The organism is Skermanella sp. TT6 (assembly GCF_016653635.2).
In the GTDB taxonomy this organism is placed as follows: Bacteria; Pseudomonadota; Alphaproteobacteria; order Azospirillales; family Azospirillaceae; genus Skermanella; species Skermanella cutis.
In genome coordinates this window covers 4327064-4551644 of record NZ_CP067420.1, presented here as the reverse complement: position 1 = coordinate 4551644, position 224581 = coordinate 4327064, and the positions used below count along the sequence as shown (strand labels likewise).

The 224581-nt window shown below is 68.7% G+C and carries 203 protein-coding genes and 3 tRNA genes (1 of these 206 only partly in view); 104 read left to right on the top strand and 102 right to left on the bottom strand.

Annotation, left to right across the window (positions count from 1 at the left end):
• The 4 genes from IGS68_RS21215 to IGS68_RS21200 all read left to right on the top strand — a co-directional run.
• Positions 1 to 1041: the 3' portion of a bifunctional folylpolyglutamate synthase/dihydrofolate synthase gene (locus IGS68_RS21215; RefSeq protein WP_371821840.1), read on the top strand. Its footprint begins 315 nt before the window's first position; the window shows 1041 of its 1356 coding nt (coding positions 316-1356); the start codon falls outside the window, past its left edge; its stop codon occupies positions 1039 to 1041.
• 260 nt (positions 1042 to 1301) lie between these two features.
• A complete protein-coding gene (locus IGS68_RS35675) occupies positions 1302 to 2000 on the top strand; it encodes an OmpA family protein (protein ID WP_305800071.1) in 699 nt (232 codons plus the stop codon).
• 130 nt (positions 2001 to 2130) lie between these two features.
• A complete protein-coding gene (locus IGS68_RS21205; protein ID WP_247881008.1) occupies positions 2131 to 2625 on the top strand; it encodes a DUF4399 domain-containing protein in 495 nt (164 codons plus the stop codon).
• Positions 2626 to 2643: 18 nt separating this feature from the next.
• Positions 2644 to 3075: a DUF4399 domain-containing protein gene (locus tag IGS68_RS21200; RefSeq protein WP_201073552.1), complete on the top strand. Its 432-nt coding sequence runs from the start codon at positions 2644 to 2646 to the stop codon at positions 3073 to 3075.
• On the opposite strand, the gene IGS68_RS21195 is transcribed toward IGS68_RS21200, so the two are convergent.
• The 3 genes from IGS68_RS21195 to IGS68_RS21185 form a co-directional block, all read right to left on the bottom strand.
• Positions 3062 to 4864 carry an adenylate/guanylate cyclase domain-containing protein gene (locus IGS68_RS21195; protein ID WP_201073550.1) on the bottom strand — a complete coding sequence of 601 codons (1803 nt, stop codon included), beginning with the start codon at positions 4862 to 4864 and terminating at the stop codon, positions 3062 to 3064. The genes IGS68_RS21200 and IGS68_RS21195 overlap by 14 nt on opposite strands.
• Before the next feature lie 72 nt (positions 4865 to 4936).
• A complete protein-coding gene (locus IGS68_RS21190) occupies positions 4937 to 6103 on the bottom strand; it encodes a DUF4384 domain-containing protein (protein WP_201073548.1) in 1167 nt (388 codons plus the stop codon).
• An 80-nt stretch (positions 6104 to 6183) separates the two neighbouring features.
• Complete coding sequence (locus IGS68_RS21185; protein WP_201073546.1) at positions 6184 to 8727, bottom strand: SUMF1/EgtB/PvdO family nonheme iron enzyme; 2544 nt, start codon at positions 8725 to 8727, stop codon at positions 6184 to 6186.
• Between the two features lie 362 nt (positions 8728 to 9089).
• Between IGS68_RS21185 and IGS68_RS21180 the strand changes: the two genes are divergently transcribed.
• The 4 genes from IGS68_RS21180 to IGS68_RS21165 all read left to right on the top strand — a co-directional run bounded on the left by IGS68_RS21180 (position 9090) and on the right by IGS68_RS21165 (position 12569).
• A complete protein-coding gene (locus IGS68_RS21180) occupies positions 9090 to 9419 on the top strand; it encodes a hypothetical protein (RefSeq protein WP_201073538.1) in 330 nt (109 codons plus the stop codon).
• Positions 9413 to 9769: a hypothetical protein gene (locus IGS68_RS21175; RefSeq protein ID WP_201073536.1), complete on the top strand. Its 357-nt coding sequence runs from the start codon at positions 9413 to 9415 to the stop codon at positions 9767 to 9769. Before IGS68_RS21180 ends, IGS68_RS21175 begins: the two co-directional genes overlap by 7 nt.
• A 41-nt stretch (positions 9770 to 9810) precedes the next feature.
• Positions 9811 to 10605: a GIN domain-containing protein gene (locus IGS68_RS21170; protein ID WP_201073534.1), complete on the top strand. Its 795-nt coding sequence runs from the start codon at positions 9811 to 9813 to the stop codon at positions 10603 to 10605.
• 110 nt (positions 10606 to 10715) lie between these two features.
• Entirely contained in the window at positions 10716 to 12569 is a 1854-nt protein-coding gene (locus IGS68_RS21165; protein WP_201073532.1) for an ABC transporter ATP-binding protein, read from the top strand.
• Here IGS68_RS21165 and IGS68_RS21160 read toward each other — a convergent pair.
• Positions 12542 to 12886, bottom strand: coding sequence for a hypothetical protein (locus tag IGS68_RS21160; RefSeq protein WP_201073530.1), 345 nt, complete (start codon positions 12884 to 12886; stop codon positions 12542 to 12544). The genes IGS68_RS21165 and IGS68_RS21160 overlap by 28 nt on opposite strands.
• A gap of 153 nt (positions 12887 to 13039) precedes the next feature.
• Here IGS68_RS21160 and IGS68_RS21155 point away from each other — a divergent pair, with 153 nt between their 5' ends.
• Positions 13040 to 14338, top strand: a complete 1299-nt coding sequence (locus IGS68_RS21155) for a class I SAM-dependent methyltransferase (protein WP_201073529.1) — start codon at positions 13040 to 13042, stop codon at positions 14336 to 14338.
• 30 nt (positions 14339 to 14368) lie between these two features.
• Here the strand turns inward: IGS68_RS21155 and IGS68_RS21150 are convergent, their stop codons facing one another.
• The 5 genes from IGS68_RS21150 to IGS68_RS21130 form a co-directional block, all read right to left on the bottom strand.
• Positions 14369 to 14995: a hypothetical protein gene (locus IGS68_RS21150; protein ID WP_201073527.1), complete on the bottom strand. Its 627-nt coding sequence runs from the start codon at positions 14993 to 14995 to the stop codon at positions 14369 to 14371.
• Positions 14992 to 15159: a hypothetical protein gene (locus tag IGS68_RS21145; RefSeq protein WP_201073525.1), complete on the bottom strand. Its 168-nt coding sequence runs from the start codon at positions 15157 to 15159 to the stop codon at positions 14992 to 14994. The genes IGS68_RS21150 and IGS68_RS21145 overlap by 4 nt, the downstream gene beginning before the upstream one ends.
• A 73-nt stretch (positions 15160 to 15232) precedes the next feature.
• The gene (locus IGS68_RS21140) at positions 15233 to 15697 is read right to left on the bottom strand and encodes a PRC-barrel domain-containing protein (protein WP_201073523.1); all 465 of its coding nucleotides are present in this window, start codon (positions 15695 to 15697) and stop codon (positions 15233 to 15235) included.
• Between the two features lie 26 nt (positions 15698 to 15723).
• Positions 15724 to 16569, bottom strand: coding sequence for an anti-sigma factor family protein (locus tag IGS68_RS21135; RefSeq protein WP_201073521.1), 846 nt, complete (start codon positions 16567 to 16569; stop codon positions 15724 to 15726).
• Complete coding sequence (locus tag IGS68_RS21130; RefSeq protein WP_201073519.1) at positions 16569 to 17090, bottom strand: sigma-70 family RNA polymerase sigma factor; 522 nt, start codon at positions 17088 to 17090, stop codon at positions 16569 to 16571. The genes IGS68_RS21135 and IGS68_RS21130 overlap by 1 nt, the downstream gene beginning before the upstream one ends.
• Positions 17091 to 17393: 303 nt before the next feature.
• Between IGS68_RS21130 and IGS68_RS21125 the strand changes: the two genes are divergently transcribed.
• From IGS68_RS21125 to IGS68_RS21120, 3 genes are all read left to right on the top strand, one after another.
• The gene (locus IGS68_RS21125) at positions 17394 to 17582 is read left to right on the top strand and encodes a CsbD family protein (protein ID WP_201073516.1); all 189 of its coding nucleotides are present in this window, start codon (positions 17394 to 17396) and stop codon (positions 17580 to 17582) included.
• 76 nt (positions 17583 to 17658) lie between these two features.
• Positions 17659 to 17745 carry a small membrane protein YohP gene (locus IGS68_RS36465; RefSeq protein ID WP_152527856.1) on the top strand — a complete coding sequence of 29 codons (87 nt, stop codon included), beginning with the start codon at positions 17659 to 17661 and terminating at the stop codon, positions 17743 to 17745.
• 538 nt (positions 17746 to 18283) lie between these two features.
• A complete protein-coding gene (locus IGS68_RS21120) occupies positions 18284 to 19075 on the top strand; it encodes a PRC-barrel domain-containing protein (protein ID WP_201073514.1) in 792 nt (263 codons plus the stop codon).
• A gap of 164 nt (positions 19076 to 19239) precedes the next feature.
• On the opposite strand, the gene IGS68_RS21115 is transcribed toward IGS68_RS21120, so the two are convergent.
• A tRNA-Val gene (locus tag IGS68_RS21115) sits at positions 19240 to 19314 on the bottom strand.
• 108 nt (positions 19315 to 19422) lie between these two features.
• Between IGS68_RS21115 and IGS68_RS21110 the strand changes: the two genes are divergently transcribed.
• Positions 19423 to 20256: a DUF3108 domain-containing protein gene (locus tag IGS68_RS21110; protein WP_201073512.1), complete on the top strand. Its 834-nt coding sequence runs from the start codon at positions 19423 to 19425 to the stop codon at positions 20254 to 20256.
• A 12-nt stretch (positions 20257 to 20268) separates the two neighbouring features.
• Here the strand turns inward: IGS68_RS21110 and cydB are convergent, their stop codons facing one another.
• The 3 genes from cydB to gph form a co-directional block, all read right to left on the bottom strand.
• A complete protein-coding gene (gene cydB, locus IGS68_RS21105) occupies positions 20269 to 21279 on the bottom strand; it encodes a cytochrome d ubiquinol oxidase subunit II (RefSeq protein WP_201073510.1) in 1011 nt (336 codons plus the stop codon).
• Between the two features lie 5 nt (positions 21280 to 21284).
• The gene (locus IGS68_RS21100; RefSeq protein WP_247881409.1) at positions 21285 to 22673 is read right to left on the bottom strand and encodes a cytochrome ubiquinol oxidase subunit I; all 1389 of its coding nucleotides are present in this window, start codon (positions 22671 to 22673) and stop codon (positions 21285 to 21287) included.
• Positions 22674 to 22867: 194 nt separating this feature from the next.
• Positions 22868 to 23542, bottom strand: a complete 675-nt coding sequence (gph, locus tag IGS68_RS21095) for a phosphoglycolate phosphatase (protein WP_201073506.1) — start codon at positions 23540 to 23542, stop codon at positions 22868 to 22870.
• 134 nt (positions 23543 to 23676) lie between these two features.
• Here gph and glmU point away from each other — a divergent pair, with 134 nt between their 5' ends.
• The 7 genes from glmU (at position 23677) to IGS68_RS21060 (ending at position 30037) form a co-directional block, all read left to right on the top strand.
• Complete coding sequence (gene glmU / locus IGS68_RS21090) at positions 23677 to 25056, top strand: bifunctional UDP-N-acetylglucosamine diphosphorylase/glucosamine-1-phosphate N-acetyltransferase GlmU (protein WP_201073498.1); 1380 nt, start codon at positions 23677 to 23679, stop codon at positions 25054 to 25056.
• A 56-nt stretch (positions 25057 to 25112) separates the two neighbouring features.
• Complete coding sequence (locus IGS68_RS21085) at positions 25113 to 25457, top strand: hypothetical protein (protein ID WP_201073496.1); 345 nt, start codon at positions 25113 to 25115, stop codon at positions 25455 to 25457.
• 43 nt (positions 25458 to 25500) lie between these two features.
• Positions 25501 to 25854, top strand: a complete 354-nt coding sequence (locus IGS68_RS21080; RefSeq protein ID WP_247881408.1) for a HepT-like ribonuclease domain-containing protein — start codon at positions 25501 to 25503, stop codon at positions 25852 to 25854.
• A gap of 92 nt (positions 25855 to 25946) precedes the next feature.
• Positions 25947 to 27437, top strand: a complete 1491-nt coding sequence (gene gabD, locus IGS68_RS21075) for an NADP-dependent succinate-semialdehyde dehydrogenase (protein WP_412766128.1) — start codon at positions 25947 to 25949, stop codon at positions 27435 to 27437.
• A 158-nt stretch (positions 27438 to 27595) separates the two neighbouring features.
• Complete coding sequence (locus IGS68_RS21070) at positions 27596 to 28024, top strand: DUF4167 domain-containing protein (RefSeq protein ID WP_247881007.1); 429 nt, start codon at positions 27596 to 27598, stop codon at positions 28022 to 28024.
• An 85-nt stretch (positions 28025 to 28109) separates the two neighbouring features.
• Positions 28110 to 29351: a PQQ-dependent sugar dehydrogenase gene (locus IGS68_RS21065; RefSeq protein ID WP_201073490.1), complete on the top strand. Its 1242-nt coding sequence runs from the start codon at positions 28110 to 28112 to the stop codon at positions 29349 to 29351.
• A complete protein-coding gene (locus tag IGS68_RS21060) occupies positions 29348 to 30037 on the top strand; it encodes a DUF1028 domain-containing protein (protein ID WP_201073489.1) in 690 nt (229 codons plus the stop codon). Before IGS68_RS21065 ends, IGS68_RS21060 begins: the two co-directional genes overlap by 4 nt.
• Positions 30038 to 30039: 2 nt before the next feature.
• Here IGS68_RS21060 and IGS68_RS36205 read toward each other — a convergent pair whose 3' ends face one another.
• The 16 genes from IGS68_RS36205 to IGS68_RS20980 all read right to left on the bottom strand — a co-directional run bounded on the left by IGS68_RS36205 (position 30040) and on the right by IGS68_RS20980 (position 53525).
• Positions 30040 to 31155, bottom strand: a complete 1116-nt coding sequence (locus IGS68_RS36205; protein WP_201073487.1) for an OmpA family protein — start codon at positions 31153 to 31155, stop codon at positions 30040 to 30042.
• A gap of 216 nt (positions 31156 to 31371) precedes the next feature.
• Positions 31372 to 32634, bottom strand: coding sequence for an FAD-dependent 5-carboxymethylaminomethyl-2-thiouridine(34) oxidoreductase MnmC1 (mnmC1, locus tag IGS68_RS21050; protein WP_201073485.1), 1263 nt, complete (start codon positions 32632 to 32634; stop codon positions 31372 to 31374).
• A complete protein-coding gene (locus tag IGS68_RS21045) occupies positions 32631 to 33845 on the bottom strand; it encodes a DUF2478 domain-containing protein (RefSeq protein WP_247881006.1) in 1215 nt (404 codons plus the stop codon). The genes mnmC1 and IGS68_RS21045 overlap by 4 nt, the downstream gene beginning before the upstream one ends.
• 114 nt (positions 33846 to 33959) lie before the next feature.
• Positions 33960 to 34814, bottom strand: a complete 855-nt coding sequence (locus IGS68_RS21040) for a manganese catalase family protein (RefSeq protein WP_201073481.1) — start codon at positions 34812 to 34814, stop codon at positions 33960 to 33962.
• A 145-nt stretch (positions 34815 to 34959) separates the two neighbouring features.
• The gene (locus tag IGS68_RS21035) at positions 34960 to 35235 is read right to left on the bottom strand and encodes a hypothetical protein (RefSeq protein ID WP_201073479.1); all 276 of its coding nucleotides are present in this window, start codon (positions 35233 to 35235) and stop codon (positions 34960 to 34962) included.
• Between the two features lie 189 nt (positions 35236 to 35424).
• A complete protein-coding gene (locus tag IGS68_RS21030; protein ID WP_201073478.1) occupies positions 35425 to 38574 on the bottom strand; it encodes an efflux RND transporter permease subunit in 3150 nt (1049 codons plus the stop codon).
• A gap of 3 nt (positions 38575 to 38577) precedes the next feature.
• Entirely contained in the window at positions 38578 to 39795 is a 1218-nt protein-coding gene (locus IGS68_RS21025; RefSeq protein ID WP_201073476.1) for an efflux RND transporter periplasmic adaptor subunit, read from the bottom strand.
• A gap of 109 nt (positions 39796 to 39904) precedes the next feature.
• Positions 39905 to 40639, bottom strand: coding sequence for a hypothetical protein (locus tag IGS68_RS21020; protein ID WP_201073474.1), 735 nt, complete (start codon positions 40637 to 40639; stop codon positions 39905 to 39907).
• Positions 40640 to 40694: 55 nt separating this feature from the next.
• Positions 40695 to 41363 (bottom strand): glutathione S-transferase family protein, encoded by a 669-nt coding sequence (locus IGS68_RS21015; RefSeq protein ID WP_201073472.1) that lies wholly within the window; start codon positions 41361 to 41363, stop codon positions 40695 to 40697.
• 72 nt (positions 41364 to 41435) lie between these two features.
• Positions 41436 to 44354: a PAS domain S-box protein gene (locus IGS68_RS21010; protein WP_201073470.1), complete on the bottom strand. Its 2919-nt coding sequence runs from the start codon at positions 44352 to 44354 to the stop codon at positions 41436 to 41438.
• 115 nt (positions 44355 to 44469) lie between these two features.
• The gene (locus IGS68_RS21005; protein WP_201073468.1) at positions 44470 to 44892 is read right to left on the bottom strand and encodes a GNAT family N-acetyltransferase; all 423 of its coding nucleotides are present in this window, start codon (positions 44890 to 44892) and stop codon (positions 44470 to 44472) included.
• A gap of 190 nt (positions 44893 to 45082) precedes the next feature.
• On the bottom strand, positions 45083 to 49621 hold the full coding sequence (gltB, locus tag IGS68_RS21000) for a glutamate synthase large subunit (protein WP_201073466.1): 4539 nt from the start codon (positions 49619 to 49621) through the stop codon (positions 45083 to 45085).
• 48 nt (positions 49622 to 49669) lie between these two features.
• Positions 49670 to 50005 carry a hypothetical protein gene (locus IGS68_RS20995; RefSeq protein ID WP_201073464.1) on the bottom strand — a complete coding sequence of 112 codons (336 nt, stop codon included), beginning with the start codon at positions 50003 to 50005 and terminating at the stop codon, positions 49670 to 49672.
• On the bottom strand, positions 49986 to 50648 hold the full coding sequence (locus IGS68_RS20990; protein WP_201073462.1) for a nucleotidyl transferase AbiEii/AbiGii toxin family protein: 663 nt from the start codon (positions 50646 to 50648) through the stop codon (positions 49986 to 49988). Before IGS68_RS20990 ends, IGS68_RS20995 begins: the two co-directional genes overlap by 20 nt.
• A 35-nt stretch (positions 50649 to 50683) precedes the next feature.
• The gene (locus IGS68_RS20985) at positions 50684 to 52138 is read right to left on the bottom strand and encodes an NAD(P)-dependent oxidoreductase (protein WP_201073460.1); all 1455 of its coding nucleotides are present in this window, start codon (positions 52136 to 52138) and stop codon (positions 50684 to 50686) included.
• Between the two features lie 421 nt (positions 52139 to 52559).
• Positions 52560 to 53525 carry a complex I NDUFA9 subunit family protein gene (locus tag IGS68_RS20980; RefSeq protein ID WP_201073458.1) on the bottom strand — a complete coding sequence of 322 codons (966 nt, stop codon included), beginning with the start codon at positions 53523 to 53525 and terminating at the stop codon, positions 52560 to 52562.
• A gap of 222 nt (positions 53526 to 53747) precedes the next feature.
• Here IGS68_RS20980 and IGS68_RS20975 point away from each other — a divergent pair.
• From IGS68_RS20975 to ptsN, 9 genes are all read left to right on the top strand, one after another.
• Positions 53748 to 53834 (top strand) — tRNA-Leu (locus IGS68_RS20975).
• A 94-nt stretch (positions 53835 to 53928) separates the two neighbouring features.
• Positions 53929 to 54540, top strand: coding sequence for a ribonuclease D (locus IGS68_RS20970; protein WP_201073456.1), 612 nt, complete (start codon positions 53929 to 53931; stop codon positions 54538 to 54540).
• 297 nt (positions 54541 to 54837) lie between these two features.
• Positions 54838 to 55797 carry a KpsF/GutQ family sugar-phosphate isomerase gene (locus IGS68_RS20965; RefSeq protein ID WP_201081559.1) on the top strand — a complete coding sequence of 320 codons (960 nt, stop codon included), beginning with the start codon at positions 54838 to 54840 and terminating at the stop codon, positions 55795 to 55797.
• Between the two features lie 106 nt (positions 55798 to 55903).
• Positions 55904 to 56677, top strand: a complete 774-nt coding sequence (lptC, locus tag IGS68_RS20960; RefSeq protein WP_201073454.1) for an LPS export ABC transporter periplasmic protein LptC — start codon at positions 55904 to 55906, stop codon at positions 56675 to 56677.
• A complete protein-coding gene (locus IGS68_RS20955; protein ID WP_201073451.1) occupies positions 56674 to 57579 on the top strand; it encodes an LptA/OstA family protein in 906 nt (301 codons plus the stop codon). Before lptC ends, IGS68_RS20955 begins: the two co-directional genes overlap by 4 nt.
• 92 nt (positions 57580 to 57671) lie before the next feature.
• A complete protein-coding gene (gene lptB, locus IGS68_RS20950; protein WP_247881406.1) occupies positions 57672 to 58406 on the top strand; it encodes an LPS export ABC transporter ATP-binding protein in 735 nt (244 codons plus the stop codon).
• Positions 58407 to 58422: 16 nt separating this feature from the next.
• Positions 58423 to 60012 carry an RNA polymerase factor sigma-54 gene (rpoN, locus tag IGS68_RS20945; RefSeq protein ID WP_201073450.1) on the top strand — a complete coding sequence of 530 codons (1590 nt, stop codon included), beginning with the start codon at positions 58423 to 58425 and terminating at the stop codon, positions 60010 to 60012.
• Positions 60013 to 60184: 172 nt separating this feature from the next.
• Positions 60185 to 60847 carry a ribosome hibernation-promoting factor, HPF/YfiA family gene (gene hpf, locus IGS68_RS20940; protein WP_201073448.1) on the top strand — a complete coding sequence of 221 codons (663 nt, stop codon included), beginning with the start codon at positions 60185 to 60187 and terminating at the stop codon, positions 60845 to 60847.
• Positions 60848 to 60869: 22 nt separating this feature from the next.
• Complete coding sequence (gene ptsN / locus IGS68_RS20935) at positions 60870 to 61328, top strand: PTS IIA-like nitrogen regulatory protein PtsN (protein WP_201073446.1); 459 nt, start codon at positions 60870 to 60872, stop codon at positions 61326 to 61328.
• A gap of 83 nt (positions 61329 to 61411) precedes the next feature.
• Here the strand turns inward: ptsN and IGS68_RS20930 are convergent, their stop codons facing one another.
• A complete protein-coding gene (locus tag IGS68_RS20930) occupies positions 61412 to 62368 on the bottom strand; it encodes a UDP-glucuronic acid decarboxylase family protein (RefSeq protein WP_201073444.1) in 957 nt (318 codons plus the stop codon).
• A 153-nt stretch (positions 62369 to 62521) separates the two neighbouring features.
• Between IGS68_RS20930 and hisG the strand changes: the two genes are divergently transcribed.
• The 6 genes from hisG to IGS68_RS20900 all read left to right on the top strand — a co-directional run bounded on the left by hisG (position 62522) and on the right by IGS68_RS20900 (position 66382).
• Positions 62522 to 63199 carry an ATP phosphoribosyltransferase gene (gene hisG, locus IGS68_RS20925; protein WP_371821830.1) on the top strand — a complete coding sequence of 226 codons (678 nt, stop codon included), beginning with the start codon at positions 62522 to 62524 and terminating at the stop codon, positions 63197 to 63199.
• On the top strand, positions 63189 to 64490 hold the full coding sequence (gene hisD / locus IGS68_RS20920; protein WP_201073435.1) for a histidinol dehydrogenase: 1302 nt from the start codon (positions 63189 to 63191) through the stop codon (positions 64488 to 64490). The genes hisG and hisD overlap by 11 nt, the downstream gene beginning before the upstream one ends.
• A complete protein-coding gene (locus IGS68_RS20915; protein WP_201073433.1) occupies positions 64487 to 64966 on the top strand; it encodes a UPF0262 family protein in 480 nt (159 codons plus the stop codon). Before hisD ends, IGS68_RS20915 begins: the two co-directional genes overlap by 4 nt.
• A gap of 20 nt (positions 64967 to 64986) precedes the next feature.
• A complete protein-coding gene (locus tag IGS68_RS20910; protein ID WP_201073431.1) occupies positions 64987 to 65454 on the top strand; it encodes an arsenate-mycothiol transferase ArsC in 468 nt (155 codons plus the stop codon).
• A gap of 18 nt (positions 65455 to 65472) precedes the next feature.
• The gene (locus tag IGS68_RS20905) at positions 65473 to 65931 is read left to right on the top strand and encodes a CopD family protein (RefSeq protein WP_201073429.1); all 459 of its coding nucleotides are present in this window, start codon (positions 65473 to 65475) and stop codon (positions 65929 to 65931) included.
• A 109-nt stretch (positions 65932 to 66040) separates the two neighbouring features.
• Positions 66041 to 66382, top strand: a complete 342-nt coding sequence (locus IGS68_RS20900) for a hypothetical protein (protein ID WP_201073427.1) — start codon at positions 66041 to 66043, stop codon at positions 66380 to 66382.
• A gap of 81 nt (positions 66383 to 66463) precedes the next feature.
• On the opposite strand, the gene IGS68_RS20895 is transcribed toward IGS68_RS20900, so the two are convergent.
• Positions 66464 to 66607: a hypothetical protein gene (locus IGS68_RS20895; RefSeq protein WP_201073425.1), complete on the bottom strand. Its 144-nt coding sequence runs from the start codon at positions 66605 to 66607 to the stop codon at positions 66464 to 66466.
• Between IGS68_RS20895 and IGS68_RS20890 the strand changes: the two genes are divergently transcribed.
• Both IGS68_RS20890 and IGS68_RS20885 read left to right on the top strand, forming a co-directional pair.
• A complete protein-coding gene (locus IGS68_RS20890) occupies positions 66557 to 67015 on the top strand; it encodes a Fic/DOC family protein (protein WP_201081557.1) in 459 nt (152 codons plus the stop codon). The two genes, IGS68_RS20895 and IGS68_RS20890, sit on opposite strands and share 51 nt — an antisense overlap.
• Before the next feature lie 109 nt (positions 67016 to 67124).
• Entirely contained in the window at positions 67125 to 68201 is a 1077-nt protein-coding gene (locus IGS68_RS20885) for an ABC transporter ATP-binding protein (protein WP_201073423.1), read from the top strand.
• Between the two features lie 100 nt (positions 68202 to 68301).
• Here IGS68_RS20885 and IGS68_RS20880 read toward each other — a convergent pair whose 3' ends face one another.
• The gene (locus tag IGS68_RS20880) at positions 68302 to 69159 is read right to left on the bottom strand and encodes an SDR family oxidoreductase (protein WP_201073421.1); all 858 of its coding nucleotides are present in this window, start codon (positions 69157 to 69159) and stop codon (positions 68302 to 68304) included.
• A 274-nt stretch (positions 69160 to 69433) separates the two neighbouring features.
• Between IGS68_RS20880 and IGS68_RS20875 the strand changes: the two genes are divergently transcribed.
• Together IGS68_RS20875 and IGS68_RS20870 are read left to right on the top strand one after the other, a co-directional pair.
• Positions 69434 to 69676, top strand: coding sequence for a hypothetical protein (locus IGS68_RS20875; protein ID WP_201073419.1), 243 nt, complete (start codon positions 69434 to 69436; stop codon positions 69674 to 69676).
• Between the two features lie 126 nt (positions 69677 to 69802).
• Positions 69803 to 70861 carry an ABC transporter ATP-binding protein gene (locus tag IGS68_RS20870; protein WP_201073417.1) on the top strand — a complete coding sequence of 353 codons (1059 nt, stop codon included), beginning with the start codon at positions 69803 to 69805 and terminating at the stop codon, positions 70859 to 70861.
• 7 nt (positions 70862 to 70868) lie between these two features.
• Here IGS68_RS20870 and IGS68_RS20865 read toward each other — a convergent pair whose 3' ends face one another.
• The 10 genes from IGS68_RS20865 to IGS68_RS20820 all read right to left on the bottom strand — a co-directional run bounded on the left by IGS68_RS20865 (position 70869) and on the right by IGS68_RS20820 (position 80955).
• On the bottom strand, positions 70869 to 72590 hold the full coding sequence (locus IGS68_RS20865; RefSeq protein WP_201073415.1) for an ABC transporter permease: 1722 nt from the start codon (positions 72588 to 72590) through the stop codon (positions 70869 to 70871).
• Positions 72590 to 73582 (bottom strand): ABC transporter substrate-binding protein, encoded by a 993-nt coding sequence (locus tag IGS68_RS20860; protein ID WP_201073412.1) that lies wholly within the window; start codon positions 73580 to 73582, stop codon positions 72590 to 72592. Before IGS68_RS20860 ends, IGS68_RS20865 begins: the two co-directional genes overlap by 1 nt.
• A 129-nt stretch (positions 73583 to 73711) precedes the next feature.
• Positions 73712 to 74035 (bottom strand): hypothetical protein, encoded by a 324-nt coding sequence (locus tag IGS68_RS20855; RefSeq protein ID WP_201073411.1) that lies wholly within the window; start codon positions 74033 to 74035, stop codon positions 73712 to 73714.
• Between the two features lie 176 nt (positions 74036 to 74211).
• Entirely contained in the window at positions 74212 to 74589 is a 378-nt protein-coding gene (locus IGS68_RS20850) for a c-type cytochrome (RefSeq protein WP_201073409.1), read from the bottom strand.
• Positions 74590 to 74682: 93 nt separating this feature from the next.
• Positions 74683 to 75477, bottom strand: a complete 795-nt coding sequence (locus IGS68_RS20845) for an FAD binding domain-containing protein (protein WP_201073406.1) — start codon at positions 75475 to 75477, stop codon at positions 74683 to 74685.
• 22 nt (positions 75478 to 75499) lie between these two features.
• Entirely contained in the window at positions 75500 to 77908 is a 2409-nt protein-coding gene (locus IGS68_RS20840; RefSeq protein ID WP_201073404.1) for a xanthine dehydrogenase family protein molybdopterin-binding subunit, read from the bottom strand.
• A 16-nt stretch (positions 77909 to 77924) separates the two neighbouring features.
• Positions 77925 to 78419, bottom strand: a complete 495-nt coding sequence (locus tag IGS68_RS20835; protein ID WP_201073402.1) for a (2Fe-2S)-binding protein — start codon at positions 78417 to 78419, stop codon at positions 77925 to 77927.
• A 75-nt stretch (positions 78420 to 78494) separates the two neighbouring features.
• On the bottom strand, positions 78495 to 79190 hold the full coding sequence (locus IGS68_RS20830; RefSeq protein WP_371821828.1) for an SRPBCC family protein: 696 nt from the start codon (positions 79188 to 79190) through the stop codon (positions 78495 to 78497).
• 120 nt (positions 79191 to 79310) lie between these two features.
• Entirely contained in the window at positions 79311 to 80657 is a 1347-nt protein-coding gene (locus tag IGS68_RS20825; RefSeq protein WP_201073398.1) for a cytochrome P450, read from the bottom strand.
• Between the two features lie 85 nt (positions 80658 to 80742).
• Positions 80743 to 80955: a DUF1127 domain-containing protein gene (locus tag IGS68_RS20820; RefSeq protein ID WP_201073391.1), complete on the bottom strand. Its 213-nt coding sequence runs from the start codon at positions 80953 to 80955 to the stop codon at positions 80743 to 80745.
• 301 nt (positions 80956 to 81256) lie between these two features.
• Here IGS68_RS20820 and nosP point away from each other — a divergent pair, with 301 nt between their 5' ends.
• Positions 81257 to 82609: a nitric oxide-sensing protein NosP gene (gene nosP, locus IGS68_RS20815; protein WP_247881005.1), complete on the top strand. Its 1353-nt coding sequence runs from the start codon at positions 81257 to 81259 to the stop codon at positions 82607 to 82609.
• Positions 82597 to 85260 carry a NahK/ErcS family hybrid sensor histidine kinase/response regulator gene (locus IGS68_RS35665; protein WP_247881004.1) on the top strand — a complete coding sequence of 888 codons (2664 nt, stop codon included), beginning with the start codon at positions 82597 to 82599 and terminating at the stop codon, positions 85258 to 85260. The genes nosP and IGS68_RS35665 overlap by 13 nt, the downstream gene beginning before the upstream one ends.
• A 243-nt stretch (positions 85261 to 85503) precedes the next feature.
• Here IGS68_RS35665 and IGS68_RS20795 read toward each other — a convergent pair whose 3' ends face one another.
• The 7 genes from IGS68_RS20795 to IGS68_RS20765 all read right to left on the bottom strand — a co-directional run bounded on the left by IGS68_RS20795 (position 85504) and on the right by IGS68_RS20765 (position 97720).
• Complete coding sequence (locus IGS68_RS20795) at positions 85504 to 87318, bottom strand: tetratricopeptide repeat protein (protein WP_201073389.1); 1815 nt, start codon at positions 87316 to 87318, stop codon at positions 85504 to 85506.
• Positions 87319 to 87751: 433 nt separating this feature from the next.
• Positions 87752 to 88228: a hypothetical protein gene (locus tag IGS68_RS20790; RefSeq protein WP_201073387.1), complete on the bottom strand. Its 477-nt coding sequence runs from the start codon at positions 88226 to 88228 to the stop codon at positions 87752 to 87754.
• Positions 88170 to 88817: a PIN domain-containing protein gene (locus IGS68_RS20785; RefSeq protein ID WP_201073385.1), complete on the bottom strand. Its 648-nt coding sequence runs from the start codon at positions 88815 to 88817 to the stop codon at positions 88170 to 88172. The genes IGS68_RS20790 and IGS68_RS20785 overlap by 59 nt, the downstream gene beginning before the upstream one ends.
• 235 nt (positions 88818 to 89052) lie before the next feature.
• Complete coding sequence (locus IGS68_RS20780) at positions 89053 to 91005, bottom strand: methyl-accepting chemotaxis protein (protein ID WP_247881003.1); 1953 nt, start codon at positions 91003 to 91005, stop codon at positions 89053 to 89055.
• 1206 nt (positions 91006 to 92211) lie between these two features.
• On the bottom strand, positions 92212 to 95709 hold the full coding sequence (metH, locus tag IGS68_RS20775; protein WP_201073382.1) for a methionine synthase: 3498 nt from the start codon (positions 95707 to 95709) through the stop codon (positions 92212 to 92214).
• 40 nt (positions 95710 to 95749) lie between these two features.
• The gene (gene metF / locus IGS68_RS20770; protein WP_247881403.1) at positions 95750 to 96586 is read right to left on the bottom strand and encodes a methylenetetrahydrofolate reductase [NAD(P)H]; all 837 of its coding nucleotides are present in this window, start codon (positions 96584 to 96586) and stop codon (positions 95750 to 95752) included.
• 144 nt (positions 96587 to 96730) lie between these two features.
• Entirely contained in the window at positions 96731 to 97720 is a 990-nt protein-coding gene (locus IGS68_RS20765) for an ArsR/SmtB family transcription factor (protein WP_201073371.1), read from the bottom strand.
• Between the two features lie 267 nt (positions 97721 to 97987).
• Between IGS68_RS20765 and IGS68_RS20760 the strand changes: the two genes are divergently transcribed.
• The 4 genes from IGS68_RS20760 (at position 97988) to IGS68_RS20745 (ending at position 100531) form a co-directional block, all read left to right on the top strand.
• Positions 97988 to 98830: an MlaA family lipoprotein gene (locus IGS68_RS20760; RefSeq protein ID WP_201073370.1), complete on the top strand. Its 843-nt coding sequence runs from the start codon at positions 97988 to 97990 to the stop codon at positions 98828 to 98830.
• Positions 98827 to 99468 carry an MlaC/ttg2D family ABC transporter substrate-binding protein gene (locus IGS68_RS20755; RefSeq protein WP_201073368.1) on the top strand — a complete coding sequence of 214 codons (642 nt, stop codon included), beginning with the start codon at positions 98827 to 98829 and terminating at the stop codon, positions 99466 to 99468. Before IGS68_RS20760 ends, IGS68_RS20755 begins: the two co-directional genes overlap by 4 nt.
• Positions 99469 to 99606: 138 nt before the next feature.
• On the top strand, positions 99607 to 100182 hold the full coding sequence (locus tag IGS68_RS20750; protein WP_201073366.1) for a ribosome modulation factor: 576 nt from the start codon (positions 99607 to 99609) through the stop codon (positions 100180 to 100182).
• A 58-nt stretch (positions 100183 to 100240) separates the two neighbouring features.
• The gene (locus tag IGS68_RS20745) at positions 100241 to 100531 is read left to right on the top strand and encodes a hypothetical protein (RefSeq protein WP_206379342.1); all 291 of its coding nucleotides are present in this window, start codon (positions 100241 to 100243) and stop codon (positions 100529 to 100531) included.
• 105 nt (positions 100532 to 100636) lie between these two features.
• Here IGS68_RS20745 and IGS68_RS20740 read toward each other — a convergent pair whose 3' ends face one another.
• The 3 genes from IGS68_RS20740 to IGS68_RS20730 all read right to left on the bottom strand — a co-directional run bounded on the left by IGS68_RS20740 (position 100637) and on the right by IGS68_RS20730 (position 102699).
• Positions 100637 to 101416, bottom strand: coding sequence for a cold-shock protein (locus IGS68_RS20740; protein WP_201073362.1), 780 nt, complete (start codon positions 101414 to 101416; stop codon positions 100637 to 100639).
• Positions 101417 to 101441: 25 nt separating this feature from the next.
• A complete protein-coding gene (locus IGS68_RS20735) occupies positions 101442 to 102137 on the bottom strand; it encodes a hypothetical protein (RefSeq protein ID WP_201073360.1) in 696 nt (231 codons plus the stop codon).
• Positions 102138 to 102342: 205 nt separating this feature from the next.
• A complete protein-coding gene (locus IGS68_RS20730; RefSeq protein ID WP_201073358.1) occupies positions 102343 to 102699 on the bottom strand; it encodes a DNA cytosine methyltransferase in 357 nt (118 codons plus the stop codon).
• A gap of 187 nt (positions 102700 to 102886) precedes the next feature.
• On the opposite strand from IGS68_RS20730, the gene IGS68_RS20725 reads away from it, so the two are divergent.
• Complete coding sequence (locus IGS68_RS20725) at positions 102887 to 103837, top strand: protein phosphatase CheZ (RefSeq protein ID WP_201073356.1); 951 nt, start codon at positions 102887 to 102889, stop codon at positions 103835 to 103837.
• 3 nt (positions 103838 to 103840) lie between these two features.
• Positions 103841 to 105085, top strand: a complete 1245-nt coding sequence (locus tag IGS68_RS20720) for a pentapeptide repeat-containing protein (RefSeq protein WP_247881002.1) — start codon at positions 103841 to 103843, stop codon at positions 105083 to 105085.
• A gap of 4 nt (positions 105086 to 105089) precedes the next feature.
• On the opposite strand, the gene IGS68_RS20715 is transcribed toward IGS68_RS20720, so the two are convergent.
• From IGS68_RS20715 to parE, 3 genes are all read right to left on the bottom strand, one after another.
• The gene (locus IGS68_RS20715) at positions 105090 to 105284 is read right to left on the bottom strand and encodes a hypothetical protein (protein ID WP_201073354.1); all 195 of its coding nucleotides are present in this window, start codon (positions 105282 to 105284) and stop codon (positions 105090 to 105092) included.
• 34 nt (positions 105285 to 105318) lie between these two features.
• Positions 105319 to 105753 (bottom strand): CBS domain-containing protein, encoded by a 435-nt coding sequence (locus tag IGS68_RS20710; protein WP_201073352.1) that lies wholly within the window; start codon positions 105751 to 105753, stop codon positions 105319 to 105321.
• Between the two features lie 100 nt (positions 105754 to 105853).
• The gene (gene parE, locus IGS68_RS20705) at positions 105854 to 107839 is read right to left on the bottom strand and encodes a DNA topoisomerase IV subunit B (protein WP_201073350.1); all 1986 of its coding nucleotides are present in this window, start codon (positions 107837 to 107839) and stop codon (positions 105854 to 105856) included.
• 114 nt (positions 107840 to 107953) lie between these two features.
• Here parE and IGS68_RS20700 point away from each other — a divergent pair, with 114 nt between their 5' ends.
• Positions 107954 to 108367 (top strand): acyl-CoA thioesterase, encoded by a 414-nt coding sequence (locus tag IGS68_RS20700; protein ID WP_201073348.1) that lies wholly within the window; start codon positions 107954 to 107956, stop codon positions 108365 to 108367.
• A gap of 19 nt (positions 108368 to 108386) precedes the next feature.
• Here the strand turns inward: IGS68_RS20700 and IGS68_RS20695 are convergent, their stop codons facing one another.
• A complete protein-coding gene (locus IGS68_RS20695) occupies positions 108387 to 108560 on the bottom strand; it encodes a hypothetical protein (RefSeq protein WP_201073346.1) in 174 nt (57 codons plus the stop codon).
• A gap of 192 nt (positions 108561 to 108752) precedes the next feature.
• Here IGS68_RS20695 and IGS68_RS20690 point away from each other — a divergent pair, with 192 nt between their 5' ends.
• Positions 108753 to 109274, top strand: a complete 522-nt coding sequence (locus tag IGS68_RS20690) for a DUF6306 domain-containing protein (protein ID WP_201073344.1) — start codon at positions 108753 to 108755, stop codon at positions 109272 to 109274.
• Positions 109275 to 109316: 42 nt separating this feature from the next.
• On the opposite strand, the gene IGS68_RS20685 is transcribed toward IGS68_RS20690, so the two are convergent.
• The 4 genes from IGS68_RS20685 to IGS68_RS20670 form a co-directional block, all read right to left on the bottom strand.
• Entirely contained in the window at positions 109317 to 109784 is a 468-nt protein-coding gene (locus IGS68_RS20685; protein ID WP_201073342.1) for a YbaN family protein, read from the bottom strand.
• 91 nt (positions 109785 to 109875) lie between these two features.
• Positions 109876 to 111510 (bottom strand): 3-(methylthio)propionyl-CoA ligase, encoded by a 1635-nt coding sequence (locus IGS68_RS20680; protein ID WP_201073340.1) that lies wholly within the window; start codon positions 111508 to 111510, stop codon positions 109876 to 109878.
• Between the two features lie 67 nt (positions 111511 to 111577).
• Entirely contained in the window at positions 111578 to 113134 is a 1557-nt protein-coding gene (gene hutH, locus IGS68_RS20675; RefSeq protein ID WP_201073338.1) for a histidine ammonia-lyase, read from the bottom strand.
• A gap of 64 nt (positions 113135 to 113198) precedes the next feature.
• On the bottom strand, positions 113199 to 113603 hold the full coding sequence (locus IGS68_RS20670; RefSeq protein ID WP_201073336.1) for a response regulator: 405 nt from the start codon (positions 113601 to 113603) through the stop codon (positions 113199 to 113201).
• A gap of 497 nt (positions 113604 to 114100) precedes the next feature.
• Here IGS68_RS20670 and IGS68_RS20665 point away from each other — a divergent pair, with 497 nt between their 5' ends.
• Positions 114101 to 115318: a D-alanyl-D-alanine carboxypeptidase family protein gene (locus IGS68_RS20665; RefSeq protein ID WP_201073334.1), complete on the top strand. Its 1218-nt coding sequence runs from the start codon at positions 114101 to 114103 to the stop codon at positions 115316 to 115318.
• 130 nt (positions 115319 to 115448) lie between these two features.
• Here the strand turns inward: IGS68_RS20665 and IGS68_RS20660 are convergent, their stop codons facing one another.
• From IGS68_RS20660 to IGS68_RS20645, 4 genes are all read right to left on the bottom strand, one after another.
• Complete coding sequence (locus IGS68_RS20660; protein WP_201073332.1) at positions 115449 to 115898, bottom strand: TerB family tellurite resistance protein; 450 nt, start codon at positions 115896 to 115898, stop codon at positions 115449 to 115451.
• Complete coding sequence (locus IGS68_RS20655; RefSeq protein ID WP_201073329.1) at positions 115886 to 116362, bottom strand: PIN domain-containing protein; 477 nt, start codon at positions 116360 to 116362, stop codon at positions 115886 to 115888. The genes IGS68_RS20660 and IGS68_RS20655 overlap by 13 nt, the downstream gene beginning before the upstream one ends.
• Positions 116359 to 116661 (bottom strand): hypothetical protein, encoded by a 303-nt coding sequence (locus IGS68_RS20650; protein WP_201073327.1) that lies wholly within the window; start codon positions 116659 to 116661, stop codon positions 116359 to 116361. The genes IGS68_RS20655 and IGS68_RS20650 overlap by 4 nt, the downstream gene beginning before the upstream one ends.
• Before the next feature lie 331 nt (positions 116662 to 116992).
• Entirely contained in the window at positions 116993 to 117925 is a 933-nt protein-coding gene (locus tag IGS68_RS20645) for a lysozyme family protein (RefSeq protein ID WP_201073325.1), read from the bottom strand.
• A gap of 424 nt (positions 117926 to 118349) precedes the next feature.
• Here IGS68_RS20645 and IGS68_RS20640 point away from each other — a divergent pair, with 424 nt between their 5' ends.
• From IGS68_RS20640 to IGS68_RS20630, 3 genes are all read left to right on the top strand, one after another.
• Entirely contained in the window at positions 118350 to 120314 is a 1965-nt protein-coding gene (locus IGS68_RS20640; protein ID WP_201073323.1) for a methyl-accepting chemotaxis protein, read from the top strand.
• A 64-nt stretch (positions 120315 to 120378) separates the two neighbouring features.
• Positions 120379 to 121011 (top strand): glutathione S-transferase family protein, encoded by a 633-nt coding sequence (locus tag IGS68_RS20635; RefSeq protein ID WP_201073322.1) that lies wholly within the window; start codon positions 120379 to 120381, stop codon positions 121009 to 121011.
• Between the two features lie 21 nt (positions 121012 to 121032).
• Positions 121033 to 122205 (top strand): 3-phenylpropionate MFS transporter, encoded by a 1173-nt coding sequence (locus tag IGS68_RS20630; protein WP_201073320.1) that lies wholly within the window; start codon positions 121033 to 121035, stop codon positions 122203 to 122205.
• Here the strand turns inward: IGS68_RS20630 and IGS68_RS20625 are convergent.
• Complete coding sequence (locus IGS68_RS20625) at positions 122202 to 122783, bottom strand: hypothetical protein (protein ID WP_201073313.1); 582 nt, start codon at positions 122781 to 122783, stop codon at positions 122202 to 122204. The genes IGS68_RS20630 and IGS68_RS20625 overlap by 4 nt on opposite strands.
• A 370-nt stretch (positions 122784 to 123153) precedes the next feature.
• Between IGS68_RS20625 and IGS68_RS20620 the strand changes: the two genes are divergently transcribed.
• Both IGS68_RS20620 and IGS68_RS20615 read left to right on the top strand, forming a co-directional pair.
• Positions 123154 to 123477 (top strand): hypothetical protein, encoded by a 324-nt coding sequence (locus tag IGS68_RS20620; protein ID WP_201073311.1) that lies wholly within the window; start codon positions 123154 to 123156, stop codon positions 123475 to 123477.
• A 463-nt stretch (positions 123478 to 123940) separates the two neighbouring features.
• Entirely contained in the window at positions 123941 to 125011 is a 1071-nt protein-coding gene (locus IGS68_RS20615; protein WP_201073310.1) for an acyltransferase family protein, read from the top strand.
• Here the strand turns inward: IGS68_RS20615 and IGS68_RS20610 are convergent.
• The 3 genes from IGS68_RS20610 to IGS68_RS20600 form a co-directional block, all read right to left on the bottom strand.
• Positions 124995 to 126911 (bottom strand): ATP-binding protein, encoded by a 1917-nt coding sequence (locus tag IGS68_RS20610; protein ID WP_201073308.1) that lies wholly within the window; start codon positions 126909 to 126911, stop codon positions 124995 to 124997. The two genes, IGS68_RS20615 and IGS68_RS20610, sit on opposite strands and share 17 nt — an antisense overlap.
• A 48-nt stretch (positions 126912 to 126959) precedes the next feature.
• Entirely contained in the window at positions 126960 to 128198 is a 1239-nt protein-coding gene (locus tag IGS68_RS20605; RefSeq protein WP_201073299.1) for an AMP-binding protein, read from the bottom strand.
• A gap of 99 nt (positions 128199 to 128297) precedes the next feature.
• Positions 128298 to 128438 (bottom strand): hypothetical protein, encoded by a 141-nt coding sequence (locus IGS68_RS20600; RefSeq protein WP_201073291.1) that lies wholly within the window; start codon positions 128436 to 128438, stop codon positions 128298 to 128300.
• Positions 128439 to 128673: 235 nt separating this feature from the next.
• Here IGS68_RS20600 and IGS68_RS20595 point away from each other — a divergent pair, with 235 nt between their 5' ends.
• Positions 128674 to 129855, top strand: coding sequence for a porin (locus tag IGS68_RS20595; RefSeq protein WP_201073289.1), 1182 nt, complete (start codon positions 128674 to 128676; stop codon positions 129853 to 129855).
• A gap of 116 nt (positions 129856 to 129971) precedes the next feature.
• Here the strand turns inward: IGS68_RS20595 and IGS68_RS20590 are convergent, their stop codons facing one another.
• From IGS68_RS20590 to IGS68_RS20580, 3 genes are all read right to left on the bottom strand, one after another.
• A complete protein-coding gene (locus IGS68_RS20590; RefSeq protein ID WP_201073286.1) occupies positions 129972 to 130142 on the bottom strand; it encodes a hypothetical protein in 171 nt (56 codons plus the stop codon).
• 83 nt (positions 130143 to 130225) lie between these two features.
• Positions 130226 to 130396, bottom strand: a complete 171-nt coding sequence (locus IGS68_RS20585; RefSeq protein WP_201073284.1) for a hypothetical protein — start codon at positions 130394 to 130396, stop codon at positions 130226 to 130228.
• 55 nt (positions 130397 to 130451) lie between these two features.
• Positions 130452 to 131462: an aldo/keto reductase gene (locus tag IGS68_RS20580; protein WP_201073282.1), complete on the bottom strand. Its 1011-nt coding sequence runs from the start codon at positions 131460 to 131462 to the stop codon at positions 130452 to 130454.
• 117 nt (positions 131463 to 131579) lie between these two features.
• On the opposite strand from IGS68_RS20580, the gene IGS68_RS20575 reads away from it, so the two are divergent.
• Positions 131580 to 132008, top strand: coding sequence for an RbsD/FucU family protein (locus tag IGS68_RS20575; RefSeq protein WP_201073281.1), 429 nt, complete (start codon positions 131580 to 131582; stop codon positions 132006 to 132008).
• Here the strand turns inward: IGS68_RS20575 and IGS68_RS20570 are convergent.
• Positions 131980 to 133272, bottom strand: a complete 1293-nt coding sequence (locus tag IGS68_RS20570; protein ID WP_201073280.1) for a flavin monoamine oxidase family protein — start codon at positions 133270 to 133272, stop codon at positions 131980 to 131982. The genes IGS68_RS20575 and IGS68_RS20570 overlap by 29 nt on opposite strands.
• Before the next feature lie 175 nt (positions 133273 to 133447).
• Here IGS68_RS20570 and ispH point away from each other — a divergent pair, with 175 nt between their 5' ends.
• The 3 genes from ispH to IGS68_RS20555 all read left to right on the top strand — a co-directional run bounded on the left by ispH (position 133448) and on the right by IGS68_RS20555 (position 136616).
• Positions 133448 to 134419 carry a 4-hydroxy-3-methylbut-2-enyl diphosphate reductase gene (gene ispH / locus IGS68_RS20565; protein ID WP_201073279.1) on the top strand — a complete coding sequence of 324 codons (972 nt, stop codon included), beginning with the start codon at positions 133448 to 133450 and terminating at the stop codon, positions 134417 to 134419.
• Between the two features lie 6 nt (positions 134420 to 134425).
• Positions 134426 to 135541, top strand: a complete 1116-nt coding sequence (hpnH, locus tag IGS68_RS20560; protein ID WP_201073278.1) for an adenosyl-hopene transferase HpnH — start codon at positions 134426 to 134428, stop codon at positions 135539 to 135541.
• Between the two features lie 427 nt (positions 135542 to 135968).
• Entirely contained in the window at positions 135969 to 136616 is a 648-nt protein-coding gene (locus IGS68_RS20555) for a terminase small subunit (protein ID WP_201073272.1), read from the top strand.
• Between the two features lie 75 nt (positions 136617 to 136691).
• Here IGS68_RS20555 and shc read toward each other — a convergent pair whose 3' ends face one another.
• Positions 136692 to 138677, bottom strand: coding sequence for a squalene--hopene cyclase (gene shc / locus IGS68_RS20550; protein ID WP_201073265.1), 1986 nt, complete (start codon positions 138675 to 138677; stop codon positions 136692 to 136694).
• A 322-nt stretch (positions 138678 to 138999) separates the two neighbouring features.
• On the opposite strand from shc, the gene IGS68_RS20545 reads away from it, so the two are divergent.
• From IGS68_RS20545 to IGS68_RS20520, 6 genes are all read left to right on the top strand, one after another.
• Positions 139000 to 141249, top strand: a complete 2250-nt coding sequence (locus tag IGS68_RS20545; protein WP_247881001.1) for an AAA family ATPase — start codon at positions 139000 to 139002, stop codon at positions 141247 to 141249.
• A 133-nt stretch (positions 141250 to 141382) separates the two neighbouring features.
• A complete protein-coding gene (locus IGS68_RS20540; protein ID WP_201073257.1) occupies positions 141383 to 143323 on the top strand; it encodes a histidine kinase dimerization/phosphoacceptor domain -containing protein in 1941 nt (646 codons plus the stop codon).
• A 12-nt stretch (positions 143324 to 143335) separates the two neighbouring features.
• A complete protein-coding gene (locus IGS68_RS20535; protein ID WP_201073252.1) occupies positions 143336 to 143788 on the top strand; it encodes a YqaA family protein in 453 nt (150 codons plus the stop codon).
• A gap of 43 nt (positions 143789 to 143831) precedes the next feature.
• Entirely contained in the window at positions 143832 to 145337 is a 1506-nt protein-coding gene (locus IGS68_RS20530; protein ID WP_201073250.1) for a sensor histidine kinase, read from the top strand.
• Positions 145338 to 145460: 123 nt separating this feature from the next.
• On the top strand, positions 145461 to 145895 hold the full coding sequence (locus tag IGS68_RS20525; protein ID WP_201073246.1) for a universal stress protein: 435 nt from the start codon (positions 145461 to 145463) through the stop codon (positions 145893 to 145895).
• Positions 145892 to 147481 carry an alanine/glycine:cation symporter family protein gene (locus IGS68_RS20520; RefSeq protein WP_247881000.1) on the top strand — a complete coding sequence of 530 codons (1590 nt, stop codon included), beginning with the start codon at positions 145892 to 145894 and terminating at the stop codon, positions 147479 to 147481. Before IGS68_RS20525 ends, IGS68_RS20520 begins: the two co-directional genes overlap by 4 nt.
• 16 nt (positions 147482 to 147497) lie before the next feature.
• On the opposite strand, the gene IGS68_RS20515 is transcribed toward IGS68_RS20520, so the two are convergent.
• Positions 147498 to 148289, bottom strand: a complete 792-nt coding sequence (locus IGS68_RS20515) for a UDP-2,3-diacylglucosamine diphosphatase (RefSeq protein WP_201073244.1) — start codon at positions 148287 to 148289, stop codon at positions 147498 to 147500.
• A 207-nt stretch (positions 148290 to 148496) separates the two neighbouring features.
• Here IGS68_RS20515 and IGS68_RS20510 point away from each other — a divergent pair, with 207 nt between their 5' ends.
• Positions 148497 to 149603 carry an alpha/beta fold hydrolase gene (locus IGS68_RS20510; RefSeq protein WP_201073236.1) on the top strand — a complete coding sequence of 369 codons (1107 nt, stop codon included), beginning with the start codon at positions 148497 to 148499 and terminating at the stop codon, positions 149601 to 149603.
• On the opposite strand, the gene IGS68_RS20505 is transcribed toward IGS68_RS20510, so the two are convergent.
• On the bottom strand, positions 149600 to 149980 hold the full coding sequence (locus tag IGS68_RS20505) for a hypothetical protein (RefSeq protein ID WP_201073234.1): 381 nt from the start codon (positions 149978 to 149980) through the stop codon (positions 149600 to 149602). The genes IGS68_RS20510 and IGS68_RS20505 overlap by 4 nt on opposite strands.
• Before the next feature lie 229 nt (positions 149981 to 150209).
• Here IGS68_RS20505 and IGS68_RS20500 point away from each other — a divergent pair, with 229 nt between their 5' ends.
• Positions 150210 to 151829: an alpha-amylase family glycosyl hydrolase gene (locus IGS68_RS20500; protein WP_247880999.1), complete on the top strand. Its 1620-nt coding sequence runs from the start codon at positions 150210 to 150212 to the stop codon at positions 151827 to 151829.
• On the opposite strand, the gene IGS68_RS20495 is transcribed toward IGS68_RS20500, so the two are convergent.
• The gene (locus IGS68_RS20495) at positions 151830 to 155348 is read right to left on the bottom strand and encodes an indolepyruvate ferredoxin oxidoreductase family protein (RefSeq protein WP_201073223.1); all 3519 of its coding nucleotides are present in this window, start codon (positions 155346 to 155348) and stop codon (positions 151830 to 151832) included.
• Positions 155349 to 156030: 682 nt separating this feature from the next.
• Here IGS68_RS20495 and IGS68_RS20490 point away from each other — a divergent pair.
• Entirely contained in the window at positions 156031 to 156894 is an 864-nt protein-coding gene (locus IGS68_RS20490) for a DMT family transporter (protein WP_201073221.1), read from the top strand.
• A 46-nt stretch (positions 156895 to 156940) separates the two neighbouring features.
• The gene (locus tag IGS68_RS20485; RefSeq protein ID WP_201073219.1) at positions 156941 to 157636 is read left to right on the top strand and encodes a YkgJ family cysteine cluster protein; all 696 of its coding nucleotides are present in this window, start codon (positions 156941 to 156943) and stop codon (positions 157634 to 157636) included.
• Positions 157637 to 157653: 17 nt separating this feature from the next.
• Here IGS68_RS20485 and IGS68_RS20480 read toward each other — a convergent pair whose 3' ends face one another.
• Both IGS68_RS20480 and IGS68_RS20475 read right to left on the bottom strand, forming a co-directional pair.
• On the bottom strand, positions 157654 to 158823 hold the full coding sequence (locus IGS68_RS20480; protein WP_201073217.1) for a sensor histidine kinase: 1170 nt from the start codon (positions 158821 to 158823) through the stop codon (positions 157654 to 157656).
• A 78-nt stretch (positions 158824 to 158901) separates the two neighbouring features.
• Positions 158902 to 160746 (bottom strand): AMP-dependent synthetase/ligase, encoded by a 1845-nt coding sequence (locus tag IGS68_RS20475; protein WP_201073208.1) that lies wholly within the window; start codon positions 160744 to 160746, stop codon positions 158902 to 158904.
• A 171-nt stretch (positions 160747 to 160917) separates the two neighbouring features.
• Here IGS68_RS20475 and IGS68_RS20470 point away from each other — a divergent pair, with 171 nt between their 5' ends.
• Positions 160918 to 162738, top strand: a complete 1821-nt coding sequence (locus tag IGS68_RS20470; RefSeq protein ID WP_201073206.1) for a M3 family oligoendopeptidase — start codon at positions 160918 to 160920, stop codon at positions 162736 to 162738.
• On the opposite strand, the gene IGS68_RS20465 is transcribed toward IGS68_RS20470, so the two are convergent.
• On the bottom strand, positions 162707 to 163069 hold the full coding sequence (locus IGS68_RS20465) for a hypothetical protein (protein WP_201073204.1): 363 nt from the start codon (positions 163067 to 163069) through the stop codon (positions 162707 to 162709). The genes IGS68_RS20470 and IGS68_RS20465 overlap by 32 nt on opposite strands.
• 678 nt (positions 163070 to 163747) lie before the next feature.
• Here IGS68_RS20465 and IGS68_RS20460 point away from each other — a divergent pair.
• Positions 163748 to 165712 (top strand): methyl-accepting chemotaxis protein, encoded by a 1965-nt coding sequence (locus IGS68_RS20460; protein ID WP_201073202.1) that lies wholly within the window; start codon positions 163748 to 163750, stop codon positions 165710 to 165712.
• Between the two features lie 10 nt (positions 165713 to 165722).
• On the opposite strand, the gene IGS68_RS20455 is transcribed toward IGS68_RS20460, so the two are convergent.
• On the bottom strand, positions 165723 to 166022 hold the full coding sequence (locus IGS68_RS20455) for a hypothetical protein (RefSeq protein ID WP_201073196.1): 300 nt from the start codon (positions 166020 to 166022) through the stop codon (positions 165723 to 165725).
• 285 nt (positions 166023 to 166307) lie between these two features.
• Between IGS68_RS20455 and IGS68_RS20450 the strand changes: the two genes are divergently transcribed.
• The 6 genes from IGS68_RS20450 (at position 166308) to IGS68_RS20425 (ending at position 174258) form a co-directional block, all read left to right on the top strand.
• On the top strand, positions 166308 to 167657 hold the full coding sequence (locus tag IGS68_RS20450) for an ABC1 kinase family protein (protein ID WP_201073193.1): 1350 nt from the start codon (positions 166308 to 166310) through the stop codon (positions 167655 to 167657).
• Positions 167658 to 167781: 124 nt separating this feature from the next.
• Positions 167782 to 168564: a hypothetical protein gene (locus tag IGS68_RS20445; RefSeq protein ID WP_201073191.1), complete on the top strand. Its 783-nt coding sequence runs from the start codon at positions 167782 to 167784 to the stop codon at positions 168562 to 168564.
• 271 nt (positions 168565 to 168835) lie between these two features.
• The gene (locus IGS68_RS20440) at positions 168836 to 169999 is read left to right on the top strand and encodes a Re/Si-specific NAD(P)(+) transhydrogenase subunit alpha (protein ID WP_201073189.1); all 1164 of its coding nucleotides are present in this window, start codon (positions 168836 to 168838) and stop codon (positions 169997 to 169999) included.
• A 14-nt stretch (positions 170000 to 170013) separates the two neighbouring features.
• Entirely contained in the window at positions 170014 to 170442 is a 429-nt protein-coding gene (locus tag IGS68_RS20435; protein WP_201073182.1) for an NAD(P) transhydrogenase subunit alpha part 2, read from the top strand.
• A gap of 18 nt (positions 170443 to 170460) precedes the next feature.
• On the top strand, positions 170461 to 171861 hold the full coding sequence (locus IGS68_RS20430; protein WP_201073180.1) for an NAD(P)(+) transhydrogenase (Re/Si-specific) subunit beta: 1401 nt from the start codon (positions 170461 to 170463) through the stop codon (positions 171859 to 171861).
• A 147-nt stretch (positions 171862 to 172008) separates the two neighbouring features.
• Complete coding sequence (locus IGS68_RS20425; protein ID WP_201073178.1) at positions 172009 to 174258, top strand: putative bifunctional diguanylate cyclase/phosphodiesterase; 2250 nt, start codon at positions 172009 to 172011, stop codon at positions 174256 to 174258.
• A 243-nt stretch (positions 174259 to 174501) separates the two neighbouring features.
• Here IGS68_RS20425 and rpsU read toward each other — a convergent pair whose 3' ends face one another.
• Positions 174502 to 174705 (bottom strand): 30S ribosomal protein S21, encoded by a 204-nt coding sequence (rpsU, locus tag IGS68_RS20420; protein ID WP_012974546.1) that lies wholly within the window; start codon positions 174703 to 174705, stop codon positions 174502 to 174504.
• A 191-nt stretch (positions 174706 to 174896) separates the two neighbouring features.
• Between rpsU and def the strand changes: the two genes are divergently transcribed.
• The gene (def, locus tag IGS68_RS20415; protein ID WP_201073172.1) at positions 174897 to 175505 is read left to right on the top strand and encodes a peptide deformylase; all 609 of its coding nucleotides are present in this window, start codon (positions 174897 to 174899) and stop codon (positions 175503 to 175505) included.
• Positions 175502 to 176188 carry a COQ9 family protein gene (locus tag IGS68_RS20410; RefSeq protein WP_247880998.1) on the top strand — a complete coding sequence of 229 codons (687 nt, stop codon included), beginning with the start codon at positions 175502 to 175504 and terminating at the stop codon, positions 176186 to 176188. Before def ends, IGS68_RS20410 begins: the two co-directional genes overlap by 4 nt.
• Before the next feature lie 3 nt (positions 176189 to 176191).
• Here the strand turns inward: IGS68_RS20410 and IGS68_RS20405 are convergent, their stop codons facing one another.
• A complete protein-coding gene (locus tag IGS68_RS20405; RefSeq protein WP_201073162.1) occupies positions 176192 to 177136 on the bottom strand; it encodes an NAD-dependent epimerase/dehydratase family protein in 945 nt (314 codons plus the stop codon).
• Between the two features lie 190 nt (positions 177137 to 177326).
• On the opposite strand from IGS68_RS20405, the gene IGS68_RS20400 reads away from it, so the two are divergent.
• On the top strand, positions 177327 to 177605 hold the full coding sequence (locus IGS68_RS20400) for a hypothetical protein (RefSeq protein WP_201073155.1): 279 nt from the start codon (positions 177327 to 177329) through the stop codon (positions 177603 to 177605).
• Here the strand turns inward: IGS68_RS20400 and IGS68_RS20395 are convergent.
• The 7 genes from IGS68_RS20395 to IGS68_RS20365 form a co-directional block, all read right to left on the bottom strand.
• Entirely contained in the window at positions 177595 to 178548 is a 954-nt protein-coding gene (locus tag IGS68_RS20395) for a 3-hydroxyacyl-CoA dehydrogenase (RefSeq protein WP_247880997.1), read from the bottom strand. The two genes, IGS68_RS20400 and IGS68_RS20395, sit on opposite strands and share 11 nt — an antisense overlap.
• A gap of 248 nt (positions 178549 to 178796) precedes the next feature.
• Positions 178797 to 179738, bottom strand: a complete 942-nt coding sequence (locus tag IGS68_RS20390; RefSeq protein ID WP_201073153.1) for a hydroxyacid dehydrogenase — start codon at positions 179736 to 179738, stop codon at positions 178797 to 178799.
• A 251-nt stretch (positions 179739 to 179989) separates the two neighbouring features.
• Entirely contained in the window at positions 179990 to 180490 is a 501-nt protein-coding gene (locus tag IGS68_RS20385) for a hypothetical protein (protein ID WP_201073151.1), read from the bottom strand.
• 31 nt (positions 180491 to 180521) lie between these two features.
• On the bottom strand, positions 180522 to 181316 hold the full coding sequence (locus IGS68_RS20380) for an anti-sigma factor family protein (protein WP_201073149.1): 795 nt from the start codon (positions 181314 to 181316) through the stop codon (positions 180522 to 180524).
• Positions 181313 to 181840: a sigma-70 family RNA polymerase sigma factor gene (locus IGS68_RS20375; RefSeq protein WP_201073147.1), complete on the bottom strand. Its 528-nt coding sequence runs from the start codon at positions 181838 to 181840 to the stop codon at positions 181313 to 181315. Before IGS68_RS20375 ends, IGS68_RS20380 begins: the two co-directional genes overlap by 4 nt.
• Positions 181841 to 181856: 16 nt before the next feature.
• Complete coding sequence (locus tag IGS68_RS20370) at positions 181857 to 182663, bottom strand: RNA polymerase factor sigma-32 (protein ID WP_247880996.1); 807 nt, start codon at positions 182661 to 182663, stop codon at positions 181857 to 181859.
• Between the two features lie 167 nt (positions 182664 to 182830).
• Positions 182831 to 183346 (bottom strand): hypothetical protein, encoded by a 516-nt coding sequence (locus IGS68_RS20365; protein ID WP_201073137.1) that lies wholly within the window; start codon positions 183344 to 183346, stop codon positions 182831 to 182833.
• A 420-nt stretch (positions 183347 to 183766) separates the two neighbouring features.
• On the opposite strand from IGS68_RS20365, the gene ileS reads away from it, so the two are divergent.
• The 8 genes from ileS (at position 183767) to mutL (ending at position 195836) form a co-directional block, all read left to right on the top strand.
• Positions 183767 to 186613, top strand: coding sequence for an isoleucine--tRNA ligase (gene ileS / locus IGS68_RS20360; RefSeq protein ID WP_201073135.1), 2847 nt, complete (start codon positions 183767 to 183769; stop codon positions 186611 to 186613).
• Positions 186610 to 187167, top strand: a complete 558-nt coding sequence (gene lspA, locus IGS68_RS20355) for a signal peptidase II (RefSeq protein ID WP_247880995.1) — start codon at positions 186610 to 186612, stop codon at positions 187165 to 187167. Before ileS ends, lspA begins: the two co-directional genes overlap by 4 nt.
• A gap of 33 nt (positions 187168 to 187200) precedes the next feature.
• Complete coding sequence (locus IGS68_RS20350) at positions 187201 to 187830, top strand: DUF3035 domain-containing protein (RefSeq protein WP_201073133.1); 630 nt, start codon at positions 187201 to 187203, stop codon at positions 187828 to 187830.
• A 96-nt stretch (positions 187831 to 187926) separates the two neighbouring features.
• Positions 187927 to 189441 carry a M16 family metallopeptidase gene (locus IGS68_RS20345; protein ID WP_247880994.1) on the top strand — a complete coding sequence of 505 codons (1515 nt, stop codon included), beginning with the start codon at positions 187927 to 187929 and terminating at the stop codon, positions 189439 to 189441.
• Complete coding sequence (locus IGS68_RS20340; RefSeq protein ID WP_247880993.1) at positions 189438 to 190793, top strand: M16 family metallopeptidase; 1356 nt, start codon at positions 189438 to 189440, stop codon at positions 190791 to 190793. Before IGS68_RS20345 ends, IGS68_RS20340 begins: the two co-directional genes overlap by 4 nt.
• Before the next feature lie 155 nt (positions 190794 to 190948).
• Complete coding sequence (gene pgi, locus IGS68_RS20335) at positions 190949 to 192595, top strand: glucose-6-phosphate isomerase (RefSeq protein WP_201073131.1); 1647 nt, start codon at positions 190949 to 190951, stop codon at positions 192593 to 192595.
• Positions 192596 to 192667: 72 nt separating this feature from the next.
• Entirely contained in the window at positions 192668 to 193960 is a 1293-nt protein-coding gene (locus IGS68_RS20330) for a pentapeptide repeat-containing protein (RefSeq protein ID WP_201073129.1), read from the top strand.
• A gap of 52 nt (positions 193961 to 194012) precedes the next feature.
• Positions 194013 to 195836, top strand: a complete 1824-nt coding sequence (gene mutL, locus IGS68_RS20325; protein WP_201073128.1) for a DNA mismatch repair endonuclease MutL — start codon at positions 194013 to 194015, stop codon at positions 195834 to 195836.
• A gap of 23 nt (positions 195837 to 195859) precedes the next feature.
• Here the strand turns inward: mutL and IGS68_RS20320 are convergent, their stop codons facing one another.
• Together IGS68_RS20320 and IGS68_RS20315 are read right to left on the bottom strand one after the other, a co-directional pair.
• On the bottom strand, positions 195860 to 197344 hold the full coding sequence (locus tag IGS68_RS20320; protein ID WP_201073126.1) for a methyl-accepting chemotaxis protein: 1485 nt from the start codon (positions 197342 to 197344) through the stop codon (positions 195860 to 195862).
• Positions 197345 to 197694: 350 nt separating this feature from the next.
• On the bottom strand, positions 197695 to 198615 hold the full coding sequence (locus IGS68_RS20315) for a DUF389 domain-containing protein (RefSeq protein ID WP_201073123.1): 921 nt from the start codon (positions 198613 to 198615) through the stop codon (positions 197695 to 197697).
• 263 nt (positions 198616 to 198878) lie between these two features.
• Between IGS68_RS20315 and IGS68_RS20310 the strand changes: the two genes are divergently transcribed.
• Positions 198879 to 199136, top strand: a complete 258-nt coding sequence (locus IGS68_RS20310) for a tetratricopeptide repeat protein (protein WP_201073122.1) — start codon at positions 198879 to 198881, stop codon at positions 199134 to 199136.
• Between the two features lie 628 nt (positions 199137 to 199764).
• Here the strand turns inward: IGS68_RS20310 and IGS68_RS20305 are convergent.
• Positions 199765 to 200949, bottom strand: a complete 1185-nt coding sequence (locus IGS68_RS20305) for a fumarylacetoacetate hydrolase family protein (protein ID WP_247880992.1) — start codon at positions 200947 to 200949, stop codon at positions 199765 to 199767.
• Between the two features lie 215 nt (positions 200950 to 201164).
• Between IGS68_RS20305 and IGS68_RS20300 the strand changes: the two genes are divergently transcribed.
• Together IGS68_RS20300 and lon are read left to right on the top strand one after the other, a co-directional pair.
• Entirely contained in the window at positions 201165 to 201584 is a 420-nt protein-coding gene (locus IGS68_RS20300; RefSeq protein WP_201073120.1) for an Hsp20/alpha crystallin family protein, read from the top strand.
• A gap of 9 nt (positions 201585 to 201593) precedes the next feature.
• Positions 201594 to 203987 (top strand): endopeptidase La, encoded by a 2394-nt coding sequence (gene lon, locus IGS68_RS20295; RefSeq protein ID WP_201073118.1) that lies wholly within the window; start codon positions 201594 to 201596, stop codon positions 203985 to 203987.
• Positions 203988 to 203997: 10 nt separating this feature from the next.
• On the opposite strand, the gene IGS68_RS20290 is transcribed toward lon, so the two are convergent.
• Complete coding sequence (locus tag IGS68_RS20290) at positions 203998 to 204723, bottom strand: ThuA domain-containing protein (RefSeq protein ID WP_201073117.1); 726 nt, start codon at positions 204721 to 204723, stop codon at positions 203998 to 204000.
• Positions 204724 to 204859: 136 nt separating this feature from the next.
• Between IGS68_RS20290 and IGS68_RS20285 the strand changes: the two genes are divergently transcribed.
• A complete protein-coding gene (locus tag IGS68_RS20285; protein WP_201073115.1) occupies positions 204860 to 205117 on the top strand; it encodes a hypothetical protein in 258 nt (85 codons plus the stop codon).
• 20 nt (positions 205118 to 205137) lie between these two features.
• Here the strand turns inward: IGS68_RS20285 and IGS68_RS20280 are convergent, their stop codons facing one another.
• Positions 205138 to 205311, bottom strand: a complete 174-nt coding sequence (locus tag IGS68_RS20280) for a hypothetical protein (RefSeq protein WP_201073113.1) — start codon at positions 205309 to 205311, stop codon at positions 205138 to 205140.
• Between the two features lie 12 nt (positions 205312 to 205323).
• Complete coding sequence (locus tag IGS68_RS20275; protein WP_201073111.1) at positions 205324 to 205518, bottom strand: hypothetical protein; 195 nt, start codon at positions 205516 to 205518, stop codon at positions 205324 to 205326.
• Here IGS68_RS20275 and IGS68_RS20270 point away from each other — a divergent pair.
• The 3 genes from IGS68_RS20270 to IGS68_RS20260 all read left to right on the top strand — a co-directional run bounded on the left by IGS68_RS20270 (position 205511) and on the right by IGS68_RS20260 (position 209682).
• A complete protein-coding gene (locus tag IGS68_RS20270) occupies positions 205511 to 206635 on the top strand; it encodes a polysaccharide pyruvyl transferase family protein (RefSeq protein WP_201073109.1) in 1125 nt (374 codons plus the stop codon). The genes IGS68_RS20275 and IGS68_RS20270 overlap by 8 nt on opposite strands.
• Positions 206636 to 206663: 28 nt before the next feature.
• On the top strand, positions 206664 to 208097 hold the full coding sequence (locus IGS68_RS20265; RefSeq protein ID WP_201073100.1) for an FAD-dependent oxidoreductase: 1434 nt from the start codon (positions 206664 to 206666) through the stop codon (positions 208095 to 208097).
• A 196-nt stretch (positions 208098 to 208293) separates the two neighbouring features.
• Complete coding sequence (locus IGS68_RS20260; RefSeq protein ID WP_201073098.1) at positions 208294 to 209682, top strand: peroxidase family protein; 1389 nt, start codon at positions 208294 to 208296, stop codon at positions 209680 to 209682.
• Positions 209683 to 209765: 83 nt separating this feature from the next.
• Here IGS68_RS20260 and IGS68_RS20255 read toward each other — a convergent pair whose 3' ends face one another.
• Both IGS68_RS20255 and IGS68_RS20250 read right to left on the bottom strand, forming a co-directional pair.
• A complete protein-coding gene (locus IGS68_RS20255; RefSeq protein ID WP_201073096.1) occupies positions 209766 to 210491 on the bottom strand; it encodes a cold-shock protein in 726 nt (241 codons plus the stop codon).
• A gap of 153 nt (positions 210492 to 210644) precedes the next feature.
• Complete coding sequence (locus tag IGS68_RS20250; protein WP_201073095.1) at positions 210645 to 211082, bottom strand: nucleoside deaminase; 438 nt, start codon at positions 211080 to 211082, stop codon at positions 210645 to 210647.
• 176 nt (positions 211083 to 211258) lie between these two features.
• On the opposite strand from IGS68_RS20250, the gene IGS68_RS20245 reads away from it, so the two are divergent.
• The 3 genes from IGS68_RS20245 to rsmD all read left to right on the top strand — a co-directional run bounded on the left by IGS68_RS20245 (position 211259) and on the right by rsmD (position 213026).
• Positions 211259 to 211468, top strand: a complete 210-nt coding sequence (locus IGS68_RS20245; RefSeq protein ID WP_201073093.1) for a dodecin — start codon at positions 211259 to 211261, stop codon at positions 211466 to 211468.
• A 96-nt stretch (positions 211469 to 211564) separates the two neighbouring features.
• Positions 211565 to 212479: a pseudouridine synthase gene (locus IGS68_RS20240; RefSeq protein WP_201073091.1), complete on the top strand. Its 915-nt coding sequence runs from the start codon at positions 211565 to 211567 to the stop codon at positions 212477 to 212479.
• Positions 212460 to 213026 carry a 16S rRNA (guanine(966)-N(2))-methyltransferase RsmD gene (gene rsmD / locus IGS68_RS20235; RefSeq protein ID WP_201073089.1) on the top strand — a complete coding sequence of 189 codons (567 nt, stop codon included), beginning with the start codon at positions 212460 to 212462 and terminating at the stop codon, positions 213024 to 213026. Before IGS68_RS20240 ends, rsmD begins: the two co-directional genes overlap by 20 nt.
• On the opposite strand, the gene glmS is transcribed toward rsmD, so the two are convergent.
• Positions 213013 to 214842, bottom strand: a complete 1830-nt coding sequence (gene glmS / locus IGS68_RS20230; protein WP_201073081.1) for a glutamine--fructose-6-phosphate transaminase (isomerizing) — start codon at positions 214840 to 214842, stop codon at positions 213013 to 213015. The genes rsmD and glmS overlap by 14 nt on opposite strands.
• A gap of 205 nt (positions 214843 to 215047) precedes the next feature.
• Here glmS and IGS68_RS20225 point away from each other — a divergent pair, with 205 nt between their 5' ends.
• Positions 215048 to 215392, top strand: coding sequence for a hypothetical protein (locus IGS68_RS20225; RefSeq protein WP_201073079.1), 345 nt, complete (start codon positions 215048 to 215050; stop codon positions 215390 to 215392).
• An 11-nt stretch (positions 215393 to 215403) separates the two neighbouring features.
• On the opposite strand, the gene IGS68_RS20220 is transcribed toward IGS68_RS20225, so the two are convergent.
• Complete coding sequence (locus IGS68_RS20220; RefSeq protein WP_201073072.1) at positions 215404 to 216753, bottom strand: amidase; 1350 nt, start codon at positions 216751 to 216753, stop codon at positions 215404 to 215406.
• A gap of 246 nt (positions 216754 to 216999) precedes the next feature.
• Between IGS68_RS20220 and IGS68_RS20215 the strand changes: the two genes are divergently transcribed.
• Together IGS68_RS20215 and IGS68_RS20210 are read left to right on the top strand one after the other, a co-directional pair.
• Complete coding sequence (locus IGS68_RS20215) at positions 217000 to 218148, top strand: ATP phosphoribosyltransferase regulatory subunit (RefSeq protein ID WP_201073071.1); 1149 nt, start codon at positions 217000 to 217002, stop codon at positions 218146 to 218148.
• 89 nt (positions 218149 to 218237) lie between these two features.
• Positions 218238 to 219530, top strand: coding sequence for an adenylosuccinate synthase (locus IGS68_RS20210; protein WP_201073068.1), 1293 nt, complete (start codon positions 218238 to 218240; stop codon positions 219528 to 219530).
• 59 nt (positions 219531 to 219589) lie between these two features.
• On the opposite strand, the gene lipB is transcribed toward IGS68_RS20210, so the two are convergent.
• Positions 219590 to 220309 (bottom strand): lipoyl(octanoyl) transferase LipB, encoded by a 720-nt coding sequence (gene lipB, locus IGS68_RS20205; protein ID WP_201081532.1) that lies wholly within the window; start codon positions 220307 to 220309, stop codon positions 219590 to 219592.
• A gap of 129 nt (positions 220310 to 220438) precedes the next feature.
• Here lipB and IGS68_RS20200 point away from each other — a divergent pair.
• Positions 220439 to 220525 (top strand) — tRNA-Leu (locus IGS68_RS20200).
• Between the two features lie 313 nt (positions 220526 to 220838).
• Here IGS68_RS20200 and IGS68_RS20195 read toward each other — a convergent pair.
• Positions 220839 to 221852 (bottom strand): zinc-dependent alcohol dehydrogenase family protein, encoded by a 1014-nt coding sequence (locus IGS68_RS20195; RefSeq protein ID WP_201073067.1) that lies wholly within the window; start codon positions 221850 to 221852, stop codon positions 220839 to 220841.
• Positions 221853 to 221997: 145 nt separating this feature from the next.
• Here IGS68_RS20195 and IGS68_RS20190 point away from each other — a divergent pair, with 145 nt between their 5' ends.
• The gene (locus IGS68_RS20190) at positions 221998 to 222924 is read left to right on the top strand and encodes a LysR family transcriptional regulator (RefSeq protein WP_201073066.1); all 927 of its coding nucleotides are present in this window, start codon (positions 221998 to 222000) and stop codon (positions 222922 to 222924) included.
• A 150-nt stretch (positions 222925 to 223074) separates the two neighbouring features.
• Here IGS68_RS20190 and IGS68_RS20185 read toward each other — a convergent pair whose 3' ends face one another.
• Positions 223075 to 224409 (bottom strand): lipopolysaccharide biosynthesis protein, encoded by a 1335-nt coding sequence (locus IGS68_RS20185; protein ID WP_201073064.1) that lies wholly within the window; start codon positions 224407 to 224409, stop codon positions 223075 to 223077.
• Between the last annotated feature and the right edge of the window lie 172 nt (positions 224410 to 224581).

Below are 224581 nucleotides of genomic sequence, written 5' to 3'. Positions count from 1 at the left end.
CTGGCCGGGGACCTGATCGCCGACGACCACCTCGCCGCCATCCTGGAGGAGTGCGAGGCGGCGAACCGGGGCGAGCCGATCACCTATTTCGAGATCACGACCGCCGCCGCCATGCTGGCCTTCTCCCGCGTGCCGGCCGACGTGCTGCTGCTGGAGACCGGGCTGGGCGGCCGGCTCGACAGCACCAACGTGGTCGACCGCCCGGCGGTGACGGCGCTGACCCGCATCTCCTACGACCACATGCAATTCCTGGGGCCGACCCTGTCCGCCATCGCGGGCGAGAAGGCCGGCATCATGAAGCCGGGCGTCCCCGCCGTCGTGGCGCCCCAGCCGGCGGAAGAGGCCATGGCGGTCTTCCGCGCCCGCGCCGCCGCGATCGGCGCCCCGCTCCACGCCGCGGGGGAGGATTGGACGGTCGCGGCCGCCGGCGACGGCTTCCGGTTCGAGGGACCCGGCCGACGCGCCGACCTGCCGCTGCCGGCGCTGCCGGGCGCCCACCAGATCGTCAATGCCGGGGTGGCGCTGGCCTGCCTCGACCATCTGCCCGGCCCCCGGGTGCCCGACGCGGCGGTGGTGCGCGGACTGGCGGAGGTCTCCTGGCCCGGCCGGCTCCAGCGGCTGACCCGCGGCCCCCTGGTGGACCGGCTGCCCCCGGGATGGGAACTGTGGCTGGACGGCGGGCACAACGATTCCGCCGGCGAGGTGCTGGGCGCCCAGGCCGCCCGCTGGGCCGCGGCCGACGGAATGCCGCTGAACCTGGTCTTCGGCATGCTGGCGACCAAGGAACCGGCCGACTTCCTGCGGCCCCTCGCCCCCCACGCGCCGCTGCTCCGCGCGGTCGCCGTCCCGGGCGAGGAAGCCTCCCTCCCGCCCCGGGCCGCGGTGGAGGCCGCGCGCGCCGCCGGCATCGCCGATGCCGAGCCGGCCGCCGGCGTGGAGGAGGCCCTGGCCGACATCATGACGCGCGCCGCCGGGCCGACCCGGGTGATGATCTGCGGCTCCCTCTACCTCGCCGGCGCGGTGCTCGCCCGCCACGGTTGAGCTAGCAGCTCGGGAAACCGGGGTCAGACCACCATTTCGCCGGAAGATCGACAGTCGGAAAGCTTGGTGCGAAATGGTGGTCTGACCCCGGTTTCCCCCCCACCGCGCCGGCTTATGTCAGGTGTTGCTTCGCTCCTCCCGGCCTACGGCCGCCCACCACGGATAGTTAACCACTGGTGAACCCGTTCACTGCGCGGCGCCGCCGCCGCGGTTAGCTTCCCCTCCATGCACAGGCCAACGCCCCGCCATGGAGACCGGACATGAACAGCCCCTTCGCCCGCCGCCTCGCCGCCACCGCCGCAATCCTGCTCGCCCCGGCCCTGGCTTCGCCGGGCCACGGCGCCGAGGTCAGGATGTTCGACCGCCCGCCCACCGTGTCCGAGGTCCAGGAACTGCTCAGCGCGCCGGCGCCCCGCTACCGCAGCATCGAGATCGTCGGCGCCGCCGGCAAGGCGGTCCAGAACGCGGCCCCGGCGCCGGCCCCCGCCTCCTATTCGGCGCCCGCGACCGCGCCGGAAACGGCCGCGGCATCCGCCCAGCAGGTCGTCCCGGCCGTCGCCGAAGCCCCGGTCCCCCGGGCCGAGGTCGCGGCGGTTCCGCCGGCTCCGCCCGCCCCCGACGTGGACGAGAAGGCCTTCGGCTTCCGCATCAACTTCGCCTTCGACTCCGCCGTCATCCCGGCCGAATCCTTCGAGTACATCGACACGATCGGCCAGGTCATGCAGGAGTCGCCGGACCTCCGCATCAAGGTCGAAGGGCACACCGACGCCTCCGGCAGCGACGCCTACAACCAGACCCTATCGGAAAAGCGTGCCCGCGCCGTAGCCGAGTACCTGGTGGTCAAGCACCGGATCGCCGGATCCCGCATCCAGGCCGCCGGCATGGGCGAGGGCCATCCCCTCACCGCGAACGCCTTCGACAAGGCGAACCGCCGGGTCCAGTTCGCCCGCGCGAACTGAGATACCCGACCGGGCAGGATCGGCTATCCAGAAGACTCCCGACCCCAAGGGTATTTTAACTTCGTTCGATCCTGTCCGACAATCGACCAGCGTCCGCAAGGATCGACAAGAAGCCGCCGCAGGAGTTGAAATGATCAATCGAGCTGCCGCACTCCTTCTCGCCTGCGCCGCCGCCTTTCCCAGCGTCGCCGCCGCCCAGGACGCCGGCCACGGCGCCGGCCATCACGATGCCGCCCCGGCCGCGCAGCCGGCGGCCGTCCCGGCGAAGCGGATGCCGGCTCCCAAGGACGCCCGGGCCTACATCATCTGGCCGCCCAACGGCGCCGTGATCGAGGGCGGCAAGCTGTGGGTCCGCATGGGGCTCCAGAACTACGGCGTGGCCCCCGCCGGGGTGCGGCGGGACAATACCGGGCACCACCACCTGATCATCGACCGCGACCTGCCGCCGCTCGACGAGCCCATTCCCAACGACCGCAACCACCTGCATTTCGGCGGCGGCCAGACCGAGGCCCGCCTGGAGCTTCCGCCCGGCCAGCATACGCTCCAGACGCTGCTGGGCGATGCCGACCACGTGCCGCACGACCCGCCGGTGACGTCCAACAGGATCACGATCACGGTACGCTGAAAACCGGAAAGGCTCGCCATGAGATCGAACGCCCTGGTCGCCGGCCTCGCCGCAGGACTGGTTTCCCTTATCGCCGTCACGGCCACCGCCGCCGAGCGCCGGCCGGCGCCCAAGGACGCCTACGCCTATATCGGGTGGCCCAACGACGGCGAGGTCGTGACCGGCCGCTTCAAGGTCTGGCTCGGCCTGCGCAACTTCGGCGTGGCGCCCTCGGGCGTCGACCGGCCCAACACCGGGCACCACCACCTGATCATCGACCGGGACCTGCCGCCGCTGGACGAGCCGATCCCGAACGACCGGAACCATATCCATCTCGGCGGCGGGCAGACCGAGACATTCCTGGAGCTGCCGCCCGGGCGCCACACCATCCAGCTGCTCATGGGCGACTTCGACCACGTGCCGCACGACCCGCCCGTGACCTCCAAGCGGATCACCATCACGGTCCGCTGAAGGCCCCATCCCGCAGCAGCCAGACGCGGACGGGGTTGCTCTTGCCGCGGAGCGCGATCTCGCCGACCGGCAGGCCCGCGATGCCGGGGCCGGCCGCGTTCCAGGTGGCCTCGCCGACGATCACCTGGCACCAGGGCGAGGTCGTCTCCGCCACCTCCTTGGCATGGGCCTCCAGCCGGGCGGCGGTGTTGGCCGTGTCGCCGAGCAGCGAATATTCCCGGTGCCGCTCCCCGCCCAGGCTGCCGACCACCAGCGGGCCGGTATGGATGCCGATCCGGACGATCACGGGGGGCAGCCCTTCCTCCAGCCACAGCCGGTTCAGGCCCTCCAGCTCGCGGCCCATGGCCAGGGCGCAGCCCATGGCGCGCGCCGCGTCGGCGTCGATCTCGGCCTGGGTGGTCCGGGCGACCGGCGCCCCGAACACGGCCAGGACGGCGTCGCCGATGAAGCGCAGCACCACCCCGTCATGCTCCCCGACCAGCCGGGTCATGGCCTCCAGATAGGTGTCGAGCCAGCGGATCAGCGCCTCGGGCGGCAGCGCCTCGCAGATCGTGGTGAAGCCCTTGATGTCCGAGAACAGGACCGTGGCGGTGAGCTGCTGGGGCTTCGGCCGACCTCCCGCCATGAAGGTCGCCCGCTCCCGCCACATCTCCTCCGCGACGGGCTGGGAGACATGGGTGGCGAACAGCCGCATCAGGGTGCGCCGGTCCGCCCGTTCGCGCAGCGACCGGTGCGCCGCCATGCCGCCGATCCCGCCGGCCAGCGCCAGCGAGGGGGCGAGCAGGGGGACCAGGGGTCCGCCCGCGGCGAACAGGGTGGCGGCTCCCGCCCACAGGGCCGCCGTCAGCGCGGCGCCCGACGCGGCGAGCAGCCAGACCGGCGGCCCGGCCATGGCCAGCGCCACCCCGGCGGCGGCCAGCGCCAGGGTCAGGGCGCCCTCCCAGCCCGGAGCCAGCCGCCCGCCGGCGCGCCCCTCCAGCATCTGGGCCAGGACGTGGGCCTGGATCTCCACCCCCGGCATGCTGGCGCCGGTCCTGGACAGGGGCGTCCGGTGGCGGTCCGTTCCCGACAGCACGGTGCCGACCAGGACCACCTTGCCGGCCAGCCAGCCCGGCGGCAGCAGGTGGACCAATTCCGCCGGGTAGATCGGGAAGGGCGGCGTCGCGTCGTCCGGCCCGGCGCGCCAGGCGATCCGGAAAGGCTCGGCGGACGGCTCCGCGCCCAGGGCGAGCGCCAGCCGCGCCGGGAAGCTGGGCGTCCCGTCCTCGGCCGCCGGCACGTGCCAGCGGACGGACCCGTCCAGCCTGTCCTTCGCCAGGTTGGCGTAGCCGTGGGGGATGCCGGACAGGAAGGTGCCGAGGAAGGCCTGCTGCCGCTCCGTCAGGGCGGTCTGCTCCAGCGCCGAGATCGCCACCACCGGGACGCCGGGCTCGGAGAGCCGGCGGCGCAGCGACTCGTCAAGCTCCGGCAGCGTGGGTTGGTCGAACAGGATGTCGATGCCGATGGCCCGGACGCCCGCCGCCTTGAGCCGGCCGACCAAGTCCGCCAGGAACCCGCGGTCGACCGGCGAGCGGCAGGCCAGCGCCGCGAAACTGTCCTCTCCCAGGGCCACCATGGCGATGCCGGCGTGCTGGGGCTCGGCGGGGGCGAAATGCCCGATCAGCAGGTCGCCGAAGCTCTCGTCCGCCAGCCTCAGCGGCGGCACGGTCCGGACCAGCAGGAAGGAGGCGGCCGCGATGGCCAGGATGATCGCCCCCGTGATCCAGGACGGCGACAGTCCGGCGGGCATGGCGCGGAACCGGCCGGCGGGCCTCCCGGCGCCAAGTCCCCGATCGGGCGTTCCGACCTCCTGCAAGCGACCTCACTCGACCCGCAGCACGATCTGGGCGACCACCAGCCGGGTCCGCTTGAGCCCGTCGAGCGTGGCTTCCAGCCGCTCGACCGCGTCGCCGTCCATCGGGCGGAACGCCTGGGCTTCGGCGGACAGCGAGGACGGCAGCTCCTGCTCCGCGGAGAAGCACCGGACCTCGCCGTCGCCGCCCAGTTCCGACGCGGAGAGGGGGAGCGGCATCCTGTCGCCGGGGAAGGTCAGGGGCGTGTGGCCTTTCACCAGGGAACCGTCGGATTGGTACGACGGGAAGATCGGGATCAGGCCGTTCCGCAGCCGCAGGTAGCAGTACAGGTGCGCGTCCCGGTTCGTCTGGAGCACCAGGCGGATCTGGTCGCCGCGCCGGTATGTGGGATAAAGCCCGCGGTCGGACGACAGGTACAGGTCCAGCGGGGCCAGCGCCTCGCCCATGGCGGTCAGCACGTGCTCCGCCTGCCGGTTGCAGCCGGCCCGGACGAGGGCCACCGCCAGCGCGCCGACATCGCCGGCCGCCGCCTCCCGGTCCTCGATCAGCCGGAGCACCAGCGCGTTGCTCCGGGTCCGGTCGCCGCTCATCGCCAGCATCCGAGCCCCGTCGGCCAGCGGCGCCCGCGCCGGCCAGGGCTGCACCTCCGCGCCGTCCGGCCAGGAGATCACGGTTTCCGCCCCGTCGGCGGCGTGCAGGATCGCCCGCTCGAAGGCCGGATCCGCCGGCTTGCGGAGTTCCGGCGGTTGGCCGGCGGCGGCGCACCAGGTTCCCGGCAGCGACAGGTCGATCGGGGCCAGCCCGCCGGCCTGGCCGACCGGGGCGGGATCGACGGAACGGGCGGCGCCCAGGTCGTTCTGGGCGAACCGGTCGCCGCCGAACAGGCCGGACAGCCGGCCCTGGACCGGCGCGCCGCCGGACAGCCGGTCCAGCGGCCCGTCATAGGGTCCCTTGACGGTGATCGTCCGGCCGCTGGCGAACAGGAACAGGGCGTTGGTCCCTTCCGGCAAAAGCACCGGCGCGCCGTCCTCGACCACCTGGCCCACGGTGAAGCCGGGAACGGTGGCGGAGACGACGATCGCCTGGTCGGCCGCGGCGGTTCCGGCGGCGCAGAGCGAGAATGCCAGGGCCAGCCAGCCCGGCGGTCGCCTGGTTCGGGGGTGTCGGATCAGCATGGTAACCTCCGTGAATGTCGCCCCATGCTGGACGCTCCCCCGCATGCCCGCAGTAAACCAGGCGACACCCTCGCCCGGATTCAGTTCAGGTCGCGGGCGACCCGGAACCCGTTGGCGAGGTACCGGACGTCCTGGTCGTAGCTGAAGCGCCCGGTCACCGACAGAGAGTCCGCGTCGTTCCGCCAGGATCCGCCGCGCAGGACCCGCTTGCGGCAGTCGCCCTGGGTCCAGGCGCCGCCGTCGGCGGGGGCTCCCCGGTAATCCTTGTTCCAGCAGTCGGCCACCCACTCGGCGACGCCGCCGTTCATGTCGTACAGGCCCAGCGGGTTGGGCTTGAAGCTGCCCACCGGCAGGGGCGTCATCCGCTCGTACATGCCGCCGCAGTTCTCGCAGTTGGCGTTCGCCACGCCCACCGCGTCGCCCCACCAGTAGCGCCCGGCGGTGCCGGCGCGGGCGGCGTATTCCCACTCGGCCTCGCTGGGCAGGCGGTATCGCTGGCCGGTCTTCTTGGACAGCCAGATCGTATAGGCGAGGGCGTCGCGCCAGTGGACATTGTGGACCGGCGTCTCGTCGGTGGCTCCGGCCATGCGCGGCATGTCGCTGCAGCCGCCGCCCTGGACGCAGGCGCGCCATTCCCCCACCGTCACCTCGAACATCCCCAGGGCGAACGGCTTGCCCAGGCTCACCTTGTGGCTCGGCTGCTCGCTGGGGTCGCCGCGCGCGGTCCCCATCGTGAAGCTGCCGGCGGGCAGTCGGACCATGATCGGGCATTCCGGGCAGTCCTGGAAGCTGTTGGACTGGCCCTTGTTGCGGGTCGCCGGGGAGGCCGGCGGCTCGGCCGCGGCCACTTGCCCGGATGGCTTCGCCGGTTCCGGCTTCGGGGGTTCCGGCTTGGGCGGCTCAGCCGCCTTGACCGGCTCCACCGCCTTGGCCGGCTCCGGCTTGGCGGGCGCCGACTTGGGCGGCTCGACCGCTGCCGCGTCCGCCTTCGCCGGAGCGGCCGGCGCCGCCGCCGGGGGAGCGGGCTTGGCGGGAGCCAGGGCCGCCATCCGATCGCGGGCCAGCGGCGAGTTCCTGCCGTCCGGGAAAAGCTGCAGGTACGCGGCGAAGTCGGCCGCCTGGCCGCGCGTCCGGACCTGCTGCCACAGGGCGTCCGCAAGCTCCGGCCCGGCCGGGGGCGTGCCGGCGGTCTCCAGCTCGATGCGGACCGAAGCCGTCGCCTTGCCGCCGCGCCCGTCGTCCGCCAGGATCGCGAAGCTGCCGGCCTCGCCGGGTGCCGCCTGCCCGGGATCGTAGGTCAGGCCGGCGATGTCGGCGGCGGTCAGCTTCTCGCCCACGCGAACCGGCTGCGTTCCCTTGCGGACCGAGCCGCGGGACGGCACGGCCGCGACCGTCAAGGTCAGCGCGTCGCCGTCCGGGTCGCTCGGCGCCTCCAGCCCCAGCTGCGGCAGCGCCATCCGGAATGTGCTCTCGCCGGCAACCACCGGCGGGCGGTTCGACTGGTTGACCGTTATGGCGATCCTGCCGGGGGTGGTCCCGCCCTTGTTGTCCATGACGGTGAAGTCGAAGTTGCCGGCGGGGCCGACCGCGCCGACGTCAGGCTTGTAGGTGACCTGGGACAGCTGGGCGATGCTGAGATAGTCGCCGATCAGCACCAGCCTTTCGCCGATCCGGACCTGCCCGGACGCCGGAAGGCCCGAGACCTGGGCGAACACCTCGTCGCCGTCCGGATCCGCGATGCGGCCGATGCCGAGCTTGACGGCGTCCGACGTGTCGCCGACGACGATGGGCTTCAGGGCCGGCAGCTCCGGGTTCCGGTTCGGCGGGGTCGGGTTGAAATAGAACGCGGTGGCGCCCAGCGACCCGAAGATGAACGGCTCCTGACGGCCCTGGGTGGCCTCCATGACGTTGTCGCGGACCCGGCGGAAGAACAGGCCCAACTCCAGGCCCGGCACCTTCAGGTTCTGCAGGAGCGCCATGGTGTAGGGGCTGTGCTGGCCGGTGCCGTCCTCCGCCAGGGCGTCGGCCCGCGTCGCCAGCGCCACCATCGTGTCGCTCGGGGTGTCGTCGACCCGGGACAGGCCGGCGGAGACGTCGCGCTCCCGCAGCGCCCCGGCATTGCTCCGCGACAGCCGGTCGGCGAACGGGTTGTTGCGGCAGGCGTCCAGGATCAGCACCCCCAGCTTCCGCGCCTGGGCCAGTTCCCCCAGGATCAGGTTGAGCGGCATCGCCTCGTAGACCAGGTCGCGCTCGCGCTCCAGCCGGGCGTCCGAAGGCAGCAGGTAGTTCTGGCCGCGCACCTGGAGGCCGTGGCCGGCATAGAAGATGACCGCCACGTCCGCCTCGGCGGCCCGGATGCCGAAATCGCGGAGGCGCCCGGAAAAACCCCGGTTGTCCAGGTCATAGGCTTCCTCGACCTCGAACTTCAGGTTCTTCAGGGCGGCGGCGATCGCGCGGGCGTCGTTGGGCGGATTGGGCAGGGCCGGGGCGAACTGGTAGGCGCCGATGCCGATCACCAGCGCGATGCGCTTGTCCGCATCGGCAGCGCTCGCCGGACCCGCGCCCAAGGGCAAGGCGCAGGACAGGGTGAAGACCAGCAGGCCCAGGAACCGCAGAACTCTCATCGGAGAAACGTCTCCACTGTCGCATTCTCGCCGCCCGGCCGGGGCTTCGGGCCTGGCCGGCTGCGGCAGCCGACGGTAACATCCTCAATTTATTATAACCCCCTCATGCCGCTCCAGGACAAGCAGGAAAAATAAGTATTTCGGAGGTCCGTCCAAACCGATCGGGTAGTGATCTTTAGTGAGGACTCATTCTAGTCTTCATTGCATGGATCGGTCCTCATGGGCGTTCATGACGTCTTCTTGACTGTCACAGTGGCGGAGGTGAAGGCGTTCACAGACGACGGGAGCGGCAGCGGCCTAGTGTGGGGAACGGACATGGCGGATCCCCCGCCGGTCACCGTCCTTCGGGGAGGCGCATCCCAATGCGGGCACCGACAGCAATCCTGATCGCCGGGACTTTCCTGGCCTTCGCAGCGCCCGGCGGCGCCGGAGCGAAGGAATTGAACCAGCGGACCCACCTGGAGCCTCGCTTCAACGGCAAGATCCAGATGGAGATCGCCAAGAGCTGGCGCCGGCGCGGAGAATTGCAGGACCAGGACTTCACCCAGGGCGCCGCCCAGGGCGGCAAGCTGTCCTGCGGCAGCCAGGCCGTGGGCAACGTCTATGTTCCCCGGGGCGCCACGGCCCCGCGGGAGGTCGTCACCATCATCACGGGCGACGTGATCAACAATGTGGGACGCGGCGGATGCTGACCCGCTTTCGCGTCGCTCGCCCCCTGTTCCGGCCGATCGCCCTGAGCCTCGGCCTGTCGGCGCTCGCGGTCGGCGTCGCGGCCGCCACCGTGGTCAAGGAGGGAGGGCCGCAGCTGGGGGCGAAGCCGGGCGGCTCGGCCTCGGTGGCCCCGGACGGTGCAGTCCGCCTGCAATGCTGGCAGCAGGGCAGCCGCATCATCGACGAGGGCGACCTGCGGGACGCCGCGGTGGGCTACTTCGAAGGGGCCGGCAGCCTGCGTTTCCGCCGCGGCTCCGCGCCCGGCCGCATGGTGATGCTGCTGAGCCCGGCCCCGGAGACCACCTGCCTGCTGATCGAGGACGGCGAGTAGGCGACGGCGCACTCCCATTCCATTCCCGGAGGAATATGATGATGAACCGGTACCTTCTGGCCACCGTCATGATGGCCTGCGCCCTGGCGGCGGGACCCGCCTCGGCACGGGATCGAACGACGATCGACGAAAGCTTCGGCGCCGGCGCGCTCGACCTCCGCGGACTGGCGGCCCGGGTGAATGTCCGTCTCCATGACTCCGGCACCATCCGGCTGAGAGCGACCGGCCCCGCCTCCTGGATCGGGGACCTGTCGCGGCATGCCGAGGACGGCGCCCTTGTGGTGAGCGCCGGGCCGGTCCAGGGCTTTCGGGCCGGGTCCGCGGTGACGATCGCGACCGGTTTCGGCGCCCGGGCGGTCACCCGGATCGGCGGCCTGACCATGGCGACGGAGGGCACCGGCGACGGCGACCTGCCGGAGGTGGAGCTGTGGGTCCCGGCGGGAACCCCGCTCACCGCGACCTCCACCGTCGGCGAATGGGACATCGCCGACCTGAGGGCGCCGCTCACGATCGAGGTCGCGGCCGGGCAGGTGGCCGCGGGCGCCGTCACCGACGCCACGGTCAGGATCCTCGGCAGCGGCGCCGTGACGGTCGCCCGGGTGGACGGCGACCTGGGCGCTGATCTTTCCGGTGCCGGCGACATCACGGTCGCCGGCGGCCGGGTGGACATGCTGACGGCTTCCATCGCCGGAACCGGCACCATCCGGGTCCAGGCCCCGGCGGAGCGCGCCGATCTCGCCATCTCCGGCATCGGAACCATCGACGCCGACCGGATCGTGCGCAAGCCGTCGGTACGGGTCAGCGGCGTCGGGACTGTCCGGACCGGATTCAGGTGAACGGCATGGTCAGCCGGGAATCACGGTAAAGCCTGCATTAACCATGACGACCCTAGTGTCTCCGGACCGGCCGGAACAGCTTCCGGCACGCGTCCAGAGCACGAGACGTCATGACGATATCCCCGGTTCCCTCGACCCCCCAGCATCCCCGTGCCGCGACCGTCCATCGCGGCATCCGCGGGCTCTACGCGGCCTTCTGGCGTCATGCGGAAGGCGGCAGGCCGCTGGTCGTCACTTTCCTGGGCCTGCTGTTCCTGGCCCAGGCGGTGCGGCTGGCGATCCCCTATTTCTTCGGCGCGGCGGTCAATTCGCTCCAGACGGCGGGCACCGCCGGAACCCAGGACGTGGCGCTCGCCGGGTGGAACATGGCCCTGATGTTCGGCGCCTGCGTGCTCGGCTGGGCGATGCACGGGCCGGGTCGGGTGCTCGAACGCTTCATGGCGGTGCGCATCCGCGAGCGGTTCGCCGATTCGCTCTATGCCAAGGCCGTATCCCTGCCGCTCCGCTGGCACGAACGCCACCATTCCGGCGACACCATCCAGCGCATGGCGAAGGCGACCCAGGCGCTGTTCGGCTTCTCGCAGAACCAGTTCATCTATCTCCAGAATTCGGTCAGCCTGATCGGCCCGCTGGCGGCGCTGTGCCTCGTGTCGGCCTGGACTGGGGCGGCGGCCGTGCTGGGCTATGCCCTGATCTTCGCGATCCTGGTCCGGTTCGACCGGATCATGGTCTTCCTGCTGAACGAGGAGAACCGGTTCGAGCGGCGCTACACCGCCGAACTGATCGACTGCCTGGGCAACATCTCCACGGTCCTGACGCTGCGCCTCCAGGCGGCCACCCGCTCTGCGGTGGCCGCCCGGCTGACTTCCGTGTTCGCGCCGCTCCGCCGGGGCATCGTGTTCAACGAGGCGAAGTGGTGCGCGATCGACCTGCTCAACAATGCGATCCGCTGCGGCCTCGTGGCGCTCTATGCCTGGCTCGCCTGGCGGAGCGACGGCCTGATCCTGCTCGGCACCGCCGTCATGGTCCACCAGTATTCCCAGCAGATCGGGAACGTCGTCGGCTCCATGGCGACCAACTGGCAGGACCTGGTGCGCTACCAGGCCGACATCGGCAGCGCGGACGAGATCCTGTCGGCCGAGAGCCGCCGGTCGGCCTCGGCCCTGCCGGTCCCGGCCGACTGGCGGGAGATCAGCGTCGAGGGACTGACCTTCAGCCACGCCACGCGCCACGAGGACCGGCCGACGCTGCGCGACGTCTCCCTCGTGCTGAAGCGCGGCGGCCGGATCGCGCTCATCGGCGAGAGCGGATCGGGCAAGAGCACCCTGCTGCGGGTCCTGGCCGGCCTCTACGAGGCGGACCGCGTGTCCATCGCCTTCGACGGCGAGGCCCGGCCCGACCTGGGCGATCTCGGCCCGGTCGCGACGCTGGTGCCGCAGGATCCGGAGATCTTCGAGGGATCGGTCGCCCAGAACATCACCATGGGCATCGCCTATCCGGCGGCGGCGGTCGAGCGGGCCTGCGCCCTGGCCTGCCTCGGCCCGGTGATCGACCGGCTTCCCGGGGGCCTCGCGACGGAGATCACCGAGCGCGGCCTGAACCTGTCGGGCGGGCAGAAGCAGCGGCTGGCGCTGGCGCGCGGCATCCTGGCGTCGCGCGACAGCTCGCTGATCATGCTGGACGAGCCGACCAGCAGCATGGACCCGGCCACCGAGGCGCGGATCTACGACAACCTGCTGGCCGAGTTCCCCGACGCCTGCATCGCGTCCTCGATCCACCGGCTGCACCTGCTGACGCGTTTCGACACCATCGTCTGGATGGCAGACGGCGCGGTGGTCGACCTGGGCCCGCTCGACGCGCTGCTGGAGCGCCAACCGGCTTTCCGCGCGCTATGGGAAAGCTACGCGGGAACCCGGACCGGAAGCGGCCCCGCCGGTCACTCGGGGCTGGTGCTGGCCGCCTGAGACTGCTTGGCGGCATTCCGGGAGCGGCGCCATTCGGTCCAGCGCCGCTCGCCGCGGATCATCAGGGTTGAGGTCGGGCGGCGCAGGAACGGCACGTCCAGGGCGAGCAGGAGCACGCCCAGGGGGACCATCCAGAAGCCCAGGATCGGCAGGAACCCTACCAGGCCGCCAAGGATGAAGAGGACGCCGGTCGGTATCCGGATCCAGCGGGCGTCGGGCTTGCGGAGGCCGCCGACCGGCCGGGCGATCCAGCCGGGCAGGCGGCGCTGAAGGCGCTCGAAACTGCGGTCGAGCCGCCGTTGGTCTGAGTTGATCATGATGCGCCCTGAACTGGGGATCCCGGGGCCGTTTTTGAAGATCCGGCACCAACAGGTCACAGGAGATCACAGGTGCCGCGGGTCCTGACATTCCGGTTTGCCCCCGCCCGCCGGCGCGGGTAGATAGCCGGCAGGGCGGGGCAGGGAGTCGTCATGCAGCCGGACATCATCGAAGCCGCTCGCGGCCTGATCGCGGCCAAGCGGTACCGGGCGGCACGCCGCCTGCTCGCGTCCCGGCCCGACCTGCCGCCCGGCGGCCTGGCCCTGCTCGGGACGGCCTGTCTCGGCCTGAAGGACTTCCAACCCGCGCTTCTCCACCTGCGCCGCGCCGCCGACCTGGATCCCGACGACATCGGGATCCGCGTGCAGCTCGCGCGGGCCTGCACCGCCGCGGGCCTGCCCCATGTCTCGATCGCCCTGATGGAGCCGCTGGCGATGGCGCCGCCGGTCCGTGCCGACGCGTGGGAGGCGCTGGCCGCCGCCTACCGCCTGGACGCCCGCTACGCGGACGCCGTCCGCCTGTCGGCGCGGGCCGCTTCGGCCGGCGGGCAGACCGGGCAGTTGCTGTACGAGGAAGCCATGTGCCGCCATGCCCTGGGCGACGCCGCCGCGGCGCTGGCCGCCTGGGACAGGCTTCTCGACCGCCAGCCCGGCCTCGCGGCCGGCTGGTTCCAGAGCCATGCCGCGGCGCTCCAGGTCCGGTCGCTCGAGGACGCGATCGATCGCCTGGACCGGGCGACCGCCTGCCACGGCGCCAACGGCAAGTACTGGGCCTTCCTGGCCGCCTATGCGCTGCTCGACGGCAGGGACGGCGACGCGGCCGCAATCCTGGACGGGCCGCTCCGCGACCGGCCGCACCACCATGCGCCGGTGGACGGCGTCCGCGCGCTGCTGCCGCGCCGCGCCGCCGATTTCCGCCTGTTCGGCTGCGGCGCCGACCTGCTCCGGCACGGCGTCGGCCTGGCGGCCCGACAGGGATTGGTGCTGGAGTTCGGCGTCAGGCGCGGAACCTCGATCGGCCATATCGCCGAGGTCGCCGGCCAGGAAGTCCATGGCTTCGACTCGTTCGAGGGGCTGCCGGAGGACTGGGGCACCCAGCGCCGGGGGAGCTTCACCACCGGCCTGGAACTGCCGGCCGTGGGAAGCAACGTAACCCTCCACGCCGGCTGGTTCGACGACACCCTGCCGCCGTTCCTGGCCGGCCACAGCGCGCCCGTGCGCTTCGCCAACATCGATTGCGACATCTACTCATCGACCCGCACCGTGCTGACGGCCCTGGCCGGCCGGCTGGCGCCGGGGGCGATCCTGGTATTCGACGAGTTCATCGGGAACCGCACCTGGCGCGAGCACGAGTACAGGGCGTTCATGGAATGCGCCGCGGAGACGGACATGGGATACGAGTACGCCTCGGCCTGCCCCTTTACGGGCCAAGTCGCGGTGCGCATCCTTTGAGCGGAGGGACGCCCGGGCGGGTGGAGCGGTTCACCGGAACAGCCTTTTCAGAAGGGCGTGCATCGGCAGATGAACGGCGATCGGCAACAGCAGCATATAGAGCCCGAGATAGAGCAGCGGGTCCATGAACCGTTGCGGGTCCTCGCCGGGGCCGAAGACCCAATTGATATTGTTGTCCGGGGAGGTCAGCAGCCAGGTCGCCGGCAGCACGATCCAGGCCAGCACGGTCTGCGCCGGCAGGGCGCGCGGCTCATAGCCCTGGCGGACGAGCATCCAGACCAGGATGGGCGGCAGGAACAGGTGGAACAGCGACAAGCCGCGCAGGTAGAGCGGATACTCGTCGTCGAACATGTAGCCGGCCAGGTCGACCAGCGTGCCGCCCGTGAGAAAGTCGATCGTCCAGACGATCTCCAGGGGCAGCACCCCGACCGCCATCATGGAGAAGAGAAGCCTGTTGCCGGTCCACAGGCAGATCACGACGCAGAACAGCGCGATGTCCGAGAACCACAGGAAGTTGCCCGGTCCGTACTCGCGCCAGTAGATCGGCACCAGCACGATCACGAACAGCGTACAGGGCAGCCGCAGCCAGAGAGGGTAGACCGTCCTGCCCGATGCCGTAGCGGCCGCCGGCGCTCCGGCCGGCGGCGCCGCGCTCACGCGTCCGTCCGGTTGGTCGCCCGGGATCGGCGGTCCTCCTCGAGATCATAGGCGGTGGAGACGACCTTCCTGGCGCCCCGGGGGAAAATGGCGCCCAGGACGCCGACGGTCGTCAGGCCGACCAGAAAAATGAACCCCAGACCTTTCCCGAATGCGCTGAGCATCTTCGCTTCCTTTCCGTTCCTTCGTGGTTCCGTCGTCTCGTTCGCGGGCGGATGCCGGCCCCGCCCCGAAGCGTCATCGGCCGCCGGCATCCCGACCCGCATCGACGCTCCCGGTCCGCCCGTATTCCGGAGCCTTGTCGAAGTCGCCCCGGGTCAGGGTGACCCGGACATCGCCCGTGCCGAAATCGGCCTCGGCCTCCGACCAGGGGATGGCCACCTCCCGACCGCCCAAACCCAGGAAGCCGCCGCTGGCGACGATCAGGTGCTCGATCCCGCCGGAAAGGCTGAGCAGGAAATTGCTGATCCTGCCCAGCACCTCGCCGTCCGCGCCGATGACGCTTCGGCCGATCAGGTCGTTCGCATGAACGACGTCGGACTCCGCCTCGATGCCGGCGGCGCTGCCGGAGCGCCCGGCCTGGATCCGTTCGCGCTGCGCCCCTGCATCCATGCCGCCTTGCGCAGGAACGACCGGAAGGGGCGCCAGCGCGAGGACGAGCGCGGCGGTCAGCGGCGTCATCCGCAACGCGGATGGCCGCATGCTTTCCTTCCCCGCGGCGCTTCCCGTCATCCCCGTGTCCAGAGGAACGATCGGAGCCGCTTGGCGATGCCGAATTCCGGATCCGGTTCCGGAGGCGGCATCTTGCGTATGGACCTGTGGAGGCTTTCGGCGACCGACAAGGCCTCGTCCCTGGGCAGATCGCTCGCCATCACGTACATCAGCGGACCGTCGAGCCAATAGGCGACCCGAACATCATTGCGCGTTTCGGTCTCGATGTCGGGATCCGGGTCGGGAAGGCGGGGCTGGACCTGAAGCGTCAGCCGGCGGCCCTGGTCGTCCTCGTAGGACAGTTGGGCGGCCTGGGAACGGTTGGTCGTCGCGGTGACCTGGCTGCCGACCAGGCTGAACCGGTAGCGGCTCAAATCCGGGATCTGCAGGTCGACCATGCTCGCCTGTTCGATCCACTGGATCGGGCGCAGCACCGGTTCCGACGGTGCCAGATGCCCCGCCACGGCCGCGTTCCTCACGTCCGCATGCGCCAGCGAGGCGCTTTCTCGAAGGACCTGGGTCGAGACCTCATGGCTGGGGATCAGCGTCGCCGCCGACCATCCCAGTGCGCATCCTAGGAGAAGAGTTGCCGCAAGCGGCGGCATATGGCCGACCAGGCCGGGAAACCGGGACGGCCGCTTCGGCTTGAACGCCGATGACAGCCGGCTGGGCAGGGCTTCCCCGGCCACGGGATCGAAGATCGCCCGCATGGCATCGTTCTGCAGCCTGCAACGCCTGACCCACTCGGCCTTGTCGGGGTGCAGCGCCAGGTATGCTTCGACTGCGCGCCGTCGCGGCAGATCGAGCAGATCGTCGATATAGGCGTGCAGATCGAGATCGCGGATATCGTCGTAGTCATCCATCACTTCACCCTCCTCAGGGTGACGGGCCTCACGGCGGCGGGACGTGTCTCTTCGAGGTTCAAGGATTGGAGCGCTTCACGGGCGCGCGACATGCGCGAACGCACCGTGCCGATAGGGACATCCAGGACGCAGGCGGCTTCCTCGTAGCTCAGCCCCTCGAGCACGACCAGCAGAAGCGTCTCGCGCTGGGAGGCGGGAAGATCATCGAGGGCCCGCGCCATCTCCTGGAGCTGCATATGCCCGAACTGGCGGGCCGGCTGGGTGACGCTGACGTCCTCCAGCGGGGTGGTCTCGGGCGTTCTGCGGTGGTGCCGGATCAGGTTGACGTGGACATTGTACAGGATCTTGAGGAGCCACCCCCGCATGCTTCCGATCCGCCGCCAGAGATGCTGCTTGCGCAGGGCTCGCTCCAGGCACTCCTGCACCAGGTCGTCGGCACGGTCACGGTCCCTGACCAGGGCCCGCGCGTATCGGCGCAAACCCGGAACTTCACGGGCGATCAGCCATTCGGTGTCGTCCATGATCCTGCCTCGCGTCCTTGCTGAAATCGACCCCGTGTCTTGCAGGAGGAGACGCCCGGTCCGGCGTTGGAGTTCCAAAATAAATCCGCCTTGCCGCCATCACCGACGATCCTTCACGCGCTGCATTTACCTAAAACGGACTTGAATCGATCACCCATGTCTGGCCCCCGCGCCGACTCCACGCATCGATCGTCCGGTCATTTTCGAAGGAACCGTTCTTCCGTAATGGGTGTCCTTATCCTCGACGCCATCCCAAGGCGACGGAACCGGATGCCGCGGGTCCGGTGCAGCAAGGAGAAGTTCATGAGTGATGATAGGACCGAAGGGTCGATGAAGAAGATGGAAGGCGAGGTCAAGGAAGGAGCCGGCAACCTGACCGGAGACAGCAAGCTCCAGTCCGAGGGCAAGGCGGACAAGGCGGAAGGCAAGATCCGGAAAGCCGTCGGCGGCATCAAGGATGCCTTGACCGGCAAGAACGACGCCGGCCGCTAAGCCAAGCCAGGATATCATGCCGGAGCGCGATCCCCCGGATCGGGCTTGGGTCAATGGAAATACAGGAGCCCTTTAAATGCTTAAGTTCATCGGCGGCACGGTAGGTGTCATTTTCCTTATCGGCCTGCTGGTCGTGATCGGCCTTCTGGCCCTGATATTCTAGTGCTGCTGCACAATGGTTCTGACAAGTCCTGTGGAGCGAACGCCGACACCCTGCGTCAACGCTCCGGCCACACCGTCGGCGTCGGCCTCCGGCCGAGGCCGATCTGCGGTGAATTGATCGAAGCCACCGTGCCGGGCCACTAGAGCGGTACCCGATCAGGTTGAACCGCTCCGGTTCGACGCAGGGCGGAGGTGACGCGGGTTGAAGATCGTAGGTTGCGCCCACGGCGCAACGCATCTGATCGGCTGACCCGGGCGGATCGGCCTGATCGGGCACGGCTCCAGTCCGCCGGACGAAGGCCGGGAACGGCGCGGTGGCTTCGATCGAGGCTTCCAAATACATCCTGAGGAAAGTCTTTGCAAAAATCAAAAATATCCATGAATTCGTTGAACACTATAAAATATATGCTGTGATATTTTTCGGAACCGACGGCGTCGGCGTGCTGTTAGAATGGAGGCAATCGGGTAATCATCTGAATAGATCCCGAATGGAGTTCTTGAAAAATCAAGAATTCCACACATCAATCTAGGAGAAACCGATGAAGAACATTCTAACCGTGACGAGCGCTGTTGCATTACTCGCGCTCGGAACCCCGGCGCTGGCGCAACAGCAGAATGCCCAGCCGGCAGGTGGCAACCAGAACTCCGCTGCGGGAACCGACGTCCAGGTCCAGCAGCCCGCCCCTGAGGTGACTGTCCAGCAGCCGGCGCCGGAAGTCACGGTCGAGCGCCCCGCTCCGGAGGTGACGGTTCAGCAGCCGGAGCCCAACGTCACGGTTCAGCAGGCCGAGCCGAACGTGAATGTCGAGCAGGCGGAGCCGAATGTCACCGTCGAACGGGCCGGCGAACCGAATGTCGATGTCGTCCGCCCGGGCCAGCAGAACGCGCCGGAGCAGCAAGGTTCCCAGGAAGCGGTGCAGGATACGGGCCAGGAAGCCGGCCGCGCCGGTGGTGACGGGGAGGGAGTCCAGACCCCGACGGCCGGCATGGCGCCCACGGGCCCGGCCGCGGAGCCAAGGCTGATGGGCGATCAGGTCTCGGGAATGATCGGGACCAATGCCGTCACGGCGAACGATGAGAATGTCGGCGAGATCGAGAACCTCCTGATCGGCGCCGACGGCCAGGTGGAAGCGGCGATCATCGAGTGGGGCGGCTTCCTGGGCATCGGTTCCCGGACCGCCGCGGTTCCTTGGAGCGAGCTGCGCCTGAACGAAGCGGGCGACAGGGTGGTCATCGACATGACCCGCGACGAAATGGAAGCGCTGCCGGCCTACGACGGTGATCCGGCCTCGGTCGCCGGCATCGATGCCGACGCGACGCCGGTCCGGTAGCACGGGATCCGGGGAACTCGCATTCCCCGTGAAGCTCTTCGGGGCCAAGGGGCGGACGCTTCCCAGGGAGCGCCCGCCCCTTGGCATGCGTTTTCCGCGCTGCCCGTGCGGCGCTCCGGCAGTCTGGGCGGCTCCGGGGAAACCTGATCGGAAACTTAAGAGGATGGTGGGCGCGACAGGGATTGAACCTGTGACCCCTCCCGTGTGAAGGGAGTGCTCTCCCGCTGAGCTACGCGCCCGCCTGTGCGGCGGAGGCCCTATTTATTGGGGACGAAAGGCTATGTCAAGCATCGGAAATGCCGGAGGCGAAATTGCATGGACGATGCCGCGCCCTACATGGGTTGGGCATGTTCGATCCACGGAAGGTCTTCGGCGCCATGCCGACATCATTGCGATCCATCCCGGCCGTCTTCCTGGTCGGCGGAGCCGTCGCGGCGCTGGCCCCTGCGGCAGCGGCGGCGGAGAAGGTCCGGCTCGGCTACGCGGTCTATGCCGGAGGCTTCGAGATCCTCCAGGCGTCGATCCTGCTGGATGTCGGGCGCGACGATTACGAGGTCGAGGTCAGCGCCGAGACCCAGGGGCTGATCGGCACCTTCTTTCCCTGGCGGAACCTGTCGCGCTCCGCCGGGCTCATCCGGGAAGGGGAGGCGGAGCCCCGGTCGCACCGGCAGAGCGGAACCTGGCGGGGTCGGGAGCGGGCGGTCAGCCTGGATTACGACGGTAGCGGCGGCGTCACCGCCGACGTCCGGCCGCCGGACGATCCGGCCGAGCGCGATCCCGTGCCGCCGGAGATGGTGCCGGGAACCACCGATCCCCTGTCGGCCGTGCTCTCCGTGGCGACCGGCGTCGCTTCAGGGCGGGGCTGTACCGGGACCGTCCCGGTGTTCGACGGCCGCCGCCGCTACGACTTGAACTTCCGCACGGTCGGGAACCGCCAGCTGTTCGCCAACGACTATTCGGTCTTCAGCGGCCCCGCGGTCCATTGCGAAGTCACCTCGACGGTGCTGGCCGGCCAATGGAAGCAGGACGGCGTGATAACCGATCGGGAGAAACGGGCGCCCATCGCGCTGATGCTGGCGCCCGTGGTCGAGGGACTGCCGCCGGTCCCGGTCCGCCTGGAGGGCGAGAGCCGGTTCGGCGACGTCATCATGCATCTCACCTCGGCCGACACCGTGCCTTAGCGACGCCAGGCCTCAGTGATACCCGGCATCCTCCCCGATCTTCCCGCGGAAGACGTAGTAGGAATAGATCGTGTAGACGACGATCGTCGGGATCAGGAAGGCCATGCCGACCAGCAGGAATTCCTGCGTTTCCGGCGGCGAGGCCGCGTCCCAGATGCTGATGTTCGGCGGGATCACGTTCGGCCACAGGCTGACGGCCAGCCCGGCGAAGGACAGGATGAACAGCCCCATCGACAGGACGAACGGCTGGACCTCGTGCCGCTTGTTGATCGCCCGCCAGAACAGCAGCGCCAGGGCCGCGGTCAGGATCGGCACCGGCGACAGGTAGAGGATGTTGGGCCAGGAGAACCAGCGGTCCGCGATGGTCTGGTTCGCCAGCGGCGTCCAGATGCTGACCAGCCCGATGAACCCGATCACGGCCAGGAACAGCGGCTTGGACAGCTTGTACGCCCATTCCTGGAGCGACCCCTCCGTCCGCCAGATCAGCCAGGTGCAGCCCAGCAGGGCGTAGCCCGCCACCAGCGCCGCGCCGGTCAGCAGGCTGAAGATCGAGAACCAGTCGAAGTTGCCGCCCACGTAGGCGCGGTTCTCCACGTCGAATCCCTGGATGAAGGCGCCCAGCGCCATGCCCTGCACGAAGGTGGCGACCAGCGATCCGAAGTGGAAGCTGGAGTCCCACAGGTACCGGCTGCTCTTCGCCTTGAAGCGGAATTCGAACGCGACCCCGCGGAAGATCAGGGCGATCAGCATGGCCAGCAGCGGCAGGTACAGCGCCGGCAGGATCACCGCATAGGCCAGGGGGAACGCCGCGAACAGGCCGGCGCCGCCCAGGATCAGCCAGGTCTCGTTGAAGTCCCAGACCGGGGCCACCGTGTTCATCATGACGTCCCGGTCGGTGTCGCGCCCGGCGAAGGGGAACAGGATGCCCAGTCCCAGGTCGAAGCCGTCCATCAGGACGTACATGATGATCGCGAAGGCGACGATGCCGGTCCAGATCAGGGTGAGGTCCTGCCACCATTCCATGTCGCTTACTCCGCCGGTTCGATTCGTTCGTCAGGCACCGACATCGGCCGCTTCGGGCGTCCGGCTTCCTGTCGGGCCTGGTGGGTGGTTTCCTCGTGGCGCGGATGCGGGCCGATCTGCAGCAGGCGCAGGATGTAGTAGGTTCCGGCCGTGAAGATCAGCGCATAGGTTACCAGGAAGGTCGTAAGCGACGTCAGCGCGGCGCCGGTGGTCAGCGACGGGGTGACGCCGTCGGCGGTCCGCACCAGTCCCTGGACCATCCAGGGCTGGCGCCCGATCTCCGTGGTGAACCAGCCGGCCAGGATCGCGACGAAGCCGGCGGGGGTCATGGCCACGCAGATCCAGTGGAACCAGGGCGAGTCGTAGAGACGCCGCCGCCAGCTCAGGAAGACGAAGCCGAGCGCCACGAACAGCATCAGGAAGCCGATGCCGACCATGATGCGGAAGGTCCAGAACACGATCGGAACATAGGGCCGGTCTTCCGGCGCGAACTGCTTCAGCCCGGGCACCTCGCCTTCCAACTCGTGCGTCAGGATCAGGCTCGACAGGAAGGGAATTGCGATCTCGTAGTGGTTCTCCTCGGCTTCCATGTCGGGCCAGGCGAACAGGATCAGCGGCGCTCCGGCCCCGCCCTCCCAATGGCCCTCCATCGCGGCGATCTTGGCGGGCTGCACCTCCAGCGTCTTCAGGCCGTGAAGGTCGCCCAGCAGGATCTGCAGCGGCGCCAGGATGGCGATCAGGCCCAGCGACATGCCGAAGCTGATCCGGGTATATTCCGCGAAGCGGCCCTTCAGGATGTACCAGGCGCTGATCCCGGCGATCACGAAGGACGTTGTCAGGAACGCGGCCGTCACCATGTGGGCGAGGCGGTACGGGAAGGACGGGTTGAACACCACCTCCCACCAGCTCGTCACGAAGAACCGGCCGTCGCGGATCTCGAACCCGGCCGGGGTATGCAGCCAGCTGTTCGACGACAGGATCCAGAAGGACGAGATGATCGTGCCGATGGCCACCATGCACGCGGCGAAGAAGTGCATCCCGCGCGGCACCTTGCTGCGGCCGAACAGCAGGATGCCGAGGAAGGCCGCCTCCAGGAAGAAGGCGGTGACCACCTCGTACTGGATCAGCGGGCCCAGCACGTTGCCGGTAATGTCGGACCAGCGGCTCCAGTTGGTGCCGAACTGGTACGACATGACGATGCCCGACACCACGCCCATGCCGAAAGAGATGGCGAAGATCTTGGTCCAGAACTCGGACAGCTGGCGGTAAACGTCGCGTCCGGTCTTCAGCCAAAGACCTTCAAGGACCATGATCCAATTCGCAAGACCGATGGTAAAGGCCGGGAAAAGAATATGAAAAGATATGGTGAAAGCAAATTGAATGCGCGACAACATCAACGGATCGATGTCCATTGTCCGCTCCCGTCCTTTGTCCTACGAGCTCCGGAACAGGAACTCTCTGGTTCCGGTCCCGGCACGACCAAGTTTGGAGCTTAGTCGCGCGCTGACCAGTGCGACGACTTGGCATCCCTCTTTCGGTGCATCAATGGGTTCGGGACGGATATGTTGCCGGGGCGGCGCTTGCGAAATCAGCGATCGGCTAACCCGTCCAGTACGGCGGGAAGTTCGGTGAAATGGTCGATGATGGCGTCGGCGCCCATCTCGACCGTGGGGATGTGCGGATAGCCGTAGCTGACCGCGACCACCGGGATGCCGGCGCTCCGGGCCGCGGCGACGTCGTTGTGGTTGTCGCCGACCATGACGGCGGCGCCGTCGGTCACGCCGAGCCGGTCCATGATCCAGGTGACGTGGCCGCCGTCGGGCTTGCGCACCGGCAGCGTGTCGCCCCCGGCGACCGATCCGAAGAAGCGGCCCAGGTCGAGCTGGACCAGGACCTCGCGGGTGACGCGCTCCGGCTTGTTGGTGCAGAGCCCCAGCTTCAGCCCGCGCGCCAGCAGCAGGTCCAGGGTCTCCGGGACGCCGGGAAAGATCGAGTCCGGGGAGGCGGGCTCCTTCTCGTAGAACTCCAGGAAATCGGCGTAGATCGCGGGCGCCCTGTCCGGGTCGAGGCTGGTTCCGGTCGCCTCGAAGACCCGGCGCAGCAGGACCGGGGCGCCGTCGCCGACCATGACGCGGATCTGCTCCACGGTGACAGGGGGGCGGTCGTACTTGTCCAGCAGCTTGTTGACCGCGGCCGTGATGTCGGTCGCGCTGTCGATCAGGGTGCCGTCCAGGTCGAAGATCACGGCTTGTAGTCGAGGCATGCGGCTGTTCCCCAATATCCTTCGGTGATGGTCGTTCCGGCCGGCCCCCTGATCGAGGGCTTTGGCGGAGGCCGGAGGTGTGGCACAAGGAGGTCCGAACCCCCCGTGAACGCGGATCAGACGATAACAGCACCATGACATCGACGCACCATACCCAAACCCGCCGTCCGCTCGCCTGCATCGTCCTCGCGGCCGGCAAGGGCACCCGCATGAAGTCGGAACTGCCGAAAGTGCTGCACAAGGTGGCGGGCCGCTCGATGGTCGGCCACGTGGTCGCCGCGGCATCCGCCCTGGCCCCCGATCGGATCGTCGTCGTGGTCGGGCCGGGAATGGAGGACGTCGCGACCGAGGTGGCGCCCCACGCCACCGTCGTCCAGGAAAGCCAGCTCGGCACCGCCGACGCGGTCATGGCCGCCCGTCCGCTGGTCGAGGGGTTCGACGGGGACGTGCTGGTCGTCTATGGCGACACCCCGCTGGTGACGCCCGCGACGCTCTCGCGGATGACCGAGGCGCGGGACGGCGCCTCCGGCGATCCGGCGGTGGTCGTCCTGGGCATGCGGCCCGACGATCCCGGTGCCTACGGCCGGCTGATCCAGGGCGCCGACGGCGGCCTGGAGGCGATCGTCGAGTATCTCGACGCGACCGAGGACCAGCGCGCGGTGACCCTGTGCAATGCCGGGCTGATGGCGTTCGACGGCCGGCGCCTGTTCGCCCTGCTGGACGCCATCGGCAACGACAACGCCAAGGGGGAGTTCTACCTGACCGACGCGGTCGCGGTCGCGCGGGCCGCCGGGCACGCCTGCCGGGTCGTCGAGGCCTCGGCCGAGGAGGTGGTCGGCGTCAATTCCCGGGCCGAGCTGGCCGCCGTCGAGCGGCTGATGCAGCATCGCCTGCGGGCGGCCGCCATGGCCGGGGGCGCCACGCTGGCGGACCCCGAGACGGTCTATTTCAGCCATGACACGCGGCTCGGCCGCGACGTGACGGTCGGGCAGAACGTCGTTTTCGGCCCCGGCGTCGAGGTCGGCGACCGGGTCGAGATCCGCCCCTTCTGTCACCTGGAAGAGGTGCGCGTGGCGAGCGGCGCCCTGATCGGCCCCTATGCCCGCCTCCGCCCGGGTGCCGACATCGGGCCGGACGTGCATATCGGCAATTTCGTCGAGGTGAAGAACGCCCGCATCGACCAGGGCGCCAAGGTCAACCACCTGACCTATATCGGCGACGCCAGCGTGGGCGCGAAGGCCAATATCGGCGCGGGCACGATCACCTGCAACTATGACGGCTTCTTCAAGAGCCGTACCGAGATCGGGGCCGGCGCCTTCATCGGCTCCAACTCGGCGCTGGTGGCCCCGGTGACGATCGGGGCCGGCGCCATCGTCGGGGCCGGCAGCGTGGTGACCCGGAACGTTCCGGCCGACGCGCTGACGGTGGAGCGGTCCAAGCAGAGCGTCCATGAAGGCTGGGCGGCGGGATTCCGCACCCGCAGGGCGGCGGAGAAGGCCGCCAGGTCGAAGTAGGGAAGGGGGCGGGCCGGCGCTGGAATGTGAGCGCCGCGAAGCCTACAGTACCTTCGATGCAACGGGGACGGACCATGGGCTATCTGGCGCTCGACCGGTACAGGAACATCGAGGCGGACCTGTCGGCCTTCTGCGACCGCTGGAAGGTGGCCGAACTCGCCCTGCTCGACCTTCCGGAGCAGGAGCGCTCGGACCCGGATGCCGAACTGGACGTCCTGGTCACCATGCGGCCGGACGCGGAGTGGACGTTGTTCGACATCGTCCACATGCAGGACGAGCTTTCCGAGATTTTCGGTCGCAGATCGCATTTCTACAGCTGGACGGGATTGGTCGAGTTCGGCAATCGGGAGCGGACGCGGATGTTCCGCGATGCGTCGCACAGCCTCTATGTCGCCCTCTGATCGTCTTGCGCTCGGCCATATCCGAGACGCCTGCGCCTTGATCATGAGCTTCGCCGGTTCGGTCGGAAGTCACGAGTTTCGGGAGGATCGCCGATCGATATCGGCGATCGCCTACCAGCTGATCATCATCGGAGAGGCGACCAAGCGCTTGTCCAGGGCGTTCAGGGATCGGCACGGAGCCATCAACTGGCGGTCGATCGCCGGAACCCGCGACGTGCTGGTCCACGACTTCCGGAATCTGGATGTGATTGTTCTATGGCGCACCGCCCCCTGGCACGTGCCGATACTGGCCCTGGCCGTCTCCGGGATACTCGATCCTCTCCGAGCCCGGGACCGACGGTCCTGGGAGCGGGAACTACCGGCAAGCGGCGCAGCGACCACCTGTGTATTGGCCTGATCGTCCGTTTCAGAGGTTATCACCATATCCCGCTCTATCCGCCGCCGTAATGAACGAACCCAGAAAACTTCGAAGCACCAAGGAGACCACCGATGAGCGCCATGACTGAAACCGCGGCAACGCTCGGCCTCAAGGATGCCGGGCTGCTGCGCGGCCAGTGCTATGTCGACGGTCAGTGGATCGATGCCGACAGCGGCAAGACCATCGACGTCACCAACCCCGCGAACGGCAGGAAGCTCGGCACCGTCCCGGCCATGGGCACGGCCGAGACGCGGCGCGCGATCGAGGCCGCCGGCCGCGCCTATCCCGCGTGGCGCGCCAAGACCGCCAAGGAGCGCGCGAAGATCCTGCGGACCTGGTTCGACCTGATGATGGCGAACCAGGAGGACCTCGCCCGCATCATGACCGCGGAGCAGGGCAAGCCGATCGCCGAGTCGCGCGGCGAGATCGCCTATGCCGCCTCCTTCATCGAGTGGTTCGCCGAGGAGGCGAAGCGGGTCTACGGCGACACCATCCCGGCGCATCTCGCCGGCCGCCGGATCGTCGTGACCAAGGAGCCGGTCGGCGTCTGCGCCGCCATCACCCCGTGGAACTTCCCGGCCGCCATGATCACCCGCAAGGCCGGCCCGGCGCTGGCGGCCGGCGCCCCGATCGTGATCAAGCCGGCGACGGCGACGCCCTATTCGGCCTTCGCCATGGCCGTCCTGGCCGAGCGGGCGGGAGTCCCGGCCGGCATCCTCAGCGTCCTGACCGGTTCCGCCAAGGAGATCGGCGGCGAGATGACGACCAACCCGATCGTGCGCAAGCTGACCTTCACCGGCTCCACCGAGATCGGCAAGCAGTTGATGTCCCAGTGCGCCGGCACCGTGAAGAAGGTCTCGCTAGAGTTGGGCGGCAACGCGCCCTTCATCGTGTTCGACGATGCCGACCTGGACGAGGCGGTCAAGGGCGCCATCGCGTCCAAGTACCGCAACACCGGGCAGACCTGCGTCTGCGCCAACCGGCTGCTGGTTCAGAACGGCATCTACGACGCCTTCGCGGCCAAGCTGGCCGAGGCCGTCAAGGCGCTGAAGGTGGCCGACGGGCTGACCGAGGGTGCCCAGCAGGGTCCGCTGATCGACATGGCGGCGATCGAGAAGGTCGAGGACCATATCCGCGACGCCCTGTCCAAGGGAGCCCGGATCGTCGTCGGCGGCGAGCGCCACCCGCTCGGCGGGACCTTCTTCCAGCCGACCGTCCTGGCCGACGTCACCACCGAGATGAAGGTCACCCGCGAGGAGACCTTCGGGCCGGTGGCTCCGCTGTTCCGCTTCGACACCGAGGAGGAAGCGGTGAGGATGGCGAACGACACCGAGTACGGGCTGGCGGCCTACTTCTACAGCCGCGACGTCGGCCGGGTCTGGAGGGTCGCCGAAGGGCTGGAATACGGCATCGTCGGCATCAACGAGGGCATCATCTCCACCGAGGTGGCACCCTTCGGCGGCATGAAGGAGAGCGGAATCGGCCGGGAGGGATCGAAATACGGCATGGAGGAGTATCTGGAGATCAAGTATCTCTGCATGGGCGGCGTCGAGAACGCCTGATCACGGCTTTTTCCCGGGGACGCGGAGCCGTTCCGTGGCCCCGGAGCGACAATGGGCGGCGTTCCTGGGCGGACCGAACGATTTTGCATGACCGGACACCCCGTTCCGGTCTATTCCAAAAGGTTCGAACCTGTCGCGATGGGGCGTATCCAATATCCATGCGCCACCATCGCGGGACGGTCCCAACAAAGGACGCAAAAGTGCCGCCGCCTAGACACAATCGCCCCTCTTTCCGAAGCCAGAACCGCGCCCCCGGCCTTGATGGCGGCAACCCCGAGAGGGTTCGCGGCGACGCCATGACGAAGCACGCGCGCTATCTGGACTTGGCTCAGGACGCCAAGGCCGCGGGTGACGAGATCACCGCCCAGGGCCACCTGCAATATGCCGAACACTGGTACCGCACCGCCATGGCGGACCGCCGGCCGCCCGAACCGGTCGAGGACTCGGCGGTCGACGACGGACAGCCGATGGATCCGGGGCCTGGAGGCCAGGGTCCGGGCGGTCCGGGCAACATGGATCGGAAGCCGCGCCGGCGCGGCCAGCGCACCGGCCCTCTTCGCCGCCGCCCGCCGCCTCCGGAGGGTTGAAGAACACCGCCATCCCTCCAACTGAGGCCGAACGGCAGCCCGCCTTGCGGGCGGGCTCCCGTTCGAAACATGTTGCGGGGATCCCATGAGACAGTCTTCGACCCTCGTCGCCCTGGCCGGGCTGGCCGCCGGCGGCGCCTTCATGACCGTTCCGGCGGTCGCCCAGCAGCCGGAGCAGCCGCGCTTCGCCCCGGTGACCGGACACCTGAACACGCCGGGCCGCGGCGAATTCAGCCGCGACGTGCTGGACCGGCTCCAGACGCCTCCCGGGTTCGACCTCGACATCTTCGCCGAGGGGCTGGAGAATCCGCGCATGCTGGCGGTTCATTCCGGCGGCACGGTCTTCGTCAGCGAGCGCGAGCCCGGACGGGTCATGGCACTCCGCGACACGGACGGAAACGGGTCGGTCGACAGCATGGACCCGGTCGTCACCGGGCGGCCCTATGTCCACGGCCTCGCGATCCGCGACGACCGGCTCTACATGATGACCAACAAGGAGCTTCTGGTCGCCGACATCCGGCAGGACGGATTGCTGGGAGAGGTGGAGACCCTGGTGGACGGCCTGCCCGACGGCGGGCAGCACCCCAACCGCACGCTCGCCTTCGGTCCGGACGGTCAGCTCTACATATCGATCGGCAGCAGTTGCAACGCCTGCGACGAGCCCGATTCGCGCCATGCCACCGTGATGCGGGGCAATCCGGACGGCAGCGACCTCCAGGTCTTCGCCGAGGGCCTGCGCAACACCGTGGGCTTCGACTGGCATCCGGAGACCGGTGAGCTGTGGGGCCTGGACATGGGGTCCGACTGGCGCGGCGACGACACGCCGCCGGACGAGCTGAACCTGATCGCCGAAGGGAAGCATTACGGCTGGCCCTGGTGCTGGGGCGACGCGCAGGTCGACCTGCACATCCCCGGCGAGCCGGAGGACGCCGAGTCCCGCGAGGCCTTCTGCGAGCAGACGGAAAGCCCGGTCCTGACCTATACCGCCCACGCCTCGCCCCTGATGATGGCGTTCTATACCGGCGACCAGTTCCCGGAGGAATACCGCGGCGACGCCTTCGTCACGTTCCGCGGATCCTGGAACCGCAATCCGCCGTCCGGCTACAAGGTTTCGCGCCTGCGCTTCGAGGATGGACGCCCCGCCGGGTTCGAGGATCTGGTGACCGGCTTCCTGTCCGAGGATGGGCAGACCCACTATGCCCGGCTGGCCGGCATCGCCCAGGCGCTCGACGGTTCGCTGCTGTTCACCGACGACACCAACGGCGTGATTTACCGGCTGAGCTATTCCGGCGATGCCACGGCGGCCGACGGGGAGACGCCCCGGTGACCTTCTCGATCGTCGCCCGCTGCCCCCGCAGCGGTGAGGTGGGCATCGCGGCCATCACCGGGATGCCCGGCGTCGGCAAGCTGCTGACGCACGCCGCGCCCGGCGTCGGCGCGGTGGCCACCCAGGGCTGGCTCAATCCCTACCTGGGGCTGGACGGGCTGGCCCTGCTCCGCGGCGGCCGGCATGACGCCCGGCAGGCGCTGGATGAGGTCATCGCCAGGGACGAGGACCGGGATTTCCGCCAGGTCGCGGTGATCGACGGGGCGGGGGCCACCGCCGTCTGGACCGGGACGAAATGCGCCGACCATGCCGGCAGCCTGGAGGGCGATGGGTTCTCGGTCCAGGGCAACCTGCTCACCGGTCCGGACACCCTCCGGGCCTGTGCCGAGGCTTTCGAAGCCCACCGCGATGCCGACCTGGCCGTACGCCTGCTCCATGGCATCGAGGCGGGGGAGCGGGCCGGCGGCGACCGGCGGGGCGGCCAGTCCGCGACGATCTACGTCTTCGCGACCGAGGAGTATCCCCTGTGGGACATCCGCATCGATTTCCATCGCGAGCCGCTGAAGGAGCTCCGCAAGGTCTTCGACTGGTTCGCCGCGGAACTCGTCCCCCAGATACGCGACATGCCGCGGCGCGACAACTCGCACGGCCGCCAGAGCCACCGGGGCCATGAGGGTCTGAGCTAGGCTCAGGGAACGTCGTCGACCGCGACCAGGATGCCGACGCAGCGGTTGAGCGGTTCGGAGACGCCGTCGGTCGTCGGCATCGGCACCTTGGTCTCGCCCATGCCGACGGTCTCGATCAGCCCGCCCGGAACGCCGGCCTGTTCCAGCAGCTTGGCGACCGATCCGGCGCGCGCGAGGGCGAGCTCCTGGTTGAAGGCGGTCGGGCCGACCGTGTCGGTATAGCCGACGACCTTGATCGACCGGACCCGCAGGTCCGAGATGAATCGGCTGGCCGTCAGGGTCTTGCGCTCGCCGCCGGGGGTCAGGCTGGCGCTCCCCGGGTTGAAATGGACCTCCTGGATCTTGAACAGCATCTGGCTCAGGTCCGGGTGGGCGTCGGCGCGCGCCCGGGTCGGCACCACCGAGGCGTCGGACGGCAGCCGCTCGGCCGGGGCCACCGCGGCCACCTGCCGGATCGGAGCGTCAGCCGTCGCCGGGCCTGCCGGGGGCTTGCGCGCGGGCGGGGGCGCCGCCTCGTCCCGCCGGGCGGCGGCCGACGCCCGCTCGGGCTTGCGCGGCGGCACGGCCGCCGCCGTCTCGGGCGTCGGCTGGCCGGCGGCGGGCTTGGTCGGCGGCACCTTTGCCTCGGGGGCGCTTCTCGACGGCGGCGAACCGGCGGCCGGGTCCTCGGGCGTTCCCGCCGAAACCTCGGGCTGCGGATCCGGGACGGGATCGGGCGCGGGAACTGCCTCGGGCGCGGGAACTGCCTCGGGCGCGGGAACTGCCTCGGGCGGGGGTTCTGAACCGGGTGCCGGTTCGGCAAGGGCGGTCCGCGCCTCCTCGCCGTCGTCCGCCTCCATCGGCGGGATCGACTCCCCGCCGGCGGCAGGCCCGTCGCCCGTCCGTCCCGCGACCGGAGCCGGCTGGTCGGCCGTTTCCGTCCCGTCCCCCGTTTCGGCAGTGGTCTCCGGCTCGGCGGGGGGCGCTTCGGCCTCTTCCGGCGCCGGTTCCGGAGCCTCGGCCGCCGGTTCCCGCGATGTGCTTTCCGGTTGGTTCTCCGTGATCGAGTCCTGCGGTCCGGCGGAGCTTTCCTTGTTTTCCTGCTCCCCGTCGCACGCCGCCAGGGCGAAGGTGAGCATAAGACCAATCAAGCAGGCGTTACGCTGCTTCCTCCACGAATTCATTGTCAGGCCCCGTTCCCCGAAATTCTGCGAACGGACCGTAGCCAGCGGATTCGATGTTTCGCCTGTGGCAATTCGCGGACGCAGGCACCTTGTGGCCACAGTGTGTCGCTGCATGCACAGTTCTTCTATGCTCGTCTCGACGGATGGCCTGCCCTAATCCTTCTGTGCGGATTACACATGACGCCTTTTGAGGTCGCGCACCAGGAAACGCGCCGGATGGAGTGCCGCCATGAGGACACCCGCCGGGTCGGCCGCGACAGGCCAGGGGCCGCCGCAGATCTGCGCCGCCAGCAATTCGCCTGCCAAAGGGGCGGTGACCAGTCCGCGGGCCCCGAGTCCCGCCATGACCCAGAGGCCGGGATGATGCACCGCGCCGGGAAAGCTCCGCTCCGGGCGTCCCTGTCTCAGGCCGGCGAAATCATCGACGAAGCGGTCCCGGTCCACCACCGGGCCGACCAGCGGAAGATGGTCGGCGGTCATGGCCCGCAGCGAGGCCCGGCCCTTCGGCGTCTCCGCCCCCTCGAACAGCCCGGGAAACAGGACGTCGGCTTCCGCGAGGTTGCGGGCGTCGTCGGCGGAGTCCGGTTCCTGGGCCGGCGCCGGTACCCGGTCCCCGACCCAGTCGAAGGTGGCTCCGACCAGATGCCCGCCTCGCCGCGCGGGGAGGATATAGCCGCCGTGGCTGATCACGCAGCGCAGGGGGGCGCTGCGCGGGGTGGCCGGCACGACGGTGATCTGGCCTCGGCGCGGCGACAGGGGCAGCCAGGCGGATCGCGGGAAGGCGCGGGCATCCAGGCCGTTCGCCAGCACCACCGCGTCGGCGGGCTCCAGGGCGGTGCCGTCGGCGCCCGTCGCGTGCCAGAGGCGTCCGTCATGGGCGAGTTCCGCTATCCCGGTGTCCAGCCGTACGGAGGCGGTCCCGTCGAGCAGCGCCCGCGCGAAGGAGGCCGGATCGACCCAGCCGGCCTCGGGAAACCACAGCGCGCCGTACCGGACCGGTATGCCGGCAAGCTCGCTCGCCTCGCCGGGTCCGACCGCCCGCACCATGCCCGCAGGCAGGACCGGTGCCCGCAACGCCGCTTCATGGCGTTCGGCCTGCCGGTCGTCCGTGGCGAGCTGGAGCACTCCGCAGGCGGAGCGGTCGACCGCCGGCCCCAGCCTTGCCAACTCGCGAAGGCCGTGGAGATAGGCTTCCGCATGGAACGTCCGTTCGGGCGAGCGGCCGGCGACCAGCCGCGGCATATGGATGCCGGCCGGGTTGCCCGACGCTTCCGGGGCGATCCGGCCGTGCCGTTCCGCCAGCGTGACCCGCCACCCACGCCGTGCCAGCGCCGAGGCGGCCGCCGCGCCGGCGATGCCGCCTCCCACCACCAGCGCCCGGCCGGGCGCCGCTGCCGGGCGCGGAGGCCTGAACCAGGGTGGAACTCCGGTCATTCCGGGCGGCGCAGGGTGACCTGTCGGCCGAACGCGCGGAATCCGCGCGGGGTGGCGCCTTCGGCGAGGCTGCGCACCATGCCGTCGGGGTCGTCCACGATGAAACCCGCCAGGATCTCGACGCCGTAGCTGAACAGCCGAGGCGTCAGCGGCGTCCCGGGACCGGCGAGCGCCACCCGCGACCCGCGGGCGAGGTCGAGCAGGCGGGGCAGGGACCGGTTCGCCAGCGTCGAGGCGGTGATGACCGCCGCGGCGCAGCCGGGCAGCAGGAAGTCCGCCGCGGCGGCGGGATACTCGCCGGCGGCGGGCAGGGCGTCGATCACGAGCGCATGGGGCATGCGGCGGGCGATGTCCGGGAAGGCGCCGACGCAGATCACGCGGCCTTCCTCGGCGGCGAAGGCGTCCAACCCGTTGCCGCCGTCCACCTGGAGGTCGGGCCTGTTGTAGTGGGCGTTCAGCGAGGCCAGGCCCACGGCGGCCTCGAACAGGTCGGTCGATTGCACCAGCCCGGCGAGGTCCCGCAATCCCCGTTCCGCATAGGCTTCGAGCGGCCGCCCCGCCTGGTCGGCCCCGCGCGGCAGCCGCGCCAGGCCGCAGGCATCCGGTCCCTCGACCAGCAGCCAGTGGGCGCTGCGGGCGATGCGGCCGACCGGCCCGTCCCGCACGCCGAGCAGGAGGTCGTGGTAAAGCCGCTGGCCGCCCCACCATTCCCACAGCGCCGCCGCGTCGGGGCGCAGAAGGTCGCAGTGGCCGCCGCAGAATTCCAGCCATTCGCCGACCAGCCGCCCGGCGACCGAGGTCAGTACCGGCAGCCCCTCGGCCATGGCCCACAGCAACTCGTCGGCGAGCCCGCCGCCGTCCTTCTCGAGCGCGCCGAACTTGTTGACGACGACGAGGTCGGGCTTGCCGTCCAGGGCCGAGCGCAGCCGGGATCCCGCCTCGGCGATCCCGGCCGGATCGACCCGGCACGAGGTCGAGCCCGCGCCGAGTTCCTGGGAGATGCGGATGGCCTCGCCGCTGGCCATGTCGACCAGTTCCATGGCGCACGCGCAGGCATCGCCGGCATCCAGGTTCCTCTGGATCAGGCCGGCGACCCTGAAGCCGCGGCTTTGCAACTCGCCGGCGAAGTCGCCCAGCAGCGTGTCCGTCATGGCCCTCGGGCCATGGATGACGGCACCGGGCTTCAGTGCCGGCATCGTGACTGGCACCATGTCCAACCTCCCGCCTGTCTAGAACCGCTCCGGGGGAGCGGCGCGGGAGTGTAGGTCATGGCGGCGGCGGTGTCACCGGCTGCGCCGACGCACCGCCTGCAGGCACTGCCTCTCTTACATCTGTTCCTTCTGCGCGCCGGACGACGGCCGCGCGGGTCCCAGGACCGGCTCGTCGCCGAGCGGGGCGGCCTGCACCGCGGAGAACTGGCCCTTGCCGTCGAGCGACGGTCCCTGGGTGAAACGGCCGGCCGGCGGCGGCGTCCCGTCCTTGTCCGTGCCGAAGAAGGAATAGCTGAATTCCTGCTTCTCCAGGCTCTGGTCGAAGCTGTTCGGAATCGGCAGCGCCGCGGAGCCCCCCAGTTCCTCGATGACCGCCAGCCACTGCTGCTGGTGCATGGTGTCGCGGGCGATCAGGAAGCTCAGCATGTCCTTCATGCCGGGATCGTGCGCCGCGTTGTAGAGCCTGACCGCCAGGGTCCGGCCGGTCGCCTCGGCCGTGACGTTGGCGAACATGTCGCCGGCCAGGTTGCCGCTGGCATAGACGTGCGAGCAGTCGAACGGGGCGCCGTCGGAGTTGCCGGGGAAGGCGGCGAGGCCGGTCGACAGCAGGTGCTTGTGGAGCATGCCCTCGACCATGTGGCGCGGGCGTTCGCCGCCCATGACGGCGTTGACCACGGGGTTCGACTCCGAAGCCGTCTCCTGAAGCGACAGCGGGGCCGATTCCAGGTTCAAGGCCACGGCGGTCGCCAGCATCTCGATATGGCCGATCTCCTCGGTCGCGGTATGCAGCAGCATGTCGCGGTACTTGGTGGTCGGGCCGCGGGCTCCCCAGGCTTGGAAGAAATACTGCAGGCAGACCCGGATCTCGCCTTCGATGCCGCCGATGGCTTGCTGGAGCTGGCGCGCGAACAGCGGATCGGGCGTCTCGACGCGGACCGGATACTGAAGCCGCTTGTCGTGATAGTACATGGGAGGAACCTCCGTCCTTTCGGGAAGACGTTTCCGGCAACAGGACGGAGGCTCGACCGTCTTCGACAAAATCGCCGCTAACCCCTTTGCGTGCGATTTAGTCTCATTCAAGTCAGGCTGGCGATGCGGGAGGGACGGGCCGGCTTCAGCCGGCGCGCAGGCTGTTCGGCGCGGTGTGGATCATCACGTTGCCGACGTCGGCCAGCACCTCCTTCAGGCGGGCCACCATCTTCAGGCCGTCGGCTTCCATGGTGGCGACGGCGCAGACGACCAGTCGGTCCTGCGCGCCGCCCTCGATCAGGATATGGTCGGCGTGATAGACGCCCGGGCTCTGGGCGATCAGCCCGCTGCCCTTCAATCGGCTGTTCAGTTCGTCGAAGGTAAGGGTGGCGGGTCCGGCGGCGGTTTCGGTTCTGCTCATGGCGTGCCTTGTGCTCCGATCCTCAGAAATACGGCCCGCGGGCGATCCCGACGCAGCCGGTGGATGGATGATAGTGCGTTGCAGCAAAACCGTGGGATGAGCTTTCGCAGGTAAGCGTGACCTTTGGCGGGATCCATCCGGGCTACGTCGCAATCCCGCCATCCTTTTTCACCGGCGCGGCAAGGCGCCTCACTCCGCCGGGGCGGGGGACTCCGGCCGGCGGGGCTGGCCGCGGACGCGGCGGGTCGTCCATTCCCGCATGCCCTGGATCACGACGTAGAGCATGGGTATGACGAACAGGCCCAGGCTCGATGCCGCGATCATGCCGCCGAACACCGCCGTGGAGACGCCGCGCCGGCTCGCCGCGGCGGCGCCGACGGCGGTCACGAGCGGGATCAGGCCGAAGATGAAGGCGAGGCTGGTCATGATCACCGCCCGGAAGCGGAGCCGCGCCCCTTCCCGGGCGGCGTCCCGGATCGAGGCGCCGGCCTCGCGCTGCTCCTTGGCGAACTCGACGATCAGGATAGCGTTCTTGCTGGCGAGCGCGATCAGCACCACGATGCCGATCTGGGCATAGACGTCGTTCGCCAGCCCCGTCGCCATCAGCGCCAGCATGGCGCCGCACAAGCCGACCGAGACCGAGAGGAGGACCGCGATCGGGATCGTCCAGCTCTCGTACAGCGCCACCAGGAACAGGTAGGCGAACAGGACGGCCAGCGCCAGGATGATGGGCGTCTGTCCCGCCGCTTCCTGCTCCTGGAGCGAGATGCCCGACCAGGCGAAGGAGAAGCCCGGCGGCAGGGTATTGTCCGCGACCGACGCCATGGCGGACAGCGCGCCGCCGGAGCTGTATCCCGGCGCCGGCGATCCCTGGATGGCGACGCTGCGGTAGTTGTTGTAACGGTTGATCGCCTGCGGCCCCAGCTGGAACCGGACCGAGGCGAGGCTGCGGAGCGGCACCATGGCCCCGTCGGCGCTTCGGACATGGATGCGCCAGAGGTCTTCCACCTGGTCGCGGTCCTTCGCCTCGGCCTGGACATTGACCTGCCAGGTGCGTCCGAACCGGTTGAAGTCGTTGACGTAGAAGCCGCCCAGCGTGGTCTGGAGCGCGTTGTAGACGTCGCTGACCTGGACCCCCAGCGCCTGCGCCTTCTCCCGGTCGACCTCGACGAACAGGCGGCGGGTATCCACCCGGTAGGTCGTGAAGACCTGGGCCAGGGCGGGATCCTGGTTGGCCGCGACCACCAGCCCGCCGGCGGCCGCCGCCAGCTGGGCCGGCTCGCCGCCGGTCAGGTCCTGGAGCCGGAAGTCGAACCCGGCGGTGTTGCCGAGGCCCGAGATCGGCGGCAGGTTGAAGGCCAGGATCTGGGCGTTGGGCACGGTCGCCGTGCGCTGCCGGATCTGGGCCAGCACGTCGAAGGCGGTGGTCCCCGCCTCGGTCCGCTCCTCGAACGGGTCGAGCAGCACCACCATGAAGGCGGCGTTGCCGGCCTGGAGGCTGTCCAGAAGGCTGAAGCCCGCCACCGCGGTGACGCTGCGCACGCCGGGGATGTCGCGGACGAGCCCTTCCACGTCGCGCACCACGACCTGCGTGCGGTTGAGCGCCGCGTTCTGCGGCAGCCGCAGTTCCATGAACAGGGCGCCCTGGTCCTCGTCCGGCAGGAATCCCGCGGGCACGATGGTGGAAAGGCCGAAATAGCCGCCGAACGCCGCCGCGACCACGACCAGCGACAGGATCGCCATCCGCACCAGCCGGTTGACCAGGCGGGAATAGCCGTTCCGGACATTGTCGATGCGGTCCTGGATCCAGCCCATGACCCGGCCGTGCTTCTCGTGCGGCTTCAGCAGCAGCGCGCAGAGGGCCGGGCTGAGGGTCAGGGCGTTGACCGCCGACAGCAGCATCGCGACCGAGACGGTCAGCGCGAACTGGGCGTAGAGCGAGCCGGTGATGCCGGGGATGAAGCCCACGGGGATGAAGACGGACAGCAGGACCAGCGTGATCGCGATGATCGCCGGGGTGATCTGGCCCATCGCCTTTCGGGTCGCCTCCGGCGCCGGCAGGTTCTCGTCGCGCATCACGCGCTCGACGTTCTCCACCACCACGATCGCGTCGTCCACCACGATGCCGATCGCCAGCACCATGGCGAACAGGGAGATCGTGTTCGCCGATTGGCCGAACAGCAGCAGGAACGCGAAGGTGCCGATCAGGGCCACCGGCACCGCCAGCATGGGGATGATCGTCGCCCGCCAGTTGCCCAGGAACACGAAGACGACCACCAGGACCAGCACGAAGGCCTCGACCAGCGTGGTGACCACCTCCTCGATGGAGGCGGTCACGAATACGGTGGTGTCGTAGGTCACCTCGTAGAGGACGCCCTCGGGAAAGCGCTCCTTCAGCCGGTCCAGCACCCGCAGCACCTCCTGGGCGGTGGTGACGGCGTTGGCCCCCGGCGCCTGGTAGATGCCGAGCACGGCCGCCGGCCGGCCGTTGGAGGTTCCGGCGGAGGAGTAGGAGCGGGCCGCCAGCTCGACCCGCGCCACGTCGCTGAGCCGCAGCAGCGATCCGTCCGCGTCGGCCCGGAGGACGATGTTCTCGAACTGCGCGACGTCGGTGAGCCGGCCCGCCGCCTGGAGCGAGAATTCCAGCTGCTGTCCGTTCGGCTGCGGCTGGGCGCCGAGCTGCCCGACCGCGGCCTGGACGTTCTGGGACCGGATCGCGGCGACCACGTCGTTGGGCGACAGGCCGAAGCTGGTCAGGCGGTCCGTCTCCAGCCAGACCCGCATGCTGTAGTCATACTCGCTGAACAGCCGCGCCTCGCCCACGCCGGACACGCGGGAGATCTCGTCCAGCAGGTTTATGCGGGCGTAGTTGTTCAGGAACAGCTCGTCGTACTCGGGCGATTCCGACACCAGGCTGATCAGCTGGAGGAAGGCCGAGGACTGCTGGCGCACCTGGACGCCCTGGCGTGCGACCTCTTCGGGCAGCGACGCCTCGGCCAGGCGCACCCGGTTCTGGACGTTGACCGTGTTGATGTCCGGGTCCGTGCCGACGGCGAAGGTGACGGTCAGCGTGTAGCTGCCGTCGTTGCCGCTGGTCGAACTCATGTAGATCATGTCCTGGACGCCGTTCACCTGGCTCTCGATCGGCTGGGCGATCGTCGCCTCCACCGTCTCGGCGTTGGCGCCGGGATAGAGCGTCGTGACGCTGACCTGGGGCGGCACGATGTCGGGGAACTGCGCCACCGGGATGCGGGTGAGGGCCAGCAGGCCCGCCAGGACGATCACGATGGAGATGACCATCGCCAAGCGGGGCCGGTCGATGAAGACGGAGGAGAGCATGGATCACGCTCCCTGGTCGGCGTCGACCGGGCTGGGAGTCACGGGTGCGCCGGGACGGACCTGCTGGATGCCCTGGATGACCACCCGGTCGCCCTCCTGCAGGCCGGATCGGACGACGACCCGGCCCTGGTCGAGGGTCTCTCCGGTTTCCACCCGCTGGATCCGCACCGTGTTCTCGCCGTCGACGCCCAGCACGAAGTTGCCCTGCTGGTCGGCCTGGACGGCGGCCTGGGGAATCGTGATGGCCAGCTCGGGTTCGTCCGGCTGGATCAGGACGCGGACGAACTGGCCGTCGCGCAGCAGACCGTCGGTATTCGGCACCTCGGCGCGGACGGGCACCGTGTCCGTCTGCTGGCTGACCGTGATGCCGACGAAATTCACCCTGCCCTGGTGCTGGTACTCGCTGCCGTCGGGCAGCAGCACCCGGACGACGAAGCGGTTGGGGTCCAGGCCCTGCGATCCCGCCGCCCGCTGGGCTTCGAGCAGGGTGCGCTGGCTGACCTGGAACAGGACATGGATGGGATCCTGGGTCACCAGTTCGGCCAGGGCGCCCGATTCCGGGTTCACCAGGTCGCCGACGTCGAACAGGGCCTGTCCGATCCGCCCGGCGATCGGCGCCCGGATCTCGGTGTAGCCGAGGTCGATTTCCGCTTGGCGCAGCGCCGCCCTCGCCTGGAGGACGCCGGCTTCCGCGGTGCGGGCGGCGGCCTGTCGCTCGTCCACGGTGGCTTCCGGGATATTGTTGCGCTGGACCAGTTCCTGGGCGCGGCGGAGCTGGACCGTCGCGTTCTCCTGCTCGGCCTCGGCGCGGGCCAGGTCGGCGCGGCGCTGCTCGACGACCGCTTCGTAGATCTGAGGTTCGATCCGGAACAGCGGCTTGCCCTGTTCGACGGTCTCGCCCTCGCGGAACAGCCGCTCCTCCAGGAAGCCGGTGACCCGTGCCCTCAGTTCCACCCGCTGGATCGCCTCGATCCGGCCGACGAAGGTCTCGCCCAGGGTCACGGGCTCGGGCCTGACCTCGAAGACGCCGACGGGAACCGCCTGCGGCGGTTGCTGCTGGGCATTGTCCTGAGCCTGCTCGCCGCCGTCGCCGCAGGCCGCGAGCAGCAGCAGGCCGGCACCGGCCAGGAGCGGGGCGAGGAAGGCCCGGACGACGCCCCGGCGGCGCGGTCCGCGATTCGGGGCACGCGCATCGGGCGGCGGGGACGGCAAGGAATTCATCGCCTGGGCTCCATGGCAGGCAGAGGCGCTACGGTCCCGCAGCGCCCCGCGACATGGTTCCCAAACGCCTGGAACCTCTACTTGTTCAAGCGTGCGGGGAGTCCTCGCGCTATTCCCGCGGCGCCAGTGCCGACAGGACGACGCGGGCGCGGATCACCAGCTTTTCCGACACGTTCATCGGCTCTTCCTCCGGCATTCCGTCGGCCATCGGTGCCGCCATGGCCATGGCGGGACCCGCCTCGCGCGTCTTGCGGGCATGGACCGGGACGGACGCCTCGGCGAAATCGATGTTGCCCATGCGGAACGAGCGCCCGGGGAAACTCTGCTCCAGCGCCTTCAGCTCGGCTGCCGCCCTGCCGTAGATCTCCGTCCGGAGGCGTGCCCGCACCGCTTCGGTCTCCGCCAGGGTGGGGGTGAACTCGATCGTTCCGATGCGCAGCTGAAGGCCGGGGCGGCTGGCCTGCCGGGCCTTGTCGGCCAGCCCGCCCAGGGCGCTTTCGGGCAGGCGGGCCTCGATCACGGCGCGCCGCCGCTCCAGCCCGGCCTGGTCGGTCGATCGGTCGAACCGGGTGATGCGCCACTGCGCATCGGGCACCAGCGCGCTCACCGCTTTCAGCAGATCGTCCCGCTGGCTGTCCGAACCGGTTCCCGCGGTTCCGGCCGCCGCGGCATCGGCGACGATCTCGACGCGCGCGGTGTCGGTCCCGACCCAGTCCTCCGCGGTCAGGTCGAGCACGACCTGGTCCATCACGGGAGGGAAGACGACCTGGGCCCGGGCGGGGGTCCCGGCGACGGCCAGCGCCAGGGGCAGGCAGACGGCGAGCGGGGTGAGGATGCGCAGCATCGGCTGATCTCTCCGTTCGGTTTGGAATGCGCGGGCCGATGGATGGTCCGGAGGCTCAGAAATCCAGGTCGGCGTAATGGGCCGGCGGGGGATTGCCGGGCAGGCTGTCGGACAGCAGCGGCCGGAAGCTGCGGCGCGACTTGATCCGCGAATACCAGAGCCGGGCTTCGGGATGGTCGTCCCACGGCACGTCGCCCAGGTAGTCGATGGCGGAGAGATGCGCGCCGGCCGCGATGTCCGCCAGGCTGAAACTGTCGCCGGCCAGCCAGTTCCGCCGTTCCGCCAGGTAGGCTATGTAGTCGAGATGGTAATGGATATTCTGGAGCCCGGCACGGATCGCCGGGGCGTGGGGATAGCCCCAGCCGAGATAGCGCTTGATCAGCTTCTCGCCGACCAGGTTCTCGGTCACCTCGGTGTTGAACTTGCCGTCGAACCAGGAGGTCAGCCGGCGCGTCTCCGCGCGCTCGACCGGGGATGACCCGATCAGCGGCTTTTCCGGATAGGCTTCGTCAAGATACTCGCAGATGGCGATATGGTCCGCGAACACCGTTCCGTCGTCCTCGACCAGCACGGGCACGTCGCCCGCCGGGTTCATCGCCAGGAACTCGGGACGGCGGTCCGATATCTTCTCGACCTGCAATTCGAAGTCGAGCCCCTTCTCGCCCAGCGCGATACGCACTTTGCGCGAGAACGGTGAGAGCCAGAAGTGATGAACGGTTCGCATGGGGCGGGCACCATAACGCAAGCCTTCCGCCAAACATAGGGTCCGGTTGGCGGCATATGCCCATTGGAGATATCAGGTGGCGGCGATCAGGCGCGGGTGGATCACCCTGAAGGCGGGCAGGCGTATGGTCACGGTGGTCCCGACGCCCGGCTGGCTCTGCAGTTCGAGCGTTCCGCCGTGCAGGTTGACCAGCGACCGGGTGATGGGCAGGCCGAGGCCGGTCCCCGATTCGCCGGCCATGTAGGCGTTGCGCGTCTGGCCGAACGGCTCCAGCACCTTTTCCATCTGGTCGGCGGCGATGCCGACTCCCGTGTCGCGCACGGTCATGACGATGTCGCCGTCCTGCTCCTCGCGGCCGGTCACCTCGATCTCGCCGCCGCGTTCGGTGAACTTCACCGCGTTGGTCAACAGGTTGATCAGGATCTGCTTCAGCGCGCGCTCGTCGCCCATGACGGGCGGCAGGCGGTCGATCGCGGTCTTCAGCGTCAGATCCTTGCGCAGCGCCCGTTCGCGGACCAGCCGGATCACCGGATCGATGATCCGGGTCAGGTCGACATGCTCCTCCTCCAGTTCGTACCGGCCGGCCTCGATCTTGGACAGGTCCAGGATGTCGTTGATCAGGCTCAGCAGGTGGCGGGCGCTGTCCAGGACGTTGCGGTTGTACTCGGTATAGCGGGGCGAGCCGAGCGGGCCGAAATACTCCTGGTCCATGATTTCGGAGAAGCCCAGGATCGCGTTCAGCGGCGTGCGCAGCTCGTGGCTCATATGGGCCAGGAATTCCGACTTGGCCCGGCTGGCGGCCTCGGCCAGCCCTCTCGTCTCCTCCGCCTCCCGCCGGGCCTGGTCCAGCTTGCGGGCCAGTACCGACAGGTCGGCCGCCTGCCGCTCCAGCCGGTCGCGCGCCTGGAAGATCTCCTGCTCGCGGCGCTTCTGCTCGCTGATGTCCAGCAGCACGCCGACAGACATGCGATGGCCGTCGGCCACATACTCGTCGACCGCCAGATAGGCCGGGAAGGTGCGCCCGTCGCGGGTGCGCGCCGTGACCTCGCGGGCGACGCCCAGGATCGGCTGGGTTCCGGCGGCCGACGACGGGACCGGCGGGATCAGCGCGTCGATCGTCAGCCCCTTGGCCTCGGCCGCCCGGTAGCCGAACAGGTGCTCGGCGGCCGGGTTGAACAGCTGGATCCTGCCGTGCTCGTCATGGACCAGGATGCCGGTCACCGCCACGTCCAGGACGGCGCGCAGCCGCGCCTTGCTGTCCGCCAGGGCGCGCTCGTTCTCCCGCAGTTCCGTGACGTCCTGGATGATGCCGAACAGCCTCGTCGTCTGCTCGCCCTTGGGCTGTTCCCCGCCGACGCGGCTCCGGGTGAATTCCTCGCGGACATGCCGCTCGGTGCCGTCGGGACGGATGATCCGGTACTCGCGCGTGCAGTCCGGCCCGTCCGCGAGGTCCGCGTCGTTGAGGCGCGACCGGTCGTCCGGGTGGATCGACGAGCGCCAGCTCTCCAGGGTCGGCGGCAGGTCCGGGTCGCGTCCCCAGATCTCGTAGAGCGTGTCGGACCAGACCACGCCGCCGGTTCCGAGATCGATCGTCCACCAGCCGATCCCGGCGATCCTTTGGGCCTGGCGGAGGCGGCGCTCGCTCTCGCGCAGCCTTTCCTCCTGCCGCTCGCGGTCGGTGACGTCGTTGGCCGCCACCATCAGGAAAAGCTGCCCCGACGCGTCGGAGAAACCGCCGACCGTGATCAGGACGCGGCGGATGCGGCCGTCGGAGTGGCGCAATTTCAGGATCTGGGGTGGCAGCTGGTCGCCGGGATGGCCGAACCGCAGCAGGTCGTGCGCCCGGTTGCGTTCATCCGCCGGAAACACCTCGATGAAGGGGCGTTGCACCAGCTGCCGTTCGGGGATGCCGCACAGCGTGCCGTAGGCCGCGTTGGCGCGGACGACCCTGCCGTCGGCGTCGACCATGCAGAAGCCGGTCCCCGCCGCGTCGTAGGTCGCCGACAGCAGGCCGTGGGCGAGCACCTGCCGGCGGTACTGCCCCAGCATCAGGACCACGACCGTGGTGAAGCCCGTGAGCACGACGCCGGTGATCAGCGCGTTTTGGATCAGGTCGCGGGTCCAGTCCGACAGGATGTCGGTCTTCGCGAGCCCCACCGCCACGAACAGCGGCAACGTCCCGACGCGCTGGTAGGCCAGGACCCGTTCCTGGTCGTCGAAGCAGCATTTGACGTCCACCGACGCGGGCAGCTGGGGCTGCGAGTTGCGGATGGTGTTCAGCAGCGAACCGTCGGGCAGCTTGCGGCCGATCAGGTTCTCCCGGAACGGGTGGGAGGTGATGATGGTCCCGTTCTCGTGCATCAGGAACAGGATGCCGTGGGCGCCCGCCGACATCGAGTCGAAGAAGCGCCGCGAGATGTCCGGCTTGACCGCCGCCGCCGCCACGCCCGCGAAGGCGCCGTCGCGCGGCCGGCTGATCCGGCGGCTCATCGAGAAATAAAGGTCGGTCTCCCCGCCGTCCATGGACGGGGCGCCGACGAACAGGCTGGGTCCGGAGGTGTCCTTGTGGGCCTGGAAGAAGTCGTTCCGGGAGCTGTCCATCGGCTCGACCGGGTAGCGGCGGGAGTGGATGCGGACGATGCCGTTCCGATCGACGATCAGCATGTGCCGGATCTGCGCCAACTCGCTGCCGATGCTGCTCGCCTCCAGCGTCGCCAGATAGTCCCAGTCGCTCCACGAATCGCCCAGGCGGGTGATGTCCAGCTCGCTGAAATGCTCGACCGCGCTGCGCAGCGCGATGTCGTTGATCTCGAACATGCGGAGCGTGTGCTCCGTCGCAAGATTGACGAGCGCGCGGGACTTCTCCGCGGCCTGCGTCAGCGCGTCGGACCTGGTCGTCCACTCGTTGTATCCGAGCATCGCCACCACTACGAAGAGCAGTAGCACATAGATCCTCAGGAAAATGGTCGGCGTTACGCGCTGTTGGGTCACGGGAATTCCAGGATTGGAGTCGCCGATACGGTGACCTTTCCGGTCATTGGACCCTTTTCATATCACGAACGTCTTATCGAATACCACGCAATAGGATTGCGACCTAATGGTGCAGCTATTTCTGGTAGAGAATGTAAGGTTCATCCGCCGACGCGGTTGCCGAAGCCACGACCCAGCCGTTGCGCTCGTAGAAGGCGCGGGCGCCCTGGTTGGCCGCGAGGCATTTCAGCCGGGCCGGGCGGAACAGGTGGGAGCAGGCGCGCTCCAGGAGGATGGTCCCGACGCCGCGGTGCTGCCAGCGGGGATCGACGAACAGGTTGTGGACGAAGTTCTCCGGACGGTAGATCGAGGCGAATCCGACGACGACTCCGCCGATTTCCGCGACCCAGACATCCTCCTCCTCGATCGCCCGGTGATAGTCCTCCAGGACGAAGGATCCGGCCGGCTGCCAGTGGAAAGCGGACCGGCGGGACGCCAGGTAGATCTCGGCGCAACGCTGCCCGTCCATCCCGTTGGCCGGCCGGACGGAGATCTCCATTCCCGCGCACTCAGGCATGACGTCGGCCCCCCTGCGTCTCCACCTCCTCCTGACCGGAAACAGCCGGGAGAGTGGTTTATTCGCGGTAACCTTAGCCAACGCGCCGGGCGGGCGATAGGCCGGCCCCGCCGGGCCGGCCCTCATGCGACATATAGCGCCGGGATATGCAGGCCGGGATGCGCCTTCCCGGTCAGTCCGCCGCCTGGGGTGCCCGCACGGGCACGTCCAGCCGGTGGACCATCTCCTTGGGCACGACCTGCCAGAAGTTGTCGCGCACCAGATGCCAGTCGTTGAGCAGGCGCTCGGCGAACTTGCTCTGGGTCTCGGCGACATGCTCCGCGATCAGGTCGCGCAGCATCGCCTCGTAGTGGGGCACCTCGATCCGCTGGAAGATCACGCTCTCCTCGTTGACCTTGCGGGAGAAGCTGCCGTCCTCGTCGTAGATGAAGGCCATGCCCCCGGTCATGCCGGCCCCGAAATTCTCGCCGACGCTGCCCAGGATCACCGCGAGGCCGCCGGTCATGTACTCGCAGCCGTTGGAGCCGCAGCCTTCCACCACCACCTTGGCGCCCGAGTTGCGGACGGCGAAGCGCTCGCCGGCCTGGCCCGCGGCGAACAGCTTGCCCGCCGTGGCGCCGTACAGCACCGTGTTGCCGATGATGGTGTTCTCGTTGGTCTTCAGCGGGCTGCTCGTGGTCGGCCGGACGGTGATGGTGCCGCCCGACAGTCCCTTGCCGACATAGTCGTTGCTGTCGCCCAGCACCTCCAGCTTCATGCCCTGCACCGCGAAGGCGCCGAGCGACTGGCCGCACGAGCCCCGCAGGCGGACCGTGACGTGGCCGGGCTGGAGCCCGGTCATGCCGAACTTGCGGGTGATCATGGCCGACAGGCGGGTGCCGATGGCCCGGTGCGTGTTCCGCACGTTGTAGGCCAGCTGCATCTTCTCGCCCTCCTCGAACAGCGGGCGGGCGTCGGCGATCATGCGGGCGTCCAGCGTGTCCGGAACCTCGTTGCGGCCCTGCATGGTGCAATAGCGCGCGCTGTCGCCTGGATCGGCCTGGGCCAGCAGCGGGTTCAGGTCGAGGTCGTCCAGGTGGGCGCCGCCGCGGCTGACCTGGTGCAGCAGGTCGGTCCGGCCGATCACCTCGTTCAGCGTGCGGAATCCCAGCTGGGCCAGGATCTCGCGGACCTCCTCCGCCAGGAAGCTGAACAGGTTGACCACGCGCTCCGGCGTTCCGACGAACTTCTTGCGCAGTTCCTCGTCCTGCACGCAGACGCCGACCGGGCAGGTGTTGCTGTGGCACTGCCGGACCATGATGCAGCCCATGGCGATCAGGCTGGCGGTGCCGACGCCGTACTCCTCGGCGCCCAGCATCGCGGCGATCACGATGTCGCGGCCGGTCTTCAGGCCGCCGTCGGTGCGCAGCCGGACCCGGTGGCGCAGCCGGTTCAGGGTCAGCACCTGGTGGACCTCGCTCAGGCCCATCTCCCACGGCACGCCGGCATACTTGATCGAGGTCTGCGGGCTGGCGCCCGTCCCGCCGACATGGCCGGAGACCAGGATCACGTCGGCGTTGGCCTTGGCCACGCCGGCCGCGATGGTGCCGATGCCGGACCGCGACACCAGCTTGACGCAGACCTTGGCGTCCGGGTTGATCTGCTTCAGGTCGTAGATGAGCTGCGCCAGGTCCTCGATCGAGTAGATGTCATGGTGCGGCGGCGGGCTGATCAGCATGACGCCCGGCGTGGAATGCCGCAGGCGGGCGATCATCTCGGTCACCTTGAAGCCGGGCAGCTGCCCGCCCTCGCCGGGCTTGGCGCCCTGGGCCACCTTGATCTCGATCTCGCGGCACTGGTTCAGGTATTCGGCGGTCACGCCGAACCGGCCCGACGCGACCTGCTTGATCGCCGAGTTCCAGTTGTCGCCGTTCTTGTCCGGCTTGAACCGCGCCGGGTCCTCGCCGCCTTCGCCGCTGTCCGACTTGGCGCCGATCCGGTTCATCGCGACGTTCAGCGTGCCGTGCGCCTCGGGCGACAGGGCGCCGAGCGACATCGCCGGCGTGATGAAGCGCTTGCGCAGCGCCGTGATGCTCTCCACCTCGTCGACCGAGATGGCCTCCCGGGTCGAGCGGAAGTCCAGCAGGTCGCGGATCTGGATCGGCGGGCGCTTGTTGGTCGCCTCGGTGTACTTCTTGAAGGTCGCGTAGCTGTCGGTCGCGACCGCCTGCTGGAGCATGTGGATCAGGCCCGCTTCCCAGGCGTGCCGCTCGCCGTTGCGGCGGTACTTGTAGAAGCCGCCGATCGGCAGCGCGATGACGTCCTCCGAATAGGCGATCGCGTGCTGCTCCAGCACCTTCTTCTGGATGCCGGCGAGGCCGATGCCCGAGATGCGGCTGACCATGCCGGGGAAATGCTCGGCGACCAGCGCGCGGCTGAGGCCGACCGCCTCGAAGTTGCAGCCGCCGCGGTAGGAGCTGATGATCGAGATGCCCATCTTGGACATGATCTTCAGCAGGCCCTCGTCGATCGCCTTCTTGAAGCGGTACAGGCACTGTTCCAGCGTCATGTCGCCGAACAGGCCGCGGCGGTGCCGGTCGGCGATCGCCTCCTGGGACAGGTAGGCGTTCACCGTCGTCCCGCCGACGCCGATCAGCACGGCGAAGTAATGCACGTCCATGCACTCGGACGTGCGTACGTTCAGCGACGTGAAGGTGCGGAGCTGCTGGCGTACGAGGTGGGTGTGCACCGCGCCGGTCGCCAGGATCATCGGCATCGGCGCGCGGGTGGCGCTGACGTGCTCGTCCGACAGGATGACGTGGGTGGCGCCGCCGCGCACCGCGTCCTCCGACTCCTGGCGGATGCGGCGCAGCGCGTCGCGCAGCGCGTTGGGGCCGGCGGTGACGTCGAAGGTGCAGTCGATCTCCGCCGCGGTCTCGCCCATGTAGTCCCGCATGGCGCGGAACTCGGCGGTCGTCAGCACGGGGCTCTCGAGCTGGAGCAGGCTGCACTGGGTCGCATCCTCCTCCAGTATGTTGCCCAGGTTGCCCAGCCGCGTGCGCAGGCTCATCACCCGGCGTTCGCGCAGGCTGTCGATCGGCGGGTTGGTGACCTGGCTGAAGTTCTGGCGGAAGAAGTGGTGCAGGCCGCGGTACTTGTCCGACAGGACCGCCATCGGGCTGTCGTCGCCCATGGAGCCGATCGCTTCCTTGGCCTCGTCCACCATCGGGTGGAGGACGGTTTCCAGGTCCTCCATCGTGATGCCGACCGCGAGCTGGCGGCGGCGCAGCTCGTCCTTGGCCAGCACGGCGGATTCCGCCGGGGCCGCCTTCACGAGGCTGTCCAGCTCGGTGATGTTGCCGACCCACTTGTCGTAGGGGCGCTGGGAGGCGAGGTAGTCCTTGATCTCGCGGTCGTGGTACAGCTTGCCCTCGGCCAGGTCGACCGCGATCATCTGCCCGGGCCCGAGCCGGCCCTTCTCGACGACGGTGCTCTCGTCCACCTTGACCATCCCGGTCTCGGACCCGGCGATCAGCAGGCCGTCGGCGGTGATGGTGTAGCGCATCGGGCGCAGGCCGTTGCGGTCCATGCCGCCGACCGCCCAGCGGCCGTCGGTCATGGCGAGCGCCGCCGGCCCGTCCCACGGCTCCATGACGGCGTTGATGTAGCCGTAGAGCGCGCGGTGGGGGGCGGGCATGCTGTCGCCTGCGGCCAGGGCCTCCGGGATCAGCATGGTCTTGGTCATGGGCGCGGACCGGCCGGCCCGGGCGACCACCTCGAACACGGCGTCCAGCGCGCCGCTGTCCGATGACCCGATCGGGATCACCGGCTTCAGGTCGTTGACGTAGGAGCCGAAACGCTCGTGGTCCATGCGCGTCTCGTGCGCCTTCATCCAGTTCACGTTGCCCTTCAGCGTGTTGATCTCGCCGTTGTGGGCGAGCATGCGGAACGGCTGCGCCAGCGGCCAGGTCGGGAACGTGTTGGTCGAATAGCGCTGGTGGTAGATCGCGACGTTGGAGACGAAGCGCTCGTCCAGCAGGTCGGGATAGAAGGAGGTCAGCTGCTCCGCCAGGAACATGCCCTTGTAGACGATCGAGCGGGACGACAGCGTGCAGATGTAGAAGTCGTTGATCTGCTCGGCCCGGACGGCGGACTCGATCCGGCGGCGGATGATGTAGAGCTCCAGCTCGAACCGGTCGTCGGTCTCGCCCTTGGCGTTGCCGATGATGATCTGCTCGATCTCGGGCCGGGTCGCGTTGGCCTTCTCGCCGATGATGTCGACGTTCACCGGGACCTGGCGCCAGCCATAGATATAGTAGCCGAAATTCAGGATCTCGGTCTCGACGATGCAGCGGCAGCGCTCCTGCGCTTCCAGCGACAGGCGCGGCAGGAATACCTGGCCTACCGCGAGCGGCCGGTCCGGCGGAATGTGGCCGATCAGCTTGACGTAGTCGTGGAAGAACTGCTGCGGCACCTGGACATGGATGCCGGCGCCGTCGCCGGTCTTGCCGTCGGCGTCCACGGCACCCCGGTGCCACACGGCCTTGAGCGCCTCGATGCCCTTTTCCACCACCGACCGCCGCGGCTTGCCGTCGATCGCCGCGATCATGCCGACGCCGCAGGCGTCGTGCTCGTCGGCGGGATCATAGGCATGGACCGCGGTCAGGGCCTCGACGTTCGCCCGGTACTCGGCAACGAACTGCTCGCCCGCAGAGAGGGTGCTTTCGGTCATGGTCGGTTGTCCTTTCTGAACCACAGGGTCGAGGAGTCTTGCTGCGGGTTAATGAATGAGGTGCTGGCCGGCTCCCGCCGGGATCAGGTCGGCGAGATCGGCGCGAAGCCGCTCCGCCGAGGTCGCGTGGGCTTTGTCAGGTCTGGCCGTCGGCGCCTCGTCGCTTCTGAAGAGATGGCGCCGCAAACGTCTCGCCTTCTCGGCTTCGGGTTCGTTCCTGACGGCCTCGGCGGCGATCGCCCCGAGCAGGGCGTCCGCGACCTCGATTTCCCAATGGGAGAGCGGCCTCTTTTCCAGAAGCAGGTCGAGGCACCGTTCGAGCACCCAGTTCTCGTGCAGGATCGCCGCTTCGACACCGGACGGATCAAGACTTTTGCGGCCCATCGTTCTCCTCCATCATGCGGGACGCCAGAAGCATATCCTTCACGTGCTCCGGGATGTTCAACCGTCCCAGAAGCTCACCGGGGCTGAACAGGTCATGTTCGTCCATGACATCGACAAAGCGGGCAACGAATGCCTGGGCTGCCGCTTTGTCCGCGATCCATTCAATCAGGCAATTGAAGCGATGCACAAGGGCTTCCGGCGCGACTCGATCCAGGATGAATGGGAGATCACGTCTATCCTTCTCTCTATCCGCGCTTAGTTTCAAGAAGAATAGATCCTCCTCATTCAGAGTTTTTACCTCAACTTCATGGCCGCTGATGATCATGGTCGTGAAGTTGGGGGACTTCTCCAGATCCTTTAATACAATCCTGCCCCATATGGCTTCCGAGTTGGTGGCATCTATCTTGAATAGCCGCCCATGAATCTGCCGGAACTCTTCCTCGACCTCATATATGATCGTTTCGTCGAGAGTCTGTGCATAGAAGTCCACATCCTTGCTCAACCGTCGGATGCCATGTGCAGCCAGGGCGGTTCCGCCGACCAGGACCACGGATTTCGGAAGCTCCAGGCCCTGCCGGGACATCCTCTCCAGGACGGTCCTCAGGACGACCATCGCGTCGTCTATGTCCAGGAACTGGTGCATTTCCGAGGCATTCCCGAGCGATGGTCTCCGAAACCCTACTCCGCCGCGACGGCGGCCGACGCGCCGGCCTCGGCCTTCTGCATCAGGTAGGCGTGCATGTGCTCGGCGACGTCGCGGCCGTCGCGGATGGCCCACACGACCAGGCTGGCGCCGCGCACGATATCGCCGGCGGCGAAGACGCCGTCCAGGCTGGTCATCATGGTGCGGAAATTCACCGTCACGGTGCCCCAGCGGCTGACCTTCAGGCCGGTTTCGCCGAAGAGGGTCGGCAGGTCCTCCGGATCGAAGCCCAGCGCCTTGATCACCAGGTCGGCGTCCAGCGTGTAGGACGAGCCGTCGATCACCTGCGGGGTCTGCCGGCCGCTGGCGTCGGCGACGCCGAGATGGATGCGGTGCGCGCGCACGCCGGTCACGAGCCCGTCCTTGCCCTCGAAAGCCTCCGGGGCGGACTGCCAGACGAACTCGACGCCCTCCTCCTCGGCGTTGTGGACCTCGCGCTGGGAGCCCGGCATGTTGGCGCGGTTGCGGCGGTACAGGCACTTGACCGACTTGGCGCCCTGGCGGATCGCGGTGCGGACGCAGTCCATGGCGGTGTCGCCGCCGCCGATCACGACGACGTTCTTGCCCGCCGCGTTGAGCGCGCCGCTGTCATAGTCGGGAACCGCGTCGCCCAGTCCCTGGCGGTTGCTGGTCGTCAGGTACTGGAGCGCCGGGACGATGTTGCCCAGGTCGGAGCCGGGGGCCGTCAGGTCGCGCGCCTTGTACACGCCGGTCGCGATCAGCACGGCGTCGTGCTTCGCCCGCAGCTCGGCCAGGGTCGCGTCGCGGCCGACCTCGAAATCGGTGTGGAAGATGACGCCCTCGTCGACCAGGAGCTGGACCCGGCGGCTGACCACGTGCTTCTCCAGCTTGAAGCCGGGGATGCCGTACATCATCAGGCCGCCGATCCGGTCGTAGCGGTCGTAGACGTGGACCTCGTAGCCCTTGATGCGCAGCTGCTCGGCCGCCGACATGCCGCCGGGGCCGCCGCCGATGATGGCGACCGACTGCCCCCGCTCGCGGAGCGGCAGGCGCGGCTTGACCCAGCCCCGCTCCCACGCGGTGTCGTTGATGTATTTCTCGATCGACCCGATGGTCACCGTGCCGTGGGTCGACTGCTCGATCGTGCAGTTTCCCTCGCACAGGCGGTCCTGCGGGCAGATGCGGCCGCAGATCTCCGGCAGGTTGCTGGTCGCCGACGAGAGCTCGTAGGCCTCTTCCAGGCGACCCTCGGCGGTCAGCTTCAGCCAGTCCGGGATATTGTTGTGGAGCGGGCAGTGGACCTGGCAGAACGGCACGCCGCACTGGGAGCACCGGCCGGACTGTTCCTCCGCGCCCTGCTGGTCGAACTCGCCATAGATCTCGTTGAAGTCGTGCCTGCGCGCCGCGGCATCCCGTTTGTCGGGCATGCGCTTGTCGGTGCGGACGAACTGCAACATCTTCTGCGCCATGGCGAACAATCCTTCAGCTCAGCCCTGCGGGGCGGCGGAGGCCTGTCGGGCTCCTGTCGCATCCGAAGGGTCACGGCCACGTCGGCGTAACCGCGTGGAGGTGGAAACAAACTTGTCCAGACTATGCCGGGTAAGGTCGATATACGTCATATTACCAGGCCTTGCCAGCAAAAAACCGCGGATAGGTCACGTTCATTGACTAATTTGTTCGGGAGAAGACGGCTTGTCTGAAATTTGTGCAGACCGCTTTCTCGGTTAGCTGTCAAATGGGTCCGAAACGGTACTATCCCCTGAAATCGCCAGCATCCGCGCGTCTTTCCCATACAACCGATGACGCGGTGCATCAACACGCCACGATAGGCGAAAAAAATGCGGGCTGGAAAGCCCGCATTTCCGAAGCGCCGGAACAGGACGGCCGGGATCAGGCGGTGTAGCCGCCCGCGCGCTGCGAATAGCGCCCGCCGACGCGGAACCGGTCCAGGTATGTCGGGATGATGACTTCCGCCGCGGTCGGGTCGATGCCCAGGTCTTGGATCGTCGCCGCGCCCGGCTGGACCACGTTGTCCGACTTCAGCAGCTCGACCTGGTCGGCAGTCAGCATGGGCTTGGGCAGCTTGCCCAGGATCCTGCCCTGCAACTCCGCCATGGACCAGGAGATCGGGACCAGGAAGCGCTTGCGCCGCGTCTCCGCCAGCACGAGCTCCATGAGCCGCCGGAACGTGTAGACCCGCGGTCCGCCCAGCTCGTAGGTCTTGCCCTGGGCCTCCGGCAGTTCCAGCGCCCTCATGACCGCATCGGCGACGTCGCCGACATAGACCGGCTGGAACCTGGTGTGGCCGCCGCCGATCAGGGGCAGGGCGGGGAAGATCCGGGCCATCGCCGCGAAGCGGTTGAAGAAGCCGTCCTCCGGCCCGAAGACGATGCTGGGCCGCAGGATCGTCGCTTCCGGGAACGCTTCCAGCACCGCCTGCTCGCCGGCCGCCTTGGTCCGGGCATAGGCCGAGGCCGAGTTGGCGTCGGCCCCGATCGCCGAGATCTGGACGAAGCGCCGGGCGCCGGCCGCCTTGGCGGCGCGCGCGATGCGGCCCGGCGCGTCGGCCTGCGTGCCCTGGAACGTGTTGGAGCCGGACTCGTAGAGGATGCCGATCAGGTTGATCACGATGTCGGCGCCCTGCACGGCGGCCGCGACCGAGGCGTCGTCGTTGATGTTGGTCGCGATCGGGATGATCTGGCCCACCGCGCCGTTCATGCGCAGGAAATTGGCCGTGCTCGGGTGGCGGGTCGCGACCCGGATCACCGTGCCGGTCTTCGCCAGCCGCTTGATCAGGTGGCGGCCGATGAACCCGGACCCGCCGAAAACCGTGGCTACCCGATACCGAAAGGACATCGATTTCTCCAAGCCTGAAATTGCCGGCGCCCCTTTTTTCCGGCGCTGGACCAGCGTCGCGGGGCTGTTGGGCAGTGCTTATAACGAAAGCGGGCGCGCGGAGCCAGCGCCGCGGCACCGGTGCGGCAGCGACGCCGCGTCGCCGCTCCCCGCCCGGGCCGAAGGGGCGTGAAAAAGCATTTGACAGCATGCCGGCCGGGCCATATATCCCCCTCCCACAACGCCCAGGTGGCGGAATTGGTAGACGCGCAGGTTTCAGGTACCTGTGGCAGAAATGTCGTGGAAGTTCGAGTCTTCTCCTGGGCACCAATTCCTCGGTAACGGCCGCTAGATCGCAGGCACCTTATTTCTTCAAGGTGCACGTGGATCGAAGCGGCCGTTCCCGCTTCCGGGATGGACTGCAGTGCCCATAGAGCTTTACGACGGCGATCTCCCCGACGACTACGATTTCGGCCCCAGCGTCGCCATCGATACCGAAACCATGGGGTTGAACCCCGTCCGGGACCGCCTGTGCCTGGTCCAGCTCTCGGCCGGCGACGGCAACTGCCACATGGTGCAGTTCCGCCAGGGTCGATATGACGCGCCCAACCTGAAGCGGCTGCTGACCGACCCCGCCGTCACCAAGCTGTTTCACTTCGCCCGGTTTGACATCGCCGTCCTGCAAGCCTACCTGGGAGTCGTGTGCGAGCCGGTCTATTGCACCAAGATCGCTTCCAGGCTGGTGCGCACCTTCACCGATCGCCACGGATTGAAGGACTTATGCAAGGACCTGCTGGGCGTGGAACTGTCGAAGCAGCAGCAATCCTCGGACTGGGGTGCCGCCGACCTGACGCCCGATCAGCTGAGATACGCCGCCTCCGACGTGCTTCACCTGCACGAACTCCGCCGCAGGCTGGACGCCATGCTGGAGCGCGAGGGGCGCACCGGCTTGGCGGACGAATGCTTCCGGTTCCTGCCGACCCGCGCGGCGCTGGATCTCGGCGGCTGGGCGGACCAGGACATCTTCGCCCACTGACCCCTCGCCGGCGGCGGCGCCGGGCCGGAGATGCACAGCATCGAGGCAGGATGTCATCATCTGCGGCACTTTAACGAGACCGCGGATTTGACCCGGTTCCGGGCGGTGGGCATACTGTCTTCGCCGAGGCCGGATCGGACCGGGCGCTTTCGCGCCTTCAGGGCGAAATTCACCCGACGAGTTCAATCCGGCGGGAGTGCGCCCGGACGGATTTGCCCGAATAGATTTGGGAGTTAGCCAGCCTTGGACCATTCGACCGACCCCGACAGGACGCTTGCGCAGACGGCGCCGGTCGACATGTTGCTCGACGGCGACATCGCGGTGGCCGGGCGGGTCCTTCGCCTGGAGGCGGAGGCGTTGATCGACCTCGCGGCGGGCCTGGACGCCGGCTTCGGCCGCGCGGTCGGGCTGCTCGGGCGCATCACCGGCCGCGTCGTGGTCACCGGCATGGGCAAGAGCGGGCATGTGGCGCGCAAGATCGCGGCGACGCTCGCCTCCACGGGGACGCCGGCGCTGTGGGTCCACCCCGGCGAGGCGAGCCACGGCGACCTGGGAATGATCGGGAAGGACGACGCGGTGATCGCGCTGTCCAACTCGGGCGACACCGCGGAACTGGCGGACATCGTCGCCTACGCCAAGCGGTTCCGCATCCCGCTGATCGGCATCACCCGGCGGGCGCACTCGTCGCTGGCCGAGCAGTCCGACGTGGCGCTGATCCTGCCGTCCAGCCCGGAGGCCTGTCCCCTCGGCCTGGCCCCGACCACCTCGACCACCATGATGATGGCGCTCGGCGACGCCCTGGCCGTGGCCCTGCTGGAGCGCCGCGGCTTTTCCGCCGCCGACTTCAAGGTGTTCCATCCCGGCGGCCAGCTCGGCCGGCAGCTGCTGCGCGTCACCGAACTGATGCACAGGGAGGCGGAACTGCCGCTGGCGCCGCTCGACATCCGGGTCTGCGACGCGATCCTGGTGATGACCGCCAAGAGCTTCGGCTGCGTCGGCCTGACCGGCCCGGACGGACGGCTGGCCGGGATCATCACCGACGGCGACCTGCGGCGCCACATGAACCCCGACCTGCTGGGCCGTCCCGCCGCCTCCGTCATGACCGCCGATCCCAAGACGATCAGGCCGTCGGCGCTCGCCGGGGAGGCGCTGGGCATCATGAACGCCATGGCGATCACCAGCCTGTTCGTCACCGACGACGGGCGGCCGGTCGGCATCATCCACATCCATGATTGCCTTCGGGCCGGTGTGGCCTGACGCCATGGTCCATCCCACTCCCGGCAGCCCCGGGGATCCCCGGGGCCGAGACCCCCGGGAAGCTTCCCCCCAGAATTCCAGGACGGACGGGTCCCAGGCGGACCACATGGCGGCGCGCATGCGCCGGATCGGCCGGGCCGGGGGCGCCTATTCCTTCTTCGTCAGGTTCATGAAGGTGGTGCTGCCGCTGCTCGCCTTCGGCCTGATCGCCCTGCTGGCGGCGTGGCCCCGCATCCAGGGCGTCGAGCAGTCGGCCCAGCGGCGCGATTCCGGCGAGCTCGAGATGATGCGGGCGCTCTATGTCGGGACCGACAGCCAGAACCGGCCGTTCTCGGTGACCGCCGACCGGGCGGTGCAGTCGACCAGCGAGCCCGGCGTGCTCGACCTCGTGCGGCCCCAGGCGGAACTGACCCTCCAGGACGGCACCTGGGTCGCGCTGAAGGCGGACCGGGGGCGTTACAACGACCAGACCGGCAAGCTCCTGCTGCTGGGCAACGCCAACCTGTTCCACGACAGGGGCTACGAGTTCAAGACGGACGAGGCCCATGTCGACGTCAATGCCGGGAACGCCTGGGGCGACCTGCCGGTGACCGGCCAGGGACCGTTCGGCGAACTGTTCGCCCAAGGCTTCCGGCTGTTCGACAGCGGCCAGACCATCGTCTTCACGGGCCATGCGCGGCTCAACCTGGCGCCCGGCCTGTCCGGTTCCAGCGCGCTTCCCGGCGCGGGCGCTTCTTCAGCCGAACCCCCGGCCACCGAATCTCCGGCCGCCGCTTTCCCGGTTACCGGGGCGGCCGACCCGGCCATCCCCGATGCGCCGCCCCGCGTCGCCGAGCGGGCGCCCCAAGAACAGTCCATACCGGAGCAGGTCGAGCGATGAACACGTGGTTTCGCAAATTGGTCCTTGCTTCGGGGGTCCTTGCTTCGGCGGCGTTCCTCGGCACCTTGGCGGCGACTCCGGCCCTGGCGCAGGGGGTGGGCGGCACGGGCGGGGACGGGCTCCCCATCGCGGTCGACGCCGATCAGGCCATCGAGTGGCACCAGGAACAGAAGGCCTATGTTGCCCGCGGCAACGCGGTCGCGAAACGCGGCGACGTCACCATCGAGGGCGACACGCTGGTGGCCTATTACCGCGACATCCCGTCCGGCGGGACCGAGATCTTCCGGCTGGCGGCCGACGGCAAGGTCCACATCTTCTCGCCGGAGCAGAACGTCTACGGCGACCGCGCCGTCTACGACGTGGACAAGCAGGTCGCGGTGGTCACCGGGTCCGACCTCAGGCTCGTCACCCCGACCGACGTGGTGACCGCCCGGGACAGCCTGGAATACTGGGAGGCGCAGAAGCTCGCCGTCGCCCGCGGCGACGCCGTGGCGGTGCGCGAGGCCAGCCGGGTGCGGGCCGACGTCCTGGTCGGGCTGTTCGCCGAAGGACCCGACGGGGCGCTGGAAATGACCCGCATCGACGCCCAGGGGAATGTCGTGATTACCACTCCCACCGATGTGGCGCGGGGACGGGAGGGCGTCTATAACCTCAAGACCAACATAGCGACCCTGACCGGTGACGTGCGCCTGACCCGGGGCGACAACCACCTGAACGGCCAGACCGCCGAGGTGAACATGAACACGGGAGTGAGCCGCCTGCTCGGCACCGGGAACCGCACCGGCGAACGCGTCCGCGGCCTGTTCGTCCCCGGCCAGCAGCCGGGCGGCGCCCAGCCCGCGCAACCCGCGCCCGCCCAGCCAGGACCCGCCCAACCAGGATCCGGAGGCACCGGCAATTGAGTATCCGGGAGTTCAGGAAGCCGGATCGTTCCGAAATCAGCACCCCATCCCCCCGGCCGGCGCTTCGGCCCGACGGCGGGCCGGCGCCGCGTCTGGTCGCCGACAACCAGGGGCTGAGGGCGAGCAATCTGGGAAAGCATTACAAGAAGCGGCCGGTCCTGCGCGACGTCAGCGTCACGGTCCAGCGCGGCGAGGCCGTGGGGCTGCTGGGGCCGAACGGCGCCGGCAAGACGACCTGCTTCTACATCATCACCGGCCTCATCTCGCCCGATTACGGCACCATCAGCCTGGACGGGCAGGACATCACGACCCTGCCCATGTACCGGCGGGCGCGCCTGGGCATCGGCTACCTGCCGCAGGAAGCGTCGATCTTCCGGGGATTGTCGGTGGAGAACAATATCCGCGCCGTGCTGGAAGTGGTCGAGTCGGACCGCGAAGCGCGCGAAACCATGCTCGACGAGCTGCTGGCGGAGTTCTCGATCTCCCACCTGCGCCGCACGCCGGCCCTGGCGCTGTCCGGCGGCGAACGCCGCCGCGTCGAGATCGCCCGCGCGCTCGCGTCCCAGCCGCATTTCATCCTGCTGGACGAGCCGCTGGCCGGAATCGACCCGATCGCGGTCAACGACATCCGCGAACTGGTGACCCATCTGCGCGACCGGGGTATCGGGGTACTCATAACTGATCACAATGTAAGAGAAACGCTCGACATCGTCGATCGGGCATACATTTTGCACGACGGTATGGTACTGATGGAGGGCGAGCCGTCGGAGATCGTGGCGCACAAGGATGTGCGCAGGGTCTATCTCGGCGAAAGGTTCAGCCTCTAACGACCCTCCTGGTGCCATGGCGCTTACACAACGTCTCGATCTCAGACAGACCCAGTCACTCGTCATGACTCCGCAGCTGCAGCAGGCGATCAAGCTGCTGCAGCTCTCCAACATGGAGCTTTCGGATTACGTCGACCGGGAGATCGAGCAGAACCCCCTGCTGGAACGCGACGAGGCGGAGTTCGGCGACGGCGGCGTCCAGGCCAACGGCGACGGCGCCGGGGCGCAGGGCGGGGCGGGCGAGGGGCCCCGCGAAGGCGGCATCGACCAGGCGGAGCTCGCGCCGGCCGTCGACGGCGCCGACCAGAGACAGCTCGATACCCATGAGCTGACCACGTCCGACCACATGGCCGGCGGCTCGGACGCGCCGCTCGACACCGATTTCGAGAATGTCTGGACCAACGGCAGCGCCGCCGACGGCGGCTTCGACGGGACCGAGGCTTTCGGCGACTGGTCGTCGAAGGGCGGCAGCGGCAGCTTCGAGGACGGCGAATACAATCTCGAGCAGACGCTGAGCGGCGAGACCAGCCTGCGCGACCACCTGATCGGCCAGCTCAACGTCGATATCGCCGATCCGGTGGACCGGCTGATCGGGCTGGCCCTGATCGACATGCTCGACGCCGCCGGCTATGTGACGGGCGACCTGGACGCCCTGGCCGAGCAGTTGAACTGCGAGCTCTCCCGGATCGAGGCGGTCCTGCGGCGGGTGCAGCGCTTCGACCCGCCCGGCGTCTTCGCCCGCAGCCTGAAGGAATGCCTGGAGATCCAGCTGCGCGAGCGCAATCGCCTCGATCCGGCGATACAGGCGATGCTGGACAACCTGGAGCTGCTGGCGGCCCGCAACGTCCCGGCGCTGCTCAAGGTCTGCGGCGTCGATGCCGAGGACCTGTCCGACATGGTGGCGGAGATCCGGACGCTCGATCCCAAGCCGGCCCTGCGTTTCGACCATCAGGTGGTGCAGACGGTCACCCCGGACATCCTGATGCGGCTGCAGCCGGGCGGCGGCTGGTTGATAGAGTTGAACACGGAAACCCTGCCGCGGGTGCTGATCAACCAGCGCTACTTCGCGCAGGTCAGCGGCGAGGTCCGCAACAAGGCCGAGAAGGAGTATATTTCCGAGCGGTTCAATTCCGCCAACTGGCTGGTGAAGTCCCTGCACCAGCGGGCCAACACGATCCTGAAGGTCGCGACCGAAATCGTCCGCCAGCAGGACCTGTTCTTCGTCAAGGGCGTGCAGTATCTGCGGCCCCTGATCCTGCGCGACATCGCGGAGGCGATCGGCATGCACGAGTCGACCGTCAGCCGTGTCACGACCAACAAGTTCATGGCGACTCCGCGCGGCGTGTTCGAGTTGAAGTACTTCTTCACCTCCTCGATCAACGGCGCCGGGGGAGAGGCCGCCCACTCGGCGGAGGCGGTGCGCTTCCGGATCAAGGCTCTCATCGACGGAGAGCCCCCGGAAGGCATCCTTTCCGACGACCGGATCGTCGAGATTCTCAAATCGGATGGGATCGAGATTGCGCGCCGCACGGTGGCAAAGTATCGTGAGGCCATGCGGATCCCGTCATCGGTCCAGCGCCGCCGCGAAAAGTCCATGAGACTGTGAGACTGACCCCGGCGGATCTGCGGTAGAAGGCCGGACTCCGCCAATCCGGGAACGGTTGCAGCCATGAGGCTGTTCGTCAACTTTGGGGAGGCGTCACCTTCGTCACGGCCCAGCAGTGACGTCGCCCTGCATGATCCCATCTACGGGCCCAGAACTCCGGACAACCTACGTCATGCACCTATCCGTCAAAGGCAAACAGCTTGACGTCGGGGACGCGCTGCGAACCCACGTCGATGAGAGCCTAACCGCCATCGTAGGCAAGTATTTCGGCCGTCCGATCGAGGCCAACGTGGTCTTCTCGCGCGAGGCCCACCTGTTCAAAGCCGATATTTCGGTGCATGTCGGCCGCAATATCCTGCTGCAGAGCAACGGCGAGGCCAACGAGCCCTATCCCGCCTTCGATACCGCCGCCGACAAGATCGCCAAGCGCCTTCGCCGCTACAAGCGCCGCCTGAAGGACCACCACAAGCATGGCGACAACGTCGAGGGAGCGGACGGCGCCGTAGCATTGGCCCCGCTCCCCGCGAGCCAGTACATCCTGGAAGCGGAGCCCGACGAAGCCCATATCGACGGGTATGACGAAGACACCCATGACGCAGCGCCCTCGCCGCAGGACGGCCACGACGGGCATCCCCAGCCCGTGGTCATCGCCGAGATGACCACCGCCATCGACACGCTCACGGTCAGCGAGGCCGTCATGCGCATGGACCTGGCCGAACTTCCGGCCCTGATGTTTCGCAACCGCGCCCATGGCGGCCTGAACATGATCTACCGCCGGCAAGACGGGAACGTCGGCTGGATCGATCCCAAAGGCACTGAGGGAGCCGACGCCTGACCAGGCGTCGCCGTAAAAGCATATGATTGATCTGATCACGCCCCAGAGCATCATCGCCAACCTGCGCGCCGGCAGCAAGAAGCAGGCGTTGCAGGAGCTGGCGAAGAAGGCGGCGGAACTGACCGGGCAGCACGAACGCGCGATCTTCGACGTGCTGCTCGAACGGGAAAGGCTCGGCACGACGGGCGTGGGGCATGGCATCGCCATTCCGCACGGCAAGCTTGCCAACCTGGACCGTGTCCATGGAGTCTTCGCCCGGCTCGAAAGACCGGTCGATTTCGACGCCATCGACGACCAGCCCGTCGACCTGATGTTTCTGCTGCTGGCGCCGGAAGCGGCGGGCGCGGACCACCTCAAGGCCCTGGCCCGGGTGTCCCGCCTGCTCCGCGACGGAACGATGTGCGACAAGCTGCGCGGCTCCGACAGTGCGGAAGCCATCTATGCGCTGCTGACCCAGGGCGAGGCGAGTCACGCCGCCTGAACCGGCGGCCATGCCCTGGCATGGACCCGCGGGCCGGCCCGTTCCCCTGGACCGGGCCGGCCCGCGGGCGACGACCTAACCGGTCAGCCCTCCCATTCCGGCAGTTTCCGCTCGAAATAGGCGATCGTCCGCGCCAAGCCTTCCTTCAGCGGGACCGTCGGCTCCCAATCCAGCTTTTCCTTCGCGCGGGAAATGTCCGGCCGGCGTTGCGTCGGGTCGTCCTGGGGCAGGGGCTTGAAGACCATCTCGGATTTCGACCCGGTCATGTCGATCACCAGTTCCGCGAGCTGCCGGATGGTGAATTCCCCCGGATTGCCCAGGTTGATCGGTCCGATAACGTCGTCGGGCGCCGCCATCAGGCGGACGAAGCCCTCGATCAGGTCTTCCACGTAGCAGAAGGACCGCGTCTGGCTGCCGTCGCCGTAGAGCGTCACCGGCTCGCCCCGCAGGGCCTGCACGATGAAGTTGGACACCACGCGGCCGTCCTGCGGATGCATGCGCGGCCCATAGGTGTTGAAGATCCGGGCGACCCGGATGTTCAGCCGGTACTGGCGGTGATAGTCGAAGAACAGCGTCTCGGCGCAGCGCTTCCCCTCGTCGTAGCAGGCGCGCGGGCCGATCGGGTTTACGTTGCCCCAGTATCCCTCGGTCTGCGGATGGATCGACGGGTCGCCGTAGACTTCGCTGGTCGAGGCCTGGAAGACCTTGGCCTTCACCCTCTTGGCCAGTCCCAGTATGTTGATCGCCCCGTGCACGCTGGTCTTGACGGTCTGGACCGGGTCGAACTGGTAATGGATCGGCGATGCGGGGCACGCCAGATTATAGATCTCGTCCACTTCCACATAGAGCGGGAAGGTGATGTCGTGGCGGATCACTTCGAAATAGGGATTGTCCAGCAGGTGGACGATATTCTCGCGCGATCCCGTGAAGTAATTGTCGACGCATATGACTTCGCATCCTTCGCCAAGCAGCCGCTCGCACAGGAATGACCCGAGGAACCCGGCGCCACCGGTGACCAGCACCCGTTTACGTCCATACATTCGCCCTTACCCCTTTTCTTGGTCCGGCGCAGTATGCCCGCGCCCCCGCCCACTGGCAATCCGCTGTCCCGGGCCGGCCGGGATCGCAGAGGCGTGACAACCGCGCCGTTTGTGCTATCACTCGCGTCGAGCCGCTCAGTTCTGGAGAAACCGTTGCCAATCCCGTCAATACCGGCGAACGAACCGCTGGTCCTGGCCTTGCCGAAGGGGCGCATCCTGCAGGAGGTCCGGCCCATGCTGGACCGCGTCGGGATCGTGCCGGAACCGGCTTTCGACGACGAGAACAGCCGCCAGCTCCGGTTCGCCACCAGCCTTCCGCATATCAGCATCATCCGGGTCCGCTCCTTCGACGTCGCGACCTTCGTCGCGTTCGGGGCCGCCCATCTCGGCGTCGCCGGCAACGACGTGCTGATGGAGTTCGATTATCCGGAGATCTACGCCCCGCTCGACCTCGGGATCGGCAAGTGCCGGCTCAGCGTCGCGGAACCCGAGGAGATGGTGGAAGGCGACGATCCGGCGCGCTGGAGCCATATCCGGGTGGCGACCAAGTATCCCGAGATCACCCGGCGACATTTCGCCGCGCGCGGCGTCCAGGCCGAATGCATCAAGCTGAACGGGGCCATGGAACTGGCGCCGACGCTGGGCCTGTGCCGCCGGATCGTCGACCTCGTGTCCAGCGGCTCGACCCTGCGTGCCAACGGCCTTGTGGAGATCGAGAGGATCGCAGAGATTACGTCGCGCCTGGTCGTCAACCGGGCCGCCTACAAGACCCGGCCGGAGGAGATCGGCGGCTGGATCGACAGTTTCAGGGATGCCGTTGATGCCGCTTGACCTTGACAGCCGCGACTCGGGGTTCGAGGCGGCCTTCGCCGGCCTGCTGGGCGCGAAGCGGGAAACCCAGGAGGACGTCCAGAACGCCGTCTCCGCGATCCTGGCCGACGTACGCCAGCGCGGCGATGCGGCCGTGCTGGATTATACCGCCCGGTTCGACCGCGTCACGCTGACGGCCGGCACCATGCGCGTCGCACCGGAAGAGGTCGACGGGGCGGTCGCCTCCATCGATCCCGGCCTGCTGGACAGCCTCGAGATCGCCGCCGCCAGGATCGAGGATTTCCACCGGCGGCAGAAGCCCGAAGCCCTGTCCTACACGGACGGGGCCGGCGTCCGCCTCGGCGCCCGCTGGACCGCGGTGGGATCGGTCGGCCTCTATGTACCCGGCGGCACCGCGGCCTATCCCAGCTCGGTGCTGATGAACGCGCTGCCGGCCAAGGTCGCGGGCGTGGAACGGGTCACCATGGTCGTGCCGACGCCCGACGGGAAGCTCAACCCGCTGGTGCTGGCGGCCGCCCGGCTCGCCGGCGTGGACGAGATCTACCGGATCGGCGGCGCCCAGGCGGTCGGCGCGCTGGCCTACGGGACGGAGACCATCCGCCCGGTGGACAAGATCGTCGGGCCCGGCAACGCCTACGTCGCGGCCGCCAAGCGGCAGGTCTTCGGCACCGTCGGCATCGACATGATCGCCGGCCCGTCGGAGATCCTGGTGGTGGCCGACGGCGCCAACGATCCCGCCTGGATCGCCGCCGACCTGCTGTCCCAGGCGGAGCACGATACCAGCGCCCAGGCGATCCTGATCACCGACGACTCCGGTTTCGCCGAAGCCGTCAAGCGGGCGGTGGACGGTCACCTGAAGACGCTGCCGCGCGCAGCCATCGCGGGCGAGAGCTGGCGCGAGCACGGCGCGGTCATCGTGGTTTCGCACCTCGACGAGGCGGTGCCGCTGGTCGACCGCCTAGCGCCGGAGCACCTGGAACTGGCGGTGGCCGACCCGGACGCGCTGGCCGCCCGCATCCGCAACGCCGGCGCCATCTTCCTCGGCCGGCACACGCCCGAAGCCATCGGCGACTATGTCGCAGGGCCGAACCACGTGCTGCCGACGGCGCGGAGCGCCCGGTTCTCGTCCGGTCTCAACCTGCTCGACTTCATGAAGCGCACGACCCTGGTCGGGTGCGACCCGGGCAGCCTCGGCGCCATCGGACCCGCCGCCGTGGCGCTGGCCGAAGCCGAGGGACTCGGCGCGCACGCGCTTTCCGTGTCGATCCGACTGAATGGAGCCCCCCGGTGACAGAATCCAACCACCGCATCGTTCATGTCGCCCTCGACGAGCGCAGCGTCGTCCGGCGCAGCGCCGAGGTCGAGCACGAACGGGCGGTGGCGATCTTCGACCTGCTCGAGGACAATCTTTTCCGGCCGGACGAATGCCCCGACTCCGGCCCCTATCACCTCCATCTCAGCATGGAGGACAACCGCATGCTGTTCGACATCCGGGATACCGCCGACCAGGACCTGAGCAAGGTCCTGCTGCCGCTGACCCCGTTCCGGACCATCGTGCGCGACTACTTCATGATCTGCGACAGTTATTACAAGGCGATCAAGAAGGCGTCGCCGTCGCAGATCGAGGCGATCGACATGGGACGGCGCGGCCTTCACAACGAAGGGTCCGAGCTGTTGCGCGAACGGCTCGCCGGCAAGGTCCAGGTGGACCACAACACGGCGCGCCGGCTGTTCACCCTGATCTGCGTCCTGCATATCCGCGGGTGACGGGGGCGGAGCGGACGCACATGGACGACCCGAACAGCGCGTTCGACAGCGCCAACGTCACCAGCGTGCTGTTCGCCTGCACCTACAATGCGATCCGGTCGCCGATGGCCGAAGCGCTGATGAAGCATTTCCACGGCCATCGCATCTATGTGGATTCGGTCGGCGTGCGCGAGGGCGAGCCCGACCCCTTCGTCATCGCCGTGATGGACGAGATCGGCATCGATCTGTCGCGGCACCGCTGCAAGACCTTCGACTTCCTGGAGGACACCTCGTTCGACCTGGTGATCTCCCTGTCGCCGGAGGCCCAGCACCGGGCCGTCGAGATGACCCGGACCATGGCCTGCGACGTCGAGTTCTGGAACACCCTCGACCCCTCGATGATCGACGGCAACCGCGAGACCCGCCTCAGCTTCTACCGCCAGGTCCGCGACACGCTGAGCCGGCAGATCAAGACCCGTTTCCCGATCATCGGGGGCCCGACGGTCTGACAGCAAGGAATTCCCCTCATGGTACTCGCACTGGTGTTGCACAGCCTGGCCGCAGCGGTCTGGGTCGGCGGCATGTTCTTCGCCTACATGGCCCTGCGGCCGGCGGCCGGCGCGCTGGAGCCGCCCCAGCGGCTGACCCTGTGGCGGGGGACGTTCGATCGCTTCTTTCCCTGGGTCTGGGCGGCGGTAGCGGCATTGCTGGTCAGCGGCTATGCCATGATCTTCCTGCATTTCGGCGGGTTCTCCGGGGCGGGGCTGCATGTCCACGTCATGCACGGCATCGGGCTGGTCATGATGGCCCTGTTCGCCCACCTGTTCTTCGCGCCCTGGCGGCGCCTCAAGGCGGCGGTCGATGCCGAAAACTGGGCCGAAGGCGGGCGCAACCTCGGCCAGATCCGCCGGATCGTCGGCATCAACCTGATCCTGGGGCTGGTGACCGTGGCGGTCGGGGCCAGCGGGCGGTATTGGCCGATGTGATCCTTGCGCCCGCCTCCCTCGACAGAAAGGGGTATTTCCTTTCTGTTCGACACACGATCGTGCTAACCTGCCTGACTGAATGCAGCTTGGCAGGCGGCGGATCGACGGCATGGTTGAAGATCATTTCCAAACTACTTTCGATGGTCCTTCGGTCAGGCATGGCGAGGATTACCCGCCTGTATCCAGCCCCGTCGAAGAGGGCTCCTCCGGAAAGACCAGTCTTGTTCCGGACGAAACTTCGGTCAAAGCCAAAGTCGACAGGCTTTTGTCGGAGGCTGGCTTGTCCCTGTCCGAGCCAACCCAGTTCGAACTGATGGTCATGGCGATCAATCGCATCGAAGGTGCTCATCAGGACGAAACCAACCGAGGCTTGGCGCTGCTGGTGCGCGAAGGAAGGATCTCACGTGAGCAATCAATGCGCCTCGCGATCGCTCATGCCAAGCAGGTCTGAACAACTCTGGTGATGCCGCGTCACGAAGATGGGCGGGTCCAAGAACTGACCCTGGGTGGACACGACCCTTACGTCACGTCTTCAGGCGTGTTGAGGAATCGATTCGGGCTGACTGACCCAGCCGATATCAAGGCGGCGGAAGCCGATTTCGTAGCCAACCGGTCGGCTTAAGCGCTGGAATATCTCCGGGCCCAGGCCCGCTTCACCTTCGATGTCTGGAAACACGTCCACCGCATCCTGTTCCAGGACCTTTACGACTGGGCGGGGGAGCCGCGCTCGATCAACATGGGGCGCGAGGGAAAGATCGTGTTCAACACGGCGGCGGAGATCCCTATGGAAGCCGCCGCCGTACTCGACCGCGTCGAGCGATCGGCCGACTTCGCCGCCGAGATGGGTTCCTTCTACGCCGAGATGAATTTCCAGCACCCTTTCCGCGAGGGCAACGGCCGGACGTTGAAGCTGCTGTTCTCGGCCATCGCGCTCCGCCGCGGTCTCCTCATCGACTGGAGCCGGCTGGACCTGGAGGAATACACGGGAGCGCTCGCCCATTGGCAGCGGACCCTGGACGCCTCCCGGATCCAGGCGGTCCTCACCGCCTGCGCCCGGCCGGCAGAACCGGAAGACACGCTCTGACCGGATCGACCACGGCCTCCCGGCGCTTGTTGCCACATCCATAAGCCGTTACGCTTCCTTCCCGAAGCGCCGCCGTCAGAGCGGTCGAACCAGGGAGGAGGGCAGCGCCATGGCATCCGTCGGGATCGCCCAGGTCCGCAAGGCCTATGGGCAGCACGAAGTCATCCACGGAATCGACATCGACATCATGGACGAGGAATTCGTCGTGCTGGTCGGCCCCAGCGGCTGCGGCAAGTCCACGCTGCTGCGCATGGTCGCCGGGCTGGAGCAGATCACCGCGGGCGAGATCGCGATCGGCGGGACCGTGGTCAACCTGGTGCCCCCGAAGGAGCGGGACATCGCCATGGTGTTCCAGAACTACGCGCTCTATCCCCACATGACCGTCTACGACAACATGGCCTTCAGCCTGAAGCTGCGGAAGGCCGACCAGGGCATGGTCGAGAAGCGGGTGCGCGAGGCGGCCGACATCCTGGGGTTGGTCCCCTATCTCGACCGCTATCCGCGCCAGCTCAGCGGCGGGCAGCGTCAGCGGGTCGCCATGGGCCGGGCCATCGTGCGCGACCCGCAGGTGTTCCTGTTCGACGAGCCGCTGTCCAACCTGGACGCCAAGCTGCGGGTGCAGATGCGGACCGAGATCAAGGCGCTGCACCAGCGCCTGCGCACCACGTCCATCTATGTCACCCACGACCAGGTGGAGGCCATGACCATGGCCGACCGCATCGTGGTCATGCATGACGGCCATGTCGAGCAGATCGGCACGCCGCTGGAATTGTATGATTTCCCGGCCAACACCTTCGTGGCCGGCTTCATCGGGTCTCCCTCGATGAACTTCTTCGACGGGACTTTCCGGCGGGACGGCCGAAGCGCCTGGGTCGAGGCCGCCGGGGGCGTCAGGTTCCCGGTGGAGCCGTTGACGCGGGCCTCGGATGGGCAGGCGGTGACCTACGGCATCCGCCCCGGCCACCTCACCCTGGTGAGCGACTCGTCCGAGGCGGGCATCCAGGCCCGGATCCAGGTGATCGAGCCGACCGGCGACGACACCGTGGTGTTCTGCCGGATGGCCGAGCAGGAAGCCTGCGCCATGTTCGTCGAGCGCCACGACTTCTGGCCCGGCGATACCATCAGGCTGATGCCGAAGCTGGCCAGCGGCCACGTCTTCGACGCCACCACCGGGCAGCGTCTCTAGGGCTGCGCCCGATCAGGTCGGCCCGCATCGCCTCCGCCCTCCATCGAGCCGTAGGTTGCGCCCATGGCGCAACACGGTGCTCCAGGCTCCGGCCGCCCGGTCAGCCGTTGACGACCGACCCGCCGTTGGGGTGGAGGACCTGGCCGGTCATGTAGGAGGCGTCGTCCGAGGCCAGGAACACGTAGCAGGGCGCCACCTCCTCCGGCTGGCCGGCACGGCCGAGCGGCACGTTCCCGCCGAACTGCTCGACCTTGTCCTCCGGGAAGGTGGAGGGGATCAGCGGCGTCCAGATCGGTCCGGGAGCGACGCCGTTGACCCGGATGCCCTTCTCCGCCAGGGACTGGCTGAGCGAGCGGGTGAAGGCGACGATGGCGCCCTTGGTCGAGGAATAGTCGAGCAGCTGCGGGCTGCCCTTGTACGCCGTGACCGACGTGGTGTTGATGATCGTGGCGCCTTCCTTCAGGTGGGGCAGGGCCGCCTTGGTCAGGAAGAAGTATGCGAAGATGTTGGTCCGGAAGGTCCGTTCGAGCTGTTCGGCGGTGATCTCCTCCAGCGACGACTTCGGGTGCTGCTCGGCCGCGTTGTTGACCAGGATGTCGAGCTTGCCGAACTGCTCCACCGTGCGGTCGACCACCTGGCGGCAGAAGGACTCTTCGCCCAGGTCGCCCCGGAGCGTCAGGCAGCGCCGGCCCTCGTTCTCGACCAGCTTCTTGGTTTCCTGGGCGTCGTTGTCCTCCGCCAGATAGACGATCGCGACGTCGGCGCCTTCGCGGGCGAACAGGACGGCGGTCGACCTGCCGATACCGCTGTCGCCCCCGGTGATCAGGGCCACCTTGTCCTGGAGCTTGTCGCTGCCCTTGTAGTCGCGCCGGGCGAACTGCGGCTTGGGCGTCATCTCGGTTTCGCGGCCCGGCTGCTGGTCCTGATGCTGCGGCGGCTGCTGTTGCTCCGGTGCCATCGGAACTCCTTTTTACGCTGGCTTGCGGTAGGGCGGGAACTGCCGTTCCAACAAGCCCGTTTCCGTTTCGTCTCGGACTGGCGGGGTATACTTCCTATGATAATATGCCAGGGTGCCTCCTTTAGGTTTGCTCCGCCTGTCCGGTGCATCCATAAAGTGACTTCACCCTTTAAAAGGATGCACCCGATGCACCTGCTCCGAAGGTCTGGGTTTCAGACAAACTGTTCATCTTCCAAACTGTCCTAGTTGTTGTCTTTTTGCTATGGAGGGCTTCATGAGCCAGCGGCACGAGGTCAAGATCGAGCAAGAGCTCCACGGCCTGCTCGACAAGGCGATGGGAACCGCCGACAGCGATACCCTCGCCCGTCTGCACGACCTCCTGCTCTACATGAGCGAAGGTGCCGACCTGCTCGACTACAGCTTCGACATTCCTGACGGGTTGGAGCACAAGCCCATCTTCAAGCGCATGCTGCTGAGCCAGCAGCTCCTGAGCGAGACGCCCCTGGGGCGTGCCTGAAATCGTCCGATTCGGACTATCGACGGGTATTGATCGGGGGATGTAACCAAATCTTCACGGCACCGGCCCGCCGGCCGCGCTATGTCCCGCACCGTCTATCCTCAAGCGGCAAAGGGGTGAGCCTGGGTGGCGGGTCTGGTTCTCGACGGAGTTACGAAGCGTTTCGGACAGGCGGCGGCGGTCGACAGGGTCGGCCTCGCCGTCGCCAACGGTGAGTTCCTGGCCGTGCTCGGTCCTTCGGGGTGCGGCAAGACCACGCTGCTGCGGCTGATCGCCGGTTTCGAGCAGGTCGACGGCGGATCGATCACGATCGGCGACCGCCTGGTGTCGGCGCCTCGGCACCATGTCCCCGCCGAACGGCGCCGGGTCGGCATCGTCTTCCAAAGCTACGCCCTGTGGCCGCACCTGACCGTCGCGGGCAATGTCGGCTACCCGCTGACGGTCGCCGGCATCCGGGGGCAAGCCTACGAGGCCCGCGTCGATGCGGCGCTCGACCTGGTCGGCCTCGCCGGATACGGGGCACGCCGCCCGGCGGAGCTGAGCGGCGGCCAGCGCCAGCGGGTGGCGCTGGCGCGCTGCCTCGTGATGGAGCCCTCGCTCGTCCTGCTGGACGAGCCGCTGGCCAACCTGGACGTCCATCTCCGCGCCTCCATGGAGGACGAGTTCGCCGCCTTCCACGCCAAGACCGGCGCCACCATGGTCTACATCACCCATGACCAGGCCGAGGCCATGGCGCTGGCCGACCGGATCGCCGTGATGGACGGCGGTCGCATCGTCCAGGTGGCGCCGCCGCGCAGCCTCTATGCCGAACCGGAGACCCCGATGGTCGCCGGCTTCATCGGCAAGGGCGCCGTGGTCGAGGTGACCGTGCTGGAGGTCGAGGACGCCCGGGCCCTGGTCCGCATCGGCGATGCCACGGCCCGCCTCCGCTGCCGCGCGGGCACCACAGCCGGGCCGGCGCTCGCCTGCCTGCGCCCGGAAGGGCTCGTCCCGGGCGGGGAGGGGCTCGCCGCGACCGTCCGGCGGGCGACCTACAAGGGCGGCGCGACCTCCCTCGAGGTCGTCCCCGACGCCCTGCCGGACGCAAGCCTGCCCCTGCTGATCGGCGACGGCCCGGTGCCGGAGCCGGGAGCGCCGCTGCGGGTCTCGGTCCGGGACGGCTGGGTGATTCCCGCAGCCCGGTGAGGCGGGCTCAAGCCTGCCAGGGCAGCACGCCGGGCGGCAGGCGGCGGGCCAGCAGCGATGCGGCCAGCATGATCGCCAGGATGGCGGCGACCGCGATCACCGAGACGGCGGCCGCCAGCACCGTGCTGCCGCTCTCCTCCAGCGAATAGACCACGACCCCCAGGGTCTCCGCTCCCGAGGACCACAGCAGGATCGAGACCGTCAGCTCGTTGAACGAGGTGAGGAACACCAGGATGCCGCCGGCCGCCGCGACCGGGGCCGCCATCGGCACGATCACGGTGCGCAGGCGGTGGACCAGCCCGGCGCCGCACATCTGCGCCGCTTCCTCCATCGCCGGGTCCAGGGTGTGGAAGCCGGCGATCACCGGCCGGAGCGCCAGGGACAGGAAGCGGGCCAGGTAGGCCACCAGGATGATCCACACCGTGCCGTACAGGGTCAAGTCGAGCAGCGGCAGCGGCCGGATGAACACCAGGATCGTCGCGATGCCGAGCACTACGCCGGGCAGGGCATAGGGCAGTTCCGCCAGCAGGTTCAGCACGCGGAGCACCCGGTTCCGGCGCCAGACCACGAAATAACCCAGCGGAACCGCGACGCAGACCAGCAGCGCCGAGGCTCCCGCCGCCAGCAGGAAGGAGTTGCGGAAGGCCCTGCTGGTGGCGTCGTGGACCAGCAGCACGTGGAGATAGTTGGCCAGGGTCACGGACGCGGCGTCCAGCGGCGCCCCGTAGACGCGGACCAGCGACGTGGTGACCAGTGCCGCCAGCGGCACCACCACGATCATCAGGATCACCAGCCAGCAGGCCGCCTCGACCGCCGGGCGCAGGGCGCCGAGCCGGTAGTCGAGCGGCCGGGCGGAGGATCCGGCCGTGCGGAAGTCCCGCCGGGCGAGGAGCCAGCCCTGGAGCGCCACTCCGGCGAAGGCGATCAGGCCGACCAGCACCGACAGCACCGCCACGTCGGACAGCACCGCCGGCCCGAATCCGGCCAACCTCTGATAGATCAGCGTCGGCAGCACGGTGATCCCCGCCGGGATGCCCAGCAGGGCGGGGATGCCGAAATTCCCGATGGAGGAGACGAAGGCCAGCGCCGTGCCCGCGATCAGCGACGGCGCCGCCAGCGGCAGCACCACCGTCGCCAGCACCCGCCAGCGCCCGGCGCCCGCCGCCTGGGCGGCCTCGACCAGCTCGCGCGGGATCGCCCGCAGCCCGGCCCGCAGCGCCAGGAACACCAGCGCCGACTGCTCGATGCCCATCAGCAGGACGATGCCGCCCCTGCCGTAGAGCGGGTTGGGCGTGCCGGGCGGCGGCGCCATGCCCAGGGTCTTCAGCAGGACGCTCGACGGGCCGAACAGGTGGATCCAGGACAGCGCCGTGATCTGCGGCGGGATCATCAGCGGCAGCATGAAGCAGAATACCAGCGCCGGCTTGCGGCGCAGGTCGGTCAGCGCGACCAGCAGCGCGAAGGCGCCGCCCAGCGCCACCGCCAGCGCGGTCGCCCCCAGGCTGAGGGTCAGGCTGTTGCCGGTCGCCCGCCAGGTCGCGGGCGAGGACAGCACGCGGGCCAGGATGCCGGCCGCCTCGCCGCCGCGCGGGGCCAGGGCCTCGGCGATCAGGCGGACCATCGGCAGCACCGACACGATCCCGACGAGGACCGCCAGCACCGCCAGCATCGCCGTGTCCGCCCCCGGCAAGCGGCGGCCGGGCACCTCGAGGCCGGAGTGAAGGGCCATCAGCCGCCGAACAGGTCGGCGAAGGCCATCTTGTTGGCTTGGTCCTCGGCCAGCGCCTTGGCGCTGTCGAGCGGCAGCACCTTGATCTCGCTCAGCCGGGGGAAGCCCTTGGGCGGCGCCACGTCCGGGTGCGCCGGCAGGAAGCCCTGGGCCGATGCCAGTTCCTGACCCTCGCGCGACAGCAGGAAGGAGACGAATTCCTGCGCGGCTTCGGGGTTGCGCGCGGTGGACAGGATCGCGACCGGCTCCGACACGGCGCTGACGCCGTCGGTGGGGAAGACGAACTCGACCGGCGCGCCCTTCAGGTTCTCGCGGATCGGAAGATAGTCGATCAGCACGCCGTACAGCTTCTCGCCGCCGGCCACGGCCGTCATCACGCCGCCGTTGCCCCGGACCGCGACCGCGCCGTTGGCCTGGAGCTTCTCGAAGTAATCCATGCCCAGGCCGGGCGCGTCCTTCAGCGTCGCCATGTGGATCGCCGCGGCGCCGGAATAGAGCGGGCTCGGCATGCTGACCAGGTTCCTGGCCTCGGGCTTCAGCAGGTCGGCCCACGCGGTCGGCTTCATCTTGGCGTTCTTGTTGTACGCGATGCCGGTGGTGATCAGCTTGGTGCCGAAATAGGTCAGGTCGGGGTCGTACAGGCCCGCCTGATAGTCGCCGATCGGCGCCTTCTCGAACCTGGCCAGCCGGTCGTCCTGCTTCAGGCTTTCCATGGTGACCGCGTCGGCGATCAGCAGGACGTCCGGCTGCGGCGACCCGGCCTGGAACTCGGCGCGCAGGCGGTTCATCAGGTCTGTGGTGCCGCTCCGGGTCCACTCGACCTCGACGCCCGGATGCAGCTTCTTGAACTCGTCCACCGTCTGCTGGGCGTCCGCCTCGAGCTGCGAGGTGTACAGCACCAGCTTGCCGGACGCGGCGGACGCCGCCGGCGACCAGAATGCGGCGGCGACCGCGCCGAGCAGGCCTGCCGCGGCGCCGAGATACGTCTTCATGCCCTGTCTCCAACCTTCGTCTTTATTGAACTAGAAAGGCTTGAGACGGGACCATGGCCCAGATGGATGACGCCGCGGCGTCGTTTTCGTGAAGGATCGGTTACACGTCCGTGGCCCGGACGAGCCCGCTCAAGACGTCGGGATGTGCCTCATGGCCTGGCGCGCCCACAGGTTTTCCGCCTCGTCCAGCAGGTTCGCGGCGTCGTGCAGCAGGCTGTGGGTGCGCAGGATATCGGCCTCGTGCCGCATGATCAGCTGGTCGAGGCGATCGGCGAGATCCGCTCCGGGGGTCGCCAGCGAGACGCGCAGGCCGTGCAGCCGGACGAAACCGCGGGCGATCCGGTCGCTTTCCGCCTTGAGCAGGTCCAGCCGGTCGCGCAGCTCACCCAATCGGTCGCGGTGGACCGACTGTGCTTCGGGTTCGGGTTCCAGGGTGAAGGTGTCGGGTGCCATGATGCCGATCTCGCGGAAAAAGCGGGGCGGGGAGAACGGCGACACCTTGCCAGTTATGGTTAAAATCAATCTTAAGGCGTGCGGCGCGGCGCCGTGACAAAATTGGGCCGAGCCTGGAAACGGCTCCGGGCGCCTCTCCCCCGCAGGTGGAAAGGCGCCCGGCTCGCGGCGAAGCCTTACTTGGCGGCTTCGTTCAGGTAGGCGATCAGGTTCTTCAGGTCGTCTTCCTTCTTGATCCCGGCGAAGGCCATCTTGTTGCCGGCGATGAAGCCCTTGGGATCGGCCAGGTACTTGGCGAGGTTCTCGTCGTTCCAGGTGAGATTGGCGTTCTTCATCGCCGGGGAGTAGGCGAAGCCCTCCACGGTGCCCGACTGGCGGCCGATCAGGCCGTGCAGGGACGGGCCGACGCCCTTCTTGCCCGCCTCGAGGCTGTGGCAGGCCTTGCAGGCCCGGAAGACCTTCTCGCCGTCGGCAGCACTCTGGGCCGACGCGGCGGACACACCCGCCATCAGGGCGAGGCCGGCCGCCAGGCCGAACAACACTTGCTTCTTCATTCCGTGATTCCTCGTGGATTATGACCAGCTTTGGCCGGCACTCTGGAGAGTGCCGGCAATCTACACGAATGATCCATAAATCCGAGCGGCCAATCAGCCGCAGGCGGCGACCGCCCTCTTGGCCATGACCTTGACCAGGCTGGCCCGGTACTCGGCGCTGGCATGGATGTCGGCGTTGAGGCCGTCGGCATCCACTGTCAAAGCGTCCAGCGCCGCCGGGTCCAGGCCGCCGGCCAGGGCCTGCTCGGCCTCGGTCCAGCGATACACCGACGGGGCGGCGCCGGTCACCGCCACCCGGACGCTGCCGCCGGTCTCGGCGACGAACACGCCGACCGTGGCGTAGCGGCTGGCCGGGTTGGGGAACTTGACGTAGGCCGCCTTGCCCGGCTTCGGGAAGGCCACCGCCGTCACGATCTCGTTCGGCTCCAGCGCGGTCTCGAACATGCCGGTGAAGAAGTCCTCCGCCGCGAGGGTCCGCGTCGTGGTGCGGACCGTGGCGCCCAGCCCGACCAGGGCCGCGGGATAGTCGGCCGACGGGTCGTTGTTGCAGATCGACCCGCCCAGGGTGCCGCGGTTGCGTACCTGGGCGTCGCCGATCCCCTCCGCCAGCTTGGCCAGGGCCGGGATCAGGCGCTGGACCACGGCGCTGGCAGCGACCTCGGCGTGCGGCGTGGTGGCCCCGATCACCAGGGTGTCGCCCTCCTCCCGGATGCCGCGCAGCTCGGCCACGGCGCCCAGGTCGACCACGTCGCTCGGCTGGGCCAGCCGCTGCTTCAGCGTCGGGATCAGCGTCTGGCCGCCGGCCAGGATCTTGGCGTCCTCGTTGCCGGAAGCGAGCCGGGCGGCGTCCGCCAGCGTCGTCGGGCGGTGATACTCGAATGCGTACATGGCTCTTTTCCTCCCCGATCGCTTATTCGGCCGCCAGCGGAACGGAAGCGCCCTGGATGGCGCGCCAGACCCGCTCCGGCGTCGCCGGCATGTCGATATGCCCGATGCCCAGATCCGCCAGCGCGTCCACCACGGCGTTCATGACCGTGGCGCTGCCGCCGATCGCTCCCGCCTCGCCGCAGCCCTTGACGCCGAGGGGATTGTGGGTGCAGGGCGCCTCCTCGTGGTACTGCACGGTGAAGCTCGGCACGTCGTCCGCCCGCGGCATGCAGTAATCCATGTAGGAGCCGGTCAGCAGCTGGCCGGTGTCCGGGTCATAGACGCAGTTCTCCAGCAGGGCCTGGCCGATGCCCTGGACGATGCCGCCATGGACCTGGCCCTCGACCACCATCGGGTTGATCACCCGGCCGAAATCGTCCACCGCCACGAACTTCTCGATCCTGACGACGCCGGTCTCCGGGTCGATCTCGACCTCGGCGATCTGGGTGCCGTTGGGATAGGTGAAGTTCTTGGGGTCGTAGAAGGCCTGCTCGTCCAGGCCCGGCTCGATCTCGTCGAGCGGGAAGTTGTGCGGCACGTAGGCCGACAGCGCCACGTCGCCGATGCCCAGGCTCCGGTCGGTGCCGGCCACGGTGAAGCGGCCCTGGTCGAAGACGATGTCGGTCTCCGCCGCCTCCAGCATGTGCGCCGCGATCTTCTTCGCCTTGTTCACCACCTTGTCCATCGCCTTGACGATGGCCGAGCCGCCGACCGCCAGCGAGCGCGAGCCGTAGGTGCCCATGCCGAACGGCACCTTGGAGGTGTCGCCGTGGACGATCTCGACGTTCTCGATCGGGATGCCGAACCGGTCGGACACGAGCTGGGCGAAGGTCGTCTCGTGGCTCTGGCCGTGGCTGTGGGAGCCGGTGAAGACGGTCACCGAGCCGGTCGGGTGGAAGCGCACCTCGCCGGACTCGTACAGCCCCGCCCGGGCTCCCAGGGCGCCGGCCACGTTGCTGGGCGCGATGCCGCAGGCCTCGATGTAGCTGGCGAGCCCGATGCCGCGCAGCTTGCCCCGGGCCTTCGCCTCCGCCTTGCGGGCCGGGAAGCCCTTGTAGTCGATCAGTTCCAGCGCCTGGTCCAGGTTCTTCTCGAACAACCCGCAGTCGTACTGCAAGGCTACCGGCGTGTCGTACGGCATGGCCGTCGGCGGGATGAAGTTGCGCCGGCGCAGCTCGGTCTTGTCGATGCCCATCTCGCGCGCCGCGTTCTCGACGATGCGCTCGACCAGGTAGCAGGCTTCCGGCCGCCCGGCGCCGCGATAGGCGTCCACCGGCACGGTATGGGTGAAGACCGCCTTGACCTCGGCATAGATCGCCGGGGTCGAGTACTGCCCGGCCAGCAGGGTCGCGTACAGGTAGGTCGGGATCGACGGGGCGAAGGTGGACAGATAAGCCCCCATGTTCGCCAGCGTGTGGACCCGCAGCCCCAGGAACCTGCCGTCGGCGTCCAGCGCCAGCTCGGCGTGGGTGACGTGGTCGCGGCCGTGGGCGTCGGACACGAAGCTCTCCGACCGCTCGGCCACCCACTTGATCGGCCGGCCGATCTTCCGCGACGCCCAGGTGACGATCGCCTCCTCGGCATAGTGGTAGATCTTGGAACCGAAGCCGCCGCCCACGTCGGGAGCGATGACCCGCAGCTTGTGCTCGGGGATGCCCAGCACGAAGGCGCCCATCAGCAGGCGGATCACGTGCGGGTTCTGGCTGGTCGTCCACAAGGTATAGTCGCCGGTGGCGCGATCGTACTCGCCGATCGCCGCGCGGGGCTCCATCGCGTTGGGCACCAGCCGGTTGTTGATCAGGTCCAGCTTGGTGACATGGGCGGCCTTGGCGAAGGCGGCGTCGGTCGCGGCCTTGTCGCCCAGGTGCCAGTCGTAGCAGATGTTGCCGGCCGCCTGCTCGTGGACCAGAGGGGCGCCGTCCTTCAGCGCCGCGGTCGAGGTGGTGACGGCCGGAAGCTCGTCATAGTCCACCATGATCAGCTCGGCGGCGTCCTTGGCCTGGTCGCGGCTCTCGGCGATCACCACCGCGACCTGGTCGCCGACATGGACCACCCGGTCCAGCACCAGCGGCGGATGCGGCGGCTCGACCATCGGGCTGCCGTCCTTGGAATGGATCAGCCAGCCGCAGGGCAGGCCGTTGACCTTGTCGGCCGCGATGTCCTGCCCGGTGAAGACCGCGACGACGCCGGGCGCCGCCAGCGCCGCCGAGGTGTCGATGCCCTTGATCCGCGCGTGGGCGTAGGGCGAGCGCAGGATATAGGCGTGGGTCTGGTTCGGCCGGTTGATGTCGTCGGTGTAGGTGCCCTGGCCGGTCAGGAAGCGGAAGTCCTCGCGGCGGCGGACGGAGGCGCCGATGCCGGTGACGTTGCCGTTGGCGGGAGAGTTCGACATGGTTGCTGCCCCTTCCTCATTCCGCTGCCCGGGGCACGTCGGCGCGCATCGCCTCCGCCCCCGCCAGCACGGCCTTGACGATGTTGTGGTACCCGGTGCAGCGGCAGATGTTGCCCTCCAGCCCCTCGCGGACGGTCTTCTCGTCCAGCCGGCCGTGGGTCTGCGCCAGGTCCACGGCGCTCATCACCATGCCGGGCGTGCAGTAGCCGCATTGCAGGCCGTGGTGCTCGCGGAACGCCGCCTGCATGGGGTGAAGCGTGCCGTCGGCCGCCGCCAGCCCCTCGATCGTGGTGACTTCCGTGCCCTCGGCCTGAACCGCCAGCATGGTGCAGCTCTTGACCGAGCGGCCGTCCACATGGACGACGCAGGCGCCGCACTGGCTGGTGTCGCAGCCGACATGGGTGCCGGTCAGCCCGAGATGCTCGCGCAGCAGCTGAACCAGCAGCGTGCGCCCCTCTACCTCGCGCGTCACGGACTTGCCGTTGACGCTCAGTGTTACCGTTGTGGGCATTTCTGAGCCTTTCCTCGCTAGGATTTTTTATTGCCAAGGCTTTTTATTGGTTGGGACTCGGACGGACCGGGCCGGTCAACTGCCGGCGATCGTATAGAGAATGACGGTGAAGGCGATCACGGCAAGGGCCACCATTCCGACCAGGCGGAGATCGACCGGTTCCTCCCCGGTTGCCCGGGACTCCGCCGCCGGAGCGGCCGCCGTGAAGGCGGCGATGGCGGCCGGCTGGGCAGCCATCTGGCCGCCCGGGACCGCGGCAGGCTCCGGGGCAGGCTCCGGGGCGGGGGCCGACTCGGGCCGGTCCTCCGGGACCGCCCGTTCCCCGGCGTCCTGCGGCCCGCCCACCACCTCGCTGAACTTGGCGAAGAAATCGTCCGCCATCTTGCGCGCCGTGCCGTCGATCAGCCGGGAGCCGATCTGGGCCAGCTTGCCGCCGACCTGGGCGTGGGCGGTATATTCGAGGACGGTGGCGCCGTCGCCGTCCGGCAACAGCTTGACCGCGGCCCCGCCCTTGCCGAATCCGGCGGCCCCGCCGGTCCCTTCGCCGGTGATGGTATAGCCGTTGGGCGGATCGATGTCGCTGAGCGTGACCTTCCCGGCGAACTTGGCCTTCACCGGGCCGACCTTGGCGGTCACCTTCGCGGTCATCTCGGTGTCGGACTGCTTCTCGATCTCCTCGCAGCCGGGGATGCATTGCTTCAGGATGGCCGGATCGTTCAGCGCGGCCCACACGTCTTCGCGCGGCGCCGTGACCCGGTAACTGCCGGACATGTCCATGGAATGGTTCCTCCCGGTCCCGATTTTTCTTGGATGCAGACTAATTGTCGCAGGAGAGTGCGGCACATTAGACTTTCGATCAAGAGCTTGGCACCGGGGGCCGGGAGGAACGGGTCAATCCCGCAGGTCGAAGCGCAGGGTATAGTTGTCCAGCGTCCCGGGCAGCGGCGCGCCGGGATCGATCCTCGCCGGGTCCTTCAGGGCGACCTGCCGGCCGTCCAGCAGGGCCGCCAGCATCGCGCTGCCGAGCATGGGAACCAGGTCGCGCGCGGGACAGATGGCCGGTCCGCCGCTGAACGGGATCAGCGGCCAGCCTCCCTGGCGCACGCCGTCCATCCACAGGTCGGGGGAGAAGCTGTGGGCATAGGGCAGGTTCTCGTCGTCGCGGTGGAAGAAGGGGGCGAAGATGAAGACGCTCGTGTTCTTCGGCATGGTGCCGGTGTCCCACCGCGTCTCGCGGGTCGTTTCCCTCAGCACGGCCGGCGTGGTCGGCCAGAGCCGCAGCGACTCGAGGATGCAGGCCCGCAGGAACGTCAGGTCCCGGCGCCCTTCCGGTCCCGCCGCCCCGATCTCCCGCCGCGCCCGGCCGGCCTGGTCGGGATGCGAGGCCAGCAGCGCCAGCGCCCTGAAGGTCGCCATGCCGCCGGGATCGAAGGCGAAGAACCAGTGCGCCACCTGGTGCGCCGGCGCCGTGTCCGCCGTCTGCGGCGTGGCGGCGATGACCGCGGCCAGGCTGCCCGGCTCGGCCCGCGCCAGATGCCCCTCCAGCCGCTCGTAGAAGCGGTCGCGCAGCCCCTTGCGCTGGGGCCGCAGGAACGCCCAGTTGCCCGCCGCGCGCAGCCGGGCCAGCATGTCGGTCAGGTCCTCGTCGTCGCGCGCCGCGTCGCCCAGCACCACCCGCCGCACCATGTGTTGCCACGACGCGGTGAAATCGTCCCAGGCCAGCTCGCCGCGGGACCCTGCCGTCTTCAGCAGGGCCCGGGCTTCCTCACCCACGACCGCCACGAACCGCTCGCCCATCCGGTGGACCGGGCAGCCGCTGTCCAGCACCTGCTCGTTGAACCGCCGGCGGTCGTCCCGCTTCGGCCCTCGGGAGATCAGCGAGGCGTGCGGTTCCAGGTGCGCGAGGGCCGCCCGCTTCTCCGCGCTTGCGGGGGAGAAAGGCTCCGGCGCGTTGTCCAGCACGGTATGCACGTCCTCCGGCGACAGGATGATCGCCTGGTTGCGGCCCGGGATCGCCAGCATCAGCGGCCCCGGCCCGTACTTGGCCCGCAGCCGCTGCATGCGCCGGACGGCCCGCCCGTCCAGTCCCAGCCGTTCCGCAAGCCCCACCACCCTCGGCCTCCGGATGATGACGCCCTTGGAGATCGTCGGAAGGACGATCTCGGCGACGGCGGCCAGGGTGTCCCGCAGGCTTGCCCTCGGCAGCGGCCCCGGCTTGGCGGCGATATCGGCGGACATGGATTCCCCTCGTGCTGTGCCCTGCTTTTCCATCCCTCCTTTATGCGTTCGGGCGGGGCATCGTTCCGTGGGCGCGGGGAAATCCTCACGGCCGTCCGTTTCTCACCGCGTCGCGGATCCGCTGCCGTTCGATGCCGAGGTCGCGCAGCATCGCGTCGTCCATCGCCGAGAGGTGCTGCTCCAGTCTGCGGTTGGCCCGCTCCCGGAACAGGCGCCGGACGGCGGCCCGCATCCTCCGGAACAGGTGAGCCGGAAGCCGCCCGGCTGCCGGCATCGTGATCTGCTGCAAGGCGAACATGATAGGTCCCTTCGGTTTTATTTGCCGTTCATTAACCATGAGCTGGCGGATCATGGGCGGAGAGGACCTCGGCGACTGTGAACCCGCTTACACGCCCCCGTATTTTCTCCATTTTCCTGCCGGCATTCCGGTTCGGACCCGATGCTTAGACTTTGGTCTAACGCCGCACCCTGGGCAGCGCCCTTGGCAGAACCGTTCCCCGGGGGGTAATTTTGTGCCTGCAGGGGCGGCGCAGGCGGGGGGATCGGTTGGATCGCTCCCGCCGACCGCCCGCAGCCAGGGGAAAGGCGGAGAAACTCAAATGGCCAAGGGGCCTCGCACCGGCCGCGTCGGCGGTCGGACGTCGCGCGTGCCGGCTCTCAAGCACCTGGACAGCCTGGTGAAGGCGGCGCCTCTGCCGCCGCCCGCCGAGGAGGAGGTGCCCGTCCAGCCGACCGGCGCCCTGGGCCGGGCCGCCATCGACGCGCGATCCCCCCGGCTGCGCCGGGGCATGAGTCACGCCCTCGATCCCCGTCAGGCCGCCCGCGACCTGTACGACGCCATAGCCCAGCCCGACATGGCCTTCGTCCTGGTGTTCTGCTCGCCCCAGTACGATCTGGAAGCGCTCGGCCCCGCGCTGGCCGGCCTGTTCGGCGACACGCTGGTGATCGGCTGCACCACCGCGGGCGAGATCACCCCGGTCGGCTACATGACCGGGTCGATCACCGGGGTCAGCTTCCCGCGCAGCGACTTCTCCGCCGTGGCCGAGCGGATCGACGACCTGGAAGGGTTCGAGATCGCCCAAGCCCATGCCCTGGTGCGCAGCCTGTCCGCCCGCCGGGACGCCGCCCTGGAGGGCGCCGCCCTCGACGCCAGCCTCGACGCCTCCCTGGACGACCGCGAGCCCGTCGCCGGCAAGAGCTTCGCCCTGCTGCTGATCGACGGGCTGTCCGTGCGGGAGGAGCTGGTGGTCAGCTCGATCTATTCGGCGCTCGGCGACATCCCGCTGTTCGGCGGCTCGGCCGGGGACGACCTCCGGTTCACCCGGACCTGGATCCTCCACGACGGGGAGTTCCGCAGCAACGCCGCCGTCCTGGTGCTGGTCGACACGGTGCGCCGCTTCACCGTGTTCCGCACCGAGCATTTCGTCAGCTCCGACCGCAAGATGGTGGTGACGGAGGCCGATCCCGCCCGCCGCATCGTGACGGAGATCAATGCCGAGCCGGCGGGGCGGGAGTATGCACGGATGGTCGGGCTGGAAGGCGAGCCGCTGACCCCGATGATCTTCGCGGCCTACCCCGTCGTCGTGCGGGTCGGCGGCGAATACCATGTGCGATCGATCCAGAAGGTCAATGACGACGAGAGCCTCACCTTCTTCTGCGCCATCGACGAGGGCATCGTGCTGACCGTCGCGGAGGGCGTGGACCTGGTCCAGAACCTGGAGAACCTGTTCAGCCGGCTGCACGACGACGTCGGGGAGCCGGAGCTGATCCTGGGCTGCGACTGCATCCTGCGCAGCCTGGAGATGGAGCAGAAGCAGATCAAGCACCTGGTTTCCAAGGTGCTCGCCCGAAACAACGTGATCGGGTTCTGCACCTACGGAGAGCAGTTCAACGCGATGCATGTCAACCAGACCTTCACCGGCGTCGCCATAGGTGCGCGATGCGAGTCCTGACCCTTGAATCCCCGGCGCCCGAGCCGGGGCAGACGCCGGAACAGCAGCGCATCGCCGAGCTGGAGCGCGAGAACCGGAAGCTGCACCGCATCAACAAGGTCCTGATGGACCGGGTCGAGCGCAGCATGGACTTCCAGGGCAGCGCCTTCTCTCTGTTCCAGACCGCCATCGTGCTGGAGACCAAGGTCCGCGAGCGCACGATCGAGCTGGAGCAGACGCTGCGCGAGCTGGAGCGCTCCAACCGCGACCTCGCCCGCGCCAAGGAGATGGCGGAGACGGTGCAGGCCCGGCTGGCCGAGGCGATCGAGTCCGTCAACGAGGGCTTCGCCCTGTTCGATGGCGACGACCGGCTGGTCATGTGCAACGGCAAGTACCTGGCCTTCTGGCCGGCCTTCGAGGACCGGATCCGGCCCGGCATCGCCTTCGACGAGATCGCCCGGTTGGCGGTGGAGACCCGGTCGGTCCAGGACGTCCGCGACGGCGGGCAGGGCTGGTTCGACCAGCGCATGGTCCAGCACCGCAACCCGCAGGGCCCCTATGTCCACGCGCTGGCAGACGGCCGCTGGATGCAGGTCAACGAGCGGCGCACCCGGGACGGCGGCGTGGTCGGCGTCTATACCGACATCACCGACCTGAAGCGGGACGAGACCCGCCGCCGCGAGCAGGAGTTGGCGGAAAAGTCGGTGCTGCTCCAGGCCACCCTGGACAACATCGCCCAGGGCGTCGCGGTCTATGACAGGGACCTGAAGCTGGTCGCCTGGAACGACAATTTCGCCCATCTGCTCGACCTGCCGCCCGACGTGGTCCGGCATGGTGCCACCTACCAGGACTTCGTCCGCCACAATACCCGCCTCGGCTGGGCGGGGCTCAGCGGCATGGCGATGTCCTACCAGGACCTGGCGGAACGGCCCCTGGCGCTGGAGGAGGAGTGGCAGGGCAGGGTGCTCGACATCCGGCGCACGGTCATGCCGGGCGGCGGCTTCGTCAACACCTACACCGACATCACCGCGCGCAAGCGGAACGAGGAGGCCCTGCGCGACAGCGAGCGGCGCATCCGCACCATCACCGACGCGATGCCGGCCCTGATCGCCTATGTGGACAGCGACCAGCGCTTCCGCTTCGTCAACAAGCCCTACGAGGACTGGTTCAACCGCCCGCGGGAGGAGATCGACGGCCAGCCCATGTGGGTGGCGCTGGGCCGCCAGCATTACGAGCAGCGCCGGCCCAACGTGCTGGCGGCGCTCGCCGGCCAGGAAGTCACCTTCGAGATGGAGCTTCCGGCCGAGAACGGCGCCGTCCGCTACGCGCTGGCGACATACATCCCCCATTTCGGCGAGAACGGCGAGGTCGTGGGCTATTTCGCCCTGATCCAGGACATCACCGAGCGCCGCATGGTCGCCGAGGCGCTGAAGGAATCCAAGGAAAGCCTGGAGCGCCGGGTGGACGAGCGCACCGCCGCCCTGATGGCGCTGAACGGCAAGCTCCACCAGGAGATCGCCGAGCGCAAGCAGATCGAGGAGGCGTTGCGGGTCGCCAAGGCCGACGCCGAGCAGGCCAACCTGTCCAAGACCAAGTTCCTGGCCGCCGCCAGCCACGACCTGCTGCAACCCCTCAACGCCGCCCGCCTGTTCGTCTCGGCGCTCAGCGACCTGGAGCAGACGCCCCAGAACGCCTCGCTGATCGACAATACCGACGTGGCCCTGGCGGCGGTCGAGGACCTGCTGGGAGCCCTGCTCGACATCAGCAAGCTGGACGCCGGCGTCGTCCAGGCGGAGCCCGGCGCCTTCCCGATCGAATCCCTGCTGGGCGCCATGGCGACCGAGTACGCGGCCCAGGCGAAGGAGCGGAACCTGGAGTTCCGCGTCGTGTCGAGCAGCGCCGTGGTCCACAGCGACATCCGGCTGCTCCGCCGCATCCTCCAGAACTTCCTCAGCAACGCCATGCGCTACACCCGCACCGGGCGCGTGCTTCTGGGCTGCCGGCAGGCCGCGGGCCGCCTGCGCATAGAGGTGTGGGACACCGGACCCGGCATTCCCGAGGACAAGCTGGCCGAGATCTTCGAGGAGTTCCGCCGCCTGGGCAACGACCAGAACGCCCGCGACCGCGGCATGGGCCTGGGCCTCGCGATCGTCGAGCGCGTCGCCCGCATGCTCGACCACCGCGTCGGCGTCCGTTCCGTCCCCGGCCGGGGGTCTGTCTTCTCCGTGACCGTGCCGCTCGGCGAGCGCGGCCGCACCATCCGCCCGCCCCAGCCGGCCCCCGCCGCCGTCGCGAACCGGCTCGCCGGCTCCCTGGTGCTGGTGATCGACAACGAGCGCAGCATCCTGTCCGGCATGACCGCCCTGCTGGAGGGCTGGCGCTGCACGGTCGTGACCGCCACCACCGGCGGCGAGGCGATCGGCATCCTGGACCGGATGGAACGCGCCCCCGACATCGCCATCGCCGACTATCACCTGGAGGACGGCGCCACCGGCGTCGCCGAACTGCAGCGCGTCGCCCGCCACTGCGGCGCCCCCATCCCCAGCCTGATCATCACCGCCAACCGCCTGCCCGAGGTCCAGGAGGAAGTCAACGCCAGCGGCTTCCAGCTCCTCAACAAGCCGGTGAAGCCGGCACAACTGCGGTCGCTGATGACGAGCATGCTGAGCTGAGGGGGGAGGCGGAACTTTCCGGACCGGCCGCGAAGGCGGTCTCGCCGGGACGGGAGACTTCACGAGGCGCCCGTGTCCTCGGCCGGGACAGGCACCGCTCCCCCCCGGTTCGCCGTAGGTCGGCCTCGGCCGAAGGCCGACGCCGACACCGCTGCCGGAGCGTCGATGCCGGACATCGGCGTTCGCCCTGGCGGGCGAAGAGCGGCGCGAGGCGCTGGCGCGTCCGGCCTGACCGGACACCCTTTATTTGGCTGCCTTTAGCCTGAGGAAATCCCGGACAAGCCGCACATCATCAGCGAGTTCCCGCAGCGCCGATTCCGCTGCGGAGCCGAAGCGGGCGAGGAAATCGTCGTAAGCGGCGAGGGCATCCTGGCCGCGTCCGAGTTCGCCGAGGGCGACGCCCTTGTTGAGGAGCGCCTTGGCGACCTGTTCGCGCAGGGCCGGTTCGGCTGCGGAGCCGAAGCGGGCGAGGAGATCGTCGTAGGCGGCGAGGGCGTCCTGGTCGCGTCCGAGTTTGCCGAGGGTGACCCCCTTGTTGCGGAGCGCACTGGCGACTTGCTCACGTAGGCCCGGTTCAGCCGCAGAGCCGAAGCGGGCGAGGAGATCGTCGTAGGCGGCGAGGGCGTCCTGGCCGCGTCCGAATTTGCCGAGGGCGATGCCCTTGTTGCGGAGCGCCCTGGCAACCCGTTCGCGCAGCGCCGGTTCGGCCGCGGAGCCGAAGCGGGCGAGGAGATCGTCGTAGACGGCGATTTCGTCCTGGCCGCGTCCGAGTTCGCCGAGGGCGATGCCCTTGTTGACGAGCGCCCTGGCGACCTGTTCGCGCAGCGCCGGTTCGGCCGCGGAGCCGAAGCGGGCGAGGATATCGTCGTAGACGGCGATTTCGTCCTGGCCGCGCCCGAGTTGGCCGAGGGTGATACCCTTGTTGACGAGCGCCCTGGCAACCCGTTCGCGCAGCGCCGGTTCGGCCGCGGAGCCGAAGCGGGCGAGGATATCGTCGTAGACGGCGATTTCGTCCTGGCCGCGTCCGAGTTCGCCGAGGGCGATGCCCTTGTTGACGAGCGCCCTGGCGACCTGTTCGCGCAGCGCCGGTTCGGCCGCGGAGCCGAAGCGGGCGAGGATATCGTCGTAGACGGCGATTTCATCCTGGCTGCGCCCAAGTTTGTCGAGGGTGAGGCCCTTGTTGACGAGCGCCCTAGCGACCTGTTCGCGGTGATCCGGATGCTGTGATGTTGCCAGCCTGTCGTCCACCTCCATAAAGGTGCCGATTGCCTCGTTCAACTTTCCTAGGTTGTACTGGCATTTTCCCCAAAGGTTTTTTGCCTCGGCCCACTCCTTCCCAGGCCGGGATGCACCAATCGCCTTTTCGGCACAGAACAATGCTCTCGTGTAATCTGGAGTGCTTGCGCTCGTGAGGCTCTTCGCCTCGTTGATCCAATAATCGAACGTAGGCTCGGCGGTGGGCGAACGGACCGCGCCGGAGATCGACGAGGCGGCTTTCGCGACTGGGTCGAGCATCGAAGATCCGCGTGCCGTCATCAGATGATTCCGAAGCCAGCTTGCCAGATGGACTTCGAGAGCGTCAGTGAAGTCGGCGCTATGCACGTACTGTCGAAACAGGTATCGTTTCTCGTCTTCGATCCGCCTTTTGAATTCCAGAACCGCCTTCAATTGTGGTCCCGGATCGTTTCGTTTGCTTTTGTCCACGTCCTTGAAGAAAAGCGCGATATTGTAGATCTTGGCCGCACGGTACAGCTCCTCCGCAAGCGCGAATTCCTCCTCAGTGCCCGAACTGTAGGTCGGCCCGGTCGGAGAGCCCCAGCGGTCGTGCAGCACGAACACGGCGTAGTCGCACTGCTTGAGATCCTCGTTGATCAACGCCTGCGGACGCCCGACGCCTGCGGTCGTATCTTCCCATCCGACGGGATGGAACATGACGTCATGATGTCCGCCATGCACGATCGAATACCGGTCGAGCAGCTGCTTGAAACTGTTGCGCTCTTCTTCCAATCCGCCCGGAGACCCGATGAAGACGCGATATTGGGTAATCGATTTTGGCACTGCGCTATCCTTGCCCTATGCCGGTATTCACGTCGTCATGGGAGTTCCGCTGACGGCCATCGGCCAGCAAGATAGCCAAGAAGGATCGCAGGCGGAACAGCAATCTACCTCTTAAGATATAAGATGCCGAGGGGCGGCTGAAACGAACGCGCCAAGACCTTGCCGCGTCATTCTGTCAAAGCCTGTTTGACTGCGATCTGAAGAATTCAATTTGCCTGCAGCAGCACTGCATTCTTGTAGGTCGGACTTCGCCCCTCTTCGGGCGAACGCCGAGACGACGCGAACGGTGACAAGGGCGTCGGCAATCGAGACGTTGCGACCCGCCAGCGAAGTGCTGTCGGAGTTCGCCCCAAGAGGGGCGAAGTCCGACCTACGAGTGCCGGAATAGAATAACTTGGTGGTCAGTCAAACAGGCTCTGATAGCGAGGCTAATCTAACCGTCGACCTCCTCCTCAGGCATCATCCCCGTCCGCAAATACTCGTACGCCCGCCACCGCTCGTCATGCGGCATGCGGGCGCGGCGCAGCGGTTCGGCTTCGACGAACAGCATGCGGCGGCGGAAGGCTAGGGGGCTTTCGACCAGCAGAATCGGCTTCTCGGCTTCCACGCCTTCGGGAAACCAGATGCGGCGGAGGAACCGGCGGGGATGGTCGGACCATTCGGGCGGATCGCCCAGCTTCCAGCGGCGGGCCAGGTGCTCGCCGACGGCACCGACATAGGCGTCGATGATATCGTCGCCGACGAACTCGGGAGCCTCTTCGATGCGGGCGCGGCGGCTGGACGGCTCGCGGTCCAGGTAGAACTCGTCCAGGAATTCGCCGAGCGCCACGCCGAACTTCTGCTCTCCGGCGCTATAGCGTCGGATCGCCTCGGCCAGCGTTCCAGGTCGGAGCTTCAGGTTCGCCGGCACTTCCATATCCTCGGAGGATGTCGTCGATCTTGGCGGCGATCCGCGCATTGATGCCAGGAACCGCAGGATAGCAGAGCCTGATCAGGCCGGCCAACTGATCCGGGCTCTTCAGTCCGGTCAGCCGCATCAGCAGATACAGGTCCCTGCGATCCCGCGCCATCCCGTCCGGGTCGTCGCGCCGGTTCGCCAGCAGCTTCATCGCCAGCATGTATTCCGGTGTCGGCAGGAAGACTCTCAGCCCGATCTGCCCGCCCGCGGGATATTCCCCGAAAGGAAGGAGATTGGGTTGCGGGTTGCCTTTCGGGGGAGCGACGCTTTTCACAGCCTGGTTCAGCCAATTGTCCGGCAATCCGAGCCTTTGGCCGACTCTGTCGGCAAGTTCGTAGCCGAACCCGCGCTCGCTGAGGAACACCGCATCCACGTCGCGGGTAACGTCCCGGATGTCGCTGGCGAGAAGTAGGCAAGATCCGCCATAAACGGCGATCTCGACGACCTTTCCTTCCGAGGCCGCCAGTTCGCCCATCATGTCGAAAGCCTTGATTAGCAGGTCCCTCGATAGTTCGGCCGCACCTTCCGCTCCTTCTACCATGTGTCTCTCCATTCCCCCGGAAGTTCGGCTCGCCCTTGCCCGGATTATGCGCGGGTCGGCTTATTCTGCCGACCCGCGTCTTGAAATCAGGTTCACTCATTTCGAGAGAATGAACTGCCAGCCCCGCGATCCCGCCCTGTACGACCGCCTGACGGCCAGATGACGGCCGGGGCCGACGCGGTGGCGAAGTCCCGGCCCCATCAAGGATCCCCGCATGGATCCGGGCAGAGGGCGCTCACGCTGCCTTGATGCTGGCCAGGAAGCGCTCCACCTCCCCGCGAAGAATCTCGGACTGCTGGGCCAACTGGCCCGCCGCGCTTCGCACCTGGGTGGCGGCGGCGCCGGTCAGGTCCGACGCCTGGGTCACTTGCCCGACATTGGCGGAGACCTCCTGGGTACCGGTCGCCGCCTGGGTCACGTTGCGCGAGATCTCGCCGGTCGCCGCGGTCTGTTCCTCCACCGCCGCCGCGATCGTGACGGTGATGTCGTTGATCTGGCGGATGGTGCCGCCGATCCCCTGGATCGCGTCCACGACCCCGGTCGATGCCGCCTGCATGTTGGTGATGTGGGAGGAGATCTCGTCGGTCGCCTTGGCGGTCGAGGTCGCGAGGTTCTTCACCTCCGACGCGACGACCGCGAAGCCTTTCCCCGCCTCGCCGGCGCGCGCCGCCTCGATCGTGGCGTTCAGGGCCAGCAGGTTGGTCTGGTTGGCGATGTTGGAGATCAGGTTGACCACTTCGCCGATCTTGTGCGCCGCCTCGGCAAGGCCCTGGACCGTGCCGTTGGTCTGCTCCGCCTGCTGCACGGCCGCATTGGCGATCCCGGTGGAGCGGGTGACCTGGCGCGCGATCTCCTGGAGCGAGCCGGACATTTCCTCCGCCGCCGCGGCCACCGTCTGGACGTTGGCCGAGGTCTGTTCAGCCGCGGCGGCCGAGGCGGTGACCTGCCGGCTGGTTTCCTCCGCGATGGCGGACATGCTCTGCGCCGTGCTGTCCAACTCGGTGGCGGCCGCGCTCACGGTCCGCAGGATGCCGGTGACGCCCTGGTCGAAGTTGCGGACCAGCATGTCGATCTCGGCGGCGCGGTGCTCCTTGACCCTGCGCTCCTCCGCCTGGGCCGCTTCCAGGCGCTCCCGCTCGACCGCATTCTCCTTGAAGACCAGCAGGGCGTCCGCAAGGGCGCCGATCTCGTCATGGCGGTCCCTGTAGGGCACCTCGCCCGAAACGTCCCCCCGGGCCACGCGCCGCATGGCTTCGACGATACCGCCGATCGGGGTCGTGACACGACCGCGGACCATCCTGAGCCCGGTGATCGCAAGGACGAGCGCGGCCACGAAGATGGCCCCGTTGAAGGTCAGCGTGGTCGCGGCCGCCTCTTCCATGCGTGCGGCATGCCGGTTCATCTCGTCGAGCGCCACGTTGGCCACCGCGTCCAGGTCGGACTGCGACTTGTCGGCCAGGAGGTTCAGGTCATCCAGCCGAACCGGCAGATCCTGTCCGGCGCCGATCGCGGCCAGGACGGCCTCTCGCTTTTGCAGATAGTCGTTGATGTAGCTGCGCTCCGCCGCGGCAACCGCGTTCCTGACGGGTTCGAGCGCGCCCGGGCGCTGCGCAGCCTCCTTGACCATCCGCCATGCCGTGTCCAGCCGGCCGCGGGCGAGCGCCATCTGGAGCCGGTCCTCGGCGGTGACTCCCTGCTTCGCCACGGCGCTGTCGAACGTCACGCGGATGGGGGTGGAGGCTTCACGCGCGATCACGGCGGCGTCCTTGATGCCGATGAGCTCGCTGAACACGGGATCCATCGCGCGGGCCGGCTCCAGCAGGACGTTGGAGATCCTGGCGAGCAGCTCCAAAGTGCCTCCCGCGGTTCCCATCCACGTGTCGATCAGATGCTTGGGACGCTGGCCGGGCTCGACCTGCAAGGCGGCATCCGCATTGCGGCGGAGGGCGTTCAGCTTATCCATGGCATCACGGACCGCGGCCTCGTCCAGGCCCGCTCCGCAAGGCACGCGGGCGCAAATCCCTGCCACGACGTTCACGACGTCCGAGGATTGGCCGCGCCAGCCCGGCAATTTCTCCAGCGTCGCCGGTTCGGCGCCGACGGGGTGCAGAAGCACCCGGCGGGTGGCGCCGCGTTCGAGCCGGATCGCCTGCATCGACTTGAAGACGTCGTATGATGCCTGGGTCACCCCCTGTATCGTCCGTACTTCCGAAAAGGTCCTGAAAGATTTGACACTGTCCAGGATAATCAAAGAAACCAGGAAGGCCAGGATGCTACAGAATAGGAGCGTCAACATTGTTCTGATGCTGACGCTTTTGAGCGACTCCATGATTTGTCTCCACAAGGCGTGAGGGAACGGCCGAGCGCGGCTGATCGATGATTCGGTGCCTGGCCTCCCCCCATGGACGAATTTTCCGAGGGGAAGCCGACGGCAGATCAGGACGGCGGTTTCCAGGGTCCCGGTCCGATCGGGCGGTCGGGACAAGACCCTGTTTTCCGTGTGGATACTGGCCTTTTTTTCCGGAGCAATTGAACATAATTTTATTCGTATATATTTGGGTGTAGTGCTCTTGAGCGGGCCGGTCGCGGCAGGCGTGCCGCGGGAGATCCGGAGCCGCATGCCGGCCCCGCCCTCGGCAAGCGCGATCGGCTTTCGAAGGCTCCGGCTGCACGGCCCGGCGGTTGGCGTGCCGGCCAAGCGGGGACCTATAGGCGCTAACTTTGAACGTTTCGGATCGATACTCCGAATAAGTCGCCCACCTTTTCCATCATACCCGGACTTGATCCACGGCTGTCCGGCACGGTTGTTGCGTACTGCTCACAAGCCTGAACTCAAGGCGGAACTACCCCTTTTCCGTCATGGCCGGACTTGATCCGGCCATCTTTCACGGGAAGCATCGGCGCCTCCGTGCCTTGAGATCCGCGGGTCAAGCCCGCGGAGGACGAACTGAAGGAGAAAACGGTCACTAGAAATGTTCTCAATGGTTGATCAGCAACCGCCGTGCCGGACAGCCGTGGACTTGATCCGGCCATCTTTCACGGGAAGCATCGGAGCCTCCGTGCCTTGAGATCCGCGGATCAAGCCCGCGGATGACGAACTGAAGGAGAAAACAATGGCTAAAAATGTTCTCAATGGTTGATGAGCAAGTACCGTGCCGGACAGGCGTGGGTCGAGCCCGGTCATGACGACAAAAAAGAGGAAAAAGCCGCCAGAAAAGCGTGTCCCGGTTGGTTGAGCAATCATCGTGCCGGACAGCCGTGGATCAAGTCCGGGTATGACGGAGTTTACCAAAAATGCTTTAAGTTAGCACCTATGAGGCGGGGACCGGGCCGGATGATGCCCTCGGGGTCCGCCACGCGGCTCCCGGGGCGTCCCGGACCGGCCCCCGCGTCCTCACACCGAGAAGTATTTCGCCCGGGGGTGATGCACGACGATCGCGCTGGTGCTCTGCTCCGGGTGGAGCTGCGACTCGTCGCTCAGCTCCACGCCGATCTGCCCGGCGTCCAGCAGCTTCAGCAGCTGGTCCTGGTCCTCCAGCCTGGGGCAGGCCGGGTAGCCGAAGCTGTAGCGGCTGCCGTGATAGCCCTGCTGGAGCATCTTCTCCATGTCGCGGTCGTCCTCGGCCGAGAAGCCCAGCTCGGCGCGGATGCGCTTGTGGACATACTCGGCCATGGCCTCGGCCATCTCGACGCCCAGCCCGTGCAGGTACAGGTAGTCCTGGTACCGGTTCTCGGCGAACCAGTCGCGGGCCACGTCGCTCGCCTTCTGGCCCATCGTGACCACCTGGAGCCCGATCACGTCGCGGTCCGACGGCCCGCGGGACACGTCGCGGAAGAAGTCGGCGATGCATTCCCCGTCCTCCTTCCGCTGGCGGGGCAGGGTGAAGCGCGCGACCTCGCTCTTGCCGTCCTCCTGGTACAGGATCACGTCGTTGCCGTCGGCGGCGCATTTCCAGTAGCCGTAGACCGCCTGGGGCACCAGGATCTCCTGCTCGGCCGCGATGGCCAGCATCCGGTTCAGGATCGGCCGGAGCTCCTTCTTCGACCACTCCTTGAACTGGTCCAGCGTCTTGCCGTCCTTCCGGTAGCCCCACTGGAGCTGGTACAGCATCCGCTCGTTCAGGTACGGCACCAGCGTCTTCAGCGGCACGCGCCCGATCACCTGCGGTCCCCAGAACGGGGGGGTCGGCACCGCCACCCCGTCGCCCAGGCGCTCGCGCCGGGCTCGCGCCGCCGCGACGTCCACCGTTCCCGCGTCGGCCTCGACCGGCTGGCCCAGCTTCCGCCGCTGGTTGGTGGCGCGCCCCTGTCGCTTGGCCTGGTTGGCCGCCAGGAAGGTGTCGAACTGGCCGTTGACCACCTTGTCCATCAGCGACAGCCCGTCGAACGCATCGCGGGCGTAGGCGACCCGGCCGCCGGCATAGGCCTTGGCGCAATCGTCCTCCACATAGCCCCGCGTCAGGGCGGCGCCGCCCAGCAGGACGGGGACCTCGATGCCGCCGCGGCTCAGCTCCTCCAGGTTCTCGCGCATCACCACGGTGGACTTGACCAGCAGGCCCGACATGCCGATGGCGTCGGCCTTGTGCTCCTTCGCCGCGCTCAGGATGTTCGTGATCGGCTGCTTGATTCCTAAGTTGACCACGCGGTAGCCGTTGTTGGTCAGGATGATGTCGACCAGGTTCTTGCCAATGTCGTGGACGTCGCCCTTGACCGTGGCCAGCACGATGGTGCCCTTCTCCTGGCCCTCGACCTTCTCCATGTGCGGCTCCAGGTAGGCCACCGCCGCCTTCATGGTCTCGGCCGACTGGAGCACGAAGGGGAGCTGCATCTTGCCGGCGCCGAACAGCTCGCCCACCACCTTCATGCCGTCCAGCAGGAAGCTGTTGATGATCTCCAGCGGCGGATAGCTCTCCAGCGCCTTCGCCAGGTCGGCGTCCAGGTCGGTCCGGTCGCCGTCGACGATCCGCTGCTTCAGCCGCTCGTCGATCGCCGCCGGCCGCTCCTTCTTCACGGCGGATGCAGCCTTGCGCCCCTCGAACAGCGCGATGAAGGCGTGCAGCGGGTCGTACCCCTCGCTCCGGCGGTCGAAGATCAGGTCCTCGGCCGCCTTGACCTCGGCCTCCGGGATCTTGTGCAGCGGCATGATCTTGGAGACATGAACGATCGCCCCGGTCATGCCGCGCTTGACCGCATGGTCCAGGAAGACCGAGTTGAGCACGTGCCGCGCCGCCGGGTTCAGGCCGAACGAGATGTTCGACAGGCCCAGGATGATCTGGCACTGCGGCATCTCCCGGCTGATCGCCTCGATGCCCTCCAGCGTCCACTGGCCCAGCTTGCGGTCGTCCTCGCTGCCGGTCGCGACGGTGAAGGTCAGCGGGTCGAACAGCAGGTCCTCCGGCCGCAGCCCGTGCCGGTTGACCGCAAAGTCGTAGAGCCGCCGGGCGATCTCCAGCTTCTTCTCCGCCGTCTTCGCCATGCCCTCTTCGTCGATGGTCAGCGCGATCACCGCGGCGCCGAACTTCTTCGCCAGCATCAGCCGCTTGGCCGCCGGTTCCTCGCCGTCCTCGAAATTGATCGAGTTGATGATCGGCTTGCCGCCGTGGCGCGCCAGCGCCTGCTCCAGCACGGTGTATTCGGTGCTGTCGATCACCAGCGGCGCCGTGACCGACCCGGTGAAGCGGGTGATCACCTCGTTCATCTCCGCCGCCTCGTCGCGGCCGACGAAGGCGGTGCAGACGTCCAGCGTGTGGCTGCCCTCCTTCACCTGGTCGCGCGCCATCTCGACGCAGCCGTCCCAGTCGTGGCGCTCCTGCAGTTCGCGCCACTTCTTGGAGCCGTTGGCGTTGCAGCGCTCGCCGATCGACAGGTAGGCGTTCTCCTGGCGGAGCGACACCTGGCCGTAGAGCGAGGCGACCGACGGGATCCAGTGATGGGTGCGCGGCTTGACCGTCGGCCGGATCTGCCCGGCCCCGGCCAGCCGGCGCAGCATCGCGTCGGTCGCCTGGATGTGCGGGATGTTGGTGCCGCAGCAGCCGCCGACCAGGTTCAGCCCGTCGTCGCGCACGAAGCGCTCCAGCCAGTTCGCCAGCTCGTCGGCCAGCAGGGGATAGCGGGTGGCGCCGTTGACCAGCTCGGGCAGGCCGGCGTTCGGCTGGACCGAGATCAGGCCCGGCCAGTTCTCCGCCAGCCACTTCACGTGCTCCGACATCTCGGCCGGGCCGGTGGCGCAGTTCAGGCCGATCAGCGGCACGTCCAGCGCGTGGATCACCGTGGCCGCCGCCGCGATGTCGCTGCCGACCAGCAGGGTGCCCGTGGTCTCCACCGTGACCTGGACGAAGATCGGGGTGTCGGTTCCGGCCTCCTTCCTGGCGACCTTCACGCCGTTGACCGCCGCCTTGATCTGGAGCGGGTCCTGGCAGGTCTCGATCAGGATGGCGTCGACGCCGCCGGCGATCAGGCCGCGCGCCTGCACCGTCAGGGCGTCCTCCAGCGGCTGGTAGGCCACGTGGCCCAGGCTGGGCAGCCGCGTGCCCGGGCCGACCGAGCCCAGCACGAAGCGCTGGCGGCCGTCCTTGAAGCTCTCCGCCGCCTCCCGCGCCAGCTCGCCGGCTTTCTGGTTGATCTCGAACGCCTTGTCCGGGATGTCGAACTCGCCGAGCGTGATCGGCGACGCGCCGAAGGTGTTCGTCTCCACCATGTCGGCGCCGGCCTCGAAGTATCCGCGGTGGATCTCCCGGACCAGATCGGGCCGGGACAGGACCAGCACGTCGGTGCAGTTCTCCATGCCCCAGTAGTCGCGTTCGACGTCCAGGTCGAGCGCCTGCACCCTGCTGCCCATGCCGCCGTCGCACAGCAGGACGCGTTCTTTGAGAAGGTCGAGGAGATGGGCCATGGTTCTTCCGTCTCGGTGTGTTTCTACGGGTCGGCGTCCGTTACGACGCGGCGGCGGGCAGGGCTTCGGCGGCTTCGCGCTTCGGCCGGACGCCCAGCATGTGGCAGATGCCGACCGTCAGTTCGGCGCGGTTCAGGGTATAGAAGTGGAAGTTCCCGATCCCTTCGGCATGGAGCAGGCGGCACTGCTCGACCGCCACGGTCGCGGCGACCAGCTGCCTCGTATCGGGGTCGTCGTCCAGCCCGGAGAACAGGTCGGCCATCCAGGGCGGGATCGCGGCGCCGCAGCTCCCGGCGAACTCGATCGCGCGGGTGAAGTTGGTGATCGGCAGGATTCCCGGAACGATCGGCACGGTGATGCCGGCCGCCGCCGCCCGCTCGACGAAGCCCATGTAGGCGCCCACGTCGAAGAAGAACTGGGTGATCGCCCGGGTGGCGCCGGCGTCGATCTTGCGCTTCAGGTTGTCCAGGTCGTGCGCCGCGCTGGCCGCCTGCGGGTGGCTCTCGGGGTAGGCCGCGACGCTGATCTCGAAGTCGGCGACCCGCTTCAGTCCCTCGACCAGGTCGGCGGCATAGGCGTAGCCGCCGGGATGCGGCTCGTAGGCGGTGCCGACGCCGGTGGGCGGATCGCCGCGCAGCGCCACGATGTGGCGGATGCCGCTGTCCCAGTAGGTCCGGGCGATCGCGTCGATCTCCTCCCGGGTGGCGCCGACGCAGGTCAGGTGGGCCGCCGCCGGGATGCCGGTCTCCTTCTGGAGGCGGCAGACCGTCGCGTGGGTGCGCTCCCGCGTGGTGCCGCCGGCGCCGTAGGTGACCGACACGAACTCCGGCCGGAGCGGGGCCAGCTTATGGACCGCCTGCCACAGGGTCTGCTCCATCTTCTCGGTCTTGGGCGGGAAGAACTCGAAGCTGACGGCCAGGTCCGCCGGCAGCGGGACATCGAGCCGCAGGCCGGTCCGCGCGATCACGCCGGCATGCCGGTCAAGACCTGAAAGGGTCGGGCTGGGGGAGGCCACGCTCATTCAATTCACTCCGAGGGTCGAAAGGGTGGGGACGGCGGCGTCCGCGACGGCGGGGCGGGGGCCGTCCTCGCGGGTGGCCGGCCAGAGATTGACGGTCAGCGGATCGCCGGGCAGCCGGACGACCGGGCCGGCGGCCATGCCGGCCGCGCGCAGCCAGCCGGTGACCTCCTCGTCGCCGAAGCCGAGCCGGCGGTGGGCATGCTCGGTGCGCAGGGACTCGAGATCGTGGCGGGCGAAATCGACGATCACCAGCCGGCCGCCGGGGCGCAGCACCCGCGCGGCCTCGGCCAGGACGTCGGCCGGCTCCTCGACGAAATGAAGCACCTGGTGGATCACCACGGCGTCGAACGAGGCGGACGGCAGCGGCAGCTGGTACATGTCGGACTGGCGGACCTGGCAATTGCGCAGGCCGGCGCGCTCCAGGTTGGCCCGCGCGATCGCCAGCATCTCCCGCGACAGGTCGATGCCCAGGGCGCGCTCGGCGCGCGGCGCCAGCAGTTCCAGCATCCGGCCGGTGCCGGTGCCGAGGTCCAGCAGGTCCTGGATGCCGGAGGCGGGGAACAGCCGCAGCAGCGCCGCCTCGACCTCGCGCTCGGGCACGTGGAGCGACCTCATCTCGTGCCAGCGGGCGGCGTTCTCGCGGAAATAGTCGGCGGCGGCCTCGGCCCGGGCGCGCTTGATCGCGTTCAGCCGCTCCAGGTCCAATGCTAGGGTCGCGTCGTCCCGCGGCACCGCGTCGATCAGCGTGCGCGCCAGGTCGGCGAAGGCGCCGCGCTCGGCCAGGCGGTAGAACGCCCAGGTCCCTTCCCGGAAGCGGTCGAGCAGTCCCGCGTCGCACAGCAGCTTCAGGTGCCTGGACACGCGCGGCTGGCTCTGGCCCAGGATCTGGGTCAGCTCGGTCACGGTCAGCTCGCCTTGGGCGCACAACGCCATCAGCCGCAACCGGGTCGGTTCCGCCGCCGCCTTGAGTGCCGTGAGCAGTGAGTCCATTCCCTTGCCTGTCCCAGTGTGCCGGAGATGTGTGCCGATGCCGTTCCCGTCGATCGATATATAAAGATATCTTTATGCGACGTAAACGCCTTTTCTGGGAAAAACGGCGGGGCGGGCTCGCCCGCTCCCACGGCTGCCGTGCCGCGGCGGTGGCATCTGGTCAAAAACCATTCCGTATGTTACCTCAAGACGATCCGCGCCTTCTGCGACGTCGGACCGTGGCGGCACCGGCCCCCGATCCTCCTCTTCTGGATGAGCGAATTATCCATGAACCTGTCTGGCTTCCCGCGCTTTCGCGGTTCCGTTGCCGCCGTTGCCCTGCTCGTCTGCGGCTCGGTCCTGTCCGGATGCGTCCTGCCCCCGCGCGACGATCCCGCGGCCCTCGCGGCCTACCAGGAGGCGAACGATCCGCTCGAAGGCTTCAACCGGGCGATCTTCGGCTTCAACGAAGGCACCGACATCCTGCTGATCCGCCCGGCCGCGGAAATCTACCGCGGCATCGTGCCCAACCCGGTTCGAGACGGCATCCGCAATTTCCTGCGCAACCTGCGCAGTCCGCTGACGATCGCCAACGAGCTGCTCCAAGGCGACTGGGCCGGGGCCGAGGTGGCGACCAAGCGCTTCCTGGTCAACACCACCGTCGGCATCGGCGGCCTGATGGACGTGGCGGCCGACCACGGCCTGGAATACCAGGCGGAGGATTTCGGGCAGACCCTCGCCGTGTGGGGCGTGCCGGAAGGCCCGTACCTGGTGCTGCCGCTGCTGGGCCCATCCAACTTCCGCGACACGACGGGCATCGCGGCCGAGGCTTTCGGCGACCCGGTCAACCTGTGGGCCGCCAACACCGACCGCGACGGCATCACCCTGGGGCGCGCGATCGCCGGCGGCATCGACACCCGCTCCCGCCTGATCGAGCCGATCGACGACCTGCGCCGCAACTCGCTCGACTACTACGCCTCCCTGCGCAGCCTGTACCGACAGAACCGAATCAGCGAGATCAACGACGGGCGGACGACGGCCGAGGAATACCCCGAATTCCCGGAGTTTCCCGAGGACGAGGCGCCGCCGGTTGACAATTCCGGCGGAACGTCTAAGTCCAGCACGCCATGATCACACGCCGCTTCTTCATCGCCTGCGCCGCGCTGCTCGCCTTTGCGGGTACCGTCGCGCTTCCCACCGCTGGCCGCGCCGACGCCCGTTCGGAAGCGGCAGCCAAGTTCATCCAGGACCTGGGCGCCCGCGCCATCGACGTCCTGGTCAAGCCCGACCTGGGCCGCCAGGAATCCATGCAGCGGTTCCGCGTGCTGCTGAACGAGGGCTTCGACGTGCCCTACATCAGCCGCTTCGTTCTGGGCCGCACCTGGAACACGGCGACTCCGGCGCAACAGCAGGAGTACGGGTCGCTGTTCGAGCGGCTGATCGTCCAGGTCTATGCCGACCGATTCGCGCAGTATTCCGGGCAGAACCTGGACGTCAACGAGACCCTGAAGATCACCGGCCACCGGCCGGAAGGCGAGAACGACGCCATCGTGACGTCGCAGATCATCCGCCCCGACGCGCCGCCCGTGGCCGTGGACTGGCGGGTGCGCCAGCGCGGCGACGCCATGAAGGTGATCGACGTCGCGGTCGAAGGGGTCAGCATGAGCGTGACCCAGCGCTCCGAATTCTCCTCCGTCGTCCAGCGCGGCGGCGGTCAGATGGAGGCCCTGCTGCAGACCTTGCGCCAGCGTGTCGGTTCCGCCGGCTGACGACTCCCGACACCCTCGCGACGCCTGCGAAGAAGCCGCCCGGCCGGGCGGCTTTTTTGTTGCCCCGGCCGGGGAGGCCCGATTTCCGGGAACATCACCCGGGCTCCCGGGTTGGTTCAACAGGTAGGGCAGGGGGAGATGATGGAACTCAAGGAATATCCGCTTCTGCATCAGGTCGATCTGATGCTGGCCTTGCTGAAGGTCGCGACCGAAGGCCGGGCCACGCTGGACGACGCGCTCTCCAGGCTGAAGGGGAACCTGCGGTCGGTCGGCGAGCCCCTGCCGGTGCCCGACTCGGAGATCCGCGGGGAACTCGCCCGCGCGCTGGACAGGCTGACGCAGGCCGTCCTTCTGGAACCCGCCGGGGACGGCGGTTTCAGGATCACGCCGCGCGGCATGAGGACGCTGGCGGAGCATCCCGGCGGCGTCGACGACAGTGTGCTGATGCGGTTCCCGGAGTTCCGCGCCTTCATCGACCAGGAATCCGGGGGTCGGCCGGCCGGCCGGAAGACGGTTTTCACCGGCCGGACGGACGACCCCCGGATCATCGAATACGACGAGGGCTATGCCGCCTTCCACGACGGGCAGCCCCTGCAGGCCAATCCCTACGAGGCGGACCGGGTCATGCACCTCGCCTGGGAGAATGGCTGGTGCCAGGCCCGTGACGACTCGCTCCGGGGCGAAAGCTGGAGCGCCGCCGTCCGCAAGGCCTGAGCGGACAGGCGTGCCCGGCATCGGACGATCGTCCGAGGCATGGGAGGGGTCGCGGTTCGTGGTGCATCCGGACGCAGATCCGCGGCTCTCGCGCCGGCTCGCCGCCGGCGTGCTGGCCGCAGCCGGCCGGGTCGCCAGGGAACAGGGCGTGACCTGTTACCTCACCGTTTCGGACCCGGTGCTGGAGCGGGTGCTGGTCTGGGCCGGTGCCGCACCCCGGCGCCTCGGGACGCCGGTAGTGGACCGCCACGGGTTCACCGCCCTGGCCCTGGAGATCGACTCCGGACCGGCGACGATCGCCCGGCTGGACATGGCGGCGCAGGGCGAGCGTGTGAAGATGGCGGCATAAGGGTCGCTCGCTGACAGGGGTGAACCGGGTGCGATCACGCCTTGTCGTGGTGAGCACCCGCTTACGGCGCTCTCACCGGAACTAGTGTCCATCGCCCCGATCCTCTCACTTGATCCGTGAAGCGACCGCCAGCACGAACACCATCAAGACCACGAAGACAGCCATCCAGACGATCTGCTTTCCTCGCCAGGCCTCTTCTTCGGCCAGCCGCTGAATGTACTCCTGATGCCGGCGCACGAACTCCGCAGCCGCCTCGTCGCGGTGCAGTTCGGATGCCCGGATACGGTCCAGATCGGCCGACGGCCGGGACTCGGCGATGACTGCCAGCGAGGCTGTGAATCCATGGACGGTGAACTGGTAATTGCCCGACGACCCGGTACGCTTGGTGTAAGCGAGGCCGAGCACCGCATTGGCGCCCAGGGACTCCGCCAGTTCGAGCAGCTCTCGCCGCGCCGTGTCCGGTGAGCTGTCCGACCAGCAGGTCACCGGCCCGCCGATGGCGAAGATCTCGCCGTGACGCAGCTTGCTGTCACGGCAGATCACGAGCTTTTCCGGCAGCGTCCAGAGTTCGCCCTTCGACCGCTCGACAATGACGCGGCGGGCCTCGAGCCCCTTTGGGCCCGGATGGGGCTCGAACTCGACCAGTGCGCCGATGGCGATGTCACCGGCGGATGTCGGGTCGGTCAGACCATTGGCGTGAAAGAAATAGCTCTGCCCATCCTCACCGTCGATGAAGCCGAAGCGCTTGGCGCCGACGAAGGACCGGACCGAACCGTGCATACGCACCGGGCCGGCCCCGCTCCTCCGACTTCCGCTCCGGTCACTGCGGCGACCGCGGGAGTCTGATGCTTCCGCGCCGGCATCCGTGTTCACGGCATCGTCCATTCCCCATAAGACTCCAGGACGCAGGTCAGGTGCCGGGTTTCGGAGAAGCGGGCTGGCCCGCCCGGTCACCCTGGTCCAGCCAGGGCAGCGGGCCGGGCTCTGGATAGCCTTCGAGGTAGGTGATCTCGGCCCCGGTCTGTTCCCGGATCTTTAGAAGCACGTCGTTGAAGGTCTTCTCGACCCATTCCTCGGGCGTGCCGACCGCGGCATAGGCCATCTGCCGACTGATCTCCGAAAGGCCACCCTCGACCTTCGTGAACGTCGCGTACATGTCGAGGTGGTACCCGCCTTTATATTGGAACAGGCAGGTCGAGAGGTTCAGCGTATTGGAGCCGGAGACGGTCCGAACCGCCTTGGCGGTCCAGGCCGCACCTTCGCATTCGGCGGTCTTGAAGCCGAGCCCGCCGCTCATGGACGCCAGAGCTCCCAGCTTCGTGCCGGCCATCGGGTCGGTGATCTTGAAGCGGCCGGGCTTCTCAGGTAGTTCGGCAGAGGCGGGAATCGGCATCGTCGTGTTGATGTTGCTGGTGTTCCGCCCCAGGCCGTCCGATGCAGCTTTCCCCACCGCCTGTTTGCCGGCATCGGTCGCCAGATTGTAGATACGGTAGTATTCGACGGTCTGTTTCTTCGACGTGAGGGCATTGTTCACCCCACCGCAGCCGGTCGGCAGCATCATTGTGGCCGTCAGCATCAGCACTGCCACGAGCTTGTCGGTCGTCATAGAATCTCTCCGGAAAACACCATAGCCCGAGAGAGATACTGCTTCCGATAATGCAGCGATGATCTTTTTTGCAGGCGATGACGATTGGTCGCGGTCCTGGTCCGAGTTCCTTGATGCCACGCAAGAAGGTCCCGCTTGTACAACTTATAACGTGCTTTAACGACTTTCGTCGGGGATGGACGGAGAAGGCTGCGTACAGAGAAGGTCACGCAGCGCGCGCTGCTTCATGCGGCATCAGGAGCGCCATGATAAGCGCGCAGGCCGTCCCGACCGGGACCGAGTTGCCGATCTGCTTCGTGACCTCGGTCTTGTTGCCCACGAACTCGTACTGATACTCCCCGTCCGTGAAGGACATGGCGTGGGCCAGCTCGTAGGGCTCGAGCATCCGGAACAGGACGTCGAGCAGGTAGACCACGCCGTTCCAGAAGACCACACGGCCTTGCCGGATCAGGCGGACGGTCTTCGGATCGGCGAGATCGAGGCCGTAGGCTTGCCCGTCGAACTCGACCAGAGCCATGTTCTGCTTCGTCACGATGGTGCCGAGGGGATTGTCCGTCGGCATAACGTAGCTGCCCTTACCGCCCGTCTGGTCGGTTTGGATTATGACAGGTTCGGTCCGGAGCGGAGCCACAGCAGCGGGGGGCACCGTGGCGCAGGTTCCTGATCATTAGGGTTAAGTTAAGGGGACGGCGATATGTTTCCGCACGCCCGCCCGATCCTTGCCTCCCTGACTGGTCAGAAGTCCGAAGATGACCGTACCTGAACTGCTCGACCTCACGGAACTCGACTATCTGAGCATGGAGGAGGCGCTGTCCTCGTCGGCTCGTGGGCGGGCCTTTCTCCGCATGCGCGACCGCCGGACGCGGGTGGTCTCCGTCGACGACTGGCGGCGCTTGGCGGGCAAGCTGGAGGAGCAGGTCGACCGGCTGCGCGGCGTGGAAGCCGTGGCGGTCACCGCCGCCCAGCCGATCGAGACGGTGACGGATGCAGCCGGCATCACGACGGACCGTTCGACCCATCTGCGCATCCTGCGGCAGGAACTGCAGGAGATGAGCAGCTACATCCAGCAGACCCGCAGCGAGATCGCGGCGCTCCGGCCGGCCGACGCCGGGGCCAACCGGATCATGGCCGCCACCGGCGAGCTGGACGCCATCGTGACCGCGACCGAACGGGCGACCACGGAGATCCTGAACGCGGCCGAACGGATACAGGAATTCGCCAACCAGATGCACCGGGCGGCCCGGGGGGAGATCAGCCTCGACGTCGGGGAGGTCGCGAACGACATCGAGATCCAGATCATGGAGATCATGACCGCCTGCTCGTTCCAGGACATCACGGGCCAGCGCACCACCAAGGTGGTCAATACCCTGCGCTACATCGAGCAGCGCGTGAACACCATGATCGAGATCTGGGGCGTCGACCGCGCCGTCCTGGCCTCGGCCGATGCGACCGCGTCGCACCGCAAGATGAACGACGACCGCCCGGACGCCCACCTGCTCAACGGCCCGGCGCTCGGCGACGGGGTGGACCAGGCGACGATCGACGCGCTGTTCGACAGCATCAGCTTCGACGCCCCGCCGGCTCCGCCGGCCTACGAGCCGCCGCCCGCTCCTCCGCCCCCGCCACCCCCGGCGCCGGCCCCCGCGATGAACGGCAGCGCGGAGATCAACCAGAGCGACATCGACAAGCTGTTCGGATGACGCATGGCCATCGATGAGGAACGCAAGGCCAGGATCAAGCTGACGCAGGAGCAACTTGATCGCGTGTGCGAGCGGCACAAGCGCTTCATGGAAGGGCGGCCCAACGGCTCGCGGGCTAACATGCCGTTCTTCGATCTCTCGGGCCTGGATTTCACCGGACGCAACCTGACTGGCGCCCATCTGTCCGGCGCCATCCTGCGGGATGCGCGGATGACGGGGACCGTCCTGGACCATGCCGACCTGTTCGGTGCCGACCTGCGCGGCGCCGACCTGACCGGCAGCCACCTGTTCCGCACCGACCTGCGCGGCGCCAACCTGCGCGGCGCGCTGCTCCAGGACGCCGTCATGGTCGAGGTTGACCTGCGCGACGGTTCCATGGCGAACAAGGGCAGCGACGGCGAACTGAAGGTCATCGGGTTCGAGCCGGGGCCGGCGGACATGAGCTCGACCATCCTGGTCCGGGCCGACATGGCCCGCGCCAAGCTGTCGGGGTCCTTCGCGGCCGGTGCCGACTTCTCCCACAGCAAGCTGTCGGACGCGCGCCTCGTGCGTACCGACCTGCGCAATTCGAAGTTCGTCGGGGCCAATCTCAGCGGGACCGACTTCTCCGGCGCCGATCTGCGCGGAGCCGACCTGACGGGCGCCACCACGACGGCGAACACCCGGCTGCAGGCTGCCATCCGGACCGATGCCGACGCGGTCGCCCAGCAGGTCAATCCGGTTCCCCTGCCGGTCGAGCACAAGGAACCGGAGCCCGCGCCCGCCCCGTCGCTGGACCTGGAAGGCATGCTGGCGGCCCATGCGCGCTGGCTCAAGAGCGGCGGCAAGGACGGGACTCAGCTCAACCTGTCGGGAATGGACCTGGACGGCGCCGACCTGCGCAACCGGGTGCTGAGCCTGGGCATCGCATCCCGTGTCCGGCTGCGCGGCGCCAACCTTCAGGGAGCCCAGCTCCAGTCGATGCAACTCGACGGTGCCGACCTGCGGTCGGCCAACCTGCGCGCCGCCGACCTGCGCGGCGCCCGGCTCGACCGCGCCATCCTGATCGACGGCTGCCTGGAGGAGGCCAACCTTGCCTCGCTCCGGATCGGTGCCGACCGGCTGCTGCGCACGTCCCTGGTGCGGGCCCGCATGGCCGGGGCGCGCCTGCGCAAGGCGATCCTGCACGGCTGCGACCTGACCAACGCGGACCTGACCGGCTGCGACCTGCACGAGGCGGTGGTGACCGGCACGATCCTGGAGCGTTGAGGCCTTACTTCTGGAACTTCTCGGCCTGCTTCCGGTCTTCCTCGACCTCCTGGGCGACCTCGGCGACCGCCTCGGAGTCCAGCTTCTTCGCTTCCTCGACCAGCTTCTTGCCTTCCTTGCCGTCCCCCTCGATGATCTTGTCCAGGCCTTCCTCGGCCAGATCGTGCGCCTTGTCGTGATTCTGGTTGTCGGCAGCCATGCCGCGATTCTCCTTCAAGTGTTCAAGAATGTGATCAGCCGCGGTCCGGGGCGGACGGCTCGGAGACCTGGCCGAGCGTGTCGGCGATGGTCTGGGGACGATCCGCCTCGGTCGCGATGTCGCCCAGGGAGACGATGCCGATCAGGCGGTCGTCGCGGTCCAGCACGGGGACGCGGCGGATCTGCATGTCGCCCATCAGCCGCGAGACGTCGCTGACCACGTCGTCCTCGTAGCAGTAGCGCGGCTCGTCGGTCATCACCTCGGAAACCCTGCACTCGCCGGGCGCCTTGCCGACGGAGGTCGCGCGGACGGTGATGTCCCGGTCGGTGACCAGGCCGACCAGCTTGGGGCCTTCGCACACGGGAAGGACGCCCACGTTCAATTCGTCCATCAGCTTCGCCGCGCGCTGGATGGTGTCGCCGGGGGCGACCACCTCCACGTCGCGGGTCATGATCTCTCGGATCTGCATCGGCTTTCGTGCCCCTCGGGGGTGTTCTGGTTCGGCGCTTCTCAGCACCGTCCATGCCAACAGCCCCCGGGAGAAGGAAGTTCCGGCGGGATTTTTTCCGTCAGACGTCGATGTCCTGGACGAACCGGGCGTTCTCCTGGATGTACTGGAAGCGCAGCTCGGGCTTCCGGCCCATCAGGCTCTCGACCAGCGACTTGGTCTCCTCCACCTGGCCGCGCATCTCCGGGTCGTGGGTGTCGGGCACCACGACGCGGAGCAGGGTGCGCTTGCCCGGGTCCATGGTGGTCTCCTTGAGCTGGGCCGGCTGCATCTCGCCCAGGCCCTTGAAGCGGCTCAGCTCCACTTTCTTGCCGGCGAAGACGGTCTTGACCAGCTGGTCCTTGTGGGCGTCGTCGCGCGCATATACCGACTTGCCGCCGTGGGTCACCCGGTAGAGCGGGGGCAGGGCCAGGTACAGGTGCCCGTTCTGGATCAGGCCGGGCATCTCGCGATAGAAGAAGGTCATCAGCAGCGACGCGATATGGGCGCCGTCCACGTCGGCGTCGGTCATGATGATGACGCGCTCGTACCGGAGCTTGTCCGACGAGAAGTCGCGGCCCACGCCGCAGCCCAGCGCCTGGATCAGGTCGCTCAGCTCCTGGTTGGCCCGCATCTTGTCGGCGCTGGCGCTCGCCACGTTCAGGATCTTGCCGCGCAGCGGCAGGATCGCCTGGGTCTCGCGGATCCGCGCCTGCTTGGCCGAGCCGCCCGCCGAGTCGCCCTCCACCAGGAAGATTTCCGTGCCGTCCGGCGTGTTGCGGCTGCAATCGGCCAGCTTGCCCGGCAGGCGGAGCTTGCGGGTCGCGGTCTTGCGCGACATCTCCTTGGCCTGCCGCTTGCGCTGCCGCTCCTCCGCCTTCTCGATCAGGTGGTCCAGCAGCAGGTTGCTGGCGGCGGGATCGGCCGACAGCCAGTGGTCGAAGTGGTCCTTGACCGCCAGCTCGACCAGGCGCGCCGCCTCGGCGGTCGCCAGCTTCTCCTTGGTCTGGCCCTGGAACGACGGGTCGCGGATGAACACCGACAGCAGGATGGTCGCCCCGCCGAAAACGTCGTCCGCGGTGACCTGGCCCGCCCGCTTGTTGCCCACCAGCTCGCCGAAGGATTTCAGTCCGCGTGTCAGGGCGGCGCGGAGCCCCATCTCGTGGCTGCCGCCCTGGGGTGTCGGCACCGTGTTGCAGTAGGAATGGATGAAACCTTCCTCGTCCTCCGGCCAGGCGATCGCCCATTCGGCCCGCCCGGCGTCGCCGGGGAACGGCACCTCGCCCGCGAACGGGGCGGGGGTCAGGGCCTTGCGCTCCTTCAGCGCGGCGGTCAGGTAGTCGTTCAGGCCGCCGGGGAAGTGCAGCGTCTCCGCCGCCGGGGTCACCGCGTCGGGACCCAGCAGTTCCGGATCGCAGGCCCAGCGGATCTCGACGCCCTTGTAGAGATAGGCCTTCGACCGCGCCATCCGGTACAGCCGTTCCGGCTTGAAGGCGGCGCCCTCGCCGAAGATCAGCGCGTCCGGGTGGAACTTGATGGTCGTGCCGCGCCGGTTGTGGACGGCGCCCAGGCTCACCAGGTCGCCCACGGCGAGGCCGCGGCTGTAGCTCTGCGTGAACAGCTGGCGGTCGCGCGCGATCTCCACCGTCAGCCGGTCGGACAGGGCGTTGACGACCGACAGGCCCACGCCGTGCAGGCCGCCCGAGGTCGCGTAGGCCTTGCCGCTGAACTTGCCGCCGGAGTGCAGCGTCGTCATGATCACCTCGAGCGCGGACTTGCCCGGGTATTTGGGATGCTCGTCGATCGGGATGCCGCGGCCGTTGTCGCGGATCGTGACGGTCGCGTCAGCCGCCAGCTCCAGGTCGATGCGGCTGGCATGGCCGGCCACGGCCTCGTCCATGGCGTTGTCGAGGATCTCGGCCACGAGGTGGTGCAAGGCCCGTTCGTCGGTGCCGCCGATATACATGCCGGGGCGGCGGCGCACCGGTTCGAGCCCCTCCAGGACCTCGATATCCTGGGCGGAATAGCTGTCTTCCTTGCGCGCGGTGTTCTGGAATAGATCGCTCATGGCCGTATTATAGGAATTAGATCACTGCTTCCGCAAGCGAATGCGGCGCCGCATCATGGATCGACTACAAGATTTGGTATTCGGATTCGTCCCCCGACTCAAGAGGAAGCCGCGATGGCCGATCAGGAACCCGATTTCAGCCCCGATTTCAGCCATGGCCCGGCGCTGCGCACCATCGCGATGCCGGCCGACGCCAACCCCAACGGCGACATCTTCGGCGGATGGCTGCTGGCCCAGATGGACGTCGCCGGCGGCATGGTGGCGGCCCGGCGCGCGGGCGGCCGGGTGGCGACCGTCGGCATCGAGGCGATGAAGTTCCACCAGCCGGTGCTGATCGGCGACGAGGTGAGCTGCTACTGCACGGTCCAGCGGATCGGACGGACGTCCATGGCGGTCAAGGTCGACACCTGGATCCGCCGGGGGCAGGGGCGGATCGCGACGAAGGTGACGGAGGGCGTCTTCACCTATGTGGCGATCGGCGAGGATCGCCGGCCCCGGCCGGTGCCGCCCGGGGAGGGCGGCACCTGAGGGATTGTTCCCGGGTTACTTACTGGGTGCCCGTGCCGGTCGCCGGCGGAGGCGTGGTCGTGCCGCCCGCGGCACCCGGTGCTTCGGCGGCGGGCGGGGTCGCGGGCTCATCGGTCGACGCGGTATCCTCGCCGCAGGCGGCAAGCCCCAACATCATCATCGGTGCCAGCACCAGCCAAAGTTTGTTTCGCATCCGAGCGACTCCCTTCGATTTTCCGAAAGATTTGCAGGATAGTCATCGATCGGCTGAATAAAGCCCAACCAATCGACTCGATTATGAACACCGTCTCGACTCGATTATTCCTGTCAACGTTCGGGACATTTTTGGGCCGGACTTCCAGGCGCGGTACGGATGGACTATAATCCGGCCGAAGGAGTATTGGGCATGTCCGACCTTGAACCGGCAAGCTGTGCTTCGCCGCCCTGCTACGCCTCGGAGATCGATCCGGCCTATTCCGGCCGGGCGCAGATCGTGGACCCGATCCCGGAGGCCGAGCTGGCGTCCCTCCTGAACGCCATGCTGGAGGTCGGTCGGGCCAGCGCCAAGGCGCTGACGGCGCTCCTGGCCGAGTTCGAGCAGCAGGAGGCGATCGACCTTCTGGCGTCGGTCCAGCGCGATCAGGCGCGGTTCTGCGGCGTCCTGACCCGTATCGTCACCCAGCTCGGCGAGACCCCGTCCGGCGTCACCAGCAGCTTCCACGACGAGGTCCTCGGGTTGGAGGCGGTGGCCGAGCGCCTGGCCTTGCTCAACGGCGGCATGGCCTGGGTCGTTTCCCGGTTCGACGCGACCCTGCCGCGCGTCGCGAGCGACGAGCTGTGCGGCGTCCTGGCGGACCTTCGGGAGGTCCAGCGCGCCGACCTGAAGGATTGCGAGGCGCTGCTCGACTGGCTGGCCGGTCAGGCATGAGGGGCCGGCCCGCCGGCCAGGCATGAGGGACCGGCCCGCCGGTCAGTCCGGGACCCGACTCGGCCGCGTCAGGATATAGGCGGCGACGGCGGTTATGACGATGAAATGGACGGCCGGAAGGACCCAGTCGGTCGCGACGTAAAGGACTACCAGGACAAGGCTGCCATACATTCCTATGACCGAAAGCACCTTGCCGGTCACCGGGATCACGCCGTGCCTGTTCCACGCGACCAGCGGCGGACCCAGCCGGGGATGGCCGTAGAGCCAGCGGTGGAACCGCTCGGAACTCCGGGAAAAGGCCCAGGCGGCGACGATCAGGAACGGCGTCGTCGGCACCACCGGCAGGAGGACGCCGAGGGCTCCGAGGCCGACCATGACGAACCCGAACGCCATCAGGCCATGGCGCACCACCGGGTTGGCCGGCGCGTGCCGGAATGCCTCGGCTCCCGTGTCGGCGGGGGCGGTCCCGGCATCGCTTGCGGCGGACGGCGCGTCGAGGTCGGCCTTCATGATCTCCAGGGGGAGGCGGATGGGGCTGGGCGTCCCCACCCATGTAGGTGCGGGACGCCCCAATACCATCTCCGCCGCCTCCGCCGCCACCTCACTCCGCGGCGGTGGGCAGGCGATAGTCCTTGAACTGCTCGCGCAGCCGGGTCTTCAGGAGCTTGCCGGTCGCGGTGTGGGGAAGCTCCTCGACGAAGACGATGTCGTCCGGCAGCCACCATTTGGCGATCTTGCCCTCGAAGAACGCCAGAAGGCTCTCCCGCGTCAGGCCGCTGCCCGGCCGGGCGATCACCACCAGCAGCGGGCGTTCGTCCCACTTCGGATGGGCGATGCCGATCGCCGCCGCCTCGACCACGTCCGGGTGGGCGACCGCCGTGTTCTCCAGGTCGATCGAGCTGATCCACTCGCCGCCCGACTTGATCACGTCCTTGCTGCGGTCGGTGATCTGCATGAAGCCGTCGGCGTCGATGGTGGCGACGTCGCCGGTCGAGAACCAGCCCTCGTCGTCATGGGACGACGGGGTCGTCTCCTTGAAGTAGCGGGCGCAGACCCACGGCCCCGTCACCTTCAGGTGGCCGAAGGCCACGCCGTCATGGGGCAGGGGCTTGCCCTCGTCGTCGGCGATCTTCATGCGGATGCCGAACAACGGACGGCCCTGCTTGGCCCGGACCGCCATCCTTTCGTCCTCGGAACGGTTCTCCATGCCGGGCTTCAGCCGCGAGACGGAGCCGATCGGCGAGGTCTCGGTCATGCCCCAGGCATGCAGCAGCTCGACCCCGAACTCGTCCTGGAAGGTCTCGATCATGGCGCGCGGCGCCGCCGACCCGCCGACGATCGTCCGCTTCAGCGTGCTGAACGTCTTGCCGTTCTCCTGCATGTAGCGGATCAGCCCGGCCCAGATCGTCGGCACGCCGGCGCTGACCGTCACGCTGCCCAGCTCCATCAGCTCGTGCAGGCTGGCGCCGTCCATCTTCGCGCCGGGGAACACCAGCTTGGCGCCCGTCATGGGGCAGGCGTAGGGCAGCCCCCAGGCGTTGACGTGGAACATCGGCACGACCGGCATCACCGCGTCGCGCGACGACAGGTCGAGCGCGTCGGGCAGCGCCACCGCGTAGCTGTGCAGCACCGTCGAGCGGTGGCTGTAGAGCACGCCCTTGGGATTGCCCGTCGTGCCCGACGTGTAGCAGAGCGACGAGGCGGTCCACTCGTCGAGCCGGGGCCACTCGTACTGGTCGGAATGGCTGCGGACCAGGGTCTCGTAGCAGAGCAGGTTCGGCAGCTTCGACTCGGGCATATGGTCCCGGTCGGTCATCACCACGATGCCCTTCACGCCCGTCAGCTGCTCCGCGATCCCTTCCAGGAGCGGCACGAAGGTGAGGTCCACGAACAGGTAGGAATCTTCGGCGTGGTTGATGATGTAGGAGATCTGCGGCGGGAACAGGCGCGGATTGATCGTGTGGCAGATCGCCCCCATGCCGGAGGTGGCGTAATAGATCTCGAAATGCCGGTATCCGTTCCAGGCCACCGTGCCGATCCGGTCGCCCGGCCCGACCCCCAGCGCGATCAGGGCGTTGGCCAGCTGACGCGCGCGCTTGGCCGCCTCGGCATAGGTATAGGTATGGATCGGTCCTTCGACCGTGCGCGAAACGATCTCCGTCGTGCCGTGATATTCCTCCGCGTAGTCGATCAGCGAAGAAATCAGCAGCGGCTTGTCCATCATGAGTCCGCGCATCTTTTGTCTGCCTCCCCGGTGCATGCGGTCTTGGTTTTGTATGATTATAGGCGACCGGAGCGCCTGTTCACAGGGTTCCCGGCCCCGGGGCTCCCGGCAGCAGCCCTTGGTCCATGAAGGCGTGCCACAGCCCTTCCGTGACCGTCCCCGCCGCGGCGGCGATGTCCGGGGCGAAGTAGCGGTCGCGGTCGTAGAACGGCACGCGGTCCCGGACGATCGCCAGCGCGCCGGCCAGCGCCGGGGAGGTCTCCAGCGGGCGGTGGAAGTCCACGCCCTGGCACGCGGCCAGCAGCTCGATCGCCACGATGCCCGCCGTGTTGGAGGCCATCTCGCCCAGCCGGCGCGCCCCGTGGGTCGCCATGCTGACATGGTCCTCCTGGTTGGCCGAGGTCGGCAGGCTGTCGACGCTGGCCGGATGCGCCAGCTGCTTGTTCTCCGACGCCAGGGCCGCCGCGGTCACCTGGGCGATCATGAAGCCGGAATTGAGCCCTCCTTCCGCTACCAGGAAGGGCGGCAGGCCGCTCAGGGTGGTGTCCATCAGCAGGGCCGTCCGCCGCTCCGACAGGGCTCCGGTCTCGGCGATCGCCAGCGCCAGCACGTCGGCCGCCATGGCGACCGGCTCGGCGTGGAAATTGCCGCCGGACAGGATGTCGCCGCTGTCCGGGAAGACCAGCGGGTTGTCGGTCACGGCGTTCGCCTCCCGCTCCAGCACCTGGGCCGCGAAGCGGAGATGGTCCAGGCAGGCGCCCATGACCTGGGGCTGGCAGCGCAGCGAGTAGGGATCCTGGACCCGCTCGTCCCCCGTCAGGTGGGACTGACGGATCGCGCTGCCGGAGAGCAGCCGGCGCAGCACGCGGGCGACCTCGATCTGGCCGGGCTGCCCGCGCAATGCGTGGATCCTCGGGTCGAACGGCACGTCGCTGCCCCGGGCGGCATCGACCGACAGCGCGCCCGCGACCAGTGCGGCGGCGAAACAATCCTCGGCGGCGAACAGGCCGACCAGCGCCAGCGCGGTCGACACCTGGGTCCCGTTGAGCAGCGCCAGGCCCTCCTTGGCCTCCAGCACCAGCGGCTCGATCCCGGCCGCGGCAAGCGCTTGCGCGGCCGGAACGATCCCGTCGCCGGTCATCGCCTCGCCGATGCCGGTCAGGACGGCGGCCATGTGCGCCAGCGGCGCCAGATCGCCGGAGGCGCCGACCGATCCCTTGGCCGGGATCACGGGAAGCACGCCGCGATTGGCCAGCGCCAGCAGGGTCTCGATGACCAGGGGACGGACGCCGGACCGGCCCCGGGCGAGGCTCGCGGCCTTCAGCACCAGGATCAGGCGCGTCACCTCGGCCGGCAGCGCCGGGCCGGTCCCGGCCGCATGGGAGAGCACGAGCCGGGTCTGAAGCTCGCGCAGGCTCTCCGGCGGGATGCGCTTGCGCGCCAGCAGCCCGAATCCGGTATTGATGCCGTAGGCGGCGTCGCCGCGGGCGATCACGTCGGAAACCGTCGCCGCCGCCGCCTCCGCCTCGTCCCTCCAGCCGTCCGCCAGCACCGCCGGCACTCCGGCGTCCCGGGCGATCCGCCGCAGAAGGGGCAGGGTCAGCCGGCCCGGGTCGAGGCTCAGCGGCTCGGTCATGCTCCATCCTCCTCACAGTCCGGCCCTCCCCGTCGCCGGAGGGCATTTCCGGGCTCCTCGCCGGTCAGCTGCCGAGCCGCCGGACCGCCAGGTCCAGCGCCATGCGAAGCTGAACGGCCGAATAGGGTTTCTGGACGAAGCCAAGGGGATAGGTCGAGGTGATTCGGCTCATGGTCTGGTGGTCCGTGTAGGCCGACAGATAGACGGACCGGATGCCGAACTCGGCGCGCAGGCGTCGCGCGGTATCGATCCCGTCAGTCGGGCCGCGCAACCGGATGTCCATCAACGCCAGTTCCGGTTGCGTCCGGCCCGCCAGCGCCAGGGCTTCCGGCTCGGACGCCGCCACGCCGCAGACCTCGTAGCCGAGTTCGTCCAGGGTGCAGCGTATCCCCAGCGCGACCAGGGCGTCGTCCTCGACGATCATGATCCGAAACCGTTTGCCCGTTGCCGGATCGGAACTCTCAGTCATCGGCGTCTCGCACGAGAGGATACGTCATGCCGGAGGCGGCCCCGTGATGGTGGTGCGGTGGCTTCGGTCCCTTGCTTCTTTCCTGAACTGCACAGCAATTCGTATCTACCATCGGTTGCGGGGGCGGTTGCTGGGGAGAACGGGCGAACAGAGTACCCCCGGATTGAGCCGGGCCGCCCGGCCGGACGGCCCACTTGATGGAAGTTTAACGTTCCGAGATTATAATGAAACCGAAATGAGGCAAGCCGTATCCCCCCAATGCCCGAATCGGCTCCCCGCGGTAGGATCCGGCGACGATCCGAAGCCGCCCTGCCTCAGGACGATCCGCCCGTTCCAGACAGGCTTTCCGGCGTGACGGCTCCGACCGTCGTGCGGCCCGACCTTAACCTTTGTCATAGGGATGGACCGCAAGTCACTGAAAAGGAATGAAACGAAGTTCTTAATTTTTTAACCAATGGCGCCTAATCATGATGCGGCAGTGTTTTTCAGGAACCATCATGTTTCGCCGCTCCATTGACTTGCCCTCGCGCATTTCCCTCGTCGCAGCGATCGTCTGCGCCCTGCTGTTCCCGCTTTCGGCCGAAGCCGCCCCGCCGCCCTATGCGGAGCTTCTGATCGATCCGGCCACCGGCGTCGTCCTGCACGCCCAGAACCCGGACCTCCCGACCCAGCCCGCCTCGCTGACCAAGATGATGACGCTGTTCCTGGCGTTCGACAGCCTGGACAAAGGTGAACTGGCCCTGGACCAGTTCATTCCCGTGTCCCGGCGCGCGCAGAATATGTCCCCGTCCAAGCTGGGGCTGGTCGCCGGCACGTCGATCCGGGTGGAGGACGCGATCCTCGGCCTGGTCACCCGGTCGGCCAACGACGCGGCCGTGGTGCTGGCCGAGGCGATCGGCGGCACGGAGGAAGGCTTCGCCGAGATGATGACGATGAAGGCGCGCATGATCGGCATGCGGAACACGACGTTCCTGAACGCCTCGGGCCTGCCGAACGTCCGCCAGAAGACGACCGCGCGGGACATCGCGACGCTGTCGCAGGCGCTGATCAAGACGCACTCGCGCCATTATCCCTATTTCAGCCGCAGCAGCTTCTCCTACAACGGCGCCGTGGTCCACAGCCACAACCGCCTGATGAACCGCTACGACGGCATGGACGGGATCAAGACCGGTTTCGTCAATGCCTCCGGCTTCAACCTCGCCGCCACGGCGGTGCGCGACGGCCGGCGGCTGATCGCGGTCGTCCTGGGCGGCAGCAGCTCGCGGGAACGTGACAACCGGGTCGCGGCCCTGCTCGACCACGGTTTCGGCGTCAAGCCGCTCGGCCGGTCCGTCTCCACCGTGGCGGTCGCGGCCGTCGTCCCGACCGTCCGGGCGACGATCAAGGCCGATGCCCCGCGGGCCGAGAAGGCCGTCGCCCAAAGCCCCAAGCCGACCGCCAAGGCGGCGGCCAAGCCGGCCCCGGCGGCCAAGCCGGGCTCCTGGGCGATCCAGGTCGGCAGCTACAAGAGCCATAAGGCTGGCCAGACCGGCCTTGCGACGACCGAGAAGGTCATCCCGGCTCACGTCAAGGGCGCGCAGGGCACCGTCCTGAAATCCCGTACCGGCGTGTTCCAGGCCCGTTTCACGGGCATGACCAAGGCCGCCGCCGAGCAGGCCTGCTCCAGGCTCGAATCGAAGGGCCAGGACTGCATGGTGGTCGCCCCCCGGGGGTGACGCCGGGCCCAGGTTTCCCGAAGAACCCTGCCATTCGAAGCATCGACCGCGGGTCGGCCCTCGCCGAAGGGGCGAAGGCCGACGGCTTGCGTAGACGTACCGGCCACGGTGTCGGCGTCCCGAGGCCGCATCAAAGTCCCCGGGCGGCGGGGTCCAGCCTCAGTATCCGAGCGATTTCCCGGGCCGCATCCCGCTCCGCCGGACTCAGCGCGCCCTCGGCACCCGCTCCCCCAACCTGAAGCGCCGAGCGCAGGACCAGTTCCCGCTGCTCCTCGGGCGCGTCCGGCGCGAAATCGGCCAGCACGCCCAGGGCGCGGTCGTGCCCGAAGGTCCGGTCGCGGTCGAAATTGGAGAGGTGCTGGTCGAGCACGCGGTGGATATCGTCGGCGCGCTCCTGGTCGCCCATCAGGCAGCGCAGCGCCTCGGAATCGATTTCACGCAGTTCGCGGCCCTCGGCGGTGCCGTCGGCGAAGGCGACCATCGCGCCCGCGGCGATGACCGCCGGCACCAGGAGCGGCAGGTCGTCCGATTCGACGCCGATTTCTCCCAGGTGGCTGACAAGTGTATCTATGAAGGACATGGTTCCTCTTCCACCCGGTTTCCGGGTCCCGGTTTGCGGGGCGCCGATCCGCCGACCAGTTCCCGCGGCGTCGACACCGTGACCGGGAGTTCGTCGCGGCACGACAGCAGGTGCGCATCGCTGGTGATCAGCACCGCCCCCGTCGCCGCGGCCAGCGCCGCGAACTTGCGGTCGCCCGGATCTTCCACCCTGGAGAATGATGAAACGTCGAGCGGGCCGCGATGTTCGTCGGCCGCCGCGAAAAGACAGGCGAAACGCTCCCAGTCCAGCCCGGGAATCCGGCGGATCACCGCCTCCGTCTCGCCCCGGGTCGCCTCGGCCCAGGCGAACCGGTACCGCCCCTCCCGGACCGCCTCCACCACGGCCGCGGCATTGCTCGCCGGATTGAATCCGGCGGCCACGAACACGTTGGTGTCGAGGACGAGGCGGTCCTGCCCGGGGGCGCCCGGGGAGGCGGGCGTCACCGGGTGCAAGGCTCCATCACCGGCTTGCCCCGGTGCGGCCCGCCGGCGTGCCGGCCCGTTCCGGCGGCCTGCTTCCCGCGATCCTGCCTGATCTGGTCCTGCGCGTGCCCGTGCCCGTGCCCGTGCCCGTGCCCGTGCCCGTGCCCGGCGTCCGCAGGGGAGCGAAGCTTCCGTTCCGCCGCTTCCCGGAAGGCGTGTTTCACCGACTCCGGCCGGCGCACCCAGGCGACGCCGGTCCGATCGCTCTCCTCGTAGAGCTTCTGAGCCAAATCTTCCCGAAGTTTCGGATCGATCTTCATCGCGTCCATCTCCTCGCGCATATGGCCGCCGCTCGGGGCAACACCCGCGGCGCGCGACCGTTCCCCGCGGGCGGCGAGCCCGTGCGCATGATCGAGGCGTGTTGTTCCGCTGCTGTGAAGCCGCTCGTCGGCATGGCTTCTCGTGTAGATGTAATGCGTCCGCGGCCGCCCGATCAGGTCGGGCCTGCGATTTCAAGGCTGGAATCCGGGCCAAGGCAAACCGTGGCCGGCGGCATCGCGGCGGTGATGGGGGCCGCCGACCGTAGGTTGCGCCCATGGCGCAACACGTCTGATCGGCAGCCCCGGCGGATCGACCCGATCGGGTAAAGCCCTAGCCCTGGCGCCGGACCGGCACCGGGGGATCGCTCTCCTCGGCCTCGTCCTCCGGCTCGCCGGGCCAGCCCTCCTGCTGCATCTGCGCGAACAGCAGCGCGTTGGAGTGCGCGGGCGCCGACTGCGGGTCGGGGGCGTCCTCGAGCGCGGCGAATCGCTTCTCGTCGGCCTGCATCCTGCGGGTCAGCCGGTTCAGCATGTCCGACGCGGTGAGCGCGTGGCCGCTGCGGTCGTGGAACAGGTTCCTGTTGGCCGCCGCGGCGGAAGGCAGCAGGTCCCGGGCCAGCTTGCCGGGCGTCTTCTCGGCCGCGTTGATCAGCCGGGCGGCCCCGTTCGGGCCCATGATGTAGGCGATTCGGCTCTCGATCGTCGAGGCCGGCCGGCCGAGCAGCTTTCCAAGCCGCTCCTTGCCTTCGCCGAGGTACCGGGCGGCCATGCCGGCGGACAGGTTTGGGTCCTCGCGAAGCGCCAGGATCTTCCGGCGCGCCGCGGCGTCGCCGACGGTCGGCGCGCCGTCGACCACCTTGATCTGCTTCGCGACCTCTCCCAGGCCGAACGCTGATCCGTGGCGCCGCACCAGGTCGAGCCAGGTGCGCTCGATGAACTGGAAGGGACCGGTCGCCGAACTCTTGCGGTTGCGCGCCTTGGGGTCCAGCCCGCTTTCCTGCTGCGCCTGGGAGAGCAGCGAGGCGAAGCTGTGGCCGGACAGCCCGGCGACCGACCGGATCGCGTCGACCACGGGCCCGCCGGCCACCGAAGCCGGCGGCACGTCCGCCGGCTTGCGGCCGGGCAGGGGAACTCCCGCCCGCTCCACCGCCGCGGCGAATCCTTCGCCGCCCGGCTTGCGGGCGGGCACGGGCGGCTGCCAGGCGGCGCCGGGTACCGAGGGCTTCTTGCCGGGAACCGGCGGCAGTCGCTGGTCAACAGCCATGGGCTTGTTCTCTGAACCTTTCGGGTTAACCCATCCTAAGGCGACGGACCGCTGGTGAGAAGAACAATCGCGTGACTTCGGCCGGGTCCCGCACCGCCCGGCGCCTTGGCGAACCGGTCCGATCGATACGGAAGATAGCGTACTATACGCGGCTAATTGGCACGGCAACGTAAGACTGATTCAAATCACGGAAGACAAGCCCGAAAGTTAGCTATCGGTGCGGGCGGAGCGCAGCGGCTTCCTGCACGCTGGGGTGGCGCGGGCTGCCGCCGCGCTCCTTGCGACCGATACAAATCAAGCAGGGTCCGCATCGATCCGCCGCGGGACGGCGGGATCGCGGCGGCGGGCGGCCAGAGGGCGAGGCAGGACGATGGGGTCTCTTTCATCCAGGTTCAGGATCGGTACCAGGATCTACGCGGGGTTCATGCTCATCCTCGCCCTGCTGGGAGCCGTCGGCGGCTTCGGCATCGTCGAGCTGATCGCCGCCCGCGCGAATTTCCAGCGGTACGGCGAGACCTCCGCCAACACGGCCATGGTGATCACGATCAACCAGGACTTCGCGGAACTTCGCCGGCAGGCGCTGCTCTATACCTCGTCGGGGACCGAGACGGCCGCGGGCCGCGTCCATGAACTCCTGGGCCACATCGCTTCCAGCCTGACGAACCTGTTGCCGGCGGCGCGCGACGGGGCGAGCCGGGCGAGGCTGGAGCGCATGATCCAGCTGACCGCCGACTACGGGGAGAAGTTCGCCAAGGTCAAGGAAGCCAGGGTCAAGCGGGACACCCTGCTGGACCAGTCGCTTCGGCCGCTCGGCGACCAGATCGTCGGGAACCTGTCCGACCTGATCAGCGAGGCCACCGCCGCCAGGCAGATGGAGACCGCGGGCCTGGCCGGGATCGCCCAGGAACAGTTCATGTATGCCCGGCTCAACTCCACCCAATTCCTGGCGACGCCGGACGAGGCGCTGGCGGAAAGCGTGACGCGGCGGCTCGCCGCCTTCAGGCCGGCCGCGACCAACCTCGCAGCATGGTTCGACGACCCGGACCGCATGGCGCTGGCCCAGGACGTGCTCCGGCTGGCCGAGACCTATTCGAAGACCTTCGACCGGATGGCCGCGTCGGCGTTCGAGATGAACAGCCTCATCTACGAGGCCATGCCGGTCGTCGCGGAGGAGTTCGGCAGCCTGACCCAGGCCACCGTGGACGGCTGGAGCGCCATCTTCCGGGAGACCGAGCGGAAAACCCTGAGCGAGATCGACAGAACCATCGGGGTCAGCGGAGCGCTCGTCGCCGCCGCGCTCCTGGGCGGCATCCTGCTTGCCTGGCTGATCGCCCGCAGCATCGTCGTCCCGGTCAAGACCATGACCGCCACCATGACGCTGCTCGCGTCGGGCGACCGCTCCGTCGAGGTCACGGGGCTGGGTTTCGAGGACGAGATCGGCGAGATGGCGCGGGCGGTCCAGGTCTTCAAGGAGAACGCGATCCGGGTCGAGCGGCTCCAGGCCGAGCAGTCCGTCCAGGAGCAGCGCGCCGCCGCGGAGCGCCGCCGGTCCATGATGGAGCTGGCCGACGATTTCGAGAACCATGTCAACGGCGTCGTGACCCATGTCACGACCTCGTCGGGGGAGATGAACGCGACGGCGGCCACCATGTCCACGGCGGCCCAGCAGGCGACCCAGCAGGCCACCGCGGTCGCCAACGCGGCCGACCACGCCTCGACCAACGTCCAGACCGTCGCCGCCGCGGCGGAGGAGCTGGCCTCCTCGATCGCCGAGATCGGCCGGCAGGTCGACCGGTCGTCGCGCACGATCCAGCACGCGGTGGAGAAGGCCCGGCGGACCAACGAGATCGTCGGCAGCCTCTCGACCGCCGCCCAGAAGATCGGCGAGGTGGTCGGCCTGATCAACACCATCGCCGGCCAGACCAACCTGCTCGCCCTCAACGCGACGATCGAGGCGGCGCGCGCCGGCGACGCGGGCAAGGGCTTCGCCGTCGTCGCGTCGGAGGTCAAGAACCTGGCCAACCAGACCGCCAAGGCGACCGAGGACATCTCCGGCCAGATCAGCTCGGTCCAGGCCGCGACCGCCCAGGCGGTCGAGGCGATCCAGGACATCCTGCACACCATCGACGAGGTCAGCGGCACCTCGGCCGCCATCGCCGCGTCGGTCGAGCAGCAGCAGGCGGCGACCGGCGAGATCGCGCGGAACGTCGAGCAGGCCGCGGCCGGGACCAGCGAGGTCGCGGCCAACATCGCCGGCGTCACCGCCGCGGCCGACGCCTCGCTCGCGACCGCGGAGCAGGTGCTCCGCGAATCGTCCGAGCTGACCCGCCAGTCCATGGTGCTCCGGCGCGCGGTGGACGAGTTCATCGAAAAGGTGCGCGCCGCCTGACTGCCCGGTTTGCGGGAGCGTCGAAGTGGGCCACACTCGACCCTCCCGCAGCCGAGGAAACGCCATGATAGATCTCTATACCTGGACCACGCCGAACGGCCGGAAGGCCTCCATCATGCTGGAGGAGACCGGCCTCCCCTACGCGGTCCACCCGATCGACATCACCAAGGACGAGCAGTTCGCGCCGGACTTCCTGAAGATCAGCCCGAACAACAAGATCCCCGCGATCGTCGACCACGACACCGGCGCGGCGCTGATGGAATCCGGCGCCATCCTGCTGTACCTGGCGGAGAGGACGGGGATGTTCATCCCCCAGGACGGGCCGGGGCGGTGGCGGACATGGCAGTGGCTGATGTTCCAGATGGGCGGCGCCGGCCCGATGCTGGGCCAGGCCCACCATTTCCTTCAGTTCAACCCCGGCAAGGCGCCCTATGCGGAGGAGCGGTTCGGTGCCGAGGCCCGGCGGCTCTATTCCGTCATGGACAAGCGCCTGGGCGAGACCGAGTACCTGGCCGGCGGCGACTACACCATCGCCGACATCGCGACGTGGCCGTGGGTCTCGCGGTTCGAATGGCAGCGGATCGACCTCGCGCAATTCCCGAATGTGCGGCGCTGGTATCTCGCCATCGCAGGGCGTCCCGCCGTCCGGCGCGGCTATGATGTGCCGAAGAAGGGCCACGAAATTCCGCTGGCCTGAGCACCTCTCCGCCGGAACCCCATGCTGCTGCCGTTTCGCCTGTCCCTGTTCTACGCCGCCTATTTCCTGATCCTGGGCATCCAGCTGCCGTTCTGGCCGGTCTGGCTGGAGAGCCGGGGCCTGTCGGCGGGGGAGATCGGGACGGTCCTGGCGGTGGCGCTGTGGGTCCGCATCGTCACCATCCCGGTGGCGGGCGTGGTCGTCGACCGCACCGGCAACCGGCGGACGGCGCTGATCCTGCTCAGCGCCGCCGCCCTGGCGGCCTCGCTGCTGTACCTGCCGGCCGACGGCTTCGTGCCGATCCTGCTGGTGACCGTGCTGATGAGCGCCGGTTTCAGCCCGATCATGAATATCGGCGACAACCTGACCCTGCTGGTCGCCCGGGCCCACCGGCTCGACTACGGGCGGATGCGCCTGTGGGGCTCGGTCAGCTTCATCGCCGCCGCCAGCCTGGGCGGCATCGTCGTGGCCGACAGCCGTCCAGAGACCGTGCTCCACCTGCTGATCGGCGCCATGGCCCTCACGGCCCTGTCCTGCTGGCTGGCGCCGAAGCCGCCGCCGCGCGGGCCGGCGGGGGAGGGGGCGCCGCTGCGGACCAGCCGCATCGCGGCGCTGCTCCGCGATCCCGGATTCCTGCTGTTCCTGGGGGCCACCTCGGCCGTCCAGTCCAGCCACGCGGTCTATTACGCGTTCGGCACCCTGCATTGGCGCGGGCTCGGCCATTCCGAGGCGGTGATCGGAGGGCTGTGGGCGGAGGGCGTGATCGCCGAGATCCTGCTGTTCGCCTTCGGCGGCGCCGCGACCGCGCGGCTCGGTCCCGCCCGCCTCCTGGTGCTGGCGGGGCTCGCCGCCCTGGTCCGCTGGGCAGGGACGGCCGTGGCGGAGAGCGTGCCGGTGCTGGCGCTGCTCCAGGTGCTTCACGGCATGACCTTCGGGGCCGCCCACCTCGCCGCCATGCAGTACATCGCGAAGGCCGTCCCGATCGACCGCTCCGCGACCGCCCAGGCGCTTTACGGCGCGCTCGCGACGGGCATGGGCACGGCGCTGGCCATGATGCTGGCTGGCGCCGCCTACGCGGGGCTCGGCGCCGCAGCCTATCACGCCATGGCCGCACTGGGGCTGGCCGGCGCCGTGTTCGCCCTGCTGCTGGCCTCGCGCGGCCGGCAGGACGAGGTCCGGGCCGCGGACGCCTAGCCCGCTTCCTGGTCCTGTTCCCAGGCGGCCGGGTCCTCGATCCGACGCAGGGTCAGGATCTGCGCCGCGGCGGTGAACAGCAGCCCGGAGGCGGCGAGGCGGCCGGAATCCTGGTCGGAATGGCCCAGGCAGGCGAGCTGGGCCGCTCCCAGGGCATAGGCCTGGAGCAGGTCGATCGGGTCGCCCTGGGAATTGCGCGACCACCAGCGCCGACCGTGGCGGCGCATGGTCCGCAGCGCCGGCTCCAGCACGTCCCAGGCCGGCAGCCGGTCCTGGAGGAAGTCGGCGGGGTCGCCGCCGCCTTCCTCGCCCAGGGCCGCCCGCCCGAGATGGATCGCGAACTCGATGTAGGGATAGCGTTCGGACACCCGGGCGCCCGCCCGGAACGCTATGCTCATCAGCAGTTCCGACACCAGCGCCGAGTCCCGGGGTTCCAGGCCGTCCAGGACGTCCAGCAGGCCCGGAGCCAGGCCCGCTTCCGGCGAGCCGCCGTCGCGGGCGGCGGTCACGGCCGCGACGAGCGTGCGCAACGCTTCGACCTGGGCCTCCGGGGAAACCGGCCGGTACTCTTGTTCCATGGGGATGTGCTCTTTGCCTTCTGCAAGGACCTTCGGACCGGCCGTCCGCCGGTCCGAAGGTTCCTGTTACAAGGCGACGGAGCGTATTGTCCAGGAGAACGAGTACGCCGGTATTCCCGGCCGATCCCCTACTTCATCCTGCGGGACAGGAGAAACCAGAACAGCCCGACGGTCACGCCGACCGTGGCGGCGAGGAAGCCGAGCGCGACATAGGCCTCGTAATCGAGATGCATGGTGTGGAACTCCCCGAGCGGTGCGCCCGACAGGGGCGCAGGATGCGAAACCCGACAGGGAGCGTGCATCCGCCGCGATTTGCCCGCATTGAAGATTCGCAATCCCGCGAGGAACGGAACAGTTTATGGATGACCCGATGGCAGACAGGGTGCATGGCATGTCCGACCCCGGCGAACGGCGAAGCGGTCCCGGATGGCCGCTGCGGCACGAACGACCCATCCTGCGCAGGCTGGCGGGCGCCTTCGGCGCGGGCTTCGCCGGGGGAGCGGTGACGGCGACCGCCCTGATCGCGGCCGATGTCGGCGGCATCGGGGCGTTGACGCTGGGAGCGGGCGCCTCGCCCGGCGACCTGACCGGGGCCCTGCTGCTGATCTGGGGCATGGCGATCCTGTTCGGCTTCGTCGGCCTCGCGATCTCGATCATGTCGCTCGGCGACTGGAGCGACTCCCCTCCGGACTGAGCGGCTGCGGCCCGGCACAGTGTTTCTGATTGATTAGAGCCGTACGCGATCCGGTCAATCCGCCCGAGACAGCTGATCCGAAGCGTTGCGCCATGGGCGCAACCTACGATCGTCGGCCCGCATCGCCTCCGCCCTGCATCGAGCCGTAGGTTGCGCCCATGGCGCAACACAGCTCGGCGGGTGGAACGGCCGGAGGCCGACCTACCGCACTCCGCTCCGCCGAACGTCATCAAAAACCACTGTGCAGAACCACTAGCGTAACCCGTAATCGAAAGCGCGCATCAAGCGTAGTAGCTTCCAGTTCGCCGTCTCCGCCGAGAGGCTTCCAAGCCGACGTTCTGTTATCATGGGCAACCGACATCGACATATATTGTGGTTGAACATGAGTCAGACGATCACATCGCGTTCTCCCGCTCGGCAACCCTTGGGGAATATTAAATTTAATATTATTTCAATTCAGTATTTGAGGGCGTTCGCGGCTCTCCTGGTGGTGTTCCACCACGCGCGCTACCAGATCACCGACTTCGAGGTGTTCTACACGGGCGGCGTCTGGCTGTTCGGACAGGCGGGCGTGGACATCTTCTTCGTCATCAGCGGCTTCATCATGTGGGTGACGACGTCCCTGCGGCCGACCACGCCGGGCGATTTCCTCAGGAACCGCGTCGTGCGGATCGTTCCCATGTACTGGCTCGTGACGCTGGCCGTCGCGGCGGCGGCCCTCCTGCTGCCGACCCTGTTCCGGGCGGTGGAGCTGACGCCCGAGCACGTGCTGAAGTCGCTGTTCTTCGTCCCGCATTTCTATCCGGCCGCGCCGACCCGGATCTGGCCCCTGCTGATCCCGGGCTGGACCCTCAATTACGAGATGTTCTTCTACCTGCTCTTCGCGGCGGCCCTGTTCCTGCCGCGCGCCCTGATCATCCCGGCGATCTCCGCGCTGTTCGCGGCGATCTCGGTGACCGGCCTGGTCGTTCCCTTCAGGGATCCGGTCCTGATCTTCTTCGCGGACTCCATCATCCTGGAGTTCGCGGCCGGAATGCTGATCGGCCGGCTGTACCTGGAGGGACGGCTGGCGCTGCCGGCCTGGGCCGCCCTGTCGGCGATCGCCGTCGGGCTGGTCTGGATGGTCGCGCTGACCCCGTGGGAAATTCCCGAGACGCGGCTGCTGGTCTGGGGCGTTCCGGCCGTCCTGACGGTGGTCGGCTGCCTGTCGCTGGAACTCAGGGACGCGATCCGGAAGTACGGGCTGCTGACCCTGTTGGGCGACGCGTCCTATTCGATCTACCTGACCCATATCCTGACGCTCGGGGTGGTCAGGACGGCCTGGAACCGGCTGGGGCTGGTCGAGCAGGATGCGGCGGCCGCCTGGATCTTCATGGCCGCCGCGATCGCGATATCGGCGGCGGCCGGCATCGCGGCGTATTTCCTGGTCGAGGCGCCGATCCAGAGGCTGGGACGCCGCTGGACGTCCCGGCCCCTCCGCCGGCCCGGCGTCGCGGCCGGCGGAGGGGCGAACGCCGTCAGATCCAGCGGATGAACAGCCAGGCGGTGCCGGGCTGGCGGCCGGAACGCATCTCGATCAGCACCTTCATGGGCTGGTCGAAGGTGAAGACGTAGCTGAAGATGATGTTCAGCGTCCCGGACTCGACGCCCTCCTGGAAACGGCCGTGGAACTCCGGCGTGAAGGTGCAGGGGGCGACGTCGCGGAAGAAGTCGCAGCCGATCACCAGGTCGGCCTTGCGCCCGGCGAAGTTCTCCTCCGCGGCGTTGTAGCTGAGGACGCGTCCCGTCCGGTCCAGCTGGACGATGCCGATCGGCAGCTCCGCCAGGGCATCGCGGCCCGTTTCCTCGACCAGTTCGTACACGCCCCGGTCGCCGATCCTGAAGAACTCCTTGAGGCCGCCGATGGTCGGGGCCGGCGGCCTGCCGTCGGGCGTGCGCACCCGCCAGGACGGCAGCGTCATGAAGGCGGTCGTGCCGACGCCCGGGCTGGTATTGAGATGGAGCATGCCGCCATGCAGCTCGACCAGCGCCTTGGCGACCGGCAGCCCCAGCCCGGTGCCTTCGGTGTTCGCCTGGAGATGCGAGCCGATCCGGCCGAAGGGGGCGAGGGCGACCGGCAGGTCGCGGGCGGAGATCCCGATGCCGGTGTCCGAGGTCGTGAAGCAGATCTGGCCGTCGGCCAGGATATGGACCGCCAGGGTGACTTCGCCGCCGGCCTCGGTGAACTTGACCGCGTTCCCCACCAGGTTCAGCAGCACCTGCCGCAGCAGGCGCCGGTCCGCGACCACGGCCACGTCGTCCGGCGCGGGCGCCACGGTCAGCTTCAGCCGCGCCTTCGACGCCCGCTCCCGCAGCAGCCGGTCGACGTCGCCCAGCAGGCGCTTCGCGGACACGGTCTCCTCGTTCAGCGTGACCTGGCCGGCCTCGATCCTGGCCATGTCCAGCAGGTCGTTGATGATGTCCAGCAGGTGCCGGCCGGCGAACAGGACGTCGCTGGCATATTCCACGTAGGTCGGGTTGCCGAGGGGGCCGTGCATCTCCTCGGCCATGATCTCCGAGAAGCCGATGATCGCGTTCAGCGGCGTGCGCAGATCGTGGCTCATGTTGGCGAGGAGCGACGTCTTGGCCTGGTTGGCCCGCTCGGCCTGCTCCTTCGCCGCCATCAGTTCCAGGGCCGCCCGCTTGCTCGCGGTGACGTCCTGCACCGTCCCGAACAGGGCGACCGGATGCCCGTCGCCGCTGCTGTGGACGACCCGCTCCTCGTGCAGGTAGCGGATCTCGCCGTCGGGCAGGACGATGCGATAGTCGAACGATCCGACCCGCGCCGACGGGGCCGCGAGACCGCGGTCCTGGGGATGGACCAGGTCGAGGAATCCGGCGGGATCGGGCGGCCCGGCGCCGGGGTCGCGGTCATGGATGCCGTACAGGATGTCGGACCAGACCGTGCCGCCCGTCGCCAGGTCGGTGCGCCACCAGCCGAGCCGGGCCATGCGCTGGGCGGCTTCCAGCGCCTGCTCCAGCCGGCGGTGGTCGGTCAGGTCGGTGGAGGTCCCGACCAGGCGGACGACCCGCCCGTCGTGGAACAGCGGGTTCAGCACGGTCCGCGTCCAGAAGACGCGGTCTCCCAGCCGGATCTCCTCCTCGTAGCTGATCGGTCCGCGGGTTGCCACGCACTGCCGGTAATGGTCGGTGATGCGGTAGGCGAGGCAGGGCGCCAGCACCTCGCCGACCAGCCGGCCGGCGCAGTCGGCATGGCTCAGGCCGAAGGCGCGCTCGTACCAGTCGTTCAGCATGGCGACCCGGAACCCTCCGGTTCCGTCGGCATCCTCGACGTCGATGACGAAGATCGGGCAGGCGATCTGGTTGATGAATTCCCGCAAGGCCGCTCCGGCGGAGGTCTTGAGGATGTCGGGCTGGTCGAGCAGGGTGGTCATGGCGGAGCCGCGGGCTTGGAAGGGGGCGGGAAAGGTTCAGGCGATGGTTCAGGCAACGGTCCAGTCCGCATCCTTGCCGAGGGCGTCCGAAGGCAGCGAAGGCCCGCAGGTCAGAGCCCGGGGCCGTTCCGGGACGGTCAGGTTACGGTCGATCCAGCCCGTCAGCGCCCGATGGAGTTCCGGTCCGGCTGGAGCGCCCGGGGCCGGCACGATGAAGGCCTTCAGCCTGTCGCCTTCCGCCGGGCCCATCAGCCGTACCGCCGCGTCGGCGACCCAGGGATGCTCGCGCAGGCGCCGCCCGACATGCTCGGGGGAGACATTGACGCCGCCGACCTGGACCATACCGTCCAGGCGCCCCGCGACGCGGAAGCGGCCGTCCGCGGTCCAGTCCAGCCGGTCCGGCGCCGCGGCGTCCCCTTCCGTGCCGTCGGCGTAGGTCCGGCGCAGGACGGCGTCCCCGACGCGGCGCCAGTGGGGCATCGGCCGGAAACCGTCGGCCGGATCGTCGCGCCAGCCGATGCCGGCGGTTTCCGACGATCCGTACAGTTCGACGAGACGGTCGAGACCGGCCCCGACCGCGCCCCGGGCCGTCCCGGCCGGGCAAGGGGCGGTGGAAACCGAGCCCTGGACGCCGGCGGGCAGGGCGGCCCCGCCGCGCACGAACGCCGACCAGAAGGCGGGATGGCCGACGATCAGGTCGCCGGGCATGGCCAGCCCGGCCAGCGCCGCCGGCGCCAGTCCCCGGATATCGACCACGGGCAGCCTGGTCCCGCCCTCGCGGGCGGCGGCCAGGATCGTCATCAGGAAACCGTAGATATGGTGGCAGGGCACCGCGGCGAGGATGCGCCGCCGCCCTGGGAACAGGGTGCGCAGGAACGCCGCCTCCTGCTCCAGGTCGGCAAGGCGGTGGCGGCAGGGCTTCGGCGCGCCGGTGCTGCCCGATGTCCTGAAGGTGATGTGAGAGCCGCACCGGGGAAGCGCCGACCGGCAGATGTCCAGCAGGCCGCCGAAGGTCCGCCGGCCCGGCAGGTAGTCGGCGGTGCCCGGCGCGGCCGCCAGGTCGAGCGCTTCGGCCAGCGCCGCCGAGAGCTGAAGCATCTCCAGGCTGTCGGCCTCGATCGGGCCGTTCCGCCAGGCTTCTCCGCCGGGACGGTCGGCGAACGCCTGCGAACCGGGCCGCAGGCGCGTGAACTCGCCCGCGATCAGGTCGACGACGAAACGCGCCAGGGTCGGGTCGTCCGACCACCAGCTTCCTCCGGACCCGAACTCTCCTGCTTCCCCGGCCACGCGCCCTTACCATCGATAGGAGTAAAAGACGCGCCGATAGTGTCACATCGGACCGGCGTTGCAAATCCGTCCGAACGGGAAATCAGGCTCAAAAATCGATCAAACGTCGTAGACCGGTCCGGGCGTCCTCTTGTTCTCGCCGCCCGACCGCTCTTCCTCCTTCTCGGTCAGCGTCTTGTCGCGGTCGGCATCGGTTCCCGGCTGGGGCTTTTCGTCTTTCTTGCCGTCGTTCTCGGCCATGGTCGATCTCCCGGTGAAAACCGTTCCAACAGGCGATGCCCAGGCGCGTTGCGATTTCCGTCCAAGATTGATTTTGCGTTAATGAAGAACGGATTTGCCGTAAAGATTCAAAGTGTTGCTGCTGTGCATCATATTTCCGTCATCACTATCCGTCGCGTCGGTAATAGTTGCATACGCACCTATTGGCCGCTCTGATGATGCGACGCTTAACGTTCGACCCGATCGGGGAATCGTCATGAGAAATCTCCTCCTTGCCACCACGGCCGTCGCCGCGGTCTCCCTTGCCGCGCAGTCCGCCCAGGCGCAGCTCGTCGTGAGCCTCGGCGGCTACACCGAGTTCTTCGGCGCCTATTACGACGACGACGCCTCGAACCGGACCAGCCGCGAGTTCGCGCTGGAGACCGAGATCGTCGTCCGGGCCGACGGCAAGGCTGACAACGGCCTTCTCTACGGTGCCAAGGTCGAGCTGCAGAACAGCATCGGCGCCGCCTCGAACAGCGTCGGCACCGACGAGGCGTCGGTCTATCTCGGCGGCACCTGGGGCCGCATCGAGCTCGGCGACTTGGACGGCGCCGCCGACACCCTGTCGATCTACGCTCCCCTGATCGGCGTCGAGCAGATCGACGGCGACGGCTACCTCTTCCTGGAGAACACCCCGGACGTCGGCCCGCGCGCCGGCTTCGCCCTGGGCGGCCTCCCGACCGGCAGCGTCGTGCAGGCGCCGGACTCCGGCGACGCCACCAAGATCATGTACCTGACGCCGCGGTTCGCCGGCATCCAGGCGGGCGTCAGCTACGCCACGCAGGACGGTAGCGAGGGCCAGGACGTCGTCGGCTTCAAGACCGCCGGCGGCTACAAGGATTTCTGGGAGTTCGGCGCCAACTACACCGGCGAGTTCTCCGGCTTCTCGGTGGCGGCGGGCGCCACCGGCAGCACGGCGACCGGCCAGGACCTGGGCACCGTCGGCGGACCGTCGCTCGAGGACTTCTGGGCGTGGCAGGTCGGCGGCCAGGTCGGCTTCGGCGGCTTCGCCGTCGGCGGCGGGTACATCGACGGCGGCGACTACAACGCGGTTTCCGGCGTGCCGGCGACGTCGGGCGACACCAGCATCTGGCATGTCGGCGTCAGCTACACGGCGGGCCCGCTCGCGGTCGGCCTGTCCTACGCCGACGCCGAAGGCTTCAAGGGCGGGCCGGAGTTCGACGACTTCGGCGGCGTGACCCCCGCGACCTATGCCTCCTCCTACAAGACCTACGGCGGCGGCGCCGCCTACACCCTGGCCCCCGGCTTCGTGGTCCAGGGCGACGTCATGTACGTGGACGAGGACCTGCGCAACGTGGACGCCGCGACCGGCGCGACCAGCACCACGAGCAACGAAGGCATCGTCGCCATCCTGAGCACCCGCCTGGATTTCTGATCCGCGGCACCGCTCCGGCTGGAAGGAAAGGGGTGCGGCGCCTCCGGGCGCAGCACCTTCTTTCGTTTTATGGGCTTTCGTTTTATGGGGCGTCGCCGGAAGATGGATTCCGTTCCCTAGTTCGCCAGATCGCCGAACCGGTGGTCGGCCGTGGACTCCTCGCCGACCCGGGCGCTGGGGGTGGAAAAGGCGTCGTAGGCGGGGTTGGTCAGGTAGTTCGACAGGACGATGCCCACGCCCGCGGCGATCACGATCGCCGTCAGGGTGCCCAGGATAAACATCTTCATCGGCATTCCACTTTTTTGTCTTCGCTGTTCCTTCCCGGGGCGCGGTCGGCGCCCCGGGGATCACGTCGGTCTGGGTGGCGGCGTCACCGGCCCTCGGGCGTGCGTCCCGCCTTGTCGCGGATCTCGTCGCGCTCGCCCATCTCCTCGAACTTGCGCTCGGGGCTCTTGTCGGTGTCGCCGGACGCCTTTCCGGTCTTCCGGTCCAGCGCCTTCTCGATCTGCTCGGCCGCTTCGGAACCCTTGCCGGTGCTCATGCCTTCCTCCCTCCAGCTCTCGCGGTTGCAGGCGGATCGCCCGCACCCCTTGCGCTCAGGGGAGCGGGGCGTCCTGACGGATCAACCCGTCAGACCGCAATTCCGCCCACAGGTCGGACGGAATTTTATGGGCGAGCAGGTCCATGTTCTCCTTGATCCGCGCCGGGCTGCCCATGCCGGGAATGACCGACGCCACCGCCGGATGCCCCAGCGGGAACTGGAGCGCCGCCGCCTTCAGCGGAACCCCGTGGCGCCGGCAGACCTCCTCGATCCGCCGGGTCTTCTCCAGGATCTCCGGCGACGCCGGGGCATAGTCGTAGTGGGCGCCCTCCACCGGCCCGGTCGCCAGGATGCCGGAATTGTACGGCCCGCCCAGCACGATCCCGATGCCGCGCTTCTCGCAGAGCGGCATGAAGCTGTCCAGGCTCTCCTGGTCCAGCAGGGTGTAGCGGCCGGCCAGCAGGAAGCAGTCGAAGTCGCCGGCCTCGGCGAAGCGCTGGCAGGCCTCCCACTCGTTCAGCCCGGCCCCGATCGCCTTGACGATCCCCTGCTCGCGCAGCTTCAGCAGGGCGGGGTAGGCGCCCTCCATCGCCTCCTTGAAGCGCTGCTCGAACGCGTCGCCCTGGTTGCGCCGGTCGGCGTCGTGGATGAAGACGATGTCGACCCGGTCGGTGCCGAGCCGTTGCAGGCTGTCCTCGAACGACCGCATCACCCCGTCGTAGCTGTAGTCGATGCCCCGGCGGAACGGCGGCACGTCCATGAACAGCCCCGCCTCGGTCGGTTCCCCGCGCGCCGGGAACAGGCGCCAGCCGACCTTGGTGGAGAGCACGACGTTCTCGCCGCGGACCCGGCGCAGCCAGCCGCCGACGCGGTGCTCGCTCAGGCCGTGGCCGTACAGCGGCGCCGTGTCCACGTAGCGGACGCCCGCCGCGAAGCTGGCGTCCAGGGCGGCCAGCGCCGCCTCGTCGTCGATCGCCCGGTACATGTTGCCGAGCGAGGTCCCGCCGAACCCGAACACCGTCAGCGATACGTCCGTGCGGCCGAGCTTGCGCGTTTCCAGTTCCATGCCATCCTCCTTGCGGTTCATTGACCCTTGCGTTTCATTAACCATGGACTCAATCGATAACACGGCCGACCCCCGAAACGGGCCAGGAAGCCGCATCAGGGCAGGAACAGGAAAGCCATGCTGAAGACGATCGATCCGCTGCTCAACGGAGCGCTGCTCCAGATCCTCGCCGATATGGGGCACGGCGACGAACTCGCCATCGTCGACGCCAACTATCCCGCGGCGGCCAACGCCAGGCGGCTGGTCCGGCTGGACGGCATCGACGCCACCGCGGCCCTCGAGGCGGTGCTGTCGCTGCTGCCGCTCGACGATTTCGTCGAGGCGCCGGCCGCGGTCATGACCCCGGGAACGGAGTGGCCGCCGATCCTGGACGAGTTCCAGGCGCTGGCCGACGCGGCGGAGGGCCGTGCGATCGAGATCCTCGGCATGGACCGCTTCGCCTTCTACGAGCGGGCGCGCGGCGCCTACGCCGTGATCGCCACCGGCGAGCGCCGCCTCTATGGCAACATCATCCTGGTCAAGGGCGTGATCCGTCCGGCCGGATGACGGCCGCCACCGCCGCCGCGGCCTCGATGCCGGTCAGGTAGGCCCCGTGCGCGGTGGAGTAGGAGTCCCGGGAACAGGCCTCCCCGGCGAAGAACAGCCGCCCGTCGATCGGCCGCGCCAAGTCGGCGCGGCGGTCGGCGCCGCCCGGCACCGCGTAGGAATAGGCCCCGCGCGACCACGGGTCGGCCGCCCAGCCCGAGGCCGCCACCGGCTTCAGCCGGCCGCGGACCGCCGAACCGAACAGCCCGCACAGCTCGCCGAGCGCGAAATCCTCCAGGGCCCCGGGCCCGGCGCGCTCCAGGTCCAGCGCCAGGGCGCCGCCGTAATATCCCTCGACCAGCGGCCGGCCGAGCGGTTCCAGGTGGTACAGCCCGGTCCGCGCGCGGTCCAGGGCGCCGGGGACCTGCGTGTCGGGCTCCAGGTCCCAGGGCCGGCCGCCCTCCTCGGCGACCTCCAGGAACAGCTTCGCCACATGGCCCATGGGCAAGGCGCGGGCCGCCTCGGTCTTCTCCGGCGGCAGCGGCGGCGTGAAGCGGATCGCCTCGCCGTCCAGCAGCGGCGTCGGAACGGTCAGGATCACGGCCCGCCCGCACAGCTCGCCCTTCGGCGTGGTCAGCACGATCCGCGGCCCGGTCATGTCTATCGACGTCACCGGCGTGTCGAGCGAGACAAGGACCCCCGCGCCGGCCCGCGCCACCAGCGTTCCGTAGCCCGACGCCACCCGCCAGTTGACGCCGGTGTCGGCGTAGCGCACCAGGTCCACCGCCGACAGGTCGCCGGGCTCGGCGCCGGAGATGTAGCCGATGACCGCCGCGAAGCGCGGCAGCCAGCGGTCCCCGGCCGGCAGCAGCTCGGCGACGCTGCGGTCCGGTCCGCCACCAGGCCCGCCAGCCGGTCCGCCGTCGCCGACCCGGTCGATCAGCTCCCAGTACCGCTCCATCGCCTCCGCCCAGTCGGTCATGGCCTCCCGGCCCAGGCGGCGCCCGACGGAGCCCTGTCCCCAGTCCGGCGGGTTCCGGTCGATCTCCAGCCCCAGCCCCTCGGCGATCCCGCACCAGGGATTGCGGTCGGCGGAGTGAAGCCAGCCGCAGCCCAGGTCGGCGGGGTGCCCGCCGGCGGTCAGCACGGTGTGGGCGCGGCCTCCCGTCCGGCCGCGCGCCTCGGTCACGACCGCCGAGATGCCCCGGCGGGCCAGCTCGCGGGCCGCCGCCAGACCGGCCGCCCCGGCACCGACCACGACCACATCCACTTCGCTGAACGGCATGCTTCCCTTGTCCGCTTGAAATCCATCACGCCCGTTCAACGGTTTGTGAGGGGTATCGGACCGAGGCCACTGATCCAAATGCGTGTTTGCCCGATTTTTCCCTCCCGATATAGCCTGGACCCTCGGGGAGTCCCCCTGGCCCGACCGGCCCCGGAAACGACCAAAGGACGCGCGCATGCAGGTGATCCTGGCCCAACCCCGCGGTTTCTGCGCCGGCGTCGAGCGGGCGATCGAGATCGTGGAACGGGCGCTGGCGCTCTACGGCCCTCCCGTCTATGTCCGGCACGAGATCGTCCACAACGGCCACGTGGTCGAGCGCCTGCGGGCCAAGGGCGTGCGGTTCGTGGACGAGGTGGACGAGGTGCCGCCCGGCGCGGTCACGATCTTCAGCGCCCACGGCGTCTCGACCGCGGTGGACGAGGCGGCGCGGGCGCGCGGCCTGCGCGTGATCGACGCGACCTGCCCGCTGGTCGCCCGCGTCCACCTGGAAGGGGCGCGTTATTCCCGCCAGGGCCGCGACGTCGTGCTGATCGGCCATGCCGGGCATGCGGAGGTCGAGGGAACCCTGGGCCGGCTGGACGGGCCGGTCCATCTCGTCGGCTCGATCGAGGATATAGGCCGGCTCCGGGTCTCCGATCCCGGCCGGGTCGCCTACATCACCCAGACCACGCTCAGCATCGACGACACCCGGAGCATCATCGAGGCGCTCAAGGCCCGCTTCCCCGCCATCGTCGGCCCCGACACCAACGACATCTGCTACGCCACCCAGAACCGCCAGCGCGCCGTGCTGGGCCTCGCGCCGCTGGTCGACCTGGTGCTGGTGGTCGGGGCGGCGAACAGCTCCAACTCCAACCGGCTGCGCGAGATCGCGCGCGATGCCGGCGTCCCCGCCTACCTGATCGACGACGCCTCGGCGCTCGACCCGGCCTGGCTCGACGGGGTATCCTCGGTCGGCGTCACGGCGGGCGCCTCGGCGCCGGAGGACCTGGTCCAGGAGGTCTTGGACGCCCTGGCGCGGCGAGCCAAGCTGCGGGTCCGGACGCTGCCCGGCATCGAGGAAACCCTGCATTTCCGCCTGCCCGTCGAGCTGGAGGCGGCCGGCACCGGCCCGCTCCCCCGGCACCAATCCGACTTGAACAGGAAGTGAGCTCAGATGGCCGTCCCGTTGCTCCAAACCGCCATGGTCGGCGCCTATGTCGTCGGCCGCCACCTGCGCGGCGTCAAGCGGTACCCACTGGTGCTGATGCTGGAGCCGCTGTTCCGCTGCAACCTCGCCTGCGCCGGCTGCGGCAAGATCGATTACCCCGACCCGCTGCTGAACCGCCGCCTCAGCGTGGAAGACTGCTTGGAGGCGGCGCGCGAGTGCGGCGCGCCGGTCGTCTCGATCGCCGGCGGCGAGCCGCTGCTCCACGCCGAGATCGACCGGATCGTGGACGGGCTGATCGCCCAGCGGCGCTTCGTCTATCTCTGCACCAACGCGCTGCTGATGGAAAAGCGGCTGGACCGCTTCAAGCCCGGCCCCTTCTTCACCTGGTCGGTCCATCTCGACGGCAGCCGGGCCGAGCACGACGCCTCGGTCTGCCAGGCCGGCGTCTACGACCGCGCCGTCGCGGCGATCCGGGAGGCCAAGAAGCGCGGCTTCCGAGTCAACATCAACTGCACCCTGTTCGAAGGCGCCGACCCCGCCCGCGTCGCCGCCTTCTTCGACGAGGCCATGGAAGCCGGCATCGACGGCATCACGGTCTCGCCCGGATACGCCTACGAGCGAGCGCCCGACCAGGCCCATTTCCTGACCCGCCGCCGCACCAAGCAGCTCTTCCGCGACATCTTCCGGGCGGGGCGGGGCCGGCGCTGGGCGTTCAACCAGTCGTCCCTGTTCCTGGACTTCCTGGCCGGCAACCAGACCTACCGGTGCAGCCCCTGGGGCAATCCGACCCGCAACATCTTCGGCTGGCAGCGCCCCTGCTACCTGCTCGGGGAAGGCTACGCCGGGACCTGGCGCGAGCTGATGGATGAAACCGACTGGGACGCCTACGGCACCGGCAACTACGAGAAATGCGCCGACTGCATGGTCCACAGCGGCTACGAGGCGACCGCCGTCGCCGATTCCGTCCGCAACCCCCTGAAAGCCTTCCGCGTCGCCTGTCACGGCGTCCGCACCGACGGCGGCATGGCCCCGGAGATCCCCCTCGACCGCCAGCGCCCGGCCGAATACGTCTTCTCCCGCCACGTCGAGAAGGCGCTGGAGGAAGCCGGCCCGAAGCGCTGAGGCGGTTTTTTGCGGGGAAATTCGTCGATCCCGACACGAACGCCGTCGCCCGACCCCCTCACCCTGACCCTCTCCCCCAAGGGGGCGAGGTGAGGGTGCAGTGCGTAGATGGACCGAACGGGATTACCGTTTCGCGCCCACCCAGAAGCGGACGCCGTCGTCGCTGACGCTTAACCCGCACACGAGCTGAATGCCAACTTTCTGAACCGCTGGACAAGAGATCGACCTTTGATGCCGACGAGGGCTCTTGGGGTCAGACCACCATTTCCCATCTGCGCTTCTCGACGGCGACCTCCTGGGGAAATGGTGGTCTGACCCCAAGAGCCCGGCTCCCGCCGACCGGCGCGCGAACTCAAGAACATTGCATTCACCACGAAATCGGCTTAATGTTCCCGAATTGTTCCCATCCGACCAAGGCGCCCCGGCCATGCTCGACCACCAGTCCCCCGCGCAAGCCGCCTCCGCCCCGCCCGTGATCGTCCTGACCCCGCGCCAGGAAGCCTTCTGCCAGGCCATGGCCTGCAACGTCGGCGGGGCGGAGGCGGCGCGGCGGGCGGGGTACTCGCCCAAGGGGGCCAAGCAGCGCGCCGCCGTGCTGATGGGTCAGCCGGAAATCCGCGTCCGCATCGACCAGCTCCGCACCGACCGGCGGGCCGTCCACAAGTCCGCCCTGGACCGCGCCGCCGAACTGGTGGAGACCATCGCGGGGGAGGCGCTGGAGCGCAAGAGCCTCGGGCTGGCGCTGCGCGCGGTGGAGCTTGGCCTGAAGCTCCGCGGCGTGATCCAGGACAAGCGCATCCCGCACCATTACCTGGGCGGCGACAGGCCGCACCCCGACGCCGACCTGGAGAACCTGGACTGTCCCCCGGAGGATGCCGATTACCCCGTGGCCGCGCAGCCGCCCGCGTCGGAGGCGGCGAAACCCGCCGGCAAGCCCGCCGTCCCGCCGGCCGCCAAGCGGAATAGTGACCTTTCGGCCCGAAAAACAGTGACCTCCCCCAAGACGGCGGCCCTGTTCGGCTCCACCTCCCTGTCGGCGCCGGTGCCGCCCCTCCGGGTACCGGCCGTCGCCTGAATCCCCGCCCCGCAGTGAGGATCACGTTCGTTTCGACCGACCGCGCGCCCGACCGCGACGCGGCGACGCGCCCCCTCACACCCCCCAGGGCACCGTCGTGCGGCGTTCCTCGATCAGGCCGCGGTAGCGGGCCAGCGCCCACAGCGGGAAGATCGCGGCATAGCCATGATAGCGCAGGTAGAAGACCCGCGGGAAACCGACCGCCGTGAAGTCCTCCTCGTCCCACAGCCCCTCGGCGTTGCGGGTGTCGAGCAGGTAGCGGACCCCCCGCGCCACCGCCGCGCCGCGCACCTCGCCCGCCGCCATCAGGCCGAGCAGCGCCCAGGCCGTCTGCGACGCCGTGCTCGCGCACCGGTCTTCGGCGATGCGGTCGGGCCAGTAGGAGACGCCGCCTTCGCCCCAGCCGCCGTCCGGGTTCTGGCGCGACGCCAGCCATTCCGCCGCGCGCCGAACCGTCGGGTCGTCCGCCCGGACACCGGCGGCGTTCAGGCCGCACAGGGCCGACCAGGTGCCGTAGATATAGTTGGTGCCCCAGCGGCCGAACCAGGAGCCGTTCGGTTCCTGCTCCCGCCGGATGAAGTCGATCCCGGTCGCGACGGCCGGGTGGTCCCGGTCGAGCCCGAGCTGGGCCAGCATCCCGATGCAGCGCGCCGTCACGTCCACCGTTGGCGGGTCGAGCAGGGCGCCGTGGTCGGCGAAGGGGATATAGTTCAGGTAATGGCTGTTGTTGTCGGCGTCGAACGCGCCCCAGCCGCCGTTGGTGCTCTGAAGCCCCTCGATCCACTCGCGCCCGCGGTCGATCGCCGTGGTGAACAGCTCCGCCTCGCAGCGGTCCAGCGCCATCACGACCACGGCGGTGTCGTCGGTGTCGGGATAGTGGGGGTTGGCGTACTGGAACGGCCAGCCGCCCGGCCGCACCCCCGGCCGGCGCCAGCTCCAGTCGCCCTGGCAGTCCAGCACCTGGCGGTCGGCCAGCCAGCGGGCCGCCCGCAGGGCCATCGCCCGGGCCGCCGGACCGCCGGCCTCGGCCAGGGCGTGGCAGGCCAGCGAGGTGTCCCACACCGGGGACAGGCAGGGCTGGCACAGGATCTCGTCGCCCCGGCGCAGCAGCAGCTTGTCCATGGCCCGGCGGGCGGTCGCCGCGTCGGGATGGTCGACGGGATAGCCCAGGCAGTCATACATCAGGATCGCGTTGACCATCGCCGGGAAGATCGCGCCCAGCCCGTCCTCGCCGTTCAGCCGCTCCGTCACGAAGCTCACGGCGCGCTGGATCGCGGTCCGCCGGCCGGTCTTCGGCAGGCGCGGCTCGATCAGCAGCAGGAAGGCGTCCAGCCCTCGGAACAGCCGGGCCAGCGCCGTGTCGTCGGGGGCGGAGTGCCAGTCGGCGACCCGGTCGGCCGGCACGGTGAACAGCTCGGCGATGCCGACGCCGCGCGGGTTGCGCGCCCTCGGCTTGTGCGCCATCACGACCAGCAGCGGCACGACCACGGTCCGCGACCAGTAGGAGATCCGGGAGATGTGGATCGGCGACCAGGCCGGCAGGTTCAGGATCTCGACTGGCATGGCCGGCACCCCGCGCCACGGGATCTGGCCGAACAGCGCCAGCAGGATGCGGGTGAAGACGTTGCAGCGGGCCGCACCGCCGTGGGCCAGGATCGCGTCGCGCGCCCGCCTCATGTGCGGCGCGTCGGGCGGATCGCCGGCCGCCTTCAGCGCGAAATAGGCTTTCACCGAACAGCTCACGTCCATGGCACCGCCGTGGAACAGCGGCCATCCGCCGTCCTCGCCCTGCCGGCGCCGGATGAAGGTCGCGAGGCCGGCCTCCACCTCCGGGTCGATCTCGTCCAGGAAGTGCTGGAGCAGGATGTGCTCCGCCGGGATGGTGGCGTCCGCCTCGAGCGGGAAGACCCAATGCCCGTCGGGCTGCTGGAGCCGCCCGAAGGCCGCTTCCGCCGCAGCCACCGCCTCGGTCACGTCGATGGCTGGATCAACTGCCCCGTCGGCCGGATATGCTTGGGAACCAAGGCCTTCGGGACCAACGCCCGTCCGCGGGAGAAGCATGCTCGCCCACCTGCTGTTGGTCGGATTGGAGTGATTGCACCAGAGGATATTCGATGTTGCCCTGCAACCACCCTTATGCCGCAGCCTGCCCCGGTGTCATCAACGCAAAAGGCGACGGACCCCTCCGGACGGCGATGCAGCATTCGGGCTTGGCGGGCGGACGGATGTATTCCGCGTCGAGCCCGGCAGTAATGACGGGTTGATGATGTTATGGTTAATAATTGATTCACTATGTCGAAAGTAAGACTGCTGTCCAGGAGCGCGACCGCAAGGCGCCGGCGGGATCGCCGGCACAGCCAACCAGGACAGGAAAGGCCAGCCCATGCTCAGCAACGCCGCCGCACAGTCCGTCAGGAACGCGTATCAACTCGCCGCCCAGTACGGCCATGCGGCACCGGGACAGGAGCACCTGCTGCTGTCCCTGACCGGCGACGTCGATGCCGTCGCCGCCCTGATGGCGTGCGAGGCCGATCCCCGGGCCATCCACCGCGAGATCGACCGGCTGCTGCCGCGTCTTCCCCAGCGGCCCCACGGCGACGACGCGGTGGAACGGACGATCCAGCGGGCCGAGCGTTTCAAGCCCGATGCCCCATGCGACGGCGCCTGCCTGCTGCTGGCGCTGCTGGTGGACCGGGGTGCCGGTGCCGCCTCCATCCTCCGCCGCCACGGCGTCTCGCGCGACCGGATCGTCGACCACATGGTCCAGCGCGACATGGAGGCCCGCCGCCGCAAGGCCCCGCAGCGGGCGCTGGACGCGTCCGATCCCCCGGCGGCCCCCGCCGCCGACGGCGCGCTCGCGACATACTGCGTCGATCTCAACGCCAAGGCGGCCGAGGGCCGCATCGACCCCGTGATCGGCCGCGACGCGGCGATCGAGCGGACCGTCCAGATCCTGTGCCGGCGCACCAAGAACAATCCGATCCTGGTCGGCGAGCCGGGCGTCGGCAAGACCGCCATCGCGGAGGGGCTGGCGCTCCGGATCGTCGAGGGGGAGGCCCCCGACGCGCTGAGGGGCACCCGCATCTTCGCGCTGGACCTGGGCGCCCTGGTGGCCGGCACCCGATACCGCGGCGACTTCGAGGAGCGGGTCAAGGCGGTCGTCACCGAGCTGGGCAGGACCCCCGGCGCCGTGCTGTTCATCGACGAGATCCACACCATCATCGGCGCCGGCGGGTCGGGCGGCGCCATGGACGCCGCCAACCTGCTGAAGCCGGCGCTCGCCGAGGGGACGCTGCGCTGCGTCGGCGCCACCACCTACCGCGAATACCGCCAGCACATCGAGCGCGACCAGGCGCTCGCCCGCCGGTTCGGCAAGATCGACGTCGCCGAGCCCTCGGTCGAGGACGCGGTCGCCATCCTCGAAGGCGTCGCGGACCGCTATGCGGACCATCACCAGGTGATCTACAGCGGCGACGCGATCCGCGCCGCGGTCGAGCTGTCGGCCCGCTACATCACCGACCGGCACCTGCCGGACAAGGCGATCGACGTCCTGGACGAGGCCGGCGCCATGGCCCGGCTCGACGCCGGCCGGGCCTGGCCGCGGCGGATCGAGGCGCCCGACATCGAGGCGGTCGTCGCCCGCATCGCCAACATGCCGGTCCGCCGCGCCGGCCGGGACGAGCGCGCGGCGCTGCGCGGCCTGGAGGCCGACCTGAAGGCGGCGGTGTTCGGGCAGGATGCCGCGATCCAGGCGGTCGCGTCGGCGGTCAAGGTCGCCCGGTCCGGCCTGCGCGACCCGGAGAAGCCGATGGGCTCCTACCTGTTCGCCGGCCCGACCGGCGTCGGCAAGACCGAGATCGCGCGCCGGCTCGCCGAGACGCTGGGCGTCCCGCTGCTGCGCTTCGACATGTCTGAATACATGGAGCGGCACACCGTCAGCCGCCTGATCGGGGCGCCGCCGGGCTATGTCGGCTTCGACCAGGAGGGGCTGCTGACCTCGGCGGTGTCCAAGGCGCCCCATGCCGTCCTGCTGCTGGACGAGATCGAGAAGGCCCATCCGGACCTGTTCGCGCTGCTGCTCCAGGTCATGGACGCCGGCCGGCTGACCGACAGCTCCGGCCGGACCGTCGATTTCCGCCACGTCGTCCTGATCATGACCACCAACGCCGGCGCCGCCGAGATGGTCCGCCCGGCCATGGGCTTCGGCATGCAGGCCGTCTCCGGTCCCGATGCCGACGCCGCGGTGGCCGCGGTCAACCGCCTGTTCTCGCCGGAATTCCGCAACCGGCTGGACGCCACGGTGCAGTTCCGGCCGCTGGAGCCGGCCACCGTCCGCCTGATCGCGCGGTCGCACCTGGACCGGCTCGCGGAACAGCTCGCCGACCGCAACATCGCGCTCGACGCCAGCCCCGAGGCCCTGGACTGGCTGGCCGCGCGGGGCTTCGATGCGGCGCTGGGCGCCCGTCCGCTGGCGCGCCTGGTCGAGCGCGCGGTCAAGCTGCCGCTCGCCGAGCACCTCCTGTTCGGGGATCTCGACGGCGGGGGCCGGATCAGGCTCGCGGTGGTCGATGGCAAACTTGACCTCTCGGTGGACCGGACCCATGTCAGGTCGTCGAAATACGAACCGGCATGAGCCATCCCGGCGCCTCGCCTCACTCACGCCATCATCGGGCGCTCCACTGGGTCAGGCTGGGACATTCCGGGAAAGAATGAAGCCGGGACGGCCCAACCGTTCCGGCCCAGCAGTCCTGGAGTTCTCTGACGCTATGACCAGCAGATGCGCCGCCGCGTCGTCGATATCGGCGAGCAGGACCCTCGCCCAGGTGCTTTCTGCGTTGGCGCTGGAAGTGCCCGACACCGACGTGCTGCTTCGGATCGTCGACCGGGTGCCGGCCGCCGTCGCCATCGTGCGCGGGCCGGAACTCCGCTACACCCTCGTCAACCAGGCCTATGCGTCCATCCCCCCGGAACCGGTGCCGATGCTGGGGCGGACGATCGCCGACGTGTTCCCAGGCATCCCCGCGGAGCAGCTCGCCGCCATCGAACGGGTCTGGCGGACCGGCGAGCCGCTCAGCCTCCGCCAGCACCGCTCGATCTACGCCCGCGGCGACCGGGAGACCTTCTGGGATGTGGAGTTCATCCCGCTCCAGGCGACCGGGAGGACCGTGGACGGCGTCCTGATCATCGCGCAGGAGGTCACCCGCCAGGTCAGGGCGGAGCGCAGCGGCGAGGAGCTCCGCACCAGCGAGGCCCGGCTCGCCATCGCGCTCGAAGCCGCCGATGTGGGTGCCTGGAGCATGCTCGGCGGCAGCCGGCGGTTCATCGTGTCGCAGCGTGCCGCGGCTCTCCAGGGACTGGAGGCGGATACGCCGCTCGGCCTCGACGAGGCGCTGGCCGTGGTCCACCCGGACGACCGCGCCATGATGGCGGACCGGATCGACCGGGCGATCGCCGAAAAGGGAACGCTGGAGGTCGAGTACCGCCTGAACCCCGCGGCCGTGCCGCAGGGCGGGGATCCGGAGGGGGAACGCTGGTTCGCGGCGCGGGGCCGCTGGATGCCCGACGGAACCCTCGGCGGAACTCCGGAGGGCGGCCAGATGTTCGGCATCGTCCGCGACGTCACCGCCCGCAGGAGGGCCGATGCCGAGCGGGAACGGCTGATCGCCCGCATGTCCGCCGACAATGCCCGGTTCGAGGCCCTGGTCGACAGCATGCCCGCCGGAGTCATGGTGGCGGAAGCGCCCGGCGGCCGGATCATCTACGGCAACCGGCGGGTCGAGGAGATCCTGCGGCACGGGGTGCTGCCCTCCCTCGACGTGGGAAGCTACGGCGAGTGGGTCGGCTGGCACCCCGACGGCAGGCTGGTCGGTCCTCGCGAATGGCCCCTGGCGCGCGCCCTGGAAGGCGAGGTTGTCGCGGGCGACGAATTCCTCTACCGGCGGGGCGACGGCAGCACCGCCTGGATCCGGGTCAGCGGCGCCCCCATCGTCGATGCCGCGGGCGCCATCATCGGCAGCGTGGTGGCGCTCTACGACATCGACCGGGAGAAGCGGGCGGAAGCCGCCCTGCGCGGCAGCGAGGAGCGCGTTCGCAAGGTCGTCGACAGCAAGGACATGCTCCTGAAGGAGGTCAACCACCGGGTCAAGAACTCGCTCCAGCTCGTCGCCAGCCTGCTGAACCTCCAGGGCCGGCAGATCGACGATGCCCGCAGCCGCCAGGCCTTCCAGGATGCCGTGTCCCGGGTCAACGCGATCGCCCAGGTCCACGAGCAGCTCTACAAGAACGACGACGTCCGGCGGGTCGAGTTCGGCTCGTACCTCCAGACGCTCTGCACCCTCTATGGCGGCGGCGGCAACGTCGCGATCCGGACCGAGCCGGTCGAGGTGCCGACGGACTCGGCCATTCCGCTCGGCCTGCTGGCGGTCGAGCTCCTGACCAATGCCCTGAAGCATGCGGGTCCGGGCATGGCCGGGCGCCCGGTCGAGATCAGCTTCGGCCGAACCGACGGCGACGCGCTCCGCCTGACCGTGCGCGACCACGGGCCGGGCATCGCGCCGCACTTCCTCGACCCGCGCAACCGCCGGCGGAGCGACAGCCTGGGCATGCGCCTGATCGAATCGCTGGCCGCCCAGCTCGACGCCGCGCTGTCGGTCGACAACCTGGACCCCGGCGCGCGCTGGACCCTGGTGCTTCCGGCCGCGGCGTGACGCGAGGGACCGGTGACAGCCGATCTCCCGGCCTATGCCGGCCTGTTCGCGGCGGCCCTGCTGGCCGCCACGGTCCTGCCCGCCCAGTCGGAGATCCTGCTGGCGACCCTGCTGGCGCGCGGCGGGCTCGACCCGGTGCTCCTGGTCGCGGCGGCGTCGGCCGGCAACGTGCTGGGCTCGATCCTCAACTGGCTGCTCGGCCGGTTCCTGGTCCATCTGCGGCACCGCCGCTGGTTCCCGCTCAAGCCCGCCGTGTACGACAGGGCCGTCGGATGGTACGGCCGCTACGGCGTCTGGTCGCTGCTGTTCGCCTGGGTGCCCGTCGTGGGCGACCCGCTGACGGTGGTCGCCGGCGCGCTCCGCGTCGATCTCGCGCGCTTCACCGTCCTGGTCGCGATCGGCAAGGTCGGGCGCTACGTCTTCATAGCGCTCTCCACCCTGTGGTGGACCGGCGGCACGGGATGAGCGGTCCCCTGCGGCAACACGGCGCGGATGAATTTCGAAACAAATGCATTCATCGCTGAACCACCGCAAGGGGCGGGTGTTCTTTCCAGGGGTGATCGTGGGCGGGGGCGAAATGGGACTGCGCAACGGCCTGTGGCTGATAGCGGCAGCGGCAGCCGTACCGGGACTGCTGTTGTCGGCGGTCTTGCCGGCTCTCTCTCCCGTGGCCGATCCGGTTCCCGCTCCCCTGACCGTCCTGCCGGTGCCCGTGCCGGGCGGCCAGGTGGACGATGCCGCCCTTCCGGGAGCGATCGTGCCCGGCACCGCCGGTCCCGCCGCACCTCTGCCCGGCGTCGTGTTCGCCTTTCCGCCCCTCACGATCGCCGGGCTGGCCGGGGCCCTGATCTCCGGCCTGCTGGCGGCGGGGGCGGCGCGTCTCGTCCTTCAGAGCGGCCGGGCCGGTTCGCCGGAAAGACGGAGCGGCGCGCGGGGAAGCGGGAGGAAAGGCGACGAGGAGCGGTTGCGCGGCATGGCGGAGGCCCTGCCGCAGATCGTCTGGATCACCGGCCCCGACGGCGAGAACGAGTATTTCAATCGCCGCTGGTTCGAGTATTCCGGCGCTTCCCCGGACGATCCCCAGGCCTGGCGCAGCCATGTCCACCCCGACGACCTCGACGGGCTGCTCGAATCCTGGCGGGCCGCCTACGCCTCCGCCAGCCCGTGGCAGGCGGAATACAGGCTGCGCCGCGCCGACGGCGCCCATTTCTGGCATCTCGGGCGCGCGACGCCGGTGCTGGACCATGCCGGCCGCATCGTCCGCTGGTTCGGCACCGCGACCGACATCGACAGCCAGAAGCGCATCCAGGCGGAACTGGCCAGCACCGCGGCCGAACGCGAGCACCTGCTGCGCCAGAAGGACCTGCTGCTGCGCGAGGTGCATCACCGCGTCCGCAACAATCTCCAGCTGATCTCCAGCCTGCTCAGCCTGCAGAACCGGACCATCACCGACCCGGCGACCCTGCAGCAGTTCACCGAGGCCCGCGGGCGGATCGAGGCCGTGGCGCAGGTCCACGAACAGCTCTACCTGACCGACCGGCCCGACCTGATGGATTTCGCGGCCTTCCTGCAGGGGCTGTGCGCCAATCTCTCCAGGCCGGGGATCCCGGTGGCCTGCATCCGCGACCGACCTATGGAACTGCCCATCGACGAGGCGACGCCCCTGGCGCTGATCGCCAACGAACTGATCGCCAACGCCGTGGAATACGCCTATCCCGACGAGGGCGGCGTCGTGATCTCGGGCGGCCCGGTCCGCGTCATCCTGGACGGCCGCGCTCCAGGCCCGGTCGAACTCCGCGTCGAGGACGACGGCGTCGGGCTTCCCCTGGATTTCGAGCAGGGCCAAGGACGCCTGGGCATCCGTCTGGTCAGGCAGCTGACACGCCAGCTCCGGGGGCAGCTCACGACCGGCCCCGACGGCGACCGGTGCTCCGGCACCTCGGTGAGCATCCGCTTCGACAGCGAGCCGGCGCCTCCGATCGATCTGTGGGGCGACCGCGATATCATCCGGTGAGCCCCTCAGATCGATCGGAGGCGCCGGATAGGCGTTTTGTCATAATTCGTTGGAACAAAGCTCCTCCGCCGTGGTTGCCCCAGGGAAATCTGGAAAAGAACAGCCCGCAGGGGGGCCGAAACCATGGGACAACTCTTCATGGTCGGCGTTGACGGCAGCGACGGCTGCCGGCGCGCCGTCGATTTCGCAGCCGATCAAGCCGCTCGCGCCGGAGCCGACCTGCTTCTCGTCCATGTGATCGAGTGGTCGCGCTACGAGTTCCTGAGCCCGTCCGAGGTCGCCGAAAGGCATCGCCAGCGCGAGCGCGAGCTGGAGGATGCCCAGACCCGCTTGCTCGACCCGCTCCTGGATCGCCTGAAGGCGGCGGGGGCGGAACCGCGGACCGCGATCCGGTTCGGGCACGGCGCCGAGGAGCTGTGCTCCGCCGCCGCCGAAAGCAACGCCTGCCAGGTCTTCATCGGCCGCCGGGGCAGGTCCCGCGTCACGACCCTGCTGTTCGGCGGCGTCGCCGGCGCGCTGGTCCAGATGGCTCCGGTACCGGTGACGGTGGTGCCATGATCGAGCCCCGCTTTTCCCATGCGCTCGTCCCTGCCGTGTTGGCGGCCCTGATGGCCGCCGCCGGCCCCGCGGCGGCGCAGACCACCGCCGACCTCGCCGGCGCGCCGGAAATGGGCATGGATGCCCGCATCAACGCGGCGATCGGGCCGCTCGCCGACGCCTTCGCCGGGATCATCTTCTATTCGGTGCCGGTGATGGGCACCGACCTGCCGCTGATCGTGGTCTGGCTGATCACCGCCGCGCTGTTCTTCACCGTCTATTTCGGCTTCATCAATTTCCGCGGCTTCGGCCATGCGCTCCGGCTGGTCCGGGGCGATTACGAGGACCCGAACGACCGGGGCGAGGTCTCGCACTTCCAGGCGCTGACGGCGGCGCTGTCCGGCACCGTCGGCCTCGGCAACATCGCGGGCGTCGCCATCGCGGTGTCGCTCGGCGGGCCGGGCGCCACCTTCTGGATGATCCTCGCCGGCCTGCTCGGCATGACGTCGAAATTCACGGAATGCACGCTCGGCGTCAAGTACCGCCGCGTCAACGCCGACGGCACCGTCTCCGGCGGTCCGATGTACTACCTGAGCCAGGGGCTCGCCGAGCGCGGCATGGGTGGGCTGGGCCGGTTCCTGGCGGTATTCTTCGCGATCATGTGCGTCGGCGGGTCGCTCGGCGGCGGCAACATGTTCCAGATCAACCAGGCGTTCCAGCAGTTCGTCAACGTGACGGGCGGCGACGCCAGCCCCCTGGCCGGCCGGGGTTGGATCTTCGGCCTGGTCGCCGCCGTCCTGGTCGGCATCGTGATCATCGGCGGCATCCGCAGCATCGTGCGGGTGACGGAGAAAGTCGTGCCCTTCATGTGCGGGCTCTACGTGCTGGCCGGCCTCGTCGTCATCCTGGTCCACTGGGCCGAGATCCCCGCGGCCTTCGGCGCCATCATCACCGGCGCCTTCAGCCCGGAAGGCGTCGCGGGCGGCTTCGTCGGCGTGCTGATCCAGGGCTTCCGGCGGGCCGCCTTCTCCAACGAGGCGGGCATCGGCTCCGCCGCCATCGCCCATTCGGCGGTACGCACCAAGGAGCCGGTGACCGAGGGCTACGTGGCGCTACTGGAGCCGTTCGTGGACACCGTGATCGTCTGCACCGTCACGGCGCTGGTGATCGTGATCACCGGGACCTACGGCACGCCCGGCACCGACGGCGTCAGCCTGACGTCCCAGGCCTTCGGCAGCACCATCGGCTGGTTCCCCTACGTGCTCGCGGTGGCCGTCATCCTGTTCGCCTTCTCGACCATGATCAGCTGGTCCTATTACGGGCTGAAGAGCTGGACCTACCTGTTCGGCGAGACGCGGGCGGCGGATGTCAGCTTCAAGCTGCTGTTCTGCGTCTTCGTGGTGATCGGCTCATCGCTCCAGCTCGGTGCGGTGGTCGATTTCTCCGACGCGATGATCTTCGCCATGTCTCTGCCCAACCTGATCGGGCTGTACCTGCTGGCCCCGGTCGTGCGGCGGGAGCTGGCGAACTACCGCGCCAAGCTGCGCAGCGGCGAGATCCGTGCCCACGGGCACGCTCCGCCCGCCGGCGCCGCGGTGCGGCGCTGATCCGCAGCGGGCGGGATCAGGACGCGATCGGGACGACCCTGGCCGGCGGCTTCGACGCCGCCGGCTCGGGCCACCTGAGAAGTTCCAGCTCGCCCGAGTCGTGCTCGACCAGGGCGGTGCAGTTATCCACCCAGTCGCCGTCGTTGTAATAGAGGATGCCGTCCAGGGCCTTGATCTGCGGGAAATGGATATGCCCGCAGACGACCCCGTCCACGCCGCGCCGGCGGGCTTCCTCGACGACCGCCGTCTCGTAATTGTGGATGAACCTGCCGCGGTGCTTGACCTTGTGCTTCAGGTAGCCCGACAGCGACCAGTATGGATACCCGAGCCGCGACCGGCCCCAGTTGAACCATTGATTCACCAGCTGGGAGGCGGCGTTGGCGTGGGTGCCCAGATGGCCCAGCCAGGGCGCCCGGGCGACGACGCCGTCGAACTGGTCGCCATGGATCACCAGCAGGCGCCGTCCGTCCGCCGTCTCGTGGATCGCGTCCTCGACCACCAGGATGCTGCCGAACTCGTGGTCGATGTAGCCGCGCAGCATGTCGTCGTGGTTGCCGGGCGTCAGGATCACGCGGGTGCCCTTGCGGGCCTTGCGCAGCAGCTTCTGGATCACGTCGTTGTGGCTCTGCGGCCAATAGCGGGCGCGGCGCATCCGCCAGAAATCGATCACGTCGCCGACCAGGTACAGGGTTTCGCACTCGACCGCCTTCAGGAAATCGAGCAGGCGGTCGGCCTGGCACCCGCGGGTGCCGAGATGGATGTCCGAGATCCAGACGGTCCGGTACCGGTGTGTCGATGCGCCGTCCATGCCCTCGCCCCCATCCCCGGCGTCCGCCGATGCTGCGTCGCATCATTGTCTGGCATGGCCGGCGGCGGGGCGCAAGCCGGGATCCGGAAGCGGGGAAAGAGGTTCGCGACTTGCCCCGCCTCTCACGCATTTGTCACCATCGCCGCGAAAGTCCCTTAACGGTAAACGGTCACCATACGGTCCGTCGCAATGACGGGACCGTACATCTTGGACGCCGAAACCCCTTGCCCGGACAGCATGATCGAGTGGTTCCGGCTGGACCGGAGCCCGGACAGCGACGTGCTGGCCATCGTCTTCTCCCATGTGTCCGAGCCGCCGGGACGCTTCTCCTTCTACGCCAGCTTCCGCGACGTCCCGGTCAACAAGCTGTTCGTGAATACTCCCGGCAACGGCTGGTACCGGGACGGCGTGCCCGGACTGGGCAACGACATCGACTCGACGGCCGAAGGCCTGCGGATCATGATGCAGCAGGTCGCCCCCAGGACCGTGGTCTGCATCGGCAATTCCATGGGAGCCTACGCGGCGCTCCTGTTCGGGGAACTGATCAATGCCGACCGGGTGCTGGCGATCGGGCCGGAGACCCTGCTGGACCAGCCCGGCAGCCGCAGCCGGGGCTTTCTGGCCGGACGGCCGCTTTCCCCCTATCCCGACCTGCTGCCGGTCCTGAGCCGGCCCGCAGCCGACCGGCGCACCAGCATCATCATCGGCGAATCGGACCTGTTCGACCTGGACTATGCCCGCCGCGTCGCCCACCTGCCCGGAATACGCCTCCGCTCGCTGCGCGGCGTCGGCCACGAGGTACCGGCGATGCTGCACCGCTTCGGGGTCTGGCGACCGCTGATACGGGATTTCGCGCGCGACGGCAGCCTGCCGGCATTCCTGCCGCTGGAAGGCCGGATCTTCGAGGCGGGCGATGCCGCGGATGCCCTGATCGAGGCACGGCGCCTGCGGCTGGCGGGAGACCGCCGGGCGGCGCGCGGGCGCCTCGGCCACTGCCTTGCCCTCTATCCCGATGCCGACGCCGCCCATGACGAGATCGGCGTCATCGAGCGCGAGGAGGGCGCCTTCGCCAAGGCGGAGGCCGCCCACCGGCTGGCCCTGAGGCTGGCGCCCGACCGCGGGCAATACGGCCTGCATCTGGCCCTGGCGCTGGAAGCGCAGGGCCGCTTCGGCGAAGCCCTGGCCGCGTACGACCAGGCTAGCGCCCTGGAGCCGGGAAACCGCTTCCTGGCTCGAAGCCGGGAGGAGGCACGCCGCCGGCTTCAGGACGGCACGCCCGCGGCCTGGGGAACGCCCGGCTTCTTCAGGCCCTAGAAGGACGATACGCCCGCCACCTCCGCCCCGCCCCGGGTATAGACCTGCATCGCCCGGCAGCTCAGGGCGTCGGCGTCCACGATCAGGTGGCCCGGCTGTCCGGCCAGCCGCATCCATGCCGTGTAGCGGACGATACGGTCGTTCGTGCCGTCCATCTCCCGGGTATAGAAGAGTTCGGTGATCTCCTCGGGCCTGACGCCGGCCCCTTCGACGGCGCCCGCGACGCGGGAATTGCACTGGTGCTGGGCGAGCTGGGCGAGCCGCGCCTCGTAGGCGGGGTTCGTCGCCTCCTGTCGCGGAGCTTCGAACCCGGCGCAGGCGGACAGCGTTCCTGCCGCGATCAGGAGCATGGCGGTTGCTGGCGGCGATGGTTTCATGGGTGGTCTCATGGCGTTCGTTGAGGGAGCTACCGTGGTACGGCTACCTGGACGACGCCCCCAACAGGCAATCCGGTAAGGTGTTTCGGCATCGCCGAATAACAAGCTGCGGCGGCAGCCCGGCCCGAAAGAACGGCATTTACCCCTTATTGACGGGTTTCCCGTCAGGATGGCACCTCGACTGGCGGAGCCGCCCCGTGCTCCGGCCGTTCTTCATGGGAAGCGGGACTTGACCTCTCCTGGATGCTGGCTGCACGGCGCGGCGATCTACCAGATCTATCCGTTGAGCTTTCTCGATACCGACGGCGACGGGTACGGCGACCTGGAAGGGGTGATCCGGCGGCTCGACCATGTCGCCTCGCTGGGCGTGGATGCCGTCTGGCTGTCTCCCTTCCAGCCGTCGCCGCTCGCCGATTTCGGCTACGACATCACCGACCACAAGGGCGTCGATCCGCGCATGGGCACGGTCGACACCTTCGACCGGCTGCTGGCGGAGACCCACCGGCGCGGCCTGAAGCTGATGATCGACCTGGTCTGCGGCCACACCTCCGACCGGCATCCCTGGTTCGAGGAAAGCCGCCGCTCGAAACGGGGCGAGCGGGCGGACTGGTATGTCTGGGCCGATCCGGCGGCCGACGGCACGGCGCCCAACAACTGGCTGTCGGTGTTCGGCGGGCCGGCCTGGACCTGGGAACCCCGGCGCCGGCAGTATTTCCTTCATCACTTCCTGGCGAGCCAGCCGACGCTGAACCTACGGAACGAAGGCGTGATGGCGGCCCTGCTGGACGCCGCCCGCTTCTGGCTGGAGCGCGGGGTCGACGGCTTCCGCCTCGACGCGGTCGATTTCCTGATGCGCGACCCGGCCCTGCGCGCCAACCCGCCGCTGTCGGCCAAGCCGGCGGAGATCCCGGCAAAGCCGTTCGGCATGCAGGCCCATGTCTTCGACGTCGCCCACTTCGACGTCCGGGGCGTGCTGGAGCGGATCCGGGCCGCCGCCGACGGCTTCGGCGACCGCGCGCTGCTGGGCGAACTGTCGAGCCAGCCCGGTGCCGCGCAGCGGATCGACCGCTACACGAAGCCGGGCGGGCTCGATGCCGCCTACACCCTCGACCTGCCCAAGCGGCCCTTCGCCGCCGGGACTTTCCACGCCGCGCTGACGGCGGCCGGACCGGGGAGCGCCACCTGCTGGAGCTTCAGCAACCACGACGTGGAGCGTGCGGCCTCGCGCTGGCGGCCGGCGGGAGCCGACCCCGAACGCTTCGCGGCCCTGCTGGCGCTGCTGTTCTGCTGCCTGCCCGGTACCCTGTGCCTCTACCAGGGGGAGGAGTTGGGGCTGCCCCAGGCCGATCTCGACCGCGAGGATCTGCGCGACCCGTTCGGCATCGCCTTCTGGCCCGAGTTCAAGGGCCGCGACGGTTCCCGCACGCCGATGCCCTGGATCGCGGGCGCCGAACATGCCGGTTTCACCCGCGGCGGGAAGCCCTGGCTGCCGGTCACGGAAGCCCACCGCGCCCTGGCGGCGGACCGCCAGGAGATGCGGCCCGACTCCACCTTGAACGTCTGGCGGCGCTGCCTGGCTCTCCGCCGCCTCCATCCCGAACTCAAGCAAGGCGGGGCAGGGCAGGTGGACGAGGACGGGCCGGTCCTGTCCTTCACGCGCGGCGACCGGCTGGCCGCCGTCTTCAACCTGTCCTGCGGCCGGGCGGACTATGTCCTGCCGGCCGGCCGCTACAGTGCCATCGAAATCCCGCTTCCCGGCCCGGCGGCGCTTCTCGACGGCTCGCCGCAGGACGGGATCAGGGTCGGCCTGCCGCCGCTGGGCGCCTTCCTGGCGCTTCGGGACGGCTGATCACTCCGCCGCCATCGGCGTCGGGGCGGGGTTGCGGAAGGCTTCCAGCAGCGCCGCCTCGTTCGCCTTGGCGTCGGACAGGTGACGGTCCTTGACCGGGCCGAAGCCGCGGATGCGGTCGGGAATGCCGGCGATCTCCACCGCAAGGCCGTGGTTCCCGTAGGTGAGGCCCGACAGAAGCTCGGCGACGGTCTTCTCGTAGTCGGCGATCAACTGCCGCTCCAGCTTCCGCTCGGCGGTCCGGCCGAACGGGTCGAAGCGGGTGCCGCGCAGGCCCTTCATGCGGGCCAGCGCCTGGAAAGCCTTCAGCATCCACGGACCATAGGCCTTCTTCCGGGGCTCGCCGGTGGCGGGGTCGGTCTCCGACAGCATGGGCGGGGCGAGGTGGAACTCCAGCTTGTAGTCGCCCTCGAACTGCTCCCGGAGCTGCTTCAGGAAGGTGCCGTCGGTGTAGAGCCGGGCGACCTCGTACTCGTCCTTGTAGGCCAGTAGCTTGAAGTAGTTGCGGGCGACCGCCTCGGCCAGCCCGGTCCTGCCCCTGGCGCGCTCGGCCTCGACCTGACGCACCCAGTTCACCTGCCTCTCGTAGCGTGCGGCGTAAGCCGCGTCCTGGTAGTCGGTCAGGTAGGCCACCCGGCGCCGGATCACCTCGTCCAGCGTCTCCGACAGCTGGCGGTGCGACGGCTTGTCCGCCTCGGCGTCCCGCTGCGCCGCGGCGGCGGGTGCGGCCGCATCCTTGACCGCCGCCGCGTCCAGGGCGGCGCGGCGGCCCCAGCGGAAGGCCTGCATGTTCATGTCGACCGCGACGCCGTTCAGTTCGATCGCCTGCTCGATCGCGTCCGCCGAGACCGGCACGAAGCCCTTCTGGTAGGCGGCCCCCAGCATGAACAGGTTGGTCGCGATGGAGTCGCCCATCAGCGCGGTTGCCAAGCCGGTGGCGTCCAGGGTGGTCAGCTTGTCCCCCCCGCCGCAGGACTTGGCGATCTCGCCCAGCAGGTCCCGGGCCGGGATCCGGAAATCGGCGTTGCGGGTGAACTCGGCGGTGATCGTCTCGTGTTCGTTGATCACGGCATGGGTGAAGTCCGGGGCCATCTTGGACAAGCAGTCGCCGCTGGCCGCCACCACCAGGTCGCAGCCGATCACCAGCTTCGCCCCGCCGGCCGCGATGCGGACCGCGTGCAGGTCTTCCGGCCGCGGCGCGATGCGGATATGGCTGGTCACGGCGCCGCCCTTCTGCGCCAGGCCCGCCTGGTCCAGGACCGAGCAGCCCTTGCCTTCGATATGGGCCGCCATGCCGAGGATCGCGCCGATGGTCACGACGCCCGTCCCTCCGATGCCGGTGACCAGGATGCCGTAGGGATGGTCCAGGCCGGGGCGGGCCGGCTCGGGAAGCGGCATCTCCGCCGCGGTCTGCTCCACGGCCGCCGGTTTGCCCGCCGCCGCCGGCTTCGGCTTGCGGAGCTGCCCGCCATGGACTGTCACGAAGCTCGGGCAGAAGCCCTTGACGCAGGAGAAGTCCTTGTTGCAGGTGGACTGGTCGATCTGGCGTTTGCGGCCGAACTCGGTCTCGACCGGAACCACCGACAGGCAGTTGGACTTCTTCGAGCAATCGCCGCAGCCCTCGCAGACCTGCTCGTTGATCATCACCCGCTTGGGCGGATCGACCATGATCTTGCGCTTCCGGCGCCGGCGCTTCTCCGCGGCGCAGGTCTGGTCGTAGATCAGGATGCTGGTGCCCTGGACTTCGCGCAATTCGCGCTGCACGCGGTCCAGGTCGTCGCGGTGCTCGACCTTGACGCCGGGGGCCAGCCCGACCGGCCCGGCATATTTCTCCGGCTCGTCGGTCACCACCACGATGCGCCGGGCGCCCTCGGCGGCGAGTTGCTTGCTGATCTGCGGCACCGTCAGCACGCCGTCATGGGCCTGCCCGCCGGTCATGGCGACGGCGTCGTTGAACAGGATCTTGTAGGTGATGTTGACCTTGGCCGCGATGGCGGCCCGGACCGCCAGCAGGCCGGAATGGAAATAGGTCCCGTCGCCCAGGTTGGCGAAGATGTGCTGCTCGTCGGTGAAGGGGGCCTGACCGATCCAGGGCACGCCTTCGCCGCCCATCTGGGTGAAGGTCTCGGTCCGCCGGTCCATCCAGGTCGCCATGTAGTGGCAGCCGATCCCGGCCACCGCGCGGCTGCCCTCGGGCACCACGGTGGAGCTGTTGTGCGGGCAGCCGGAGCAGAAATACGGCTTGCGCTCGACCAGGGCCTTCCTGGCCTTCGCGTTCTCCTGCCGGTCCAGGAACTCGACCCGGCGGCGGATGCCCTCGTGGTCGAAGAATTTCAGCAGGCGGCGGCCGATCACCACGGCGATGCGGGCCAGCGACAGCTCGTTGTAGGAGGGCAGCATCTCGCGCGCCCCCTCGTCGAACTTGCCGACGACCCGCGGGCGCACGTCCGGATGCCAGTTGTAGAGCTGTTCCTTCAGCTGGTTCTCGATCAGCGCCCGCTTTTCCTCGACCACCACGATCTCTTCCAGGCCCTGGGCGAACTGGCGGATGCCCTCGCGCTCCAGCGGCCACGCCATGGCGACCTTGTAGACGGTCAGCCCGATGTCGGCGGCCATCTCCTCGGAGATGTTGAGGTCGTCCAGCGCCTGCCGGACGTCCAGGTAGCTCTTGCCGGTGGTGACCACGCCCAGCCGCGGGCGGGGGGAGGATATCACGGTCCTGTCCAGCCGGTTGGCCCGCGCGAAGGCCAGCGCCGCGTAGAGCTTGTACTTCATCAGCCGCTCTTCCTGTTCGAGCGGCGGATCGGGCCAGCGGATGTTGAGCCCGCCGACCGGCATGTCGAAGTCCGGAACCACGTAGTTGACGCGCAGCGGATCGATCGAGACCGAAGCCGAGCTGTCCACCGTCTCCGCGATGGTCTTGAAGGCGATCCAGCAGCCGGAAAAGCGCGACATCGCCCAGCCCATCAGGCCGAGGTCGAGGAATTCCTGTACGCCCGCGGGGTTCAGCACCGGGATCATCGAGCCGACGAAGGCGTGCTCCGACTGGTGCGGGAACGTCGAGGACTTGCAGGAATGGTCGTCGCCGGCCAGCACCAGGACGCCGCCGTTCCGGGACGTTCCCGCCGCGTTGCCGTGCTTGAACACGTCGCCCGAACGGTCCACGCCCGGCCCCTTGCCGTACCACAGGGAGAAGACGCCGTCGTAGCGGGCACCCGGGAACATGCCGACCTGCTGGCTGCCCCACACGGCCGTGGCGCCCAGCTCCTCGTTCACGCCGGGCTGGAACTGGATATGGTTGGAGGCCAGGAACTTGCGCGCCTTCCACAGCGCCTGGTCGAACCCGCCGAGCGGCGATCCCCGGTAGCCGGAGATGAAGCAGCCCGTGTTCAGTCCCGCGGCGACGTCGCGCTGGCGCTGCATCATGGGCAGCCGGACCAACGCCTGGGTGCCGGTCAGGAACACCCGCCCGCTTTCGAGCGTGTATTTGTCGTCCAGTTTGACTGCCGGGAGCGTCATGTTCCGTTCCTCCTTGGAGAGCGATCCTAAGAACCGTCTTTTTTTTCTTCTTGTGAAAAAGGTAACTCTTACTGTCCTTTTCTGCAATCCATCGGGGATGAGTCCCGTGAAAACGCAACGAATATCCGCAACATCCTGTCGCGCAGACAAAAAATTATATGGGATCGCCGGAGGCGGAGCGATCCGGTCTTCTTTGAAAAAATGACTCTTCCAGCGTGCTGAAGATCCGCGGGTCGGAGCATTGGGCTAAGTTAACCTTGGAAGCGGCCGGCGGCTCGCCCGCATGACGCGCCAGGCGAGCGTCCCGCTACTCGTGCCCGGGCCGACACCGTCGTCCACCCGCACTGTCCTTCGGACCGATACGGTTTTTTCCCGACCGCAACTACGGCTGTCCGGCACGGTACTTGTTAATCAACCATTGAGAACATTCCTGGCGACTGTTTTCTCCTTCGTTTCGTCATCCGCGGGCTTGACCCGCGGATCTCAAGGCACGGAGGCTTCGATGCTTCCCGCGAACGATGGCCGGATCAAGTCCGGCCATGACGAAAAAGGAATGTTTCTGCCCGCGATTAACCCTTTCGCAGAATAAGCGATCTCCGTGCCGGACAGCCGTGGATCGCAACGGACTGTCCCTGGCAAAGCCATCCCCGGTGGCCGATACTCGCCGGAAAGGGGAGAGTGCATGGACAAGGCCTCGAGCGGTTGGATCAACGGTTTCATCGGGATGCTGATCTTCAGCGGATCGCTCCCTGCGACGCGGGTCGCCGTGGTGGAGTTCGACCCGGTCTTCCTGACCGTCGCCCGGGCGGCCATCGCCGGAATCCTGGCGGCCGCACTCCTGGCCGCGTTCCGGCAGAAACGCCCGGACCGGGGCGATCTCGCCTCCCTGGCCGTCGTGGCCTTGGGCGTCGTCGTCGGATTCCCGCTGCTCACGGCCTTGGCGCTGGAGCGCATCACCTCCGCCCAGTCCATCGTCTTCATCGGCCTCCTGCCGCTGGCGACGGCGACCTTCGGCGTCCTGCGCGGCGGCGAGCGGCCGCGTCCGGCCTTCTGGGTCTTTTCCGGCCTCGGCAGCGCGCTCGTCGCCGGGTATGCGCTGGTTCAGGGCCGTGGCGGATCGGTCGCCGGAGACATGCTGATGCTCGCGGCCATCATCGTTTGCGGCCTGGGCTATGCCGAGGGCGGCAGGCTGTCCCGGAAGCTCGGCGGCTGGCAGGTGATCTCCTGGGCGCTGGTGCTGTCCATGCCGGTCATGGTCCCGGCGAGCCTGTACGGCATGCCGTCGTCGTGGGCGGGCATCGGCCACGCGGCATGGCTGGGCCTCGCCTATGTGTCGCTGTTCAGCATGCTGATCGGCTTCGTCTTCTGGTATCGCGGCCTGTCCCAGGGCGGAATCGCCGCCGTCGGGCAGCTGCAGCTTCTCCAGCCCTTCTTCGGGCTGACCCTGGCCGCGACCCTGCTGGGCGAGGCGGTCGGCTGGCCGATGGTCGCGGTCACCGTGGCCGTGGTGCTCTGCGTCGCCGGGGCGAAGCGTTTCGCCTCCTGAGGAAGGACCGTTTTCGAAACCGCCGGGTCTGTCCTATAACCGCCCCATGAGACCGCAGAAGCCCCTGCCCACGGACCCGCCCACCCCCGGGGAGGTCGCCCGCCAGACCGCGCGGTTCCGGGCGCTGATCGCCAAGCCGACCCGCGAGCGGCTCCGCAGCCTCGTGGCGGCCTGCCATCGCCAGTTGGAACAGACGGTGGAGGCGCATCCGCCGCGCCAGACGGTCGCCTGCCGCATGGGCTGCGACCATTGCTGCCACCTCTATGTCTCCGCGACGGCGCCGGAACTGCTGGCCATCGCCGAGCATGTCGCGGCATGGCCGCCGGAACGCCGCGACGCGCTGCGGTCCCGGCTGGCGGACGCCTTGCCCGCGACCCGCGGGCTGTCTCCCGTCGAGCGGGTCGGGCTCGGCCTCCCCTGTCCCATGCTGGAAGGCGGCCTGTGCGGCATCTACCCGGTCCGGCCGCTGGGCTGCCGGGCCTACGCGTCGTTCGATGCCGCGGCCTGCGAGCGGTCGACGCGGGAGCGGGACGCTCGCGCGCAAATCCCAGTTCCGAAGATCAACATGCGGTCGCGCCGGCTGCTGTCGCACTGCCTGCGCGCGGCGCTCGCCGATCGGGGACTGGACGGGAACTCCTACGAGTTGATCGAGGGTCTGTCCCGCGTGCTGGAGACCCCCGATGCCGACGCCCGCTGGGCGGCGGGCGAGGGAGTCCTGGCCGGGGTGCGCACGGACAGCTGAGCCGCGTCGCCTGACGCTTAGAGCACCGGCAGGTCGAGCACCAGCCGGGCACCCTCCTTCTTCCGCCACGCTTCCCCGTCCCAGGCCAGCCTGCCGCCGAGCTGGGCCGCCAGGACGTCCATGATCTGCAGGCCGGTGCCGACCCGCGACGCCTTCACCCGGTCGAACCCCGGCCCGTCGTCGCTCAGCGTCAGCCGGGCGCCGTCCGGCGCCGTCCGGTCCAGCCGGAGGGCGATCCTGCCGCCCCCCTCCGGACCGCTCCCGGAGAAGGCGTGCTGGAGGCTGTTGACGATGAATTCATTGATCAGCAGCCCCAGGGGCACCGTGGTGTCCACCCCGGCGTCGGCGTCGTCGGCCGCGAAGTCCAGCGTCACGTCCTCCGCCCGGACGCCGTGGAACGCCAGCAGGCTTTCGCACAGGGTCCGCAGATAGCGCGGCAGGCCGATCCGCTCGACGCTGCCCGCCTCGAACAGGCTGTCATGGACGACCCGCAGGGTTTCCACCCGGCTGCCGATGATGCGAAGCTGGCTCTCCACCTCGCCGGCGCCGACGCGGCGGATCTGCATGTTGAGCAGGCTGGTGATGATCTGAAGGTTGTTCTTGACCCGGTGCTGCAGCTCCCTCAACAGGACCGCGCGCTCCTCCGCCAGCCGGGACAACGCTTCGTTGGAAGAGCGCCGCTCGATCGCGGCGGCCAGGATGTTGGCGTAGCTCTGCAGGAAGTCCACGTCCTCCTGGTTGAAGTTGCGCCTTTCGTCGCTGTCCACTTCCAGCACGCCGAAGGGGTCGCCCCGGCCCTGGATGATCACGTTGATCAGGCTCCGGATGCCGTGCTCGCGCAGGAACTGCGGGACGTCGAACCGCGTCTCGGTCTCGATGTCGTCGGCGATCACGGGCGTGCCGGTCGCCAGCGTATAGCCGCCGGAAGAGCGGCTTCCGGCATCCACCACCAGGACACCCTCGAGCCCGGGCTGCCACCCGACCGCGGCGCGCATCAGCAGCCGGTCGCCGCCGGGAAGCCGCTCCATTACCTTGGCCCGCCCGACACCCAGCCCCTGGGCGGCCAGCACGACCGCCTCGTGCAGCAGGGCATCCAGATCGTCCACCAGCAGCGCCTGCCGGCCGAACTCGGCCAGGGCGCTCTGACGGCGGATCCATCGTTCGTGATCAAAGCTATTGTCGCTCATGGGGTGACAACACATCAGAATGGCTGTCGGCGTCGAACCCCCAAAAGGAGAACCTGCAGTGGCATCGGTCGCTGTCCGTCAATACAGTTTCTCCAGCAACTCGCCGTAGCGCTTGCGGATCTCGTGGCGCCGGATCTTGAGGGTGGGCGTGAGCTGCGCATTCTCCACGCTGAACGGCTCCGGGACGATCACGAACTTGCGGATGCGTTCGATGCCGGACAGGCCGCGATTGACCCGTTCCACCGCCTCGCCGATATGCTTCCGGAAATCGGCGTCCTCCGCCAGTTCCGCCGGTTCGGCCCGCTTGCCGTGGCGCTCGGCCCAGTCGCGCGCCAGCTGGAGGTCGGGAACGATCAGGGCCGCCAGGAACGGCTTGCCGTCCCCCGCCACCATGACCTGGCCGATGCAGGGCTCCAGCGTCAGCAGGTTCTCGACCCGCTGGGGCGCCACGTTGTCGCCGCCGCTGGTCACGATCAGGTCCTTCTTGCGGTCGGTCAGGACCAGCGAGCCGTCGGGCGCCAGGTGGCCGATGTCGCCGGTGTGAAGGCAGCCGTCCACGATCGTGCGGTCGGTCGCGTCCCGGTCGCCCCAATAGCCTTTCATCACCATGGGTCCGCGCGCCAGGATCTCGCCGTCCCCGGCGATCCTGACCTCCACGTCGGGCATCGGCGGGCCGACGGTGTCGTGGCGGATGCGGCTGGGCCGGTTGCAGGCGATCAGCGGCGACGCCTCGGTCTGCCCGTAGCCCTGGAGGATGCGGATGCCGAGCGACTGGAAGAACAGCGCCGTCTCCGGCGCCAGCGCCGCCCCGCCCGAGATGAAGGCTTTCAGCCGTCCGCCGAACCGTTCGCGGATGCGGGCGCGCACCAGCCGGTCCAGCACGAAATCCTGCGCCGCGTCCAGCGGCCCCAGGCGCCCGTCCCGGCGGTACCGCCGGGCGCCCAGCTCCAGCGTCCTGCGGAACAGGGCGAGGCGCACGCCGCCGGCCCGCTCGACCTCCCGGCGGATGCGCGTCTCCAGGACTTCGTAGAGGCGCGGGACGGCGGTCATGATGGTCGGCCTGACCTCCCCCAGGTTGCCGGCCAGCTTCTCGACCGATTCCGCGTAGGCGATCCGGGCTCCCAGGGTCAGGGCGAACATCTGGCCGCAGGTATGCTCGTAGGCGTGGGCGAGGGGAAGGAAGGACAGGAAGGTCTCCTCCCCCAGCCCGACATCCTCGACCAGGGTATAGGCCGACTTGCAGTTGGACAGGATGTTGCCGTGGGTCAGCATGACGCCCTTGGGCGTCCCGCCGGTGCCCGAGGTGTAGATGATGCAGGCCACGTCGTCGCGCCCGGCCGGCACGTCCTCCGGATCCGGCTCCCCGTCCCGGGGCTCGCCCCGCCTCAGCAGCTCCGCCCAGCCCAGGGCTTCGGGCGCGCCGTCGGGCATGCCCGGCATGTCCCCGTCGAAGCAGACCAACGCCCGCATGCCGCGCACCTGGAGGACGGCGGGCAGCACCTTGCGCATCAGCGCCGGGGTGGAGACCAGCACGACCCGGGCGCCGCTGTCGGTCAGCGTATGGAGATGGTCGGACGCCGTGCTGGTGGTGTAGGCCGGGACCGTGACGGCGCCCAGCGACATGATCGCGAAGTCGGCGACCAGCCATTCCGGCCGGTTCTCCGCGACGATGGCGACCCGGTCGCCGCGTCCTACGCCCAGGCTTCGCAGGCCCGCAGCCGCGCGCCGGATGTCGCGCGCGACCTCCTCCCAGTTCTGCCGGCGCCATTCGCCGGCCTGCTTGGAGATCAGCAGCGGCCGGCCGCCCTGGCGCAGCACCTGGTCGAAGAACATGCCGGGCAGGCTCGACCAGCGGTCATAGGTGTCGCGATCGGTGGTGGCGCGGTCGGTCCGCGTCGGGTGATCGGGGCGCGTGCTGTTCATGTCTGCCTTCCGTGTAGGTGAGGTCCATTCCGGAGTGGGCCTTTAGGCCGTGATGCTGGCGGCGTGAAGGAGCATGGGCACCGTTTACGGCCCGATATATAGAACGGGACGGCAGCTTGGACGGGTTCAATCGCCTGCCTATATCCCTGGCAGCGCAACAGGAGGATACCGATGAGCCAGACAGCGACCGCAGAGCCGTTCGACAATCCCGAACCGGGAATGCCCGACCTCGGCGAGCTGCCGACCTGGGATCTGGGCGACCTCTACCCGGGGCAGGACTCCGACGCGCTCAAGGCCGACCTGGACCGGATGGAAAAGGCGTCGAAGGACTTCTACAGGAGCTACAACGGCAAGCTGGCGGACCTCGGCGGCGACCAGCTCGGCAGCGCCGTGGCCCAGTACGAGGAGATCGACGAGACCCTGTCGCGCATCATGAGCTATGCGCACCTGGTCTATGCCGGCGACATGAACGACCCGAACGTGGGCAAGTTCTTCCAGGGCATCCAGGAGCGGGTCAACGGCATCTCGACCCACCTGCTGTTCTTCACCCTGGAGCTCAACCGGCTCGACGACTCGGCGCTGGCCGCCAAGATGAAGTCGCCGGAACTGGCGAAGTACGCGCCCTGGCTGCGCGACATCCGCGTGTTCCGCCCGCACCAGCTTTCGGACGAGCTGGAGCGCCTGCTCCACGAGAAATACGTGGTCGGCCGCGCCGCCTGGAACCGCCTGTTCGACGAGACGATCGCCGGGCTGCGCTTCACCATCGACGGCCGGGAAATGACCTGCACCGAGGCGCTGAACCGCCTGACCGACCGCTCGGCCGAGCGCCGGCGCGAGGCGGCGGTGGAGATCGGCCGGGTGCTCGACGCCAATGTCCGCACCTTCGCGCTGATCACCAACACGCTGGCCAAGGACAAGGAGATCGAGGACAAGTGGCGCAACTATCCGCGCCCGACCTCGTCCCGCAACAAGTCCAACCATGTCGAGGACGAGGTGGTGGACGCGCTGGTGACCGCCGTCAAGGGTGCCTACCCGGACCTGTCGCACCGCTATTACGCGCTCAAGGCCAAGTGGTTCGGCGGCGACACGCTGGACTACTGGGACCGCAACGCGCCGTTGCCGGACGACGTGGACCGGCTGATCCCGTGGACCGAGGCGCGCGGCATCGTGCTGGACGCCTATGGCCGCTTCTCGCCGGAGCTGGCCGCCGTAGGCCGCCGCTTCTTCGACAATGCCTGGATCGACGCGCCGGTCCGGCCGGGCAAGGCGCCGGGCGCCTTCGCGCACCCGACGGTGCCGAGCGTCCACCCTTACCTGCTGGTCAACTACCAGGGCAAGACCCGCGACGTGATGACCCTGGCCCACGAGCTGGGGCACGGCGTCCACCAGGTGCTGGCCGGCCGCCAGGGCCACCTGATGGCCGACACGCCGCTGACCCTGGCGGAGACCGCGTCGGTGTTCGGCGAGATGCTGACCTTCCGCTCGCTGCTCGACGCGGAGACGGATCCGGCCGCCAAGAAGATCATGCTGGCCTCCAAAGTGGAGGACATGCTGAACACGGTGGTCCGCCAGATCGCCTTCTTCGATTTCGAGCAGCGGCTCCACACCGAGAGGCGCGAGGGCGAGCTGACGGCGGAGCGGATCGGGGAGATCTGGATGGACGTGCAGGCGGAGAGCCTCGGCCCGGCGCTTCGCTTCGACCAGGGATACCGGACCTACTGGGCCTATATCCCGCATTTCATCCATTCGCCCTTCTACGTCTACGCCTATGCCTTCGGCGACTGCCTGGTCAACTCGCTCTACGCGGTCTACCAGGACGCGGCGGACGGCTTCGCCGAGCGGTACCTGAAGATGCTGTCGGCCGGCGGCACGCTGCGCCACCAGGAACTGCTGGCCCCGTTCGGCCTCAACGCCTCCGATCCCGCCTTCTGGGACAAGGGCCTGGGCGTGATCCGCGGCTTCATCGACGAGCTGGAGCGGCAGGACCGCTGACGCCCCTTCTCCGGTTCCCGGCGGTGGGGGCGGCATGGCCGCCGCCCCCGCCGCCGGGACCGATCATCAATTCCATCAGGTCCCGCTCGCTGCCGGGCTTCTCCTCCAGCAGCCGGGCATGCCGCCGGTTGAGGGCGTCGAGGCCGGTGCGGCCGTACCATTCCTTCTGAAGGTCACGCCGTTTCCGCAAGGCTTCGATGCGCGCCTTGTGCAGCCGCTTCGTCTCCCGCTGCTTCGCCGGGTCCGGATGGAGGCTCTGGCGGAAGGGGCGTGCCAGTTCGGCCTGCGATGGGCGCCGCGACATGGTGGGCGGAAGTCCCAGGGCCGCCATTTCCTCCGGCCGGTACCCGTGGGACCGGGGCGCAGCGGGCTGGGGAAGGCCATTTCCCGGTCCGGCCGCCCCTCGCGGTTGCGAAGGTGGGTCGACCCTGGGCTGAATACGCCTGCACGTCAAGGAGTATGGATTATCGGGATAAGGCGCCGCGGGTGGTGCCCGCAGTGCGCGTGAATGCCAATGCGCATTCCATCGCATTCGCCCAAATTCGGCCGCGTCCGGGATGCGTGAACATCCCGGACGCTAACCGAAAGGAGTTGATGCATTTGGTAGTCAAGGTTCGGGTCCAGTGGGGCCGGGTCAGGTTTGAACTCCTGATCAGGCTCTAGCTTCGACCGGGGAGACGGGAGAGTCCAACTTCCGTCTCTCCACCGGACCTTGGCCCCACTTTAAGCGAAATTCCGACCATACGGCAAGCGCCATCGGTTGCCGCCGCGCCCTGGTCCGCACGGGCATGACAACCTTAGTGTCGTATCCTGCCCGACCTGCTGGCTGTTCAGACGTGCAAACAAGTCGATGCCTATATGTGACGATAAGCGGCCAGCCGCCGGAAGGCCCGTAAGATCCTTCCCCGCCTGCGGCAAGATAGTATGCGAATGACTCCATCCCGGCACTGACTCCCGCGCGCATCGGTGATAGGTTCCTCGCGCCCTGAGACTGCCGAGGCGTGGGATCGTGCCGCTGGTCAACCGACTGTCCATATCCACCAAGATCGCCCTCCTGTGCATCCTCGCGATCGGGGCGATCGGCATCGTCAACCTCGTGGCGCTCCGCGCCGTGCTCCTGGCGGAGGGCGAGCGGCTGGGGATCGCGCGGCAGGAAGCCAACATGCGGGTCGCCTGGGAAATGCTTCGGCACCTCGGCGACCTGCGGCTCGACGACAAGGGCAAGCTGACCGCGGGCGACACGCCGCTGGAAGGCAACATGGACTTGGTGGACCGCATCGGCACGCTGACCGGCGGGGCGGTGACGCTGTTCTCCGACGGCCGCCGGGTGGCGACATCGGTGCGCGACTCGACCGGGCGGCGGGCGGTCGGGACGGGGCTGGTCGATCCGGCCGTGATCGAGACCGTCCTGAAGCGCGGGCAGCCGTTCCGGGGCGAGGTCGCCGTGCTGGGGGAGACCTATCTCGCCGCCTACGATCCGATCGCCGATCCCCAGGGCAAGGTGATCGGCGCGCTGTTCGTCGGCGAGCCGCGGTCCGCCTTCATGACCATGGTGGACGCCATGGTCCGGGTCGGCGGGTTGCTGGGCGGGGTCGCCGCCCTGGTGGTGGCCGCCGCGTCGTTCCTGGCGATGCGCGGGCTGCTGGGGCCGCTGACCCGGCTGCGCGCGGTCATGGGGCGGTTCGCCGCCGACCAGCTGGACGAGGAGGTGCCCTGCCTCGACCGCGCCGACGAGGTCGGCGCCATGGCGGCATCGGTCCAGGTCTTCCGCGAGCACGCCGTCAAGGTCCGCGCCATGCGGATGGAGGAGGAGCGACTGGAGGAAATCCACCGCGACGAGGTGCGCGCAGCCATCCGCGGCATGGCCGACAAGGTGGACGGCCAGACCCGCAGGGCGATCGAGACCGTGACCGGCCAGACCGGCGGCATGCGCGAAGCCACCGTCGGCCTGCACGCGGCGGCGCGCAGCATGGACCGTAACGCGCGCGAGATGTCCGATGCCACGGCCCAGGCGCTGGGGGCGGTGGGCATCGCGGCGGAAGCGGCCGGCCGGCTGTCCGACTCGGTCGGGCGGATCAACGGCCAGGTGGGGGAAGCGGCCGCAGCCGCCGGCCTCGCGGTCGCCAGCGCCAGGGACGCCGCCGGCGTGATCCGCACCCTGGACGAGGTCGCGGCCGAGATCGGCGGAATCGTCGGTCTGATCCGCAACGTCGCCTCGCAGACCAACCTGCTGGCGCTGAACGCCACCATCGAGGCGTCGCGCGCCGGGGAGGCCGGCAAAGGCTTCGCCGTCGTCGCGGCGGAGGTCAAGGCGCTGTCGCGCGAGACCGAGCGCTCGACCGACCGGATCGGCGACCTGATCGCCCGCATCCAGGCCGCGGCCAAGGACGCTGGCGCCGCCGTCGGCCGGGTCGGCGATTCCATAGCGGCGGTCGACGGGATCGCCGGCCGGATCGGCACCGCCATGCGGGAGCAGTCCGAGGCCATCGCCGAGATCGCCGGGAACGTCGAGGCCACCGCGAACGCGACCCGCGACGTCTCGGTCCATGTGGACGCCCTGTCCGGCGACGTGCGGCGCACCGACGAACTGGCGGAAAGCAGCAAGTTGGCCGCCTCGGCGCTGAGCGACGGGATAGAGGCCCTGGCGGAGGCGCTGACCCAGATCGTCCGCACCTCGACCGACGAGGCCAACCGCCGCGCCCACACCCGGCACCCCTGCCAGGTCGCGACGGAGGTCGCCGGCCCGTTCGGCGCCGGGGAGGCCGAACTGCTGGACGTGTCGCGCGGCGGCGCCCTGATCAGCAGCGACATCAAGTTCACGGCGGGCGACCGGCTTAAGCTGCGCATCCCCGACCGGGACCAGCCCCAGCACGCCCACGTGGTCGGGATCACCCGCCACGGCATCCACCTTCAGTTCGACCCGCCGCCGCTGGGCGAGGGGGAGGTGGCCAGGGTGGCGGGCGTTTCTTCCTAACGGGACCTGCTCAGGCCGGGATGGTGAAGGTCTGGATCCAGGAGACGCCGGGCTGCGCGTCGTCCTTCTGGTAGGAGAAGGGCTGCGTGATGTCGCCGATCGTCAGGGCGCCCTGATAGTTGGCGGCGGCGCTCCAGTTGACCCCGACCAGGATCAGGATGTTGAGGCCGGACGTCAGGTAGGGGTCCAGGTCGGTGACGTCGTCGAACGACACGTCCTCCTCCTGCTCCCGGGCATAGACGACCAGCCCGTTCAGGAACACGACGATCTCGTTGTCCGCGTGGGTCACCCTCAGGGATACTCTTGCCATCTGGAACTCCTGCTGAACGACGTGGGACAGGGGCGGGTCGGGTGGGGGCCGGGGTATCCCCGATGGGATGGAAGGCGTGTTTTCTATGCTTGCGGCATCATAGGTGCCTTCTGCATGAAATGGTATATTATTATAGTCCGGTAATATAACGCGATCATATTCTTGTATGCGCAAGAAATGACGGTCCTTTCGCTTGGCAGTCCGGAAGGGCGGGCGCATGCGGCGCCGCCCGATCCGCGCCCCCGCGCACTGGTCTTTCGCCGGCCGGGGCACCACTTTGAGTGCATGGCAAACGGCACTGAACAGAACTCGTTCGGCGGGCGCATCGCCCGCTATGCACGGGTCTCCACGGCGATGGGCGGGCTGGCGGCGCGGCTCGCCGGACAGCGCTATCTCGGCATCAAGCTCGAACGCGGCGAGCACGCGAAGGAACTGAGGGACGCGCTGGGCGGGCTGAAAGGGCCGCTGATGAAGGTGGCGCAGATCCTGTCCAGCATTCCCGACGCCCTGCCGCAGGAATACGTCCAGGAACTCTCGCAGCTCCAGGCCGATGCGCCCAGCATGGGCTGGCCCTTCGTCAAGCGGCGGATGGCGTCGGAGCTGGGTCCCGACTGGCAGAAGCGGTTCGCCAGTTTCGAGCACGAGGCCGCGTCCGCCGCCTCCCTGGGGCAGGTCCACAAGGCGGTCGGGCCCGACGGCCGGCAGCTCGCCTGCAAGCTCCAGTATCCCGACATGATGTCCGCGGTCGAGGCCGACCTGCGGCAGCTCGGGCTGATCTTCTCGATCTACGAGCGCTACGACAAGACCATCTCGACCCGGCAGATCCATGCCGAGATTTCGGCCCGCCTGCGCGAGGAGCTGGACTACGCGCTGGAGGCGCGGCACACGGCGCTGTACCGCGACATCCTCACGCCGATCGGAAGCGTCCACGTGCCCGAGGTCGTGCCGGAACTGTCGACCAAGCGGCTGCTCACCATGGGCTGGCTCGACGGGCGGAAGATCCTGGACTACGTCAAGGACCATCCGGAACGCCGCAACGACCTCGCCCTGAACATGTTCCGGGCCTGGTACACGCCGTTCTACACCTGCGGCACGATCCACGGCGACCCGCACCTGGGCAACTACACCGTCCGGCCCGACGCCTCGATCAACCTGCTGGACTTCGGCTGCATCCGGATCTTCAAGCCGAGCTTCGTCAAAGGCGTCATCGACCTGTACCACGCGCTCCAGACCGACGACCGCGACCTGGCGGCGGAGGCGTACCGCGTCTGGGGCTTCAACAAGATCGACAACCAGCTGATCGATATCCTCAATGTCTGGGCGCACTTCGTCTATGCCCCGATCATGGACGACCGGACCCGCAGGATCGACGAGACCAACAGCGCCCTGTACGGGCGCGAGGCGGCGGAGAAGGTCCACAAGGCCCTTCACGAGGTCGGCGGACTGGAGATCCCCCGGGAATTCGTCTTCATGGACCGGGCGGCGATCGGGCTGGGGTCGGTGTTCCTGCATCTCCAGGCCGAGGTGAACTGGTACCACCTCTTCCATGACCTGATCGGCGACTTCGACGTGAACGCTCTGGAACGGCGCCAGACCGAGCTGCTCGATCGCCATGGAGTGCCGCTGCCTACCTAATTCCGCCCGCGTGTTGTCGATTTTCCGTGAGAAATCGCGGAACCAACCAGCCAAAACCCTTGTTGAGGGGGCCAAAGGTTGCCGAATGGCGGCCGAATCGCCCCCAAGACGAGGATCAATCCCCATGAACAAGCTCTATTACGGTGCAGCTGTGCTGGCCCTCGCCATCGGCGTCTCCGGTCAGGCCCTTGCTCAGGATACCGGCCTGACGACGGGTCAGACCGACGGGACCACTTCGGGCCGTGCCGCCATCGGGCAGGGCGGCGTCGGTGCCGGCGACCCCACCTTCCCGACCGGCACGACCAATCTCCAGGTCCCGGCCTCCTGCGGTCCGACCGACGTGGCCGCGGTCCGGTCCGACCTGAACAGCGTTCAGAACGACCTGATCCGCGATCGCATCGGCGTCCAGCTCCAGACCGCGGAGAACCAGGCGCAGGACGGCAACCGCGCCCGCTGCGCCCAGATCCTCGCCGACGCGCGCAACTCCATCGTCATGGCCGGCGGCCAGGTCAGCGACATGAGCGCCGCGGCCGGTGGCGGCGTGGTTCCGCCGGCGGGCGCCGGTGTCGCGGGCAGCGAGAGCGTCGCGGGCGGCGGTCCCGTCGCCGGGTCCACCGAGGCCCAGCCGATGGGCACCGGCATCACCGGTAGCGCCGATGGCAGCATGGCGCCCGGCACGGGCACCGGCGAGCCGGTCCCGCAGGTTTACACGATCAACGACTGCCAGCCGACCACCTGGGCTGCGCTCGAGAACCGGACCGACCAGGTTCCCGACAACCGCCGGGGCGAGGTGCAGCAGCTCCTGACCCAGATCCAGCAGGAGTACAACGCCGACAACAAGGGCCGTTGCGCTCAGTTCATGAACCAGCTGGCTTCGATCCTGCCGGGCGGTGCCCAGGCCCGGTAACTTCCACGGGCTTGTTCACGTCCGAGACCGCCGGCATGGGCGGCCGATCCGAAAGGGTCGGCCGCCCTTTTTCGTGCGCGTCCCTCATGCCGCATGCGACCATTGTCCACTGTGCATGGCACGGCACTGAAGGTTTAGTGGACATGATTGAATTGAAAAGGTTAGTGGCTAGAGCGCTTCACAAACTTTCCAGAATGCGGCATTTTGCCGTCGCATCAACCGTCCGCCACAATTCTCGGCAAAAAAATCAGCGGCAAGGGAACCAGCCAGGATGAAAGTCGCCATACCGAAGGAGCGGCGCGCCCATGAACGTCGCGTCGCGGCCTCGCCGGATACCATCAAGAAATTCAAGCAGCTCGGGCTGGACGTCGTTGTCGAAACCGGCGCCGGTGAGCACGCCTCGATTCCCGACCAGGTCTTCGTCGACGCGGGTGCCACCATCGCTCCGGACGAGGCGGCCGCCCTCGGCGATGCGGACATCGTGCTGAAGGTCCAGCGCCCCCTGACCGAGGCCGAGGGCGGCCCGGACGAGGTGGCGCTGATGAAGCCCGGCGCCATGCTGGTCGCCATCCTCCAGCCCTATCAGGCGCGCGACCAGATCCAGGCCTATGCCGACGCCAAGGTCAACGCCTTCGCGATGGAGCTGATGCCCCGCATCACCCGCGCCCAGTCGATGGACGTGCTGTCCAGCCAGGCCAACCTGGCGGGATACCGCGCCGTGGTCGATGCCGCGGCGGAATTCGGCCGCGCCTTCCCGATGATGATGACGGCCGCCGGCACCGTGCCTCCGGCGCGCTGCATGATCATGGGCGTCGGCGTCGCCGGTCTCCAGGCGATCGCGACGGCCCGTCGGCTGGGCGGCGTCGTCTCCGCGACCGACGTACGGCCGGCGACCAAGGAGCAGGTGCAGTCGCTCGGCGCCACCTTCGTCGCGGTGGAGGACGAGGAGTTCAAGGAAGCCCAGACGGCCGGCGGTTACGCCAAGGAGATGAGCGCCGGCTACCAGGAGAAGCAGCGGGCACTGATCGCCGAGACGATCAAGAAGCAGGACATCGTCATCACCACGGCGCTGATCCCCGGCCGCAAGGCACCGATCCTGGTGACCGAGGCGATGGTCCGCTCCATGAAGCCTGGCTCCGTCCTGGTCGACCTGGCGGTGGAGCAGGGCGGCAACGTCGAGGGCTCGAAGCCGGGCGAGGTCGTGGACGTCGGCGGCGTCAAGATCGTCGGCCACATCAACGTGCCCAGCCGCAACGCGGTCGACGCCTCGATGCTCTATGCCAAGAACCTGCTGAACTTCCTGACCCCGCTGATCGACAAGGAAAAGGGCCTGACGATCAACTGGGACGACGAGATCATCAAGGGCACCGCGCTGACCCGCGACGGCGCCGTGGTGCATCCCAATTTCGCCGCCGCCGAGGCGGCCAAGAGCTGAGGGGAACACAGCCGATGACAAGCCAGGAACTGGCCCAGCAGGTCACCAACCTGCAGCAGGCACTGCGATCACTCACCGTGGAAGCCGACCGGCTCGCCGCCGAGACGTCCCGGCTGGCGGCCGGCGCGGTCGAGCAGGCTCCGGCCGACCACAGCTTCTTCATCACCGGCCTGACGGTCTTCGCGCTGGCCTGCTTCGTGGGCTACTACGTGGTGTGGCGGGTGACGCCGGCGCTGCACTCGCCGCTGATGAGCGTCACCAACGCGGTGTCCTCCGTGATCATCGTCGGCGCGCTGATCGCGACCGGCAGCACGGCCGGCTTCACCTTCTCCACGATGCTTGGCTTCCTCGCCGTCATCCTGGCCTCGGTCAACATCTTCGGCGGCTTCATTGTCACCCAGCGCATGCTGGCGATGTACAAGAAGAAGCAGAAGAAGGCATAAAGGGAGCCCTGAACCAACATGGCCACACTAGCCCCGCTGGCATACCTGGTCGCCGCCATCTGCTTCATCATGGCGCTGCGCGGCCTCTCCAGTCCCGAGACCTCCCGCCAGGGCAACAATTTCGGCATCGTCGGCATGGTGATCGCCATCGTCACCACGCTGATGTTGCCGGGATTGATCTCCGGCCTGTCGATCACCCTGATCCTGGTCGGATTGGCGATCGGCGGCACCATCGGCACCGTCATCGCGCGCCGGATCGAGATGACGGCCCTGCCGCAGCTCGTCGCCGCCTTCCACTCCCTGGTCGGCCTCGCCGCCGTGTTCGTCGCGATCGCGGCGTTCTACGCGCCGGAGGCCTACGGGATCGGCACCTCGGGCGCCATCCGCACCGGCAGCCTGATCGAGATGGCGCTGGGCGTCGCGATCGGCGCCATCACCTTCACCGGCTCGCTGGTCGCCTTCGCCAAGCTCCAGGGCCTGGTCAGCGGCAAGCCGCTGGTCTTCAACATGCAGCACATGCTGAACGCCGGCCTCGGCATCGTGCTGGTGCTGTGCATCGTCTGGCTGTGCGTCTCCAACTCGACCGCGGCGCTCTGGATCATCGTGCTGCTGGCGCTGGCCCTGGGCTTCCTGCTGATCCTGCCGATCGGCGGCGCCGACATGCCGGTGGTGGTGTCGATGCTGAACAGCTATTCCGGGTGGGCTGCGGCCGGCATCGGCTTCACGCTGGAGAACAACCTGCTGATCATCACCGGCGCGCTGGTCGGGTCTTCCGGCGCCATCCTGTCCTACATCATGTGCAAGGGCATGAACCGGTCGATCTTCAACGTCATCCTGGGCGGCTTCGGCGGCGACAGCGCCGCGGCGGCGGCCGGCGGGCCTGCCGGCGACCGGTCGGTCAAGGCCGGCTCGGCGGAGGACGCGGCCTTCATCATGAAGAACGCCTCCTCGGTCATCATCGTGCCGGGCTACGGCATGGCGGTGGCGCAGGCACAGCACGCGCTGCGCGAGATGGCCGACATGCTGAAGCACGAAGGCGTCGAGGTCCGCTACGCGATCCATCCCGTCGCCGGCCGCATGCCCGGCCACATGAACGTGCTGCTGGCCGAGGCCAACGTGCCCTATGACGAGGTCTTCGAGCTGGAGGAGATCAACCGCGACTTCGGCCAGGCCGACGTGGCCTTCGTGATCGGCGCCAACGACGTGACCAACCCCGCGGCCAAGACCGATCCGGCCTCGCCGATCTACGGCATGCCGATCCTGGACGTGGAGAAGGCCAAGACCGTTCTGTTCATCAAGCGGTCCATGGCGGCCGGCTATGCCGGCGTCGAGAACGAACTCTTCTTCCGCCCCAACACCATGATGCTGTTCGGCGACGCGAAGAAAGTTACCGAAGAGGTCCTGAAGTCTCTGGACTAGTCTGTCCGTCTGCCTGAAGGATAGACCAAAGGGCGGTGGCGCCGAAAGGCGCCGCCGCCTTTTTCATGCCTGTCGTACGACTTGCGCACCGGTTCGATCGGCGTGCTATGATTTTCCCGTGACGGCGGCCGGAGAGGGGAAAACACCATGCTTGCCTCTCTCCAGGATGCCGTGGATCGCCGCAGCGCGATCCTCCAGGCGATCGCCCACGGCGCCGCAGCGATGGTCGCCTGCCCGGATTGGCGTGCCGGGATCGACGATCTGCTCGGGCGCCTCGGCATCGCCGCCGGTGTCAGCCGGGTCTACCTGTTCGAGATCCATGACGGGGCGGGGCAGGGCTTGGCGCAGACCTGCCGGCACGACTGGGCCGCCCCGGGGCTGGCACCGCTGGTCGGCGATCCGCGCAACACCGACGAGAAGCTGGTCGGAACCGATCCGACGCTGACCGACTGGACCGAGCGCCGCCGGCGCGGCGAGCTGATCCAGGGATTGACCCGCGACCTGTCCGGATACCTGCGCGAGGATTTCGAGTACCAGCGCATCCTGTCCTTCGTCTCCGTCCCGATCCTGGTGAACGGCGCGTGGTGGGGGCATCTCGGATTCGACGACTGTGAGTGCGAGCGGGTGTGGTCGGAGCTGGAACTGGACGTGCTGAAGACGGCCGCCGCCCTGATCGCCGGCGCGGTGGAGCGCAGCCGGGCCGCCGGCATCCTGCGCACCAGCGAAGCGCTGAAGAGCGCCATGCTCGACACCGCGCTCGATTGCGTCATCACGATCGACGACGGCGGGCGGGTGGTGGAGTTCAATCGGGCGGCGGAGCGCACCTTCGGCTGGCGGCGGGAAGCGGTGATCGGCCTGCCCCTGGCCCAGGTGATCGTCCCGCCGGAAATGCGCGGCCCCCATCAGGCCGGGATCGGCCGCTACCTGGCGTCGGGCGAGACCCGGGTCCTCGGCTCCCGGATAGAGGTCGAGGGCATGCGGTCGGACGGCAGCCGGATGCCCCTGGAACTGGCGATCACCGAGGTGCCGACGGCGGAGGGCCGTTTCTTCACCGCCTATCTGCGGGACATCACCGAACGCCGCCAAGCCCGCGCCCGGCTGGAACGCATGGCCTATTTCGATGCCGTGACGGGTCTGCCCAACCGCGCCTTGCTGCTGAAGCGCGTGGCGGAGCGAAGGGCGGCGTCCGGATCCGCCTGGATCGTCGCGATCGAGCTGATGCGGTTCGGAACCCTGAAGACCAGCCTCGGCACGGCCTTCGCCGACACGCTCCTGTGCGCGCTGACCGCGAGGCTTGCGGATTGCCTGGAGGGGGACGCCGTGCTGGCCCGCACCGGCGACCGGCAGCTTGCCGTCCTGGGAACCGGCGGAGGCGCCGAGGAGACCGCCCGCCGGCTCGAACAGGCCCTGTACGAAGCGTTCCATCTGGACGGCAGGACGGTCTTCATGACGGCGAGCCGCGGCATCGCCGCCGGCGAGGACGAACCCGACACGCTGCTGCGCAATGCCGAACTGGCCTGCGAGCGGGCGGTCGAGGCGGGCGGCGGGACCTGCCGGTACGACGAGACCATGCACGCGGCGCAGTTGGACCGCTTGAGCCTGGAAGCCGACCTGCGCCGCGCGATCGACGCCGGCGACCAGATCTGGGTCGCCTACCAGCCGATCGTGGCGCTGCCGGAAGGCCGCCTCGCCGGGTTCGAGGCGCTGGTGCGCTGGGACCACCCGGCCCGCGGCAAGGTGCCTCCCGGAGTCTTCATCCCGATCGCCGAGGTCACGGGGTTGATCGTGCCGCTCGGACGCCTGGTCCTGCACAGGGCCTGCCACCAGATGGTGCGCTGGACGGCGATGCGCGGGCCGGATGCCGATCCGCTGTTCATCAGCGTCAACCTCTCCGCCCGGCAGCTCGGCGACCGCGACCTGCTGGACACCGTGGCGGGGGCGCTGGCCGAAAGCGGCGTCGATCCCGCCCAGGTTAAGCTGGAACTGACGGAGTCGGCGGCCATGAGCCATGCCGGCGAGACCATCGGCCTGCTGTGGCAACTGAAAGCGCTGGGGCTGCGGCTGTCGATCGACGATTTCGGCACGGGCTACTCGTCGCTCAGCTATCTCCACCGTTTCCCGGTCGACTCGCTGAAGGTCGACCAGTCCTTCGTCGCGGCCATGTGCCGTTCCACCGAGAGCAGGGACATGGTCCGGATCATCGTCGATCTCGCCCACCTGCTGAAGCTGGAGATCATCGCCGAAGGCATCGAGACGGCGGAGGACGCGAAGCTGCTGTCCGACATGGCCTGCGGATTCGGGCAAGGCTACCTGTTCGGCGCCCCGCTGCCGCCGCAGGAGGCGGCCGGCTGGATCACCGCGCCCGGAAGCGCCGAGCGGGAGAAATCGCTGACCTGATCAACCGCCTGATCAACCGTAGGTCGGCCTTCGCCCGTCAGGGCGAACGCCGACACCCTGCGTCAACGCTCCGGCCACGCTGTCGGCGTCGGCCTTCGGCCGAGGCCGACCTACAAGGCCCTACAGTCGCGACTGATCGCCGTAGGCCGTCAAAGCCGAAAACCGCCGCCGGACGGTGCCGGGGCGGTTTTTGCAAGCTTGGCCTGATATCCGCGGTCTCGACGGGCGCGGATCGTCAGTCGATCAATAGCCTTCACGCTCCATGCGCTTGCGCAGCAGCTTGCGGGTGCGACGAACGGCCTCCGCCTTCTCACGCGCGCGCTTCTCCGAGGGCTTCTCGTAGTTGCGCCGCAGCTTCATTTCACGGAAAATCCCCTCGCGCTGCATCTTCTTCTTCAGCGCGCGCAGGGCCTGATCGACGTTGTTGTCACGAACCAGCACTTGCACGGTTTGGTGTCTCTCCAACAGTTGAATTCAAACGCACGATGCGCAAAAGGCACCCGTCCGACTTTGGTCGCGGGTTCTAGCATGCCGGGGAGCCCCTTCTCAAGGACTAAACGGTTGCCGACCGCATCCGTTCCGACAAACCGGTGCGGCGCGGGCTTTGCTTCCGCAGCTTATACACCCATACTGCACCCATGGCCATTCTGAAGATCGCCCGCATGGGGCATCCCGTCCTGCGCCGGGTCGCCGACCCCGTCGAGGACCCGTCCGACCCGGAAATCCAGCGCCTGATCGCCGACATGGCGGAGACCATGGCCGATGCCTCGGGCGCCGGGCTGGCGGCGCCGCAGGTCCATGTGCCGAAACGGATCATCCTGTTCGTGGTGCCGGCTGAGCGCGCGACCCTGGAGGGGGAGGCGGACCGCCCGCGCGGTCTCTCGGTCCTGATCAACCCGGTGATCGAGCCGGTCGGCGCCGGCATGGTGCCGGGCTGGGAAGGCTGCCTGTCCATCCCCGGCCTGCGCGGCATCGTGCCGCGCCACGCCCATATCCGCTACCGCGGCCTGGATGCGGATGGCCGGCCGGTGGAGCGGGAGGCGAGGGGCTTCCATGCCCGCGTCGTCCAGCACGAGCTGGACCATCTCGACGGCGTGCTCTACCTGGACCGGATGCCCGACCTCTCCCTGCTGACCTTCAACGAGGAAATCCGCTACTTTCCCGACGACCTGTCGGAGTTGGCTTTGCGGGGCCGCGACGCCACATCCTTAAGCCAAACCAACGACGGGAACGGGACCCAGGAATGAACGGGGCTGGAATGGAAGAGAACGGGTTCGATCTCGACAAGATCAGGGACGACATCCTCGAGGCGATGCTGCCCAACGTCATCTTCGACGGCTGGAGCAACCAGTCGCTGCGCGACGCGATCGCCATGACCGGCCATGACGCCGGCATGGCGCAGTTGGCTTTCCCCGGCGGCATCCCGCAGATCGTGGAGCATTTCAGCGGCTGGGCCGACCGGCGGATGCTGGAGGAGCTGGACAGGCACGACCTCGCCGCCATGAAGGTGCGCGACCGCATCACCCTGGCGGTCCGGGCCCGGCTCGAGATCCTGGAGCCGCACGAGGAGGCGGTCCGGCGCGCCCTGACCTTCCTGGCCCTGCCGCAGAACACGGCGCTGGGAGGCAGGATCGTCTACCGCACGGTCGACGCCATGTGGTACGCCGCGGGCGACACCTCGACCGACCATAACTATTATACGAAGCGCGCCCTGCTGGCCGCCGTCCTGACCTCGACCACCCTCTACTGGCTCAACGACCAGTCGGACGGCAAGGCCGACACCTGGGCCTTCCTGGACCGCCGGATCGCCGACGTCATGCGGGTCGGGCGGACCACGGGCAGGGTCTCGGGCATCGGAAGCGTGCTTGCCAACCTGCCGTCACCCTTCCGGTTCGCCCGGAACGTTCGCCGCCGGGCGTCCGGCTACTGACGCCTACTCGGCGGCGATCCCGCGGGAGATCGCCGCCAGCGTCTCCCGCAACCCCTCCGCGACGGGCGTGCCGGCGGTGAAGCCGAAGGCCTCCGCCGCCCGGCGCGGATCGCCCAGCGATTCGCGGATGTCGCCGGCGCGGGCGGGGCCGTGGGCGACGCGGGGCTCGATCCCGCCGATGCGCGAGATGATCCTCGCCAACTCAAGCACCGTGGTCGGCCGCCCGGTGCAGACATTGTAGACGGCGCTGCCGTCCGGCTTCCCGTCCATGGCGGCCACCAGGTGCCGGACCACGTCGGAGACATAGACGAAGTCGCGGGTCTGGCCACCGTCTCCGTTCACGGTGATCTCCCGGCGTCCGGCCACCCGGTCGGCGAATATCGCGATCACGCCGGAGTAGGGCGACTTCGGGTCCTGGCGAGGCCCGTAGACATTGAAGAAGCGGAAGCCGGTGGACGGCACGCCGTGGACCCGCCACGCCACCCGGCCGTGAAGCTCGCAGCCCAGCTTGTCCGCTCCGTAGGCCGACAGGGGGGCGGTGGCGTCGGTCTCCGCCAGCGGCGTCTCCGGATTGTCGCCGTAGACCGCCGCCGACGAGGCATAGACCACCGGGACGGGGCCTCCCGGATTGCAGGTCCGGGCGGCGTCGAACACGGCGACGGTGCCGGTCAGGTTGACCCGGTGGGTGCCCAGCCAGTCCTCGTTGCCGCGCTGGACCGAGGCGACGGCCGCCAGGTGGAAGCACCCGTCCACGCCGGCCATGGCGCGGGACACCGCCGCGGCGTCCGCCACGTCGCCGATCGTCAGGTCCACGCCCGGCGGCAGGTTGGACCGCCGTCCCGTCGACAGGTCGTCGAGCACCCGCACCCGGTCGCCCCGCGCGACCAGGGCATCCACCAGATGCGAGCCGATGAAGCCGCAACCGCCGGTTACCAGCCAGAAAGCCATCAGATTCCCCAGGATATGCAAACCAGGGGAAAACGACCCGCCCGCCGCCGGGTTGCCTCGGATGCCGCCGTGCAGAAGCATTGCTTCGAAAGGACGCCCTGCCGGCAAGGCGGCAGCCATCCGGCTGTTGGCGGGTTATAAGGGGACGGAAGCCCCACCCGCCGCCCCGTTTGCCGGAGGAGAGACCATCGTGGAAGAAACCAAAGTCACCGCCGCCCTGCCGACCGCGACCGTCGAGATGACCGTCCGCGAGCATCGGGACGGCGGGTCCGACGTGATGACCATCAGCATCCGGGCCACCCCGTCGTTCCAGTCGTTCGGCGAGGCGTTCCGGCCGGCCGCCCTGATGTGGGCCGACCCGGTCGGGCTGTGGATGCGGATGGCGGCACTGGCATGGCAGCCCTGGCTCGACCTGGCCGGAAGCGCTGCCCGACGGCTGCCGAAGCCGGACGGCCCCGCTACTCGGTGATGGTCTTGCCGGCCTGGGCCTTGTGCGCGGCCAAGGCCATCAGCCGGCGGTCGCGCCAGTCCTGCCGGGCCTGGAGCCGGTCCTCCGACAGCAGCAGCCGGCGCTGGCGCTCGATCCTGCCGGTGGTGTTGTCGTCCCAGGCGCGCGGCTCGGCCTGGCTCTGCGCCATCTCGTAATACATCTGCCCGTACCGCGTGACGTAGTCGACGATACCCCCCGGCGCGTTCAGGTCGATCGTCTCGAACGGTCCCATGAAGGACCAGCGCAGTCCCAGCCCCTCCCGGATGGTCTTGTCCACGTCGTCCACGGTGACCACCCCGTCCTGGACCAGCTTGAAGGCCTCGTTCAGCAGCGCCCCCTGAAGACGGTTGAGCACGAAGCCGGGGATCTCGCGCGTGGTGCGGATCGGCTCCTGCCCAAGGGCCGTCATCAGCGCCTGGGTGCGCAGGACGACCTCCTCGTCGGTCCAGGGAGCGGGGATCAGCTCGACCAGCGGGATCAGGTAGGTCGGATTGACCGGATGGGCCACCAGGCAGCGCGCGCGGCCCTTCAGGTGCTCGGTGAAGCTGGAAGCCGGCAGCCCGGAGGACGAACTCGCGATCGCCGCCTCGGGCTCGGCCAGCCGGTCCAGCTCGGAGAACAGCTCGCGCTTCACCTCCACCTGCTCAAGGACGCATTCCTGCACGTGGCTGGCGCCGCCGATCGCCTCCGCCAGGTCGGAGGTCGGCTCGATCCGCTCCAGCAGGCGGTCCGGCTCGACCGCGATCAGGCCGAAATTGAACAGGTCGCGCAGGTTGCCTTCGATGACCTTCATCGCCAGGGGCAGGGCTTCCGGATTGCTGTCGTAAAGGGCGACCCGGCGGTTGGCTCGGGCGCAAACGATCGCCCAGCCGCGTCCCACCAGTCCGGCGCCGACAACGGCGATCTTGTCCACCATGGCCATGGGGTTTCTCCACTTTCTTCGATATCTAGCGGATCAGTTACGGGAACCTCTTTCCCTCGCCGGAAGGGACCGGGGAAGAGCGTTCGGCAGCGCGACCCTAGGCCCTCGGCTAATCCGAATCGAGTCCGAAACGATCCATATCACATTTATTTCGTTTCTACTTTGAAATGAAGTTGAGGCTATTGCCCGGCCTCCACTTCTCGACCTCGTCCGGTACGTGTCGTCATGGAAGGGTGACCGCGTCCCGGTCATACGACACGGTGGCGCGGCGCGGCACCCGCCAGCACGGCTGCGACATCCGAGACGACGGCCATGCCCATCCGCTCCATCGACTCCGCGGTGGCCGCCCCGATATGCGGCGTGGCGACGAAGTTGGGCAGGCCCAGCAGGGGGTGGTCTCGGGGCGGCGGCTCCTCCACGAAGACGTCCGTCGCCGCTCCGGAGAGGGTGCCGCCGACCAGCGCATCGCGCAGGGCCGTCTCGTCCACGATGCCGCCGCGCGACAGGTTCAGCACCATCGCCTCCGGGCGCATCAGGGATAGCCGGCGCGCATCGATCATCTTCTCGGTGTCGCGGCTCAGCGGAATGTGCAGGGTCAGCACGTCGACGCGGGGCAGCATCTCCTCCAGGGCGGCGCAGCGCTCGGCGCCGGCTTCCCGGAAGGCGTCCTCGGCCGCGAACGGATCGTAGCCCAGGATCGGTGCGCCGAACGCCGACCTGAACAGGGCCGCTGTGCGCCTGCCGATGCTGCCCATCCCGACCACCCCGACGGTCCTCCCGGCCAGTTCCGTCCCGCGGGGCGGCGGCCCGTCCAGGCTTCCGTCGCGCAGCATCCGGTCCAGTTGGGCGATCCGGCGTGCCACGGAAAGCGCCAGGCCGACCGAGAGTTCGGCCACCGCGTTGGCATTGGCCCCGGGCGTGCTGACCACCACCACGCCGCGGTCGCGGGCGGCGTCCAGATCGATGTTGTCGACTCCCACGCCGTGCTTGCCGATCACCTTCAGGCGGGGAGCCGCCGCGATCAACTCGCGCGGGATCCTGCCGGTCCGAACGATCAGGCCATCCGCATCCTCGTGCCACCGCGACCCGGCCGGGTCGCCCGCGTCGATCACGTCGCAACTTTGTCTCAGGGTCGCGATCGCGCTCGACGCGATCGGTTCCAGCACATAGACGAGAGGGCGTTCCACCATGTCAGCTTCGCATACCTGTCTTTTTCGCCCCGCCGTTTGGATGTCGCGATCGGACACCCTTTCGCGCCGGTCGGGAACTTCGTCGTGGCTACCGCGGCCGGATCCTCGGGACGGACCGACGGTAACGGCCCAGGGGCGCGGAGGTTCAGACCCGCTCCGCGAGGGCCCCTGAGCCAGCGCGACAAGTATGGCAGACGGTGGGAAAATCCATTGAAAACGGAAGGACTCAGGCGGGCCTCGACCGGATTTTCCTAGGGGATCTCTTTTTCGAGGTAATCCCTGTCGGTACGGGCGACGACGCTGAACTCGTGGACCGCGTGTTCGCGCCGGTAGCGGACCGTCCTCAGCTCGCCCTCGCGGCATCTCAGGTCTATGCGGTGCGGCACCAGTCCCGTATCGCCGAAGGTCCGCGGCAGTTCGACCACGTCGCCGATCCTGACCACCCCGGCGCCGTGGCCGCCCGGCATCCCGGCGGAGCGGAACCGCAGCGTCAAGGCACCGCCGGCGCCCGGCAGGTCGATCGGGCCGAAGCTGACCGGCGGCGTATGGTCTCCCTCCCCCAGGAGTTCGAGCGGGATCTCGAGGTTGGCGGTGCCGAAGCCGCGGCAGCCCGCCAGGGTGACGGCGACCGGCTGGGCGGAATGAAGATGGGCCGACAGGAAATAGGCCGCCGTGCCCGCCGCCGCGCCGAGCGGGACGAGCAAGGCTGCCGCCATGCCGCGGTTCATGCCGCGTCCGGTGATCCTGCGCATCGGACCGTTCCGCCCGCGGAAGGCCGGGCGCTCAATAGTAGCGGTCCCGGTACGCCCTGTCCCGCATCAGCTGGCCGACGATGGCCTGGAGCTGGGTCTCGCTCGTGTCGGCGACGATGACGTAGCTCTGCTCGCCGTTGCTCCAGTAGCCGACCCGGACGCCCCCGACCTCCGCCATGTGCAGGCCGTCGGTCGGGCCGTCGTCGCGCGGCGACAGGCATATGGTCAGCCGGTGTCCCTCCCTGTCCTCGTAGACGAGGCCGGCCAGGAGATGGTCCATGCCTCCCATCACCTTGCCGCCGACCAGCTTCAGGCCGATGGGCGACAGTTCGGGGATGTCGACCTGCTCGCCCAGGCGGGCGGACAGCAGGCGGGCGAGTTCCGCGCCCGTCGGGCTCGAAGCCCCGACCTGCGGCACCGGCCCTTCGGCGAAGACCAGGTGGGCGCCGGTGGCCTCGACCACGTAGGTCGGCAGGCGGTCCGCGACCACGCGGTGATACAGCTCGTTGGTGGTCCAGCCCGCCGCGACGAGCGCCAGGATCGCCGCCGCCTGCCGCAGCCAGACCAGGGGACGGCGCCGGCCCAGCGACCGCTGGAGCCGGGTGCCGAGCTCGTCGGCCAGTTCCCGGGTGTGCTCGGGATCGGAGTCGTGCGCCGCCTCGGCGGCCCCGATCGCCGTCAGGAGCTTCTGTTCGGCATAGTCGTGCAGCCGCTTCCGGGCATCCGGATCGGACTCGAGCCATGCCAGGACGACGGCTTCCTGCTCCGCGGCCAACTGACCGTCGAGAAAGGCGTGAAGGTCATTCTCGTCGATTTCGATCGTCATTCCGACCCCCCGACCAAGCGAAGCTTCGGCCGCTTGGCCTGATTGAGCATGGAGCGCAGTGCCGCGCGACCGCGGCCGAGCCGCGACATGAACGTGCCGATCGGGACGCCCAGGCGCTTGGCCGCCTCCTCGTATTTCAGCTCCTCCGTGGCGATCAGCGTCACGGCGCGGCGCTGGTCCTCCGGCAGCTGGGAAAGAGCGGCCATGACGTCCTTCACCTCCAGGTGGCGGTGCTGGGCCGGCTCGGTCACCGCCTCGTGGCCGGCGGCCTCGGCATCGGCCTTGACCGCGTTCTCCAGCGTCCGGCGCCGGAGGCCGCTGACATGCACATTGTGCAGGATCCGGAACAGCCACACGCGCAGATCGGCATCGGGCCGGAAGGTGTCGGCCCCGGCGATCGCCTTGGAGAGGCATTCCTGCACCAGGTCCTCCGCCTCGTCCGCGTTGCGGGTGAGCGCGATGGCATAGCGGCGCAGGCTGGCGATATGGGTCGCCATCTCCTCCTTGAGCTTGCCGTGCGGCATGGTCGCTGCCTTCCCGTCAGGCCACGGCCAGGGACGGCATGCGTCGCCCGCCGGTCATCATGCGCTGCAGCTTCTCGATCGCCCGCGCCTCGATCTGCCGCACCCGCTCGCGGCTGATGCCGAACTGGCGCGACAGGTCCTCCAGGGTGAGCGGCTCCTCCGTCAGCCGGCGGGCCGCCAGGATCGAGCGCTCGCGTTCCTGCAACTGTTCCATCGCCCGCTTCAACTGCTTCCTCCTGCGCTCCATCTCCTGGCGCTGGGCCAGCAGTTCTTCCTGCGTCTCCGACGGGTCGACCAGCCAGTCCTGGGCCTGGCCGTCCTCCATGCCGGGCAATGGCAGGTTCAGCGACTGGTCCGGACCCGCCAGCCGGCCGTTCATGCCCGTCACGTCGGCGACCGGAACCTTCAGGGTCTCGGCGAGCTGGCGGGCCTCCTCCGGGCTCAGGTCGCCTTCCTGAAGCAGGTTCATGGCGCTCTTGGCCCGGCGCAGGCTGAAGAACAGCTTCTTCTCCGCCCCGGTGGTGCCCATCCTTACCATCGACCAGGACCGCAGGATATATTCCTGCATGGCCGCGCGGATCCACCACAGGGCATAGGTGGTGAAACGGTAGCCCCGGTCGGGGTCGAAGCCGTTCAGCGCCTGGACCATGCCCATGTTGCCCTCGGCGATCATGTCGGCCATGGGCAGGCCGTAGCCTGCGTAGCCGCGGGCGACCTTGGCGACGAGCCGGAGATGGCTGCCGATCAGCCGTTCGGCGGCTTCCGGACAGCGGCGGTCACGCCAGGCTCGCGCCAGTTCCTGTTCCTCGGCCGCTTCGAGCATTGGATACTCGCGAATCCGGGAAAGATAACGCGTCAGATCTGTCCGGCTTGGCGAAGACTGCATCCAAATGCTCCCGTGTTCTCTGTCTGTCTTTCGGTTGATCGGTTCGATCGGCTGCGTTTTGCCCAATTACGCGGGGCGTTCGGTTTTCATCCCGGCTTTCATGATCATTTCGCAGCGTGGTACGAATCCTCGCCTGCTCCCCCCGCGCCCTCGGCGACCATGGTGCGGACGACGGGGAAATCCGTCGTCCTGCCGCCGCTGCTGACGTACTGGACATGCGCGACGACGTCGTTCCGGCAGTGCAGCAGGATCCGGCGGGGCGGGTCTTCGGGATCGCCGACCTGGACCGGCAGGTGGATCACGTCGTTCACCCGGCTGACGGTCGGCGCGTCTCCCCGCGCGTCCGCGCTGAACCGCAGCTTGACCACGTCGGAGGTTCCCTGGTGGCGGAACGGCCCGAGCCAGACCGGCACCCGATGGGCGGCGCCGGGCTCCGGGGACGCATGCGCGGGATTGAACAGGGGGGCGGGCAGGGAGAAGCTGACCGTCTGTTTCGGAAGGCCGCAGGCGATCTGCGCGACCTCGACCGGCTGGGGCACCGTCCGCCCCGCCAGGAACCCGGCTCCCGCCGGCACGAGGATGGCGACCGCCGCGATCGCGACGATCCGCCCCCTCTTCAAGGTCCACCATTTTCCCTGCCGCACCGCTCTCTCCCGAGGCCACCAGCCCGTTTCGCGACGATTACGCGGGAGGGGGGCGGTTTAATCCGGGGAGCCGGCGCGGCGGCGATTTTTTCCTTGGTCCGCGGCAAAGCCTACGGGAGCCGCGCCGCCGCCTTGACCCCCGCCTGCCGCCTGCCTAAACTCCCGCCATCATGTTGGGCTCGACGCATATGGCCGCCCCGCGGCCCCGGCGAATTAGCAACCCGGTCCTCCGCTGAGGGCCGGGCATTCCGCCTTTTGACGGCGCCATCCAATCATCGCTTCCCCGCCGCCATGGCTGGACGCGGGAGCCTCCGCGATGCTATCGCTCTTCCCTGATTTCACCCGACGTCCGGCCGGTGCCCGCACCAGCCTGCCGACGGCTGCCTGGACCCGATCATGACCCGCGACTATAAATCGACCGTTTTCCTGCCCCGCACCGATTTTCCCATGCGCGCCGGCCTGCCCGCGAAGGAGCCCGAGCTGCTGCGGCGCTGGGCGGAGCAGGGGCTCCATGACCGGCTGCGCGAACAGTCGGCCGGCCGGGAGAAATTCATCCTCCATGACGGCCCGCCCTATGCCAACGGCAACATCCATGTCGGGCACGCGGTCAACAAGATCCTGAAGGACGTGGTCAGCCGGTCGCAGCAGATGCTCGGCAAGGACTCGGTCTATGTGCCGGGCTGGGACTGCCACGGCCTGCCGATCGAGTGGAAGATCGAGGAGAAGTACCGGGCGGCCGGCCAGGACAAGGACCAGGTCCCGATCCTCCGGTTCCGGGCGGAGTGCCGGCAGTTCGCCCAGGAATGGGTCGACATCCAGGCGGAGGAGTTCCAGCGCCTGGGCGTGCTGGGCGACTGGTCGCACCCCTACATGACCATGACCTTCCCGGCCGAGGCGACGATCGTCCGGGAGATCCACAAGTTCCTGATGAACGGCGGGCTCTACAAGGGCGCCAAGCCTGTCATGTGGTCGGTGGTCGAGAAGACCGCCCTGGCCGAGGCCGAGGTGGAGTACCACGACCATACCTCGACCACGGTCTGGGTGCGGTTCCCGGTCTCGGCCGCGGCCACGCCGGAACTGGACGACGCCTCCGTGGTGATCTGGACCACCACGCCCTGGACGCTGCCGGGCAACCGTGCGATCGGCTACGGCCCCGACATGGAATACGGCGTGTTCAAGGTGGCCGCCGTCGCCGAGGGCAGCGGCGCCAGGGTCGGGGAGCGGCTAGTGGTCGCCACCGCGCTGGCCGACGACCTCGCGAAGACGGCCGGCATCACCGAATGGCGCCAGCTCTACACTCTCCCCGGCGCCCGGCTGGCCGACACCCGCTGCGCCCATCCGCTGCACGGCCAGGGCTACGACTTCCCGGTGCCGCTGCTGCCGGGCGACTTCGTCACGGCGGATGCCGGCACCGGCTTCGTCCACATCGCCCCCGGCCACGGCGAGGACGACTTCGACCTGGGCCGGAAGCACGGCATCCAGGTGCCGCAGACGGTGGACGACGACGGCACCTACTATCCGCACGTGCCGCTGTTCGCCGGCAAGCGGGTCTATACGCCCGCGGGCAAGCCGGGCGATGCGAACGGCGCCGTGATCTCGGCCATCGCCCATGCCGGCGGCCTGCTGGCCAAGGGCAAGCTGGTCCACAGCTATCCCCATTCCTGGCGCTCGAAGGCTCCGCTGATCTTCCGCACCACCCCCCAATGGTTCATCTCCATGGAGACGAACGGGCTGAGGCAGGTCGCGCTGAAGGCGATCGACGACACGCGCTGGGTGCCGACGCAGGGGCGCAACCGCATCGCGTCGATGATCGAGAACCGGCCGGACTGGTGCATCAGCCGCCAGCGCGCCTGGGGCGTGCCGATCGCGCTGTTCATCGACAAGAAGACCGGCGAGCCGCTGAAGGACCAGGCCGTCCTCGACCGCATCGCCGACACCTTCCAGACGGAGGGCTCGGACGCCTGGTTCGCCCGCGACCCGCAGTTCTTCCTGGGCGACGCCTACGCGGCGGCCGACTACGACCAGGTGTTCGACATCGTGGACGTCTGGTTCGAATCCGGTTCGACCCACAGCTTCGTGCTGGAGGCGCGGCCCGACCTGCAATGGCCGGCCTCGCTCTATCTGGAAGGCTCGGACCAGCATCGCGGCTGGTTCCACTCCTCCCTGCTGGAGAGCTGCGGCACCCGCGGCCGGGCGCCCTACGACGCGGTGCTGACCCACGGCTTCGTGCTCGACGAGCAGGGCCGAAAGATGTCGAAGTCGCTGAAGAACGTGACCGCCCCGCAGGAGGTGGTGGACAAGTACGGCGCCGACATCCTGCGCCTGTGGGTCGTCGGCTCCGACTATTCGGAAGACCTGCGCATCGGGCCGGAGATCCTGAAGTTCCAGGCCGACCTGTACCGGCGCCTCCGCAACACGCTGCGCTACCTGCTGGGGGCGCTCGCCGACTTCTCGGAGGAGGAGCGGATCGACGTGTCCGAGATGCCGGAGCTGGAGCGCTGGGTGCTCCACCGGCTGACCGAGCTGGACGAGACCGTCCGCCAGGGCATCCACGACTACGACTTCCACAGCCTGTTCACGGCGCTGCATAACTTCTGCGCGGTGGACCTGTCGGCCTTCTACTTCGACGTGCGCAAGGACAGCCTCTACTGCGACCGGCCCGATTCGGTCCGGCGGCGGTCGGTGCGGACCGTCCTGGACCAGCTTTTCTCGTGCCTGACCGCGTGGCTCGCCCCGGTGCTGTGCTTCACCACGGAGGAAGCCTGGCTCAGCCGCCACGGCGGCGACGGTCCGGTGCCGAGCGTCCATTTGCGTACGTTCGTCGACATCCCCCGGGAGTGGTCGGCCCCCGGTCTGGCCGAGAAGTGGGAGGTGGTCCGCGACGTCCGCCGGGTGGTCACCGGCGCCCTCGAGCTGGAGCGGGCGAACAAGCGCATCGGCTCGTCGCTGCAATCGGCCCCGGTCGTGACCGTCACGCCGGAACTGCACGCGGCGCTGGAAGGCGTCGACCTCGCGGAGGTCGCGATCACCTCGGCGATCCGCGTGGTCGACGGCCCGGTCCCCGACGGCGCCTTCACGCTGGAGGACGTGCCGGGGGTCGGGGTCATCCCCGAACCGGCGGCGGGCGACAAGTGCGAGCGCTGCTGGAGGGTCCTGCCGGAGGTGGGGACCGATGCCGCCCATCCGACCCTGTGCCACCGCTGCGCCGACGCGGTGGAACACATGCCCGAGGCCGCGGAATGACCGACCAGACCCGTGGCGAGGCCGGCCGGATGGCGCGTCCCCGATCGATGATCCGTCTCGGCCTCATCATCGCCGTTTTCGTGATGATCCTGGACCAGGCGTCGAAGTGGTGGATGCTCGAGATCGTCGGGATGGCGCATGATCCCCGCGTGATCGAGGTCACCTCCTACTTCAATCTGGTCATGGCATGGAACAGGGGTGTAAGTTTCAGCCTGTTCTGGCATGAGGCGGAGTTCATGCCCTACGTGCTATCTGCGGTTGCGCTTGGCATCGTGGGCTTCCTTCTCTCATGGCTGCGCCGGGCGGACCGTCCGTTCCTTGCCGTGTGCATCGGCATGGTGATCGGCGGTGCGATCGGCAACGTGATCGACCGGTTGAGGTTCGGCGCGGTGGCGGACTTCCTGGACTTCCATGTCCTGGGATACCACTGGCCGGCATTCAACGTGGCCGACACGGGAATATCGGTCGGCGTCATCCTGATCGTGCTCGACAGCCTGTTCGGAGGCGGGGGGGACCACTCCCGGCCGGAGAAGGACGATCGGGACAGGGCCTGAAGACAACGCGAGCTGGATAAAGAGAAAACGGCAATGGACGTGATCAGCACCTCTCACCCCCGTCACAACCCGCCCGACCGTGGCCGGCCGGGCCGGCGGCCTCTGGCACCGCTGGTCTGTCTGGCGCTGGGCGCCCTGGTGCTTTCCGGATGCAGCGGCGCGCGCCAGACCTTCGGCCTGGACCGCGCGCCGCCCGACGAGTTCAGCGTCGTGACGCGGGCCCCGCTCGCCGTTCCGCCGGAATACCGGTTGCGCCCGCCCCAGCCGGGAGCACCCCGCCCGCAGGAGGCGGAGACCCGCCAGCAGGCGGCATCGGCGGTGTTCGGCTCGACGCCGGAGACCCGCCAGCAAGCGGCGGCGAACAGCCCGGCCGCCACCACGGGCGAGGCTGCGCTGCTCGCCCAGGCCGGTGCCGTCGATGTCCAGCCCGGCATCCGCTCGACGGTGAACCGGGAATCGGTGACGCTCGCGGCCCAGGACAGGCGGTTCATCGACAGCCTGCTGTTCTGGCAGACGCCCGACCCGCCGGGTACCGTCGTCAACGCCCGGCAGGAACAGCAGCGCCTGCGCGAGAACGCGGCGCTGGGCAAGCCGGTGACCGAAGGCGACACGCCGATCATCGAGCGCCGGCGCAAGGCGCCGCTCGAAGGCTTGTTCAATTAGCCTTCCGCGCCCAGCTTCTAGTCTACCCGACGGGGGCCCGCGACGTTCCGCGCGCGGGTTCCCGTCCTGCATTGGCATTTCCAGTGAGGTGTTGCCGTGGCCGAACCGTCGCGCCGGCTGATCGCCGCGCCCGTTCTCGCATCCCTGCTGCTGTTCGGAGCCTTCGGGCCGGGCCTCGCCCAGGAGGCGCCGAGGCCAGCCGAGCCGGCCCCGGCCACCGCCCCGGAGCCGGCGGCCCGCAAGGGAGTCTTCTTTCCCGAAAGCTTCATGCTCGACAACGGCATGCAGGTGGTCGTCGTGACCAACCAGCGGGTGCCGGTGATTACCCACATGGTCTGGTACAAGGTCGGCGCCGCCGACGAGGAGACCGGCAAGGGCGGGATCGCCCATTTCCTGGAACACCTGATGTTCAAGGCGACCGACGAGCTGAAGCCCGGCGAGTTCAGCCGGATCGTCGCCCGGAACGGCGGCCGCGACAACGCCTTCACCTCCTGGGACTACACCGCGTATTTCCAGAACGTCGCGGCGGACCGGCTGGAGCTGGTCATGAGGATGGAGGCGGACCGCATGGCCAACCTCCGCCTGACCGACGAGACCGTCCTGCCGGAGCGCGACGTGGTGCTGGAGGAGCGCCGCCAGCGGACCGAGAACGAGCCCGGCGACAAGCTGTCGGAGCTGGTCCAGGCCTCGATGTTCGTCCACCACCCCTACGGCACGCCGATCATCGGCTGGGCGAACGAGATCGCCAAGCTGACCCGCGACGACGCCAACCAGTTCTACCACACCTGGTATGCCCCGAATAACGCCGTGCTGGTCGTCGCCGGCGACGTGACCGTCGAGCAGGTGCGTCCGCTCGCCGAGAAATATTTCGGGCCGATCGCGCCCCGTCCGGTCCCGGCCCGCATCCGGGTCGAGGAGCCGCCGTTCGAAGCGGAGCGGCGCGTCATCCTGCGCGACGCCGAGGTCCGCCAGCCCAGCCTGCGCCGCCTGTACCACGCGCCCAGCTACAACAGGGGCGAGACGGTCCATGCCTATCCGCTCCAGGTGCTGAGCGAGATCGTCGGCGGCGGGGCCACCAGCCGGCTCTACCGCTCGCTGGTGGTCGAGCAGCGCCTCGCGACCTCGGCCGGCACCGGCTATTCGCCGGACGCCTTCGATACCTCGGTCTTCGGCGCCTATGTCAGCCCCAACGCCGGCGTCGACATGGACAAGCTGGAAGCGGCGCTGGTCGAGCAGCTGGAGAAGGTCGTCCGCGACGGCGTCACGGCGGAGGAGGTCGCGACGGCCAAGACCCGGCTGGAGCGCGAGGCGATCTTCGCCCGCGACAGCCTGCGCGGCCCGGCGATGAGCTTCGGCGTGGCGCTCGCCACCGGCCGGACCGTCGAGGACGTCGAAGCCTGGCCGGAGCGGATCGCGTCCGTCACGGTCGAGCAGGTCAACGCCGCCGCCCGCGCGGTGCTGGGCCAGACCAACCCCGTCACCGGCCTGCTGCTGCCGGCCCCGGTGCGCCAGGCCGCCGCCCAGCCCGATGCCCAGCCCGATGCCCAGCCCCCCGGGACGGGAGCCGGAGCCGCTCCGTCCCGGTCCAACGATTCGGGAGTGATCCGATGATGCGCCGCCTTTCGATGCCGGCCTTCCTGTCCGTCCTCCTCCTCGCCGTAGCCTGCTTCGCCCCGGACGCCCGGGCGATCGACATCAAGCGGGTGGTCAGCCCCGGCGGCATTGAGGCCTGGCTTGTCCAGGACACCAAGATCCCGCTGCTCGCCATCAAGTTCGCCTTCAGGGGCGGGGTCGAGACCGATCCGGCCGGCAAGGAAGGGCTGGCGAACCTGGCCTCCACCCTGCTGGACGAGGGGGCGGGTCCCTACGACAGCCAGGAGTTCCAGCGGCGGCTGGCCGACAACTCCATCTCGATCAGCTTCACCGCCACGGTGGACGGCTTCTACGGCGGGGTCGAGACGCTGGTCGAGACCCAGGAGGAGGCCATAGAGCTGGCCCGGCTGGCCCTGACCGAACCCCGGTTCGACAGGGAGGCGGTGGAGCGGATGCGCAGCGGCGTGCTCGCCCAGATCCGCCGGGAGCAGGGCGACCCCGATTTCCTGGCCCGCCGCGCCCTGTACGAGACGGCCTTTCCGGACCATCCCTACGGCAGGCGCGCCCGCGGCACGGCGGAGAGCGTCGAGTCGATCAAGCCGGAAGATCTCGATGCCTTCGTCCGGCGGCGTTTCGCCAAGGACAACCTGACCGTCGCCGTGACCGGCGACATCACGCCCGAGCAGCTCGGCCCGGTCCTGGACCGCATCTTCGGCGGCCTGCCGGAGAAGGCGGAGATCGAGCCGCCGGCCGACACGGTGCCCAAGGGGGCGGGGGAGACCGTGCTGGTGCCGCGTCCCCTGCCGCAGACCGTCGTGCTGATGGCCCAGCCCGGCGTCAAGCGCAACGACCCCGACTGGTTCCCGGCCACCATCATGAACTACGTGCTGGGCGGCGGCAGCTTCAGCTCCCGCCTGATGGAGGAGATCCGGGAGAAGCGCGGGCTGACCTACGGCGTCTACAGCTATCTCGTGCCCTTCCGGCACGCGGCCCTGGTGATGGCGGGCGGCTCGACCGCCAACCAGAACGCCGGCACCATGGTCGACCTGATGAAGGCGGAATGGCGCAGGATGCAGGAGGAGGGCCTGACCCAGGAGGAACTGGACAACGCCAAGACCTATCTGACCGGTTCCTTCCCGCTCCAGTTCACGTCGAGCGAGGCGATCGCCGACGTGCTGCTCCAGGTCCAGCGCGACGGCCTCGGCATCGACTATCTCGACCGGCGGTCCGACCTGATCAACGCGGTCACCCTGGAGGACGTCAAGCGGGTCGCCGGGCGGCTGCTCGATCCGGAGGCGCTGCTGACGGTCGTGGTGGGCCGGCCGGAGGGGATCGAGCCGACCCGGACCAGGGACGACGTCCCGAGCTGACGGCATTCCAAGCGGGGCGCGGGTGCGATAGCATGGCAGGCGCGCCCGCGCCGGAGATGCGCGCCGGAGATGCACTGGCGGACGCGGGGCCGAAACGGCGTCTGCCGCGTTCATCCGGCGACACTTGGATCGACCGAAGAGAGGTAAACATCTCCATGTCCGCCCTGACCGACTCCCCCGCCTGGCAGGCCCTCGCGGCGCACCGTTCCCGGATGGAAGGGGTGCTGATGCGCGACCTGTTCGCGCGCGATCCCGACCGCTTCTCCCGGTTCTCGGCGCGGCTGGACGGGCCGGGAGGGGGGATGACCCTGGACTACTCCAAGAACAGGATCACCGAGGAGACCATGGGGTTGCTGCTCGACCTCGCGCGCCAGCAGGACGTGGCCGGGTGGCGGGACCGCATGTTCGCCGGGGAGCGGATCAACGCGACCGAGGACCGGGCCGTCCTGCACACGGCGCTGCGCAACCGGTCCGACCGGCCGGTCCCGGTGGACGGACGGGACGTGATGCCCGAGGTCAACGCCGTGCTGGCCCGGATGGGGCGATTCGCCCAGGCCGTCCGGGACGGCGCCTGGACCGGCCATGACGGCAGCCAGATGACCGACGTGGTGAATATCGGCATCGGCGGCTCCGACCTCGGCCCCTACATGGCTTGCGAGGCGCTGAAGCCCTACGCCCATCCCGACCTCCGGATGCATTTCGTCTCCAACGTGGACGGCACCCACATGGCGGAGACGCTGAAGAAGTGCCGGCCCGCCACCACCCTCTTCATCATCGCGTCCAAGACCTTCACCACCCAGGAGACCCTGGCCAACGCCCATACCGCGCGTTCCTGGTTCCTGGACACGGTAAAGGACGAATCCGCGGTCGCCCGGCACTTCGTCGCGGTCTCGACCAACGCGGCGGAAGTCTCGAAGTTCGGCATCGACCCGGAGAACATGTTCGTGTTCTGGGACTGGGTCGGCGGACGCTACAGCCTGTGGTCCGCCATCGGGCTGCCCATCGCGATCTCCATCGGCATGGACAATTTCGAGGCGCTGCTGGCCGGCGCCCACGACATGGACGAGCATTTCCGGAACGCCCCGCCGGAATCCAACCTGCCGCTCCTGCTCGGCCTGATCGGGGTGTGGAACGCCAACTTCCTCGGCGCCGACAGCTACGCGGTGCTGCCCTACGACCAGTACCTGCACCGCTTCCCGGCCTATCTCCAGCAACTCGACATGGAGAGCAACGGCAAGTCGGTGGACCGCCAGGGCAACCGCGTCGATTACGCGACCGGGCCGATCCTGTTCGGCGAGCCCGGCACCAACGGCCAGCACGCCTTCTACCAGCTGATCCACCAGGGGACCCGCCTGGTGCCGGCCGACTTCCTGGCGCCCGTCGAGACGCAGAACCCGGTCGGCAGGCACCACCCGATCCTGCTGTCCAACTTCCTGGCCCAGCCCGAGGCGCTGATGCGCGGCAAGACCGCCGAGGAGGTCCGCGCCGAGCTTCAGGGAGCAGGGGTGATCGGCGACGCGCTGGAAGCCCTGGTGCCGCACAAGGTGTTCGAAGGGAACCGGCCGACCAACTCGATCCTGTTCCGGCGGCTCGATCCGCACACGCTCGGCATGCTGATCGCCCTGTACGAGCACAAGGTCTTCGTCCAGGGGATCGTCTGGAACATCAATTCCTTCGACCAGTGGGGGGTCGAGCTGGGCAAGCAGCTCGCCAAGGCGATCCTGCCGGAGCTTTCCGAGGCGTCGCCGCCCACCGGCCATGATTCGTCGACCGCGGCGCTGATCGAGGCGTGCCGGGAGTAGCGCGAACCCGCCTGCGCACGCTATGCTGTCCTTGGTATTTCGAAGTAACCAATTCGGCGTGCGCAGGTTCCTATGTCCCAGTCCCGTCCTCTGACGCGGATCGATCAGGCACAGCTCGACAATGTCGTCCGGCGGCACGAGATGTTCCGCAACGCCCGCATGGGGGGATCGCGGGCGACGCTGTCCTTCTTCGACCTGTCCGGACTGAGCCTGGCGGGCCGTGACCTGGCGCATGCCGATTTCGTCGGCTCCGCCCTGCGGGGCGCCAACCTGACGGGAGCCCGCCTGGACTGCGCGGCGATGTTCGCCTGCGATCTCCGGCAGGCCAACCTGGAGAACGCCAGCCTGGTCAAGACCGACCTGCGCGGCGCCTGCCTGCGCGGCGCCGTCCTGATCGGCGCCAACCTGTTCGAGAGCGACCTGCGCGACGGCACCCTGGCGGAGACGGACCGGGGCGGCAATTTCAAGATCGTCCAGGTGGAAAGCCAGCCGACCGAGGCTTCCGGGGCGGACCTGAGCGGCGCCAACCTGACCAATGCGCGGCTGTCCGGCGCCATGGCGCTCCATACCGACTTCACCGATGCGGTCATGCGCGGCTGCAAGCTGGTCCGCGCGACCATGCGGGGCGCCAATTTCAGCGGCAGCAACCTGGAGGGGGCGGATCTCAGCGGCGCCGACCTGCGCGGCGCCTGCCTGCGCGGCGCGGTCCTGACCGGCGCGTCCATGACCATGACCGAGACCGCCGGCGCCGACATGGAGGACATGCTGACCGACCAGCCGGCCGGCCAGTCCGCCGACGGACTGGGAAAACCGCTCGACGAGTTGGCCCGCCTCCACACGCTCTGGATCGGCAGCGGCGGCGCCCAGGGCGCGAAGGTGGACCTGAGCGGCTACGACCTGCGCGGCTGCCCCTCGCTGGCGCGCATGTGCCTGACCATGGTGGCGGCGTCCGGGACGACCTTCTACGGCATGAACCTGGAAGCGGTGCAGCTCCAGGCGGCCAACCTCGAAGGCAGCGACTTCCGGACCTGCAAGCTCGCCGGAGCCGACCTGAGGGGCGCCAACCTGAAGCGCGCGAAGCTGAACAACGCCGACCTCGGCGGCGCCAACCTCCGGCCGCTGATGCTGGACGAGAAGCGGGCGATGCGCTCCGACCTGGAGGGGGCGAAGCTACGCTACGTCAACCTGAGCGGCGCCTGCCTGCGCGGGGTCAACTTCGCCGGCGCCGACCTGTCCTTCGCCAACCTGCTGGGCGCAGACATGACCAAGACCGATTTCCGCAACGCCAAGCTGTTCGGCGCCCGGGTCGAGCGAAGCGCCATCCAGACCGCCAACCTCGAAGGCGTGGCCGGTCTCAAGCTGTGATTTTCCTCAATGGCTGGTGACAGGGGCGGTCGGGATGCGTACATGTTGATGCATGACGATTCGCCGCCTGCCTGAAACCCTGGTCAACCGCATCGCCGCCGGCGAGGTCGTCGAACGCCCGGCCGCCGCGGTCAAGGAACTGGTCGAGAACGCCCTGGACGCCGGGGCGACCCGGATCGACGTGATCGTGCGCGACGGCGGCCGCTCGCTGATCGCGGTCACCGACGACGGCTGCGGCATGACCGGCGACGAGCTGGAACTGGCGGTCGAGCGCCACGCCACCTCCAAGCTGCCCGGCGAGGACCTGCTGAACATCGCGACCCTCGGCTTCCGGGGCGAGGCGCTGCCCTCGATCGGCGCGGTCAGCCGCATGACCATCACCAGCCGCGCCAGGGGGGCCGACAGCGCCTGGTGCATCTCCGTCGAGGGGGGGGCCAAGGGCGGGGTGGCCCCGGCTTCCCATCCGCAGGGTACCCGGATCGAGGTGCGCGACCTGTTCTACGCGACTCCGGCACGCCTGAAGTTCCTGAAGCAGCCGCGGACCGAGTTCGATCACGCCGTCGATGCGGTGGAGCGGCTGGCGATGGCCCATCCCGGCGTTTCCTTCTCCGTGTCGGGCGACGCGCGTACCCCGATACGCCTGTCCGCATCCCAGGGCGAGCTGCTGGACGCCCGCCTGACCCGCCTCGGCGCGCTGATGGGCCGCGAATTCTCGGACAACGCGATTCCGGTCGTCGCCGAACGCGGTGCGGTCAACCTGACCGGCCATATCGGCCTGCCGACGCTCAACCGGCCGACCGCGCGCCACCAGTACCTGTTCGTCAACGGCAGGCCGGTCCGCGACAAGCTGCTGGTCGGCGCCGTGCGGGGCGCCTATGCCGACTTCCTGGCCCGCGACCGCCACCCCATGCTGGCCCTGTTCCTGGACATCCATCCGGAGGAGGTTGACGTCAACGTTCACCCGGCCAAGGCGGAAGTCCGGTTCCGCGACTCGGCCCTGGTCCGCGGCCTGATCGTCGGCGCGCTCCGGCATGCGCTGGCCCAGGCGGGGCACCGCGCCTCCAACACCGTCGGCGCCGCGACCCTGGACGCCTTCACCCCGCGGACGGACATGCCGGCGCCGTCGCGCTTCGACTTCCAGTACGCCAATCCCGCGGCCCGATCCTCCCACATACCCCGCGATTTAGCCGAAGCCGTGTCGTCCTTCCAGGCGCCGCTGACCGGCTTCGCCTCCCAGCCCTCGGCCCGGCCCGCGACCACTATGGCATTCGCTGCGGAGGAGGCCCCGCCGCCCGACCACCCCCTGGGCGCCGCGCGGGCGCAGCTCCACAACACCTACATCGTGGCCCAGACCGGCGACGGCATCGTGATCGTGGACCAGCACGCCGCCCACGAGCGGCTGGTCTACGAGCGGTTCAAGCAGGCGCTGGTCGAGGGCGGCGTGAAGCGCCAGGGCCTGCTGATCCCCGAGGTGGTCGAACTGGACGAGCCCTCCGCCGCCCGCCTGGTTGCGCGAGCCGACGAGCTGGCCGAGCTCGGCCTCGTGCTGGAGCCGTTCGGCGACGGCTGCGTGGTGGTCCGCGAGTTCCCGACCCTGCTCGGCAAGGCCGACATCAAGGGCTTGGTGCGGGACCTGGCGGACGAACTGGCCGAGCTGGGCGATGCCCTGAGCCTGCGCGAACGTCTCGACGCGGTCTGCTCGACCATGGCCTGCCACGGCTCCGTCCGCGCCGGCCGCAGCCTGAACCAGGAGGAGATGAACGCCCTCCTGCGCCAGATGGAGGCCACGCCCCACAGCGGTCAGTGCAACCACGGCCGCCCGACCTACGTGGAGCTGAAGCTGTCCGACATCGAGCGGCTGTTCGGCCGGCGGTAGAGCGGCGTAGGAGGGGATCCCCGTCAGCGGGCCAGGATCTGGGCAGCCTCCCGGGTCTTGTCCACCGCACCCTTCACCTGATGGATCGAGGCGACGATATCGCCGATGTTGCTGCTGATCGCCGTGACGGCGGTCGAGGCTCCCTGCATGCTGCGCGACATGTCGGTGGTGACGGCGGTCTGCTCCTCGACCGCGCTGGCGGTGGTGAGAACATAGTCGCGCACCGCCTCGATCGACTGGCGGATGCCGCCCAGCGCTTCCACCACATCGCCGGAGATCGCCTGGATGCCGTCGATCTCGCCGGAGATCTGGTCGGTTGCCCGGGCGGCTTGGTTCGCCAGGTTCTTGACCTCGGTCGCCACCACGGCGAAGCCCCGTCCGGCCTCCCCGGCGCGTGCCGCCTCGATCGTGGCGTTCAGCGCCAGGAGGTTGATCTGTCCGGCGATGCTCCGGATCAGGTCGACGATGCCGTTCATCTGCCGCGCCGCCTCGGCCATCCTCTGCGTCGCCTGGTCGGCGGCTTCGGCCTGCTGCTGGGCCTGCTCCGCCATGGATCGCGACTTGGCCATGCTGGTGGAGATCTCGATGGTGGAACTGGCCAGTTCCTCGGCCGCCGCGGCGATCGTCTGCATGTTGGACGAGGTTTCCGTCGCCGCATCCATCGCGGCTCCGGACCGGTCGTCGGAGCGGCCGAGCGCCTCGCCGATTTCCCCGAAGTTCCGGTCGATCAGCGTCTTGAGCTGGCTCAGGAGTTCGGTCTGGGCGGTGATGTCGGTAGCGAACTTGACCACCTTGTAGGGCCGTCCGCCTGCGTCCAGGATGGGATTGTAGGAGGCCTCGATCCAGACCTCCCGGCCGTCTTTGGCGATCCGCTTGAACTGCGCCGCCTGGTACTCGCCGCGCCGCAACTCTTCCCAGAATCGGGCGTACTCGGCACTGGCCGCGAAGTCCGGCTCGACGAACATCCGGTGATGCTTCCCCTGGATGTCCGGCAGGGCGTATCCCAAGGTCCCGAGGAAGTTCTGGTTGGCGGTGATGATGGTGCCGTCCAGGTCGAACTCGATCACGGCCTGCGACTTGCCGAGGGCGTTGACCTGCCCCTGGAGGTCGGCTTCGCGCGCCTTGCGCTCGCTGATGTCGGTGGCGAACTTGACCACCTTGCAGGGCCGTCCGCCGGAGTCCAGGATGGGATTGTAGGAGGCCTCGATCCAGACTTCGCGGCCGCCCTTGCCGATGCGCCTGAACTGCGCGGCCTGGTACTCGCCGCGCCGCAGCTGTTCCCAGAACCGGGCGTACTCGGCACTCGCCGCGACGGCGGGCTCGACGAACATCCGGTGATGCTTCCCCTGGATCTCAGTCAGGTCGTATCCCATGGTCCCGAGGAAGTTCTGGTTGGCGTTGATGACCGTGCCGTCCAGTTCGAACTCGATCACGGCCTGGGACTTGTGCAGCGCGTCGATCTTGGCTGCGGCTTCCGAGGCTTTCTTCCGAGGGCGCCATGCGAACATTCTGTTTTTCCCAGGTTGGGTGTTATCTTATGGAGTTCCAAATGATGCAGCCCGAATGCCATCCTGCGGCTCCCCTGACCTACAATGAAGGCAATATAAACACCTAAGACGAAGATTATATATCCGGCGTCTTTCCGTCGTTTCTTTTCCGTAAGCGTGATTTGTAAGGCGATGATGAACCGTTCGGACTCGTGGCATCTTGCGCTGCTCTGCATAATGCAAATGCAGGATGCGAACACGGGCGAGAGATCGTTTCCGGATCATCCGATCGGCTCCCGTCGGCGGGCCTCGGCGGAAAACCGGCGCCGTCGCCGAAGCGTCGATGCGGGACCGCCGGGCAGGCCCTTGGATCAGGTCGGCCCCACTCGCCTGCGCCGATGCAGCAGCCGCTTCTTGGCGGCGAGGGTGATGCCGCCGGCCGAGAGAACGCAGAAGGCCTCGACGAGCCACCGCGTCATGCCATCGAGCGCGAGCCCGAAATGTCCGGAGCCGAGCCCCATGCCGACCAGCGCCATGCTGGGCACCAGTGCCAGCGCGATCATGACGCCGGTGGCGAGCACGGTCTGCCGTGAAGACGTGATCACGCCGCCCGCGATCCCGGCGAGGAGCGAGGTCGCGACGCCCGTCGCCTCGACCTTCGACCAGTAGGCCACCCAGTGCAGGCTCGGCAGGTCGGAAACCGTGCTCCCGTGCAGCACGATCGCGAGGGCCATGCCCAGGGCCGCGCCGACGGCCAGCAGCAGGTACCCCGCGCAGGTCGACTTGATCCCGGCCTTGACGCCGGGACGGTGGCCCAGCGTTCCGAAGGCGATGTGCAGCAAGGGCGCGAAACCCGGAGCGATCAGCATCGCCCCGATCACGATGTGGAGGGTGTCCGTGACCAGTCCGGTCGCGGCGACGGCGCCGGAAAGCATCATGAGGAGAAGATAGTTGACGGAGAGGTTCGACTCCCGGCGCATCAGCGATCCGATCTCCTCCCAGATCGCCTCGTTCCCCTCCTCGTCGAGGGGGCGCGCGTCGCCGGAGGAGATCACCACCGAGGGCTCGCTGACCGTGACCGACCCGGCCTCAAGCACTCCCAGCGCATCGAGCGACCTGGTCACGTCGAGGGCGGCATTGTTGGTCAGGTCGATGCTGAGGACATCATCGTCGGACCCCAGGGAGGCGCCCGGGTGCAGGGTGACGCTCGCGATCCCGGGCTGGTCCCGGAGATGCTGAACCACGCGCTTCCGCGTGTCCGGATGGGCCGTGATGGTGATCCTGCGAGGCAATGCTCCCTCCATGCGCCGGGGACTTGGTTCCCCCTAAACCGGCGGAGAGGCGTGTCAGGCACGGCGGAGAGTGGTCGGAAATCTTGAACGAAGCCGACTTGACGTAAAGAAGGTTGGCCGCGGATCCCTGCCTTGGACGGTGCTGGGCCGGGCGGAAGGGGTTTTGCCACAGATAACGGCGATATCTCAGATGATCCGGGCCGTATCATTGTGTCCTGGTCAGCCGCACCCTGCGCTTCCACAAGGGCGAACCGCCGCCCGCCATGCGTGACGCCGCCGTGGCGGCGGACTTTCACCGAACGGTCGAGGCCACGAAACTCCTGCTGGGTGACGAGCATCCCGACACCCTGACCAGCATCTACAATCTGGCCGCAGCGCTTCTGGATCTCGGTGATGCCCAGCGAGCGCGGGCGCTGGTGGCCGAGGCGTTGCCCGTCGCACTGCGGAAGTACGGGCGCGCGCCCGAGGTTTCGCGACACTTGAGTGCCTGGGCCGAGCATCTCGGCGTGCCCGTGCCATAGTCCGTCGCCTTGCGCGGATCTTCGGACGGGAGCTGCCGAGCTCGCGTTCGGTAGGACCGCCCCGGCCGATCAACGCGGATCGGCCGCCGGTCGCTCAATCTAAGGTCGAGTAAAGCGAAGCGGCACCCGACGAATCCGGAGCGCCGATGCCGGCTGTCGCTTCGCGAAGGAATGACTACCGGTTAGCCAAAGCGCTGCCATATATGGAGGGGCGTTGCTGTCGGCGATCAGGTCGCTCCGCCCGAGACAGCTGATCCGATGCGTTGCGCCATGGGCACAACCTACGATCGTCTGTCTGCATCACCTCCGCCCTGCATCGAGCCGTAGGTTGCGCCCATGGCGCAACACAGTGCGGCGGGTGGAACGGTCGGCTGCGAGGTCCGGAGCGGACCAACCTGACGGGGCACGCTTCAGGAAAGCATTCCTTCACTAGTTCCCGCTATGCTCCGGTGCGCGTCCCGCGCCGGAAGCCTCCGTGGCTGGCCCGCCGAATCGCGAGCACGTGCCCCGCCGCGTCGTTTGTTGACATTCGCGTACATTCCCCCGGTGGAGGGGGGGCGAGCCGCCGTCGCGCCTTTCCCCGCCACCAGCCCCCCAGGATGCTGACGAATGATGACATCCGCCCCGGTCAGATCCGGTCCGCCAGCCCCCGCCGCGCCAGGTTGGCGACCAGCGCCCGAACGCCGAACTCCCACTTCGGCGCCTTGTCGCTCGTCGTCACCCGGTTGACCAGCGCCCCCAGCTTCGGCGTCTCGATCCGCACCACGTCGCCGACCTTGTGGGTGAAGCCGGCGCCGGGTTCGTCGCGGTCCTCCACGGGGGCGAACATGGTGCCCAGGAACAGCACGAAGCCGTCCGGGTACTGGTGGTTGGCGCCGATCGCCTGTTGGACCAGGTCCAGCGGGTCGCGGCTGATCTTCGCCATGTTGCTGCTGCCGGTCAGGGTGTAGCCCTCGGGGCCTTCCACCGTCATCGCCAGCTCGGCGCGCCGCACGTCGTCGATGCCGAACGTGTCGTCGAACAGGCGGATGAACGGGCCGATCGCGCTGGAGGCGTTGTTGTCCTTGGCCTTGCCCAACAGAAGCGCGCTGCGGCCTTCCATGTCGCGCAGGTTCACGTCGTTGCCCAGGGTGGCGCCGACGGTCTTCCCGGCCGACGAGACCGCCAGCACGATCTCCGGCTCCGGGTTGTTCCAGGTGGAAGCCGCCAGGATGCCGATCTCCGCCCCGATCCCGACCGAGGCCATGGGCTGGGTCTTGGTGAAGATCTCGGCGTCGGGGCCGATGCCGACCTCCAGGTACTGGGACCAGACGCCGCGCTCGATCAGCAGCTCCTTCAGCCGGGTGGCGCTGTCGGAGCCGGGCTGGATCTCCGACAGGTCGGTGCCCAGCGCGTCCATCATGGTCTTGCGGACCGCCTCGGCCTTGCCGGCGTCGCCCCGGGCCTGCTCCTCGATCACCCGCTCCAGCAGGCTCGCCACGAAGGTCACGCCGCTCGCCTTCACCGCCTGGAGGTCGATCGGGCACAGGAACCACGGCTTCGACGGGTCGCAGGCGTCGTGGGCGCTGTTCGCCAGGATCGCGGCAAGGTCGCCGATCCGCGGCAGGTCCGACGCTTTCCGGACCAGCGCCGCCGGGTCGTCGGCGTCCAGCAGGGTGCTCATGGTCGGGGCCACGGCGGTCAGGTCATAGACGCCGTCCTCGCGCACCACGACCACGGCCGGGCCGACATCGAGCTGGACTCGGCCGACCAGGGTTCCGGCGCAGCCGTCTTCCGGCAGGCATGTCTCGGGATTCAGCAGAAAGCTATTCACTCCGGTTCCTCCACGCGCGCCCTCGGGCGCGGCTTTCTTGTTCTGGCACCAATCACAGCGATCAGGGATTCAAGTGGACATACCAATCCGTCCAATGACCCCGCGTCAACCATGGAATGCGCCATACGCCGGTCTGGCACCGTGCCATCCCCTCGACATCGCCTGTTGGATGCCCACTTGACATAGCGACGAACGTTTGAGGAGGGAAAGGCTCGATGCCCTCGCGTGATCCCCGAATCTGGATGTGGGCGGAAGCTCTCGACATGATGGACAAGGCGGAGCGGATGCGCCGCCAGTTCTTCCAGCCCGGCTCGCCCGGAAACCCCGGCGCCGCGCGCCGCCCGACCTGGCAGCCGCCGGTCGACCTGATCGAGACCGCCGAGGAATACCTGGTCGTCGTGGCGCTGCCCGGCGTCCGGCCCGATCAGGTCCAGGTCGTGATCGACGGCGGCGTGCTGATCGTCGTCGGCGAGCGGGCCTTGCCGGTCGGCGACCGCGCCGGCCTGATCCACCGCATGGAAATACCCCACGGCCGGTTCGAACGGCACATCGAGCTGCCGCCCGGCCCGCTCGAACTGGGCCGGCGCGAACTCGCCGACGGCTGCCTTGTGCTGTCCCTGCGCAAGGCCGGCTGAGGAGCTGACATGGCAATATCCACCCTGAACGACACCACTCCCTCCGCCAACGGCGATCCCGCCGCCAACCCGGCCAAAGCCCCCGAGAACACCCTGGCCCTCCCGGAAGACGCGATCGCGATCGTCCCGGTGCGCAACCTCGTGCTGTTCCCCGGCGCCGTCCTGCCGATCACCGTCGGCCGCCCGCGCACGATCGCGGCGGCCCAGAACGCGGTGCGCTCCGAGAAGCCGTTCGGCGTCGTGCTCCAGCGCGACGAGACGGTGGACGAGCCGACCGGCCTCGACCTCCACCGGGTCGGCACCGTGGGCGGTGTCCTGCGCTACCTGACCGCGCCCGACGGCACCCACCATGTGGTGACCCAGGGGCAGCAGCGGTTCCGCGTGCTGGAATATCTCGACGGCTATCCGTTCCTGGTCGCCCGCGTCCAGATGATGCCTGAGCCGGAGGCCACGGACACCGAGATCCAGGCCCGCTTCTACAACCTGCGCCAGCAGGCGGTCGAGGCGGTCCAGCTCCTGCCCCAGGCCCCGCAGGAGTTGCTGGCCGCCGTCCAGAACATCCCGACCGCGTCGGCGCTGGCCGACATGGTCGCCAGCTACATGGACCTGAAGCCGGAAGAGAAGCAGGAGGTGCTGGAGACCTTCGACCTCGCCCGCCGGCTGGAGAAGGTCGGCAACCTGCTCGCCCACCGCATCGAGGTGCTGCGCCTGTCCCGGCGGATCAGCGAGCAGACCAAGGAGACCATGGACGAGCGCCAGCGCGAATACGTGCTGCGCGAACAGCTCCGCACCATCCAGAAGGAGCTTGGCGAGACCGACGCCAAGCAGGTCGAGATCCAGGAGCTGACCGAGGCCATCGCCAAGGCCGGGATGCCGCCGGAGGTCGAGACCCAGGCGACCAAGGAGCTGCGCCGGCTGGAGCGCATGCCCGAGGCCGCCGGCGAGTACGGCATGATCCGGACGTACCTGGACTGGCTGATCGAGCTGCCCTGGTCGAAGCTGAGCGACACCTCGATCGACATCGCCGCCGCCCGCCGCATCCTGGACGAGGACCATTACGGCCTGGAGAAGGTCAAGCGCCGCATCCTGGAGTTCCTGGCGGTGCGCAAGCTCAACCCGGAAGGCCGCAGCCCGATCCTGTGCTTCGTCGGCCCGCCCGGCGTCGGCAAGACCTCGCTCGGCCAGAGCATCGCGCGGGCGACCGAGCGCGCCTTCGTCCGGGTCAGCCTGGGCGGCCTGCACGACGAGGCGGAGATCCGCGGCCACCGCCGGACCTATGTGGGCGCGCTGCCGGGCACGGTGATCCAGTCGCTGCGCAAGGCCGGCACCCGCAACCCGGTGATGATGCTGGACGAGATGGACAAGCTCGGCCAGGGCTTCCACGGCGATCCCTCGGCGGCGCTGCTGGAGGTGCTCGACCCGGAGCAGAACGGCACCTTCCGCGACAACTACCTCGGCGTGCCGTTCGACCTCAGCCGCGTCATGTTCATCGCGACCGCCAACGTGCTGGAGAACATCCCCGGCCCCCTGCGCGACCGCATGGAGGTTATCGACCTGCCCGGCTACACGGAGGAGGAAAAGCTCGAGATCGCCAAGCGCTACCTGGTCCGCCGCCAGCTGGAGGCCAACGGCCTGACGGCGGAGCAGGCCGGCATCACCGACGAGGCGATCCGGGAGATCATCCGCTTCTACACGCGGGAGGCCGGCAACCGGAACCTGGAACGGCTGATCGGCGGCGTCTTCCGCAATGTCGCGATGCGGATCGCGGAGGGGACGATATCGAGCATCATCGTCGAGCCGGGCCATCTGCCGGAGATCCTGGGGCCGCACCGGTTCGAGAGCGAGACCGCCATGCGGACCAGCGTCCCCGGCGTCGCGACCGGGCTCGCCTGGACGCCGGTCGGCGGCGACATCCTGTTCATCGAGGCGACCCGGACGCCGGGCAACGGGCGGCTGATCCTGACCGGCCAGCTCGGCGACGTGATGAAGGAGAGCGCGCAGGCGGCGCTCAGCCTGGTGAAGTCCAGGCCCGAGGTGGTCGGCCCGGAGCCGGTGGAGTTCGACAAGTTCGACATCCACGTCCACGTGCCGGCAGGCGCCATCCCCAAGGACGGCCCCAGCGCCGGCGTCGCCATGTTCATGGCGCTGGTCTCGCTGCTGACCGGCCGGACGATCCGAAGCGACATCGCGATGACCGGAGAGATCAGCTTGCGCGGGCTGGTGCTCCCCGTGGGCGGCATCAAGGAGAAGGTGCTGGCGGCCCAGCGGGCCGGGATCACCACCGTCATGCTGCCGGCGCGCAACCGCCGGGATTACGAGGAAATCCCGGAAGCCGCCCGCGACGCGCTGGAGTTCGTCTGGCTGGAACGGGTTGACGACGCCATCGCGGCGGCGCTGACCTGATCCGGATCGCCTAAATCGGCTCCAAGGGGGCGCTGCGGCCGAATTGCCGCGGCGCCACGTCCCGCGGGGCGGCCCAGCGCACCGCGTTGGCGATCACCCGCTGGACGGTCGGGTGGTGGTACGTGGGATAGGACTCGTGGCCGGGGCGGAAATAGAAGATCCGCCCCTGGCCCCGGGTGTAGCAGCAGCCGCTGCGGAACACCTCCCCGCCCTGGAACCAGCTGACGAAGACCAGCTCCTCCGGCGGCGGGATGTCGAACGGCTCGCCGTACATCTCCTCCGGCTGAAGGTCGAAATGCTCGGGGATGCCCTCGGCGATCGGATGGCCGCGGGCGACCAGCCACAGCCGCTCCCGCTCGCCAGCGACCCGGTGCTTCAGATGGCAGGTGGTGCCCATCAGCCGGACGAAGATCTTCGAGAAATGGGAGGAGTGCAGGGGGATCAGCCCCATCCCGTCCAGCACCCGCTTCCAGACCCGGTCGACCACCGCATCGTCCACGTCGCGGTGGTGCCGGTGGCCCCACCACAGCAGCACGTCGGTGCCGGCCAGCACCTCCTCGGTCAAGCCATGCTCCGGATCGTCCAGGGTGGCGGTGCGGACGTCATGGCCGGCGGCGCGCAGGGGGGCCGCCAGCGCCTCGTGCATGCCGTCGGGATACAGGGCGGCCACTTCCGGGTTTGCCTTCTCGTGGCGGAATTCGTTCCAGATCGTGACCCGCAGGGGCTTGCCGTCCATCGCGCTTCCTGTCTGACGGCCCGGACTCGCTGCGCTGCACAAGCGAGCGGTCCGGGCGTTGGAACTTAAGGCCGTGCCGTTGGTTGCACGACCATTCTACCGCATCATAGATCTCTGGCATCGGGAGACCAAGTCCATGGGGCTTTTCAGACATCGCCCGAAGCCGATCGAGCATCTGCGCCGGGACGCGCGGACGCCGAACGGCACGATCTGGACCTGCTTCGCCACGCCCGCCGAGGAGGAGGCGCTGGAGGAGCCGGAGGTCGTGGACAAGAGCTATCAGCTGAATCCCGGCGACATCGTCAACGTCAAGCCATGCCGAAGCCGCCGGCGCTTCAGCATCCGCGTCAGGGACCGGAACGACGCGGTCGTGGCGATCTCCAGGATACGCTGAGATCTAGGCCTCGCTGAGACCTAGGCCTCGACCGCATCCAGCAGTTTCTGCACCTCGGCGATGGTCCGGTCGTAATCGGCCTTCGCCGCCTTGGAGGGAGTGGACGCCTTATGCTCGTAAAGCTTGGTGATGTAATCCCTCAGCGCGCCGGCGACATGCCCGCGCAGTTCCCCCTCGATGGTGACGGTCGTCATGGCGCTGAGTCCTCAGGCTGTGAGGACGAGGAGCAGCAGGATCGCGATGGCGATCGAGGACAGCACGATCACGTGGTTCATGTTGTTTTCCATGAGGATCTCCTGGAGCAAGGCTTCATTGAACGGGCGTTCAGAGTCAATCACCCGCCGGGGCCGATTGTTCCCGATCCCCCGGGTCCGGCCATGAAAAGGTGAGATCTTGCCCATAGTCGGGATATCCGGCTCCTACGGCGGGCTGAACCTGGGCGACGAGGCCATCCTCGCCTCGGCCATCGTCCAGTTGCGGAACGCCTTGCCCGGCGTGGAGATCGTCGCCTTTTCCCGCAATGCCGAACACACCCGGGCCAACCAGGACGTCGACCACGCGATCAATCCGCGCACGGCACTCCGCGACGAGATCATCCCGGAGGTCGAGCGGCTGGATGTCCTGCTCCTGGGCGGCGGCGGCATCCTCTACGACACGGAGGCCCGGACCTACCTGCGCGAGGTGGTGATCGCCCAGGCCCGCAACGTCCCGACCTTCGCCTTCTCGGTCGGCATCGGTCCGCTGAAAGGGGGCGAGGAGCGGGCGGCGGTCCGCGACGGCATGAACATGATGACCGGCATCACCGTGCGGGAAATCGGCGCCAAGCGGCTTCTGGAGGAAATCGGCTGCACCCGGCCGGTGACGGTGACAGCCGACCCGGCCTTGCTGCTCGATCCGGCCCCCTTCACCGACGACATGCTGCGCGCGGAGGGTATTCCGGCCGATCGCCGCCTGATCGGGCTGTCGATCCGCGAGCGCGGCGCCGCGGCGCCCGACCTGGATGCCGGCGGCTACCATGGCCTGCTGGCCCAGGCCGCCGATTTCATCGTCCACCGCTATGACGCCCAGGTGGTGTTCGTCCCCATGGAACGCGCCGATCTGCGGGAGGCGCACCAGGTGATCGCCGCCATGTCGGCGCCGCACTGCGCCAGCGTATTGCGGGGCTCCTACTCTCCCCGCGAGATCCTGGGGCTGATGGGGCATTTCCAGTTCGCCCTGGGCATGCGGCTGCATTTCCTGATCTTCGCGGCCATCTCCGGGGTGCCGCTGATGGCCTTGCCCTATGCGAGCAAGGTGGCGGATTTCCTCGACGTCCTGGGCGTACCGCGCCGGGCCGGCGTCCACGAGGACGGCGCCGGCTCCCTGCTGGCGGCGCTGGACCGGCTGTGGGACAACCGGGAAGACCATTGCCGCGAGGTGCGGGAGCGCGTCGTCCTGCTCCAGGGCCAGGCGCGCCGTACCGTGCCGCTGATGGTCGAGACGCTGAACCTCCGATCCGCCGCGCCCGTTGACTCTTGATGCAATTATTCCTAATTTGGAGGCGATAATGCCTGTCCTGCGGCCTTCCCACCATGCAGGCGCCAACCCGCCCACCATCCCGCTGCCGCCCCGCCGGGCGATCCTGGCCGGCACCGCCGACGTGCTGGTGATCGGGGGAGGGCCGGCCGGCATGGGCGCCGCGCTGGGGGCGGCCTGGGCCGGGGCGGACGTGGTGATGGTCGAGCGGCACGGGTTCCTGGGCGGGAACGCGACCGCCGCGCTGGTGATGCCGCTGATGTCCTTCCACACCCAGCGCGGCGCGCCTGCCGATGTTGACAATACCAGGCTGATGCCGTCCGACCATGGTCCGGGCGAGCCGATCGTGGCCGGGGCGCTGGCGTCGTTCCTGGAGCGACTGATCGGGGCGGGAGGCGCCATCCCGCCTTCCGGCGATACCGGCTACACCGTTCCGTTCGATCCGGAGACCTACAAGGTCGTGGCGCAGGAGGTGGTCGAGGAAGCCGGGGTCAGGCTCCTCTACCACGCCTTCGCGTCGGGCATCCTGGGCGAGCCGGGACGGCCGGAGGGCGTCGTGTTCGAGACCAAGTCGGGTCCGGTCGCGGTCCGGGCCGGCACCATCATCGACTGCACCGGCGACGGCGACGTGGCGGCGCTCGCCGGGGCCCGTTTCGATGTCGGGCGGGACGGCGACGGCCGGGTACAGCCGATGACGCTGATGTTCCGGGTCGGCGGCTTCGACCGGCAAGCCTTCGCGGACTATGTCAGGGCGCATCCCGACCAGTGGCGCGGCGTCCATGGCCTGTGGGACCTGATCGCCAAGGCGACGGCCGACGGCGAACTGGACCTCCCTCGCGAGGATATCCTGTTCTTCGCGACGCCGCACGAGGGCGAGATCGCCGTCAACAGCACCCGGGTCACCGGAGTGCTGGGCACAGACGTGTTCGACCTGACGGAGGCGGAGCGGCTGGGCAAGGTCCAGATGGGCCGGATCGCCCGCTTCCTGCGCGGCTATGTTCCGGGCTTCGGGAAGTCCTACGTGATCCAGAGCGGCGTCACGGTCGGCGTGCGTGAGACCCGGCGGATCGTCGGCGATTACCGCATGACCGCCGACGACGTGCTGGAGGCCCGCAAGTTCGACGACGGCATCGCCCGCGGCTCCTATCCGATCGACATCCACAACCCGGCCGGCAGAGGCACGGTCTTGAAGCGCCTGCCGCCCGGCGAATACTACGAGATCCCGTTGCGCTGCCTGCTGCCGCAGGGCGTCGACCGGCTGATGGTCGCAGGCCGCTGCATTTCCGGCAGCCACGAGGCCCATTCCTCCTACCGCGTGACGCCGACCGCCATGGCGACCGGGCAGGCGGCCGGGATCTGCGCCGCCCTGGCCGCGCAGCAGGGCGGAGCGGCGCGCCAAGTGCCGGCGATCGAAGTCCAGCGGGAATTGCGCCGACAGGGCGCCAGTCTGCGCGATCCGGCCTGAACCGGTCCGCAACAGTTACTATCGGAAGCAATCAAATCGAATTCTATAATGAATTACCGCAGCTGAAGTCTTCATGGGCTTCGGAATTGGTATTATTTTGCGTTGCCGCTCTGTTGTGTCGAGTCAATACTGCTCATTGACTTCTCGGATCATCCGCCAGCTCTATGGCAAAAAATCAATCCAGAGGGAGAGTCGAATGGCATCCGTCATGCAGCATGGCATCGTGGTTCCCGAAGCCCTGGCCGATCATCTCAAGATGAAGCTCAATCGCGAGGGGCCGTTCGATTACATGATCGAACAGGGCGGCGTGATCCCCAACCTGGAAGACCTCACCCTGCTCGAAAGCTTCCTGCGCGACAGCATCGGTGCGGAGAACGACAGCAGGAGCATTCCGGCGGGCTTCACCTTCCTGGGGCAGTTCATCGACCATGACATCACCCTGATGGAACTGAAGATGAACCAGGACGACCTGTCCCGGCGCTTCCCCGTCACCGCCTTCGTCAACCGGCGCACGCCCTTCTTCGAACTGGACTCCGTCTATGGCCTGGGCCTGGAGGCGCCGGGTTCGGGCGAGATCCTGTTCCACCCCGACGGCAAGTTCCGCCTGGGCACCGATACCGGCGGGATCGAGCAGGACGTGCCTCGCGATGCGGAGACGGAACGGGCGCTGATCGGCGATCCCCGGAACGACGAGAACAAGATCATCCAGCAGATCCACAACCTGTTCCAGCGCCTGCACAACCGGTTCATCGATGAGGGGCAAGGCTATGCCGACGCGCGCCTGTCGGTCATGCGCCATTACCAGTACATGATCCTGAACGACTACTTGGCGCGGACCATCCGCAAGGACGTGCTGGAATGGGTGATCGAGCATCAGGCGCCGGCCTATCGCGCCCTCGGCGCGCGGCATGGCGGCGTCCCCGTCATGCCGCTGGAGTTCTCGGTGGCGGCGTTCCGCTTCGGCCACAGCCAGGTCCGCGGCGGCTATGCCCTGAACGACCGGTTCGGCGCCGCCATCTTCAGCGACAATCCCGACGTCCAGGATCTCAACGGCGGCAGGAAGCTGGAGCCGCGCCACGCCATCGATTGGAAGTTCTTCTTCGGTACGATCGGCGAAGGCCCGGTCCAGCCGAGCCGGCGCATCGACCCGCTGCTGACGCCGGCGCTTCGGCTGCTGAAATCGCCGGGCATCCCGGACGCCACGGTGGACAGCCAGGCCAGCCCGCGCTCGCTCGCCAAGCGCAACCTGTTCCGCGCCGCCCAGACCGGGCTGATCAGCGGCCAGTCCGCGGCGGCGGCGTTCGGCTACAAGCCGCTCGCCGACGACCAGCTCGGCCTCGAGATCGTGCCGCCCCCGGCCGGCCAGAAGCTGATTAGGCACACCCCGCTTTGGTACTACGTCCTCCAGGAGGCCCATGTGCAGGAGGACGGCCAGCGACTGGGCGAGGTGGGCAGCCGCATCCTGGCCGAAACCTTCGTCGGCGGCATGCTGGCGGCGCACTATTCGGTGCTGAAGGAGGGTTGGAAGCCCGCCAACCCGGCGCTCGGCACCATGGAAGGCATCGCGGCGCACGTCACCGGCTGACGGCCCCGGCAGCGCGGGCATGAAAAAGGCGATGCGGGCATCATGCCCGCATCGCCCTGGCCTGCCTGGGTGAGCGGAAACCGTCAGAGCGTTTCGATGCTGACGGCTTCCAGGCCCTTCTGACCCTGCTGGACCTTCATCCGCACGCGCTGGTTCTCCTGCAGCGCGCCGACGCCGGACCGCTCGACGGCGGTGATGTGGACGAAGACATCCTTGCCGCCGCTGTCGGGAGCGACGAAGCCGAAGCCCTTCGTGGTGTTGAACCACTTCACGGTGCCCTCGACCTCCTCGGCCGGGCCGGAGCTGCGGTCGGCGTAACCGCCGCCGTAGCCGCCACGGTCGTTGCCGTAGCCGCCGCGGTCCTGGCCGTAACCGCCGCGGTCGTTGCCGTAGCCACCGCGATCCTGGCCATAGCCGCCACCGCCGTAGCCGCCGCGGTCGTTGCCGTAGCCGCCGCGATCCTGGCCGTAGCCGCCGCGCGCGGGGGCGCCCATGCGTCCGCCGGCGCGGCCGGCATCGTCGCGCCGCGGGCGCGGGGAAGCGGTCGTGGTGTCCACGTCGTAGATCCGGCTGACCTGATTGCCCTTCTGGCCCTGGACCAGATCGACCACCACCGTCGAGCCCTCGGGCAGACGGTCATGGCCGACCGCCGTCACTGCCGAAGCGGGCAGGAACGCGTCGGGAGACCCGTCGTCGGGGGCGACGAAACCGAATCCCTTGTTGGGGTCGAACCACTTTACGGTCGCCTTGATCTTTTCGGCGACGGGAGTTTGCTGCTGGAAGGAATGACGCGGGGCGTTAAAGCGCATGGGATAGCCGATCCGTGGAGTCTCACGAAGAACGCATTTTGTCCGCCGAACACGTCGAAAGGGTCATGGTCTCCCATGCCCCTCGGGTCAGATCTTGCCTACCCATCCCTGCCATGCCCCGCAACAAAACGCGCCTACAACCAATTATTACAGTCACGAGCGCCGCTTTCGGAAAAAGTCCCTCAGCAGCTCCGCCGCCCGGCGCTCATCCAGCCCGCCATAAGTCTCGGGAACGTGGTGGCAAGTCGCCTGGTGGAAGAAGCGGGGTCCGTGCTCGACCCCGCCGCCTTTTACATCATAGGCCCCGAAGTACACTCGGCGCAACCGAGCAAAACTGATTGCCGCGGCGCACATGCCGCAAGGCTCCAAGGTCACATATAGATCACAGTCCGGCAGGCGCGGTTCGGCACGCAAAGCGCATGCGGACCGGATCGCCAGCATCTCGGCGTGGGCCGTCGGATCGGCCAGTTCCTCGGTCCGGTTTCCCGCCGACGCGAGCACCTGACCGGTCGAAGCCTCGACGATCACCGCGCCGACCGGGACCTCCCCGCGCGCGGCGGCATCCTCCGCCTCGGCAAGGGCGAGCGCCATGGGGGACGATATCGGGAGAGGTCTGGTCATGCGGCAGACTGGCCGCCCGGCCGGGGCGGCGTCAAGGGGACGGCGCACAGGAAAACTTGCCGCACCCGGCACCCGGTGCCGCACGGTTGCGCCGCGCCGCGAGGTCTGCCCATGCTTCCGCGTCAACCCGCAGGGAGCATTCCGGCATGAGCGACCACATCTACCAGAAGATCGAGATCATCGGATCGTCCTCCATCAGCATCGAGGACGCGATCCAGGGAGCGGTCGCCCGCGCCGCCAAGATGCACGACCACCTCAACTGGTTCGAGGTGGTCGAGACGCGCGGCCATATCTCGGGCGGCAAGGTCGCCCATTACCAGGTCGTCATCAAGGTCGGCTTCCGGCTGGAAGACTGACCGCCGGAAGAGGCCGTCCCTTGCGGCGGTGCCGCCGGCCCCGTAATGTCGCGGCATGTCCGAACACATGCCGCCGCACCGGGCCGGAGCCCGCCGATGACCCCGTCCGACACCTCTCCCGAAGAGGCCTCCGGCGGCCCCGAACGCATCGCCAAGCGGCTCGCCCGTGCCGGCCTCTGCTCCCGCCGCGACGCCGAGCGCTGGATCGCCGAGGGCCGCGTCGCGGTCAACGGCGCCGTGCTGACGACTCCGGCGGTGGTGGTGGGGCCGGGCGACAAGATCGTCGTGGACGGCAAGCCTCTGCCGGAGATGGAGCCGACCCGGCTGTGGCGCTACCACAAGCCCGACGGCCTGGTGACCTCCGCCCGCGACGAGAAGGGCCGGCAGACGGTGTTCGACACGCTTCCGGCGGACCTGCCGCGCGTCGTGTCGGTCGGTCGGCTCGACCTGACGACCGAGGGGCTGCTGCTGCTGACCAACGACGGCGAGCTGGCCCGCTTCCTGGAGCTTCCGTCCACCGGCTGGGCGCGGCGCTACCGGGTGCGGGTGAACGGCATCGCCGACCCGGCCCGTCTCGCCGGTCTGTCCCGCGGCGTCACGATCGACGGCGTGCAGTACGGTCCGATCGAGGCCCTGCTCGACCGGCAGCAGGGCTCCAACGCCTGGCTGACCATCACGCTCCGCGAGGGCAAGAACCGCGAGGTCCGCAACGTGATGGAAAGCCTGGGCCTGACCGTCAACCGGCTGATCCGGGTCGCCTACGGCCCCTTCCAGCTCGGCAAGCTGGAGCGCGGCGAGGTCGAGGAGGTGCCCAGGCGCGTTCTGCGCGACCAGGTGGCGAAGTTCTTCTCCGACCGGGGCGACGAGCCGGTCAAGCCGAACACCGGCACCGCCAAGGCGAAGCCCCAGCCCAAGCCCCACGCGAAGCCGCGGACGCCGGCTTCCGGCCCGGCCAAGGGACCGGCCGCCGGCGGGGGATCGAGGGGCAGGCATGAGACTCGTCGGCGGTAGCCTGCGCGGCCGGCGCCTGGAGGCTCCCGCCGGACGCGACATCCGCCCGACCGGCGACCGCACGCGGGAGGCGGTCTTCAACATCCTCGCCCATGCCGACTGGGCGCCCGACATCGAGGGCGCCCTGGTGCTCGACGCCTTCTGCGGCACCGGCGCCCTGGGGCTGGAGGCCCTGTCGCGCGGCGCCCGGCGCGTCGTCTTCATGGACCGGGGCCGGGAATCGCTGGATCTGGTCCGGCGCAACATCGCGTCGCTCGCCGTCGCCGACCGTTGCGACGTCGTCCGGGCCGACGCCACGCGGCCTCCCCGCGCGCAAGGCCCCTGCGGCCTGCTGTTCCTGGATCCGCCCTACGGGAAGCACTTGGCCCCGGCTGCCCTGTCGGCCCTCCGGGAGCGCGGCTGGTGCGCTCCCGGTGCCGTCGCCGTGGTGGAGATCGCCCTGGAGGACCCGTGGGAGACGCCCGCCTTCGCCGAGGCGCTGGACGACCGCGCCTACGGGGACACGCGCGTGCTGTTCCTGCGGATCGGCGGTCCTACTCCACCGTGACGCTCTTCGCCAGGTTGCGCGGCTGGTCCACGTCGGTGCCCTTGATCACCGCCGTGTGGTACGCCAGGAGCTGCATCGGGATCGCGTAGAGGATCGGGGACACGAAGGGGTGGACGGTCGGCAGGGTCACGGTCCAGCGGACCTTGTCGCGCATGCGCTCCACGCCCGGGGCGTCGGACAGCAGCAGCACCTTGCCGCCCCGGGCCGCCGCCTCCATGATGTTCGACGCGGTCTTCTCGAACAGGGCGTCGTTGGGCGCCAAGGCGATGATCGGGACGTCCTCGTCGATCAGGGCGATCGGGCCGTGCTTCATCTCGCCGGCGGCATAGCCCTCGGCGTGGATGTAGGAGATCTCCTTCAGCTTCAGCGCGCCCTCCAGGGCGATCGGATAGCTGGTGCCGCGGCCCAGGTACAGGGCGTCGCGCGCCTCCGAGACCTCGTGGGCCAGGACGCGCAGGCGCTCGTCGTGGTTCAGCACGTCGACCGCCCGGGCCGGGACCTCGCGCAGCGCCGCGGAGATGGCGGCCTCCTGCTCGGCCGTGATGGCGCCGCGGGCGCGGGCCATGGCGAGGGCGAAGCAGGCCAGCACGGTGAGCTGGGTGGTGAAGGCCTTGGTCGAGGCGACGCCGATCTCCGGGCCGGCCAGCGTGCCCAGCACGGCGTGGCTCTCGCGGGCGATCGTGCTTTCGCCGACATTGATCACCGACAGGATGTGCTGGCCCTGGCGCTTGGCGTAGCGGAGCGCCTCCAGGGTATCCAGGGTCTCGCCCGACTGGGAGATGAACAGGGCGAGCCCGCCCTCGGGCATGGGGGCCTCGCGGTAACGGAACTCCGACGCGATGTCCAGCTCGACCGGCACGCGGGCGACCTGCTCCAGCCAGTACTTGGCGACCATGCCGGCATAGAAGGCGGTGCCGCAGGCGACTACGGTCACCCGCGGGATCGCCGCGATGTCGAAGGGCAGGTCGGGCAGGGTGATGCGGCCGGTGGTCGCCTGGACGAAGGCGTTCAGCGTGTCGCCGATCACCTGGGGCTGCTCGTAGATCTCCTTCAGCATGAAGTGGCGGTGCTCGCCCTTGCCGATCATGGCCCCGGACACGGCAGACAGCTTGATCGGGCGGTCCACCTGCTCGCCGGCGGCGTTGCGGATCACCACGGAGCCGCGATTCAGCACGACCCAGTCGCCGTCCTCCAGGTAGGAGAGGCGGTTGGTCAGCGGCGCCAGGGCGAAGGCGTCCGACGCCAGGTACATCTCGTCGTTGCCGTTCCCGTAGCCGACGGCCAGCGGGGTGCCGCGGCGCGCTCCGATCATCAGGTCGTGCTCGCCGGCGAAGATCAGCGCGAGGCTGAAAGCGCCCTCCAGGCGCTTCAAGGCTTCGGCCGTGGCGTCCACCGGCCGCAGACCCTGGTCGAGATAGGAGGTAACGAGATGGACGATCACCTCGGTGTCGGTCTGGGTCTCGAAGACGTAGTGGTGACCCTCCAGCTCGGCCTTCAGGTCCTGGTAGTTCTCGATGATGCCGTTGTGGACGACCGCCACCTTGCGGGTGGCGTGGGGATGGGCGTTGGTCTCGGTCGGGCCGCCGTGGGTTGCCCAGCGGGTGTGGCCGATGCCGATGGTTCCGGACAGGGGCTGCTCCTGCACGCGCCTGTCCAGGTTGACCAGCTTGCCCTCGGCCCGGCGCCGGTCGATCCGGCCGTTGACCAGCGTCGCCACGCCGGCGCTGTCATAGCCGCGATACTCCAGCCGGCGCAGCCCCTCGATCAGCAGGGGGGCCACTTCGTTCTTGCCGATGATGCCGATAATCCCGCACATGTTCTCTTCGCTCAGCTTTCACACGTCGATTCCGCACTGCACCTTACTGCCACACGTAAGCGGGGCAACCCAAGTAAACTTATGTTTCAGGATGTTGCGCAGCGGATCCGTCCCGGCGCGTGCGGCTTATGACTTGACGAGCACGGGAACCGGCGCTGAAGTGCGCCCGTTACTCCAAACTGTAACCATTGCACGCAGGACGACGATGCCGCCCAGAGTGAATCCGCTGAAGCTCAACCCGCTCCAGCTCAAGACCTTGACCCTGCTTCAGGAACTGGGCCGGCTGATCGGCACCCCCGCTCCCGAGGAGGGGGAGGGCGCCCTTCTGGTCAACCAGTTCCCCCATGCCCACGGCAACCATTTCCATATGGGCGACGCCGTGGTTTCGACCGCCGACGCCAACGGCCTGAGCAATCCGTCGGTCTGGGTGGCGCTGGAGCGCAAGGGCCTGATCAAGTCCCGGTTCCCCCACGCCGCCGTGATCACTCTAGAAGGCATGGGGTACGATACCGGCATGGGCGACAAGATCCTCCACCGCTCGGACCACTGACGGCAGGGGCGTCAGGCGACCACCGGCTCGATTCCGCGGGCCAGCGCCAGCAGCCGGCGGTCGTGGCCGCGCCTGCCGACCAGCATGGTCCCGACCGCCAGCCCGCCGGAGGCGCAGGGCAAGGTGACCGCCGGGCGGTCGAGGAAATTGAACAGCGACGGGTTGCGCAGGACCATCATGTTCAGGCGCGTATAGTCCGCGTCGTCGGCCAGCTCGTCGAACCGGGGCGCCACGACCGGGACGGTCGGCATCAGCAGGGCGTCGAAGTCCCGGGTCTGCTCCGCCGCCTCGGCCATGATCCCGGTGCGCGCCTCCAGCAGGTCGATATAGTCCACGGCCGTCATCCCGGAGCCGCGCAGGATGCGCGACGCGACGCGGGGATCGTATTCCGGCCCCCGGGCTTCGATCAGGTCCTTGTGCCAGGCCAGCGCCTCGGAGGTGACGAAACCGCCCTTGGCGTTGACTCCGGGAATGCGGGCGAGCGCCGGCACCGACAGGTCGGTGATCCGGACGCCGGCCTTGGACAGGCGGGAGAGCGCGTCGGAGAAGGCGGCGGAGACGGTGGCGTCCAGCCCGTCCAGCACGATCTCCCGCGGGACCGCCAGGCGCAGCCCGGCGACGGGGGCCGCGTCCGGGACGGCGGGCGACTCTCCGGCCAGCACGGCGTCGAGCAGGGCGCAGCAGGCGACCGAGCGGGCGAGCGGGCCGACGGTGTCCAGCGTCCGGGACAGCGGCAGCGCGCCGGTCCGGGGCACCCGGGCCTGGGTCGGCTTGAACCCGGCCAGCCCGCAGAAGGCGGCGGGGATGCGGACCGAGCCGCCGGTGTCCGAGCCGATCGCGGCGGCGGCCATGCCGTCGGCCACCGACACGGCGGCCCCCGACGACGAACCGCCGGGAATGCGGTCGCGGTCGCGCGGGTTGCCGGGGGTGCCGTAATGCGGGTTGACGCCCAGGCCGGAGAACGCGAACTCGGTCATGTTGGTGCGGCCGACGATGACCGCCCCCGCCGCCCTCAGCCGGGCCACCGCCGGCGCGTCGGCGGCGGCCGGGGCCGCGTCCTTCAGCACGGTCGAGCCGGCGGTGGTGACTTGGCCCGCGATGTCGAACAGGTCCTTGACGGAGATCGGCAACCCTGCGAGCGGCGACGGCACGATCCCGGCGGCGCGCAGCCGGTCCGACGCTTCGGCCTGCGCCAGCGCCGCGGCGCGGTTGACCGCGACGTCGGCCAGGATGAAGGCGCGCGCGCCCTCGCCGGCCGGATCGGCGATCCGGTCGAACGCCGCCTCCGTCAGCTCGAGGCTGGTGGTGCGGCCGGCGGCGAGGTCGGCCGCCAGGGCGGCGATCGTCTGGACTGCGGGCATTCGGGAACTCTCTCCTGGTTACGTCGTGTGGCTTCGCGAGGATACAGGCACGGGCATGGTCGATCACGCGGGACCGTCGGGGGAACCGTTTTGTGGAGTCTTGCCCCGCTTGCGGGCCATGGCAGCCGCGACCCTTTTCCGTTTGCCCAACGGGGCCGGTTCCGATACTTACCGGCCCGGTGCGTCCGGTCGAGGCCGGACCCTTGAAGCGAGCCCCCTGAAGCGAGCCCGGGATCCAGTGCCGGCATGACCGAAACGATGAACAGAGCGCTGCTGCCCGCCGGCCTGCACGACGTGCTGCCGCGCGAAGCCGCCTTCGAAGCCACCATCGTCGAACGGCTGATGGCCGAGTTCGCGCTGAACGGGTTCGAGCGAGTCAAGCCGCCGCTGATCGAGTTCGAGGCCAGCCTGCTGTCGGGGCCGGGGGCCGCCATGGCGACCCAGACCTTCCGGCTGATGGACCCGATCTCCCAGCGCATGCTGGCGATCCGGCCGGACATGACCCTTCAGGTCGCCCGCATCGCGGTCACCCGCCTTGCCAACGAGCCGCGCCCGCTGCGCCTCAGCTACGGCGGGCAGGTGCTGCGCGTCAAAGGATCGCAGCTCCGGCCGGAACGGCAGTTCGGGCAGGTCGGCGTGGAGCTGATCGGCGCGTTGCAGCCAACGGCCGATGCCGAGGTCGTGCTGCTGGCCTATGCCGCGCTGAAGGCGGTGGGAGCCGCGAATATCTCCGTGGACCTGAACGTGCCGACGCTTGTCCCCTCGGTCTGCCGCGGGCTGGACCTGCCGGAGGACGAGACCGCGCGGCTGCGCCAGGCGCTGGACCGCAAGGACGCCGCCGAGGTGGCGGCGGTGGGCGGCAGGGCCGCCGACCTGCTGGCCGGGATGATGGGGGCGTCTGGACCCGCCGACCGGGCGGTGGAGCTGCTGGCCGGCCTGGACCTGCCGGAGGAGGCCGAGGCCGACCGCCGGCGGCTGACCGAGGTCGTCCGGCTGATCCGGGACGCCGCACCCGAGCTGATGCTGACGGTCGATCCGGTCGAGCACCGGGGCTTCGAGTACCAGACCGGCACCAGTTTCACCCTGTTCTCCCGCGGGGTCCGCGGCGAGCTGGGGCGCGGCGGCCGGTACCGGGCGGGAGGCGGTCCGTCGGGCGAACCCTCGACCGGCTTCACCCTCTATCTGGATACGGTGCTGCGCGCGGTGCCCGATCCGGCGCCGGCGCCGCGCCTGTTCCTGCCGATCGGGACGGATGCCGCCGACGGCGCGCGGCTCCGGTCCGAGGGCTGGATCACCGTGCGGGCGCTGGAAGCGCTGGACGATCCGGCGGCCGAGGCGCGCCGGCTGCGCTGCACCCATATTTTCACCGGCGGCCAGGTCCATCCGGCCGCCTGATCACCAAGGGACCGGCGCGCCGTTCGGCCGCCCGGCCGATGTCCGGAGGGGGCGCCAACCTTCTCCGCTGAGTAGCGTGGAGAGACGAGATGGCAAACGTAGCGGTGGTCGGCTCCCAGTGGGGCGACGAGGGTAAAGGCAAGATCGTCGATTGGCTGTCCAGCCGGGCCGACGTGGTGGTCCGCTACCAGGGCGGCCACAATGCCGGCCATACGCTGGTCATCAACGGTGTCGAGTACAAGCTGAGCCTGCTGCCCTCCGGCGTGGTCCGGCCCGGCAAGCTGTCGGTCATCGGCAACGGCGTCGTGGTCGATCCCTGGGCGCTGGTGCGCGAGATCGAGGCGATCCGGCAGAAGGGCGTCGAGATATCGCCGGAGAACCTGCTGATCGCCGAGAACGCGACGCTGATCCTGCCGATCCATGGGACGGTGGACCGCGCCCGCGAGGAGGCGCTCGGCAATCTGAAGATCGGCACCACGGGCCGCGGCATCGGACCGGCCTATGAGGACAAGGTGGCCCGCCGGGCCATCCGCCTGTGCGACCTCGCCGACGACGCGGTGCTGGAGGAGAAGGTCGAGAAGCTGCTGTTCCACCACAACGCGCTGCTGCGCGGCCTGGGCTCGGACGAGATTAGCCGCGACGAGGTGCTGCAGGGCCTGCGCGAGATCGCGCCGCAGGTGCGGCCCTTTGCTGCGGTGGTGTGGGAGAAGCTGGACGAGATGCGGCGCGCCGGCAAGCGCATCCTGTTCGAGGGCGCCCAGGGCGCCATGCTCGACGTGGATCACGGGACCTACCCGTACGTCACCTCGTCCAACACGGTGTCCGGCAATGCCTCCACCGGCTGCGGCATGGGTCCGGGCGCCGTGGGGTACGTGCTGGGCATCACCAAGGCGTACACCACCCGGGTCGGTTCCGGCCCGTTCCCGACCGAGCAGGTCAACGAGATCGGCGACCGGCTGGGCCAGCGGGGCCGGGAATTCGGCACGGTGACCGGGCGCAAGCGGCGCTGCGGCTGGTTCGACGCCGTCATGGTCCGCCAAGCGGTCAAGGTCGGCGGCATCAACGGCATCGCGCTGACCAAGCTGGACGTGCTGGACGGCTTCGAGGAGCTGAAGGTCTGCGTCGGCTACCGCTACCAGGGGCAGGAGCTGCACCATTTCCCCGCCGGGCAGTCTGCGCAGGCCGGCGTCGAGCCGATCTTCGAATCCATGCCCGGCTGGAGCGAGAGTACCCAGGGTGCCCGGAGCTGGGCCGACCTGCCGGCGACGGCGATCAAGTATATCCGCCGGATCGAGGAGCTGATCGAGGCGCCGGTCGCCATGCTCTCGACCAGCCCGGAGCGCGACGACACCATCCTGGTGACCGACCCGTTTCAGGACTGAGGCCGGAACGCAGGACGCGGGGATCGGGCGACGGCGGGCTATTGCCCGCCGTTTTCCATTCAGGCCCCGAAGACGTCTTCCCACGCCGCCTTCAGCGCCAAGTCCACTTCCGGCAGGGTCGCCAGATGGCCGAGGGCGTGCAGGCTGGTGACGCCGTGCTCGCTGATGCCGCAGGGCACGATGCCGGCGAAATGGCCCAGGTCCGGGTCGACGTTCAGGGCGACGCCGTGGAACGTCACCCAGTGCCGGACGCGGACACCGATGGCGGCGATCTTGTCCTCCTGTCCGGGCAGGCCGCCATAGGGGCGCTTGTCCACCCAGATGCCGACCCGGCCGCACCGTCGCTCGCCCTTGACGTTGAACTGGGCGAGCGTCCGGATCAGCCATTCCTCCAGCCGGTTGACGTAGCCGCGGACGTCCGGACCCTCCATGCCTGCCCGCGGACGCTTCAGATCGATCATGACGTAGGCCACGCGCTGGCCCGGCCCGTGATAGGTGTACTGGCCGCCGCGGCCCGACCGGTACGTGGGAAACCGGCTCGGCTCCAGCAGGTCGCTTTCCCGCGCGCTGGTGCCCGCCGTGTAGAGGGGCGGGTGCTCCAGCAGCCAGACCAGTTCCGGGGCCGTCCCCGCGCGGATCGCCGCGGCCCTCGCCTCCATCTCCGCGACCGCCTCGGGATAGGGCACGGGGTCGTCCGATATGCGCCACTCGACGGCCGGCCGGATGGAGGCGTCGGCGGGAGCGGCGAGGGGGGCGGTCGGCGAAAGCGCGGCTGTCATGGCCATGTCCGGGTGTGATCCTGTTTTCTTCGAAGAAGCCGCTTCAATCGCTTGATCGCGGCATCGGGATTTGGTATTCCCCCCGCACGCTTCAAGCAAGCCCCGCGCTGATTGAGGCGGACGATGTATGCGGTCGTGGCGGAATTGGTAGACGCGCAGCGTTGAGGTCGCTGTGGGCTAACCCCCGTGGAAGTTCGAGTCTTCTCGACCGCACCATCTCTAAGTGCTTGATCCTACGAAAAAGCTGTGCCGGAACCTTGACGGCACGGCTTTTTTGTTGCTCATCGTGCCACGCAAATGGTGACACGAGAGAACTGCGCTGTCGTGCAAGCATCTTGCGCTCATTGATCATATGCGGATGGGGTCAGCTCCGGAACGTGCCGTTCAAGAGCCGACCAGAATGGAATCCCAAGACTTAACCGCGCCCGGCGCGGCTCGAATTCGCAAGAGCGCGAGTTCGGTGATCATCCGTTCTCTCTTCTCGGGGCGGACGGCCGGGGTGAGCCTCCCCGAGCGTCCGCGCGACGTGTCAGGCGGCTTGCCGGGCGGGGGGCAAGGCGACCGCCTCGCCCGACACGTCGATCACGACCTTGCCGCGCAGTCCCCGTGCGGTGCCGTTCTCCAGCAGTTCGTGCGCCTCGGCCATGCGGGCGAGCGGCAGCGCCGCGCCGATCACGGGCTTGACCAGGCCGCGCTCGACCAGGTTTGTGAGCGCGTCGAGCTTGCCTCGGTTCTGACGGGTGAACACGAAATGGTATGCCGCGTTCTTGCCCCAGGCATGGACGAGGTTCTGCGGCTGCGCGATGTCGACGAGGCTGACCACGCGCCCGAATGCCGCGAGCGTGAGCGGGCTTCGCGTGAGCGTGTCACCGCCGATCGTGTCGAAGACGACGTTCACGCCCTCTCCCCCGGTCAGCCGGGCTACCGCCTCCACATAATCTTCGGCGGTGAAATCGATCGCCTCGTCGGTACCGAGCGAATGCACGAAGTCGTGGTCGCGGGCACGCGCCGTCGTGATCACCCGCGCGCCGATCGCCTTCGCCAATTGAACCGCGATCGTGCCGACGCCGCCCGCGCCGCCGTGGATGAGGATCGTCTCGCCGACCTTCAGCTGCGCGCGCTGGACGAACGCCTCCCAAACCGTGCCGCCGACGAGCGTCAAGCTCGCCGCCTCGAGGTGCGTGAGATTCCGGGGCTTGCGGCCGACGAGTTCGACGTCGGCGACGTGCTGCTCAGCGTAGGAGCCGGCGTCGCCGAAGATCTTCGGTGTGTAGTAGACTTCATCGCCGACCGCGAACTCGCGAACGTCCGAGCCCAATTCCTCGACAACGCCCGAGATGTCATGGCCGATGATCGCGGGCAACGGCACGTAGTCCGTGTAGTCGCCGCGGCGGATCTGATAATCGAGCGGATTGACGGCAGTGGCGTGCACCCGCACCCGCACTTGGCGCGGACCGACCTCCGGCACCGGCACCTCGCGCAGCTCGAACGCGTCCGGCCCGCCGAAGCGGGTGAGGACGGCTGCCTTCATGGTCTTGGTCACGACGAATTCCTTTCGGCAGTAGAGGCATGGGCGGGCTCCATGGCCCGTTGTCCCCTTGGGACGCTGCCTATTTGACTTTTCTTGATTCCACTCGGTAGCGGGTCCGACTTAGGATCAGTTTCAACGAATCTTTGAAAGCGGTGCCATGGACGTGAACGACTTGAACCTGTTCGTGCGCATCGCTCAACTCCGGAGCATCAGCTCTGCCGCCCGCGACCTGGGCCTCACTCCGGCGGGAGCGAGCGCCAGACTGGCGGCGCTCGAAAGAAAGCTCGGGGCCAGGCTTCTCCACCGAACGACGCGACAGGCGACCTTGACCGAGGACGGCATCGCCTTCCTGCCGCATGCAGAGCACGTCGTGCTCGCGGCGGAGTCCGCCCGGGCGGCGCTCGGGCGGGAGCAAGCCGTACCGCGCGGCACCCTGTGGGTGGCGGCTCCGGCCTCGTTCGCGCGCATGCATATCGTGCCGGGTCTGCCCGACTTCTGCAGGCGATATCCCGGGTTGGCCCTCGACTTGCGCATCTCGGACAGCGTCGTCGATCTCGTCGAAGGGGCCTTCGATGTGGCGGTTCGCTATGCCGAGCTCAGCGACTCGTCCTTCGTCGCGCGGCGGCTCGCTCCAGACAAGCGGGTGCTGGTCGCGTCGCCCGAGTACATCGAGCGGCGCGGACGGCCGAATACGCCCGACGACCTTGCAGAACACGCCTGCCTCGTCGTCGGTACGCTCGATCTCTGGACATTCCGAGGAAAGGGTGGAGAGCTGATCGAGCGGCGTATCGCCCCAAGCCTGCGAATCAATGACGGCGGTGCCGTGCGCGATGCGGCCTGTGCGGGGCTCGGCGTCGCCCTGATGGCCACTTGGTGCGCCGCGGACGAGCTTCGATCCGGCGCCCTCTTACCAGCCCTTCCCGAGTACCCGCTCGTCTCGACACAGACGCTTTGGGTGCTTTACCCAAGTTCGCGCGAACTGGCGCCGAAGGTGAGGGTCTTCATCGACTGGCTCGTCGAGCGATTCGGGCCGCAACCATACTGGGACCGGGGGCTGGAGAGGATCTTGGGGAACAGTCCATGACGCTCGCTTCCGGGCACTCAGACTGCCGGGAAACTTTCGTTCACCTTACCTGGCGGCTGTTGGTGAGAGATTGCCTGCGGCGTTGCCGTTGCGGGAAAAGGCGAAATCCGCCGCCTCCCTCATTCCTGCACCAAAGTCCACTGCAGGGCCTCAAGCCGGCGTCGGCGTGGCCCCGGCCAGCGTCGCGCGGTGGTCCTGCACCGCGCGCCAGACCAGCACCACCAGGAAGAAATGGAACAGAAATCCCACGATGGAGTAGGCGGCGATCGCGACTTCCACGTCGGCGATCCAGGCGGCCACGGGCAGCACCAGGAAGCGCGGGATCAGGGTCAGGACTTCCAGGATCAGGAACCGGCGCTGCAGGTTGAGCACGGGGACCAGCATCAGGGCCGGCAGGCTGATGAAGCGCATCGCCCACCAGACGACGATCCACTGCGCGAAATAACCGGCTTCGCGCCACGCCTCGCCGAAGGCGAAGGCGTAGAGCCAGGGACCGATGGCAATCATGACGAGCACCGGAAGGGCGACCATCGCCGCCAGCCCACCGGTCGTCCGCAGGAACAGGGCCGACAGGTCCTCGCCCTTGTGGAACATCTCCGCCGCCCGCTGGTAGAAGACCCGGCGGACCGCGTCGCCCAGCAGCGTGATCGGCATCTCGAACAGGCGGTAGGTGAACCAGTAGAGGCCGGCCACGTAGGGGCTGAACAGCGCTGTCAGCAGGATCGACGGCACGGTGATGGTGGTCGAGGAGAGCAGCGCCTGCGGCATGCTGTAGAGCGGGAAATCGCGGTGCTTGACGGCGAGCTGCCTCATCCGCTGGCGCGTGACCATGCGCCGGAGCGACGGCAGGTCGTGGCGGATGATCTGCCAGGCGATGATCAGGGCGCCCATCGCCGTCCCGAAGATCAGCCCCAGCACGAGGCCGTCCACGCCCATGCCGACCAAACCGGCGGCCATCTGGGCGGCCGCGACCCCGAAGGAGCGGCTGATGGTGGACATGGAGATCCGCTTGTACTGCTTGTGCCGGGTCGCCCACACGGCCAGCACCGCCGCCGCCGTGTTGGTCAGGATCAGCAGCGGCAGGAACCAGAGCAGGCCGCTCAGCTCCTGGTATCCCAGCAGGTCGAGCAGGGGATCGCCGAAAGCCCATACGGCCAAGCCCGACGCGGCGCTGACCGCGACGACGATGCCGAGGCTCAGCGCCAGGATATTGGCCGCCTCCGTCTCCGACTTCGCCATCACGATCGCCAACTCGTACCTCCCGCTCGCGACGACCACGAAAGTCATGTTGAGCGCGCCGAACAGGGCGAAGAGGCCGAACTGGTCCGGCGTGAAGAGCCGCATCAGGATCGGATAGGCTAAGACCGTCAGGACCTGGGCCATGGCCGTCCCAGAAGCGAGGACCGCGATGTTCTTCAGGAAAGGGCCACGCAGGACACGAAGTGCTGCTTGCGACAGACGGTTGGCGTCGACTCGGGCCGTCAAGGGAACTCTCTCACACAATCATTCGCAGGATGAAGCGGCGCAACACTGCCATAAACATCAACCGGTCGCGCCGGTTCATGGGGTGAACGCAGTCACGCTTTTGCTCCCCGGGAAAGGGGTGGGCAAGAAGCTCCCCCAAACGGGTGGGCGATACACCCCATCCGGAGTCCTG

What these genes read in the sequence shown, in the direction of transcription:
- IGS68_RS35675 (WP_305800071.1), top strand. Translation starts at nt 1,302, where the DNA reads ATGAACAGCCCCTTCGCCCGCCGCCTCGCCGCCACCGCCGCAATCCTG.
- IGS68_RS21205 (WP_247881008.1), top strand. Translation starts at nt 2,131, where the DNA reads ATGATCAATCGAGCTGCCGCACTCCTTCTCGCCTGCGCCGCCGCCTTT.
- IGS68_RS21200 (WP_201073552.1), top strand. Translation starts at nt 2,644, where the DNA reads ATGAGATCGAACGCCCTGGTCGCCGGCCTCGCCGCAGGACTGGTTTCC.
- IGS68_RS21195 (WP_201073550.1), bottom strand. Translation starts at nt 4,864, where the DNA reads ATGCCCGCCGGACTGTCGCCGTCCTGGATCACGGGGGCGATCATCCTG.
- IGS68_RS21190 (WP_201073548.1), bottom strand. Translation starts at nt 6,103, where the DNA reads ATGCTGATCCGACACCCCCGAACCAGGCGACCGCCGGGCTGGCTGGCC.
- IGS68_RS21185 (WP_201073546.1), bottom strand. Translation starts at nt 8,727, where the DNA reads ATGAGAGTTCTGCGGTTCCTGGGCCTGCTGGTCTTCACCCTGTCCTGC.
- IGS68_RS21180 (WP_201073538.1), top strand. Translation starts at nt 9,090, where the DNA reads ATGCGGGCACCGACAGCAATCCTGATCGCCGGGACTTTCCTGGCCTTC.
- IGS68_RS21175 (WP_201073536.1), top strand. Translation starts at nt 9,413, where the DNA reads ATGCTGACCCGCTTTCGCGTCGCTCGCCCCCTGTTCCGGCCGATCGCC.
- IGS68_RS21170 (WP_201073534.1), top strand. Translation starts at nt 9,811, where the DNA reads ATGAACCGGTACCTTCTGGCCACCGTCATGATGGCCTGCGCCCTGGCG.
- IGS68_RS21165 (WP_201073532.1), top strand. Translation starts at nt 10,716, where the DNA reads ATGACGATATCCCCGGTTCCCTCGACCCCCCAGCATCCCCGTGCCGCG.
- IGS68_RS21160 (WP_201073530.1), bottom strand. Translation starts at nt 12,886, where the DNA reads ATGATCAACTCAGACCAACGGCGGCTCGACCGCAGTTTCGAGCGCCTT.
- IGS68_RS21155 (WP_201073529.1), top strand. Translation starts at nt 13,040, where the DNA reads ATGCAGCCGGACATCATCGAAGCCGCTCGCGGCCTGATCGCGGCCAAG.
- IGS68_RS21145 (WP_201073525.1), bottom strand. Translation starts at nt 15,159, where the DNA reads ATGCTCAGCGCATTCGGGAAAGGTCTGGGGTTCATTTTTCTGGTCGGC.
- IGS68_RS21140 (WP_201073523.1), bottom strand. Translation starts at nt 15,697, where the DNA reads ATGCGGCCATCCGCGTTGCGGATGACGCCGCTGACCGCCGCGCTCGTC.
- IGS68_RS21135 (WP_201073521.1), bottom strand. Translation starts at nt 16,569, where the DNA reads ATGGATGACTACGACGATATCCGCGATCTCGATCTGCACGCCTATATC.
- IGS68_RS21130 (WP_201073519.1), bottom strand. Translation starts at nt 17,090, where the DNA reads ATGGACGACACCGAATGGCTGATCGCCCGTGAAGTTCCGGGTTTGCGC.
- IGS68_RS21125 (WP_201073516.1), top strand. Translation starts at nt 17,394, where the DNA reads ATGAGTGATGATAGGACCGAAGGGTCGATGAAGAAGATGGAAGGCGAG.
- IGS68_RS36465 (WP_152527856.1), top strand. Translation starts at nt 17,659, where the DNA reads ATGCTTAAGTTCATCGGCGGCACGGTAGGTGTCATTTTCCTTATCGGC.
- IGS68_RS21120 (WP_201073514.1), top strand. Translation starts at nt 18,284, where the DNA reads ATGAAGAACATTCTAACCGTGACGAGCGCTGTTGCATTACTCGCGCTC.
- IGS68_RS21110 (WP_201073512.1), top strand. Translation starts at nt 19,423, where the DNA reads ATGTTCGATCCACGGAAGGTCTTCGGCGCCATGCCGACATCATTGCGA.
- cydB (WP_201073510.1), bottom strand. Translation starts at nt 21,279, where the DNA reads ATGGAATGGTGGCAGGACCTCACCCTGATCTGGACCGGCATCGTCGCC.
- IGS68_RS21100 (WP_247881409.1), bottom strand. Translation starts at nt 22,673, where the DNA reads ATGTTGTCGCGCATTCAATTTGCTTTCACCATATCTTTTCATATTCTT.
- gph (WP_201073506.1), bottom strand. Translation starts at nt 23,542, where the DNA reads ATGCCTCGACTACAAGCCGTGATCTTCGACCTGGACGGCACCCTGATC.
- glmU (WP_201073498.1), top strand. Translation starts at nt 23,677, where the DNA reads ATGACATCGACGCACCATACCCAAACCCGCCGTCCGCTCGCCTGCATC.
- IGS68_RS21085 (WP_201073496.1), top strand. Translation starts at nt 25,113, where the DNA reads ATGCAACGGGGACGGACCATGGGCTATCTGGCGCTCGACCGGTACAGG.
- IGS68_RS21080 (WP_247881408.1), top strand. Translation starts at nt 25,501, where the DNA reads ATGAGCTTCGCCGGTTCGGTCGGAAGTCACGAGTTTCGGGAGGATCGC.
- gabD (WP_412766128.1), top strand. Translation starts at nt 25,947, where the DNA reads ATGAGCGCCATGACTGAAACCGCGGCAACGCTCGGCCTCAAGGATGCC.
- IGS68_RS21070 (WP_247881007.1), top strand. Translation starts at nt 27,596, where the DNA reads ATGCGCCACCATCGCGGGACGGTCCCAACAAAGGACGCAAAAGTGCCG.
- IGS68_RS21065 (WP_201073490.1), top strand. Translation starts at nt 28,110, where the DNA reads ATGAGACAGTCTTCGACCCTCGTCGCCCTGGCCGGGCTGGCCGCCGGC.
- IGS68_RS36205 (WP_201073487.1), bottom strand. Translation starts at nt 31,155, where the DNA reads ATGCTCACCTTCGCCCTGGCGGCGTGCGACGGGGAGCAGGAAAACAAG.
- mnmC1 (WP_201073485.1), bottom strand. Translation starts at nt 32,634, where the DNA reads ATGACCGGAGTTCCACCCTGGTTCAGGCCTCCGCGCCCGGCAGCGGCG.
- IGS68_RS21045 (WP_247881006.1), bottom strand. Translation starts at nt 33,845, where the DNA reads ATGGTGCCAGTCACGATGCCGGCACTGAAGCCCGGTGCCGTCATCCAT.
- IGS68_RS21040 (WP_201073481.1), bottom strand. Translation starts at nt 34,814, where the DNA reads ATGTACTATCACGACAAGCGGCTTCAGTATCCGGTCCGCGTCGAGACG.
- IGS68_RS21035 (WP_201073479.1), bottom strand. Translation starts at nt 35,235, where the DNA reads ATGAGCAGAACCGAAACCGCCGCCGGACCCGCCACCCTTACCTTCGAC.
- IGS68_RS21030 (WP_201073478.1), bottom strand. Translation starts at nt 38,574, where the DNA reads ATGCTCTCCTCCGTCTTCATCGACCGGCCCCGCTTGGCGATGGTCATC.
- IGS68_RS21025 (WP_201073476.1), bottom strand. Translation starts at nt 39,795, where the DNA reads ATGAATTCCTTGCCGTCCCCGCCGCCCGATGCGCGTGCCCCGAATCGC.
- IGS68_RS21020 (WP_201073474.1), bottom strand. Translation starts at nt 40,639, where the DNA reads ATGCTGCGCATCCTCACCCCGCTCGCCGTCTGCCTGCCCCTGGCGCTG.
- IGS68_RS21015 (WP_201073472.1), bottom strand. Translation starts at nt 41,363, where the DNA reads ATGCGAACCGTTCATCACTTCTGGCTCTCACCGTTCTCGCGCAAAGTG.
- IGS68_RS21005 (WP_201073468.1), bottom strand. Translation starts at nt 44,892, where the DNA reads ATGGAGATCTCCGTCCGGCCGGCCAACGGGATGGACGGGCAGCGTTGC.
- gltB (WP_201073466.1), bottom strand. Translation starts at nt 49,621, where the DNA reads ATGACCGAAAGCACCCTCTCTGCGGGCGAGCAGTTCGTTGCCGAGTAC.
- IGS68_RS20995 (WP_201073464.1), bottom strand. Translation starts at nt 50,005, where the DNA reads ATGGGCCGCAAAAGTCTTGATCCGTCCGGTGTCGAAGCGGCGATCCTG.
- IGS68_RS20990 (WP_201073462.1), bottom strand. Translation starts at nt 50,648, where the DNA reads ATGCACCAGTTCCTGGACATAGACGACGCGATGGTCGTCCTGAGGACC.
- IGS68_RS20985 (WP_201073460.1), bottom strand. Translation starts at nt 52,138, where the DNA reads ATGGCGCAGAAGATGTTGCAGTTCGTCCGCACCGACAAGCGCATGCCC.
- IGS68_RS20980 (WP_201073458.1), bottom strand. Translation starts at nt 53,525, where the DNA reads ATGTCCTTTCGGTATCGGGTAGCCACGGTTTTCGGCGGGTCCGGGTTC.
- IGS68_RS20965 (WP_201081559.1), top strand. Translation starts at nt 54,838, where the DNA reads ATGTTGCTCGACGGCGACATCGCGGTGGCCGGGCGGGTCCTTCGCCTG.
- lptC (WP_201073454.1), top strand. Translation starts at nt 55,904, where the DNA reads ATGGCGGCGCGCATGCGCCGGATCGGCCGGGCCGGGGGCGCCTATTCC.
- IGS68_RS20955 (WP_201073451.1), top strand. Translation starts at nt 56,674, where the DNA reads ATGAACACGTGGTTTCGCAAATTGGTCCTTGCTTCGGGGGTCCTTGCT.
- rpoN (WP_201073450.1), top strand. Translation starts at nt 58,423, where the DNA reads ATGGCGCTTACACAACGTCTCGATCTCAGACAGACCCAGTCACTCGTC.
- hpf (WP_201073448.1), top strand. Translation starts at nt 60,185, where the DNA reads ATGCACCTATCCGTCAAAGGCAAACAGCTTGACGTCGGGGACGCGCTG.
- ptsN (WP_201073446.1), top strand. Translation starts at nt 60,870, where the DNA reads ATGATTGATCTGATCACGCCCCAGAGCATCATCGCCAACCTGCGCGCC.
- IGS68_RS20930 (WP_201073444.1), bottom strand. Translation starts at nt 62,368, where the DNA reads ATGTATGGACGTAAACGGGTGCTGGTCACCGGTGGCGCCGGGTTCCTC.
- hisD (WP_201073435.1), top strand. Translation starts at nt 63,189, where the DNA reads ATGCCGCTTGACCTTGACAGCCGCGACTCGGGGTTCGAGGCGGCCTTC.
- IGS68_RS20910 (WP_201073431.1), top strand. Translation starts at nt 64,987, where the DNA reads ATGGACGACCCGAACAGCGCGTTCGACAGCGCCAACGTCACCAGCGTG.
- IGS68_RS20905 (WP_201073429.1), top strand. Translation starts at nt 65,473, where the DNA reads ATGGTACTCGCACTGGTGTTGCACAGCCTGGCCGCAGCGGTCTGGGTC.
- IGS68_RS20900 (WP_201073427.1), top strand. Translation starts at nt 66,041, where the DNA reads ATGGTTGAAGATCATTTCCAAACTACTTTCGATGGTCCTTCGGTCAGG.
- IGS68_RS20885 (WP_201073423.1), top strand. Translation starts at nt 67,125, where the DNA reads ATGGCATCCGTCGGGATCGCCCAGGTCCGCAAGGCCTATGGGCAGCAC.
- IGS68_RS20880 (WP_201073421.1), bottom strand. Translation starts at nt 69,159, where the DNA reads ATGGCACCGGAGCAACAGCAGCCGCCGCAGCATCAGGACCAGCAGCCG.
- IGS68_RS20875 (WP_201073419.1), top strand. Translation starts at nt 69,434, where the DNA reads ATGAGCCAGCGGCACGAGGTCAAGATCGAGCAAGAGCTCCACGGCCTG.
- IGS68_RS20865 (WP_201073415.1), bottom strand. Translation starts at nt 72,590, where the DNA reads ATGGCCCTTCACTCCGGCCTCGAGGTGCCCGGCCGCCGCTTGCCGGGG.
- IGS68_RS20860 (WP_201073412.1), bottom strand. Translation starts at nt 73,582, where the DNA reads ATGAAGACGTATCTCGGCGCCGCGGCAGGCCTGCTCGGCGCGGTCGCC.
- IGS68_RS20855 (WP_201073411.1), bottom strand. Translation starts at nt 74,035, where the DNA reads ATGGCACCCGACACCTTCACCCTGGAACCCGAACCCGAAGCACAGTCG.
- IGS68_RS20850 (WP_201073409.1), bottom strand. Translation starts at nt 74,589, where the DNA reads ATGAAGAAGCAAGTGTTGTTCGGCCTGGCGGCCGGCCTCGCCCTGATG.
- IGS68_RS20845 (WP_201073406.1), bottom strand. Translation starts at nt 75,477, where the DNA reads ATGTACGCATTCGAGTATCACCGCCCGACGACGCTGGCGGACGCCGCC.
- IGS68_RS20840 (WP_201073404.1), bottom strand. Translation starts at nt 77,908, where the DNA reads ATGTCGAACTCTCCCGCCAACGGCAACGTCACCGGCATCGGCGCCTCC.
- IGS68_RS20835 (WP_201073402.1), bottom strand. Translation starts at nt 78,419, where the DNA reads ATGCCCACAACGGTAACACTGAGCGTCAACGGCAAGTCCGTGACGCGC.
- IGS68_RS20830 (WP_371821828.1), bottom strand. Translation starts at nt 79,190, where the DNA reads ATGTCCGGCAGTTACCGGGTCACGGCGCCGCGCGAAGACGTGTGGGCC.
- IGS68_RS20825 (WP_201073398.1), bottom strand. Translation starts at nt 80,657, where the DNA reads ATGTCCGCCGATATCGCCGCCAAGCCGGGGCCGCTGCCGAGGGCAAGC.
- IGS68_RS20820 (WP_201073391.1), bottom strand. Translation starts at nt 80,955, where the DNA reads ATGTTCGCCTTGCAGCAGATCACGATGCCGGCAGCCGGGCGGCTTCCG.
- nosP (WP_247881005.1), top strand. Translation starts at nt 81,257, where the DNA reads ATGGCCAAGGGGCCTCGCACCGGCCGCGTCGGCGGTCGGACGTCGCGC.
- IGS68_RS35665 (WP_247881004.1), top strand. Translation starts at nt 82,597, where the DNA reads ATGCGAGTCCTGACCCTTGAATCCCCGGCGCCCGAGCCGGGGCAGACG.
- IGS68_RS20785 (WP_201073385.1), bottom strand. Translation starts at nt 88,817, where the DNA reads ATGGTAGAAGGAGCGGAAGGTGCGGCCGAACTATCGAGGGACCTGCTA.
- metH (WP_201073382.1), bottom strand. Translation starts at nt 95,709, where the DNA reads ATGGCCCATCTCCTCGACCTTCTCAAAGAACGCGTCCTGCTGTGCGAC.
- metF (WP_247881403.1), bottom strand. Translation starts at nt 96,586, where the DNA reads ATGGAGCAGACCCTGTGGCAGGCGGTCCATAAGCTGGCCCCGCTCCGG.
- IGS68_RS20765 (WP_201073371.1), bottom strand. Translation starts at nt 97,720, where the DNA reads ATGGACTCACTGCTCACGGCACTCAAGGCGGCGGCGGAACCGACCCGG.
- IGS68_RS20760 (WP_201073370.1), top strand. Translation starts at nt 97,988, where the DNA reads ATGAACCTGTCTGGCTTCCCGCGCTTTCGCGGTTCCGTTGCCGCCGTT.
- IGS68_RS20755 (WP_201073368.1), top strand. Translation starts at nt 98,827, where the DNA reads ATGATCACACGCCGCTTCTTCATCGCCTGCGCCGCGCTGCTCGCCTTT.
- IGS68_RS20750 (WP_201073366.1), top strand. Translation starts at nt 99,607, where the DNA reads ATGATGGAACTCAAGGAATATCCGCTTCTGCATCAGGTCGATCTGATG.
- IGS68_RS20740 (WP_201073362.1), bottom strand. Translation starts at nt 101,416, where the DNA reads ATGGACGATGCCGTGAACACGGATGCCGGCGCGGAAGCATCAGACTCC.
- IGS68_RS20735 (WP_201073360.1), bottom strand. Translation starts at nt 102,137, where the DNA reads ATGACGACCGACAAGCTCGTGGCAGTGCTGATGCTGACGGCCACAATG.
- IGS68_RS20730 (WP_201073358.1), bottom strand. Translation starts at nt 102,699, where the DNA reads ATGCCGACGGACAATCCCCTCGGCACCATCGTGACGAAGCAGAACATG.
- IGS68_RS20725 (WP_201073356.1), top strand. Translation starts at nt 102,887, where the DNA reads ATGACCGTACCTGAACTGCTCGACCTCACGGAACTCGACTATCTGAGC.
- IGS68_RS20720 (WP_247881002.1), top strand. Translation starts at nt 103,841, where the DNA reads ATGGCCATCGATGAGGAACGCAAGGCCAGGATCAAGCTGACGCAGGAG.
- IGS68_RS20715 (WP_201073354.1), bottom strand. Translation starts at nt 105,284, where the DNA reads ATGGCTGCCGACAACCAGAATCACGACAAGGCGCACGATCTGGCCGAG.
- IGS68_RS20710 (WP_201073352.1), bottom strand. Translation starts at nt 105,753, where the DNA reads ATGCAGATCCGAGAGATCATGACCCGCGACGTGGAGGTGGTCGCCCCC.
- parE (WP_201073350.1), bottom strand. Translation starts at nt 107,839, where the DNA reads ATGAGCGATCTATTCCAGAACACCGCGCGCAAGGAAGACAGCTATTCC.
- IGS68_RS20700 (WP_201073348.1), top strand. Translation starts at nt 107,954, where the DNA reads ATGGCCGATCAGGAACCCGATTTCAGCCCCGATTTCAGCCATGGCCCG.
- IGS68_RS20695 (WP_201073346.1), bottom strand. Translation starts at nt 108,560, where the DNA reads ATGCGAAACAAACTTTGGCTGGTGCTGGCACCGATGATGATGTTGGGG.
- IGS68_RS20690 (WP_201073344.1), top strand. Translation starts at nt 108,753, where the DNA reads ATGTCCGACCTTGAACCGGCAAGCTGTGCTTCGCCGCCCTGCTACGCC.
- IGS68_RS20685 (WP_201073342.1), bottom strand. Translation starts at nt 109,784, where the DNA reads ATGAAGGCCGACCTCGACGCGCCGTCCGCCGCAAGCGATGCCGGGACC.
- IGS68_RS20680 (WP_201073340.1), bottom strand. Translation starts at nt 111,510, where the DNA reads ATGCGCGGACTCATGATGGACAAGCCGCTGCTGATTTCTTCGCTGATC.
- hutH (WP_201073338.1), bottom strand. Translation starts at nt 113,134, where the DNA reads ATGACCGAGCCGCTGAGCCTCGACCCGGGCCGGCTGACCCTGCCCCTT.
- IGS68_RS20670 (WP_201073336.1), bottom strand. Translation starts at nt 113,603, where the DNA reads ATGACTGAGAGTTCCGATCCGGCAACGGGCAAACGGTTTCGGATCATG.
- IGS68_RS20665 (WP_201073334.1), top strand. Translation starts at nt 114,101, where the DNA reads ATGTTTCGCCGCTCCATTGACTTGCCCTCGCGCATTTCCCTCGTCGCA.
- IGS68_RS20660 (WP_201073332.1), bottom strand. Translation starts at nt 115,898, where the DNA reads ATGTCCTTCATAGATACACTTGTCAGCCACCTGGGAGAAATCGGCGTC.
- IGS68_RS20650 (WP_201073327.1), bottom strand. Translation starts at nt 116,661, where the DNA reads ATGAAGATCGATCCGAAACTTCGGGAAGATTTGGCTCAGAAGCTCTAC.
- IGS68_RS20645 (WP_201073325.1), bottom strand. Translation starts at nt 117,925, where the DNA reads ATGGCTGTTGACCAGCGACTGCCGCCGGTTCCCGGCAAGAAGCCCTCG.
- IGS68_RS20640 (WP_201073323.1), top strand. Translation starts at nt 118,350, where the DNA reads ATGCTCATCCTCGCCCTGCTGGGAGCCGTCGGCGGCTTCGGCATCGTC.
- IGS68_RS20635 (WP_201073322.1), top strand. Translation starts at nt 120,379, where the DNA reads ATGATAGATCTCTATACCTGGACCACGCCGAACGGCCGGAAGGCCTCC.
- IGS68_RS20630 (WP_201073320.1), top strand. Translation starts at nt 121,033, where the DNA reads ATGCTGCTGCCGTTTCGCCTGTCCCTGTTCTACGCCGCCTATTTCCTG.
- IGS68_RS20625 (WP_201073313.1), bottom strand. Translation starts at nt 122,783, where the DNA reads ATGGAACAAGAGTACCGGCCGGTTTCCCCGGAGGCCCAGGTCGAAGCG.
- IGS68_RS20620 (WP_201073311.1), top strand. Translation starts at nt 123,154, where the DNA reads ATGGCAGACAGGGTGCATGGCATGTCCGACCCCGGCGAACGGCGAAGC.
- IGS68_RS20610 (WP_201073308.1), bottom strand. Translation starts at nt 126,911, where the DNA reads ATGACCACCCTGCTCGACCAGCCCGACATCCTCAAGACCTCCGCCGGA.
- IGS68_RS20600 (WP_201073291.1), bottom strand. Translation starts at nt 128,438, where the DNA reads ATGGCCGAGAACGACGGCAAGAAAGACGAAAAGCCCCAGCCGGGAACC.
- IGS68_RS20595 (WP_201073289.1), top strand. Translation starts at nt 128,674, where the DNA reads ATGAGAAATCTCCTCCTTGCCACCACGGCCGTCGCCGCGGTCTCCCTT.
- IGS68_RS20590 (WP_201073286.1), bottom strand. Translation starts at nt 130,142, where the DNA reads ATGAAGATGTTTATCCTGGGCACCCTGACGGCGATCGTGATCGCCGCG.
- IGS68_RS20585 (WP_201073284.1), bottom strand. Translation starts at nt 130,396, where the DNA reads ATGAGCACCGGCAAGGGTTCCGAAGCGGCCGAGCAGATCGAGAAGGCG.
- IGS68_RS20580 (WP_201073282.1), bottom strand. Translation starts at nt 131,462, where the DNA reads ATGGAACTGGAAACGCGCAAGCTCGGCCGCACGGACGTATCGCTGACG.
- IGS68_RS20575 (WP_201073281.1), top strand. Translation starts at nt 131,580, where the DNA reads ATGCTGAAGACGATCGATCCGCTGCTCAACGGAGCGCTGCTCCAGATC.
- IGS68_RS20570 (WP_201073280.1), bottom strand. Translation starts at nt 133,272, where the DNA reads ATGCCGTTCAGCGAAGTGGATGTGGTCGTGGTCGGTGCCGGGGCGGCC.
- ispH (WP_201073279.1), top strand. Translation starts at nt 133,448, where the DNA reads ATGCAGGTGATCCTGGCCCAACCCCGCGGTTTCTGCGCCGGCGTCGAG.
- hpnH (WP_201073278.1), top strand. Translation starts at nt 134,426, where the DNA reads ATGGCCGTCCCGTTGCTCCAAACCGCCATGGTCGGCGCCTATGTCGTC.
- IGS68_RS20555 (WP_201073272.1), top strand. Translation starts at nt 135,969, where the DNA reads ATGCTCGACCACCAGTCCCCCGCGCAAGCCGCCTCCGCCCCGCCCGTG.
- shc (WP_201073265.1), bottom strand. Translation starts at nt 138,677, where the DNA reads ATGCTTCTCCCGCGGACGGGCGTTGGTCCCGAAGGCCTTGGTTCCCAA.
- IGS68_RS20545 (WP_247881001.1), top strand. Translation starts at nt 139,000, where the DNA reads ATGCTCAGCAACGCCGCCGCACAGTCCGTCAGGAACGCGTATCAACTC.
- IGS68_RS20540 (WP_201073257.1), top strand. Translation starts at nt 141,383, where the DNA reads ATGACCAGCAGATGCGCCGCCGCGTCGTCGATATCGGCGAGCAGGACC.
- IGS68_RS20530 (WP_201073250.1), top strand. Translation starts at nt 143,832, where the DNA reads ATGCATTCATCGCTGAACCACCGCAAGGGGCGGGTGTTCTTTCCAGGG.
- IGS68_RS20525 (WP_201073246.1), top strand. Translation starts at nt 145,461, where the DNA reads ATGGGACAACTCTTCATGGTCGGCGTTGACGGCAGCGACGGCTGCCGG.
- IGS68_RS20520 (WP_247881000.1), top strand. Translation starts at nt 145,892, where the DNA reads ATGATCGAGCCCCGCTTTTCCCATGCGCTCGTCCCTGCCGTGTTGGCG.
- IGS68_RS20515 (WP_201073244.1), bottom strand. Translation starts at nt 148,289, where the DNA reads ATGGACGGCGCATCGACACACCGGTACCGGACCGTCTGGATCTCGGAC.
- IGS68_RS20505 (WP_201073234.1), bottom strand. Translation starts at nt 149,980, where the DNA reads ATGAAACCATCGCCGCCAGCAACCGCCATGCTCCTGATCGCGGCAGGA.
- IGS68_RS20495 (WP_201073223.1), bottom strand. Translation starts at nt 155,348, where the DNA reads ATGACGCTCCCGGCAGTCAAACTGGACGACAAATACACGCTCGAAAGC.
- IGS68_RS20490 (WP_201073221.1), top strand. Translation starts at nt 156,031, where the DNA reads ATGGACAAGGCCTCGAGCGGTTGGATCAACGGTTTCATCGGGATGCTG.
- IGS68_RS20485 (WP_201073219.1), top strand. Translation starts at nt 156,941, where the DNA reads ATGAGACCGCAGAAGCCCCTGCCCACGGACCCGCCCACCCCCGGGGAG.
- IGS68_RS20480 (WP_201073217.1), bottom strand. Translation starts at nt 158,823, where the DNA reads ATGAGCGACAATAGCTTTGATCACGAACGATGGATCCGCCGTCAGAGC.
- IGS68_RS20475 (WP_201073208.1), bottom strand. Translation starts at nt 160,746, where the DNA reads ATGAACAGCACGCGCCCCGATCACCCGACGCGGACCGACCGCGCCACC.
- IGS68_RS20470 (WP_201073206.1), top strand. Translation starts at nt 160,918, where the DNA reads ATGAGCCAGACAGCGACCGCAGAGCCGTTCGACAATCCCGAACCGGGA.
- IGS68_RS20465 (WP_201073204.1), bottom strand. Translation starts at nt 163,069, where the DNA reads ATGGCGGCCCTGGGACTTCCGCCCACCATGTCGCGGCGCCCATCGCAG.
- IGS68_RS20455 (WP_201073196.1), bottom strand. Translation starts at nt 166,022, where the DNA reads ATGGCAAGAGTATCCCTGAGGGTGACCCACGCGGACAACGAGATCGTC.
- IGS68_RS20450 (WP_201073193.1), top strand. Translation starts at nt 166,308, where the DNA reads ATGGCAAACGGCACTGAACAGAACTCGTTCGGCGGGCGCATCGCCCGC.
- IGS68_RS20445 (WP_201073191.1), top strand. Translation starts at nt 167,782, where the DNA reads ATGAACAAGCTCTATTACGGTGCAGCTGTGCTGGCCCTCGCCATCGGC.
- IGS68_RS20440 (WP_201073189.1), top strand. Translation starts at nt 168,836, where the DNA reads ATGAAAGTCGCCATACCGAAGGAGCGGCGCGCCCATGAACGTCGCGTC.
- IGS68_RS20435 (WP_201073182.1), top strand. Translation starts at nt 170,014, where the DNA reads ATGACAAGCCAGGAACTGGCCCAGCAGGTCACCAACCTGCAGCAGGCA.
- IGS68_RS20430 (WP_201073180.1), top strand. Translation starts at nt 170,461, where the DNA reads ATGGCCACACTAGCCCCGCTGGCATACCTGGTCGCCGCCATCTGCTTC.
- IGS68_RS20425 (WP_201073178.1), top strand. Translation starts at nt 172,009, where the DNA reads ATGCTTGCCTCTCTCCAGGATGCCGTGGATCGCCGCAGCGCGATCCTC.
- def (WP_201073172.1), top strand. Translation starts at nt 174,897, where the DNA reads ATGGCCATTCTGAAGATCGCCCGCATGGGGCATCCCGTCCTGCGCCGG.
- IGS68_RS20410 (WP_247880998.1), top strand. Translation starts at nt 175,502, where the DNA reads ATGAACGGGGCTGGAATGGAAGAGAACGGGTTCGATCTCGACAAGATC.
- IGS68_RS20405 (WP_201073162.1), bottom strand. Translation starts at nt 177,136, where the DNA reads ATGGCTTTCTGGCTGGTAACCGGCGGTTGCGGCTTCATCGGCTCGCAT.
- IGS68_RS20395 (WP_247880997.1), bottom strand. Translation starts at nt 178,548, where the DNA reads ATGGCCATGGTGGACAAGATCGCCGTTGTCGGCGCCGGACTGGTGGGA.
- IGS68_RS20390 (WP_201073153.1), bottom strand. Translation starts at nt 179,738, where the DNA reads ATGGTGGAACGCCCTCTCGTCTATGTGCTGGAACCGATCGCGTCGAGC.
- IGS68_RS20385 (WP_201073151.1), bottom strand. Translation starts at nt 180,490, where the DNA reads ATGCGCAGGATCACCGGACGCGGCATGAACCGCGGCATGGCGGCAGCC.
- IGS68_RS20380 (WP_201073149.1), bottom strand. Translation starts at nt 181,316, where the DNA reads ATGACGATCGAAATCGACGAGAATGACCTTCACGCCTTTCTCGACGGT.
- IGS68_RS20375 (WP_201073147.1), bottom strand. Translation starts at nt 181,840, where the DNA reads ATGCCGCACGGCAAGCTCAAGGAGGAGATGGCGACCCATATCGCCAGC.
- IGS68_RS20370 (WP_247880996.1), bottom strand. Translation starts at nt 182,663, where the DNA reads ATGCTCGAAGCGGCCGAGGAACAGGAACTGGCGCGAGCCTGGCGTGAC.
- ileS (WP_201073135.1), top strand. Translation starts at nt 183,767, where the DNA reads ATGACCCGCGACTATAAATCGACCGTTTTCCTGCCCCGCACCGATTTT.
- lspA (WP_247880995.1), top strand. Translation starts at nt 186,610, where the DNA reads ATGACCGACCAGACCCGTGGCGAGGCCGGCCGGATGGCGCGTCCCCGA.
- IGS68_RS20350 (WP_201073133.1), top strand. Translation starts at nt 187,201, where the DNA reads ATGGACGTGATCAGCACCTCTCACCCCCGTCACAACCCGCCCGACCGT.
- IGS68_RS20340 (WP_247880993.1), top strand. Translation starts at nt 189,438, where the DNA reads ATGATGCGCCGCCTTTCGATGCCGGCCTTCCTGTCCGTCCTCCTCCTC.
- pgi (WP_201073131.1), top strand. Translation starts at nt 190,949, where the DNA reads ATGTCCGCCCTGACCGACTCCCCCGCCTGGCAGGCCCTCGCGGCGCAC.
- IGS68_RS20330 (WP_201073129.1), top strand. Translation starts at nt 192,668, where the DNA reads ATGTCCCAGTCCCGTCCTCTGACGCGGATCGATCAGGCACAGCTCGAC.
- mutL (WP_201073128.1), top strand. Translation starts at nt 194,013, where the DNA reads ATGACGATTCGCCGCCTGCCTGAAACCCTGGTCAACCGCATCGCCGCC.
- IGS68_RS20320 (WP_201073126.1), bottom strand. Translation starts at nt 197,344, where the DNA reads ATGTTCGCATGGCGCCCTCGGAAGAAAGCCTCGGAAGCCGCAGCCAAG.
- IGS68_RS20310 (WP_201073122.1), top strand. Translation starts at nt 198,879, where the DNA reads ATGCGTGACGCCGCCGTGGCGGCGGACTTTCACCGAACGGTCGAGGCC.
- IGS68_RS20300 (WP_201073120.1), top strand. Translation starts at nt 201,165, where the DNA reads ATGCCCTCGCGTGATCCCCGAATCTGGATGTGGGCGGAAGCTCTCGAC.
- lon (WP_201073118.1), top strand. Translation starts at nt 201,594, where the DNA reads ATGGCAATATCCACCCTGAACGACACCACTCCCTCCGCCAACGGCGAT.
- IGS68_RS20290 (WP_201073117.1), bottom strand. Translation starts at nt 204,723, where the DNA reads ATGGACGGCAAGCCCCTGCGGGTCACGATCTGGAACGAATTCCGCCAC.
- IGS68_RS20285 (WP_201073115.1), top strand. Translation starts at nt 204,860, where the DNA reads ATGGGGCTTTTCAGACATCGCCCGAAGCCGATCGAGCATCTGCGCCGG.
- IGS68_RS20280 (WP_201073113.1), bottom strand. Translation starts at nt 205,311, where the DNA reads ATGACGACCGTCACCATCGAGGGGGAACTGCGCGGGCATGTCGCCGGC.
- IGS68_RS20275 (WP_201073111.1), bottom strand. Translation starts at nt 205,518, where the DNA reads ATGGGCAAGATCTCACCTTTTCATGGCCGGACCCGGGGGATCGGGAAC.
- IGS68_RS20265 (WP_201073100.1), top strand. Translation starts at nt 206,664, where the DNA reads ATGCCTGTCCTGCGGCCTTCCCACCATGCAGGCGCCAACCCGCCCACC.
- IGS68_RS20260 (WP_201073098.1), top strand. Translation starts at nt 208,294, where the DNA reads ATGGCATCCGTCATGCAGCATGGCATCGTGGTTCCCGAAGCCCTGGCC.
- IGS68_RS20255 (WP_201073096.1), bottom strand. Translation starts at nt 210,491, where the DNA reads ATGCGCTTTAACGCCCCGCGTCATTCCTTCCAGCAGCAAACTCCCGTC.
- IGS68_RS20250 (WP_201073095.1), bottom strand. Translation starts at nt 211,082, where the DNA reads ATGGCGCTCGCCCTTGCCGAGGCGGAGGATGCCGCCGCGCGCGGGGAG.
- IGS68_RS20245 (WP_201073093.1), top strand. Translation starts at nt 211,259, where the DNA reads ATGAGCGACCACATCTACCAGAAGATCGAGATCATCGGATCGTCCTCC.
- IGS68_RS20240 (WP_201073091.1), top strand. Translation starts at nt 211,565, where the DNA reads ATGACCCCGTCCGACACCTCTCCCGAAGAGGCCTCCGGCGGCCCCGAA.
- rsmD (WP_201073089.1), top strand. Translation starts at nt 212,460, where the DNA reads ATGAGACTCGTCGGCGGTAGCCTGCGCGGCCGGCGCCTGGAGGCTCCC.
- glmS (WP_201073081.1), bottom strand. Translation starts at nt 214,842, where the DNA reads ATGTGCGGGATTATCGGCATCATCGGCAAGAACGAAGTGGCCCCCCTG.
- IGS68_RS20225 (WP_201073079.1), top strand. Translation starts at nt 215,048, where the DNA reads ATGCCGCCCAGAGTGAATCCGCTGAAGCTCAACCCGCTCCAGCTCAAG.
- IGS68_RS20220 (WP_201073072.1), bottom strand. Translation starts at nt 216,753, where the DNA reads ATGCCCGCAGTCCAGACGATCGCCGCCCTGGCGGCCGACCTCGCCGCC.
- IGS68_RS20215 (WP_201073071.1), top strand. Translation starts at nt 217,000, where the DNA reads ATGACCGAAACGATGAACAGAGCGCTGCTGCCCGCCGGCCTGCACGAC.
- IGS68_RS20210 (WP_201073068.1), top strand. Translation starts at nt 218,238, where the DNA reads ATGGCAAACGTAGCGGTGGTCGGCTCCCAGTGGGGCGACGAGGGTAAA.
- lipB (WP_201081532.1), bottom strand. Translation starts at nt 220,309, where the DNA reads ATGACAGCCGCGCTTTCGCCGACCGCCCCCCTCGCCGCTCCCGCCGAC.
- IGS68_RS20190 (WP_201073066.1), top strand. Translation starts at nt 221,998, where the DNA reads ATGGACGTGAACGACTTGAACCTGTTCGTGCGCATCGCTCAACTCCGG.